Origin of the sequence: Pandoraea sp. XJJ-1, from assembly GCF_026802345.1 — a bacterium.
In the GTDB taxonomy this organism is placed as follows: Bacteria; Pseudomonadota; Gammaproteobacteria; order Burkholderiales; family Burkholderiaceae; genus Pandoraea; species Pandoraea cepalis.
Genome location: NZ_CP113827.1, coordinates 686,821 through 916,175, shown reverse-complemented (window position 1 = coordinate 916,175; position 229,355 = coordinate 686,821). Strand labels below are relative to the sequence as shown.

The window sequence follows — 229,355 nt, the reverse complement described above, 5'->3', positions numbered from 1 at the left end:
CCTGCGCCGGCGCAGCCGGGCGCCGACCGCGCTTCGCGGCGGGACGTGGTGCGACATCGGTCTGTGCACCGGCGGCATCGGCAAGGTCCACGAGGTCGGCAGGGGCGTCGTCAGGCGCGGTGGCGGGCATTCTGCGTTCGGTCATGCAGTCGCGAGTCGGGGACGTTCGGCCGTGAGGCGCACACCGTGCCGGCAGGCCTTCGGACGAACCAAGTAAAATGTCGGTTGCTACGCATTGTAAACGCTGATGTATACCCTTTCCGATTTCGATTTCGACCTGCCGCCCGAACTGATCGCGCAGACCGCGCTCACCGAGCGCACCGCCAGCCGCCTGCTGGAGGTCGACGGCAGCGTCACGCCGCCCCATCTGTACGACCGGCGCTTCGCCGATCTGCCTAGCCTGCTCGCCCCCGGCGACTTGCTGGTGTTCAACGACACCCGTGTCATCAAGGCGCGCCTGTTCGGCCAGAAGGCGAGCGGCGGCAAGATTGAGGTGCTCGTCGAGCGAGTGATCGACAACCGCACCGTGCTCGCGCAGATCCGGGCGAGCAAGAGCCCGACGCCCGGCACCGTGCTGCATCTGGCCGATGCGTTCGACGTGACCGTTGGCGAGCGCGTCGAACCGTTCTACACGCTGCACTTCCCGGACGACTGCTATACGCTGCTGGAGACCTACGGCCGCCTGCCCTTGCCGCCGTATATCGCACACGACGCCGACGCCGCCGACGAAACGCGCTACCAGACCGTGTATGCCCGCAACCCGGGCGCGGTGGCCGCGCCGACCGCTGGGCTGCATTTCGACGACAGCCTCTTCGCCCACCTCGACGCACTGGGCGTGCACCGCGCCACACTGACGCTGCACGTGGGCGCCGGCACGTTCCAGCCGGTGCGCGTGGAGAACATCGGCGAACACAAGATGCACTCGGAGTGGTACGAAATCACGCCGTCGCTGGTCGACGCCATCGCCGCCACCCGCGCGCGCGGCGGCCGCGTCGTCGCGGTCGGCACGACGTCGATGCGTGCCCTGGAGTCGGCCGCGCAAGCCACGCTGGCTGCGGGTGGGGCGCCGGGCACCTTGCGCGCCGGCAGTGCCGAGACGGACATTTTCATCACGCCGGGCTACCATTTCCAACTGGTCGACCGGCTCATTACCAACTTCCACTTGCCCAAATCGACCTTGCTCATGCTGGTGTCGGCGTTCTCGGGGATGGAGACGATCCGCGCGGCCTACCGGCATGCGATCGAGCAGCGCTACCGCTTCTTCAGCTACGGCGACGCGATGATCCTCTCGCGCGTGGCGCCTCACGACGCGCCGAAAGCCGCCGCCTGACGCGGCACGGCCGTTGGATCGACGGCCGTGCGACCCGGTACAATAGCGGCTTGGCCGCGCATGGGGCGCCGGCCGCTTATTTGACGTCCTGTGCGGGCGCCGGCTTGTGTTGCCGGTGGTGCCGGGGCGCACGACACATGCTCAAGTTCGAACTCATCACCACCGACGGACAAGCCCGCCGGGGGCGCGTCACGCTCAACCACGGCGTGGTCGAGACACCCATCTTCATGCCGGTCGGCACCTACGGCTCGGTCAAGGCGATGTCGCCGGCCGAATTGGTCGAGAACAACGCCCAGATCATCCTCGGCAATACCTTCCACCTTTGGCTGCGCCCCGGGCTGGAGACGATCGCCGCCCACGGCGGGCTGCATCGCTTCATGGGCTGGGATCGTCCGATTCTCACGGATTCCGGCGGTTTTCAGGTATTCAGCCTCGGTGAGCTGCGCAAGATCAGCGAGGAAGGCGTGAAGTTCGCGTCGCCTGTGAATGGCGACCGTCTCTTCCTCTCGCCCGAAATCTCGATGCAGATCCAGCACGTGCTCAACTCGGACATCGTCATGCAGTTCGACGAATGCACGCCGTACGAGATCGACGGCCGCCCGGCCACGGAAGTCGAGGCCGGCCAGTCGATGCGCATGTCGATGCGCTGGGCCAAGCGCTCCATCGACGAATTCAACCGTCTAGAGAACCCGAATGCCCTGTTCGGGATCGTGCAAGGCGGCATGTACGAACATTTGCGCGACGAGTCGCTCGCCGGGTTGTCGGAACTGGACTTTCACGGCTATGCGATCGGCGGGTTGTCGGTCGGCGAGCCGAAGGAAGACATGATGCGCGTGCTCCAGCACGTGGCGCCGCGGCTGCCGGCGAACAAACCCCACTACCTGATGGGGGTCGGCACACCGGAGGACCTCGTGGCTGGCGTGGCGGCGGGCGTCGACATGTTCGACTGCGTGATGCCCACGCGTAACGCGCGCAATGGATGGCTCTTCACGCGATTCGGCGATCTGAAGATCCGCAATGCGTCGCACAAGACCGATACGCGCCCTCTGGACGAAACTTGCGGCTGTTACGCCTGTCGAAACTTCTCGCGCGCCTACCTGCACCATTTGCAGCGAGCCGGGGAAATTCTGGGCGCGCGGCTCAACACCATCCACAACCTGCATTACTATCTCACGCTGATGCAGGAAATCCGGGATGCCATCGAAGCGCACCGTTTCGACGCTTTCGTCGCCCAGTTCCGGGCCGATCGCGCGCGCGGCGTGCATTGACGGCCGTCGCGCGCCAGCGGGCGCCGAAACCCCGGAGACCGGGGTTGGGCAGTGGTAAAATGTCGGGCTTGGATCCTGCATCCACGCACCGAAACACACGCCGCGCGTGTCCGGAGCTCCGGCCACACGCGGCTTTTACACGTCTTACATAAGGAGAACCGAACGTGCTGATTTCCAATGCCTTCGCTCAGACGGCAGGCGCCGCGAGCCCGACCAGCAACCTGATGAGCTTCCTGCCGCTGGTGCTGATGTTCGTGGTGCTGTACTTCATCATGATCCGTCCGCAAATGAAGCGCCAGAAAGAAACGCGCAACATGCTGTCGGCCCTCGCCAAGGGCGACGAAGTCGTGACCTCGGGCGGCCTGGCCGGTCGTATCTCGAAGGTCGGCGAGACCTTCGTGACCGTGGAGATCGCTGAAAACGTCGAAATCAACGTGCAGAAGGGTGCGATCACCACCCTGCTGCCGAAGGGCACCATCAAGGCGCTCTGAGCCTTCGCGCCACTGCACGCGGCCGCCTTCAACGGCGGCCGCCGTGCATGGCGACGCCGGCCTTGGCGACCCTCGTTGCCATGCCAGCCGGTCTGAAGCACGGTTTGCCACATGGCATCACCCTAGCCCGCTGCTATGAATCGCTATCCTCTCTGGAAGTACATCCTCATTCTGGTGGCGCTTGCCATCGGGGTGTTCTATACGCTGCCCAACCTGTTCGGTGAAACACCGGCAGTACAGATTTCCAGCGTCAAGGCGACCGTCAAGGTCGATGCCTCGACGCTCGCGCGCGCCGAAGACGCGCTCAAGGCGCAGAACATCGCCTATCAAGGCGCCGTGTTCGACAGCACGGGCAACAACCCGAGCGTGCGCATTCGCTTCGCCGACACCGACACGCAATTGCGGGCCAAGGACATGCTCCAGACGGCGCTGAACAGCGACCCGACGGACCCGACCTACGTCGTCGCGCTTAACCTGCTCTCGGCCTCGCCGGAATGGCTCACCCGAATCCACGCGCTGCCGATGTATCTCGGTCTCGACCTGCGTGGCGGGGTGCACTTCCTGCTGCAAGTCGACATGGCCGGCGCCATCACCAAGCGCCTGGACGCGAGCGCCGCCGATGCCCGCACGCTGCTGCGCGACAAGAACATCCGCCACAACGGCGTGACGCGTACGGACACTGGCATCGAAGCCGTCTTCAGCGACCAGAACGACGCCGAGCGCGCCCGCGGTGCCCTGACCGACGGCCTGCCCGATCTGTCCTACACCACGCAAGCCGGCCCGAACGGGACGTTCAAGGTCGTGGGCGCCTTCACGGAAGCTGCCCGTCGTGCGGTACAGGACAACGCCGTCAAGCAGAACATCGTCACGCTGCATAACCGGGTGAACGAACTCGGTGTGGCCGAGCCGGTGATTCAGCAGGAAGGCCCGGACCGCATCGTCGTGCAGTTGCCCGGCGTGCAGGACACCGCCAAGGCGAAGGACATCATCGGCCGTACGGCAACGCTCGAAGCGCGTCTGGTCGATCCGGACGCCCCGCGCCTCATCACGGCCGACACACCGGTGCCGCCGCAGGACGAATTGTTCCTGCACGGCAACGGCGCGCCGGTGATGCTCAAGCGTCAGGTGATCTTCAGCGGCGATCGCATCACCAGCGCGTCCGCGGGCTTTGACGATCACCAGCAACCGTCGGTGAACATCAAGCTCGACGCCGCCGGCGGCCGTGTGCTGCGCGACGTCTCGCGCGACAACATCGGCAAGCCGATGGCCATCGTGCTGTTCGAGAAGGGCAAGGGCGAAGTGCTGACGGTGGCGAACATCCGCAGCGAACTGGGCCAGAGCTTCCAGATCACCGGCGTGGGCTCGGCGCAGGGCGCCAACGACCTGGCACTGCTGCTGCGCGCCGGTTCGCTGGCCGCCCCGATGGAGATCATCGAAGAACGCACGATCGGTCCGAGCCTGGGTGCCGATAACGTGCACAAGGGTGTCGACTCGGTGCTGTACGGCCTGATCGCCATCGCCGTGTTCATGATGGCGTACTACATGCTGTTCGGCGTGTTCTCGGTGATCGCCCTGCTGTTCAACCTGTTGCTGCTGGTGGCCGTGCTCTCGATGATGCAAGCCACGCTGACGCTGCCGGGGATTGCCGCTATCGCGCTCACACTCGGTATGGCCATCGATGCGAACGTGCTGATCAACGAACGCATTCGCGAAGAGTTGCGCGCGGGTGCGTCGGCACAGAAGGCGATTTCGCTGGGCTTCGAGCATGCCTGGGCGACGATTCTGGACTCGAACGTGACCACGCTCATCGCCGGTCTGGCGCTGCTGGCGTTCGGTTCGGGCCCGGTGCGCGCGTTCGCCGTGGTGCACTGCCTGGGTATTCTGACCTCGATGTTCTCGGCCGTGTTCTTCTCGCGCGGTCTGGTCAACCTGTGGTACGGCGGCCGTCGCAAGCTCAAGACGCTGGCGATCGGTCAGGTCTGGCGCCCGGACGGTGCGAAAAACGCACCCGACGCAGGCGAGCAATAACCGCAGGCGCGAGAGGAAACAGTCATGGAATTTTTCCGCATCAAGAAAGACGTGCCGTTCATGCGGCACGCCCTGATCTTCAACATCATCTCGGCGCTCACGTTCGTGGCGGCGGTGTTCTTCCTGCTCACGCGGGGGCTGCACATGTCGATCGAGTTCACCGGCGGTACGGTCATGGAAGTGGCCTACACGCAGGCGGCCGATCTCGAGAAGATCCGTGGCGAAGTCGGCAAGCTGGGCTATCGCGACGTGCAGGTGCAGAGCTTCGGCACCTCGCGCGACGTGATGATCCGCCTGCCGATCCAGAACGGTTCTGACGGCAAGCAGGTCACCAGTGCGCAGCAAAGCGACGCCGTGATGTCCGCCCTGAAGGCCGACGCCCCCGATGTGCAGTTGCGTCGCGTGGAATTCGTCGGTCCGCAGATCGGCCACGAGTTGTTCACGGATGGCCTGCTGGCGCTGACCTTCGTGGTCATCGGCATCATCATCTACCTGTCGTTCCGCTTCGAATGGAAATTCGCGGTGGCCGGCGTGATCGCCAACCTGCACGACGTGGTGATCATTCTGGGCTTCTTCGCCTACTTCCAGTGGGAGTTCTCGCTGGCGGTGCTGGCGGGGGTGTTGGCCGTGCTCGGCTACTCGGTGAACGAATCGGTCGTGATCTTCGACCGGATTCGCGAGACGTTCCGCAAGATGCGCAAGGCGACGGTGCGCGAGGTGATCGACCACGCCATCACGACAACCATGTCGCGTACGATCATCACGCACGCGAGCACGGAAATGATGGTGCTGTCGATGTTCTTCTTCGGTGGACAGACGCTGCACTACTTCGCGCTCGCCCTGACCGTGGGTATTCTGTTCGGTATCTACTCGTCGGTGTTCGTGGCCGCGGCCATTGCGATGTGGCTCGGCGTGAAGCGTGAAGACCTCATCAAGCACAGCAACAAGGATGGTGAAGAAGGCGTCGATCGCAACGACCCGAACTTCGGCGCCCGAGTCTGACCGGCTCACTGCGCTCCGTCAGGAAGACCGCCGGCATGTCCGGCGGTTTTTTTTCGCCGGTGCATTGTGCGCTCCGCGTTGCGACAGCGGCTTCCCACGTTGCCCTGCGCAGGCTGCCGTCACCATGCAAAACGGGCCGCAAAAGCGGCCCGTTTCGTTGAAGCAGAAAGCGTGTTGGACGCGCTCAGACCCGCTTGGCGAGCGATTCGGCGATACCGATGTAGTTCGCCGGCGTCATTTGCAGCAGACGCGCCTTTGCGTCTTCCGGAATAGCCAGTTGCTTGATGAAGTCCTGCAACGCTTCGCGCGTGATGCCCTTGCCGCGCGTCAGCTCCTTGAGCTGCTCGTACGGGTTGGGAATGCCGAAGCGGCGCATCACGGTCTGTACCGGCTCGGCCAGCACTTCCCACGTATTGTCGAGATCGTCGTTCAGACGCTGCGGATTGACTTCGAGCTTGTCCAGGCCCCGCTTGCACGAGTCGTACGCCAGCAGACTATAGCCGAACGCCACGCCGATGTTACGCAGCACGGTCGAGTCGGTCAGGTCACGCTGCCAGCGCGAAACCGGCAGCTTGTCGGCCAGATGGCGCAGTACGGCGTTCGCCAGCCCGAGGTTGCCTTCCGAATTCTCGAAATCGATCGGGTTGACCTTGTGCGGCATGGTCGACGAACCGATCTCGCCGGCCTTCGTCTTCTGCTTGAAGTAGCCGACCGAGATATAACCCCAGATATCGCGGTTCAGGTCGAGCAGGATGGTGTTCGCACGCGCAACGGCGTCGAACAGCTCGGCCATGTAATCGTGCGGCTCGATCTGGATCGTGTACGGGTTGAACGTCAGGCCCAGGCGCTGCTCGATCACGGCCTTCGAGAAGGCTTCCCAATCGTATTCCGGGTAGGCCGAGAGGTGGGCGTTGTAGTTACCGACCGCACCGTTCATTTTGGCGAGCAGCTCGACGCGGCGAACGCGCTCGAGCGCGCGTGCAAGTCGTACGGCCACGTTCGCGAGTTCCTTGCCGAGCGTAGTCGGCGACGCCGGCTGACCGTGCGTGCGCGAGAGCATCGGCTGGGCGGCGTGTTCGCGGGCCAGTTCGCCGAGCTTGGCGACCAGCGATTCGAGCGCGGGCACGACGACCTTGTCGCGCGCGCCCTTGATCATCAGGCCGTGCGAGGTGTTGTTGATGTCTTCCGACGTGCAGGCGAAGTGGATGAACTCGCTCGCCTTTTCGAGCTCCGCCTGCCCCTGCACCTTCTCCTTGAGCCAGTACTCGACAGCCTTCACGTCGTGGTTCGTGACCTTCTCGATGTCCTTGATGCGCTGCGCATCGGCGTTCGAGAACTGGGTGGCCAGGCTCAGCAGGAACGTCTCCGCTTCGGCCGAGAACGGGGCGATTTCGGCGAAACCGGCCTTGGACAGGGCGATCAGCCAATGGATCTCGACCGTCACGCGATGGCGCATGAACGCCGCTTCGGACAGCCACGGACGCAGGGCGTCGGTCTTGCTGGCATAACGGCCGTCGAGCGGAGAAAGCGCGGTCAATGGGGAGAATTCGTCGGACATGGCACTGGGCACCGAAAAAGAAAATCGGGGGAGCCGGCGAGCCGCCAACTCGGAAAGGCCAGCATTTTACCATTCTCGGCCTCGCCCATCCTGGGACGAATCGATTTCACCGGAATTCGGGCAGGACTCGCCCCGCGCTGCGGCATACGCAACACGCATGCGCGAGCGCCCGGAGCCCACGTTATACTCTCCCCCGCCCTACCGCGATTTATCAAGGATTCACATGAAGTTGATCGGTGCCCTCGCCAGTCCCTACGTTCGCAAAGTCCGCATTGTGCTGGCTGAGAAGAAGCTCGACTACAAGCTCGAGCTGGAGAACGTGTGGGCCGACGACACGCGCATCCAGCAGTCCAACCCGCTGGGCAAAGTGCCGTGTCTGGTCATGGAGGACGGCGAAGCCGTGTTCGACTCGCGCGTGATCTGCGAGTACCTCGATACGCTCTCCCCGGTGGGCAAGCTCATCCCCCCTTCGGGCCGCGAACGCGCCGAAGTGCGCTGCTGGGAGGCCCTCGCCGATGGCGTGACGGACGCCGCCGTGCAGATTCGCGTCGAGGCGATGTTCCACGACGAAGCCTCGCGTTCGCAGGCGCTCATCGACCGCCAGCGCAGCAAGATCGACGAAGCGCTGCGCGCAATGGCGCGTGGACTCGACGAACGCCAATGGTGTGCGAGCAACCGCCTCACGCTGGCCGACGTGGCCGTCGTCTGTGCGCTCGGCTACCTCGATTTCCGGTTTCCGGAGATTGCCTGGCGCGACGCCCACCCCAATTTGGCCGATCACTTCGAACGCATGTCCGCGCGCCCGTCGGTCGTCGACACCACCCCCACGCGCTAGTCCTATCCGCCGACCGCAGGGCCAGCGCCTCGCGATTGGCCGCGCGCGGGCATGACGACCGCCGGCCGGTCGCCTCCACGGCTGTCGGAGGCTTCCGCCGACGGGCTGCGTGTCAGCAGTGCCCCCACCCCTCGCAGCAAACGCCAGGCGCGTTCCCTCGCGGCCTCGTTCGAGGACATATCGCCGCGCTCCCGAGCCGGCGTTGTCGTGGCGGGCGCCTTGGTATCGGGTGTCGTATCGACAAGGACGGCGGCAGGCTGCATGGGCTGCATGGGTGGCAAAGGTCGCGAGGGCACCGCTGGCACCGGACTCGCGTCGCGTAGCCGAGCGTATCCGGCCATCACCTTGCGCACGTAATTCTGCGTCTCCGGGAACGGCGGGATCTGACGCCCATAACGCAGCACCGCCCCCTCCCCCGCGTTGTAGGCCGCCAATGCCAGCGTCAGGTCGCCGTCGAAGCGCGCCAGCAGCCAGCGGACGTAGGACGCCCCAGCGCGTACATTCTCCGCCGGGTCTTCGAGACGTCGCACGCCGAAGCGCTCGCCAGTGCGCGGCAGCACCTGCATCAACCCGATCGCCCCCCGCACCGACACCGCCTGCGGATCATATCCCGATTCGGTGTCGATAATGGCGTGCAGCAGCGCCGCATCAACCGACGCGACTTGCGCCGCGCGTTGCACCACCGCGTCGAAGGGCAGCGCGGGGTCGGCAGACGTCGGTGCGTCCGTGTCGCGAGAGGTAGCGACGACAGATATCGGTGCCGCCGTGTCGCGGGAGTTGGCGATGATCGACGTCGGTGCGTTCGCGTCGCCGGGGCTGGCGTCGACAGGCGCAGGCGCGGGCCGCACCAACGCGTCTGGCGTGGCCCGCGGCACGGGTACCACGAGCTGCGCGTCAGCCACTCGCGGGTGACGCGGCAGCAATCCCCCGTCCATCGCCCATACGGACATCGACGGCCCCATCATGCTCAACACGCTGAGCACGCCTCCCGCGAGCCGTGCGCGCCACCCGCACAAGTCCCGAATCCGGCGCCCACTCATACGCCGTCTCCCGAAGCCAAGCGCGTGGGCGCGTCCTTCATGCCGCCTCCGACGCAGCCGTCCTGCGGCATTGCATCGGCGTGCGGCGTGGCGTTCGCCGCTTGCACCTCATAAGGCAGGTCGAGCGCGAGCCGCAGAATCGCGGCCACTGCGTCGAACAGATCGGGGGGAATCGGTGCGTCGATCTCGACGTCGTCCATCAGGCGGCGCGCCACGGGCACGTGCTCGACTATCGGCACGCCTTCGCGCTCGGCGAGCCGGACGATGGTCCGCGCGCGTTCGTTGCGGCCCTTCTCGATCACCATCGGCACGGCCGTCTCGCCGGGCACGTAGCGCAGGCAAATCGCGATGCGGGTCGGGTTGCGCACCACGGCCGTCGACCGCTTCACGTTGTCCGACAGACTGCCGCTTTCGATCGTTTCCCGATGAATGTCGCGCCGCTTGTTCTTGATCTCCCGGTTGCCCTCGACCTCCTTGGATTCCCGCTTGATCTCGTCGTGGGACATCATCAATTGCTTGCGAAGCTGATACTTCTGATACGCGAAGTCGAGCCCGCCGAACACCACGTACGCGATAACCAACACCGCCATCAGCCAGAACATCAACCGCACCGTGAGGGCAAGACCGCACGACGGCCCGCACTGCGGCAGCGCGGCGAGCGACGGCGTGTACTGTCGGATCAGATAGAAAAAGACCACGGCCAGCACCGCCACCTTGACGAGCGACTTGCCGAATTCGAAGAGCGACTGCATCGAGAACAGTTGTTTGGCCTTGGCGATGGGATCGATCCGTTCATACTTGGGACGAACGCTCTCGGGCGCCACGAGCATGCCGACCTGCAAAACCATCGCCAGCCAAGTCGTCACGATCAACAGCACGGCAAGACCGCCCACGAAACGCACGAAGAGCAGCAGCGACGGTCCGAGCATGCCGCGCACGGCGTCGTCCACCGGATCGTTGAGCAGCCCTAACATGCGCGCGACGAGCGCTTGCAGCGCGTCGTAAAGCGCCGGGCCTTCGAACGTCAGCCACGCCAGCACCACGCCGAGTTGCATGCACACGGCAAGATCGGCGCTCTTCGCGACGCGCCCCTTCTTGCGCTCGTCTTCGATCTTCTTGGGGGTGGGCGGCTGGCTCTTTTCGCTCATGTCGGCCTCAGGATGCAGGCAGCGCCAGCGCGGCCCAGGCGCGAAACACGTCGGGCAGCCGATACCAGCCCTGCAGCGGCACGGCGACGGCAAACGGCAGACTGGCCACCGTCACCAGCAGCGCCATCGCGCTTTTCACCGGCATGGCGAGAAAAAAAACGTTGAGCTGTTGCGCGGCCCGGTTGATGAAGCCCATCGACATATCGACCAGCACCATCACGACCATCGCCGGCAGCGCCACCGCCACGCACATCACCTGCATCGCCTGCCAGAGCGCGAGCAGCCAGGCCACGCTGTCGTCGTGCCATTGCCACGGCTGCCCCACCGGCAGCGCGGCGTAGGAGTCATATAACGCGGTGAGTAAGGCCTGCGCCGCCGGGGTGACAAAGAACAGCACGCAAAGCATCTGAGTGAGCGCGATGCCGAAGACCGACGACTGCGCCCCCATCAACGGATTGAGCACGCTCGCCATGGACGCGCCGCGCATCGTGTCGATCACGTACCCCGTCATGTCGACGGCCCAGAACGGCAGCGCGGCGGCAAAGCCGAGCAGGCCGCCGATGCACAACTCGCGCAGCACCAGCATGCCCCATGCGCCCCAGTGCGACGGCAATTCCGGGCTAGCATGCACGAGCGACACCACCGGCAAAGCGAGCGCCAGCACCAGCGCATTGCGCAACATGCCGGCGCCGAGCATGCCGACGGAGAACACCGGCAGCAGCATCGCAATGCCCAGCGGGCGCAGCATCGCCACGCCCCACGCCACCAACCAGCCATACAGGTCGGCCCACAGCGGCGAGAGCAAGGTGTCGACGCCGGGCGCCATGCCCGGCACGAAGGGGGACGTCATGCCGCTCACCGCATCCGGCTGATCTGCTCGAACGCGTTACCCGCGTAATGCAGCAGCACATGGCCCATCCACGCATAGGTGGCGGCCAGCGTGACCGATACCGCGATGAGCTTGATGAGGAACTGCACGGTCTGATCCTGCACCTGCGTAAGCGCCTGCACCAGCGAGACCAGCACGCCGACCGCCGCCGCCACCACCACGGTGGGCAGCGACAGGAGGAGCGTAAGCCAAAGCATCTCGCTCGTGAGATTGACGACGATGGCTTCACTCATGGGTGCGCTCCGGGCCGCGTCATGCGTAGGAGAGCATCAACTGGCGCACCAACTGCTCCCAACCGTTCATCATGACGAAGATCAGTAACTTGAACGGGAGAGCAATGGTCATGGGCGAGACCATCATCATGCCCATCGCGAGCAGGATGTTCGAGATCACCAGATCGATCACAACATACGGCAGGTACAGCAGCAGCCCGATCTTGAACGCTTCGGCGAGTTGGCTCAGCGCGAACGCCGGCATCAGGACGAGCAGCGAGTCGCTGCCCAGGCGGTCGCGATGCGCCTCCGGCCAGGTATCGCGGCCGACGCTGGCGAAGAAGTCGCGTTGTCTCGCGTCGGTGTGACGGGTGAGAAATGCACGGTAGGGCGAAAGGACGCTCGCATCGACATCGGCCACGAAATCCTTGGACGACAGCGATACCGGACGCGTCTCGAGATTGGCCTCGATGTCGAAGGCCACCGGGGCCATGATGAAGCAGGTAAGCACGAGCGATAAGCCGTAAATCGCGATGTTGGGCGGAATCTGCTGCGTGCCGAGCGCATTGCGCAACAGGGCGAACACGACCGCCAGCTTCAGAAACGCGGTTCCCAGCACCACCAGCAACGGCATGATCGAGAGCAGCGACAGTACGACGACGAGCTGCACCGGGTGGTCGAGCAGGGACATGCAAACTCCAATGAGCGGCGTTGACGACCGGGTGGGGTATCCGAGAGGTTAGGTCGTCTCCGGATGCACGCCCATCCGGTCACGACCCGAAATGGCGCGGGGAGAATCGCGCTCACCGGGCGCGTCACCTTCGGTGAGGGCGACCTCAAGCGAAGCGTTCGCGGCGAATGCGCCGATCACGCTGTCGATGCACACCGCGAGTCGTCCGTCGTCGAAACGCAGCAAACGCCCGACGGCCCACGGTGTGTCGTCACGCAGGAGCGTGATTCGATCGGCCGACAACGAGCAAGCGATTGCCTCGCTTTGGGAAACGGCATCGTTGCCTGAACGCCAGGCGGTCAGGAACGGAATGGGAAATTGCCTTTCTGCGACGAGGGCAGACAAACGCACGGTGGCTGCTCCCTGGCGCGCTCCGGCCGCCGTCGACAGGGTGTCGTCGGGGGGACTGGCGTTCGTGTCGTCGAGTTGCAGGACGCGCCGATCCAACGGCCGGCCGTCACGCATGGCCATGGCGCGGTCGCCGTCCACAAGCCAATACTCACCGCCTGCGATGTGAGCCGCCACGTCGAGGAGTACGGCGTCTCCCACCTGCAGATGCTCGCATTGCGCGCTGGGCAAGGTCGCCCACCCCGCCACCAGCGCACATCGACGCGTCGGCAATCCCGACGGATCGAGCGCGGTGTCGCCTGGCGTCGCCCGCCGGCAGCGCTCACACAGCCACGACGTCGCGCCGTCGAGATACATCAACGCCAACCGACGTCCCTCTCGCTGCAACACCATGCCCACACGCCACGCTGTCTCCACTTCCGCGGCCGCGACGTCAGTCGCGCGCGGCCACGAACTGGTATCGCGGGCCGCGTCGGCCGCACTGACCGCGGCGTCGAGCGACATATCCGCGCTCACATCGCCCGTCGCCAGCGTGAGCGACGCCGCGCTGGCCCGCCACGAGGGCGGCAGCGCGTCCCACGACGGAACCGGCAGGTTCGGCGCGAGCCAGTCGCGCCACTGCTGCGCGTCGCACCAGAAGCGCGTCTGGCAGACAAGACCGTCGTCGACGCGTGCCGTCACGACAAGACCGTCCCCTCCCGCACGTAGCCAACCAACTCGGACTCCGGTATCGCCTTCGACAAAAGCCACGCAGGCCACGCCCATGAGCGCCTCATCCAACGGCCCCGGCGTCGACGCCGCGATGAACCCGACGTCCGGCTCAAGGGGCATATCGCGCCTCGACTTCGATCGTGACGGACACCTTCAGGCGCGACGTCAGGGCGCGCTCGAGCCGCCCTCGATGCGCCAGCAAGCGCCGGTACATCGTGAGCCGCACGCAGAGCAGACTCACCGTCACGCCCTGCCGTCCGCGCCGCGCTTCGACGACCAACGCATCGAGCGCGCCACCATGCACCAACACGCGCAACGAACTGCCGCCGTCCCAGTTGGCCTCCTGGCGCATGTGCCAGACACGCAACCAACGCAGCACATCCGCGGGTCCGGACACGCACGCGGCCGGCTCGCATGCCAGGGTGAAGGTCCGTTCGTGACGGTCGCCGCTTGGCCTTCCATCGGGCGTTGCCGTGCCGCGCCGCTGCGACGACGAACGGTCGGACAAGCTGACGAACGCATCGGCTGACGGGCCGCTTCGGTGAATGGTACGCATCGTGAAGTCCTCTTGATGGCAATGGTGGTGAGCGCGTTTCGTTCGGCATAGGTGCGCAATCCCTTCGGCGCCGGGTAATGGCGTGAGACGGTTCCGTCTTCAGCGGCCCATTGCCCATTCACCGGCGGTGAAACGTCATCAACTCCCGCAGTTTTTCCTGTTTGCGTGCATTCGCCTGCAGGCGCTCGCGTTGGTGAAGCACTTCGGCGTCGACAAGCTTCGCGTGCGCGAGTGCAGCGCTGTGCCGGTTCCGCGCCTCGCCAAGGGCGGCACGCTGCACTTCCACCGCACCCGGCGCGCCCGCGGCCTCGCGTGGCCCGTAGACACCGCCGCGCGACAATGCGTCCTGCCACGCGCGACGTTGCGCGTCGCACGCGCGCTCGCACGCAATGACCGCCTCGTTGGCATCGCGCGCCGCGACCGTCATGCGGGCCAGTGCGGCACGCAGGCTGGCTTCGCGGCGCTGGGCGAGGGCCGCCAACGCCGCGAGGCCCTCGTCGTCCGTCAGTTCGCGAGATGTTCGAGCCATGCGCGCGTGTCGTCGAATGGCGTCACGTCGTGCTGCGCCTGACAAAGAAAGGCACGGATGTCCGGGGCCCGCGCGAGCGCGTCGTCGGTCTCCGGATCGTTGCCCGGCTGATACTCGCCAACGCGTACCAGCAACTCAACCTGCGCCGCCAGCGCCATCGCGCGCCTGACACGCGCCGCCGCATCGACATGCGGCGCGTCGGTCACCGCCGCCATCACCCGAGAGAGGCTCCTCGCGACGTCGATGGCGGGATAGTGATTTTCCTGCGCGAGACGCCGCGACAGCACAATGTGACCGTCGACGATCGAACGCACCTCGTCGGCGAGCGGCTCATCCAGGTTGTCGCCTTCGACGAGCACCGTATAGAACGCGGTGATGCTGCCGCGCACGCCGGTCCCCGCGCGCTCCAGCAACCGGGGCAGACGCGCATAAAAGCTCGGTGGCAACCCGCTCGTCGCCCCAAGCGGCTCTCCCGCCGCCATCCCGATATCGCGCACGGCGCGCCCGAAGCGCGTCAGGGAATCCATGAGCAACAGCACGTCTTTGCCGTCGTCGCGAAACGCCTCCGCAATGGCCGTCGCGGTGTAGGCGGCCTTCATCCGTTCGAGCGCGGGACGATCGGATGTCGCGACGACGCAGACAGTTCGTGCACGCGCCTCAGGGGTGAGGGCCGACTCGAGAAACTCGCGCACCTCGCGCCCGCGCTCGCCGATCAGCGCCACGACGATCACATCGGCCTGCGCACCCTGGCACATCATCGCCAGCAGCGTGCTCTTGCCCCCCCCCGCCGCCGCAAAGATGCCCAATCGCTGGCCACGACCGCAGGTGAGCATGCCGTCGATCGCGCGAATGCCGATGGGCAGGCACGTGGACACCAGCGCACGCGTCATCGCGGGCGGCGGCTCCGTGTCCAGTGAACGCCATGCCACGCCGGACGTCGGCGTCTCGTCGGCCGCCGCACGGACCAACGGCCGCCCCAGCCCATCGAGCACCTCGCCAATCAGGTGATCGCCGACGGCCACGCGCGACGACCTTCCCAGCGCCTGCACCAGCGCGCCATTGGCCACGCCGTTCGGCTCGGCATACGGCGCAAGCCAGACATGCCGCCCCTCGACCGCAATCACCTCGGCGTCGAGCGACGGCGAGACCACGCGGCATTGCTCACCGAGCGCCGCGCCCGGCAATCGGGCCCGCATCGCATTCGGGGTGATCTTGTCGATACGACCGTAGCGCGCATCACCGCCGGACATCCGCCGCCACTCGTCACACGCCTTGCGCCGCGCGTCGAGCGTTCGACGAAGCCCATTGGCGATGCGTGTGGCGTCCGGGCGACGCATCTCAGTAGGTTCCCTGCACGTCGATCGTGCCCAGCACCCGCACATGCGGCTCGTCGGCCACTTCCTGGAACGACAACACCGCCAGATCGGCGCGCTCGCGCTCGACGAGCTTGCGCAGAAAACGCCGAACATCCATGGCGGTGAACAGCACGGCTGGCGTGCCGTCATGCGCGGTCAGTGCGCCATCGATGGCGTTCAGAATCGCGTCGGTCTGCGTGGGATTCAGATCGGCATAGGACCCCGACGCCGTCTGCCGCACGGCGGCGCGCACGGTGTCTTCGATGCCGCGTCCCACGTTCCACCCGGTGATGTGTTCGGTGCCCCGTCGAAAGCGCCGGGTGATGTGACGTCGCAGGCTGAGCCGCACGTACTCGGTCAACATGATCTGATCGCGCTCACGCGGGGCCCATTCGATCAGGGCCTCGAACACGCGCCGCAGGTCGCGAATCGACACGCCCTCGGCGACCAGTCGCTGCAGGACTTCCGCCGTCCGGCTGATCGGCAGTTGGCGTTGCAGCTCCTTGACGAGTTCGCCGTAGCGATCCTCCATCGCATCCATCAGGAAACGCGCTTCCTGCACACCCAGGAAATCGGCGGCATGCGCGTCGATGACCAGCGACACGCAGTGCGCCACGCGGTCCGCGCCCACGATCACGGTGCCGCCTCGCGTCTGCCACGCCTGGCGTTGCGCGTCGTCCAGCCAGAAAAGGATCTGCCCGCCGAACGGCAACGGCATCTCGCGCGGCGCACCGGCGTCAAGGCTGCGCAGCGCGGGCATCGGATGCGCCGCGTCGTGCTGCGCCAATGCGGCGTCAGGGGCCACATTGATCGTCATCACGCTCTCGTGATAGAGCTGAATATCCAGCGTCTCGCCCGGCAGGCCGGCGTCGACGACCACCTGTACCTCGGGCATTGGCACGCCGAACTGCTCGAACTTCTGATCGCGCAGGGCATTGATGCGCGCGGCGAGCACCGCGGTGCCGCCCGCTGCCTCGGCCAGCGCGGCCCCCACCCGTGCCTGCAGCGGCTGCGCGCCAGGGCGTCCCGGTTTCGCTTGCACTCCGCCGGCGTCTCCCTGCGCGCCGTCCTTGTCCCCTTGGCCCTCGCCCCCTCTGCGCCCTGCCCACCACGCGGCGGTCCCCGCCAGCGCCGCGAGCAGGAGGAAATAGTGCATCGGGAAGCCAGGGATCAGACCGAAGAGCACAAGCACCACGGCCGCCAACGTCAGCGAGCGCGGCTGTGCGGCAAGCTGATCGGTGAGCTCGCGCGCCAGGTTGCGACGTTGCTCGCCAGGCACCCGCGTGACGATAATGCCTGCCGTCACGGAAATGAGCAGCGCCGGGATCTGCGACACCAGCCCATCGCCGATGGAGAGAATCGCGTAGATCGCCGCCGCATCGCCCGCGCTCATGCCGCGCATGAAGACGCCGACTCCGATGCCGCCCAGCAAGTTCACCACGATGATGACGAGGCCGGCGATGGCATCGCCCTTGACGAATTTCATCGCCCCGTCCATCGCGCCGTAGAACTGGCTCTCCTTCTGCACGATGCGGCGCACGCGCTTGGCTTCGGCTGCGTCGATGGTGCCCGCGCGCAGATCGCCGTCGATGCTCATCTGCTTGCCGGGCATGCCGTCGAGCGAAAACCGGGCGCCGACTTCGGCCACGCGCTCGGAGCCCTTCGTGATGACGATGAAGTTGACGACAGTGATGATCAGAAACACGATCATGCCGACGACGATGTTCCCGCCTGCAGCGAAATCGCCGAACGTGTAGACGATGTCGCCCGCGTCGGCGCGCAGCAGAATCAGGCGGCTGGTGCTGATCGTGAGCCCCAGCCGAAACAGCGTGGTCATCAGCAGTACGGACGGGAACGCCGAGAAATCGAGCGGCTCGTTGATATAGAGCGCCACCATCAGCAGCAGCAGCGACAGGCCCAGATTGAGCGCGATGAGCAGATCCATCACCGACGGCGGCATCGGGATGATGATCATCAGCACCGTGACGAGCAGCAGCGCGGCCAGCACGATGTCCTGCCGGCCGGCAGCGACGCGAAGCCAGGGCAGCAGGCGCGTCACGGGTAAACCTCCTGCTGCTGCCGGGCATCGATTCGCTCCAACAGGCGCCGCATGCGGCCGAGGCAAGCGAACCAATCAACGGCCTGTGAGTTGCCGCTCGCCGGCGGTGTCGCGATCAGCATCGGGCGCCCCTGCGCCACGCATGCCCGCACGGGAATGCCGAGACTCCACTCCGGCGCGCAGGTTTGCAGCAACATGGGCAACCACCGCTGCGCGCGGGCGGCGCGATCGATCAGCGTCAACACCAACGTCACGCCCTGCGCATCGACCTCGATCATCAGCACGCAGGGTGCGAGCACCGCGCGCATGCGAGGGGCCACACGTTGCGGCGGTAGCGCCAGCAATTCGAAGAGCTGCTCGAGCTTGCGTTGAGTCTGGGTGTCCATCGGCGATCTTGCGTTGGGAACGTGCTGGCGGCGCACGCGCGGCTCGGAGGGCGCTCAGGTAGCGGCAGCGGGCATGGTCGCGCATTCACGGCCGCGAGGGCTATCCGGCGCATACCTGAATTTCGCGGCGGGCGTTCCGACGAGGGGCCACCATCGTCACAGCATCATGCGCAGGCGATGTGCCCAATTCACGATATCGGCCACGTTGTGTGCATCGAGCTTGCGCATCATGTTCAGCCGGTGGGTCTCGACCGTCTTCACACTGATCGACAACAGTTGCGCGATGTCGCGATTGCGTTGCCCTTCCGCGACCAGCTTGAGCACCTGCCGCTCACGCAGCGTCAGCAGCCGCTCGGGCATCTCGACCGCACATGGGCGGGGCACGTGGCGCGCGCCCGCCGGATCGTGCATGCCACCGAACACGGCCGGATCGACGAAGCGCTCGCCACGAATGACCTGGTACGACGCGTGGATCAAGGTCGTGCGAGGGCTGCTCTTGAGCACGTAAGCCGCCGCGCCGGCTTCCAGCGCCTGGCGTGCCCGCTCGCTGTCGTTGCTGGCCGAGTTGACAACGATACGCAGGTCGGGCCAACGCTGGGCGCATTGGCGGATCACGTCCACGCCGTCCATGCCGGGCAGGCCCAGATCCAGCATCATCAGGGTCGGTCGATGCACCACGCAGGCCCGGTAGACATCGAGCCCGTTGACGACCCGGGCAAGCACACGCCAACCGAGATCGTGCTCGATCAGGCAGCAGAGTCCGTCGGCCAGTAACTCGTGGTCTTCGACAACGACGACACCGATACACCCCGTCATTCGCAGCTCCTCGACAGTTGGTCATAAGCACTCACGCAAGCACTCATACGGATTTTTGTTCACTTTCTATCGACTTCGGGCCACTTGCGCGAATCTTGTGCCTTCGCCTGACGTCGGACGTGGGAAAGCCCCCCAAACCACGGCGCCCGAGCGTCACTTCAGGTCTGCGCCGGATTGTGCCGGCGCCTCAGCGCTTGATAATGAGGAATCTTGTGCGCCGCCGTGTCGATCGACGGCGACCCGTGATGGCGTATGCCGCCGATGTCGCATGCGCTTTGTTCCCCGTGCCCGTGCACTGCCTCCTTCAGATACCTATGCGTTTGCCATTTGCGCTTGCCGCGCTCGACTGGATTGCCTCGCGCGACGTACAGGGCGCGCGCCTTGCGCTCGATCTCGACGGCCAACGCGGCTGGACGTGTCGAGTCGACGGCGGCTATTGCGTCGCGACGGCGCTGACACTGCCGCCGCACGACCCTATGCAAGTCCATCCCCATGCTCATCCCCATGCGCAACCGCTCGCCGCCGCACTCGACGACGACCCGGCGCTCGCACGCTGGCTCTTGCGGCTCTCCCTCGTGCTGGCCGGTCAGCCGGCGTTGCGCGACGACAGCCTGTGCCTTGCGAACGACGTCCTCTGGTGGGTCCACCGCTTCGACGCCGGCGAACCGGCCGCACGCGTGGAAGCGCAGCTTCGTCGCCAACTGCTGGCCTGCATGATGGTGACGTCGCAGGGCACGCGCGCCGACGCGGTGCCACCTGCATCATTCACGCCGCACGCGTCCGGTCGCCCGGCCGGGGCGGCAGACGCCAGCCGCCGTCTTCACACGCTGCGCCGCTGCTGACCATGCCGCCTTCCTTCACTTCGCGCACCGTCGCCCTGCTTGCCGGGAGCCTGTGCGTCACGCTGGCCACCGCGTCGTTTGCCGCGCCCCTCACGGCGCATGCGCCCCGGGTCTCACCGGGCACGCCGGTTTGGCGCGGCGGCCCGTTCGTCTTCCAGAGCGCAGGCACGCCTCTCGCGGAGTTGTTGCGCGACTTCGGGGCGCACCACGGCATTCCGACCGTTGTGAGTCCTCACGTCGCCGATCGCTTTATCGGCACGCTACCTGCGGGTGCCGCTCAGGCGACCCTCGACGCCCTATCGGAACGTTATCGGCTTTCGTGGTACTTCAACGGCCAGACGCTGAACGTCTATAAATCCAGCGAGGCAACGCGGCGCGTCATGTCCGTGCGTTACGCCTCGCCCAACGACTTGCTCGGGCACCTGCGCAATGCCGGTGTGCTGCACCCGCGGCACTGCGTGGCACGGGCGATTCCGGCCACTCACGCGCTCGAAATCGCCGGCGTTCCCGCCTGCATCGAGACGGTTGCCATGCTCGCAGACCACCTCGAACGCGACGCCCGCGATCAGCAGGAAAGCGAAGAGACCATCAAGATATTTCCCCTGAAATTCGCGACGGCCGACGACACGAGGTACTTTTATCGCGGGCAGGAAGTCGTCGTGCCGGGCGTTGTCAGCGTACTGAAGGATTTGATTCTCGGCGCCGGCCCGCTCGGTGCCACTGCGACGGCGTCTGCCTCGCCGGGCGCGTCGGCCGGCGCCGGCCTTGACGCCCGCCTTCCCCCCGCCACCGGCTCGCGCTCCGGCACGCCGCGCTTTTCCGCCGATCCGCGTCGCAATGCGGTCATCGTGCGTGAGCGGCGACGCAATCTGCCGATCTATGGCGACCTGATCGCGCAGCTCGACATCCGGCCCCGCCTGGTCGACATCTCGGTGGCGATCATCGACGTCAACGCCAGCGATATCGCCGAACTTGGCGTCGACTTCTCCGGCAGCGCCCGGCTGGGTGGCTTCGGCGCCGTGTCGCTGAACTCGCAGACACAGAGTGGCGACTCCGGCACGTTCACGACATTGGTCGGCGACACCAACAAGTTCATGGTCAATTTGAGCGCGCTGGAGCGAAACTCCAAGGCGCGCGTTCTATCCCGCCCATCCATCGTCACGCTCGACAATATGCAGGCCGTACTCGATCGCAGCGTGACGTTCTATACCAAGGTCTCAGGCGAGAAGGTCGCCAAACTGGAGAGCGTGACGTCGGGATCGCTATTGCGTGTCACGCCGCGACTCGTTCCGCAGGAAGGTGATGGTCGCGAGCAGGTGATGCTCACCCTCAATATTGAAGACGGCGGCGAAGTGCGCAGCGAACGCAACAGCCGCAACGAGGTCCCGACGATCCGCAACTCCTCGATTTCGACGCATGCCACGCTCCAGGCGGGACAAAGCCTGCTGCTCGGCGGCTTCGTGCAGGACGCGCAGCACGAGCAGGAGCGCAAGATTCCCCTGCTGGGCGATCTGCCGCTCATCGGCCGCCTGTTCAGTTCGACGAGCAACCGGAGCGACAGTGTCATGCGTCTGTTTCTGATCAAGGCCGAGCCGGCGGCCGACCTGCCGAGTGCATGAGCATGCTCACGCTCACGCTGCTCGACGGCCCCCTCGCCGGACGACCCATGCCGCTACCACCGGGCACACTCACGATCGGCGACAGTGATTCCGATATCGCGATGACGCTCGATCATGGCGCCCAGATCGCGCTGGGCGTCGACGACGATGGCGTTCGCCTGCTCACGCCGGCGCCAGTCTGGGTCGACGGCGTGCCCGTCGCCGCATCGGATGATCGCGCGGCCGACACGCTCAGGCTCCCGCTGCATACGGCGATCGATCTTGCCGGCCTCGGCATCTGGCTCGGCGACGGCAGCGAAAGCGCTCCCGCGCCCATGCCAAAACGTCCAGAGCGGCGTCCCGAGCACACGGCATCGCCTCGCATGACCCTCGCGCCCGAATCCCCCCAAGCGGCCGAAGCCCCTGCGCGGCGCGCTCGCGCCCAGACCGCCTGGATCGCAGTCACGGGACTATCGCTACTGATCGCGGCGGCGGGCGTCGCGATCTGGCGCACGGGAACCGCCAACGTCATCGCCGCGCCGCCACCGCCCGATGCGCTCAAAGCGCTCGCGGCACGCGTCGCGCCCCGCGTCGTGCTGGATCACAGCGGCAATGCGGTACGCCTGTCCGGTGGCTGCATCGACGACGACGCGCTTGCACGACTGCGCGCCGAGGCGCGTTGGCTGGGCAAAGCGTTGAGCGACGAGACCTGGTGCCCCGCGAATTCCATACAGACAGTGCGCACGTTGCTACGCTTGCACGGCTTCGGTACCGCACAGGTGAGCGTCACGCCGGACGGCGAAGTGCTCATCGGTGCGCCGACGGTCGCCGACGCCCGCTGGCGCTCAGCCGCCAACGCGCTCGATGCATTGGCGCTGCCGCATGGCTGGCGCGTGGCAGAAGGCACGGCCAACAGCTTCGAGCGGCTGTTGAAGACGCTACGCGACGCCGGCCAGTTGCGCGGCATCGATATCGCACGCGATCGCAACGGATGGCGGCTTACCGGGGCACTGACCGTGGGACGCCAAGCGTCGTTGAAGGGGATCGTCGACACATGGAACACCGGTGACAACGCGATGCCCGTGCGCATCGAGCCGCTTCCGCCACAGATCCCGACGCTGGTCGAAACAGGCTTTTCCGCGCCGCTCGTGAGCATAGGTGGCTCGCCCAACGCGCCGCAGATCACCCTCGCCGACGGCACGCGCCTGGCGCAGGGGGCGCGTCTGCCCGGCGGCACACGCGTGATCGCGATTCATACGGGCGGCGTGTCGATCGGCTCGCACGACCGGCTTTTCTACTTACCCCTGTCTCCGGAGACGCTGTATGACGATTCGCCTGACCCAGCTTGAAGACCGCCTCGCCGCCGCGCCCGAGGCTGTCGCGCGCGACGTCGGCACACAGCTCGATGTCGCGCGCCAGACGCTACAACAGGCGCTGCACACGCCGCTTGCGCCCGCGCAGCACGCGCTTGCGCAAACACAGATGCAAGCGGTCCGCGCCGCCGAGGTGATTCTCGAGGGCGTCGCGCGGCGGTACGCCACGTCTTACGGATCGTCGTCGTGACGACGGGAGCGACGGTGGGCGTCGATCGATGCTCGCGTGTGCGCAGAAGCGACAACCCAGCTCGCGCGACCAAAGTCTGCTCGGTCCAATCGTGGGAACCTTCGGCATCGCGCGCCCCGTGCGAGCGGTTTTCGTCCCCGCGTTGTCGCAGGACGCTGGCACGGGGCGCGTCGACGATTTCTTCCACTCTCCACGCATATCATGCCAAGTTACGACCTAGCGAAAACTCTCGTCGAAGCGCTGAAGTTGATCGGCTGCGACCCGAGCAAGATTAATACCGTCGACAATCACTCGCCCATCGAGCTGACGTTTACCGCCTCGCCCAGCATCATCGTGGAAACCTTGAAAAACCAGGCGTGCAGTATTCATGCCATTGTGGCCACCGACGAAGCCGCACGTCTGCATCGTGCCAACAGTGAGCGGCTTCTGCAATTGCTCATTGAGCCGGCCGAATGGGCCGTCACCGGGCACGTGCAGTTGCGCGAGCGCGACCGTCGTCTGATTCTTCACGCGCAGGTGACGGACGAAGCCGCCGCCGAGCCCGAGCCGTTCGCGCAAGCGCTCACCGATTTCTATGACCGTATCAAGCTCTGCCGGGAGCACCTGCGCGCCTGAGCGCCGCCGCGGTACCCGTTGGCGCATCCGTTGTGCGCCAGCCCATCCCCCCGATCCTCGCGTCCCCACTTCCCCACTACCCCCCGGTCACCTCTCCCTCGTGGGCGATCTCCGCGCGCCAGCCATCCAGTGCTTCGCCGAGCGTCTCGCGCTGTGTCTCGTCGCGAAAGCAACCGTCATGGGCCGACTGCACCAGCCGAGTCAGTTCGCGCGCAAACGCGTAGCGCGCGTCGACCGTCACCATGCCTAGATGGGCCGCGCGTTGCGCAAGCCATTCCACGCCCACCCACGGCTGATCCAGTAACGTGAGCATCTCCGAGATCATCGTGTCCGTCTCAAACGCGCGAGCGCCTGCCGCGCGCACTGTCTGCGCCGCTTGCTCGCATGCCGACTCCAGCGTGAGAAACAGCACCACTCGACGAAGATCGTCGATGACGGCCGCCAGACGCGGGAGCTCCGCACCGGCCTCGCGCGCGCCCAACTCCAACCCCAGCGCCTGCATCAGCGCGCGCAACCGCGCACGACGCTGCGCAAAGCGCCGGCATTCGTCGAACCATTGCGTCAACGAGCGCTGCGATCCTTGTGACTGGCGGAACAGCGACTTGAGTTGTTGCAACAGCGCCATGCCTGGGTTTTGCCCGTTACCGCATTCCAGCGCAGCGAAGGCCTCGATCGCCCACGTCTCGGACGACGTCAGTTCGTCCAACGTCCGGCGCAAGCGGCTGCGCGTTCTGCTGTCCAGCCCGCCATCGGCCAACCAGGCCGCAACGACCAACGCCGCATGCCCGGCCGACAGGTGGGCCTGGCGAATCAGTTGATGTGGGTCGGGAACGAACGGAAGATCGCGCAACTGCCCGCGCAGTCGCTCGAATTGCGCCGCGTTCACGCGCGCAAACCGATGCATCTGCTGCTCGAACAGGGCGCGCGCACGCTGCTTGTCGTCGCGCACATCGCGATCGCTCGCCCTGCGGAATCGCACCCCGAGGGCGAAGCTGAGATTCTCTTGAGATTCGGCGACCGCCGCCTCTTCGTTCTGCGAGATGGTCGCTTCGATAAGCGCGATATGTCCCGGCATGTCGGCAGGCAACCCTCGCGCCGCGCTTGCCTCACCATCCAGCGGCAGCCATTCGTCCGCCACCCGGCGCTCAACGGCCTTGTTTTCCTGGATTGCCCGACCCGTCGATGGACCGGACGATGGCAAGCGCTCAACCATCAGCGATCTCCAGATCTGGACTCGCGTTCAGGCGCTCGAGGACGGCCGCGAGATCCGCGTCGAGATCCAGGCACACCGTCACCCATTCGCTTTCGATGCGGGCCTGCCGGCCAACCAGCGTGGCATCCGCCGTGCAGGCCAGCACAATATCGGCCGCTCGCAAGGCATCGGCCACGTCGTCGCGATGGGCGGGCGGCACTCGCAGCACGAGGGCTCCTTCGCGCACCAGCGCGGGTAAAGCGCGTGCGACGCGTTGTGCGAAGCGCTCACCGACATCGAGCGGGGCGATGAAATTCGACAGCGCGGCGCCCAGGGCGTCTGTCACGCGACGCTCCAACGAGCGAACGATGTCGCGCTCGAGCGACGCCTCGTCGACCAGCCATGCAACGGCCTGCGCCACGGCGTCACGGCGGGCTGTTTCCGCAAGCGCCGCCGCCTCCTCTCTGGCCTGCTCGCGCGCCGCGTCCCGCCACGCGTCGCGCAGCGCCTGCGCATCGATACGTGCCTGTTCGCGGTCGGCCAGCGCGGCGTCACGCTCGGTCTTTGCCTGCGCCATCCAGCGAGCCCGTAGACTTGCCTGTTCGCGAAGCTCCTCGAGTGCCTGGCGGGGAATCACCGGCCCCGCGGGCGCGGGGCCGTCCATCGCTTCGATGGCCGTCAAGGCGAAGTCGACGACATACATAGCATCTTCTCCAGCGCTGCAAACCGCAGCCAGATGTCCTCGTTCGTCAAACGCGCACCCGACGCAAACGGTTCAATGTCGGCCGGCGGGGGAAGCAACAGTCTGGCGGCCTTGCTCACCGTCGCCACCTCGACGCACGGCAGCTCAGGCGCGCCATCCAGGCACGCGCCGGTGGCCGCCAGCGCCGCAGGAACGACCTGCTCGGGCGACAGGGTGGGACTGGCAGGCCAATCCCGACGCGTGAGCAGCAAACGGTCGCATTGCCAGGCGTCGAGCCACGAAGCCAACGCACGGCGGTACGTGCCGAGCAGGAGATAGTCTGGACATCCCATCGCGCGCAAGCCGTGGGCCAACGACAGACGTCGCAGGTTCGGCAACCGCCTCAGCATCGCTTGCGCCGTGTTGCCTTGCGGGGGTGCGCAATCGCCCGCCGCCGCACCCGGCCAGCCGCGCCGGGCGATGACCAGACAGTCGATGGACGCACGGCACGCGGCGTGTCGCCGGTAGGCCTCTCGCCAAGGCAACATATCGAACGCGCGCCACCAGCCGACGTCCATTTGCATGCCGGGCTGCCAGATCAGGCGTGCAAGTTGGGTAGCGCCGCCGCAGTGCGCAGGCGTCACGATGCCTTCGATACGCGGGCGCGCAAACGCGGCACCCATGATGCGCGCCGACGCCACGCCACCGCCGCGGCAGCGGCCAGCCCGATACACGCCGCCACGACCATGCCCCACGTCATCGTCGGCAGCCCGCGTCCGCGATCCGTCAATGGGCCCGTGGGCGCACCTGTCGACGCGTCGATGGACGCGCGGGGCAAACGATAATCGGCGGGCTGCAACACGATGCTGATGCGCTCGGGCGTCACCCCCGGCACGCTGTCGTGAACCAGACTGCGTATGTCCGTCATACGCTGCGTCATATTGATCTCGGGGCTGTACTTCACGAAGACAGCCACGCCGGGCGGCAAGGTCGTGCGCCCTGCGGAATCCGTCGGCACCTGCGCGATCGAGACTTCGGCCACCATCACGCCGTCGAGCGACGCGAGCATGCGCTCGAGTCGCTGCTCCTTGAGATAGATCAGCTTCGCCTGCTCCTGCACAGGCGAACTGACGAGTTGTCCCGGTGGAAAGACGTCCTCGACGGACGCGCGCTTCTGGCGCGGCAAGCCGTGTTGGCGCAGCACCTCGACACCGCGCACGAAATCGCTGCGCTCGATGCGAACCGTCATGCCCGCGGTGTCGGCGCGCTTGTCGGCCTGCAGCCCGGACACCAGCAATAGCGCCAACATCTGGTTGGCCTCGGTCTCGCTCAGCGAGCGATGCAGTTCGACCTTGCACCCGGCGAGCGAGATCACGAGCAGGCTGCCCAGCAGCCATCGACCGCGCCAACGGCTTTGTGCCACGGACGGGGTGCGTCTCGCCGATCTCGTCACGACGTCGGCGATGCGACGGCCGCACGTCATTGCATATGCACCAGCTTGTTCACCCCTTGCGTGGCGGCGCCTGCCACCTTCGCCACGAACTCCAGTGCCAGCACGCGCTCGGTCAGGGCTCGCTGCATCGCGAGCATGCGGGTCGGATCGTCCAGCGTGCGCTCGTCGATCACCACCTGATCGGCCAGGCGTTCGGTGTTACCCGCAAGCTTGCCCGCTGCGCTGAGCAGATGATGCTCCGGCAGCGACGGCGCGCTCGCGAGGGCCTGACCGAAATGAACGGCGTCGTGCTCGCTGGCGTTGGCCGGTACGAGCGCGGCGTTCGCCGGCGTTGCAATGGCAGACGCGTGCGCAAGTACCGCGGGGATCTGAGAAGTGGTCATGACGAGGGAACGGGAGGAGGAGAGGAGGACGAGGACAACGCGGGCGACGTCGGCGACATCGCGTTGGCGGACTGGCTGGCGTCCATCGCGTCAAGCCAGCGGGCGAGCACGTCGCCTGTCGGGTTGGCGTCATGCCCGGCCGCCACGATCTTGGCGAGGTGGGCGCGCGCCGCGCGGGTATCGCCGAGCGCGATGAGAAGCGCCGAGTGCAGCCATTGACGCGTCTCGCGATCCGTCACGAGCGACGGCAAAGCATTCAGGATCACGTGGGCTTGCGAGTGCATGCCGTGATGCGCACCCGCCAGCGCCAGTTCGACGACGATTTGCCGGATCGACGCGTCCAACCATGAATCGGCGGCATTGCTCGGTACGCGGTCTGCGCGCGTCATGCGATCTTGGCGATGATGCCCATCAGCGTGTCCTTGATGAGCTTGATCGCAGCGCTATGCAGCCCGACCATTGTCGAGAACTGCTGCAACTTGAATTGGACATCGAGCATATGCCGAGGGTCGTTGGTTTCGGGTGCGCGCACGGCCTGGGTGGCCTCGTCGGACATGCGTCGCACCCCTTCGGACATCCCGCGGTGAATCTCTTCGACGTTCATTGCACGCCCTCCTCGGTGACGGCACCGTGTCCCGCCACCAGATCGGCGCGCATGGCGGCGTAGGCGTCGGCTTGCGGCATGGCCACACGACGGCTACCGCGCTGCGGCGGCGTGCCGAGTCGGATTTCCGTCGGCGCGCAGTCGAAGCGCTTGCGGAAGGTGTCGGTAAAGTGCGCGTGGTTGGTGAAGCCGCATTCGAGCGCGATGTCGAGCACCTTGTGGCGCGTGGACAGCAGCAGATCGCGCGCCAGCCGAAGGCGCCGCTCCAACAGCCACTGCTTCGCGGGCATGCCATACGTTTGCTGAAACAGGTAGCGAAATTTGCGCAGCGGCATGCCGAACTCCTCGGCCAGGCGGCCGACCGGCCACGGTCGGTGAAAATTTGCCTCGACGAAATCGAACAGCGAATGGCTGCCCGCAATCGTCTGACGCAACATGGCCGAGAAGTACCGCTGATCGCGACACAGGCAATAGACGTAGAAGAAACGCAACATCGCCATGCGGTCGACGTTTTGCAACGTCATGGCCACGTCGACCATGCTGGGCTCGAGAATCAACGTGCGTGCCGCCTGTCGATGAAAAACGCCGAGCGGACGGCGGTCGAGCAGATCGACGACATCGGGGTACAGCGCCTGCAGGTCGCAGGCGTGAAAATCGTGTGACATCACCGGCCCTGGGGCATCGATCGTCGCATCCGAATGGGTGGCGGTCATGCCGCCGGCCGGCAGCGTGTGTATGAGACCGTTCACATTCAGTTTGACGTCGTGGTGGCTGATCAGAAATCGCACCGTACTCATAGGCTCCTCCTCTGACGACGGGCGGTCGCCGGGATGACAAAGTCGAAGGCCACACCATAGGCGAGTCCGCCCGCGAGCATCATCCGGTGGAGACCTTAATGTGCGATGCCTGACCTCGGCGTTATCGTATTTGGGAAGAAAACTATCGGGAAACGTAAAAAAACCCGGCGCAGCATCGCGTCGGGTTGTGGTGGAAGCCTCTTGCCTGGGCTTGCGCCGTTCTGTCAGGTGACCTCAGCCGGAGAGAAACTGTCGGCACGCGCCATCGGCCAGTATTTTTCGTAGAGCTGATAACGGAACTGGCCGCGCAGCAGATCGCCCGGCGCAAGGTACTTGAGCGATTCCGACATCAGGCGAATCTCGTTGGTCGACACACGCTCGACGATGTGATGCGCTCGCAGGTCCGACGGATGCGACAACCCCGCCGCCTGAATCAACTCCTGCAGCGCATGCAACGTATGCGCGTGGAACTGGTGCACGCGCTGCGCCTTGTCCGGCACCACCAAGGCGCGCTGACGCAACGTATCCTGCGTTGCGACGCCCGTCGGGCAGCGATCGGTGTGACATTTCTGCGATTGAATACAGCCGATCGCGAACATGAAGCCGCGCGCGGAGTTGCACCAGTCGGCGCCGATGGCCAGCGTACGGGCGATGTCGAATGCCGTAACGATCTTGCCCGATGCACCGATGCGGATCTTCTCGCGCAACCCGGCCCCCACGAGCGTGTTGTGCACGAGCAGAAGTCCTTCCTGCAGCGGCGCACCCACATGATCGGTGAACTCCAGCGGCGCGGCGCCCGTGCCGCCTTCCGAGCCGTCCACGACGATGAAGTCGGGCAGGATACCGCTCTCGAGCATCGCCTTCACAATGCTGAAAAATTCCCACGGATGGCCGATGCACAGCTTGAACCCGGTCGGCTTGCCCCCCGAGAGCGTGCGCAGACGCTCGACGAATTGCAGCAACCCGAGCGGCGTCGAGAACTCACTGTGACGCGACGGCGAAATACAGTCCTGCCCCATCGGCACGCCGCGCGTGGCGGAAATCTCCGGCGTGATCTTGGCCGCGGGCAACACGCCGCCGTGTCCCGGCTTTGCGCCTTGCGAGAGCTTCACCTCGATCATCTTCACCTGAGGCGTCGTCGCCTGCGCCGCAAATTTCTCGGCGTTGAAGGTACCGTCGTCGTTGCGGCATCCGAAGTAGCCCGAGGCCACCTCCCAGATCAGGTCGCCGCCCTGCTCCCGATGATGCGGCGAGATGGAACCCTCGCCGGTGTCATGAATGAAGTTGCCGAGCTTCGCACCGCGATTGAGTGCGCGGATGGCGTTGGCCGACAGGGCACCGAAACTCATGGCGGAGATATTGAAGATCGACGCCGAATACGGCTGTGCGCGATCCGCGCCAATGGTGATGCGAAAGTCGTGATCCTTCAGGACTGTCGGCGCGAGCGAGTGGGCAATCCATTCGTAGCCCGTCGCCTTGACATCGATCTCGGTGCCGAACGGCCGGCTGTCGACATCGCCCTTGGCGCGCTGATAGACAATGCTGCGCTGGGCACGCGAGAAGGGGGTTTCGGACGTATCGTCTTCCACGAAATACTGGCGAATTTCGGGGCGGATGAATTCGAACAGAAACCGGAAGTGTCCCCACAGCGGGTAGTTGCGCAGCACGGCGTGACGCTGCTGCACGATATCCCACACGCCGAGCGCCACCAGCGCAGCAAACGGCAACGGCCAGAGCGGATGCCAACCGTCGAACAGCACGCCCGCCAACGTTGCCAGGAGCAACGCCACGACGAGCCACAGAGCCAGGAATCGGCGCGAGAACATGAAATCTCCTTGCTTTAGGGGACACTCGCCGGCACGCGGCCGGGGGTCCCCCGGCGAGCGCCGGCGGATTCAATGCGTATTGAGGATGGCGTGTTTGGCGGCCACGGCGGCCTGGGGGTTAGCGCTGCCGGCGTCGGCCGGCGTCGTGGCCGCGATGATGCCGCCGCCCAGACAGACCTCGCCGTCATACAGCACGGCCGATTGCCCCGGCGTGACCGCCCACTGCGCCTCGGAGAACGACAACGTGAGCGCATCGGCGTCGGCACGCACCACTTCGCATGCGGCGTCGGCTTGCCGGTAGCGGGTCTTGGCGCCGCAGCGCGTGCCCTCGGCCGGCGGCTCGCCCGCGACCCACGACAGGTCTTCGGCATCGAGCGTGTTCGAGAGCAGCCACGGATGATCGTGGCCCTGCACCACATACAGCGTGTTGCTCGCCATGTCCTTGCGCGCCACGAACCACGGCTCGCCGGAGCCTTCGCGGCTGCCCCCGAGTCCGATGCCCTTGCGCTGGCCCAGGGTGTAGAACGCCAGGCCCACGTGCTCGCCCACGACCGCTCCGTCAGGCGTTTTCATCGGGCCCGGTTGGGTCGGTAGGTAGCGATTGAGAAAGTCGCGGAATGGGCGCTCGCCAATGAAGCAAATGCCGGTCGAGTCCTTCTTCTTCGCGTTCGGCAATCCGATCTGCGCGGCAATCTCGCGAACCTTCGTTTTCGGCATGTCGCCAAGCGGGAACATCGTGCGCGAAAGCTGTTGCTGGTTCAGCCGGTGCAGGAAGTAGCTCTGATCCTTGGTGTGATCGAACGCCTTGAGCAACTCGAAGCGCCCATCGCGCTCGCGCACGCGGGCGTAGTGACCGGTGGCGATGGTCTCGCCGCCCAGCGCCACGGCGTGATCGAGAAACGCCTTGAACTTGATCTCGGCGTTGCACAGCACGTCCGGATTGGGTGTGCGGCCCGCCGAATACTCGCGCAGGAATTCCGCGAACACACGGTCCTTGTACTCGGCGGCAAAGTTCACGGCTTCGACGTCGATGCCGATCAGATCCGCGACCGAGACCACGTCGATCCAGTCCTGCCGGGTCGAACAGTATTCGCTGTCGTCATCGTCTTCCCAGTTCTTCATGAACAGGCCGACGACGTCATAGCCTTGTTGTTTGAGCAGCCATGCCGTGACCGACGAATCCACGCCGCCCGACATGCCGACCACTACGCGTTTTTGACTCATGTGTTGCCTTGCCCGCCGGCGCTCGCCGGATGGGTCAGAAGTAGGGCGAGGTCGTAACGGACCCCCCGCAGGTAATCGTCCATGCAGCGCTCGAGAATCGGCGAGCGATGGCGCGCGCGCTGGGCACGCACTTCGTCCGGTGTCAGCCAGACGGTGCCGACAATGCCGTCGTCGAGCGTACGCGACGCATCGAACTCGCCCAGTGTGCCGGTGAACGCGAAGCGCAGATACGCGATGTCGCCGGGGCCGGGGGCGAGATAGATGCCCAGCAGGTGCTGGGGCGCGAACGCATAGGCCGTCTCTTCCAGCACTTCACGGCGCACCGCGTCGAGAATCGACTCGCCCGGCTCCAGATGACCGGCCGGTTGGTTGATCAACAGGCCTTCACGCTTTTGCTCTTCGACAAACAGAAAACGGCCGTCGCGCTCAACGACCGCGGCGACCGTCACGTTGGGCTTCCAGCGTGCATTCATGACACATCCTTGCAGGACGGGGGACCTGACGGGCCCCATGGACCGTGGCCGGCGGTTGGCCCACGCGGTTGGTCCGAGACGTTACCCCGATAAAAGCAGCATTTTACCGTCTGACGGGGTTTGGCGCTGAGGACGGGTGAGCGTCGTGAGTGTGGCGGCCGAGACGACCGACCGGTCGGTCGGCCGCAACGACCATCGTCCCGGCCCCGTCGGCATATCCATATGCGGTTTCGTGCAATAGGCGTGCCTGTCATCTTCGGGTAAGCTTCCAGCACCAGCAATGTGCAGCATGCAGTGGCAGTACCGCATCACCGGTTTGTGCAGTAGTTCGATTGCAGTGGTTTGTGCAGGACTAATGTCATCAGCGGCGAAACAGGTAATGCGCCTGCCCCGGCAGCGCACGCGCTGCGGCTCCTTGGCCGCTGATGAGATCAGTTCACAAACCCAAGGAGAGACGTAATGAGAATCGGCATCCCCGCCGAAACGCTTACCGGCGAATCCCGTGTCGCGGCCACGCCCGAGACGGTGAAGAAGCTGGTCGCGTCAGGACATCAGATCGTGGTTGGACGCGGTGCAGGAGACGCCGCAAGCGTGCCCGACGCGGCCTTCGAAGCCGCCGGCGCCACATTAGGCACCGCCGCCGACGCCCTGGGGGCAGAACTCGTACTCAAGGTACGGGCCCCCTCCTCCGAAGAACTCGCACTCATCCCGCGCGGCAGCGTCGTCGTCGGCATGCTCAACCCGTTCGATGCCGAGAACAATGCGCGCATGGCGGCCGCCGGCATTACGGCCTTCGCCCTGGAAGCCGCGCCGCGGACCACGCGCGCGCAAAGCATGGACGTGTTGTCTTCGCAGGCCAACATCGCCGGCTACAAGGCCGTGATGCTTGCCGCCAATCTGTATCAGCGTTTCATGCCGATGCTCATGACGGCCGCCGGCACGGTCAAGGCCGCGCGTCTGGTCGTGCTGGGCGCCGGCGTCGCCGGGTTGCAGGCCATCGCCACGGCCAAGCGTCTCGGTGCGGTCATCGAAGCGTCGGACGTGCGTCCGGCCGTGCGCGAGCAGATCGAATCGCTCGGCGCCAAGTTCATCGACGTGCCTTTCGAGACCGACGAGGAACGCGAGATCGCCAAGGGCGTGGGCGGCTATGCGCGCCCGATGCCGGCGGCATGGCTCGCGCGTCAGTCGCAACTCGTGCACACACGTTTGACGCAAGCGGACATCGTCATCTCCACCGCGTTGATTCCGGGACGCGCCGCACCGACGCTCATCGCCGAAGACACCGTCAAGGCCATGAAGCCCGGCTCGGTGATCATCGATCTGGCGGCAGGGCGCGGCGCGAACGGCGGCGGCAATTGCCCGTTGTCGGTAGCCGACGAGGTCGTCAAGGTGCATGGCGTAACGATTGCGGGCTACACCAACCTCGCGGGCATGGTGGCGGCCGACGCCTCGGCGCTGTATGCCCGTAACGTGCTCGACTTCCTGAAGCTGGTGATCGACAAGGAAGGCAAGCTCGTCATCGATACCAACGACGACATCGTCAGTGCGTGCCTGATGTGCCGCGACGGTCAAGTGCTGCGTGCGGCATAAGGGGGAGACACGACCATGGAAATGATCAATCACACGGTGATCAATCTGATCATCTTCGTGCTGGCGGTGTACGTCGGCTATCACGTGGTGTGGAACGTCACGCCTGCGCTGCACACGCCGCTCATGGCGGTGACGAACGCGATCTCGGCCATCGTGATCGTGGGCGCGATGCTCGCGGCCGGGCTCACGGAAGGCGCGCTCGGCAAGACGATGGGTGTCGTGGCCGTGGCGCTTGCGGCGGTCAACGTGTTCGGGGGCTTCCTCGTCACACAGCGCATGCTCGAGATGTTCAAGAAGAAAGACAAGCCGGCGAAGGCTGAAGGGGACAAGCAATGAGCATGAATCTCGTCACGCTGCTGTATCTGGTCGCGTCGATCTGTTTCATTCAGGCGCTCAAGGGCCTGTCGAATCCGAAGATGGCGCGACGCGGCAATGCGTTCGGCATGATCGGGATGGCCATTGCGGCCCTCACCACGATTGCGTTGATCTTTGAACTGCGACGCCTGATGGGCGGGAACTATTCGGGTCTCGGGTTGATTCTGGGTGGGCTCGTGGTCGGCGGTGGCATCGGCGCGTTCGTCGCACGCAAGGTCGAGATGACCAAGATGCCGGAGCTGGTCGCGGCCATGCACTCGCTGATTGGTCTTGCGGCCGTGTGTATCGCGGTGGCGGCGGTGGCGGAACCGGCGGCGTTCGGCATTGTGCCGGCCGGCGAAACGGTGCTGCCTTCCGGTAACCGTATCGAGCTGTTCATCGGCACGTTCGTCGGCGCGATCACGTTCTCGGGGTCGGTCATCGCCTTCGGCAAGCTCTCGGGCAAGTACAAGTTCCGTTTGTTCCAGGGCGCACCGGTCCAGTTCACGGGCCAGCACACGGTCAACCTACTGCTCGCCATCGCGATGCTCGGCTTCGGCGTCATCTTCTTCCTGTCGCAAAGTTGGCTGCCGTTCGTTCTGATGACGGCCATCGCGTTCGTGCTCGGTGTGCTCATCATCATCCCGATTGGCGGCGCGGACATGCCCGTCGTCGTGTCGATGCTGAACTCGTACTCGGGCTGGGCGGCCGCCGGTATCGGCTTCTCGCTGAACAACCCGATGCTCATCATCGCGGGCTCGCTCGTGGGTTCGTCAGGCGCGATCCTGTCGTACATCATGTGCAAAGCCATGAATCGCTCGTTCTTCAACGTGCTTCTCGGCGGGTTCGGTGCAACGCCGGGCGCGAGCCCTGCGGGCGGCGCGCAACAACAACGGCCGGTGAAGTCGGGTTCGCCTGACGACGCCGCGTTCCTGATGAGCAACGCGGAATCGCTGGTGATCGTGCCGGGTTACGGCCTGGCCGTCGCCCGCGCGCAGCACGCCCTGAAGGAGTTGACCGACAAGCTCACCGAGAAGGGGGTGAATGTGCGCTACGCCATTCACCCGGTGGCAGGGCGCATGCCGGGTCATATGAACGTGCTGCTCGCCGAAGCCGAAGTGCCGTACGATCAGGTGCTGGAGATGGACGAGATCAACGGCGAATTCGGCCAGACGGACGTGGTGCTGGTGCTCGGCGCGAACGACGTGGTGAACCCGGCCGCGAAGAACGATCCGACATCGCCGATCGCCGGCATGCCGATTCTCGAGGCGTACAAGGCCAAGACGATCATCGTCAACAAGCGTTCGATGGCGGCGGGCTATGCCGGTCTCGATAACGAGTTGTTCTATCTCGACAAGACCATGATGGTGTTCGGCGACGCGAAGAAGGTCGTCGAGGAAATGGTCAAGGCCGTCGACTAAGGCGACACGTTCGCCATCGGCCGGACTGCGGGGCTGCACGGGAAGGTGACCGGCAGCCCCGCGCTACAATGCGCGCTCCTCATTGCTCCCAGGAACCGCGCCATGACGCTCGGCATTGTCGCCGCTCTCCACGAAGAAATTACCGATCTGCTCGCCGAGATGGCGCCCGGCGCGCACGTCGAGTCCATCGGTATGCGCGACTACCACGTGGGCAAGCTGCATGGCCATGACTGTGTCGTCGTGCTCGCACGTGTCGGCAAGGTTGCGGCGGCCGCCACGACCGCCGCGCTGATTCACCGGTTCGCGATCGACGAGCTCGTTTTCACAGGCGTGGCCGGCGGACTCGCGCATGGGTTGTCGGTCGGCGACATCGTCGTGGCCGACACGCTCGTGCAGCACGACATGGACGCCAGCCCCCTCTTCCCTCGTTTCGAAATCCCGCTGCTCGGGCGCGACACCTTCGCCAGCGCACCGCCGCTGCGCGACGCCCTTGCGAAAGCGGCGCGCGACTGGCTCGCCGAGGAGATGGCGACGCAAGTGCCTGTCGCGCTGCGCACCGAATGGCAGATGAGCGCCCCACGCGTGCACGTCGGGCAAGTCGCGAGCGGCGATCAGTTCGTCTCCAGCGCGGGCGAGGTCAGCCGGCTGCGCGACGCGCTGCCGCAGACCCTCGCCGTGGAGATGGAAGGGGCCGCCGTGGCACAGGTGTGTCACGAGTACGGCGTTCCGTTCGCGGTGATGCGCACGCTCTCCGATAGCGCCGACGACACCGCCCACGTCGACTTCCCGCGCTTTCTGCGCGAGGTGGCCAGCCATTACTCGCACGGCATCCTGCGCCGCTTCCTGACCGAACGGCGCGCATGATCCGGGGACCCGCCGCGGACCATCCGAGCGCTTCACCATCGGACCCTTCGAGGCGTCCGTCCCCGTTTGGACAATGACGGCGCACGATCTCGATACCTCGCATCGAACGCCTTCCCGACAATGCCATCTCTTGCATTGTCCGAAGGAGAGTCCCGATGAACGTGGAAAATCATCATGTCGGCACAGGCGCAACGGCGCGTCTGAGTACGCCGGCATTGGCGCCGATCTATCGGACGATGGCCTGGAGCGACGTCGTCCAGATCCGCGCCCTCAACCCCAAGTGCAATCCGACGAAGGCGGCAATCACCCTTGCCGCCGAACATCCGGACAGCGTGTTCGGACGTGAAATCGATTGCTACGTCGGCAGGACGGCCGTCGGCGAACCGGCCCTCAACGCGCAGCAGCAATTGGCACTGCGCCGGCTGGCCGTGCTCGAAGACCACGAGGTCACGGTCGATTCGCTCAGGGATGCGGGCCTGCCCACTGCCCTTGCCGTCGATCTCGTGCAACGCCTGTGCGCACGCCCGACGGGTTGGTCCCTCTTCGAGCGGCTCGTGATCACGCCGACGCTGAACGACTGGGCGCGATCCGTACTGGAACGCCAGGACCCCGTTCACGTGGCCGACGACGTGCTGACGCTGCGCATCCTGCAGGCGTTCGGTCACGACGTCGCCGTGCCGTGGACGTTCGACGTCACCAACAAGTGGGTGTACTTCTACAGCGTATCGTCGGGCGACACGGGGTGCCTCACGCGACTGCTCAATACGGCGACACGCGATCGACCGGACGATAGTGCCCGGCGCGAGGCATGCCGCAAGGCCTATCAGGCGCTGGCATATACGCATTTCGGCGCAGACGGCCAGCTCTGGCCGCATTGGGAAGCGAGAGACGACACCTGGGAGATTTACCCGGATCCGCGCGGCGAAACCTTCCGTGACGACATCGTGTCCGAGAACGCCATCACCTGCGAGACGGAGCGGTGGCTCCGGAACGTTACACCCGTCGGATTCATGAACGTTTCCGGCCACTCGCCGCGCACCGGCCTCGACTACGACAGCGATCTGTCGGACCCGGACAACGTGACGTGCGATCCAGAGCGCGCTCGGGTCTCGCCGAGCGAACTGCGCGTGCGCCTCGCAACGCTGGCGGCGCAGCGACGCGGGGAGACGCAAGCCGCATCGGCGGTATCGCTTGCACCACCTGCACCACCTCCATCACTTGCCCCCCCTTCAGCCAGGCGGGTCGCCTGGTCTCCCGCCACCGACCAGTAGCCACGACGCGCCCGTCGCGCACAAAGCAAAAGACCGGCGGCCGCCGGTCTTTGTCGTAACGTCGAACGAGACGATTCGCTTACGCTTGCGGCGCGCCCGCCTCGTCCTTGCCTTCGCTCTTGCCCTCACTTTCCGCGCGCTTGCGCACCGAGCCGGCAATCAGGTCGAAGCGGAACAGACGGCATTCGAGCGCGCCGTTGAACAGCGGCGTACGACGCGATTCGCGCAGACGCATCTGTCCGGGCAGACTCATGTCGGCCGTCAGCAGATAGGCACTCCAGCCCGTAAAGCGCTGCTTGAGCGCGTCGCCGAAGGCGCGAAAGAATGCCGCGTCGACACCGTCAGGCTGATTGCGCTGGAACTGACCGCCGCGATTGCCCTGCATGTCCGGCGATTCGTCGCCGTCATCGGCGTCGCGCGATCCGCGACGTCCGCGCACTTCGATACGCTCGCCGTACGGCGGATTGGCGACGATGATGCCGGGTCGATCCACCGGGGGCGACATATCGCGCGCATCCACCTGCTTGAGGCCGATGTCGCCCACGCCCGCACGCTCCAGGTTGGCGCGGGCCTTGGCCAGCATGTCGCCCGAGATATCGCTGCCGAAAATCGTCGGCGGCACACCGCGCACGCGGGCATCGCGTTGCGCTTCGGTGGCCTGCACCTTCAGCGCCTGCCATGCCGTGATGTCATAGCCCTTGAGCTTCTCGAAGCCAAAGCGGCGCTCGGCACCCGCGGGCACGCCCAGCGCAATCTGCGCCGCTTCCGCGAGGAAGGTGCCGCTGCCGCACATCGGGTCGTACAGCACCATGTCGGCCGCCGTGTCGGTGCGCCAGCCGGCCAGACGCAGAATGCCCGCAGCCAGATTCTCGCGCAGCGGGGCCGCCCCCTTGTCCAGGCGCCAGCCGCGCTTGAACAGCGCTTCGCCCGAAGTATCGAGATAGAGGGTAGCGTCGGTGGCGGTCAGGAAGGCGAACACCCGCACGTCGGGCTGCGACGTATCGATGTTCGGCCGCGTGCCGGTCTTCTCGCGCAGGCGGTCGCACACAGCGTCCTTGATCCGCAGCGTGACGAATTCGAGGCTGCGCACCGGCGCCTTGATGCCGGTGACGTCCACGCGCAGCGTCTGCTGAGACGAAAACCACTCTTCCCAGCGCTGACGCAAGGCGAAGTCGTAGATGTCCTGTTCGGTGCGGTACGCCTGCTGTGCGATGCGAAGCAGCACGCGGCTCGCAATGCGCGAATGCAGGTTGGCGGCCATGCCGGCGGCCCACGGACCGGCGAAATGCACGCCACCGGGCACCTGCTTGCCCACCGACACGGGCGCCAGACGTCCCAGCTCTGCCAATTCGGCGGCGAGCGCCTCTTCCAGTCCGCGAGGACAGGGCGCGAAGAATTCGAAGGAAGCCATTTCGATGCGTACGACCGGCACGCGAAGTGCCGGCGGAGGGAATAAACCGCTATTGTACGCGCGCCGACCCGGCCGGCGTCAGCGCCGCGCCACCGGGGCAGGCGGCGAGTTTGTGCAACAGCGTCTCGACGATGGCGTCGGGCGACTCGCGGATGTCGATCACCAACGCGTCGCGCGGTTCTTCGAGCGTGTCGAACTGGCTTTGCAACAGCGCCGGGTCGAAGAAGTGCCCGCCACGCGACGCCAGGCGCTCGCCGATCACCTCGGGGGCCCCCTTCAGGTAGACGAACACGACGTCGCCGTCGTGCTCGCCCAGCACGTCGCGATAGCGCGAGCGCAACGCCGAACACGCGAACACGTGGTGACGCCCCGCCACGCGGCGCGCGACGATCGCCTCGCGAATCGCCGCCAGCCACGGGGCGCGGTCGTTGTCGTTAAGCGCCTCACCGCGCCGCATCTTTTCGATGTTCGCGGCGCTGTGAAACGAATCCGCGTCGGAAAACCCGCAGCCCAGACGCTCGGCAAGTCGTTGCCCGACCGTGCTCTTGCCGCTGCCCGATACGCCCATTACCACGACGATCATGGCTCGCCTCCTTGTAACCGGCTGACTCGCGTCAGCGTATTGACGCTGTTGCACGCCCTGCATCGCTACCTCACACCACCGTGGCGAGGCCGAGCGTCAGCAGCAACGCCACAACCGAAATGATCGTCTCGCACACCGTCCAGGTCTTGAAGGTCTGCGGCACGGTCATGTTGAAATATTCCTTGACCAGCCAGAAGCCGCCGTCGTTGACGTGCGACAGGATCAGCGAGCCCGCGCCCGTGGCCAGCACCATCAATTCCGGTTTCACGGTGGCACCGGCGGCCGCCGCGATCGGTGCGACGATGCCGCACGCCGTGGTCATGGCCACCGTGGCCGAGCCCGTCGCGATACGAATCAGCACCGCCACCAGCCAGCCCAACAGCAGCGGCGAGAGGTGGGCGTTCGTCGCGACATCGACGATCGCCTTCGACACGCCGCTGTCCATCAGGATACGCCCGAAACCGCCACCCGCTCCCACCACCAGCGTAATCGTGGCGATCGGCGCCAGACACTCGTTGGTGAACTTCAGGATGTGGTCGCGATTGAAACCGCGCTGCTTGCCGAACGTGAAGAAGCTCACGAGCGTGGCGATCAGCAACGCCATCACCGAGTTGCCGATCAGGCGCAGAAATTCGTTGGCAAACGTCTTCGGCGCGAAGAACAGGTCGGCCCAGCTACCGATGAGCATCAGGATCACCGGCAGCAGGATCGTGAACAGCGTGATGCCGAAGCCCGGCAGTTCGTTCAGCGCACGGTCCTTTTCGACGAACTGCGAGAGCAGCGGATTGTCCGGATTGGGCACCACGTGGCGCGCCATGAGCTTTGCGAACAGCGGGCCGGCAATGGCCGCCGTCGGAATGCCGACGATCAGCGCGTACATGATGGTGTGACCGATGTCCGCGTTGTAGGCGGTCACGGCGAGCAACGCGGCCGGGTGCGGCGGAATTAGGCCGTGCACGACCGACAGGCCCGCCACCATCGGAATGCCCACGAGCACCATCGACGTACCGGTCCGCTTGGCGACGTTGAACGCAATCGGAATCAGCAGCACGAAACCGACTTCGAAGAACACCGGCAGACCGACGATGAACGCGATCACGACCATCGCCCAGTGCACGTTCTTCTCACCGAAAGCGCCGATGAGCGTGCGCGCAATGCGCTCGGCCCCGCCCGACTCGGCCATCATCTTGCCGAGCATCGTGCCAAGCCCCACCACCAGCGCAATGTGCCCCAGCGTGTTGCCCACGCCTGTCTCGAACGCCTTGACGATTCCCCCCATCGGCATACCCACCGCCAGCCCGAGCACGAGCGAGACGACGATCAGCGTGATGAACGGATTCAGTTTGAAACGCGCGATCAGCAGAATCAGCGCGATTACCGCGACTAGCGCGTACACCAGCAGCAAGTTGCCTTGCACCGCGACCATGGGGGGTCTCCTCGTTTGGCTAGATGGGCGAATGCCCGAAGGGCTTGCGCCCGATTATTGGAATTGTGGGATGTGATGCGTTGCTTCGATGAAACCGGTGTTGCCTAGCGGCGCGGCAAGGCAGTCGCCGCTCGCGCGAGACGCGTAATGCCGTCCCAGTCCTGCGCGTCCACGAGCGCCTTGGGGGTGAGCCACGATCCCCCCACGCACACCACATTGGGTTGCGCGAGATACGACGGCGCCGACTCGGCGCTGATACCGCCCGTCGGGCAGAAACGCACGTGCCGGAACGGCCCGTAAAGGGCCTTGAGCATCGGCACGCCCCCCGACGGTTCGGCCGGGAAGAACTTCACCGTGTCGTAGCCATCGGCGAGCGCCGCGAGAATGTCGGACGGCGTCACCACGCCCGGCAGCAACGGCAGACCTGCTGCCTTGGCCGCCGCGCCCAGCGCGCTCGTGTAGCCCGGCGAGACGCCGAAGCGCGCGCCGGCCGCCACGGCCTGCGCCATTTCTTCCGGGCGTGTGAGCGTGCCCACGCCGACAATCAGTTCGTCGGACAGCCCCGCCACATGGCGAATGACGTCCATCGCGGCCGGGGTGCGCAGCGTGATTTCGAGGACCCGCACGCCGCCCGCGAGCAGCGCGCGCGAGACCTGCTCGCCCTGCTCGACGCTGTCGAACTGGAGCACCGGAACCACGGGGCCGGCACGAACGATGTCATTGATGTCCATTACGTTTTCCTTGAATGCAGCGACGTGACCGGCACGTCACTCAGAACCGAAGAACACGGACGCGCCGGCTTCAGCCGCGCCCACCGCCGCGCGCATGTGACCGAAGAGCAGACGCCCGGTGTCGTCGCCCGAGACCGGCACCTCTGCCATCTCACGCGCCTCCCATACCTGCGGGGCCACCTCGGCGTGCAGCATGCCGGCGTTCGCGTCGAGCACGATCAGATCGCCGTCGCGCACCCGTGCCAGCGGGCCGCCGCCCGATGCTTCGGGCGACACGTGAATCACGGCGGGCACCTTGCCCGAGGCGCCGGACATCCGACCATCGGTCACGAGTGCCACCGCAAACCCTTCGTCCTGCAAAACACCGAGCAGCGGGGTGAGACGGTGCAGCTCGGGCATGCCATTGGCGCGCGGCCCCTGGCCACGCAGCACCACGACCACGTCGCGACGCAATTCACCGGCGTCGAACGCGGTCTGAACCGCTTCCTGCGACGCAAATACGCGTGCCGTTGCGGCCACGCGCCGATGTTCCGGCTTGACCGCCGACACCTTGATGACGCCGCGTCCCAGATTGCCGTGCATGAGCCGCAATCCGCCATCGGGGGCGAACGGTTCGGCATGGCCGCGCAGGACGTCACGATCACCACTGTAGGCGCTACCGGCGCGCCACGCCAGTCCATCGGGCGACAGCCACGGCTCGGCGCGGTAGCGCGCGAGGCCCGGACCGGCCACGGTCTTGACGTCGTCGTGCAGCAGGCCGGCGTCGAGCAATTCGCCGATCAGGAAGCCCATGCCACCCGCCGCGTGGAAATGATTCACGTCGGCCTTGCCGTTCGGATAGACGCGCGCCATGAGCGGCACCACGGCCGACAACGCGTCGAAATCGTCCCAATCGATGATGACGCCCGCCGCGCGGGCCATCGCCACCAGATGGAGCGTGTGATTGGTGGAACCGCCCGTGGCCAGCAGGCCGACGATGCCGTTGACGACGGCACGCTCGTCGACCACATGGCCGATCGGGGTGTAGTCGGGCGTGTCGGCGCCGATGGCCAGCACGCGCGCGAGGGCGGCGTCGGTCAGTGCGTCGCGAAGCGGCATGTGCGGATGCACGAAGGCCGCGCCCGGCAGGTGCAGGCCCATGATTTCCATCAGGAGCTGATTGCTGTTGGCGGTGCCGTAGAACGTGCAGGTGCCTGCACCGTGATAGGCCTGCGACTCGGCTTCGAGCAGCGCGTCGCGGCCGACCTTGCCCGTGGCATATGCCTGGCGGATCTTGGCCTTCTCGTCATTCGACAAGCCGCTCGCCATCGGACCAGCCGGCACGAAAATCGTCGGCAGATGACCGAATTGCAGGGCACCGATCACGAGACCCGGCACGATCTTGTCGCAAACACCGAGCATCAGCGCGGCATCGAACATGTTGTGCGAGAGCGCGACCGCCGTGCTCATGGCGATGATCTCGCGCGAGAACAACGATAGCTCCATGCCCGCGTTGCCTTGCGTGACGCCGTCGCACATCGCCGGCACCCCGCCTGCGACCTGCACCGTGGCGCCAAGCTCGCGCGCGGCTTCGCGCAAACGCGCCGGATACGACTCATACGGCTGATGTGCCGAGAGCATGTCGTTGTAAGCCGTGACGACGCCGACGTTCGGACGACGCTGTTCGCGCAGGACGAGCTTGTCATTGGCCGGCATGGCGGCGAATCCGTGCGCCAGATTGGCACAGGACAGCGCGCCGCGCTGCGGGAAGCGTCCGGCGCTGGCGTCGATGCGGGCCAGATACGCCGCACGCGTGTCGCGGCTGCGCGCGGCAATGCGCGCCGTGACGGCCATTACGGTCGGGTGCAGGGGCTTCTTTTGCTCAGACATCATGCCGGGGAACGGAAATTGCGACGCACCCAGGGTAGGTGCGATTCGGAGCGGAGTTTAGTAGAAATTCTACATCGCATCAATCGAAAGACATCGGCATCCGGGCTTGTCCCTAGTGTTATCCAATAGTTACGTCGAATTTTACCGTATCAAGAAACGTAACCCCATAATATGAAATGCTGATTTCCTGTAGTTTTTGTACATTCTCGCCGCAACATGCACACGTGCCGATCCGCGCCCGCACTGCGGCGCCGGGACCTGCGGGTGCTATAGTGGGCGCCTGCTTTTGTCGACGCCTGCCATGCTGAACCGAATCAAAGCCACGCTGACCCAATTGCGCCCGTCCGAGCGCAAGCTCGCGACCTATGTGCTGGATGCGCCGCGCGAAGTCGTCGATCTGTCGATGAACGAACTCGCCGAACGCGCCAGCGTCAGCCAACCGACAATCGCCCGGTTCTGTCAGGCGGTGGGTTGCAGTGGCTATCGGGAGTTCAAGATCCGGCTGGCGCAGGGCATCGCGCAAGGGGTGCCGTTCGTACACCGCGACGTCCGCCCCGACGAACCGGTGCCGGGCATCGCCAGCAAGGTGCTCGACCGCACCATCGGCAGTCTCATGCAGGTTCGCAACAATCTCTCGCCCGACAGTATCGGGCAAGCCATCGAGCTGCTTGCCGGGGCACGGCGCATCGAGTTCTATGGCGCGGGGGCGTCGGGGATTGCCGCACAGGACATGCAGCACAAGTTCTTCCGGCTCGGGGTGCCCGCCGTGGCATATAGCGACCCGCATGTCTACGGAATGTCGGCCGCGCTGCTGCGACAAGGGGATGTGGTGGTGGCAATCTCCAACACCGGGCGCACGCAGGATCTGCTTGAAGCCGTCCAGTTGGCGCGAACGGCGGGCGCGAGCGTGATTGCAATCACGCACAGCAACTCGCCACTGGCGCGGCAGGCGAGCGTCGCGCTCTTCGCCGATGTCGACGAAGACACCGACGTCTACTCGCCACTGACCTCGCGTATCGCGCATCTCGCCATTGGCGACGTGCTCGCCGTGGGCATGGCGCTGCGCCTGGGCGATCGCCTGCCCGCCCAACTCGCCCGCGCGAAGGAAGTCATCAATCGCCGCCGGACGACGAACGAAGGGCGATAGCCACGGCTATCGCCTCACCCTCGTCATTTCGCATCGCTTAAGGTCAGCGCCTATGCCGCGCTCAGCGCTGCTGTGCCTGCGGATTGACGGCGTTCTGTAATGGCTTGCCGGTCAGCGCAGCAACGAGGTTGTCCGCCGCGCACGCGGCCATGGCATGGCGCGTCTCGTGTGTTGCCGAACCGATATGCGGCAGCGCGACCACTTGCTTCATCTTCAGCAGCGGCGAATCGACCGACACCGGCTCGCGCTCGAACACGTCGAGGCCCGCCCCACGCAGATGGCCCGACGCCAGCGCATCGATCAGCGCCGCCTCGTCGATCACCTTGCCGCGCGCCGCGTTGATGAAAATGGCGCCCGGCTTCATCTGCGCGAATTCGTTCGCTCCGATCAACCGTTCCGTCGCCGGCGATAGCGGTACGAGCGTCACGACAAAGTCGGCTTCGGCCAGCAACGCCGGAAGTGCCCGGTGCCGAGCGCCGTAGGCCTGCTCCGCAGCCTCGTTGCGCGAACGGTTGCTGTACAACACCTTCATGCCGAAACCGAGCGCGGCACGACGCGCGACCGCGCCGCCGATGCGGCCCATGCCGACGATGCCAAGCGTCTTGCCTTGCACGTCGGTACCGAAATGTGCCTCGTCGAGACTCGCCGTCCAACCGCCCGACTTCACCAGTTCGGCCAGTTCGACGACGCGCCGGGCACTCGACAGAATCAGGGCGAAGACGGTATCCGCCGTGGTTTCCGTCAGCACATCGGGGGTATTCATCAGCACGATGCCGCGACGCGTGAGATCGGCCACGTCGAATTGATCGTAGCCCACGGAAATGGTGGCCCAGGCCTTGAGCCTGGGTGCGGCGTCCAGCAATGCTGGCGTGACGTTCATGCCCCCGCCGATGGCGCCCTCGGCGCGGCCCAACGCCGCCATGAATGCCGCGCGATTGCCGTCGTTCACCCCGTCGAATTCCGTCAGCGTAAAGGTTTCGGCCAACCGCGCGCGCACATCTGGCGGCACGCTCTTGTACAGCACCACTTCCGGAAGACTCATCCTCTTCACTCCTTGGCAGGTTGCCGCTACCCGCACCCGCGGGCACCGGACGACACGTTCGGTATGCCGGATCAGCGCCGAGTGCCCTGAGCGTCGGCAAAAGCCCGTTCGAGAAAATCGAGGCGGTCCTGGCCCCAGTAGGGCTGGCCGTCGAACACGAACCACGGCGCGCCGAAGACGCCGGCGCGTTCGGCGTCGTCGGTGTTGGCGTCGTAGGCCGCCTGCACGCCGGCCGTCTTCGACGCCGCGAGCAGCGATGCGCCGTCGAGCGACAGGCTGTCGGCGATCGCCTGCAACGTTGCCTCGTCGGCGATGTTGCGCTCCTCGGCCCACAGCGCCGTCGAAATGGCCGCCGTCAGCGCGAGCGCCTTGTCCGTGCCATGCGCGAGCTGCGCGGCGACGATCAAACGCGCCGCCGGATCGCCCGCCACCGGAAAGTACTTCGGTTCCAGGTTGAGTGGCACGCCGAGATAGCGGGACCAGCGCGCCAGCTCGACCAGACGATACGCTTGGCGCTGCGGCGCACGCTTGGCCAGCGGCAGGCCGCCCGAGCCGGCGAAGATGCGCCCGATATCCATCGGCTTCAACTGGATCTGCACGTCGTAGCGACGTGCCAGTTCGACAAAGCGGGCCTGCCCCATGTAGACATAGGGCGACGGCGGCGCCACGAAATAATCGCAGGTCAGACTCACGGCAGACTCCTCTCGGGTATTGGTGGTGGGCGCGGGTGGGCGCGCGATGGTGCGGTGGCCAGTGCTGGCGATGTGCGACGACGTGGGTGAAAAATGATCCGGCGCGTCAGAACGGCTTGACGACCACGAGGATCACCGCCGCGAGCAGCGCCAGCACCGGAAATTCGTTGAAATAGCGATACCAGCGATGCGAATGTGTGTTGCGACCGGTTTCGAATTTGCGCAGCAGACGGCCGCACGCATGGTGGTACCCCAGCAGCAACACCACGATGAGCAGCTTGGCGTGCAACCAGCCGCCGTAGCGTCCGATCCCGTAGTACAGCCAGAGGATCAGTCCGAAAGCGAGCGCGGGCACCGCCAGTATCGTCATGAAGCGATAGAGCTTGCGGGCCATGAGCAGCAGGCGCTGCGTGGCAGCGGGATCGCTCTCCATCGCGAGGTTGACGAAGATGCGCGGCAGGTAGAACAGGCCGGCGAACCACGAGGCGACGAAAACGATATGGAGCGCTTTGATCCAGAGCATCGGGGACGGGCGGCCCGCACGCAGGCCGTCGAATATTTTGAACAGCAAACAATGTACAACAATCCGTCGCGCCGCGAAGGGCAACGTCCCGCGCATTCAGGCTCGGGCACCGCGACAAATCGACGCGACGCGGCCCGCGGCGTTATCGCGCACCGGGTTGTCATCCGCTGGGGTGCGGCGTCATCGCGTCTCACCCGATGAAACACACCTTGAGCGACGCCCTCGCGCGGCTGTGCCAGAATACGGGCCATATTGGCGTCTTCGCCCCGCATCGGTCGGTTTTCCGATCATTGGCCCCCGCATGAGAATTCTTGGCATCGACCCCGGGCTGCGTGTCACTGGCTTCGGCGTGCTCGAAAAGCACGGCAACCGTCTGCAGTACGTGACGAGCGGCGTCATACGCACCGGCGAAGGCACACTGCCCGCGCGGCTGCGCATCATCTTCGAGAGCGTGGCGGAACTGGTCGACACCTATCGGCCCGATCAGGCGGCCATCGAGAAGGTGTTCGTCAACGTCAATCCGCAATCCACGCTTCTGCTTGGACAAGCGCGCGGCGCGGCGATCACAGCGCTGTCGGTCGGCGGGCTCGAGGTCTTCGAATACACGCCGATGCAGCTCAAGCAAGCGGTGGTCGGCTACGGACGCGCCCGAAAGGAGCAGGTCCAGGAGATGGTCACCCGTCTGCTCACGCTCACCGGAACCCCCGGCAAGGATGCGGCCGACGCGCTGGGCGTCGCCATCTGCCATGCGCACAGCGGCGAGACGTACTCGGCACTGGCCGGCGTCGCCCCGACCCTTGCGGCCAAGGGCCTGCGCGTGCGGCGCGGTCGTCTGGTCGGCTGAGCGGCACCACCGCCGTTGCGGTTGCGGTTGCCCTTACGCGTGCGCTTGCCGTGGCGGTTGCCATCACGGTCATCGTCGTACGTCGCGGCATACCGTGCTGCCTCACGCCGGCAAGCGACGTCCGAAGCGCTACAATGCAGCCATGATCGAAACCGACAAACTCGCCGCCGAGCGCATCATTGCGCCGACCCCGGCCTCGCCTAACGAAGAAGCCTTCGAGCGCGCGCTGCGTCCCAAGCTGCTCGACGAATATGTCGGTCAGCGCAAGGTGCGCGGCCAGTTGGAGATCTTCATCGAGGCCGCGCGCAAGCGCTCGGAACCGCTCGACCACGTGCTGCTGTTCGGGCCGCCGGGCCTGGGCAAGACGACGCTCGCCCACATCATCGCCCGCGAAATGGGCGTGCATTTGCGCCAGACGTCGGGGCCCGTGCTCGAGCGCCCGGGCGACCTCGCCGCGCTGCTGACCAATCTCGAAGCCAACGACGTGCTGTTCATCGACGAAATCCACCGACTCTCGCCCGTCGTCGAGGAAATCCTGTATCCGGCGCTCGAGGATTACCAGATCGACATCATGATCGGCGAAGGCCCTGCGGCGCGCAGCGTCAAGCTCGATCTGCAACCGTTCACGCTCGTGGGAGCGACCACGCGCGCCGGCATGCTGACGAATCCGCTGCGCGACCGCTTCGGGATCGTGGCGCGTCTGGAGTTCTACACGGCCGAAGAACTGACCGGCATCGTGCGCCGCTCGGCCGGCCTGCTGGGCGCGGCCATCGTCGACGACGGTGCTTTTGAGATCGCCCGTCGCGCGCGCGGCACGCCGCGTATCGCCAACCGGTTGCTGCGGCGTGTGCGCGACTACGCCGAAGTGAAGGCCGACGGGCGCATTACCGCCGCCGTGGCCGACGCCGCGCTCTCGATGCTCGACGTCGATTCGGTCGGCCTCGACGTGATGGACCGCAAGCTGCTCGAAGCCGTGCTCCACAAGTTCGACGGCGGCCCCGTGGGCGTGGACAACCTCGCCGCCGCCATCGGCGAAGAGCGCGACACCATCGAAGACGTGATCGAGCCGTACCTGATCCAGCAGGGCTTCCTGCAACGCACACCTCGCGGGCGCGTCGCGACACTTGCCGCGTATCGTCACTTCGGACTGGCCGCCCCTGGCAGTGCGCCGGACAGCAGCTCGCTCTGGTCGCCCGACGCCACCGGCAAGTGAAACCTGCCGCTTTGACATCGCCACACTGAACCTCGCATGTCCTCGCACGACGACCTCCCGACACCACCTCCGGCAACGCCCTTGCGGCCTGCCGGGCCGGTCGTGGGCGTGTCGGGACGTGTGCGGCACGCCATTGCGATGCGGCTGGTGAGCCTGACCTCAGGCCCCGGCGCTCCACGACTGAACTACGACACCCCGGCTGGCGACCCCGGCCTGTTCGGCCCGGACGCCGCCTGCTGGCATGTGCATGGAGACTTCACGTCGATGATGATCGGCGGCATCAGCGCGCTGCTGATGCAGTCGTTGCACCCGCTCGCGATGGCCGGCGTCTGGGATCACTCGACCTTCCGACAGGACGTGATCGGCCGTCTGCGCCGCACGGCCACATTCATCGGCGGCACGACGTTCGGCAATACCGCCGACGCGCAGGCGCTGCTTGAGCGGGTGCGACGCATCCACCTGCAGGTCAAGGGCGTCGCCCCCGACGGGCGCCCCTACGCCGCTTACGATCCGGATCTGCTGACGTGGGTGCATGTGGCCGAGACGTCGAGCTTCCTGCGCAGCTATCTCGTCTACAAGGATCCGGCGTTCGCCCGAAGCGAGCAGGATCGTTATTACGCGGAAGTCGCGCGCATTGCGGTGGCGCTCGGCGCTCGCGACGTGCCGACGAGTGTCGCGCAGATCGACGACTATCTCGCGGCCATGCGCCCGGCCTTGTGCGCGAGCGAGCGCACCGACGAAGTCGTGCGTGTGTTGCGCAATCTGCCCGCGCCGTTCACAGGCGCGCGCCTGTTCAGCGGCGTGTTGTTTCGCGCAGGCATCGATTTGCTGCCCGACTGGTCGCAGGCGATGCTCGGCTTCGGGGAAGGGGCGACGGTACGTCGCCTGACGGTGCGGCCCGCGGTGCGTCACATGGCGCAGGTCGCCCGCTGGTCGATGCGCAACAGCGTGGCGCACCGCGCGCGACGTCGCGCATTGGCGACGCCCGATGTTGTCGTCGTGCAGTCATCGCTGGAACGCTAGGCACGTCTGCGTCACGGCCCTTAGCGGATTTGGCAGACTTAGCGGACTTAGGTGACTTAGGTGACTTAGCGGCCTTACACGCCCCGACGTGCTGACCCGACCGGCCAGCCTGTCACACCACGCGCGGATCGACGCGATCCATGGCGGCAGCGCCCTCCGGCCTGTCGTTGCTTTCGTCTCGCACGGCGGCGTCCAGATGCGCGACATCCCCCCAACACAGCACTTGCCAGCGCTGGCCATCGTAGGCCAGGCGGTTCACGCTCGCATTGAGCAGCGGATAGGCTCGCGGCTCGGTCAATGCAAGCCGCGTTGCGAGCCGATAGCAGCAATCGAGCACGCCGCCATGCGCCACCAGCGCCAGATGCTTGCCCGCATAGTCGTGCAGCAGTTGCGCGACGGACTCGGTGATACGCGTGTAGAAACCTCGCGTGGACTCGCCGCCGGGAATCACGAAATCGGGATCGCGGCTCTGCCAGCGTGCATAGTCTTGCGGAAATTCCGCCTGGATCTCGTCCGGCACACGGGTTTCGAAGACCCCATAGTGACGCTCCCGCAAACTCGCGGTGCGCACCAGCGGCAAACCGCACGCGCGCGCGACGGGTTCCGCCGTCTGCACCGCTCGCTGCAAATCGCTCGTAAGCACGTGGTCGAAAACGCGCCCGCGTGCCGCCACCTCGCGTTCGATACGCTGTCCCAACAAGACCGCCTGATGCTCGCCCTCGGTCGAGAGCGGGATATCGGTGTGGCCTTGAATCCGTTTGGCGCGGTTCCAGTCAGTCTCACCGTGGCGAATCAAAGTCAGGGTCGTGGTCATGCCGGTCATCGATGCGATTGCTTGTTACGTGTGGCGTGAGTCAAAGCGGGCGGAGGCAAACGGCGCGCCGTCAGGCCAGCGCCGGATTGAGCGTGTAGGTGCCGGTCACGCGCGCCTGCCCAAGCACGTGTGGCTGAATCGCCGCGAGCACGTCGTCGCCCCCGAAACGGCCGTCGAGCGGCACACGGGCGATATCGAGCGCGTACACGGTGAAGTGGTAGTGGTGCACGATCGTGTCGTTCCACGGCGGGCACGGGCCATCGTAGCCGTAGTAATCGCCGCGCATGCCCTCGTCGCCCGCAAACCAGGCGGTGTAGTCGTTGACGCCGTGACGCATGCCGTCGAGCGCGTCCGGGCCGAACTTGCCGCGCGGCGTAACGTGGTTGCTATGGCTGGCCGCCGGGATCTCGGACACCGACGCCGGCACGTCCACGAGCACCCAATGATAGAAATCGACGCGCGGCAGCGTCGCCGGCACTTCGCGACCTTCCTGGTTGACGTCGTCGCCCTGGCTCGGTACGTCGCTATCGGTGCAGATCACGACAAACGAACGGGTACCGGCCGGCGCATCGGACCACGCCAAATGGGGATTCTTGTTCTGCGACAGCGCCACGTGCGCCTGTGCATCCGGTTTGCCGAAGGCGAACTGTTCATCTATCGCCGCATTGTCGGCAAACGAGTCACTCCAGACTTTCATCGGTTTCTCCCAAGCATTGTCGTTTCGGAACTCGACGACGGTATCACACCGATGCGAATCGCGTGCGGGCCATCCCCCACAACCGGACGATTCCGAGCAATTTTCGGGATAGGCCCTGGGCGGATGCGGCCGGCGGCGCAGATAACGCGCGGTATCGGCAGCACACGCCGCCCACCCCGAACGTCAACCGGCGTCGGGACGCGTCTGAAGCCAGAACGTGACCGGTCCGTCGTTCACGAGCGAGACGCGCATGTAAGCGCCGAATTCGCCCGTTTCCACGATCGGATGGCGCGCACGCGCCTGCGTCACGAAATGATCGAAGAGCCGCTTGCCGTCGGCCGGACTGGCCGCCGGGGTGAAGCTCGGCCGGGTACCGCTGTGGGTGTCGGCCGCCAGCGTGAACTGCGAGACGAGCAGCAAGCCGCCAGCCGCGCCGTTGCCGTCGAGGCTCGACACGCTGCGGTTCATCTTGCCCGCCTCGTCCGAGAACACGCGATAGCCGAGCAGCTTAGCGAGCAGCTTGTCCGCGCTCGCTTCGGTGTCGCCGCGCTCGGCGCACACGAGGGCGAGCAGGCCCGGACCGATGGCGCCCACCGTGCGGCCATCGACCGTCACGGCGGCTTCGAGCACCCGCTGGATGAGCGCGATCATCGGCTGACCCGCGCCTGCAGGCGCCACATCAGCGGCGATCGGGCGGCGACGCTCAAGCGAGCGTCACGCGCGCGAAGCGGCGCTTGCCGACCTGCACGACATAGGTGCCGGCGTCGATCTTCGCGCCCTTGTCGGACACGGCCTCGCCGTCGATCCGCACGCCGCCCTGCTCGATGTTGCGGTTGGCTTCCGACGTCGACGGCACCAAGCCCGCCTGCTTGAGGAGCTGAGCGATCCCCAGCGGCGCGCCTTCAAGGGAAACTTCCGGAATGTCGTCCGGCACACCGCCCTTGGCGCGCGCGTTGAAATCCTCGAGCGCGCGCTCGGCATCGGCTTGCGAGTGGAAGCGCGCCACGATCTCCTGCGCGAGCAGCACCTTCACGTCGCGCGGATTGCGCCCGCCTTCGACGTCCTTGTGCAATTGGGCGATCTCGTCGAGCGTACGGAACGAGAGCAGCTCGTAGTAACGCCACATCAGATCGTCCGAGATACTCATGAGCTTGCCGAACATCTCGCTCGGCTTCTCGCTGATGCCCACGTAATTGGCCTTGGACTTCGACATCTTCTCAACGCCGTCCAGTCCTTCCAGCAGCGGCATCGTCAGAATGCACTGCGGCTCCTGGCCGTATTGCTTCTGCAATTCGCGGCCCACGAGGAGGTTGAACTTCTGGTCGGTCCCGCCGAGTTCCAGATCCGACTCCAGGGCCACCGAGTCGTAGCCTTGCATGAGCGGATACAGGAATTCGTGGATGGCGATCGGCACGCCGCCCTGGAAACGCTTGGTGAAGTCCTCGCGCTCGAGCATGCGCGCCATGGTGTAGCGCGACGCGAGCTTGATCATGCCGTCCGCGCCCAGCTTCATCGACCATTCGCTGTTGTAGCGAATTTCGGTCTTGTTACGGTCGAGCACCAGCGCGGCCTGCTCGAAATAGGTCTTGGCGTTCGACTCGATCTGCTCGCGGGTGAGCGGCGGACGCGTGCTGTTACGGCCCGACGGATCACCGATCAGTGACGTGAAATCGCCGATCAGGAAGATGACCGTGTGCCCCAGATCCTGCAACTGGCGCATCTTGTTGAGCACCACGGTGTGGCCGATGTGGATGTCGGGCGCCGTCGGGTCCAGTCCCAGCTTGATGCGCAGCGGCTTGCCGGTCGCTTCACTGCGCGCCAGCTTCTGGAGGAACTCCTCTTCCACGAGCAGCTCGTCGCAACCGCGCTTGGCGATCGCCAGTGCGGCCCGCGCGGCGTCGGTCACGGGATACTTCTTTTCCGAGGTGAGTGCGTGTTCACTTGTCATAACATCATTGTCCAGACTGGTTCAGGGTTTCCCTTGAGCAGTCAGTAAAGGCGGAGGCCGCGGTAGCTCTGCTATAATCGCGGCTCAATTCTCGGCTCGGGCCGAAGCGACGCCGGGTTGCCCCGGAATTCCGACAGGCAATCTCGAAGCGTGCCGCTCCGCCCGGGCTTTTTTTGTAAGTTGCGCAGAATTTTACGTGATGTGGCCAAAACTCCGTGATTTTTTTGCGCGTGAACTGCTGACGCTGATCGATCCCACGCAGCCCAAGCACCGTCGCAGGAAGGTGCAAATCGTGGCAACGGTCGGTTCTGCCCTGACGTTGGGAATGGTGACCGCTTTCGGCGTGGCACCGATGGTGCCCGACGCGGCCCGCAACGGTGTGAGCGTGACATTGCCGCTCACCTTCCCCGACCTGGCCAAACAGATTCAGCAGCTCGACGCGCAATCCCAGACCTTTATTCATCAAGTGGCCCTGCGCCGCGGCGAAACCCTGGGCGACATGCTCTCGCGGTTGTCGATCCAGGACCCCGCGGCCGAGCGGTTCATTCGTGAGAACGCCGTCGCCCGTCGCCTGATCGGCGTGCCTCCAGGGAATGTCGTGCAGGCCGAGACCGACGACGACGGCAAGCTCGTCTCGCTCTCCACCGTGTTGTCCAACGGCAGCACTGCGGCCCAGCAACTGGTGATCGATCGCAACGACGGCGGTCGCCTGCGCGCCCGTATGGAGCAGCTTGCCAACGATACCGAATGGGCCATGCGCTCCGGTGCCATCGCGGGCAATTTCTTCACGGCGATGGACGATGCGGGCGTGCCCGATGCGGTCGTCGCGCAGATGGTGAACATCTTCTCCGGGGTGATCAACTTCCAGCGTGACGTTCGCCGCGGCGACCGCTTCCGCCTCGTGTACGAGGTGATCAAGCAGCAGGATCGCACCGTGCGCACTGGCCGTGTGCTGGCGATCGAATTCATCAATCAGGGCAAGACACACCAGGCCATCTGGTACGCCGATCCGAAGGGCGCGCCCGAGGGCGCGTACTACGGCTTTGACGGTCGCAATCTGAAACAGGCTTTCCTGCGCACGCCGGTCGAATTTTCGCGGATTTCGTCGGCCTTCGGCGGTCGCGAGCATCCGTTCCAGCACAAGTGGAAGCAGCACGAAGGCGTGGATCTGGCAGCGCCTATCGGCACGCGCGTGTTTGCAGCCGGCGACGGCGTGGTCAAGTTCGTCGGAAAGCAAAACGGTTACGGCAATCTGGTCGAGATCGATCACTCAGGCAATTACCAGACGCGTTACGCCCACCTGTCCGGCTTCGGCCAAGGCATGAAGCCCGGTACGCGTGTCACCCAAGGCCAGGTTATCGGTTTCGTCGGGCAGACGGGCTGGGCCACCGGCCCGCACCTGCACTATGAACTGCGCTTCAAGGGTGTGCCGCTCAACCCGTTCTCAACGGACGTGGCGGCGGTCGCGCCGCTCTCGGGTCCGCGCCTGAAGCTATTCGACATGTACGCTGAGAACCTTCTCAAGCGCATCGATCTGATGCGCACCGTGCAGGTCGCCGAGCGCGATTGAGGTATGCTGGAGACCGCACTGTGCGGGGCGATAGGTGACTCACCTGCGCCCCCTCCCGGTGCGGATTCGATTTCTCCGGCCCCGCTCCGCCCATGACCGACACCGCTCGCCACCTCGACGCCCCAGCATCTCCCTCCCATTTCATCGGCCTGATGTCCGGCACCAGTCTCGACGGTGTCGACGGCGTGCTCGTCGCGTCAGCCAGCGGGCAGGTGCTCGCAGAAGCCTATCTCCCTTTTCCGGGCGATCTGCGTGAAACGTTGATGGTGTTGCAAGCGCCCTCGGAAAACGAGCTGCACCGGGAAGCGCTGGCGGCGAACGCATTGGTAAGCGTCTATGCGGACTGCGTGCGCGAGCTGCTCACGGCGGCCGGATTGCCGGCGTCCGCTATCGCTGCCATCGGCGCCCATGGGCAGACGATCCGCCACCGTCCGGGCGAGTTCGATGGAATCGGTTATACGCGCCAACTCAACGCGCCCGCACTGCTTGCGGAATTGACCGGCATCGATGTCGTCGCAGACATTCGCAGCCGGGATGTCGCCGCCGGCGGCCAGGGCGCACCGCTTGTGCCCGCCTACCATCAGGCGGTGTTTTCGGATGCCGGGCAAACGCGCGTCGTCTGCAATCTCGGCGGCATCAGCAATGTGACGATTCTGCCGGCGGCCGCATCCGGCCAGCCCGTCTGCGGCTTTGACTGCGGCCCGGGCAATGCACTGCTCGATGGCTGGGCCGCCCGTCATCTCGGAACCTCGTATGACGACGCAGGCGCCTGGGGCGCCAGTGGACACGTCGACGAGGCCTTGCTGGGCACGTTGTTGAGCGAGCCTTACTTCCGTCAGACGCCGCCGAAGAGCACCGGTCGCGACCTGTTCCACGCGAACTGGCTGGATGCCCGACTGGCGGCCGCTCCGGGCGTGTCGCCGGTGGATGTCCAGGCCACGCTCGTCGCGCTGACCGCGCAGTGTGTCGCCGACGACGTGTTGCGTTACGCGCCCGACTGCAAAGGGTTTTACGCCTGCGGTGGCGGAACGCGCAATCGTGCACTCATGCAAGCCATCGCGGCGCGTTTGCCGGGTGTGACCGTCGCGACGACCGAGGCGCTCGGCGTACCGCCGCATCAAGTCGAGGCCCGCGCCTTCGCCTGGCTCGCGCAACGTTGCCTGGTCAGGCAACCGGGGAATCTTGCATCCGTCACCGGCGCGCACGGCCCTCGCATTCTCGGCGCGATCTATCCGCACTGAGCCAGGTACACCCATCGCAGCAGGAAATCGACGGAGCAATAAGAAAGGGCCCTCGCGGGCCCTGTCTCGTACTGCATCCAGATACGGCTTTCGTGCGGCTCAGACCGAGAACGAAGAACCGCAGCCACAAGTCGTGGAAGCGTTCGGGTTCTTGATCACGAACTGCGCGCCGTTGATGTCTTCCTTATAGTCAATCTCGGCGCCGACGAGGTATTGATAGCTCATCGAGTCGATCAGCAGCGACACGCCGTTCTTGTCGAGCACGGTATCGTCTTCGTTGACGTCTTCATCGAAGGTGAAACCATACTGAAAGCCGGAGCAACCGCCGCCCTGCACGAAAACGCGCAGTTTCAGCTCGGCGTTGCCTTCCTCGTCGATCAGTTGCTTGACCTTGTCCGCGGCGCTGTCGGTAAAGACCAGGAAAGCGGGCATTTCCGTGACGGCGGCCTCAAGCGGTGCGTTCATCGCAAATCTCCAAAAATCGGTTCGGTACCATTCTAGTCTCTATTCCCAGATTGTGCCGACGGCAGAAAAATCAAGGGCTTAGAGACCATAAATACCGTTACGGCAGTACGGGAATATGGGTCAGCCCCATGTTCTCCGGCAAGCCGAACATCAGGTTCATACACTGCACGCCCTGACCGGACGCGCCCTTGACCAGATTGTCCTCGACGACGAGGATCACCAGCGTATCTTCATTGCCCGGACGATGCACCGCCATACGGACATAGTTCGATGCGCGCACCCAGCGCGTTTCCGGCATCGAGCCGGCCGGCAGCACGTCCACGAACGGCTCGCCGGCGTAATACGTCTCGAACAGCGCCTGGAAATCGGTGTCGCGCGCTTCGGGCAGGATCGTCGCGTAAAGCGTCGAGTGGATGCCACGAATCGTGGGCAGCAGGTGCGGCACGAACGTCAGGCCCACGTCGTAGCCCGCGATCGCCTCCAGACCCTGCTTGATTTCCGGGTGATGGCGATGGCCCTTCACGGCGTAGGCCTTGAAGTTGTCGGCCGACTCCGCGAGAATCAGCGACGTCTCCCCCTTGCGACCCGCACCGCTCGCCCCTGACTTGGCATCGGCGATCAGGTGTTTGGGGTCGACCAGCTTGCGACCACCGGCAAACAGCGGCGCATAGCCTAGTTGCACGGACGTGGGGTAGCAGCCCGGCAGACCGATGACGCGGGCGCTCTTGATCTTGTCGCGGTTGATTTCGGGCAGGCCGTAGACGGCTTCTTCGAGAATGTCGGGGCAAGCGTGGGGCATGCCGTACCACTTTTCGAACGTGGCGATATCTTTCAGGCGGAAATCCGCCGCCAGATCGATCACGCGCACACCGGCGGCGAGCAGCTCACGCGCTTGCGCCATGGCCACGCCGTGCGGCGTGGCGAAGAACACCACATCGCAATCGGTCAGGCGGGCGTCGTCGGGCGTGCAGAACGCCAGGTCGACACGGCCTCGCAGGTTCGGATACATATCGGCGACCGGCGTACCCGCTTCCTTGCGCGAGGTGATCGCCGTCAACTTCACTTCCGGGTGCTGTGCCAGCAAACGGAGCAGCTCCACACCGGTGTAGCCGGTGCCGCCTACGATACCTACCTTGACCATGTCCTACCCCTTTCAATCGGAACCGCGATTCTATCAAGCTTCCACGACACGTGTGGGACGGCAACGCGCCTGACACCTGCGCAAGTCACACGCGCCAAAGGCGACGCACAATAGAAAAAAGGCCGCACGAGGCGGCCTTTCCTTGCATCCGCCAGAGGCCGATGCGAACAAGCACTCGGGCGATTAACGCTTCGAGAATTGCTTGCGACGGCGAGCCTTGTGCAGACCCACCTTCTTACGTTCGACTTCACGGGCGTCGCGCGTGACGAAGCCAGCGGTCGACAGCGTCGGCTTGAGCGTCGCGTCGTAGTCGATCAGTGCGCGGGTGATCCCGTGACGAACCGCACCGGCCTGACCCGTTTCACCGCCGCCGGACACGTTGACCTTGATGTCGAACGTTTCAGCGTGGTTGGTCAACTCGAGCGGCTGACGAACGATCATCAGCGACGTTTCGCGAGCGAAGTACTCTTTGATCGGCTTGCCGTTGACGACGATGTCGCCCTTGCCAGCCTTGATGAAGACGCGAGCAACAGCGCTTTTGCGACGGCCGGTGCCGTAATTCCAATCGTTTTTGAACATGGCGTGGCCCTTAGATCTCGAGCGACTTCGGTTGCTGCGCTTCGTGCGGATGGTTACCGTCGGCGTAAACCTTCAGCTTCTTGATCATCGCGTAGCCCAGCGGACCCTTCGGCAGCATGCCCTTCACGGCCTTCTCGAGCGCACGGCCCGGGAAACGCTCTTGCATTTTGCCAAACGTGGTTTCGTAGATACCGCCCGGGTAACCCGTGTGACGGTAGTACTTCTTGTCGGTTTGCTTTGCGCCCGTAACTTTCAGCTTGGCAGCATTGACGATGATGATGTAATCACCCGTGTCAACGTGCGGCGTGAATTCCGGTTTGTGTTTGCCGCGCAGACGGCGTGCCACTTCGCTGGCGACACGGCCGAGGACTTTGTCCGTCGCGTCAATCACAAACCATTCGCGCGTCACCTCTGCCGGCTTAGCGGAAAACGTCTTCATGATCGATCCAAATAAAATACATTTGCCCCATTAACATCAACTTCCTGCTTGTCTGCCGGCCGCGTCCTCGCGATTTGCATCGCATGGCGCAGTCCTGTGCTTGCAGGCTCTCCCTGATGTATCTTCCGTGGGCATTTCCGGAAAAGCCGTTGATTATACAGAAAAAACCACTCGTCGGTAAACAGCGTTTCCCGACGCACAAAAAAAACCCGAACCTCATGGGTCCGGGTTAAATCCACCAAAGGAGGAGGGTGGAGGAGACACTGGCAGAATTGCTGTAAAGCACAACAACCAATGACTGCAGTCTAGCAAACCCGATGGTGCGATGCAAGAAAATTTATAGTGCGAAATCAATAACCATAATGCGGAATGACCGGACGATGAGGGACTGACAATTATCTACATTAAAATCAAATGGTTACCATCAAAAAACCTTACGTAACAACGCGGCCAGTAGAGTCCAACATCTAACTTTAGGGTTTATCCGCCTGAAACCACGATCAAAAAAGCGCCAATATTGCGACGCAGCAACCCGTGCTGCCCAGGTCGGCATCCCAAGGTCGCGTTGAGCGTCGTACGCGCCTTAGCGGAAGCCGTTACAATTTTCGCTTGAACGGGATATCGGGGTTTCGGAATATGGAATGCAAGGTGAGTTGGATGGGCCAGGACGGTATGGCTTTCGTCGCCCAGACGGGAAGCGGACACATCGTCGCGATGGACGGTGCCCCGGAGGGTGGCGGTCACAATCAGGCGCCGCGTCCGATGGAAATGCTGTTGGTTGGCACGGGCGGATGTACGGCGTACGACGTCGTGCTGATTCTCAAGAAGAGCCGGGCCGAAGTGAAGGATTGCAACGTCACGCTCAAGGCCGAGCGGGCCAGCGAAGATCCGAAGGTCTTTACCAAGATTCACTTCCACTTCACGGTGACGGGGCGCAATCTGAACCCCGCCACGGTGGAGCGCGCGGTGACCCTCTCTCACGACAAGTACTGCTCGGCGTCGATCATGCTCGCGAAGACGGCGGAGATCACCCATAGCGTCGAGATCGTCGAAGGCTGAGAATCGCTCGGTCCGGCCATGGCTCGCCGACACGATGACGTTGGAAACACAAAAGGCTCCCAGCGGGAGCCTTTTGTGTTTTGTTCGGATGCAGAGCCGGCCGATAAGCCGGATTCTGTGAACGCGACTCGCGCCGCGCCTGACAATCATTCCTCTAGGCGACGCATCACTGCGCCGCTCAAGCTTCCTACCCGCAGGCTCCCGGGGGCCCCGTTGCCGGCATCCGCACGAGGCGCATGCCGTTCACCTGCCTATTTGGAATTGCTCCGGGTGGAGGTTACCGTGCCGTGTGCGTTGCCGCACGCCGCGGTGCGCTCTTACCGCACCGTTTCACCCTTACCTGATCCGCCTGGCTTGCGCCAGGGGCCATCGGCGGTCTGTTCTCTGTTGCCCTGTTCCGCGTCTCACGACGGATGGCCGTTAGCCATCACCCTGCCCTGTGGAGTCCGGACTTTCCTCCCCCTCCCAAAGGGAGGCGGCGATTGTCTGGCCGACTCTGCGGGCCGAAGTGTACCACGCGTGCCGCCGTGCCGCCGCCGTTCCGCCGCCCTGCCCCTGCCCTACTTCAGCGCCTGACTCTGCCCAACGTCCGCCCTCCTGGCCCACGCGCCACCGAGACACTCAGCTCGTCCGACGCCGGCCAGGCCGGAATACCGAGGTGTCCCGATAATAGGCGGGGTCTTGGTTGGCCGGCCACCAATCGGGGATGCCCAACACCGGCAAGGGGGCGAAGTCACGTGTCGTGAGCGGCCCATTGGCGAGCCCCGGCGCGATCCGGGCGTCGAGCCAGGCGCGGCGCGCATTCGGTGTCCAGCCAAAGTAGGCGTGTGGCACGTCCACGATCCACGCGTGCGCGGTCACTGCCGGGTACGGGGCAACGAGCTTCTCCAGCAACGCATGCCCGAAAGGCTGCACCTCGCAGGCGCGCCCCCAATCGGCACGCCGTGCAACGAAGAGCGTGTGCCAGTCGAACGCCCGAAGCGCCCCGCCCAGCGCAGGGTCGCTACACGCGAAGAGGACGGCATTTTCGTCGAAGAGGGTGGCGGCATCGCGCGTGGCACCGCGCGTGGCTTGCACACCGTCGACGGCGATGGCGGCGGCCTGACGAGCGTTGAGCGCCGCCTTGCCTCGCGGATAGGCCAGCCAGATCAGCGCATTGAAGAAGTCATGCAGATTAAGGCGCGTCGGCACCCCGCCTGTGTCCGCGATGAAGGCCTCGTAGGCGGTGTCGGCGGGAAGCGCCTGTGGGGCGACGAATCGCAACGCCCGCCCCCGCCCACTCACCTGTCCGGCCGCCGCCGCTTGCGCCGACAGCGCCTCGCGCCAGTCGGCGCCCGCCAAGGCGTCCCGTCCCCGCTCGGCGACCGCGTCGAACCAGGGCGCGTGCCAGTCGATCGCCGGCAAGCCTGTCCGCGTGGACGCCAAAGGCGCCGACGCGTCCTCTGGACTCACCCCTTGAACTTCCAGCCGATGACTTCGCCGCCGCGCAACGGCACCACGGTCGCATCGCCCATCGGCAGTGCCGCCGGCAGTTCCCAGTCTTCACGCACCAGGGTGATCTTGTCGCTATTGCGCGGCAGTTCGTAGAAATCCGGGCCGTGGAAGCTGGCGAAGCCTTCGAACTTGTCGAGCGCGCCGGCCTTGTCGAACGCCTCGGCGTACAGCTCTACCGCGTGCAGCGCCGTGTAGCAGCCGGCGCAGCCACAGGCGGCTTCCTTCGCTTCGCGTGCGTGCGGGGCACTGTCGGTACCGAGGAAGAAGCGCGGACTGCCTGACGTAGCCGCCGTCACGAGCGCGTCGCGATGCGTCTCGCGCTTGAGCACCGGCAGGCAGTAGTAATGCGGACGAATACCGCCCGTGAAGATCGCGTTGCGGTTGTACAGCAGGTGATGCGCGGTGATCGTGGCGGCGATGGGGCCGTCGGCCTGTGCGACATACTCGGCGGCGTCCTGGGTCGTGATGTGTTCGAACACCACCTTGAGGCCCGGGAAATCGCGGCGCAGCGGCGACATCACGCGGTCGATAAAGACCTTTTCACGATCGAAGATGTCGATGTCGGCGCTCGTCACCTCACCGTGCACGAGCAGCGGCATGCCAACGTCCTGCATCGCTTCGAGCGCCCCGCGGCACTTGGCCAGATCGGTCACACCGGCGTCGGAGTTCGTCGTGGCGCCGGCGGGGTAGAGCTTCACCCCATGCACGAAGCCCGATGCCTTCGCGCGACGGATTTCGTCGGCGGCCGTGTTGTCGGTCAGATACAGGGTCATGAGCGGCTCGAACGCATTGCCGGCCGGGCGCGCCGCGAGAATACGCTCGCGATACGCGGCGGCGAGTTCGGTCGTCGTGACCGGCGGCTTGAGGTTCGGCATGATGATCGCGCGCCCGAACTGGCGGGCGCTGTCGGGCAGCACGCTCTTGAGCACGTCGCCATCGCGCACGTGCAGGTGCCAGTCATCGGGGCGGGTGATAGTCAGTTCGTTGATCATGGGCGTTTTCCGGGAGCTGGGGGAGACGGCAAGCCCATGAGACCGTCGCCGCGCGGTGACGCGTCGGCGCGACGGACCGATCGGGCGGCAATGTACGTACACAGGGGCCAGTGCTATGCTTGTGCAACCCCATATTGTACTGGTTGCGGCGCTCCGACACGAGGTGCGCAACCCATCTTCGATTGACCCGCCCCATGTGCCAACTGCTCGCAATGAATTGCGCGGAACCGACCGACATCACGTTCTCATTTACCGGTTTCGCAGCGCGTGGAGGCGGTACGGATCACCACGCGGACGGCTGGGGCATTGCATTCTTCGAAGACAAGGCCTGCCGGCTGTTCATCGATCACCAGGCCGCCGCGAACTCGCCCATCGCCGAGCTGGTGAAGAAATACCCGATCAAGTCCAAGAACGTCATCGCGCATATCCGCAAAGCGACACAGGGCATCGTTGAGCTGGAGAACTGCCACCCGTTCCAACGCGAGCTGTGGGGACGCCACTGGATCTTCGCGCACAACGGCGATCTGCATGACTACGATCCGTTTCTCTCGGGCGTCTACCAGCCCGTGGGGACGACCGACAGCGAGCGCGCCTTCTGCGACATCATGCAGGGCCTGCGCAAGCGCTTCCCCGGTTCGCAACCGCCACTCGACGAGTTGTTCCATGCGGTCGAGGACATTACGCGCACGATCACGCGCCACGGCGTATTCAACTTCGTCCTCTCGAACGGCCAGGCGCTGATCGCGCACTGCTCGACACGGCTGCACTTCATCGCCCGCCAGTGGCCGTTCACGAAGGCGCATCTGATCGACGCCGACTGGGAAATCGATTTTTCCAAGTTCACGACGCCGGCCGATCGCGTGGCGGTGATCGCCACGGCACCGCTCACCGACAACGAAGTCTGGACGACCTTCGCACCGGGTGAGTTGATTCTGTTCGAGAAGGGGGGGCCGTCGCTGCGCACCGTCGTGCCGATTCCCGAAGCCGTTCGTCTGCGCAACGAGCAGAACACTGCCTGCCAGTAAGCCCGCGCCGACGCCGACGAGCATAAAAAAAGCGTGCCCGAAGGCACGCTTTTTTCATTCCACCCGCACCAACGATCAGTGCAGGATCTTGGCCAGGAAGTCCTTGGCGCGGTCCGACTTCGGATTCGCGAAGAACTCGTCCTTCTTGTCGTCTTCGACGATGATGCCTTGATCCATGAAGATCACACGGTTCGCGACCTTCTTGGCGAAGCCCATTTCGTGCGTAACCACCATCATGGTCATGCCTTCCTGCGCCAATTCGACCATCACGTCGAGCACTTCGTTGATCATTTCCGGGTCGAGCGCCGAGGTCGGCTCGTCGAACAGCATGGCGATCGGGTCCATGCACAGGGCGCGAGCGATGGCCACGCGCTGCTGCTGACCGCCCGAGAGCTGGCCCGGGAACTTGTGGGCATGCGCCGTCAGGCCCACGCGCTCCAGCAACTTCAGGCCCTTGACACGGGCGGCGTCCTTGCTGCGACCGAGCACCTTGACCTGCGCGAGCGTCAGGTTTTCGGTGATCGACAGGTGCGGGAACAATTCGAAGTGCTGGAACACCATGCCTACGCGCGAGCGCAGCTTGGCCAGGTTCGTCTTCGGATCGGCGACCGATGTGCCATCGACGATGATCTCGCCTTGCTGGATCGGCTCCAGACCGTTGACGGTCTTGATGAGCGTGGACTTGCCCGAACCCGACGGGCCGCACACCACCACGACTTCACCCTTCTTGACTTCAGTGGAGCAGTCCGTGAGCACTTGGAACTGGCCGTACCACTTGGAGACGTTTTTAAGGGTAATCATTTCGCCAACCTCTTCTGAAGACGTTTAACCGACATCGAAACCGTGAAGCAGATCACAAAGTAGACCGCTCCGGCAAACACAATCATTGCGGGCAACGTGCCGTCACGCTGGCCCACCTGGTACGCCATGCCGAAGAAGTCGGCCAAGGCGATCGCGTATACGAGCGAGGTGTCCTGGAACAGAATGATGCCCTGGGTCAGCAACAACGGCACCATGTTGCGGAACGCCTGCGGCAGCACCACGAGCGCCATCGCCTGCCAGTACGACATGCCCAGCGCGTAGGCGGCGGACATCTGGCCCCGCGATACGCTCTGGATACCCGCGCGAATGATTTCCGAATAATACGCCGCTTCGAACAGCGAGAAGGCGACGAGTGCCGAGACCATCCGGATGTCCCAGGTCGGCGGCACATCGAGCACCGAACGCAACACCTGCGGCACGATCAGGAAGAACCACAGCAGCACCATCAGCAGCGGAATCGAGCGGAACAGGTTCACGTACAGATCCGCAAACCATTTCAGCACGGTCACGCCCGACAGACGCATCATCGCGAGAATCGTGCCCCAGAGGATGCCCACGACCACGGCGAGCACCGTGATCTGCAGCGTGGTGATCATGCCCTTGACGAGCAGCGGCATCGCGTCGATAGCGCCGCCCCATGCGAAGATCTCACCCATTATTTGCCCCCGATGTAGCCCGGCAGGCGGGTCTTGGCTTCGATGAAGCGCATGAGCACCAGCACCGCGACGTTGATGATCATGTACGCGATCGTCACAGCAATGAAGGACTCATAGCTATGCGCCGTGTAATCGATGAGCTGCTTGCCCTGCCCGGTCAGTTCGAGCAGGTTCACCGTCGAGATCACGGCCGAGTTCTTGAAGATGTTGACGAATTCCGAGGTGACCGGCGGGATCACCACACGGAAGGCCACCGGCAGCAGTACGAAGCGGTACGTCTGCGGGAGCGTGAGCCCCATGGCCAGACCGGCGCTCTTCTGGCCCTTGGGCAGGGAATTGATACCGGAGCGCACCTGCTCACACACCCGGGCCGCCGTAAAGAGCCCCAGGCCGATCACGCCGGTGAGCAGCGAGACGCTCGCCGGATTAAGCGCGAACAACCACGTACGAACCGATTCCGGCAGGAAGTCGGGCGCCACGTAGTACCAGAAAAACAACTGGATAAGCAACGGGATGTTCCGGAACAACTCGACGTAGGCCGTCGCGAAGCCGGATATCCATTTGTTGGGGATGGTGCGCATCACGCCGAGCACGGAGCCCACGATGAGCGCAATGATCCAGCCGCCGAGGCCAACTTCAAGCGTGAGCTTGAAGCCCGAGAGCAACCACCCGAAATAGGTCGTCCCCTCGCCCGTTGCCACAGGCTGGAAGAAAAAACTGAAATCGAGACCGAGAGCCATGATCTCCCCTTTTCTACTTGTCTTGCTTAAAAAGAAGCGGAAGGATTGGCTCCTTCCGCTTCGGCATTACGCACTGATGGTGCTCGGCGACTCGTGAAGCCTGCGAGGCTTACTTGGCGCCTTGAACGTCAGCGTGGTCGTTCGGCGACTTCCACAGCGCGGCCATCTCGGCCGACGGGGGGAAGTCCATATTCACGCCGCCCAGCGCAGCGATCGGCTGCTGGAACCACTTGGCGAAGTCCTTCTGCGCCTGGCCCGACTTCTGGTAATCGGCAACGGCCTTGTCCACCAGCTTCTTGAAGGCCGGATCGTCCTTGCGCATCATGCAGCCGTAGGCTTCATACGATTGCGGCTTGCCGACAATGCTGTAGTCCTTGGCGTCCTTGAACTTGGCGCGCTCGCCCGCGAGCAGGGCGTCATCCATCATGAACGCGACGGCACGGCCCGAGTGCAGCGTGATCGCGGCTTCTCCGTGGTCCTTGGCGCTGATGATGTTCATGCCCATGTTGTCCTTCTGGTTCATCTCACGCAGCAGACGCTCGGAGGTCGTGCCCGCCGTGGTCACGACGTTCTTGCCCTTGAGGTCGGCGAAGTCCTTGATGCCCGAGCTGTTCTTCGCCAGCAAACGCGTGCCGATGATGAAGAACGTGTTCGAGAACGCTGCCTGCTTCTGACGCTCGGCGTTGTTCGTGGTCGAACCGCACTCCATGTCGATCGTGCCGTTCTGAACCAGCGGAATGCGGTTCTGAGACGTGATCGGCGTCTGCGTGACCTTCAGGTTCGGCAGCTTGAGTTCCTTCTTGACTTCGGCCACGACGGCCATCGCCACATCATTGGCATAGCCAACGACATTGTGGTTATTGTCATAGAACGAGAACGGAATCGAGGATTCGCGGTTACCCAGCGAGATGACGCCGGTGTCCTTGATTTTCTTGAGCGTACCGGTTTCCTGCGCCTGGGCAGCACCTGCCATCAAGCCAACACAGCACATCGCCAATGCAATTTTCGAGAGGGTCATTCTTTAGTCTCCTTGGCAAAAAACAGATGCATTTTAGCACCGCATTTGCCCATTTTTTTATTATCGAATGTTCGGAACGTACGTCTTTCTTAACGCAAATCGCCCCGAACATTCTGTTTTACGCATTATTGCGTATTACTACTTAGCCGGACAGCACCGCCTGATCAGGGGTACAGACCGCGCATCTCACGGGCTTGCAGAATACGGGTACACGCCACGATGAATGCGGCAGTACGCAGCGAAACCTTATGCTCCTGCGCCACATGCCACACGCCATCGAACGCTTCGCGCATGATGCGCTCCAGACGGTGGTTGATCTCTTCCTCGGTCCAGAAGAAGCTCGAGAAATCCTGCACCCACTCGAAGTACGAGACCGTCACGCCGCCGGCGTTGGCCACCACGTCCGGCACGACAAGAATGTTCTTGCTGCGCAAGATGTCGTCGGCCGCCGTCGTCGTCGGGCCATTGGCCCCTTCGACCACGATCTTCGCGCGGATCTTGTCGGCGTTTTTCTCGGTGATCTGGTTTTCGAGTGCCGCCGGAATCATGAACTCGCAGTCCAGCGACCAGAACTCGTCGTCCTTGATGGTCTCAGCCGCCGGGAAGCCGCCCACGCCGCCGGTTTCGGCCACGTGCTTGAGCAGGTTCGGCACGTCGAGGCCGTCGGACTTGTAGATCGTACCGGTGTGATCTTGCACGCCGATGACATGCGCACCCGCCTCGTGGAACAGACGGGCGGCAATGCCCCCCACGTTGCCGAAGCCCTGTACCACCACGCGTGCGCCGCGCACGTCGAGTCCCAGGCGGCGGGCCGCCTCGCAACTCACCACGAACACGCCGCGGCCCGTGGCTTCACGACGGCCCAGCGAGCCGCCCAGCGAAATCGGCTTGCCGGTCACCACGCCGGTGGCCGTGGACCCCTCGTTCATCGAGTAGGTATCCATCATCCACGCCATGATCTGCTCATTGGTGTTGACGTCCGGCGCCGGAATATCCTTCGTCGGCCCGATAATGATGTTGATTTCGCTGGTGTAACGACGCGTCAGACGCTCGAGTTCTCCGCGCGAGAGCTTGCGCGGGTCGACACGAATGCCGCCCTTGGCGCCGCCGTAAGGCACGTTCACCGCTGCGTTCTTGACCGACATCCAGGCCGACAGCGCCATGACTTCGGACAGCGTGACGTCCTGGTGAAAACGCACACCGCCCTTACCGGGGCCGCGCGACGTATTGTGCTGGACACGATAGCCCTCGAAATGGGCGATGGTGCCATTGTCGAGTTCGATCGGGCAGTCGACGATCAGGATGCGCTTGGGACGCTTGAGGGTTTCGACCCAGCGCGACAGCGTGCCCAGGTAAGGCGTGACGCGGTCGACCTGTTGAAGGTAGTTGCCCCACGGACCGAGATCATCGGCCTGCAGGTAAGAAGGCAAGATATGTGACGTTTGCGACATTATGGAATTCTCCGGCTTCAATCTGCGCCGCACGCACATACCGTGCTTGCGACACGAATGGCTGGCACTTTACCGAGAACCCCCGAGAACAATCCAATGCCGAATAAACATGCAACTATGCATTTCATGCATAGTTTTGCCGCCCGTCTGAAATTATCCCGACATTCCGCGAATCGACGCGCATCGCGCCGATCCGGCACGCACGCCGGTCAGCCTTTGATCTGATCGCGCACGGCTTGCCAGAACGCCTCGAGCGCATCGCGCTTGGTCAGCTCGCGCCGGTTGCTGGCGTCGGTATAGGCCAGACGGTCGCGATACAGGCGAATCTCCATGTCCAGATGCCATGGGGCCGCCGCCTTGCCCGGGGGCGCGAGATCGACCAACTCGCCGCGCGCGACCGAATCGACCACGGCGCTTTCCGGCAGAAAGGCCACACCGTGTCCGGCGAGCACCATGGCCTTGAGCGCCTCGGCCATGTCGGTCTCGTACACCTTGTCCAGATGCAGCCGGCTCGACGCGTCGCCGGCGAGCAGATCGGTCATCCGGCCGAGATAGGCATTCGCCGTGTAGGCGAGGTAGGGCACCGGCGCGTCGGGCGTGCCGGGCAGCTTGAAGCGGGCGCGCTTTTGCGGCGTCGGGGCGCTGTAGGGGCTGAACCGCTCGCTGCCGAGCACGATCATCTCGTAGCGCGCCGCATCGAGTTGCAAGGGCTGGCTCGGATGGTAGTAGCACATCAGGAGATCGCAGCCTCCATCGGTCAGCGACATCGCCGCGTCGTGCACGTTGAGCGCACGCAAACGGCTGCGCAACAGGCCCAGACGCTTCTCCAGCGCCTTGAGCCATCGCGGGAAGAACGTCATCGACAGCGTGTGCGGCACGGCGAAATCGAGCACCGAATGGTCGGCCGAGCGCTGTTCGCGCAGCAAGGCGCGCGCCTCCTGCGCTTGCGAGAGCAATGCCAGCGCCTGCTCGTAGAACACTTCGCCGGCCGCGGTGAGGCGCGTGGGATAGCTCGATCGGTCGATCAGTTCACTGCCAAGCCACGCTTCGAGCGACTGAATCCGGCGCGAGAACGCCGGCTGCGTCACATGGCGCAACTCGGCCGAACGACTGAAACTGTTCGTCTTGGCGAGCGACACGAAGTCCTCGAGCCATTTGATTTCCATGCGGCACTCCCGCGTCGGCGATGTCAGCGCGCTAGTCTACTCAATCGTCCGGCCGGCGCACAGACCCGCGTCCGCGCCAGTCGTCCAACTGCCCAACGGCTCAACCGCCCTGCCTTCCGCCCGACGGCCGAGTTGCCACGCGCCCTCAGGACACCACCGTGGCGAAGTGCGACGCCTCGGCATCGCCCTCCCCGTCGCGACGCTGCTGTTGCAACGCCCACATCTGCGCGTAGAGTCCTTCGGCACGCAGCAGGTCGTCGTGCGTGCCACGCTCCACGATGCGGCCCTTGTCGAGCACGATGATCTGCGCGGCGTGCACGACCGTCGAGAGGCGGTGCGCGATGACAAGCGTCGTGCGTTCACGGGCGATGTTGCGCAATTCCGCCTGAATCGCCTGCTCGGAGCGCGAGTCCAGCGCCGAGGTCGCCTCGTCGAAAATCAGGATATGCGGATTCTTGAGAAGGGTGCGCGCAATCGCCACGCGCTGCTTCTCGCCGCCGGAGAGCTTGAGCCCGCGCTCGCCGACCATCGATTCATAGCCGGCCGGCAGGCTCTCGATGAAGTCGTGGATATGCGCCGCACGGGCCGCGGCGATGACCTGCTCGCGCGACGCCGACGGATTGCCGTACGCGATGTTGTAGTAGATCGTGTCGTTGAACAGCACAGTGTCCTGCGGCACGATACCGATGGCCGCGCGCAGCGAGTCCTGCGTGACGTCGCGAATGTCCTGCCCGTCGATGGTGATGCGCCCCGCCGCCGCGCCGGGGAAGCCGACGTCGTAGAAGCGAAACAGCAGGCGTGAGAGTGTCGATTTTCCCGAGCCGCTGTGCCCGACGACAGCCGTGGTCGTGCCCGCCGCCACGGTGAAATCGACGTCGTGCAGAATCTGGCGCGACGCCTCGTACCCGAAATTCACGTGCTCGAAACGCACGGTGCCGCCATGACAGACAAGTGGCGCCGCACCCGGCGGATCGGCAACTTCGCGATTCACGTCGAGCAACGTGAACATGCGATCCATGTCGGTCATCGCCTGTTTGAGTTCGCGATAGATCACGCCGAGGAAATTCAGCGGAATGTAGAGTTGCAGCATGAAGGTGTTGACGAGCACCAGGTCGCCGAGCGTCATGCGGCCACTCATCACGCCTTGGGTGGCATGCCAGAGAATCAGGATGAGTCCGGTCGCGATGATCGCCTGCTGTCCGAAATTCAGCACCGAGAGCGAGTTCCGCGACCGAATCGCCGCGGCGCGATAGCGCTTGAGGTTCTCGTCGTAACGCTGCGTCTCGAACGCCTCGTTGCCGAAATACTTCACCGTCTCGTAGTTGATCAGCGAATCGATGGCGCGCGCGTTGGCTTTCGAGTCGAGTTCGTTCATCGTGCGACGAAAATGCGTGCGCCACTCCGTGACTTTCACCGTGAACACGATGTAGAACGACAGTGCCACGAGCGTGACGATGGCGTAAAACGCGTCGTAGCGCACGACGAAGAAGCCGAGCACGAGCGCCACCTCGATGAGCGTGGGCAGAATGCTGTAGAGCGAGTACGAGATCATCGACTGGATGCCCCGCGTGCCGCGCTCGATGTCGCGACTCATGCCGCCCGTCTGACGCTCCAGGTGAAAGCGCAGCGACAGCGCGTGCAAATGGCGAAACACCTTGAGCGCGATTTGCCGCACCGCGCTTTCCGTCACCTTCGAGAACAACATTTCCCGCAGTTCGGTGAAGAGCGACGTGGACAGGCGCACCACCCCATATGCCACGACCAGCAGACCGAGCCCGCCCACGACGATCAGGCTTGCATCGCCCGATGCGCGCGCCGTGGCGGAGAAGGTCGCCACGGGGCCGAGCCCGTCGACGATGTGCTTCATGATGATGGGCACGCCGAGGTTGGCCACCTTCGCCATGACGAGACACGACAGCGCCAGCGTGACGCGTCCGCGGAATTCGAGCAGATACGGGAACAGCGATTTGATGACTTGCCAGTCGCCGCGGGGGGGGCGAGCGGCGTCGGAGGCCGTCGGTGCAGGCTCGGCCGAAGAGTAACGTCTCATGATGGGGAGGGGCGGCGTCCGGCTCGTTCGAGGGCTTTCCGCTAAAATCGTCGATGGCGTATTTTCGCAGAACCCGGCGTCTCATGCTGAGCCGACGCCGGGCGGCTCTTCCGCCCGTGGAAACCCGAAGCAGGACCGGCAGCGGCGTGCCGTCGCCGTCTTTCTCGCGGTTTCCGACTTTCGCAGTCTTCCCGGCTCACGCAAGGATCCTCATGAGTACCTCGACTGCCGCCCTCACGGCCCTGCCCGAAGAAAAAGAACTGGCGTTGCGCGTACTGCCGATGCCTGCCGACGCCAACGCCCACGGCGACGTATTCGGCGGCTGGATCATGTCGCAGGTCGACATTGCCGGCTCGATTCCCGCCGCACAGCGCGCCAACGGCCGCGTGGCGACCATTGCCGTCAACTCGTTCCTGTTCAAGGAGCCGGTGTTCGTGGGCGACCTGCTGAGCTTTTACGCGACGATCGTGAAGACCGGCAATACGTCGATCACCGTCTACGTCGAGGCCTATGCGCAACGCATGCGCCTGTCGCACGAGATCGTCAAGGTCACCGAGGCGATGGTCACGTACGTGGCGACCGACGAAGATCGCCGTCCGCGCCCGCTGCCCAAGCTCGACACGGCGAGCTGAGCGTCCGCCAACAAAAAAACGCCGCCGTCTCGCAGAATGAGGCGTGCGGCGTCGATGCGCCTGCTGTGCCGCCGAGTCTTCCCGGCGACGGCGGAGGCGTTATGAAAACTGACTGAAATCCGGCTTGCGCTTCTCGAAGAACGCCGTGAACGCCTCACGCGCTTCCGGAGAGACGAGCCGTTTACCGAACTCCAACGCCTCGTCGCGAATACGCGACTGCACCGCTTGCGCGCTGTCGCCCTTCATCAGCTGCTTGGTCACGCGCAGCGACGCCGCCGGCATGGCCGCGAGTTGCGCGGCACGCTTCGCGGCGTAGTCGGCCAGTTCGTCCGCCGGCACAGCACGGTTGACGAAGCCCATCGCGACGGCCTCGTTCACGTCGAACGGCTCACCGAAAAGCAGCTTCTCGGCGGCACGCTGGTAGCCCGCCACGCGCGGCAGCAGCCAGCTCGACGCCGCCTCCGGACACAACGCCAGTTGCGAAAACGGCAGCGAGAAGCGAGCGGTTTGCGTGGCATACACGACATCGCAGTGCAGCAGCAGTGTCGTGCCGACGCCGACCGCATTGCCCGCCACGGCCGCGACAATGGGTTTGGTCGCCTGGCTGATCGCACGCAGGAACTGGAACACGGGGGCGTCGTCGTCCTTCGGCGGGTTTTTCAGAAAGTCTTCGAGATCGTTGCCCGCCGAAAAGGCCTCCGGCTGCCCCTGGATCAGGATCACGCGCAACGACGGATCGGCCTCCGCCTCGGCAATGCCTTCGGCCATTGCCTGATACATCGCGGCGGTAATCGCATTCTTCTTGTGCGCGCGGTTGAAGGTCAGCACCTGCACCGCGCCCTGGCGATGCACCAATACGTCTTCCATCTCGTGTGTCTCCTCGGATGTTCCGGGCCTCTGGCGACGCCGGGTCACTGCCCGCCGTAGATGAGAACGCCGGGGGCGGTCGCGCTGTTGCGAAACCGCACCCCGGCGCCCTGGGCCGTCGTACGCCGCACGTCTGACGATTGCCAGCCGACGGCCTACGGCGCGCCCGCTTACATGCGCTCGAGAATCCCCGCCGCGCCCATGCCGGTCCCCACGCACATGGTCACCATCCCGTACTTCAGGTTGTGACGGCGCAGCGCGTGCACCACGGTCGCGGCGCGGATCGCACCGGTCGCGCCCAGCGGGTGGCCCAGCGCGATGGCGCCGCCCATCGGGTTGACCTTGCGGGTATCGAGATCCAGATCCTTGATGACGGCAAGGGCCTGCGCGGCAAACGCCTCGTTCAGTTCGATCCAGTCCATGTCCTGCTGCGACAGGCCCGCCGCGCGCAGGGCCGCGGGAATCGCCTCCTTCGGACCGATACCCATGATCTCGGGCGGCACGCCGCGCACGGCGAACGACACGAAACGGGCGAGCGGCGTGAGGTTGAACTGCTTGAGAATCTTCTCGCTCACGACGAGCAGCGCGCCGGCACCATCCGACGTCTGCGAACTGTTGCCGGCCGTGACCGACCCCTTGTTCGCGAAGACCGGACGCAGTTTGCCGAGCCCTTCGATCGACGTATCCGGCCGCGGGCCTTCGTCGAGCGACAACGTGCGCGTCTTGATCGACACGTCGCCGGTGGCCAGATTCGGGAAGCGTTCGACGATCTCGATCGGCGTGATTTCGTTCGTGAATTCGCCCGCCTGTTGCGCCTGGATCGCCTTCTGGTGGGAGGCCAGCGCGAAGGCGTCCTGCGCGTCGCGCGTCACGCCCCATTGCTGCGCCACCTTCTCGGCGGTCAGCCCCATGCCGTACGCGATGCCCACGTTCTCGTCGCGCTCGAAGATCGACGGCGAGAGCGACGGCGTGTTGCCCATCATCGGCACCATGCTCATGCTCTCGATACCCCCGGCGAACATTGCGTCGGCTTCGCCCACACGAATGCGGTCCGCCGCCATCGCGAGCGCCGTGAGGCCCGAGGCGCAGAAACGGTTGACGGTCACCCCGCCCACCGTGTTCGGCAGACCCGAGAGCAGCGCGCCGATACGCGCCACGTTCAGGCCCTGCTGGGCTTCGGGAATGGCACAGCCGATGATGGCGTCCTCGATGACCTTAGGATCGAGATCCGGCACCTGCGCGAGCGCACTCTTGAGAATGGTCGCGAGCAGGTCGTCCGGACGCGTGTTCTTGTAGCTGCCCTTGGGTGCCTTGCCGATCGGCGCGCGCGTGGCGGCAACGATGTAGGCGTCTTGCAGTTGTTTGCTCATGTCAGTCTCCGATCGGCTTAGTTGCGCACCGGCTTGCCGGATTGCAGCATGCCCATGATGCGTTCCTGGGTCTTCGACGTGCCCAGCAGGTCGATGAAGGCGCGACGCTCGAGCGCCAGCAGCCATTCTTCGTTCACGAGGCTGCCGGCCTCCACGTCGCCGCCGCAAACGGCTTCGGCGATGCGCGAGGCGATGAGGAAGTCGTGCGCCGAGATGAAGTTGCCGTCTCGCATATTCACGAGCGACGCCTTGATGGTCGAGATCCCCGAGCGACCGGCGACAGGAATGCCAGCCGGCTTGAGCGGCGGACGATAGCCGGCAATGGCCAGCGCGCGCGCCTCGTTACGGGCGACCGACAGCAGTTCGTGCACGTTGTACACGATGGTGTCCGTCGGCTTCAGATAGCCCATGTCGCGGGCGTCGAGCGCCGAGGCCGAGACCTTCGCCATCGCCGCATTGGTGAACGACTTGGTCACGAACTGGAGATACTGCACGCTGCCCGCGGCACTCGCGGCTTCCGCTGCGCGGATCGCCGCTTCCTTCAGGCCGCCGCCGCCCGGCACCAGCCCGACACCGACTTCCACGAGACCGATGTAGCTCTCGAGCGCCGCCACGCGCTTCGCGCTATGCAGCAACAGCTCGCACCCGCCGCCCAGCGCAATACCGGAGACGGCCGAGACGACGGGCACCTGCGCGTACTTCACACGCATCATGCCGTCCTGGAACTTCTTGATGAACGGCTCGATACCCTTCGCCCCTCCCATCATGAACGCGGGCATGGCCGCTTCGAGATCGGCGCCGGCAGAGAACGGACCACCCGGCGCACCGAGTTTGAGCGACGTGGGCTGCCATACGACCACACCGCGATAGTGCTGCTCGGCCAGATCGATCGCGCGGGTCAGCCCGTCGATGACGGCCGGCCCGATGGTGTTCATCTTCGACTTGAACGAGACGATAAGCACGTCGTCCTGCCCCGGGGTCTCGTCGACCCACAGGCGCACGGCGTCGTTCTCTTCGATGGTCTTGCCGAACTTGCGCGGATCGGCGCTGGCGTCGCCCACGAGCGAGGCCGGGAAAACCTGACGCTGATACACCGGCAGCGTGCTGCGCGCAACGAACGCGTCCTTGGCCGGTGCATACGAGCCATTCGCCGTGTGCACACCGCCCGCCTCGGCGACCTTGCCGCTCGTCACCCACTTGGGCAGCGGCGCGCTCGAGAGCGCCTGACCGGCGTCGATGTCTTCCTGCACCCACTGCGCAATGTCCTTCCAGCCCGCAGCTTGCCAGTCCTCGAACGGACCGGTGCTCCAGCCGAAGCCCCAGCGAATCGCGAAGTCGACTTCACGTGCGTTGTCGGCGATCTGCTCGAGATACACACCGATGTAATGGAACACATCGCGGAACACCGCCCACAGAAACTGGGCTTGCGGGTTCGTCGATTCGCGCAGCAGACGCAGACGCTCGGCCGGCGCTTTCTTCAGAATGCGCACGACCATCTCGTCGGCCTTCTTGCCCGACTCGACATACTCACCCGATTGCGGGTCGAGCACCTTGATGACCTTGCCTTCCTTCTTGTAGAAACCCGCGCCCGTCTTCTGACCCAGCGCGCCCTTTTCTACGAGTGCCTTGAGCACCGGCGGCGTAGCATACGTCTCGGCGAACGGGTCGTCCTTGAGGCCGTCCTGCATCGTCTTGATCACGTGCGCCATCGTGTCCAGACCGACCACGTCGGCCGTGCGGAACGTGGCCGACTTGGCACGACCCAGCTTGCTGCCGGTCAGGTCATCGACCACATCGAACGGAATGCCATACTTCTGCGCTTCGGCGAACACCGCCAGAATCGAGAACACGCCCACGCGGTTGGCGATGAAGTTCGGCGTATCCTTCGCGCGCACCACGCCCTTGCCGAGCGTGGACGTGAGGAACGTTTCGAGTTGGTCGAGAATCTCCGGCGCCGTGGTGGCGGTCGGGATCAATTCGACCAGATGCATATAGCGCGGGGGATTGAAGAAGTGCACGCCGCAGAAGCGCGACTTCAGATCGGCATCGAAGCCTTCCGAGAGTTCAGTGATCGACAGGCCCGACGTATTCGACGCGAAAATTGCGTGCTTGGCCAGATGCGGCGCGACCTTCTTGTACAGGTCATGCTTCCAGTCCATGCGCTCGGCGATCGCTTCGATCACCACGTCGCAGCCGGCGAGGGTTGCAAGGTCGTCCTCGTAATTCGCCGCTTCGATGTATTGGGCGTCGGCCTTGTCGGCGAACGGCGCGGGGCTCAGCTTCTTCAGGCCGTCGATGGCACGCAGGACGATGCCATTCTTCGGGCCTTCCTTGGCCGGCAGATCGAACAGCACGACGGGCACTTTCGCATTGACGAGGTGCGCGGCAATCTGCGCACCCATCACGCCGGCGCCCAGCACAGCGACCTTGCGTACGACCAGGGGTTTGTTGGTTTGGCTCACGGTGATCTCCTCCGCTCTCAGAACAGGTCGACGTCGACTTCCATCAGCGTCTTCGCACCGGCACGGGCCATGCGGATTTGCGACGCGGTCTCCGGCAGCAACTTGGCGAAATAGAAACGCGCCGTGGCGAGCTTCGATTCGTAGAACTTGTCGCCGCTGCCTTGCTTGTCAAGCGCGATGCGCGCCATGCGTGCCCAGAAGTAAGCGAACACGAGATGGCCGACCACGCGCTGATACGGCACCGAGGCGGCGCCCACTTCGTCTGGATTGGCCATGGCCTTCATGCCGATTTCCATCGTCAGCTTCTGCACCTTGTCGCCGATGTCCGCGAGGGGATTGACGAACTCCTGCATTTCTTCCTTCGTGCCTTCGGCCTCGACGAAGTCCTGCACGAGCTTGCCGAACTTCTTGAGCTTCGCCCCCATGTCGCCGAGCACCTTGCGGCCCAACAGGTCGAGCGCCTGAATCGAGTTCGTGCCCTCGTAGATCATGTTGATGCGTGCGTCGCGCACATACTGCTCCATGCCCCACTCGGAGATGAAGCCGTGGCCGCCGTAAATTTGCATCGCATGGTTGGTGCACTCGAACGCGTTGTCGGTCAGGAAGGCCTTGATGATCGGCGTGAGCAGCGCGACCAGATCGGCGGCTTCACGACGCTCGGCTTCGTCACCGTGCGACAGCTCCTTGTCGATGTGCAGCGCGGTCCAGTAAGAGAACGCGCGACCGCCTTCCACATAGGCTTTCTGCGTGAGCAGCATGCGGCGCACGTCCGGATGCACGATGATCGGATCCGCCGGCTTGTCCGGCGCCTTCGGGCCGGTGAGCGAGCGCATCTGAATGCGCTCCTTCGCGTACACCAACGAGTTCTGGTAGGCGACTTCCGTCAGGCCCATGCCCTGCATGCCCACGCCCTGACGCGCGGCGTTCATCATCACGAACATGGCATTCAGGCCCTTGTTCGGTTCGCCAACGAGCCAGCCGCGCGCGCCGTCGAGGTTCATCACGCAGGTGGCATTGCCGTGAATGCCCATCTTGTGCTCGATCGAGCCGCACTTGATGCCGTTGCGCTCACCCGGTGCGCCATTCGCGTCGGGGATGAACTTCGGCACAACGAACAGCGAGATACCCTTCGTTCCCGGCGGCGCGTCCGGCAGGCGGGCCAGCACAAGGTGGACGATGTTGGCGGCCATGTCGTGCTCGCCGGCGGAGATGAAGATCTTGGTGCCGGAGATGGCGTACGAGCCGTCGCCATTCGGCTCGGCCTTCGTGCGCAGCATGCCCAGGTCGGTGCCGCAGTGCGGCTCGGTCAGGCACATCGTACCGGTCCATTCGCCCGATACGATCTTCGGCAGATAGGTGGATTGCTGCTCAGGCGTGCCATGCGCATGCAGGCACTCGTAAGCGCCGTGCGACAGGCCGGGATACATCGTCCAGGCCTGGTTGGCGGAGTTGAGCATTTCATACAGGGCGTTGTTGACGACCTGCGGCAGCCCTTGGCCTCCGAACGCGGGGTCGCACGCCAGCGAGGGCCAGCCGGCCTCGACGTATTGCTGATAGGCCTGCTTGAAGCCGGTCGGCGTCGTGACGACGCCATCGCCTTCGTACTTGCAGCCCTCGCGATCACCCACCTGATTCAGCGGGAAGACGACTTCGCTGCAGAACTTGCCGGCCTCTTCGAGCACCTGGTTGATGGTGTCGGCATCGATGTCCGCGTGTTTCGGCAATGCCTTCAATTCGTTTTCCACGCCCAGCAGTTCGTGCAAAACGAATTGCATGTCGCGCAGCGGCGCGTTGTACTGTCCCATGACCTACTCCTCCGAACAAATCGAATTGAATCGCGGACGGCTCGCGCCTCACCCGCGCTGATAAGACGAAATCAGTTTTTCCAGCGCCACCCGGGTCATCTCGACGGCCCCCGGCTCCCGGAGGAACCGCGCGTCGTGATGCAAGCCAAGTGTCAGGCTGTACATTTCAAAAAGCATCAGACGCGGATCGGTGTCCGCACGCAAATGCCCCTCCTCCTTCGCTTGCGTGATCGCGCGCAGCAGGGCCGATCGCCACAACCGCACGCTCTTCACCAAGGCCTCGCGCACCGGGCTGGCCGCGCGATCGTCGTACTCGACGGCACCGCTGATATAGATACAGCCCGTCGTCACCTCGCGAATGCGCTTGTCCATCCAGCGATCCACCAGCGCCCTGAGTCGCGGTAGGCCGCGCGGAGCTTCCATCCCGGGGGCGAACACCTCGTCCTCGAAACGCCGGTGATACTCGCGCAGCACTTCAATCTGCAAGTCCTCGCGCGAACCGAAATGCGCGAAGACGCCGCTCTTGCTCATCTGCATACGATCAGCCAGCAAGCCGATCGTCAGCCCCTCAAGTCCATCGCGCCCCGCAAGTTCCAGCGCGGCATTCAGGATGGCGGCTCGTGTCTGTTCACCCTTTCGCATATGTTTGGCATCGCTTTGGTTATCCGTTCTCCGATGCTAACCAAAAAATCGAACGGCCGTCCTATTATTGGGGGACACCCATGGGCGAACAAGGAATTTATTAGATCGGAATACCTAATCGGTAGCCGTCGGAGGGCGGGGTTCGGCGACGTCGGCACAGGGCCGAGAGCCATGAGCAACGGCGGATCATCCGTCGGCATCCGCCCGACAATCAGTCGTATTTGCCGCGCGTGAGGAGCCGCATCGTCAGGCGATAGAGGCGATACGCCATCCACTGGCGGAAGCGCCGCCAGCGCGAGCGTGCGCCGTAGCGGGCGGGGTCGATGAGACGCGCCTCGTCAAAGGCTCGGCGGATGTGATCGCGCAGTTCGATGACCAGCGGATCGTCGAGCACCACCACGTTGGCTTCGTGATTCAGGAACAGCGACAGCGCATCCAGATTGGAGGAGCCGACCGTCGCCCATACGTCGTCGACGACGGCCACCTTGCCATGCAGTTGACGCACGTCGTACTCGCCGATGCGCACGCCGGCATCGAGCAACTTGGCGTAAAGCCAGGGCACCGCGGCATCGAGCAGGCGGAACTCGTTGCGGCCGATCAGCAGATGCACCGCCACGCCGCGTCGGGCCGCCTGCGTCAGTGCACGTCGCAGCCGGCGGCCGGGCACGAAATAGGGATTCGCGAGCCAAACCTCGTGGCGCGCGCGGCCCAGCGCCATCAGGTACGCCTTTTCGACCGCGCGACGATTGTGCAGGTTATCGCGTGCCACGAAGGCTGCCTGACCGGCGTAAGGCGCGTGCAGACGCCCACGTTGCCCGCGGCGCCGATGACGGAACGGCGTCCCCAGATACCCCGGCGCGAGGCGCAGCCACTGAATGTGAAACGCGATGGAGATTTCGGCGACGATGGGACCGCGGCATTGCACGGCAAAGTCCCAGCGCGGATCGTCCATGCGGGTGTCGCCACCGGCGTTGTCGTCGTCGATGATGTTGATGCCGCCGACAAATGCCACCGCGTGATCGACGATGGCCAGCTTGCGGTGCGTGCGCGAGAAACCGAACTTGCCGAACAGCCGCGGATTGTAGATGCGATACGCCACACCGCGCTCGCGCCAATCGGCGAGAAACGGCAGTCGGCGGCTCGTGCCGATGCCGTCGAGGATAACGCGTACCGCAACGCCGCGTTGCGCGGCGCGTTGCAGCGCTGCGGCGACCTGCTGCCCCGCCTCGTCGGCTTCGAAGATATACGTCTCGAGCGCCACGTCGCGGGTGGCGCCATCGATGGCGGCAATGAGCGCTGTGAAGTAGCGCTGACCGAGATAGAGCAGCGTCAGATCGTTATCGCGGGAGAACGGCAGGTACTTGCTCATCGGCGTGCCGTGCCGCGGCTAGCGCACGCGCAACGGCAACTGCCGGATGGCATCGCCGTTCGACGGTGAAAAACAACGCGCGGCGGCCGCTTCCCACGGCAGCCACGCATAGGCGACATGCTCGCGCGGCGAGAGCGTCACGGCGGTGTTCTGCGGCACGCACAAGCCGAACCAGTGTTCCGTATTGCGCGTCACGCCCGGCGCATAACGATGGGCCCAACGCGGATAGATGTTGTACTGAATTTCGTGCTGCCAATCGGTCAGCGCAGCGGCGGGCACCGCAGTTCCGTTTGCCACGCGAATACCGGTCTCCTCGAAGACTTCGCGCACGGCCGTCTCGAGCAGCGGTTCGTCGAGCCGGTCCTTGCTGCCGGTGACCGACTGCCAGAAGTTCTCGGCGTCGGCACGCTCGATGAGCAGAACATCGAGCGCCGGCGTATAGATCACGACGAGCACGGATTCGGGAATCTTGAAGGGTTTCATGCAGGTGGCGATTCGAGAACGGCACCGAAGACCGGCACCGATGACGCATTGTATAGGGCAAACGCCGGGTGTTGCGGCATGCGCGATGCCCCCGAAAAACGAAAACCCCCTCGCCTGACGGCAGAGGGGGTTTTCAGCTTGCGTGCGGGGCCGACGAGCGGCCCCGTGAGCCACGTCAGGCTTTGGGCGCTTCCGGCTGGCGCAGACGGATATGCAGGTCGCGCAGTTGACGCTCGTCGACCGATGACGGTGCCTGCGTGAGCAGATCCTGCGCACGTTGCGTCTTCGGGAACGCGATCACGTCGCGGATCGAATCGGCGCCGGCCATCATTGTGATGACGCGGTCGAGACCGAACGCAATGCCCCCGTGCGGCGGCGCGCCGTACTGCAGCGCGTCGAGCAGGAAGCCGAACTTCGCGCGCGCTTCTTCCTCACCGAGATTGAGCGCACGGAACACCTTGCTCTGCACGTCTTCCTGGAAGATACGGACCGAACCGCCGCCGATTTCCCAGCCGTTGAGCACCATATCGTAGGCTTTGGCCAGGCACTTGCCCGGATCGGTCTCGAGGTAGTCGATGTGCTCGTCCTTCGGGCTCGTGAACGGGTGATGGCACGCGACCCAGCGGGCATCTTCCTCGTCGTACTCGAACATCGGGAAGTCGACGACCCACAGCGGACGCCAGCCGGCTTCGAACAGGCCGTGGCTCTTGCCGAATTCCGAGTGACCGATCTTCAGGCGCAGCGCGCCGATGCCGTCGTTCACCACCTTGGCCTTGTCCGCACCGAAGAAAATGATGTCGCCGTCCTGCGCGCCGGTACGCTCGAGAATCGAGGCAACGGCGGCGTCGTGCAGATTCTTCACGATCGGGCTTTGCAGACCGTCGCGGCCCTTGGCCACTTCGTTGACCTTGATCCACGCCAGGCCCTTCGCGCCGTAAATCTTCACGAAATCGGTGTAGGCGTCGATTTCGCTACGCGAGATCTCCGCACCGCCCGGCACGCGCAGCGCAACCACGCGACCGCCTTCGGTCGTGGCCGGCACCGAGAACACCTTGAAGTCCACGTCGCCCATCACGTCGGTCAGCTCGGTGAACTCGAGCTTCACGCGCAGATCGGGCTTGTCGGAGCCGAAGCGACGCATCGCTTCCGCGTACTCCATGACCGGCACCTTGGCATCGAGGTCGACGTCGATGGCTTCCTTGAACACGTGACGAATCATGTTCTCAAACAGATCGCGGATTTCCTGCTCCGTGAGGAACGAGGTTTCGCAGTCGATCTGCGTGAATTCCGGCTGACGGTCAGCGCGCAGGTCTTCGTCGCGGAAGCACTTGGTGATCTGGTAATAGCGGTCGAAGCCGGCCACCATCAAGAGCTGCTTGAAGAGCTGCGGCGACTGCGGCAACGCGAAGAACATGCCGGCGTTCACACGCGAGGGCACCAGATAGTCGCGTGCGCCTTCCGGGGTGCTCTTCGTGAGCATCGGGGTTTCGATGTCGATGAAGCCTTGCGCGTCGAGATATTTGCGCACTTCCATCGCCACCTTGTAGCGCAGGCGCAGGTTGTATTGCATCTGCGGACGACGCAGATCCAGCACGCGATGCGTGAGGCGCGTGGTTTCCGACAGGTTTTCGTCGTCGAGCTGGAACGGGGGCGTGACCGACGGGTTGAGCACTTCGAGCGCGTGGCACAGCACTTCGATCTTGCCGCTCGTCAGGTTGGCGTTCTCGGTGCCCGCCGGACGGCTGCGCACCAGGCCCGTGATCTGCACGCAGAATTCATTGCGCAGGCCTTCGGCGGCCTTGAACATCTCCGCGCGGTCCGGATCGCACACGACCTGCACCAGACCTTCGCGATCGCGCAGGTCGATGAAAATGACCCCGCCGTGATCGCGGCGGCGATTGACCCAGCCACACAGCTTGACCGTTTGGCCCAGTTGTTGCTCGGTCACCAGACCGCAGTAGGAGGTACGCATGGACATTTTGCTGTTCCGATTTTCAAAAAATGGCGCCGGCGATTCCCGGTGGCTCAGAGGAGCGGACCGGGACGTTGCTGGCGCGGGTTGTGGGCGGGCGCCACCACGCCCATCGATACGATGTACTTGAGGGCGGCATCGACCGTCATGTCGAGTTCGACCACGTCGCTCGCCCGCATCATCAGGAAGAAACCCGACGTCGGGTTCGGCGTCGTCGGCACATAGACGCTCACGAACTCGCCCTGCAAATGATTGACCACGTCGCCGCCCGGCGCGCCGGTCAGGAAAGCGATGGTCCAGGAATCCGCGTGCGGATATCGCACGAGCAACGCCTTGCGAAACGCGTTGCCGTTGCTCGACAGCAAGGTGTCGGACACCTGCTTGACGCTGCCATACAGCGGTCCAACGATGGGAATGCGCGTCAGGATGGCTTCCCACCAGCCGACCAGCTTCTGGCCGATGAAATTATGCGCCAGAAGGCCAACGACGAACACGAACGCGAGCGTCACCACCACGCCGAAGCCGGGCACGCGCATGCCGATGAGGTGCGACGGCTGCCAGTCGTCCGGCAACAGCAGCAAGGTCTGATCCATCGTGCCGATGATCAGGCCGAGGACCCACAGCGTGATGGCGAGCGGCACCAGCACCAGCAGGCCGGTGAGGAAAATCGTCTTCAACGCGGGTTTTTTAACGCGCATGGCAGGGCTCGCGAAGGTGGGCGGCTATGGGTATGTCAGCAGGCGAATCCGCGTTCCGGCGCATCCGGCCGCCGGGCTCGAACGCGCATCGTTCTGTCTATCTCAGTGGCAGGCGCAACCGCCGCCACAGCTCGCCGCCGGCGCGCTCGACGACTCGCCGCCAGACGACGAGGCCGAAGCGGACGACGTCGCGCTCTCGCCCGACGCCGCTGCCGGCGCCGACGAGGTCGACGCCGCGCCCGAGGCACTCGCGCCGCCCGAACCGCCACGAAAATCGGTCACATACCACCCCGAACCCTTGAGCTGGAACCCGGCCGCAGTCACCTGCTTGCGAAACGTGTCCTTGCCGCATTCCGGGCACTGGGAGAGCGGATCATCGCTCATTTTTTGCAGCACATCCTTGGCGAAACCGCATGTTTCGCAACGATAGGCATAGATAGGCATGGTACTTTCCGACGGAAAAAGGCGCGCAAAGCCTTGAATTATAACCGCTTCACAAGGCTTTCGGGATTTGTCCAGCGACATATGGGGCCGCAACGACCCAAGATCAAGATGGGTCGTTGCCGTAATCCGCGTAGTGAAAGGCTTCCCGGCCTGGGTCGTCAGATCGTCGACACCTGCGGCTCCCGCGACTGCGCATGCGCTGCGTTGGGTTGGAGGAGCGAGCCAACGACCATGCCGGCGATCGAGGCCGCCAGCCCCGCCAACTGCGCCGGCACCATGGCCTCGGGCGCCAGCCATTCGCACCCGATCCAGACAACCAGGCCGAAGAGCACGGCAAGCGTGCCGCCCAGGGAGCTCGAACGCTTCCAGTAAAGTCCGAACGCCAGCGGCACGAAGCAGCACACGAGCGTGACCTTGTATGCGCTCTCGACCATATGGAAGATCGACGCCGTGGAATTCAGCGCGTACACCAGCACCAGCGCCGTGAAACAGAGCACGACGATACGCATCAGTCGCAGCAGGTGCTTGTCGTCGATACGACCGCGCAGCATCGGGCGGACGATGTTCTCCGCGAACGTCACCGAGGGCGCCAGCAGCGTGGCCGACGCGCAGCTCTTGATGGCCGAGAGGAGCGCGCCGAAGAACATTACTTGCGCCACGACCGGCACACTAGTGAGCACCAACTGCGGCAGAATCTGTTGCGGATCGGTGCCGATGTACTTCTGCACCATCGACGGGGCGATCAGCAGGGCCGAGTAGGCCAGGAAGATGGGGATGAACGTGAAGAAGAAGTACAGCACGCCGCCCGTGACCGAACCGGCGACCGCGACATTCTCCGACTTGGACGACATCACGCGCTGGAACACGTCCTGTTGCGGAATCGAGCCGAACATCATGGTAATGCCCGCGGCAATGAACGCCAGCACTTCGGTTGGGTTCAACTCCGGCAGGAACGCGAACTTGCCGGCCTGAGCCGCGTGTGTGATCACCGCGCTCGCCCCCCCCGGCACCATGCCAGAGACCTGCACAGCGATGTACACAAGCCCCACGACGATGATGATCATCTGGATGAAGTCGGTCACCGCCACCGAGATCATGCCGCCGAGCAGCGTATAGGCCAGCACCGAGACCGCGCCGATCACCATGCCCATGGGCTCGGACATTGCGCCGCCGGACACCGCGTGAAACACGAGTCCCAGCGCCTTGATCTGCGCACCGACCCAGCCGAGGTACGAGATCACGATGGCGATACTCGTCACCACTTCAACCGTACGGTTGTACCTGAGCTTGTAGAAGTCGCCGATCGTCATGAGGTTCATGCGATACAGCTTGCGGGCGAAAAACATGCCGACGAGCACCAGGCACATCGACGAACCGAACGGATCCGAGACCACGCCGCGCAGCCCTTCGCCGAGGAAGGTGGCGGGAATGCCGAGCACCGCTTCTGAGCCGAACCAGGTGGCGAAGACCACGGCGATGACCATGCCGTAGGGCAGGCGACGGCCGGCGACGGTGAAATCCTTGGTATTGCGGACCTTGAGGGCGGCCAACAGCCCGATGGCCACTGAAATGACCCAATACAGTATGACAAACCAGATCAGCATAGCGCGGCCCCCGCCAATCCCCGGGGCGTCGGTCATGGCGTGGCGGCGTCCGTCTTGCGCCCGGTCCGGCCTCAAACGGCCACTGCGCAAGCGAACGATACCGCGCCTTGGGCCTCAGCCTTCCGGGCAACAGAAAATCAGGTCGTGCATGACGGGGCCGATGCGATGGAGCGCTTTTATCTGCCCGCTGTGCCGCCTGGCGAAAAAATTTCGGCCGATTATAGCGGCGCGAGCGCGACGCGGGGAGGAAAAATCGCGACGGCCCGGTTCGATGGCGGCAAATATCGGGAATTGCCTAGCGTCTGAGGTGACGTTGCATGCTGATGGTGCCTGTGCGCAGTCACCGCCGAGACGCCAAAAGGCGTGTTCGACGCTCAGCGCCGGCGCCAGATCATCCAGTGTTCGGCCCCGGCGAAGACCGGCACCGAGTCGTCGACAAGCCGGTCCGCCTCGCAGACGAAGTCCTGACCGAGCAGAGCATCCAGGGCGTCCGGCGCGATGCCGAACGGCGGGCCCTTCAGCGTTTCCTTGAGGAAGAAGAATCCGGCCAGACGTCCACCTTGGGGCAGCAGTTGCGCCATCCGGCGTGCGTAGTCCTGCCAGAGGGTGCGGGGCAAGGCGCAGAGAAACGCCCGCTCGTAGACCACCTCGAGCGCGAACGGCGGCGTATAGGTGAAGAAATCGGCCTGTTCCACGAGCGCCGCGTGTGAACCGAGCCCCGCCTTGGCCGACGCGACGGCGGTCGCCGAGAAGTCGATGGCCCGCACCGGCCAGCCTTGCGTGTCGAGCCACGCGGCCTCATACGCCGAGCCACAGCCCGGGATCAGCGTGGCCCGGGGTGCGCCCTCGCCTGCGACGAAGTCGCGCAGCGCCCTGGGCACCCCGGCCGCATCCCAAGGCATGAAGGCACTCGCGAAACGCTCGTCCCAGAATTCCGCGCGCGACGGATCGCGATGGGAGAAAGTCGGGACGGAAGGTGCGGCAGGCGCGGCGGACGCACCGCCCGTCTCCGGGCGGTCATCTTCTCGAGGGGCGGCAAATGCGACGTAAGGCGTTCGGACGATGGGCACCATTGGCTCCGCTATTTTCAGAATCCGCCGTAGAGCCAGACAAATGCCGTCAACACGCCGATGGCGACGCCGCCCACCAGACAGAACGCGCCCGTCAGCAGCCGATTGGTGCGGCGTTGCTCCTGAAGTAACGCGAGCAGCACGGTGTCGTCCTGCGGACGCGCATGCGCGGCGAGCGCCTGGTGGATGAGCCGCGGCAGTTGCGGCATCGTCTTGCTCCACTGCGGCGCTTCGGCTTTCAGCCGTTCAAGCCAACCGCGCGGGCCGATCTGTTCGGCCATCCACCGTTCGAGGAACGGCTTGGCCGTCTTCCACAAATCCAGATCCGGGTCGAGCTGACGGCCGAGACCTTCGATATTGAGCAGCGTCTTTTGCAACAGCACGAGCTGCGGTTGAATCTCGACGTTGAAGCGGCGCGACGTCTGGAACAGGCGCATGAGCACGAGCCCGAGCGAAATCTCCTTGAGCGGCCGGTCGAAGTAAGGCTCGCAGACGGCGCGAATCGCCCCTTCGAGTTCTTCGACCCGCGTGTCGGCCGGCACCCAGCCCGACTCCAGATGCAGCGATGCCACCCGGTGGTAGTCGCGACGGAAGAACGCGAGGAAGTTCTGCGCGAGGTAATTCTTGTCGAACTCGGACAGCGCGCCGACGATGCCGCAGTCGAGTGCGATATACCGGCCGAACGTCGCCGGGTCGAGACTGACCAGGATATTGCCCGGATGCATGTCGGCGTGGAAGAAGCCGTCGCGCAGGAACTGGGTGAAGAAGATCTCGACGCCCTCGCGCGCAAGCTTCTTGAGGTCGACGCCCGCCTCGCGCAGCACGTCGATCTGGCTGATCGGCACCCCGTGCATGCGCTCCATCACGAGGACGGCGCTGGAACTGAATTCCCAATAGATCTCGGGCACCATCAGCATGCCCGAGTCGATGAAGTTGCGACGAAGTTGCGCGGCGTTGGCGGCCTCGCGCATCAGGTCGAGTTCGTCGTGCAGATACTTGTCGAACTCGGCGACCACCTCACGCGGCTTCAACCGCTTGCCGTCTGGCCACAACCGCTCGACCCAACCGGCGAGATCGCGCATGAGCGCCAGATCGCTGTCGATCACGTTGAGCATATTCGGGCGCAATACCTTGACCGCGACTTCTTTGCCGGCGTGCTCGCCATCGCGAACCCGGGCGAAGTGCACCTGCGCAATCGAGGCACTCGCGACCGGCATGCGCTCGAATTCCACGAAGACGTCTTCGAGCGGGTGACCCAGCGACTTCTCGATGCTCGCGCGGGCAACTGCCGGATCAAACGGCGGCACCTGATCCTGGAGACGCGCCAGTTCCTGCGCGATATCGGGCGGCATCAGATCACGGCGCGTCGAGAGCACTTGTCCGAACTTCACGAAAATCGGCCCCAGCGATTCAAGCGCGAGGCGCAAACGTTCGCCGCGCGGCGCTTTGAGCCCACTGCGCCCGAACGACAACACGCGCAGCAGCCCGCGTGCCATGGGATGAGGAATGCTCGAGAGCACCAGTTCGTCGAGCCCGTAGCGGTAGCTGACGAAAAAGATCTTGATCAGACGCAGGAGGCGCATCGTTCAGCGACCTCCCAGGGGGCGGGATACCGAGGCGGCTGCCGCATCGCGCCCGGCCGTCTGGCGTTCGAGCTTCTCCAGGCGCTTTTCCAGCCGCGCGAGATCGTCGCGCAGCGTGCCGATGCCGCTGCGCATCGCATCGAGGCGCCCACGCCCGACCAGCAGCGGGTTCTCCTCCACGAGGTAATCGGCGAGCGAGCGCGCCAGCGTGCCGCCGGTGCGGCGTGCGCCGGCCACCGCCGCCTTGCCGGTTTCGGTCACCCGGTGTGCCGCCGCGTCGCCGATCACCTTGCTCAGGTCTTCGGCCACATCCCAGCGCAGATGCTGGGCCAGATAGGAGACCGTGTTGGCAAACTCGGCATCGCCCTCGATCTTGACGTGTCGCATGACAGCCGCCTGACCGCCGCCCGCGAAGTCGGCGAGCGCCGCCGGCGGCGCCGCGATGCTGACGTCGCAAGACAGGTTGGCATCGGCGGCGACCAGATAGCCGTCGTCGCCCACGCGCAGACGCAGGTCGATGGCCGACATCGCCAGCCGGGCAGACGCCCCGATGTGATGGCGCAGACGGTCGCGCGCCCACGGTTCGCGGGCAAGCAAGTGGTTCACGGTGGCGGCAAAGGCTTTGGCGGCTACGGTCATGAGCTTGGCGGTCGGCCGGCGATGCGCGCCGGTCGTACCGAAAGACGCCGCCCGGCAACGATCGGCGGACGGCAAAAAAAAGAGCCCGCGCTTTAGACGCGGGCTCTCATTGTAAGGCAGGTTACGGCAAAACCGTCGTGCGCTTAGCTAGCCTGTTGAATCCCGGCGAGCACCCAGCCGCCGCTACCGGTCACCGGCTTGGTCAGGTTCCACACTTCGTTGAACGGCTCGGCCGCGGCACCCTCGGCTTCGCGGATCAGGCCCGAGAAGCGAACGCTTGCCACATACTCGACGGCCGATTCCTCGATGCCAAGCAGTTCGGCATTGAGTTGCACGACGTCCGTGCGGTTGACCGACTTGCCGCGCTCTTCGAGGTCCATCTTGATTTCCGCGAACATCTGCGGCGTGGTGAACTCGTTGATATCGGCCTGATCGCCCTTGTCCCAGGCCGCTTGCAGACGGTTGAAGTACACCTTGGCACTGCGCAGGAATCCGTCGACATCGAAGCCGGCCGGCACGCCGAACGGGGCGGCTGCGGCAGCGGCCCCCGCGGCGACGGGCACGCCCGACAGCGACGGCTGGGCCGACGAAGACGCCGGTTGCGACGGTTGTTGCGGCTGGCTGTCCCACGACTGGCGCAGCGTGTTGTTCGACGCGTCGTTACCCGCGCCCGCATACGCCGGCGTCTGGGACTGCGACTTATTGCCGCGGAAACGACGGATCAGCCACATCACGGCGAAGGCGATCAGCGCAATCATGATGACGTTGGCCATCATGCTGGCGAACGCGCCGCCCAGGCCGAAGTGCGAGAGCAGGGCCGCGATACCGAGACCGGCCGCCAGACCGGCGATCGGGCCGAGCCAGCGATTGGCCGGCTTGGCGGCGGCCGCGGCCCCTGCGGCACCGGCCCCTGCTGCCGCCGGTGCGGCCTGCTGCGGTGCGGTGCCCGGCGTGGCTTGCGTCGGTTGTTGCGGCGCTTGCTGGCGCTGCGTCACGCTGCTGGACTGCTTGCCGATGCTCCGGCCGCCGCCAACGCGTTTGGCATCGGCGTCCGCGATCGTCATGCCGACCGCCACTACGCCGGCCACCACGCCCAACAACAGCTTGTTTTTCAGGAACTGGAACATCGTTCTGGTCTCTCCGTGGAGTTTATAGGTTGCTGTCTACTGACAGGCGTCAACCGGAATGGTTCAGCACTTTTTTACGTACTGAAACCAGATGAGGCGACGGCCGATTCTGCCACAGCAGAATTAGCTCGTTCTTAGAGAAACGCCCCGGCGCGGCTTTTTTCCGCAGTCCGGGGCGCTGGGGTGCGTCAGGTAAGTGAGCGCAAACTCAGAATTTGCGTCCGATATGCAGCGCGACGACCCCCGCGGTCAGGTTGTGATATTCCACACGTTCGAGACCGACCTGTTCCATCAGGGACTTGAGCGTTTCCTGGTCCGGGTGCATGCGAATCGACTCGGCCAGATAGCGGTAGCTGTCGGCGTCGCCCGCGATGCGCGAACCGAGCCACGGCAGCACCTTGAACGAATAGGTGTCGTACGCCTTCTCGAGCGGCTGCCAAACCTTCGAGAACTCGAGCACCATGACCTTGCCGCCCGGTCTGATCACGCGGCGCATTTCGGCGAGCGCGGCATCCTTGTGCGTCATGTTGCGCAGGCCAAACGCCACGGTGACCACATCGAAATAGTTCGACGGGAACGGCAGCTTTTCGGCATCGCACAGCAGGGTCGGGGTGACGATGCCTGCGTCGAGCAGGCGATCGCGCCCCACGCGCAGCATCGATTCGTTGATGTCGGTGAGCCAGACTTCGCCGGTCGGGCCGGCCGCGCGCGCAAACGCCTTCGACAGGTCGCCCGTGCCGCCCGCGATATCGAGCACCTTGAAACCGGGGCGCACGGCGGCGCGTCCGATCGTGAAGGCTTTCCAGATCCGGTGCAGTCCACCCGACATCAGATCATTCATGATGTCGTACTTGCTCGCGACCGAATGGAACACCTCGGCGACCTTGCCGGCCTTTTCCTTCTCGTCGACGGTTTCATAACCGAAGTGGGTCTGTTGGCCCATTGCAATCTCCCAGATTCATGTAAGCGGGCGCGCCACACGCACGTGCGCCCCGCCGGGGCCTCAATGGTGGTGGCAGCCACCCGCAGCCGGCGACGACATCGGCGTGTCGCGATCGACCCCCGCTGACGCGAGCTTGTCCAGGTATTCCTGCCACAGCGCGTCCTGACGCACGCACAGCTCGTAGAGGTAATCCCACGAATAGATGCCGGTATCGTGTCCGTCCGAAAACACCGGGCGCACGGCGTAATTGCCGATCGGCTCCAGGCCATTCAGATCGACATCGCGCTTGCCGGTTTGCAGCGTCTCCTGCCCCGGGCCGTGGCCACGCACTTCCGCCGACGGCGAGAGTACGCGCAGGAATTCGAACGGCAGGCGGTAGTGTGTTCCGTCCTCGTAGCCCAGTTCCAGCACCTTCGATGTGCGATGCAGCGTCAAGGAAACGGGAATCGGCGTGTCTTTCTCCAGCCCAGCCATGGTCTTGCTCCAGAATAATCGGTCGGTGCGCCGACATGCGACACATCGGCCGGCAGTATAGCCGCTCAGGCCTCAACGGTCATGCCGGCCACGCCGGGAGACGATTCAATTCCGCCACCACGGCCTCGCGCAGGGCGGGTGTCCAGGCGGCGCGCTCGGCGAGCACCGCCGCCGGCACCTCGCGTTGCGGCGCGCTCCAGACCGAGCCGGGAAAATGAACGTCGTCGCGATATCGCGGAATCACGTGCCAGTGCACGTGCGGCACCATGTTGCCCAGACTCGCCACGTTGATCTTGTGCGGCGACATGACCGTGCGCTGGGCTGTTTCGACGGCGAACACGGCGCGCATCACATGCTCGCGCGCCGCCGCGGGCAGATCGCTCATTTCGGCGACGTGGGCATGCCAGATCACCCGAGCGAAGCCCGGGTAGGCGATCTCGTTCGCCAGCACCACGCGCAGCACCGGGTCGCGCCATACGACATCGCCGCCCTCTCCGGTGCAAAACGGACATTCCATCATGCGTCTTCCCTCGTTTGCCCTGCCCTCCCCGCGTGCGCCGCAGACGGTTCAGGTCAGTGCTGTCAGTGCGCTCACTGCTTGTTGCGCTTGTAACGTTTGCCGGTGGCCGGGTCGACCGGGCCGAGCGCAAGTTCGGCGAAGTCGATCTCGCTGATCAATTCGCGCAGCGTCTCGTCGTTGATGCGGTGCGCCAGGCGCAGACGCGACAGTTCCCCGCGCTCGGCCTGCAGGGCGGCGGCGCGCAGCCGGCGTTCGACTTCGACCTCACGCACCGCGCGCACGCGCATCTCGTCGTCGGTCGCGTTCGACGCGTTGAGCGTGCGGCGATACCGCCCCATCACCCGCGCGGCCGCTTCGGCGCACACGGCAGTGTCGAGTTCGTCGCCCGACTTCGCAATGACTTTTTGCAGCGATTCAACGGTGCGGATCGCCGCCTCCGACGCCGCGAGGCGCGCCTCGCCCATCTCACGATTGCGCGGGTCCTCGACCGGCCAGCGCACGCCGCGCAGCAGGAACGGCAAACCGAGGCTGCCGCCGACAAGCGAGAGCAGAATCACGCCGGCGGCCAGGAAAATCAGCAGATCGCGTCCCGGAAACGGCGCGCCGCCCGGCAGGGCCAGCGGCACCGAGAGCGCACCGGCCAGCGTCACCGCGCCGCGCACGCCCGAGAGGGCCGTCACGCCAGTGAAGCGCATGCCGGGCTTCATTGTGATTTCGCCACGTCGCATACCGAGAAAATACATCACGCGCCACGCCACCCACACCCAGCAGAAGCGCAGCACGATGAGCACCGCCGAAATCGCGCCGACGTAGGCCATCAGTTCGCCGAGATTGAGCAGCGTTCCCCAATGCGGCTCGCCGGGCCGCAACGCGGCACGCACGATGTCAGGCAATTGCAGGCCGAGCAGCACGAACACTGCGCCATTGAACACGAATTCGAGCATCGACCACACCCCGTTACCGAGAATGCGGGTGGCGGTGCGGGTATTGAGCAGATCGGTCGAGCTGACCGTCATGCCGGCGGCCACGGCCGCGAGAATGCCCGAGAAGCCGAAATGTTCGGCCAGCAGATAGGCCGCAAACGGCATGAGCAACAGCAGCAGCACGACCGTCGCCGGCTCTTCGGCGGACGCCGCCATCACGCGGCGATGGAACTGCGTGAACAGCCACGTCACGGCCCAGCCGGCGAGCAAGCCGCCCAGCGCGATGACGAAAAACGAGAACGTGGCGTTACCGATCGAAAAGAGTCCCGTGGTCGCGGCCACGATGGCGAACTTGAACGCGACCAGGCCCGATGCGTCGTTCATCATGGCCTCGCCTTCGAGCACGTGCATGAGGCGCGTGGGCATCTGCAGGCGTGCGGTGATGGCGGAGACGGCCACGGCATCGGTTGGCGAGAGCACGCCGCCGAGCGCGAACGCCACGGCAAGCGGAATCGACGGAATCATCCAGTGGATGAAATAGCCCACGCCGAGCACCGTGAAGATCACCAGACCGAGCGCCATCGCGACGATCGGCACGCGCAGGTGCCAGAACTCGCGTTTGGGCATGCGCCAGCCGTCGGCGAAGAGCAACGGCGGGATGAACAGCAGGAAGAAGATCTCCGGATCGAGATCGATGTGCAGCCCCGCGCCCGGAAAAGCGAGCGCGGCGCCCACAGCGATCTGCACGATCGGCACCGGCAGAACTTTGACGTAGCTGACCAGCACGCCGGTCAGCGCCACCACAAACAGCAGGATCAGCGCGGTGAGGACTACCCCCATGCCGCCTCCATGGTCCGTCGGTCAGGCATCGGCCGCGTCCCCGAGCGGGCCATCAGACCAGCACGCGTTCGATGCCGCCGTGGTTCGCATCCTTCACGTAGTCCACCAGCCACTCGTCACCCAGCACATGCTTGGCGATCTCCACGACGATATAGTCCGCCGTGATGTCGGCGTCGTCGTTATAACGCGACAGCCCTTGCAGGCACGACGGGCAGCTCGTCAGAATCTTGACGTCCTCGACCTTGCCGTCCGCGCGCAGCTTCGCCGCGCCCTTGCGCATCTCCTCTTCCTTGCGGAAGCGGATCTGCGTCGAGATGTCCGGACGCGTGACCGCCAGTGTGCCCGACTCACCGCAACACCGATCGTTCTTCTCGATCTTGTAGCCGTCGTGCTCGCTGCCCATCAACTCGTTCACGAGCTTGACCGGATCCATCGTCTTGATCGGCGTGTGGCACGGGTCGTGATACATGTAGCGCGTACCGTTCACGCCTTCGAGCTTCACGTTCTTCTCGAGCAGGTATTCGTGGATGTCGACGATGCGGCAGCCCGGGAAGATCTTCTCGAATTCATAGCCCGCGAGCTGGTCGTAGCAAGTGCCGCACGACACGACCACGGTCTTGATATCGAGATAGTTCAGCGTGTTCGCCATGCGGTGGAACAGCACGCGATTGTCCGTCACGATCTTCTCGGCCTTCTCGCCCTGCCCCGAGCCGCGCTGCGGATACCCGCAGCACAGATAGCCCGGCGGCAGCACCGTCTGCACGCCGACATGCCAGAGCATCGCCTGCGTGGCGAGCCCGACCTGCGAGAACAGGCGCTCCGAGCCGCAGCCCGGGAAATAGAACACCGCTTCCGAATCGACCGTGGTGGTCTTCGGATTGCGAATGATCGGCACGACCTTGTTGTCTTCGATGTCGAGCAGTGCGCGCGCCGTCTTCTTCGGCAGGTTGCCCGGCATCTTCTTGTTGACGAAGTGGATCACTTCCTCGCGCAGCGGCGGCTTGCCCACCGTTGCAGGCGGACGTGCCGTCTGCTTCTTCGCTAGCTTCTTGAAGACGTCCGCGCCGAAACGCTGCGCCTTGTAACCCCAGTCGATCATCACCTTGCGGGTGATGTTGATCGTCTCCGGGTTCGTCGCGTTCAGGAAGAACATGCCGGCGGCCGCGCCCGGATTGAACTTCTTCTTGCCCATCTTGCGCAGCAGGTTGCGCATGTTCATCGTCACGTCGCCGAAGTCGATCTTCACCGGACACGGCGTTACGCACTTGTGGCACACCGTGCAGTGATCGGCCACGTCGTTGAACTCGTCCCAGTGCTTGATCGACACCCCGCGGCGCGTTTGCTCTTCGTACAGAAACGCCTCGATGAGCAGCGATGTTGCGAGAATCTTGTTGCGCGGGCTGTAAAGCAGGTTCGCGCGCGGCACGTGCGTGGCGCACACCGGCTTGCACTTGCCGCAGCGCAGGCAGTCTTTCACGCTGTCCGCGATCGCGCCGATATCCGACTGCTGCATGATCAGCGACTCATACCCCATCAGCCCGAAGCTGGGCGTATAGGCATTGCGCAGGTCGGCGGGCAGTTCCGGCATATCGAGCAGCTTGCCCTTGTTGAAGCGCCCTTCCGGATCCACGCGCTGCTTGTACGCGCGGAACTCGCCGATCTCGGCTTCCGTCAGGAACTCCAGCTTGGTAATGCCGATACCGTGTTCGCCCGAGATCACGCCATCGAGCGAACGGGCGATGGCCATGATGCGTGCCACCGCCTTGTGCGCATCCTGGAGCATCTCGTAGTTATCCGAGTTCACCGGGATGTTCGTGTGCACATTGCCGTCGCCCGCGTGCATGTGCAGCGCGACGAACACGCGGCCGTGCAGCACGCGCTTGTGAATCGCTTGCGCTTCCTCAAGGATCGGCTTGAACTCCGCGCCCGAGAAAATCTTGCGCAGTTCTCCGCGGATCTCCTGCTTCCACGACACGCGCACCGTACGATCCTGCAGCAAGTCGATGAGTCGGGTTTGCGGCTGCTTGCTCAGCCGATCGTTGAGCGCCACGTTGAGGTCGCGCACGCCGTGTCGATTGAGCAGCGGAATCGCTTCGGCCAGCGGCAGTTCGAAATGATCGCGCAGGAACACCCAGCGCGCGCGCACGTCGCGCAGCAGCGTGAGTGCCGTTTGCACGCGATCTTCGAGCAGTTCGGCCGACGGAATCTCGTTCGCGTCATCCGTCTTGCCCAGCGGCAGATTGCCGGCGTCGAAGAAGGCTTCGAGCGCATCGACCAGTTGCAGCTTGTTCTTGAGCGACAGCTCGATGTTGATGCGTTCGATGTGATCCGTGTACTCGCCCATGCGCGGCAGCGGAATCACCACGTCTTCATTGATCTTGAAGGCGTTGGTGTGGCGCGCGATGGCGGCGGTACGCGAGCGGTCGAGCCAGAACTTCTTGCGGGCTTCGGCCGACACCGCGACGAAACCTTCGCCGCTCTTGCCGTTGGCCATGCGAATCACTTCCGACGTCGCCTGAGCGACGGCGTTGTCATCGTCGCCAACGATATCGCCGATCAGCACCATCTTCGGGAACGCATTGCGCTTCGACTTCGTGGCGTAGCCCACGGCGCGCAGATAGCGTTCGTCCAGATGCTCCAGGCCCGCCAGAATCGCGCCGCCGGCCGCCGTCTGCGCGAACATGTAGTCCTTGATCTCGACGATGCTCGGAATCGCTTCCTTCGCCTGGCCGAAGAACTCCAGGCATACCGTGCGCGTGTGCGCGGGCATCTTGTGCAGAATCCAGCGCGCGCTCGTGATCAGACCATCGCAGCCTTCCTTCTGAATGCCCGGCAGACCGGCGAGGAACTTGTCCGTCACATCCTTGCCGAGCCCTTCCTTACGGAAACGCTTGCCTTCGATGTCCAGTTTTTCCGTCTTGAGCAGCACGGCGCCCGGGGCGTAATTGCCGTCGAACCACGTCAACTCGAAGCGGGCGACCGGAATGTCGTGAATCTTGCCGAGATTGTGATCGAGACGGGTGACCTCGAGCCAATTGCCCTGCGGGTCGACCATGCGCCACCACGCGAGGTTATCGAGCGCGGTGCCCCACAGCACGGCCTTCTTGCCACCGGCGTTCATCGCCACGTTGCCACCGATGCACGATGCGTCGATCGACGTCGGGTCGACCGCGAACACCAGACCAGCCCGCTCGGCGGCCTCGGCCACGCGACGCGTCACCACGCCGGCGCCCGAGAAAATCGTCGGCACCGGTTCGTCGACGCCCGGCAGCGCCGAGTACTCGACCTCATCGAGCTGCTCGAGCTTTTCCGTATTGATCACGGCCGAGAACGGCGTGAGCGGAATCGCGCCGCCCGTGTAACCGGTGCCGCCTCCGCGCGGAATCACCGTCAGTCCCAACTCGAAGCACCCCTTCACCAGCGCCGCCATTTCGGCTTCGCTGTCCGGCGTGAGCACCACGAACGGGTACTCCACGCGCCAGTCCGTCGCGTCCGTCACATGCGAGACGCGCGACAGACCGTCGAACTTGATGTTGTCATGCGCGGTCGTGCGACCGAGCACCTTCTTCGCGCGACGGCGCAGCTCGGCCATCTTCGCGAACTCCTCGGCGAAGTCTGCCACGGCGCGGCGTGCCGCCACCTCCAGTTGCTCCACACGGGCGGCGCGTTCGCGGCCATTCGCATCGGCGTTCGCGGCCACATCCGCGCGGCGACGCTTGTCGATCTCGTTCAGACGATGGTCCAGCGCGTCGATCAGCAGCTTGCGGCGCTTCGGATTATCGAGCAGGTCGTCTTGCAGATACGGATTGCGGCGAACCACCCAGATATCGCCGAGTACCTCGTAGAGCATGCGGGCCGAGCGGCCGGTGCGTCGCTCCGCGCGGAGTTCGTCGAGGATGTGCCAGGCGTCGGCGCCCAGCAGGCGCATGACGATTTCGCGGTCCGAAAACGACGTGTAGTTGTAGGGGATCTCGCGCAGTCGCGGCGGCTGGGCGGCGAGTGCATGCTTGGCGTCGTGCGGCTCGAAGGCGGGCAAGGGTGCGTTCATCTTGTCGGGCTCGTCAATGCGGCGGTGCATCCGCCGTCGGCGTTCGTCTCGCGAGACGCGCCGAAAGTCAAAATCGGGTAAGCGCAATGGATGCCGGCGGCAAGCGCGACGGGTGCGCGCGGGCCGGCAACAGACGATCTGCGGTCAACGAGATCGACGACTGCCGTGCGAAGACGTCGATGACGAATCGTGTCCGATCATCGCGTAGAAACACAGGGGGGTGAGGCAGTTCGTGCGCATGCCCAGATCTTTCTTCCGGCTTGGGAACAGGTTGGTAGGGGAATGTAGCCAGAATTGTACTTCATTGCACCGCAACACGTCGGCACCGCGCCGAATTCGCCGCGAGGCGCGAGATTCCCCTCCTTCCCGACGCTCCGGCGCGTTCACTGCCGCGTTGACCGCCCCTACACGAGCGCCGGCCCCTTCGCATTCCCGCCCTATCGCCGACCTTCCTGCTGATCGCTATATCCGAATGGATACAACGACTTATGACACACGCCTGCGCTGAAACTTTCACCGAATGGGAGTATGTTTTGCCGATCCCCGGTCTCTCCACCCGTCAAGAGGTGTCTCTATGGTCTCGTTTCAACTGAACGGCCGTGTCGTGCAGGTCGATGTCGACCCGGCCACTCCCCTGCTCTGGACCCTGCGCGACGCGCTCAACATGACCGGCACCAAGTTCGGTTGCGGCATGGCGCTGTGCGGCGCGTGCACCGTGCATCTCGACGGTGCGCCCATCCGAAGCTGCATCACCCCGGTCTCCGCCGTCGCGGGAAAGGCCATCACCACCATTGAAAACGTCGGGGCGGACGCCGTCGGGCGTGCTGTGCAGAACGCCTGGGTCAAGCACGACGTGCCCCAGTGCGGCTACTGCCAGAGCGGCCAGATCATGTCCGCCACGGCGTTGCTGCGCGAGAACAAACAGCCCAACGACGAACAGATCGACGCCGCCATGTCCGGCAACATCTGCCGTTGCGGCACCTACGCCCGCATTCGTGCGGCGATCAAAGACGCTGCGGCGTCGCTGGCCTGAGGCGAGGAGATACCCATGCGTGAACTTCGCTTTTCCCCGCGCCCTGGCGTCGCCGTGGGCGACTTCGCCGGCCTGACGCGCCGAGTGTTTCTCAAGACCTCGGCGCTTGCGGCCGGTGGACTCATGCTCGAAATGTCGCTGCCCGGCGCCATGCGAGCAGCCAGCGCCCAGGGCGCGGCCGCCACGCCCGTCGTACCCTCGGCCTTCGTGCGCATTGCGCCGGACGACACCGTCACCATCCAGGTCAACCGCCTCGATTTCGGACAAGGCGTACAGACGGCGCTGCCCATGCTCGTCGCCGAAGAACTCGATTGCGACTGGGCCAAAGTGCGCAGCGAGCTTGCGCCGGCGGCCGACGTCTACAAAGACCCCGTGTTCGGCATCCAGATGACGGGGGGCTCGGGCTCCGTCGCGCATTCGTGGCTGCAATACCGGCGCATTGGCGCATCTGCGCGGGCCATGCTCATCGCGGCCGCGGCGCAACAGTGGAAAGTGCCGGCGGCGCAGTTGCGTACCGAGAACGGCGTCGTGCTCGGCCCGAACGGCCAGCGCGCCACGTACGGCAGTCTTGCCGCGCGCGCTCAGGCGCAGCCGGTGCCGGCCGATGTCGCGCTCAAGGAACCTTCGGCGTTCCGCCTGCTTGGCAAGCCAACGGGACGGCTCGACGCGCGGGCCAAGTCCATGGGCGTGCCGATGTACGGCATGGACTTCAAGCTGCCGAACCTGAAAGTTGCTGTCGTTGCTCGCCCGCCCGTGTTCGGTGCCAAAGTGAAGCAGTTCGACGCCAAAGCTGCGCGGGCGGTCAAGGGCGTGCGCGATGTGCTTGAGATCCCGGACGACCGAGGCGGCACCGCCGTGGCCGTCATTGCCGACGGCTACTGGCAGGCCAAGACCGGGCGCGACGCGCTCAAGGCCACGTGGGACACGACGGGCGTCGAGCATGTCGACACGACTGCGCAACTCGCCAAATACGTGGAAATGTCCAAGACCCCGGGCACGGTCGCGATCGACGCGGACATCTCCAAGCTCAAGGGTGCGCCCAAGACCCTCGTTGCCGAATACCACTTCCCGTACCTGGCGCACGCGCCGATGGAGCCGCTCAACTGCACCGTGCAGCTTTCCGACAAGGGCGCGCAAGTGTGGACCGGCACGCAGTTCCAGACCGTCGACCAGGCCGCCATTGCGCGCACACTCGACCTCAAGCCCGAGCAGGTCAAACTGCACACGCTCATGGCGGGCGGCGGATTTGGCCGCCGCGCGGTCCCGACGTCCGACTATGGCGTCGAGGCGGCCCAGGTGGCGAAAGCGTGGCGGCGTGCGGGGCATCGTGAGCCGGTGAAAGTGATCTGGAGCCGGGAAGACGACATTCGTGGCGGCTACTACCGTCCGATGTACGTCCATCGTGCCGAGATCGGCCTGGATGCCAAGGGCAACGTGCTGGCGTGGGATCACACCATCGTGGGTCAGTCGATTTTGCAGGGCACGCCGTTCGAAAAGATGATGGTCAAGAACGGCATCGACGGCACCAGCGTCGAGGGCGTTGCGGGCACCCCGTATGCGGTGCCGTTGCGGCTCACCTTGCATAGTCCGCAGGTCAATGTGCCGGTGCTGTGGTGGCGGTCCGTGGGCAACACGCATACGGCGTACGTCATGGAAACATTGATAGACGAATTATCGAAGGAAGCGGGTCAGGACCCGGTAGCGTATCGGTATGGGCTGATGGGAGATAAGCATCCTCGGCACCGGGAGGCGTTGGCGTTGGCGGTTGAGCGTTCCGGCTATGGAAAGACGGCATTACCGTCGGGCCAGGCGTGGGGTGTGGCGGTGCATGAGTCGTTTGATTCCGTGGTGGCGTACGTCGTAGTGGCTGAGATGCGCAATGATTCACCGCGTTTGGTGAGTGTGACGGCGGGGGTGCATTGCAATTTCGCGGTCAATCCGTTGACGGTGGCGGCGCAGGTCGAGGGAGCGGCCTTGATGGGATTGGGGATGACGATACCGGGCGCGGCGATCACGATGAAGGATGGAGAAGTTGAGCAGAGCAACTTCCATCAATACATGGTGGCGCGTTTGCCGGACATGCCGGCCATCAGTGTGCACATTGTGGGTTCGGGGGATGCACCGACGGGGATGGGAGAGCCGGGGTTGCCGCCGTTGGCGCCGGCGTATGCGAACGCGATATTTGCGTTGACGGGAAAGCGGATGCGGGCGTTGCCGTTCGACCTGACGAAGGCGTAACGGAAAAGGAGGCAAGGCGTAGCGCAAGCGCACGTCGGGCGGGTTGGGCTTGGGGGAGCGTGACGGTGGGCCGGACCGGGGCCCCTTTCTGCAGCGAGTTGGGTTTATGTCTGAGAGGCGGAAAGGGGCCCCGGTCCGGCCTCTCGGGCATGAGAAGAAGGAAGACAGCGGGGCATGAACACCGGCGTGTGCGTCAGCCGATGAGCAGGTGCTTCAAAGGCGCGAAGATCCCGTGCCAGAACGACTCGGGCACGCGCAGCATCAGAAACGTGATGCTGATATAGCGAAGCGTCTTGCCGACCGCGATATAGAAGAGGCATTCGCGCCAGGAGAGTCGCAGCCATCCGGCGAGGGTACAGAACGGGTCGCCGACCACGGGTAGCCAGGACAGCAGGAGCAGGGGTGGGCCGAAGCGGCGCATCCAGCGGTGATAGCGCTCGCTCATCGGGGCTTGTCCGTTGGCGCGCTTCTCGCTGGCGGGTTCTGGCATCGGGCCGCCGGCGAGTACGGCGGCACGGGCATGAGCGCGTCGGCGGGCTTTCAGGCGGACGAAGCCGCGTCGGGCGGCGAAGCCCATCCACCAGTCGAGCATGCCACCGGCGGTATTGCCCACGCTGGCCACGACGATGGCGGTCCAGAGCATATGCGGATTGAGCGACACGTAGCCGAACAACGCGGGCTCCGAGCCCATGGGCAGAAGTGTGGCCGACAGAAACGACACCAGGAAAATGGCCGGCAGGCCGACGCCGGGCAGGGCCAGCACGCCGAGCAGCCAGGTGATGAGCGACTCCATGCAACTCCGGGAAAAGACAAAAACGACCGAAAAAATGGCGGCAAACCTGCCACCATGACCGACCGGACGGTCGGCACATCCCGCGAGAGGGTACACGCACGCGTTTGGCAGAAACAAAAAGTCTGGCGCATAATGCACGACCATGACCCGACTTTCGACGCCGCCCGTGGCCATTCTACTGGCAGGCGGACTCGGTACCCGCTTCGATGCGGCGGGGCGCAGGAACAAGCTGCTCGCGCCGCTGCCTGGCGATCCCCTGAACCGACCCGTTGCCCTCGCCAGCGCCCACGCGCTGCTGGCGGTGTTGCCGCGCGTCATCGCGGTGGTGCGCCCGGACTCGGCCGAGCTGGAGAGCGTGCTGTTGCAGGCCGGGTGTGAAGTCGTCATGAGCCATGCCACCCAACGCGGCATGGGCGCAACGCTTGCCGCCGGCATCCGGTCCGGCGTCGACGAAGCGCCGCCCTCGGGGCTCGAACATCTCGACGGCTGGCTCATCGCGCTGGCCGACATGCCCTACATTCATCCGAACACCATTCGCGCGATTGCCGGCGGACTCACGTCGCCCGACGCCATCGTCGCTCCGAGTTACCAAGGACAACGCGGCCACCCCGTCGCGTTCGGATCCGCCCTGACACCGCGCCTGAGCGCCCTCGATGGCGACATCGGCGCGCGCGACCTGTTGATTAGCGGGCACATTACGATCGTCGATGTCGACGACGCCGGAATCGTGCGCGACATCGACACCCCAGACGACCTTCGCTAGGGCGCGCACTCTCCTTTCCCGTTTTTTCCCGAGAAACCAAGCGCGACCGCCCCGGCGGACGTGCTGGTCTATCATTGTCCCTTCGTTCCTCGATGTGCCTAACCTGAAGAAGCCTTAAATCATGTCCGACGCAGCTCCCGACTATCTGAAGAAGATTCTGACCGCCAAAGTCTACGACGTCGCCAAAGAAAGCGAACTCGAACTCGCACGCACGCTCTCCATGCGTCTGCACAATCGAATTTATCTCAAGCGCGAAGACAACCAGACGGTGTTCTCCTTCAAGATTCGGGGTGCATACAACAAGATGGCCAACCTGAGCGAAGCCGACCGCGAGCGCGGCGTGCTCACCGCATCGGCAGGCAATCACGCGCAAGGCGTCGCTTACTCTGCTGCGCGCCTGGGCTGCAAGGCCGTCATCGTCATGCCCGTCACCACGCCGCAGGTGAAAATCGAGGCCGTGAAAACCCACGGCGGGCGCGCCGTCGAAGTCGTGCTCGCGGGCGACTCCTACAGCGACGCCTACGCCCACGCGATGACATTGCAAGAAGAGCGCGGCCTGACCTTCGTGCCCCCGTTCGATGACCCCGACGTCATCGCCGGCCAGGGCACCATCGCCATGGAAATTCTGCGCCAGCACCAGGGACCGCTGCATGCCATCTTCGTGCCCATCGGCGGTGGCGGCCTGGCTGCGGGCGTGGCGGCCTACGTCAAAGCCGTGCGGCCCGAGATCAAAGTCATTGGCGTGCAATCCGTCGACTCCGACGCCATGGCCCAATCAATTCACGCCGGCGAACGTGTCCTGCTGAGCGACGTCGGCCTCTTCGCCGATGGCACCGCCGTCAAATACGTCGGCGCCGAGACCTTCCGCCTGTGCGCGGCCTACCTCGACGAAGTCGTGCGCGTGGACACCGACCAACTTTGCGCCGCCATCAAAGACGTCTTCCAGGACACCCGCAGCGTGCTCGAACCGTCGGGCGCCCTGTCCGTGGCCGGGGCCAAGCTCTACTCCGAGCGCGAAAAGCTCAAAGGCGAAACGCTCGTCGCGATCACCTCCGGCGCCAACATGAACTTCGACCGTCTGCGCTTCGTGGCCGAGCGTGCCGAAGTCGGTGAAGCCCGCGAAGCCGTGTTCGCCGTCACCATTCCCGAAGCGCGCGGCAGCTTCAAGCGCTTCACCGAAGTGGTGGGCAACCGCAACGTGACCGAGTTCAACTATCGCATCAGCGAAGCGTCGAGCGCTCACATCTTCGTGGGTATCCAGATGCACAACCGCGACGAAGGCGAGCGCATCAAAGCCGGCTTCGAACGCCACGGCTTTCCCACGCTCGACCTGTCCAACGACGAACTCTCCAAGCAGCACATCCGCTACATGGTCGGCGGCCGCTCCACACTCGCCAGCCATGAAGTGCTGTACCGCTTCCAGTTCCCGGAGCGTCCGGGCGCGCTGATGACTTTCCTCTCGGCCATGAGCCCGAACTGGAACATCAGCCTGTTCCACTACCGCAACCAGGGGGCTGATTACAGCAATATCCTCGTGGGGATCCAGGTGCCCGACAACGAGAAGGCCGCGTTCCGCGACTTCCTCGCCACGCTCGGCTATCCTTACTGGGACGAGAGCGACAACCCGGTCTACAAGCTGTTCCTCGCGTAAGCCGGCCCGATAGACGCCGCCGCTCACCGCCTCACGACAGGAGTTTCGCTGCCACCATGCCGATCACGCTCGAGAACAAACTCGTTGTCGCGATATCCTCGCGCGCGCTGTTCGACTTCGAAGAAGAGAACCGCGTGTACGAGGCCGGGGTGGCCGGCGGCGACGACCGATCGTACCGGCAGTACCAGCTCGACCGCCTCGACGTGCCCGCACGCGTCGGCGTCGCCTTCCCGCTCGTGCAGAAGCTCCTCGCCTTCAACCAGGGCAACGAGATCGACAACCACCGCGTGGAAGTCGTCGTCCTCTCGCGCAACGATCCCGTGAGCGGCATGCGCGTGTTTCGTTCGGCGCGTCAGGTCGACCTCAAGATCGAGCGCGGCGTGTTCACGCGCGGGCGCGATCCGTTCGGTTATCTCAATGCGTTGGGCGCGCACCTGTTTCTCTCCGCGAACGAGCGCGACGTGCGCAGTGCGCTGGTGGCCGGATTTCCTTCCGCGCGCGTCTATCCCGACTCGGCGAAAAAAGCCGAGCTGCATCCCGACGAAATCCGCATCGCCTTCGACGGCGACGCCGTGCTCTTCTCCGACGAAGCCGAACGGGTCTTCCAGCGCAACGGCCTCGACGCGTTCCAGCAGCACGAGACCGAACGTGCCGCGACCCCGCTGCCGCCGGGTCCGTTCAAGCCGCTGTTGCAGGCCCTGCATCGCCTGCAGAGCCTGGCGGGCCACGAAGTGCCGGTCAAAATCCGCACGGCGCTGGTCACGGCGCGCTCGGCCCCGGCCCACGAGCGGGCCATCCGCACGCTGATGGACTGGAAAATCGACATCGACGAGGCGATGTTCCTGGGTGGGCTCGACAAGGGCGCGTTCCTGCGCGAATTCGAGCCCGATTTCTTCTTTGACGATCAGACACGCCACTGCGAGTCCGCCGCGCGGGTGAGCCCGACCGGACACGTTATCAGCGGCATTGCCAACCATGACCACGCCTGACCAATCTCCGCTCGGCAAGGAAGTTGCCTACACCGAGCAATACGACCCGTCCCTGCTCTTCGCGATCGCCCGTGCCCCGGCGCGCGCGGCCATCGGCGTACCCGACGTCCTGCCGTTCTTCGGCGCGGACATCTGGAACGGCTACGAACTCTCGTGGCTCAATGAAAAGGGCAAGCCGCAGATCGCGTTGCTCACGGCCATGGTGCCGGCCGACTCGCCGAACATCATCGAATCGAAATCGTTCAAGCTGTATCTCGGCTCATTCGCCCAGACCAAACTGGCGAATGCCGATGCCGCACGGGCGCTGATTCAGCAGGATCTGTCCGAAGCCGCAGGCGCGGCGGTGCAGGTGCGTCTCGTCGAGCCGGGCGGCTTCGCCAAACTCGAACTCGACGAACTTGACGGCCTGCTCGTCGACCGGCTCGATGTCGACACGGATATTTATTCGCCGGATGCGACCTTGCTCAAGGCCGCGCAGGGCGAAGCGCCTGTGGAGGAAACCCTCGTCTCGAACCTGCTCAAGTCCAACTGCCCGGTGACAGGACAACCCGACTGGGGCAGTCTGCAGATTCGCTACGTTGGCCCGCCCATCGACCAGGAAGGGCTGCTCAAGTACGTGATTTCGTACCGGCGCCACACTGGCTTTCATGAGCAATGCGTGGAAGGGATCTTCATGGACATCCTGCGCCAGTGCCAACCGACCCAGTTGGCCGTCTACGCGCGCTACACGCGGCGTGGCGGACTCGATATCAATCCGTTCCGCACCAACTTCACGTTGCCGATGCCGGACAACGCCCGCACGGCTCGCCAATAAGCCGAGGGCGAAAAAAAGCGACGGGTTGATGAGGCCCGTCGCCAATCCACGCACATCTAGAGGGGAGTCAGCGCATGAAGCTGACGCGGGCCATCATCCGGCGGGCCGCGTTGCCCACGTTGGCATACTGGGGTCGACCGGCGCAGCGGTGCAGCGTTTCCTTCATGGCGCGATAGGCCGCGTCGAATTGGCGCAACTCGATCAGGCACTCGCCAACGCGATACATCGGGCCGGGCGACGCCTCGTCCAGCAACGCCGCCGCCATGAACAGCGACAGCGCCGCCTTGGGTTCACCGAGCCGTTGCACCGAGAGCGCCAGCGCCACCGCGTAGTCGGCCTGGAGCGGACACGCCGACAACAGCGGCGCGAAGCACTCGATCGCCTGCGCGTAGTCGCCACGCTCGTAAGCACCATAGCCGCAGCGATACGCGGCATCGCACTGCATCGCGTCCCACGCGCCGGGACTCGGCATGCCCATCGCCGCCTGCTGCTTTTGTGCGTCGCGCACCACCGCCAGCGCCACGTCGATCTCCTTGGCGATATGCTGCGACGATGGCCGCTTGCCCTGGGGAATCTCGAACGTGCTCACGGACGGAGTTCTCCCATCGTAGATTCGAATCGCGCCTGCTGGCTAAGCTCCAACGCCTCTTCCTGAGCTTCACGACGCTTCGCCGCGGCATAGCAGAGCTGACCGACGCCATACGTCACGAGCATGCCCCCCAGGACGGCCACACTCCCACCGAAGCCATATCCCAGCCGTTGAATCTCGCTATTGGCAACGGCGCTACCGGCCTGCTTATCGGTCTCAACGCAGACGTAGGCCGCGGTCGCGAGTCCCGCCAATCCCAGTACCAGCGTTACCAGCCCCGACATCCCGCTGGTACACCCCGCCATGCTGAGGCGGCACGAGCTAGTGCTTTGAGAGCGCAAACGGACGTCATCGGGCGACGCCGGAAAATCGATCGTGACGCGTTGCTCATCGACGGCCTCGACGTCCGTCTGCGGTGCTTGCATCGTCGGCGCGATCCCGGAAATTGATCCTAGTGTCACAGTCCACCTCCTCTTGGGTTAGGAGATTGAAGACTGCGCGCTCGCGACGACACCCGCCATCGAAGCCAAACCGCAAACTTTGTGAAACGGGTACTGAAGTGTCCGTCAATGCACAGCCCGCATGCCGCGGGCCTTCGATCCCTCTGCCCTTCGGGCTTTATGCGGCTGGCTTCTTGTATGCCACGCAGTCCACTTCCACCTTGCAGTCGATCACCATGCTCGACACCACGCAGGCGCGCGCGGGCGGATGATCGCCGAAGTACTCCTTGAACACCTTGTTGAACGACGCGAAGTCGCGCGGGTCGTCGAGCCACACGCCAATGCGCATTACATGCTCGGGTCCGTAACCGGCTTCGGTGAGAATCGCCAGCATGTTCCGGATGGCCTGATGCGACTGGGCAACGATGCCCCCGTCGATCACTTCGCCATCTTTCATCGGGGTCTGACCCGAGACGAACAGAAAGCCGTCAGCTTCGGTGGCGCGTGCGAACGGCATGCGTTGCCCGCCTGTGCCCTGCCCGCCTTCCACGCCATATCGTTTGATGCTCATCATTGCTCCTTTCGACTAAACGGTTTCATTTCCACTCATTCAAAGCACCGGCTGCGGCGTGCCGCGACGCACGAAGCGGCCTGCGCGTGCATTCTGCGTAGGCGCGCGATCCTGCCAAGCCAGCACGCCGTTGACCCACACCGCCGCAATACCGTACGCAGGCTGCATGGGATCGGTGAAGGTCGCGGCATCGGCCACGGTGGCCGGATCGAACAGCACCAGGTCGGCCCAATACCCCTCGCGTACCAGCCCCCGGTCCGTCAGACCGAAGCGCTCGGCGGAGAGCCCCGTCATCTTGTGAACGGCCTCGGCCAGTGGGAACAGTTGCTGCTCGCGGCTGTAGCGACCGAGCACACGCGGGAAGGCGCCCCACAGACGCGGATGCGGCAACGGATCGTTCGGCAGCCCGTCGGAGCCGACGACCGTTGCCGGGTGCCGCAGAATGCGCCGCACGTCGTCTTCCTCCATGCAGTGATACACCGCGCCCGCCGGTTGCAGACGCTTCGCGGCCTCCATCAGGTCGACGCCCCACTCGACCGCGATCGTCGCGAGCAGCTTGCCGCCCTGCTCCGGGTACGGTTGCGACCACGTCACCAGAATGTCGAAGTCGTCCGTCACCTGTTTGAGGTCGAGCGTCGACGAACTGGCCGTGTACGGATAGCAGTCGCAGCCGACCGGCTGGAAGCGCTGCGCCTGGTCGAGCGCGTCGAGAATCTCCTTGCTGCGTCCCCAGTTGTCGACGCCCGCGCACTTCAGGTGCGAGACGACGACCGGCACGCGGGCATGACGGCCGATGCGGAAGGCTTCATCAAGCGCTTCGAGAATCTCGGCGAACTCCGTGCGCAGGTGCGTCGCATAGAGACCGCCCGCCGCGGCGAGCGGCTCGGCGAGCGCGAGCACTTCCTCCGTCGGCGCGGCATTCGCGTTCGCGTAGGCCAGCCCCGTCGACAACCCCAATGCGCCATGCTCGAGTGCTTCGCGCAATTGGGCGCGCATGCCTTCGATTTCGGCCTCGGTCGCGGGCCGGTCGAGGCGATCCATATGGTTGCTGCGCAGCGCGGTGTGACCGATGAGCGCCGCCACGTTGATCGCGGGCTGCGCGGCTTCGAGCGCGGTAACGTAGGCGGCGAAGGTCGGATACTGGAATGCGTCGGCGTCGCCCAGCAGGTTCATCGGATCGGGCGGATCGCCCCTGAGCGTGACCGGCGCCGCGCTGATGCCGCAGTTGCCGACGACGACCGTCGTCACGCCCTGCGAGAGCTTCGGCGTCATGTCGGGCGTGCGCACGACGTTCGTGTCGTCGTGCGTATGTACGTCGATGAAGCCCGGGCTCAACACCTGGCCGTCGCCGCGAATCTGTTGCGCGGCGTGCCAGCCGGCGAGCGCACCGGCCGGGGCGATCGTATGGATACGGCCGTCGCGCAGCGCGACGTCGAAGCGCTCGTTGGTCATGGGCGCGCCGGAGCCGTCCGCCAGACGCACGTTGGTGATAAGGGTGTCGACCGTTCGGTTCGCGAGGCAGTCAGTCATGTCAGTCTCCGAGGGGCTGGCGATCGCCGCCGCCCCGATGCGTATCGAGCACGTACTTGATCCGCCGCAACAGCGCCTGGCTCTGCGGCTTGGCGAGCAACGCCAGTTCCGTGGCCAGCACGTCCATCGCCAGCAGCATCGCGTAGCGCGACGACGACGGCTTGAAAATGAAATCCGTTTCCAGCGCACGGATCGGCAGCACCTCGTCGGCCAGCGCCGCGAGCGGCGAGCCGGTCGCCGTGACCGCCACCACCTGCGCGCCGTACTCGCGGGCGATCTCGCAGGCCGAGACCAGCTCCGGCGTGTGGCCGCTCACCGAGAAGGCGAGCACCACGTCGTCGCGCCCGAGCGTGCTGGCAACCATGCGGGCGAGCACGGCGTCCTGATAGGTCGCGACCGGGCGTCCGAGCCGGACAAGCCGGTAACGCGCTTCATCGGCCATCAGCGACGAGCCGCCCCCCATTCCGAACGCGTACACCATGCGCGCCGACAGCAACCGGGCCGCCGCGCGACGCGCGGTGTCCGGCTTGATGAGGCTGCGATGCAACTGCAACGTCGTCTGGATATCGTCGGCAATGCGGTCGATGGTTTCCGTCGAGCCGTCCGGCCCGCTCGCCGCGTTCGCGCCGAAAAAGCGCTGTCCGACGACGGCGGCTTGCGCCAGACGCAGCTTGAGATCGCGCACGTCGCGGCAGCCCATCGCCTTGGCGAAACGCGTCACGCTCGCCTCGCTCACGCCCGCGCGCTCGGCCAGCACGTTGATCGACACCGCTGCCGCGCCGGCGACATCGTCCAGCACCACCTGCGCGACCTTGCGTTCCGCCTGGCTCAGCGCGTCGGTGCGCTCGGCAACGCGCGTCACGATATCGAAGGTTTCGGGCATCTCTCGGGTCCATGTGGCCCCCACGACGCCGTGCCGGGGTGCCTTGCTGATAGGTTTGGCAACTTTTTTGGTACTTTATAACAAAATTGTCAAACACAGGGAATTAAAAGCTATTATAGGAGGCATCCAGCGGCCCTATCCGCATCGTCACGGAGATGATTCCCAATGAATGATACAAACTATCAGCACGGCATGATCGATACCCTCAACAAGGGTCTGGGGGCGATGGAAGTCCCGCTCGCCCCGTCCGCGACGGCCGGATTGGGATGGAATCTGCTGGACGAAGATCTGAGCCTGCCGACGGCGGTGCTCTACGAGGAAAAGATCCGTCACAACCTCGCGTGGATGCAGCGCTTCGTGCATGAGTACGGCGTGAAACTCGCCCCGCACGGCAAGACGACGATGGCGCCCAAGCTGTTCCGCCGACAACTCGAGGGGGGCGCGTGGGGCATCACGCTCGCCACGGCGCAGCAGACCCACGCGGCGTATCACCACGGTGTGCGACGCGTGCTCATGGCGAACCAGCTCGTCGGCAAGCGCAACATGGCGCTGATCGCCGATTTGCTGACGGATCCTGATTTCGAATTCTTCTGTCTGGTGGACTCCGCCGCCGCGGTGGAGCATCTGGGCAAGTTCTTCCGTGCGCGCGGTCAGTCGATCCAGGTGCTCATCGAACTGGGCGTGACCGGCGGCCGTACCGGGGTGCGCGACGCCGCGCAGCAGCAGGCCGTGCTCGACGCTCTGGCGCAGTATCACGACGCGGTCAAGCTCGCGGGTGTGGAAGTCTACGAGGGGGTGCTGAGCACCGAAGCGGACATTCGGGCGTTCCTGCAACGCGCGGTGGGCATCACGCGCGAACTGGTGGCGGCGGGTCGCATCGAGCGCACGCCGGCGGTACTCTCGGGTGCAGGTTCGGCGTGGTACGACGTCGTCGCGGACGAGTTCGCGCACAAGGACGTGGGGGCGCCGCTCGACGTCGTGTTGCGCCCGGGCTGCTATCTCACGCACGACGTCGGCATCTACAAGGCCGCGCAAGCGCAGATCGCCACGCGCAACCCGATCGCGAAGCAGATGCGCTCGCAACTGCAACCGGCGCTGCAACTCTGGGCGTATGTGCAATCGATCCCGGAGCCGGAGCGCGCGATCATCGCGCTCGGCAAGCGCGACGCGGCGTTCGATGCCGGCATGCCGGAACCGGCGCTGCAGTTCCGTCCGGGCGAGACCAAGACGCCGACGGCGACGCCGGCGCACTGGGAAGTCACGGGCATGATGGATCAGCACGCGTATCTGCGCATCGCCCCGGGCGACGACATCCGCGTGGGCGACATGATCGCGTTCGACATCTCGCATCCGTGCCTCACGTTCGACAAATGGCGTCATTTGCCGGTGATCGACAGCGATTACAACGTCGTCGACATCGTGCAGACGTTCTTCTGATCGCGCATCGACAACGTAACGCGTATCGCTCCAGCCGCTGTAGCGCGCTACAACGACAAAGCCGCCCGATGTGAACTGCCCCGCGAGGTTGGACGCGAATCCAACCGTTGGGATGCAGCTCACGATGGGCGGCTTTTTTACGTCAAATACGGTCGCGATGTGAGCAACGGCGCGTCGCGACGAGGCGCTTACGCTCGACTGCGCGACGCGCGTTTGCCGGGTGACGTGGCTAACGCCGACGTCGGTGTCTCGACGTGCGCGGGTCGCGTCGCGTCGCCACTTGACTTCGCGTCCGTATCGGTCGCTTTCGCTCGCGACGCCACCGACTTGAACTGCGCTTCCAGATGGCCGAGCGCGCTTTCCAGCGTTGCGATCTCGGCGGGCGTCATGCCTTCGAGCGCGTCGTCGAAGAAGGCCTGACGGCGTGGCGTCGCCTCGTCGTACACGGCCATGCCGGCGACGGTAAGCGTGACGTTCGTAAGACGGTTGTCGTGCGGATCGGTCGCGCGCGAGATCCAGCCGAGCGCTTCCATCGCCTTCAACTGACGCGTGAGCGACGCCGGATCGAGACGACAATGTTCCGCGAGAAACTTCTGAGAACAGGTACCCCGCTCGGCCAGCGCGAGAATGATTCGCCAGCGCGGCAGCGGGTGTCCGACCTGAGCGTCGAAGGCAAGCATCATCGCCCGATAGGTCTGGCCGAGTTGCTGGATAACGTTGCGTCTTTGCGGTGTGGGCATCGCGTCACTCCCCGACGGGCGGCTGCGGCTTGGCGCCGCGCGTCAGACGAATGAGCGGCACGCGCTTGACGAACCACAGACCGGCGAGCGCTGCCGCGAGCGACATCATTTGCCCGTTGTGGATGGCGGCAACGAGCGACGTGCGAGCCGATTCGATGAAGAGCGCGCCATTCTGCCCCAGGGGTGCGAGCGCGCTCAGGAAATCGCTTTGCGATTGCGCATTGACGAGGATCTGCGGATCGGCAAGTTGCGGCACCCAATGCGTACCGCCGTTGGCGGCGAGGGCATCCGTCACACGGCCGGTGTAGCTGTGGTTCACGAGCGTACCGACGATGGCCGTGCCGAGCATCCCGCCGATCATGCGCAGCGATTGCATGAGCGCGGTGGCGATGCCCAGGTGCGCGGGCCCGGCAACTTCCTGAGCGAAGACGGTGAGGTTCGGCATGACGAAACCGAGGCCCAGTCCGGCGAACAGCATGTAGGTGGCGATCAGGGCATGCGGCGTGCCGCGATGCGTGGTGATCACGCCGGCGCACGCGAGCGCGAGCAGAAAGAAGCCGCCGTAAAGCATCACGTTAGGGTTCGGCAGACGGGTGATGAGGCGGCCGTTCACGATGCTGCCGACGGTGATACACACGACCATCGGTGTGATCAGCAGACCCGTTTCGCGCGGCGAGAGGCCGAAGCCGCCCTGGAGCAGCAATGGCGCGTAGAACAGCACCCCGAACATGGTGAAGCCGGCGAAGGCCGATAGCACGAAAAGTGGCGCGAGTTTCTTGTCGCGGAACATTTCGAACGGCACGATCGGATGCGACGTGCGCCGCTCCCACCAGTAAAGCGCGTACGACGAGATCGCCAATACAACGAGCAGCATGAGCACGCCGCGCGAGAGGCCGTCGGCGGGCAGCCATTCGACGAGCATTTGCAGGCTACCGAGCGTGGCGGTGATCAGGACGGCGCCGAGCCAGTCGAGGCTCGCCTTGCCATGCCCGCCGGCGCGCATATGCGGAAGGTGACGACCGACAAACCACAGACCGAGCAGACCCACGGGGAGGTTGACGTAGAAAACCGAGCGCCAGCCATAGGCTTCGGTGAGGAAACCGCCGAGCGAGGGCCCGATGGCATTGGCGATCCCGAAGGCGGAGCTGAGCATGACCTGCCAGCGCAGACGCACGTGGGGATCGGGGAACAGCTCGGGGATGCAGGCGAATGCGGTGCCGACGAGCATGCCGCCGCCGATACCTTGCAGAGCGCGCGCAATGACGAGGAACAACATGCTGTTCGAGGCGCCGCACAGGACCGATGCGGCGGTGAAGATGATGATGGCCGCAACGACGAAGGGCTTGCGTCCGTAGAAGTCGCCGAGACGTCCGAAGATCGGCACGGTGATGACGGAAGTCAGGAGATACGAGGTCGCGACCCAGGCGTAGTACTCGAAACCCTTGAGTTCAGAAACGATGGTCGGCAGCGCGGTACCGACCACTGTCTGGTCGAGCGCCACCATCATCGTACAGAAACACAGGCCGAGCATCGCCACGATCGATTGCCGGAACGGCAATACCTGCCCCGCCGAATGCGGGGTATTGGGACTGGGAGCCATTTTTTGATGGATCAATGTTTGATCAATCAATGATTTTAACACGTCGAGGGGCGTGGCGTGTTTGCCATGCATGAGACGGCCGCTCCGAGCAACGGCACAACGGTGAGAGCCGTTCGATAGCGCCTATGGCTCGACTGACGTCTGGGCGGCGCCAACCAGTATTGTTCGACGCTCGCCAGCGCGGCAGCGTGGTGCGCGCAGCGGGTTACTCACCCTGCGCGCGGCATCGTCCGGCGACTTTGTTTGGCTGTTGAACTGCGCGGCTTACGGATGAATGGTTTCACCGCGATTCAGCATACCGATGAACTCCTCGATCCTGCGCCCCCGCGTCGCGGACGTTTTGGCGTTCTGTATCCGAAACAGGATCGCGTAGCGGTTTCGGCCGCTCAGCGTTGCAAAGAACTCGCTGGCCTTGGGATTGGCATCCAGTGCGACCTGCAGATCGTCCGGCACGACCGAGTTACTGGGCGAGGTATAGGCTGCCTCCCAGCGGCCGTCCGCTTTGGCTCTCTCGATTTCCCGCATGCCAGCAGGCAGCATTCTGCCTGCGGCGATCAGCGTTTCGGCCCGCTCTTTGTTGAGCCGGGACCAGATACTTTTTGCGGAGCGTCGCGTGAAGCGCTGCAACCAGTATTCATCACTTTCCGTCTGCTTTTGACCGTCGATCCAGCCATGGCAAAGGGCACTTTCCAGCGCCTGCTCATACGTCAATGTCTGCAGCCCGGCGCCCTTCTTGGCAAGACGCAGCCATATCCCGGTCGACGTAACGCCGTTCTGAGTCAACCAATTTTCCCATTCGTGCTGGTCAAGGAATGTGAAACGAGGTTCAGTCATGGAGATATCCGGATGAATGCTTTCACGCAGCGATGGTCCATGATTCGCCGAAGCCTCACAGACTACCGATTTTTGCGGATCTTGGAATACCCGATTTAGCGACAATGCAGCGTGGACTTGCCCCGAGGAAAGATCGAGGACTTCCTGACTTAACATCCCGTTGATCGGGTGTCCCGCCAACATCCGCCATTGCCATCGGGCAGGTATCGGCCAGCTTCTGCCGTGAATCTCTAGACACCAGTGGTACGAAAAAATCCGTCAGGTCACCGCGTTGTTGCCGCATCACTGGCAGCAGTCCAGCTATGACTGGTGTGCGCTAACCGATGAGGTGGAGCGAGCGTTCGCGCTACTGTTCCAGTGTGTTGATGTCCACGCAAAAATGACCCCGTCAGGCAGCTTTGGACCTGCGCCTTGTTGAGGCGCCCTCCTCGATTCTCGCCAGTACGCGCTTGCCCGAATCAATCACCGTGGAATCATGTGTCATCTGGTAACGCACAATCATGCCTTCTACGCAGATCATCGCATCTGCGGCGACGGTAGCAGGTGACTGCAGCCCGAGGCGGCCAGCGAGTTCAGAGATGTACTGCTCCAACGAGTGCTTATGGGATACGGCCTGCTGAAGGTGCCCAGGGTCTCCCGTCGATCCGGCTTCGGCGACCACATTGATAAACGCGCAACCACGGAAGTCTTCCTGCGCGAACCATTCGCCCAAGGCTTCTGCGATGACGGACAACTCGGCACGCTGAGCAAAACGAGCCTTCACCTCTTCGACAAACCAGCGCATCCAGAACTCATGACGACGGTCCAGAAACGCCGCAATAAGTTCGTTCTTGGAGGCGAAATGGCGGTAAAGCGACATTTTTGCGACGCCTGACTCGGCAATGATCTTGTCGATGCCTGTGGCACGGAACCCGTCCTGATAGAACAGGCGCGCCGCAGTTTCCAATATCCGGTCGCGTGCGGAAGGTTGTGACATTTCGGCCCCCTTTTTTACCCAATCGATGCCTCCAGTATCGCAGACAGACCTGTCTCTGCAAAGGTGCCGTGACGCGGTGTAGTGACGCGCGGAAATTCCTTGACAGACAGATCTGTCTACATCAATATATATATACAGACCTGTCTACATCATTGAAAGGTCGGTACTTCGAGGAGACGGTCATGCGCCACTCAGATTGCCAAGTCGCTGCCCTTCATCAAGCTCTGCAGGCGGATAGGTCGAACCTGGCCACGTGGCGCTGGTACAGCGATCTGGTCGACAACCAACGGCTCGCGCTTCGCCTCAAAGAAGACCAGTGGGTCGTCGCGATTGACGGCAGCGACTTTGCGTGCGCCGAGAGCCTGTACGCCGCCGTGCGTTGGACGCACATCATGACGCACTCGGGCGGTTACATCATCTTCGCGGCGTAACCGAGCGAAGTCCGCCATGCACACGGGCTAATCGCCAGACTAATCGTTCAAGAACACGCAGCACTGCTCTTATCCACTCTTCGGCCCGGTATCGGGTCTTCATCCGCCAACCACTGAGGTAATACCATGTCGACTAACACTGAACTCCGTCCGCCGCTTCCTCCTTTCACGCGCGAATCCGCCATCGAGAAAGTGCGCCTGGCCGAGGATGGCTGGAACACCCGCGACGCTGCCAAAGTGTCCCTCGCGTACAGCCTGGATACTCGCTGGCGCAACCGTGCTGAATTCGCAAACGGCCGCGACGAAGCCCGAGGGTTTCTTGAGCGTAAATGGTCGAAGGAGTTGGAGTACCGTCTCATCAAGGAACTGTGGGCGTTCACAGGTAACAGGATTGCCGTGCGTTACGCCTACGAATGGCGTGACGACTCCGGCAACTGGTTCCGGTCCTATGGCAATGAGAACTGGGAGTTCCGCGAGGACGGTCTGATGGTGAATCGCTACGCTTGCATTAATGATTTGCCAATCAAGGAAGAAGAGCGGAAATTCCATTGGCCGCTCGGCCGCCGTCCGGATGATCATCCCGGCTTGTCGGATCTCGGCCTCTAATAGCTAGGCTGATTGCATCGCTTCGATTGGAAGCACTCGGGGAAGCGAAGGCGAAGGTGGGGCAGTTTCTGAGACGGCCTGCCGAGCTCGCAATGAGGGGGCAACCCCGCCCCCGCTTGGGAGTTCCAGGTCGTCTCGCTGTCCTTCTCACCTGGTCCTCCCTCAAACGATTGCTACCCACTCAATGTGGGCAGCAATCCTTGCAGCCCATGTTTCTGGAATCCTCTGGGCGTCCTCGTGTGGATACTGCATGGGCTGAACGGCATCCTGTTCGCATTGGAAACAGAGATTCCTGGCGGGAAGAGCTGCCGCAAAAACTAGTCTTCGGCAGCGGGATGGCTTGTTGGCGCAGGCCGTGCGAATGGCAAGATGTCAACGCCGGTTTAAATCTGACCCACCTTCCGGCATAACGCCGAAGTAAATCTGACCCACCCAGGCTCCGTGTCACGCGGCGGCTCTCGCGCTCGCCCGCGTAGTCTGTCCAGCTTTCCGTTTGTCCTTCAGCCGGTAGCTCTCGCCCGCAATCTGCACGATGTGCGCGTGATGGAGCAGCCGGTCGAGCATTGCCGCCGTCAGCGTCTGGTCGTCGGCAAACGCCGTAGCCCACTGCGTAAATGGCAGGTTGCTCGTCAGCACGATGGCGCCACGCTCGTATCGCTTGGCCACCACGTTAAAAAACAGGTTGGCCTCCTCGCGCCCAAATGGCAGGTAGCCGATTTCGTCGATAACCAGCAGCTTCGGGCCGACCACGGCTCGGTTAAAAAACTCTCGCAGCCGGTTCTGCTGCTTGGCCGTCGCCAACTGCATCATCAGGTCGGCGGCGGTCGTGAAGCGCGTCTTGATACCGGCCTGTGTCGCCCGATACGCCAGGGCGCAGGCGATGTGCGTCTTGCCTACGCCGGACGGACCGAGCAGCACCACATTCTCGGCCCGCTCGATAAACGCCAGCCCGGCCAACTCCTGGATTTGGGCTCGCGGAGCGCCACTGGCAAAGCCAAAGTCGTATTGCTCCAGCGTCTTGATGCCCGGTAGCGACGCCATCTTGGTCAGCGTCTGGCGCTTGCGCTCCTCACGGGCATCTCGCTCAGTCAGCAGCAGTTGCTCCAGGAAGTCGGCGTGGCTTGCATCGGCGTTCGCGGCGTTCTGGGCCAGCGCGCCCCAGTCGTTGCTGATACGGTCCAGTTTCAGTTCGTCGCACAGCCCTGCAATGCGTTCATGCTGGAGATTCATGCCGCCACCTCCAGCAAGGCGTCGTAGACCGACAGCGGATGTTGCAGGCTTTCGTTCGGCAGGACTCGTTTGAGCCGCGTCGGCACCGGGGTTTGCGCCGAGGTCGACACCGGCAACGGCAGAAGCGCCGCTTGCTCTATCGGCAGCCGGACCGACGGTTTCTCTTTCGTCGTGGCATGCACTCGCACATTCGCCACCTCGGCCAGCCAGCGGCCGATATGGCCGTTGGCCGCCTCGACATCCAGCTTCAGGCCGGTCTGCTTAAGCGTTGCCGCCAACGGCACCACGAAGCTCTCCTTCAGATATCGGTTGAAGCGCTCAACCTTGCCTTTGGTCTTCGCCCGGTACGGCCTGCATACCTTTGGTGTAAATCCAAACGTTTGGGCCAGCGTCAGCATTTCCCCATTCCAGCGATGGTGGCCATCCCCGTAAGCATCGCGCTCGACGATGACCGACTTGGCGTTGTCGAACAGCACATGCTCAGGCGTGCCGCCGAAATAGATGAAGGCTTCCCGCAAACACTCGCACAGCGTCTTGGCATCCTCGCCGCTCGTGAAGCGCACATACGTCGCCCGGCTGTAGCCAAGCGTAGCAACCAGCGCGAGCAACGGCGACCGCCCGCGCCGAATGGTCGTGAAGTCGGCTTGCATCTGTCGGCCTGGTGCCGTCTCGAAGCGCACGACAGGTTCCGGCTGCGCATTCTTGTATTGTGCGAGGAACACTTTGAGCTGGCTGATGCCGCCGTCGTAGCCTTCATCTCGCAGCTCGCGCAGCAACACCGTCGCTGGAATCCAATGTGGTCGGGCTGCTTCGATTCGCCCGAGCAGGTACGCCTTGAACGGGGCCAGTTTGGTCGGCCGAGGCTCCCGCTCCTTGTACTGGCTCGCCTCTTCGTCGCGTAGATATCGCCGCACCGTGTTCCGCGAGACGCCCATCTGCCTCGCTATCTCCCGCACCGACGCTCCGCGCCTTGCCAATACCTTGATTTCCACTGCTTGCTCCTGAGTCAGCATCGGCGGCAAAAGCCGCCATCCTCTCCCAGGTGGGTCAGGTTTACTTCGGCGGGTGGGTCAGTTTTACATCGGCGCTAACAGCAAGACACAGGATGCAGGGCCGGATGACCGCTCATAGACCCATTTCGCTCTCTCAACTCGAATTGAAGGGATGACCGAGAAGGGTCGAAAACAGCCGGCGGACCGATAACCCTTACCGGCCGGAACGAATCGTTCGACGGCCACCAACAGATGCGCCAACCATCGTTGGCACATCCATTCGTCGCTGACCGTCATCTCAAGCCCGCGACAACTACTGCGACGCAAGCATCAGGTCCAGGTTCTGAACCGCAGCGCCAGACGCGCCTTTGCCAAGGTTGTCGAAAACGGCTGCCAGCAAGACTTGTCCGTCGTCCACGTTATGAAACACGCTTAATTGCATGTCGTTCGTACCGTTCAGCACTTGCGGATCCAAGTGTTCCACGGCGTTCGATTCATGCAGCGGCAAGACCCGCACGTGAACCGCCTCAGCATAGTGGCGAGCCAGGGCGGTGTGTAGCGCCGCGCCGTCCACGCCGGGCGCCAGCAACCGCACCGCCAGGGGCACCGTCAGCACGATGCCCTGACGGAACGCTCCGTATGCCGGGACGAAAATGGGACGCTGCGCGAGCCCAGCGTGCTGCTGGATCTCCGGGGCGTGCTTGTGCGCGAGTTTCAGGCCATAGACCTGGTATGACGGCGCGTTGACGGCTCCCGCCCCCTCATACTCCTCCACGCCTGCCCGTCCCCGACCGGAGTACCCCGAGACCGCATGAATGCTGATCGGGTAATCGGGCGGGATAAGCCCGGCCTGCACCAACGGCCCCAGCAAGCCAAGCGCACCGGTCGGATAGCAACCGGGGTTGGTGACGCGGCGGGCGTTGGCAATTCGTTCGGCCTGCCCCGGCGCCATCTCCGGAAATCCGTAGACCCAGTCCGGCTGTGTGCGGTGCGCGGAGCTGGCGTCGATGACTCGAACCGCAGGATTGACAATCGCGGCCACGGCCTCGCGTGCCGCGGCATCAGGCAAACAGAGAATCGCGATGTCGCAGGCGTTGATGAATTCCGCGCGACGCCGCAAATCCTTGCGCTCCGCGGCATCAAGCGTCATCAGTCTGATGTCCGTCCGGTGACGAAGCCGTTCCTGGATCAGCAACCCGGTGGTGCCTTGATCGCCGTCGATGAAAACAACGGGAGAGCCCATACGTGAAATACTCCGTTGACTTTGAATGGTAACCAGCAAAAACAAGCACGAGTCCCTATATTCCGCGGACAGATAGAATAGGGAAAGTTGAATTTCATAACGTGATCATTCAGTTTTTCTGACTTTGGACGCCGACATGCGAGAAATCAGCCTGGACCGCTTGCGCACCCTTGTGGCCATCGCAGATCGTGGCTCATTCGCCGACGCGGCACGTGCATTGCACTTGGCACCGCCAACGGTCAGCCTCCACATCGCGGAACTGGAAGACCGCATTGGGGCGCCACTGCTGTCGCGAAAGCGCGGACATGTCAGGCCGTCGGCGATAGGCGAGGTGCTGGTGGAGCGCGCACGTCGATTGCTGGCCGATGCGGAGCAGGCGTTGGCGGATATTCAACGCCAGGTGCAAGGACTCGAAGGGCGCGCGCGGATCGGCGCTTCGACGGGCGCGATCGCACACCTGTTACCGCAAGCGCTTGAGGTGCTGCGCCAGCACCATCCCGCCATCGACATTCAGGTTGCAGTGCTCACGTCGCGGGAGACGTTGTCCGGACTGGTGGATGGAACGCTGGACGTTGGGCTCGTTGCGCTGCCTCAGCCGCCCGAGGCTGGACTCGTGATCACGCCTTGGAGGCGCGACCCCGTGATGGCTTTTGTGCCGGCACATTGGCAGTGCCCTGCCCGCGTCACGCCCGCATGGCTCGCTGGCCAACCGCTCATTCTCAACGATGCTACAACGCGTCTTTCACAACTGACGGCGGAGTGGTTCGCGACTGGGGGGCATCAACCGGTGCCACGCATCGAGCTTAACTACAACGACGCGATCAAGAGTCTGGTCGCGGCAGGATACGGCGCCGCGCTGTTACCCCATGAGGCGACTGCGCCATTGCCCGACAAGCGCGTTGTCATGCGCCCATTGCGGCCGGCGTTGTGGCGTCGGCTCGGCATTGCCCATCGCGCGGGGCACATCGAGCGCTCCACGCAACACGTACTTGATGTGTTGCGCGATCTGCGAATGGCATAGGCATTGCGCTGCATGCGCCTCACATCGACGCCCCATTAACGAGGCATGACGGATGAATGTAACGTTCGAAAGCACTACGCACGGCGACGTCGAATCGCTGGTTCAAATGCGCATTGACGCGATGAAAGAGAGCTTGGTGCGTATCGGACGCTTCGACCCGCAACGAGCGAGGGATCGCTTCGTTTCATCCTTCGACCCGGCGTTGTGCAAGTTCATCGTGGTCGATGGCGTCACCGTCGGGTTCATGCAAACGCGGCTGACTGACGACCATCTGGTGATTGAACATCTGTATGTCATTCCAGAACACCAGGGAAAGGGCCTGGGGTCGGCCGTCATTGCTGAGCTCCTGCGCGCTGCCGACGCGCAATCGATGGCGGACGCCGTGGGCGCACTCCGCGATAGCGACTCGAACCGCTTCTATCAACGGCACGGATTCGCGAAGACGACGGAAACGGAGTGGGATATCTACTACGTTCGCAAACCGCAATGACGACCGCTGACGATCGGTAACCGGCCGACTGACCTCCCTCGCCACTTCGCCGCGTCAGCACGAGCTAGTGCTGACGCGGCAGCTATCGCTGGTCAGTTCGATAACAAAGTCGAGAAAAGCCCTTGTCTTTGCCGGCATGTGATGCCGCGACGGGTAGTAGGCGTAAAAGGGATAACGCTCGTCTGTCCATTCCGGAAACAGATTGACCAATCGACCCTCGTCAATCAGATGCTCGGCACCAAGCAGCAGCATCTGTGCAATCCCTGAGCCGGCGAGGCATGCATTGAGAAGCGCGCCGGGATCGTTGACCGTGAGGCGACCTCGGGTGTCGACCAGAATACGTTTTCGCCCGCGATGGAATTCCCAGGGGAACGGCTTGCCCGTCTCCGGATTGCGAAATTCAAGACATCGGTGGTTTCCGCTTTCGAGTTCTTCAGGTTTGGCCGGGCATCCCCAACGGGCGATATACGACGGCGCTGCGACCGTCACAATGCCACTATCGAGCAGTTTTCGCGCGACCAGGGTTGATGTCCGGGGTTCGCCGAATCGTAGTGCGAGGTCGAAGCCGTCCAGGACGAGATCGCCCAGACTGTCTCGGGCAATGAATTCGATCTCGAGGTCGGGGTGCGCGTCCATGAACTCATCGAGCCGTTGCCCGAGAATGGTCCGATAGAACACCGGGTCCAGATTGACCCTCAGCTTTCCGCGCACAGCCGACGCGCCACCTGCCGCCGCAGCGGCGGCTTCCTCCAGCCCTGCGATGTGGGGCATGACCTGCTCGTAAAAACGGCGGCCTTCTTCTGTCAGGGAGACGGAGCGTGTCGTTCGGTTGAAGAGCCGGATCTTCAGTTTCTTTTCCAGCCTCGCAATCGCCCGGCTGACGCCTGGCGGCGACATTCCCAACACTTCCGAAGCGGCGGCAAACGTGCCTGAATCGACTACCGCAGCGAATACGCTAATGCCGCCGGAGAGCTTCTCGCTACTGGATTTCATGATCGCGCGTAAACGGGTGATGGATCGCAAGCGATCGACTTGAAAACAGCACAGCGTCATCGCACCGGACCGCCGCACCACATACAGATCGATCATGCCCAATTAGTGACTTTGTGTCACTTATCTAATGCTATCCGTGTCATTTTGTTTCGAGCGAAATTTTCGCAGAATGCACCTCACCAAAACATCATTTATTGGCAGAGGGACAAAAAATGACTGCTCGACTGAATCGTCGTCGGCTTCTAAAAGGTGCGTCGAGCCTGCTCGCCGTTGCAACGCTTGGCGGCATCGAAAGCCGAAATTCCCAGGCAGCGGTACTCCGTACGACAGGAGACGCGGCGATGATCCAACACCCCGCCTACACACCAATCGATCAATGCCTGCGAAGGGCCGTCGACGACGGCACGGTGGCGGGCGTTGTCGCCATGGGTGCAACGGAACGCGGGCTCGTGTACGAAGGAGCGCGCGGTCGGGCGAATGTTCATAGCCGGGACGCCATCGGCCCCGACACGATCTTCTGGCTCCTGTCTATGACCAAGGCAATTACAGCCACCGCGTGCATGCAACTCGTCGAACAGGGCAGGCTGCGACTGGATCAACCGGCGGGCGAGCTCCTCCCGCAGTTGAAGGCCCCCCGGATTCTCGACGGGTTCGACGCATCAGGGCAGCCAAAGCTGCGCCCAGCACGCAACGCGATTACGGTACGTCATTTGCTGACGCATACCTCCGGCTTCACATACAGCATCTGGAGCGACAGGCTTAGCCAATACGAGAAGGCGACGGGCATGCCCGACATCGGCTACTCGATGAACGGCGCATTCGCTGCGCCGCTCGAATTCGAGCCCGGTGAACGCTGGGAGTACGGCATCAGCATGGACTGGATCGGCAAGCTCGTCGAAGCGGTGACGGACCAGTCGCTGGAGGTTTACTTCCGCGAGCACATCTTCGAACCGCTGGGCATGCGAAACACGGGCTTCCTGATCGGTAGCGCACAGAAACAGCGCGTTGCCACCATGCACAGACGTCAGGGAGACGGATCACTGGCGCCGGAGCCGTTCGAGATCAACCAGCGGCCTGAGTTCTTCATGGGCGGTGGTGGACTGTTCAGTACGCCGCGCGACTACATGGCGTTCCTTCAGATGCTGCTGCACAGCGGCACGTATCGCGGCGAGCGCGTGCTGCGTGCCGACACAGTCGCGATGATGTTCCGCAACCACATCGGCGATCTGCAGGTTACTGAAATGCAGACGGCTCAACCGTCGTGGTCGAACAGCTTCGATCAGTTTCCGGGCGCGGCGCACAAGTGGGGATTGTCGTTTGACATCAACACAGAGCCCGGACGGCATGGACGCAGCGCGGGCAGCGCAAGCTGGGCCGGGCTGCTTAACACGTACTTCTGGGTCGACCCCGTCAAGCGCGTCGCCGGATCGCTTTTTACACAGATGCTGCCTTTCTACGATGCCCGCGTGGTGAATCTCTACGGGCAGTTCGAACGGGCGCTTTACGACGGTCTGCAGCGCGCTTGAACGCCTGGCGGCCGATGCTTCGGCGCAGCGCCACTATATTTATTCATGTAAGGAGAATGAACAATGTTTGCGATTACGGGAATCACGGGCAAGGTCGGCGGCGCAGTTGCCCGCCGGCTTCTCGCGGCAGGTCAACCGGTGCGTGCCGTTGTGCGCGACGTCACACGAGCAGGTCCGTGGGCAGAGCGCGGCTGCGAACTCGCGACGGCGCGCATGGAAGACGCTGCGTCGCTTGCCGCCGCGTTTGAAGGCGCAAAAGGGGTTTTCATCCTGCCGCCTTCCGAGTTCGATCCTGAGCCTGGATTTCCCGAGGCGCGGACGGTGATCGACGCCGTGTCGGCGGCGATTGTGAAGGCAAGGCCCGAAAAAGTGGTTTGCCTGTCGACGATCGGGGCCCAGGCGCAGCAAAGCAATCTGCTCACGCAGCGCACGTTGATGGAGCAGGCGTTGCGCGAGATGCCGATGCCAGTGACGTTCCTGCGACCGGGCTGGTTCATTGAGAACGCGGCATGGGACGTCGCGTCCGCGCGTGACGATGGTGTGATCGCCAGTTACCTGCAGCCGCTCGACAAGCCGGTGCCGATGGTCGCTACCGCAGACGTCGGGCGAGTTGCGGCCGAACTTCTCCAGCAGACGTGGAGCGGCGTGCGCATCGTCGAGCTCGAAGGCCCGCACCGGGTATCGCCCAACGATCTCGCGTCGAGTTTCGCTCGCGTGCTCGATCGCCCCGTCCGCGCCGAGGTCGTCGACACGCAGACCTGGGAAGCGCTGTTCCGCTCACAGGGCATGAAACATCCGCTGCCACGGATGCGCATGCTGGATGGATTCAACGAAGGCTGGATCGATTTCGAAAAGCATCCCGATGAAATAGTACGCGGTGATGTCGAGCTTGATACGGTTCTGGGCGAGCTTGTGTCACGTGCCGTCTGAACGGGACCTGCCGGTCGACGCGGGCAACTGCGCTTCGGCCCGACCATTGCGTCACGTTTCCTTACATACAAGAGATACACCATGGAATACAGCACACTAGGTGGAAGCGGCCTTCGCGTCTCACGGCTGAGCCTGGGCGCCATGACGTTCGGTGCCGGTTCAGGCATCTGGGGCAACATCGCCGGGCTGGACAGCCCTCAGGCCGCCCGGCTCGTCGCAATGGCCGTGGAACGCGGCGTCAACCTGATCGACACGGCGGACGCTTACTCGCAGGGCGCCTCCGAAGAAGTTGTGGGGCAGGTTCTAAGCGAGCTGGGCCTCGACGAAAGCAGGATGCTGGTCGCAACCAAGGTCCGCCTACGCACCGGCTCCGGCCATAACGACGTGGGGTTGGGCCGCTCGCATATCATGCGCACGGTGGAGACAAGTCTGAAGAGAATCGGCCGCGATCACATCGACCTGTTCCAGTTGCATGATCGCGACGCACTTGTGCCCCTCGATGAAACACTTCGTGTTCTCGATGACCTGGTCACACAGGGCAAGGTACGTCACATCGGCGTGTGCAACTTCAGCGCCGCTGATATCGAGCGAGCGTTCGGCATAACCGCCCGCACCGATCGCGTACATCTGGCGAGCAATCAGGTTCACTACTCGCTGACGAGTCGCGACGTCGAGCACGAGATCATGCCTGTCGCAGCGACAAACAAGCTGGGCCTCCTGGTCTGGAGTCCGCTCGCAGGCGGTTACCTGAGCGGTAAGTACGCCCAGCCGCGCGACACTGCCGGTCGTCGTACGAAGCTGGACTTTCCACCCGTGGACGCAGTCAGGGTCGGGCCGATTCTTGAGGTATTGCGTGAAGTGGCCAGGGAACTGGCTACTACGCAAGCGCAAGTCGCACTGGCATGGTTACTCGCGCGCGAGCAGATAACTTCCGTCATCGTCGGAGCTCGGACGCCGGAGCAGCTTGCGGAAAATCTTGATGCGCAGGACCTTCTGCTGACTCCTGAACAGCTCGTGCGCCTCGATAAGGTCTCTGCGATGCCGGTGCCGTATCCGCACTGGATGCAACATTTCCATGACCGGGACCGCATTTCCCGGTGATTGATAACGGGGCGGTACCGATTTTGCCGTGCGAGGCTTCTCGTGTTTGCTACACGCGTGCCCAGTACGGCAGCATATGATCGAACAGCGGACGCTCCGTCTGTGTGGTCGACCGACCGCTCCGGGTTGCGGACTCAACTGGTCAATCACGTAGGACCGAATTCAGCCAGAAGGCGATCATCGGACGTGGCTTCTATCAGCAATAAGCCAAACGGCGACTTTGCGTCTGCCATCGGCCATTCGACGATGCGTTTTGATCGCTTGCTTGTTTCAATCGGTTGGCATCGGTGCAGTCGCGTGACTTGGCATGCGCTTATCGTTTCCGTATCAACGGGGCTTCATGCGCGAGCCGCGTCATGACGTCAGCGAATATGCGCCAGCTTTCCCCAAAAGACAGCAGCCAACGACCTAAGCATCGTAGGCAAGTTCGTCCGACACCGCGAACACGCGCCCAACATGCCCCCAAGACTTGCTATTGCACCTCCCGATAAGCTCGCGTATAGTTAGCCGAATGGATAACTATGGAATTGCGCTGAACTCGGTCTTTCACGCACTGGCGGACCCTACGCGCAGGGCAGTTATTCAACGGCTCGGCGTGGGGCCCGCGACGGTGAGCGAGTTGGCAGAACCCTTCGACATGGCTCTGCCGTCGTTCATGAAGCATGTGCGGGTACTGGAAGACACCGGGTTGATTCACTCGAGCAAGACCGGCAGAACTCGCACGTGCATGCTCGATCGCCAGAATCTGGCGGCCGCCGAACGGTGGTTTGCCGAGCAGCGCGCGATCTGGGCAAGCAGGTACGACAACCTCGACAACCTGTTGGAAAAACTCCAAGGGCAAGACAATGAAAGCTGACCTTCGATTTGATTTCGTCGTCGATATGGAAAAAAACAGCATCACGGTGAAGCGGGAATTCGCAGCAGGACGCCAACTGGTGTGGGATTGCCATACAAAGCGCGAATTGCTCGATCAATGGTTCGCGCCCAAGCCGCTCACCACCCGAACAAAGCACATGGAGTTCAAGGAAGGCGGCTATTGGCACTACGCCATGACGACGCCTGACGGGGAATCATTCTGGAACCGTCTGGACTACCAGGCAATCAATCCGATCGATGGCTACGTAGCGCTCGACGGTTTTTGTGATGAATCGGGCGTCGTGAATCCGAGCCTGCCGAGGGCACGCTGGGACGTCGCTTTCGCCGATGCGAAGGAACGGACCCTTGTGACCACCGTTGTGCTCTACAACTCGCCGGCAGATGTGCAAAAAGCTATCGAGATGGGATTGAAAGACGGTCTGGCTGCCACTCTCGAACGACTCGACGAGCTGCTGCTCACCATCGTACCGTCAGAAGCGCGTGCATAAGGACTACCGCAAGCCCCTGGCCAGCAGCGGAGAAATCCATCACTTTCCGCGCTTGGCCAGACGTCGACATGGCGATCAACGCCACCCATTGCCGACGAGCGGCAGATCATCCGTCATTCAAACTGAAGCAAAAAACCTCGCCAAGGCGTGCGCTACGGCCTCAGGCTGTTCCTCTGGCTGAAAGTGTCCGCAATTCACGATGGTCTCCCCGCACACCTCATCTGCGAATGGGCGGAGTGCAGCCGACATATCCGGGATCGACCCCTGGTCTGCACTGAGGCCGAGTACCGGCATCTTGAGCTTCCGGTCGTGAGACAGCGCACGGTTCTGTTCGACCGAAAGCGCCGCGGCGCGATAGAATGCGAGCCCCGCGCGCATTCCGCCAGGCGCGCAGTAGGTCCTCAGATACTCGGCAATTTCGTCCTCGCCGTAACATGCCGGATTGGCCGCCTTGCTCCAGAAGAACCACTCGAGATAGGCTCTTTCCCGACCGGCAAGAAGAATCTCCGGAAGGTCCGGGACCGCGTGAAAGGAGAAATGCCAGGTCTTCCACGACAGATTGGAAGACGACGGCAGCATGTCCGGCAGGGTGATGCCTGGAATGCCCGCATCCATTAGCGCCAGCGCCTCGACTTCCTCGCTGAATAGGTGCGCGTATGGAAACGCAACCCATGCGCCGACGTCGTGCGCGGCGATACTGTATCGCTTGATGCCGAGATGATTCACAAGGTCGTGCACACGTTGTGCGACGGTTTGCGTGTCATAGCCGTCGAGCGGTCGATCACTATCGCCTTGGCCCGGCAAGTCGATGGCGACGACACGAAAGTCGTTGCCAAGCAACGGCATGACCTTACGCCACGCGTACCAACTCTCGGGAAAGCCGGCGATGAGGACGACGGTACGTTCTGCCTGCGCGCCACCGTCGACATAGTGGAAACGCAGACCATTCACGGTAGCAAATCGATGTTCAAAACCGGCGGGGGTGGCCGGCAGTACGCCATGTGTCATGACGGAGTCCTTTTCGAATAGCGCAGCGCGACGGTCATCGCAGTCAGTGCGACCACGCCGCATACGCTGCCGGTGTATGAACAGATGGAAGGGTCGGTGCTGCCTTCGCTACGCGGTAAGCCGCGACCGGAGGTGAGTCCGACCGACGCGAGCGCAAGAAATCTAGCGGTTCATGGTCACTCCAGGACTTTGAGTGCAAGGGCAACAAATGCGTCCGCATCGTCGCTGAATGCACTGGCTTTTCCGAGCACGCGCATGCCCTGCAACAGCGCAAGCAACACATCTGCCACGGTCGTGGGATCGCTTGCGGTAGTGATCGAGCCGTCGTCCTGGCCTTGAGCGACCAGCCTGGCCAATAGATCTCGACGCTGCGCAAGCTGGCCCCGCAACGCATCGCCGACCCGAGAGAATTGAGGCAGCTCGGCGATGCCCGCCACCAGCAGACAGCCGAGTTTGCCCTCCTTTCCTTGGCTAAGCCGGGCATATAGGCCAAGCAGCGATGCGATGCTGGCGCGTGCGTTCTCCGCGCCTTTTATCATGGCGCTGACCTCCGCCTCGCGCCGGGCGATATAACGCTCGAGCGCTTTGGCAAAGATCCCTTCCTTGTCCAGATACGCCTTGTAAAGGCTGCCGGCCGTCAGGCCGGTAGCCTGCTGGAGATCGCTAATTCCAGTGGCCGAATATCCCGAAGCACTGAATAGCGCAATGGCGCGACTAAGCACTCGCTCTTCGTCGAATTCTCTCGGCCGCCCCCGGGGCCGGCTTGCAACAGCCTGGATCATCTTCATCGCGCCTATTTAGGAAACAATCACATCCTAAATTCTCTTTCTCATGTTGTCAATCGGCCGGGAGACAGGCTATCTCGAGGCCTGGCAGGATGGGCATGCGGAGCGCCTATCGCGTTGAATTCGCCGGGACAACGGACGCATGCCGCCGGCAAACTCAACTTGCGAGTGCCGTAACGAACTCGAGGAATCTCGTTCCGAACAAATCCGGCGATAATGGCTCGTCAGCGTGTGACGCCTTGACGATTATCAACCGCCGTATATTCGATAACGCCCCTCGATATGACTATCGATACCGGCCATGCCGCCGCCGTACAGCTTCAGAAGCCATCCACCTATACGAGTTCAGTCGAGCCACCTCCCCCGCGACGGGTTCGTATTGGGCGTGACGTGCTGGCCGGCGTTTCGATAGCAGGACTCTTGCTGCCGGAGGCCATTGCCTACGCGGGTATCGCTGGACTGCCACCGCAGGCGGGCCTGATTGCGCTGCTCACCGGGCTTGTCGTCTATGGGCTAACGGGCAGTAGCCGATTCGCGATCGTATCGGGAACATCCTCATCCGCAGCCGTGCTTGCCGCCACGGTGGGGGCCGGCGACGGGGGCATCGGTGCGCAGCTCGCCTACGCCGCCGCCCTCGTTGCGGCGACTGGCATTCTTTTTCTGCTGGCCGGCGCGTCGCGTTTGGGCGCTATGTCGGACTTTGTCTCGAAGCCGGTCTTGCGCGGATTTGCGTTCGGCCTGGCGCTGACGATTGCCATCAAGCAATTGCCGGCCATACTCGGCGTGCACTCGCATTACACCGATACGCTGCGAATCGCTTTCGATCTCGCGCATCAAGCGCCAAGTTGGAATTTCTATAGCGTGGCGCTGGGGGCGGCTGCGCTGGCCATCCTTTTCGGGCTGGGCCGAAGTGCCCGCATGCCGGCGACGCTGGCGGTGATTGTGCTCGGCATCGCGTTGGGGTACCGGATCGACTGGCATGCACATGGCATTGGCACCGTTGGCGTGATCGATTTTCACGATATGACGGTCGGCCTGCCACGGTTCGACCGCTCACAGTGGCTGCAAACCGCGGAACTCGCGTTTGCGCTGATGCTGATTCTGTATGCCGAATCGTACGGGTCGATCCGCAGCTTCGCGCTAAAGCATGGCGATGTCGTGTCGGCTAACCGGGACCTCATGGCGCTCGGCTGCGCAAATCTTGTCTCCGGGTTACTGCACGGGATGCCGGTGGGTGCAGGCTACTCGGCGACTTCCGCCAACGAAGCCGCCGGCGCGCAGACCCGCTTCGCGGGGATATTTGCCGCAGCGGTCATTGCGCTGATCGTCCTGATGCTGTTACCGCAGTTGTCTCGCACGCCCGAACCGGTGCTTGCTGCGATCGTCATTTATGCCGTCAGTCACTCACTGCACCCGGACGTGTTCAAACCATACTGGACGTGGCAACGTGACAGACTGGTCGTAATAGCGGCGCTGCTGGCTGTGCTCGTGTTTGGCATACTTCACGGCTTGCTGGTCGCCATTGGGGTGAGCCTTCTGCTAACACTGCGTAACTTGTCTGAGCCGGCGGTCTCGGTGCTCGGGCGCCTGAGAGATAGCCACGATTTCGTCGACATCTCCGCACACACGGATGCAACCCCCATCCCCGGCATCACGATCGTGCGGCCAGAGGTACCCCTCTTCTTTGCCAATGCCGAACGCGTGCTCAGTAAGGTGCGTTTAATGCTGCGGGGGCAGTCGACGCCGGTGCAGACGGTAATGCTGAGTCTCGAAGAAACACCCGATGTCGATAGTTCAGTGATCGAAGCACTGCGCATCTTCTCCGCCGAATTGACGTCGCGTGGACAGCGGCTGCTCCTGGTGCGGCTCAAACCGCGCGCGCTTGCGGTGCTTGAACGAGCCTCCGACGAGACGCTGCCGCGTAGCGCACTGTGGGAGCTGAGCGTCGATAAATGCGTGCAGTCGATTGCGGGTGAAACGGACCAGAAGGGCTGACGATAACGGCGGAGAAGTTTGTGGATTCAACCGGGAGTAGTCCTTCGCTCGTTTGTGTGTCGACGTACTCAGCCTGACTAACCAACGTAAGTCGGTCCGTCCCATCCATCGAGGTACTTCGGCAGTTTGTCATCCACGTCGATGACCCTATGCCGATAGAACAGATGCATCGTCGCCCGCATTGGTTCGGGCAACTCACCGCCCGCCGCCCGCGCAACAACGCTGTTGGGAATGACTAACATGCCGAGGCGGTTGGTGCCAAACACTGTTTCGCCGCAATGGGGGCAAAACGCGCGCGACAGTTGCTTTGTCGGGTGTGCAAATTTCGAGAGGCTACCGCTGACCACCGCGACTTGCTCGGGTTGCCATGCAGTTGCCGACAACATTGAAGTTCCGTAGAAATCCCGGCAGGACTGGCAATGACAGTTCGCGCTTGCTTCCGGTTGGCCATGTAACTGAATATTTACGGTGCCACACAGGCACCGAAGGGAATTTGGTTCGGTCATATTGGCTCCGGGTTGTGAGGCGGAAGTATATATAGTCGAATGCTGTCTTTGAGAAAGGCGGACCGTGTCCTGCAGGCCATAAAGCGCCATTCGTCGCGCCCGACCTCCTAACACTCATGCGCTGGCCAGTGACGGCGTCAGCACGGTCAGTAGGCAGGCATACTCGGCCGCTTAAACTAGAGGTCTCGTCGAAACCGGAGATCCCAGATCATGTTCCGAGCATCTATGCCGAGGGTATTTGAGTTGCGAGATATTATCGAGCCGCCACGGGCCTCAAGCGCGTACTTTCGTGATTTTGCGGCGATAGACACGCGAGATCCGTCTGGCTTGCCCGTGAACGTGAATTCCAGAGGATCGACCCGGTGTCATGGGGTGCATTAAAGAGCGAGGCGCGCCCCTACCTCACGCTGCATGATACTAACGGACGCGGATGGCAGCAGTTAATCGATGTTCTAAATCAGGCACGAGCGTACAACTATCTCACTGATCTCGGCTGCTCCGACGTCCGGTTCGTGCCGCGAGGCGGAAAGGAAACGCCCGATCTTGAGGGTGCGCTCGACATGCTGAAGGTGTTATGCGAAGCTAAGACTATCAATATATCTGAGGACGAAGCCAATCGGCGAAATACAGGGCGGAGTGGCTGCATATCGGACTCGCTTAATGAACAGTTCCTCAACAAGCTAATGAGCACGCTAGGCAAGGCCAAAAGCCAGATGGAGACCTATGACATCGGCGGCAATGCGCGGCGCATCGCGTTCCTGATCATCAATTTCGATGACAGTTTCGCGGAATATAAGGTCAACTACTATCGTCAGATAGATCAACATCTTGCCCTTGACACGCTCGAGGGTATTGACATCGTCTTCTACAATCAGCGTACCGCGCTTCATTCGGACGTATCGATGCAAAGCGCCCTCGTGGTCAATGAAGGGAACTGGCCGGATATTGAGTCGAAGTAACTCGCTTCCTAAAAAAGTCGGGGATCGATGAGTCAAGTGGATGTCAGTTGTACCACGTCGGTGCAGGCGCAGCGGGTCGACCGAATGTAATTAGTTGTCAAGTCCCGGCTGGTTGTAAACCCGTTTCACGAACAAATCCGGTTTTTTTGCCTGCCATTTTTTGAGCGCCTGGACGGGTGAGAGGTGATGGAGAGCGCGCTGCGGAATGTGATGGTTGTACGCCTTGACGTAGCTGGTGAGCGTGGCCTCCAACTCGGCGGCCGAGCCGAATCGGGTTTGGTTCACCACCTCGCTGATGCGGCCGTTGAAGCGCTCGACCATGCCGTTGGTCTGCGGGTGCCGGGGCGGGCACAAGCGATGCTCGATGCCCAGCGCCTTGCAGCGTACGTCGAACTTGTGGGCTCCCGATGGCTCGCGCTTTTTGCTGGTGAAACGGTCGGTGAATTGGCTGCCGTTGTCGGTGAGCAGTTTGGTGATCTTCATCGGCGCCGCCTCGCGCAGTCGCTCCAGAAAATTCACGCTGCTGGCTTCGCTCTGGTCGGCATAGATGTGCATGAACACCCAGCGCGTGGCCCGGTCGATGGCGACGAACAGGTAACGCCGCTCGGTCTCATCTGGCATCTGCGGCAAGTACTTGATGTCCATGTGCAAAAAGCCCGGCTCGTAGTCCTTGAAGGTCTTGCTGCGCGGCGCCTCGGCCTCTCCCTCAGCCTGGCTCGCTTGGCGCTGAAGCTCGCGCAGATTGGCCACGCCATGACGACGCAGGCAGCGATCCAATCCCGAGCGCGTTGCCCTCGGGTTGACGAACTCACGGACCACCGCCACCAGGTCATCCAGCGGCAGCAGCAATGTGCAGCGCAACTCCACCGCAATCGCCTCCTGTGCGGGCGTCAATGTCGTGCTGAGCTTGTGCGGGCGATGCGACAAGTCTTCTGGCGTCTCGCGCCCCTTCCACTTGGCCGCTGTGGCTCGGCTGATGTTGTACCGAGTCGCCAACTGATTCAGCGGCGCCGTCGAGTCCCGGATCTCTGTCCTCGTGCGCGGTGTGGTGCGGGCTCTGGCGTGGACTTCACTCACAATATTCGCTCCCCTTTGAAGGACTCCACCACGCCGCGCATCACGTCCCTTGCTCTGTACAGCGGCCAGCTTCGAATGGGTACATGATCACACGGGACGCGACAATTAGTGACTGCGACGCTCAGGCAGCAGCTTCGGAACGAAAGCTGTCGTCGACTTTGTGTATGCCAGAAAGACCGTTCCAGGTCGAGAACCGACGCTCCCTAACGGCCGAAGTCGGCCATGAAGAGACGCTCGTCGTGAAGCGCTGAGCGGCCCGAGATGGGCCAACTTCAGACGTTGCGGCGCAGGTCTGGATAGTAGGGGCATGCCCGCTGCACCCCATCTGTTGCGAAGGAAGGCTGCAAAGACTTTTGAATTCGGCGTCGGATTACTGCCTTTAAACCTAGGGATGGTCGAGAGGCCATGCAACCGGAATTGCTGCGGCCTTAGTGCCGATTGAAGGCCGTGCAGAGTCCTCATGGGTAGCAAATAGTCTCGTCCACGAACCCGTTCCAGTCGAACGGGAGACGAACCAAGTCGGCGGATGAACTCGTTGTGACGGCGTTCCACACGGGATTGACGCCGTTGTCGAATAGGAAGCGCACTTCGTTTTCGACGCTGAAATCCGTGCGAACGACGGCGGCGCTCAGCGCCAACATCGAGCCTGTGGAGTTCATTCGACCAAGCACTTCATCGGGCGTTTTCATCTGCTGGATGAGGTGCGGCTCCATATAGTCAACATCGACGAGCCAGGATCGATGCATATAGGCGGAATCGCTCATAGACATCACGCGATCGAGGAGCTTGCCAACAGTGGTGCCGATCCTTATGGCAGGTACCCCGTGAGAAAAGCTGGCCCAATCCTCAGCGGTAGGTAGCGCCCGCTGCGTCCAACAAAGCGCATGGAAACCGCTGACCGTTGACCCGAGGTGGACAGGCACTCCCGTGAGCGGATCGGTCACTGTGACCGAGGCCAATGGATTCTCAAGTGGGTCGTCCCAGACATTAGCTGTCGCGCACGGCATCGTCAAGCAACCATCGGTTACATCCTTCTGGTAATAGTGCGCCTGAAAAATCCGATAGATCCTCATGTTTGGATCGAGACCAAAAGAGTTCCGCCTTTGGTACTGGCGGTATACCTCGGTGTCTCCGGCTCTTTTCCCTTTAAAGTCCAAGCTATTCACTTCTGCTTGCGCCTGCTCGAAACAGTGGACCCTATCGCGGTCGGAAATGGAAGGAAGGCTATTACTCATGCGCGTTCGGCCTTGATGGTTTTGATGAGTCGTTTGGCATTGCGGTCTCAGGTGATCGGTGATGGCCTGTTCTTTCTCAACGGCGTTCAAGTACGCGTCCCATTTCAGCGTAAATGTTGGGCGAAGCGGCCCCCAAGACAATCGATAACGTTTGGCGTTGCTGGCTGCGACTTTCCACCGGAAACCTGCCAGGCTGCATTTTAACCGCTACGCCTCGCTTCGCGGCCTTTCCGCCGGTCGGCGATCTGAGCCTATTACACTGCGCGGTCAATGAGCCAGCTCAGCCGGCAGCGAGATCTGTTCGCAGATTTGAAGCGCTCACGCGCGGCGAGGGCGTGAAGTGTACGAACGCGCGTCGACGAGGCGCAGACTACACCTTGATGTTGAACGGCGGCACATTGGAACCCCGTCACTCCACAAACGGGTGTCTCAACTGGCGGGCGCCACCGTGACGAGAGCGTCCTCTGTAGCTTCAGGAGCCGCTGTCGGAGCCGACTTCTAACAAAGACCGGATCGGGTCGTTTGGCGGCGTTGCGCGCAGCGAGCAAGCGCCGCCGGGGCAACATACCTGCGCTCCTTTCGGTCCACCAAGCGCTAGGTCAAAATTCCGGCGCGGTTCCGAGGTGCTGCCGGCCACGGCGGCATCGGTCCACCTCTGAAAGCCAGCTCAATACTTCCCGCGAAGGGTCGATCCGTCCAACAGCAACCATTCCTGACCGTTCGGCGGCGGCAGTCGTTCGAACGAGGTCGAAGATCGCGAGCAACGCTCGAAGTTCAGAACGAAGAAACACTAGCTGTTCATACAGCCAGTGAAGCGCCTCTGTTGTCAGCAAGACTTCGAATATCTCGCCTCTGGCTGTGACTCTGTGACCAATGCCCGTCTGGCTGTTAAAAAGTCGAGAATGTACAACCGCGTTACGTAACTCCTTCAGCTGGCTAAATGCGGCCGCCGTACTTTCTATTGCGTCAAGGCAGTCGGATCGCAGCTGCCAGCGCAGTGCCGCCTTTCGGAGTTGTTTGATCTTCTCGTCAAGTCGCCTACGCGGGAGATCGTCTAGTAGGCAGTCGGCAGAAAGATCTTCGCCGCTATACAGCGAGACGTCGAGCATGAACTCGACCCCGTTCCAAGCGAGCGTGACGGCGCCTATCCCAGCCAATTGAGGTTGCGATAAATCCGCCTTGATATTCTCCGTCGCTACTCCCGATCGAGAGGCCGGCGCAAGTCTCAGCAATTGATTTCCCCTTCATTCTTTACTGCTTACCTGGGAGCAATCCGTGTATGGCATTGTAAGAGGTGGATCAATTTCGCGCGACCAAACGTAAAGTGACTTACCCAGAACGACCATTCATTTACCGCGAGGATTGCCAAAGTGCAGCAACAACCGTTGACCGAGTGAATCCACAGTCGAAAGCGGACGCCGGAGCATCTGTTGAAAGGTGGTCGTTTGGGTGGTTTGGTATGTAAGTGTTTGATATTTACCGACATGCAGCGGCCTGCAAAGTCGCTTTTCCAGTGAGCGACTGCAATCGGCTAGGAAGAGCCATTCGGAGCGACCACCGTTTGGACGTTCGTGCGACTACTTCGCTCCGCCAACGGCCCTTCGACCACCGATGAAGTACGTCACGTCCTCGGCTTGAGCGGCCGTCGGAGTGCCGGTCACGGTGAGGCGGCTCATGGGCGCATTGCTGCCGTTCGCGTCAACGTTAGCTCGAATGCTGGTTGTCGTTGCGAGTGAATGAGCACTTGCGATCTCAATGCGGATTTGAGGGGCTGCGTGTTGAAGGCTAGTGCTACGGGGGGGCGTGGTATCGTGACCAGTTGTTGACCACATCAAACATCAAAGCAATGGTCGGGGCGAAATAAGAATGTACAAATTGACCAACAGCAAATGGGGCATCTTGCGGCGGCTGGGACACTACCGAGAATTTGTGCGCGCCGGAAGAGACGACAGCTATCGGGACAGCGACGCTGCAGAAAACGACCGCGGACGACTTGCAGACGACGAAGGCGTTCAAATTCCTGCTGTCTGGGCGGTCGAGTTGTATACTCCCTCGCAGGTAGCGCGGCTAACGGAAGGCCTACGAAAACTGGGCTGGGAACGAGGGCGCATCCGTGAAGACAGCTTAGTCCAATGGACTGAGAAAACGCGGCAAGGACGCACCCAAAGTTGGACCAGCCTCGGCTTGGTATCAGACGTGCGGAAGCCGCACCCAATGAGTGAACGTACTACGAGTTTGCCACCTGGTGTCGATGCCGCGCATCCCGTGCTCATCTCTCTCTCTCCAAGCATTACTGCGCTAGTAATGGGTTTTTTCTTTAGCGAGGAAGAAGCTAAATCGCTAGATGGCCCGCTGCGGAAAATCTATAGTACTTACACGTCGACAAGTCGGCTACTGCGGGTCCGTGATGTTTGGGCGCACATCTTCTTCGGAAAGCGGACCAGATTTGCTAGGACGATCCATAAACCTGATAGTCAACGGCGAGATTCAGTACAGAACGAACTGGCACGATTGGAGCATACGTGCGCAAACTGGATTACGGGCAATTTGCCGGGAGTGTTCGCATCGGGCATCGGTGGCGGGGATTTACCCACTGCCGTGCTTCTAGTCACGGAAAAAATTGCACCAGCGACAGATGATTTTTACCCGGTACGGGCATTCGACGGACTTTCGCTTCGATGGCTGAACGACCGCTGGATTTCACGCCAATGGCCGGGGGCGGCCCTCAATATCTCAGAGGATTCAGATTACAGCAAGGCACGCCTGACGTTCATTTGTCGTCGGTCTGATGCGTTCCCTGCCAGTCCCGGATACAACGACCCTACCTCAAATTGGACGATAGCTCATCGCGCACACGAGACTGTCCGAGGGGTTCTCACCCGTTGGGCACTGAGTCGAGTCCTGGATGGCTACAGTGCGGAGTTGTCAGCCTTACGCGACAAGGCGGCAGGTAATGGCAAATACCACGCGCTCAGGGACTTGAAAACGCTGCGCAGTTTGGTTCGCCATCGCCTATTTGACGCAGCAATAACAGCGCAGGAAATAGAGGAGTTCGCGGGCGATCCTTTTTCGTATCGTTACGACACCTTGGAGATGTACGTAAAAGACGGTAACGAAAAACCTCACTACTTAGCTGATGCGTTACGTAGGTCCCAGATAGCAGACGCGCGGCGGACCTTACGCGACGCAAATTTGCTTCAGTCTGTTCTGTCAACGACCAGTAATATTTCGCAAACAATCAGCAACCTGCACATCCAGCAGGTGGTTATCGTGCTCACGCTAGTATCAATCGTCATTGCAGCTTGGGCGCTGGAGGTATCCGTCAAAGCTGCGCATTGAGAACATACGAGGCAATGTTAAGAGAAAGATGGCCGGCCAGCCGATTTGGATCGAGAGTACGCTCCCGCGCTGACGCTAAGCGAGACATTCGCGACAGTGGACGGCCGAACGGCTGGAAAACGATCTGAAGCGTTCTCACAATAGGTGAGCCCGAACGTCAGGAAAGGCCGAACTCCCGTCTTCCAATGCGACTTCGCGAACGTCCGTTGTACCTTGAAAGCCATCCAAATTGTCACGCCGGGCCGACCGGCCGCAGTGGGTCGAAAACCGCCGACGGACTGACAACCGTTACCGGCCAGGAAACCTCAGTCATGGGCGCCGTCAGTCGGACGCTCGGGCGCCCGATTCTCTCTGTGGATTCAACCGATCGTTCCCACCACTGCTGCGGGGAAATTCAGATTTCGCCGCTAGACGATGCAACCCTTCAACCTGCATCCACCTTCCGGATCGAGACCTAGGCCAGCTTCCCCACGAGCGCCATAGCACACGCCCACCTTAAACCCGCGCCACCTTCGCCGCCTCACTAAGGCAGGCACGAAACAGCGCGGTGGCTGGCGTGTCGTCGGCATCGGCTCGCCATGTGGTGCTGACCGGGCCGAGCGCGGCACCGAGGCTCAACGGCAGAATCTTCAGCACGCCGCCCTCCTCGTGATGCCGCGCCAGCGAGCGTGGAAGCAGGCCCAGCACGGGGTACGACTGCAGCATGCCCACGTTGGCGTCGATCACCACCGACTCGATGGTGTTGATCGGCGTACCCACGCCGTGCGACTCCAGTACCGACAGCAGATGCCGGTGCATGGGCGCACCGGCACTCGGCACGATCCACGCCAACCCTGCCAAGTCCGCCCACTTGATGCGCTTGCGAGATGCCAGCGGGTGCGTGCGCGCCACCACGATGACCGTCGGGTCGTCGAACAACGGCTCGCTGGTGAATTCCGGCGCGGACAGTCCCCGCGCGAGTCGCCCAACGATCATATCGAGTTGACCCACGCGCAGCGCCGGCAAGAGTTGATCCAGCGTGCCTTCGTGCAGGCACACCGTAGCCGTCGGCGAACGCTGCTTGAACAGCGCCACGGCCGCCGGAATCAGGATCGGCGCGGCCACCGACAGCACACCCACCTCGACGCGGCCGCCAACGCCGCTGGTCATCGCATGCAACTCCTCACTGGCACGCTGTGCGTGCAGCAATAGTTCGCGCGCGTGGCGGATCAGGCACTCGCCGTAAGCCGTGGGCCGGATACGGCGGCCATCACGCTCGAACAGCGGCACACCGATCCCTTTTTCCATCTCGTTGAGCATCTTCGAGACGGCCGGCTGCGTCACGTGCAGTGCCTCGGCGACCTTGCCGACCGTCTGGCGATCGGCGAGTGCCACGAGCAACTGCAGGTGCCGCAGTTTCAACTGGCGCGAAAAATACCCATCAATCGCACTACGTTCGAGCGACACGCCAGGCGATGCGCCGGAGGTTGCGGAAGCCATCGATTCATAACCTTAAATTTATGATTTGGAGGCAATATCTCATTGGACGGTAACGAAGTAAATCCACACAATCGTGATGGCTTGCCACACGGACAGCCCTGAGCGCCCTCGTGGCGGCCACAACAACACAAACAAGAGACATGGCAGCCGCCCGCCCCGGAGCCCGGCCGCCGCCAGGAGGATTTCGCCATGCCAACCACGCCCGCCCTGCCCCGCGCCAACCGCCGGGCGATCGTCGCAGCCACCATCGGTAACGCATTCGAGTGGTACGACTTCATCGTCTTCGGCTTCCTGTCGGTGATCATCGCGAGGCAGTTCTTCCCGTCGTCGAACTCGACCGTATCGATGCTGCTGACCACGGCAACCTTCGGCAGCGCGTTCCTGATGCGGCCGATCGGCGGCATCCTGCTGGGCATTTACGCCGACCGTGCCGGGCGCAAGGCTGCGCTGTCGCTGGTGATCCTGCTGATGACGGTGTCCTCGGCCATGATGGCGCTCACCCCCGGATACGCGACGATCGGCATCGCCGCGCCGATCATCGTGGTGCTGGCACGACTGCTGCAAGGCCTGTCGGCCGGGGGCGAGTTCGGCAGCGCCACGGCGATGCTGATCGAGTACGCGCCGCCTCACCGGCGCGGCTTCTACGGAAGCTGGCAAAACTTCGGCCAATTCGTCGCTGCCGTGACGGCCGCGCTGATGGGCGCCCTGGTCACGCGCGGGCTGAGCCAGAGCACACTCGATGCGTGGGGTTGGCGTGTGCCGTTCCTGTTCGGCATGCTGATCGGTCCCGTCGGGTTCTACATCCGCACCCGGCTGCACGAAGTGGTGCCGGCGTATGAAGACGCCGACGAAGGCGCACGCGCCGCCACGGTCGGCAAGGCCGCCTCGACACTCACGACGGTCTGGCGCGAGCACCAGGCCGCACTGTGGATCGCATTCGGGCTGGTCGTCGCAAGCTCTGTTGCTCAATACGTGCTGAATGTGTACCTGCCAGTCTACGCGGTGACCCAACTGAAGCTGCCAGTGTCCGCACCGTTCATCGTGCTGATGGTCACCGGCACGCTGCGCATGATCCTGATTCCGCTGTTTGGGCTGCTGTCTGACCACGTCGGGCGCAAACCGGTGATGGGCGCCTCAATGGCGCTGTACGTGCTGACCATCTATCCCCTGTTCCTTTGGCTCGTCGCTGGGCCGAGCTTGCCGCGACTGCTCGGAGTGGAGGTCGTGTTCGCGGTGCTGATGGCAGCCGCACTGGGCCCCGCGTCAACCGCGCTGGCCGAATTGTTCCCCGCACAGGTACGGGCCACCGGCCTTTCGATTTCCTACAATTTGGCCACCACGCTGTTCGGCGGCTTCTCGCCGTTTCTCGTCACCTGGCTCATCAGCGCAACCGGCGACAAGATGATGCCGGCCTACTTCGTGACAACGGCCATGGTTGTCGGTCTTGTCGCGTTGTGGCCGATGCCCGACCTGGCACGCCGCACAACCAGTGTGCCATTCGGCACCAGCAATGGCACGACGTCGCGCTGAACGTCATCTCTTAAATTCAATTCGGATACCTACGATGTCGTCGATCCGCAACGTGCTTTTCGTGATGTGTGACCAGCTACGGGCGGATCACCTGTCGTGCTACGGGCATCCGTATCTGGCCACGCCTAACATCGACGGTCTCGCCCGACGCGGTGTGAAGTTCGAGCGGGCGTTCGTACAGTCGGGGGTGTGTGGTCCATCGCGAATGTCGTTCTACACAGGGCGCTACGTCGCCAGCCATGGCGCGACGTGGAACCGCGTGCCACTGTCGATCGACGAAATCACGCTAGGGGAATATCTTTCCGCGCGCGACATGAAGCTGGCGCTGGTCGGCAAGACGCACATGATGCCGGACAACCACGGTCTGAAGCGCCTACATCTGGATGGCGGCAATGCGCTCGGCGCGCTGCTGCGCGAGGGGCATTTCACGCTAGTCGACCGCTACGACGGGCACCACGCAGAACCCGCCGGCGGCTACGCCGAATACCTTCGCCGACAAGGCTACGCAAGCGACGATCCGTGGTCAGACTTTGTGATTTCGGCCGAAGATGCACAGGGCCGCATCGTCAGCGGCTGGCACATGCGCAATGCGCACCTGCCCGCGCGTGTGCGCGAAGCCGACTCCGAAACGGCCTATACCACCGACCAAGCCATCCGTTTCATCGAGCGCCAGGGCGATGCGCCATGGGCGATGCACCTGTCGTATGTCAAGCCACACTGGCCGTATATGGCCCCAGCGCCGTACCACAACAAATACACCCTCGAACAATGTCTGCCCGTGCGGCGCGCCGAGCGTGAGCGCGAGGCGCCACATCCGGTGACAGGTGCGTACTTCCAGCAGGAGGAATGTGCCAATTTCATGCGCGACGAGGTCATCGCCAAGGTGCGGCCCGCTTATCAGGGTCTGATAAGCCAGCTCGACGATCATCTCGGACGACTGTGGGAAACCCTGGACAGGCTCGGACGGTGGAAGGACACACTCATCGTTTTCACCGCCGACCACGGCGACTTCCTCGGCGACCACTGGCTAGGCGAGAAGGAATTGTTCTACGACACCGTGCAGCGCGTGCCGTATATCGTCTACGATCCGTCCCCCGAGGCCGACGCCACGCGCGGCCACAGCGACGCACGCTTCGTCGAGGCCATCGACACCGTGCCGACAGTGCTGGACGCGCTCGGCATGCCTGTTCCCGATCACCGCGTCGAAGGTCGCTCGCTGCTTGCGCTGACGCGAAACGACGCAGCGCAAACGCCCTGGCGAGATGCCGTCTTCTCCGAGCTTGACTACGCCTATCGGCAGGCACGCCAGATCCTCGGCCGCCGCCCCGACGCATGCCGCGGCTGGATGGTGCGCACCGACGCATGGAAATACATTCACTGGGACGGATTCGCGCCGCAGCTTTTTGATCTGTCCAACGATCCCGACGAATTTGTCGACCTCGGTACCGACCCGGCGTTTGACAACGTGCGACAAGCCATGCGCGAGCGCCTGCTGACCTGGTCCCTCGGCCTGCGCAATCGCACCACCGTGACGCATGACGACGTCGAACGCGGCACGCATCAGTACAAGAAGGCTGGGGTGTTCTACGGGGTGTGGTGAGCAACCGAAACGGCAGACAGTCGCTCGACCAATAGACGCACAGAATGCATTCGTAGGGCCCATCGAGCGCATCGGGTTCGTCCGGCGACCGGAGGCGCTTGCGGTGCGGCGGCGCATCGTTGATCCAATACGGCATGATCGAATGCCGTCAACGGCAGCAATACATCGAGCGGCATCCTGACGCCTACGCCCTGAGCATGCGACACTCCGCGCTCAGGGCGAGCAGATTCGGATCGCGCTCGCGGTTTTTCGGAAGCACCAACACGATATTCTGGCTGCGCGCATAGCGTTGCGTGAGCGGAATCAACTGCACCTTCGGACTGAAATCCGCAACGCGTCGCGGCAGCAACGCGTACCCGATGCCGCCGCTCACGAGATTGATCAGCGAAAAGATGTCGCCCACCTGCATCGCAATGTCCGGCGCGAATCCCGCGAGATCAAAGGCCGATTTGAAATCGTGATACGTCGCGAATTCGTCGCCGAGCGATACGAACTTCTCGTGACGCACGGCCCTGAGGTCGATGGCCTTCTCTTTCGCATACGGCGAGCCCAGCGGCGCCGCGAAGAGAATGTCGTCCTCGAACATGGGGATGACCAATAGGTCCGGACTCTTCGGCGGTGCGCCGAGGGCAATGACAATCGCGTCCAACAGACCGTCGTCCAGTTTGGACATCAGATCGCGATTGGACCCGAGCGTGAGATCGATATCCAAAGCGGGTCGGCGCATTTTCAACCCGACCAGCAATCGCGGAATCGTCCCGACCGTCATCGAGTACAGCCCGCCGATCTTGAGTCGTGTCGACGTGAATCCTGCTGCCTCGCGCGTGCGCTGCACACCAGTCTCGCACTCGCTCAGCATCCGCGCCGCATGCTCGGAGAACACATACGCCGTCGCCAACGGAATCAGCTTTCGACCGTCCTTCTTGAACAACGGACACCGGAGCCCAGCCTCCAGCGAGTGGAGCGCACGGTGCACGCTCACCGTACTCTGCCCGAGCACTTCCGATACCCGGGCCATATTCCCCAGCGCCATGAACGCCTGAAACACTTCCAGCTTCTTCAGGGTGATGCCGTCGTCAATTGCCATGCTCGCGCCTCACTTCGTTTCGGTACGTTTGCTTCGAACCGCCCAATTATTACCTTAAAGCTAATGAACCGACACCTAAGTTGATTGAAACGAGTGGTTTTGACGCATAGGTTAGAGGCTACTGACGACTCAATGGCTGGAGCCTCCGACATGCAAGAGATGCCCACAATCCCGGCGAAATGGCGTCGCCGGCGCGACGAAAAGGCGCGCCGCCTCGCGGCCGCCCGCAGGATCGCCCATGGCAAGGTGATCGAGACCGGCGACATCGTGGCGGCCCTGCAAGCGCTGATCGCACCGGGCGACCGCGTGGTGCTCGAAGGCAACAATCAGAAGCAGGCGGATTTCCTCTCGCGCTCACTGGTGCAAGTCGATCCGGACATCGTGCACGACCTGCACATGATCATGCCCAGCGTGGGTCGCGCAGAACACCTCGATCTCTTTGAAGTCGGCATCGCCCGGAAGCTGGATTTCTCCTTTGCCGGGCCGCAGAGCCTGCGCATCAGTCAGTTGCTCGCCGACGGACAGTTGGAGGTCGGCGCGATCCACACCTACATCGAGCTTTACGCACGGCTTGTCGTGGACTTGATCCCGAACGTCGCCCTCGTGGCGGGCTTCAAGGCCGACCGCGCCGGCAACATCTACACCGGCCCCAGCACCGAAGACACACCGGCGCTCGTGGAACCCGCGGCATTCTCCGACGGCATCGTGATCGTTCAGGTCAACGAGATCGTCGACGACGTGACCGACCTGCCGCGCGTCGACATTCCGGCGTCGTGGGTCGATTTCGTTGTCGTGGCCGACAAGCCGTTCTTCATCGAGCCGCTGTTCACGCGCGATCCCCGGCTGGTCAAGCCCGTGCACGTCCTGATGGCGATGATGGCCATTCGCGGCATCTACGAGCGGCACAACGTTCAGTCGCTCAACCACGGCATCGGCTTCAACACCGCGGCCATCGAACTCATTCTGCCGACCTACGGCGAGCGCCTCGGACTGAAAGGCAAGATCTGCCGGAACTGGACGCTCAACCCCCACCCGACCCTGATCCCCGCCATCGAATCGGGATGGGTCGAAAGCGTGCATTGCTTCGGCACCGAGCTTGGCATGGAGCGCTATGTGGCCGCGCGTCCCGACGTTTTCTTCACCGGTCGCGACGGCTCGCTTCGCTCCAATCGGATGCTCTGCCAACTGGCCGGTCAGTACGCCGTCGATCTGTTTATCGGTGCCACGCTGCAAGTCGACGGCGACGGACACTCGTCCACGGTGACGCGTGGCCGGTTGGCCGGCTTCGGCGGTGCACCGAACATGGGGCACGACCCGCGCGGACGCCGTCACGCCACGCCTGCCTGGCTCGACATGACGCAGCCGGACACCCTGCTCGAACGCGGCAAGAAGCTGGTCGTTCAGATGGTGGAGACATTCCAGGAAGGCGGCAAGCCGACGTTCGTCGAAACGCTGGACGCCGTTGCTGTCGCCAAACAAAGCGGCATGCCACTCGCCCCCGTGATGATCTATGGCGACGACGTGACCCATTTGCTGACTGAAGATGGCATTGCCTACCTCTACAAGGCACGCTCGCTGGAAGAGCGGCGCGCCATGATTTCGGCAGTGGCCGGCGTCACCGCGATCGGCCTGAAGCACGACCCGGCCAGTACGGCCAAGATGCGCAGCGACGGCCTCATCGCCTTGCCGGAGGATCTTGGCATTCGCCGAACGGACGCCAGCCGCGAGCTGCTCGCCGCCAAGAGCATCGGCGAGCTGGTCGAATGGTCGGGGGGACTCTACGACCCGCCCGCGCGCTTTCGGAGCTGGTAATGGACAAGACCCTCATTCGACGGATCGAGTCGCCGTCCCAGCCGATCGAGATCGCAACGAAACTCGCCACGCTCGTCGAGTCCGCGCTGATCGACGAAGTGACGCTCGCTCCCAAGCCGGGCCTCGTCGATGTTCGCGGATGCGGCGCACATCACGACCTCACATGGGGCTTGATGGTGCAGTCGGCCAATGTCTTGCGGCCGACGTTCGAGGCCATGGCCAAGGCCGGTGTGTTGATCGAAAACCCAATGCGCCTGCGCGAGCAGATCGGCCGTCTCGGGCGCCTGGGGGAAACGGCAATGCTCGCGGCGACCGGCGGCGTGAACACCCACCGCGGCGCCATCTGGGCACTGGGCCTTCTGATCACGGCCGCAGCGCAAGCGCCCAACGCCCTGAGCGCCCATGCCGTCGCGCGTCGCGCCGCAACGCTCGCGCGCCTGCCCGACCGCTTTGCGCCATGTGCCACCGGACATAAAGGCGAGCGCGCGTGCCTCGACTATGGCGTGGGCGGTGCGCGAGGTCAGGCATGGGCAGGCTTTCCGCACGTGACGAAAGTCGCGCTGCCCGCACTCAGGCGAGCCCGCGCGGCAGGCATGCGCGAGGACCATGCCCGTATCGACGCCCTACTCGCGGTCATGGCCACGCTCGACGACACGTGCGTCCTCGCTCGGGGGGGGCCCGACGCGCTGCACGCGATGCAGGCCGGCGCGAGCGCCGTTCGCGCGGCAGGGGGCCTGTCGACGGCCGACGGTCGACGCAAATTTCGACAACTCGAATCCGACATGCTGGCCCGACACATCTCGCCAGGCGGTGCCGCCGACATGCTGGCCGCCGCCCTGTTCCTCGACCGGCTTTCCGCAAAGGGGTCGTCGTCGCGGCTTAACGAATCACCGTTTCTGAGTCTTTAGGAAGCACGTCCATGGAAACGCTTCAATTTCATTTCTCCGGCGGCGCACCCAGTGCGGGCAGAGCCTGCGTCGGCGTCGTCGGGTCGGGCGACCTGGAAGTCCTGCTGTCTCCGGGCGAGCCGGGGCAGATCCACGTCGAACTCACGACCTCCGTCAATGGCCTGTCCGCGATCTGGCACGCGCAGCTCGAGCGCATCTTCGCATCGCACGCCTGGCCCGCGCTGCACGTGGAAATCAACGATTTCGGCGCTACCCCGGCTGTCGTTCGCCTTCGCCTCGAGCAAGCCCGCGAAGCCCTCGAATCTCCCCAATAAGGGCCCATCGAGATGACGAATACTCCGATACAACGAGACAGCTTCATCGAACGCGACGCGCGCCGTCGCGCCCTCGCCCTGCTCGACCCCGGCACGTTCCGCGAGCTTCTGGATCCGTTCGAACGATTGTCCTCGCCCTGGCTGCCCCAGCAAGGCATCGTTGCGCAAGCGGACGACGGTGTGGTCGTCGCCCGTGGCACGCTCGATTCGCAACCGGCAGTCGTTCTCGCCATCGAGGGCGCCTTCCAGGGCGGAAGCATGGGGGAAGTCTCCGGCGCGAAAATCGCCGGGGCCCTTGAGCTTGCCGTCGAAGACAACCGCCGAGGCATACCGACACGCGCGGTTATCGTCTTCGAGACGGGCGGCGTGCGTCTGCAGGAAGCCAATCTCGGCCTCGCCGCCATCGCGGAAATCCACGCGGCCATCCACGAACTCAGAACGTTCGGGCCCGTCATCGGCATCTCCGCCGGGGTGGTCGGCTGCTTTGGCGGCATGAGCATCGCCGCCGGCATGTGCAGCTATCTGCTGGTCACACGCGAAGCACGGCTTGGGTTGAATGGGCCGTCCGTCATCGAGCAGGAGGCTGGCGTCGACGAATACGACTCGCGCGATCGACCGTTCATCTGGGGTCTGACGGGCGGGGAACAGCGCCAGGCGACAGGCCTTGTCGACGCCTGCCTCGACGACGACACCGCACCGATTCGCGCGCAGGTGCTCGCATGGCTGCGGGCCGACGCCCCGAAGCCGCAGCGCAGCGAACAAATCGAGTACTACCTTGAGCGGCTGATGCACGTCGATGTGACGAATCAGCCTTCGCCCGACGACGTGCGCGCGCTTTACGCCGCCGCCCGCGCAGGAGACCCCTCATGAACCTTTCCGAACGTTCCTCGCGAGGCGCCGTGTGGATGCACGCTTTGACGTGCGACGCTGCGCACCGCACCGAGACCGATGACTACGGCAGCACGTTGCAGGTCGTGGATGCCTCGCTCGCCGAGTCCCCCGCTCGCTACATCGCCGTGATTCCGGACGAGAACAATCGCTTTCCCCGCGCACGACACGGCGAAGTCGGATTGATCGAGGGATGGCAACTGGCGCGCGCCGTGCGGGACGTGATCGCACGCGACCGAGACCGCGAGAGCAAAGCCGCCATCGTCGCCATCGTCGACGTGGCGAGCCAGGCTTACGGACGCCGCGAGGAAGCCTATGGCATTCATCTCGCGCTTGCGGCGGCGGCCGATGCCTATGCCGCGGCGCGTGTGGCCGGACACCCGGTGATCGGGCTCATCGTCGGGCGAGCGATGTCCGGCGCGTTTCTCGCGCATGGGTATCAGGCGAATCGTCTGGTCGCGCTCGACGACGCGGGCGTGATGGTTCACGCGATGGGGAAAGAGGCCGCCGCGCGCATTACGCAGCGTTCGGTCGACGAACTCGAAGCGCTGGCCGAAACCATTCCCCCGATGGCGTACGACATCGCCAACTTTGCGTCGCTTGGGCTGCTGTGGCGCCTGCTGAAGGTCGGTTCCGCCCGACAGCCCGAGCCGGAAGACGTCGGTGAAGTGCGGCGCGTGCTGGCGCAAGCGCTCGCGGACATCCAGAGAGATCCGTCGCGCGGTCTTTCCAGCCGACTCGGCGCGCCTTCCCGACAGGCCACATCGACGGTACGCGAACGACTGAAGGCACTTTGGTAGTTCGCCCCCGACCGCCCGGCGTGAACGCCGGGCCATCCACAAAACTCACCGCCGCGCGCCTGGAGAGCGATTGTCGGCCCAGATATCCGATTCCCGTTTCACCCCTGAATCCGACGACTCGACGCTTGCCATAACACCAGAAAAGACAGTTCGTCATTGCTTCAACCAGGAGACAGCTTGTGATTATTTACGGTACGACCCTGCTCGCGATTTGCCATCTCGCCGGCATCTTCCTTGGCGACCTGCTCGGCCAGGCCATCGGTGTGAAAGCCAATGTCGGCGGCGTCGGTATTGCCATGCTGCTATTGATCTTCGCTCGGCTTTATCTGCATCGGCGCGGCCTCATGCCCGCTGCAACCGAAGCCGGTGTTTCTTTCTGGGGCGCAATGTATATCCCTGTCGTGGTCGCCATGGCCGCTCAGCAAGACGTTGTCACCGCCTTGCGAGGCGGTCCCGTCGCGCTGCTTGCCGCCGTGGGTGCCGTGCTGGTCTGCGGCGTCGCCATCGCGCTGATCAACCGAACGGGCAACGCGCAGCCGCTTCCGCCGCTGTCCGAGACGGCACAGAACGCTTGAGAGAGGATCAGTCATGCTATCCATGTTCGAGAAAATATTGCACCACAACGGATTGGTCACCGCCTTCGCCCTCGTGGGCATCATCATGGGGCTTTCCATGTGGGTGTCCCGACGGCTGACATTCGGGCGCGTACACGGTTCGGCCATCGCCATCATGATCGGCCTTGTGTTGGCCTATTGGGGCGGCGCCGCCTCGGGCGGACAAAAAGGACTTGCGGACGTCTCGCTGTTCAGCGGTATCGGACTGATGGGCGGCGCGATGCTGCGCGACTTCGCGATCGTTGCCACCGCGTTCGAGGTACAGGTCTCGGAAGCCCGCAAGGCCGGTCTGATTGGCGTTGTGTCCCTGCTGCTCGGCACGGTACTGCCCTTCATCGTCGGGGCATCGCTCGCCCATGCGTTCGGCTACACCGACGCCGTGAGCATGACCACCATCGGCGCAGGTGCCGTGACCTACATCGTCGGCCCGGTGACGGGCGCCGCGATCGGTGCCAGTTCCGACGTGATGGCCCTGTCGATTGCCGCCGGGCTCATCAAGGCCATCATCGTCATGGTCGGCACGCCGTTTGCCGCCCGACTGCTGGCGCTGGACAACCCCCGCGCCGCCATGGTGTTCGGAGGACTGGCAGGGACCGTCAGCGGTGTGTCGGCGGGACTCGCCGCAACGGATCGCCGACTCGTGCCCTACGGTGCGCTCGTCGCGACGTTCCATACCGGCCTGGGATGTCTGCTCGGACCGTCGGTCCTGTTTCTAGCGACGAAGGCCCTTGTGCAATGACATTGGACCGCGCTGCGCAACGGCCATCGCTACGGCCCCACGATCTTCTCTGGTGTGACGATGTTGCGCTACCGGAGGGGATGGCGGTGCCGGGGTGGGTGGCTGACGCACTGGCAAGCGGTACGCCTGCCGTCGTGCGCAGGGCGCCGCTCGCGCAACCCGACCTCGTACCGGTCGGGTTGCGCGGGGCGTCCCGCGACCAGCGCATCGCGGCGCACGTGCCACGCCGTTCGGTGCGCCGCATCGTCTCGCCGGAATCGCTGCTCGATTGCGTCGCCGGAATCGAGCCCACAACACCGCTGCCGTGCCTCAGAGCACTTCGTGATCTCGCCCCGGTCCTCAATGCCTTGGGATTGCATTGGGGACCGACCGGCGGCGTCGGCTTTGCGCTGGCCACCGGCTTGCCGGCCCTGCATCCACAAAGCGATCTCGATGTCCTCATTCGCCTGCCGTTTCCGCCATCCGACGCGCAATGCGACGCGCTCGCATGGATTGCGCGCGACAGAACTTGCAGGATCGACGTCCAGATCGATACCGGGCGCGGCGGTTTCTCGCTTCGCGAATGGCTGCGCTCGCCGCCTCGCATGCTCGTGAAAACCGACCAAGGTCCGACACTGGTTGCGGATCCGTGGGGCGACGTCGGAGACACGACGTGAGCATCTTGTTCACCTATCCCGGTCAGGGGGGGCAGCGCCCTGGCATGCTGGGCGCATTGCCCGACACGCCCGAGGTCCAATCAACGCTGGCCGAAGCGCACGATGCCACCGGCATCGATCCGATGACACTTTGCAGTACAGATTCGCTTCGCTCGACCACCGCCGTGCAGTTGAGTCTGCTGATCGCGGGGGTCGCCATGACAAGAGCGCTCGCCGCACAAGGGGCCACCCCGCACCTTGTGGCGGGCCACTCGATCGGTGCCTGGACGGCAGCCGTCGCGGCAGGGGCGCTGGATTTCAGGGATGCGCTGGGTCTCGTGCACCTGCGAGGCCGCTTGATGGAGACGGCCTATCCGCGCGGCTATGGCATGACGGTGATTACCGGATTGTCCGCAGCAGCGGTGGCCGACATTGTGGAGGCAGTTCACACCGACGACTCGCCCGCTTACGTCGCGAATCTGAATGCCGAGCAACAGATCGTGGTGGCGGGCAACGATGCCGCGCTGGATCGTGTGCAAGCGCTGGCGACGAAAGCCGGTGCCGCACAGGCGGCTCGACTGGCAATGACGGTGCCGTCGCATTGCGCGTTGCTCACGGCCCAGGCGAGCACGTTGGCGCAAGCCACCGCGAAAGTGCGCTTCCAACGGCCAACGATGACCTACGTCAGTTGCACCCGGGCGCGGGCGCTTTTTCGTCCCGACGACATTGCAGACGATCTCGCCTGGAACATGGCCCGTCAGGTGAATTGGCATGACACCGCGCGTCACGCATATGAGCGCGGGGCACGGCTCGCCGTGGAAATGCCGACGGGCGGCGTTCTGACCCGGTTGACGCGGCCGATATTCGGGAATGACGGCGCCATCGACAGTGCCAATGAAAGGGTGAGTTCCATCGTCACGCGCCTCCTTCGATACCGGGATATGGATCGCGCTTGATCGCGGACCGTTCTCTCTGGCATTTCCAGCCATCGGGCGCACGCATCGTTGTTCGACACGTGCCCTTGACGACTACTCACTCCCGCAGATCAACCGCCTTCGACGTCACGCCGGGTGACCGTCGCGATCGCGTTGCCGTCCAGCAAAGTATCGAGCCGCCGCACACCATCGCCGCGCCTTGCCAGAACGCGAAGGACAGCGGCGCTTGCAGCAACATCGCCGATATTGCAGCGGAGAACACCGGAATGAAATACGACGCCCCGGCCAGCACCGTCACGTTGCCGCGCAGAATGCCGACGTTCCAGGCGGCATAGCCGAAGCCCATCGCACATGCGGCCAGCACCAGGTAGACGATGCCACTCACACGCAATTGCATCTGTCCACCGCCCGCCAACAGATACTTGGCCCACAGCGCCGCCGCAACCAGCATGAAGAAGAACGTCACGCCGTTTTTGCCCTCGGCATAGCGCGTCGTCACCGTGCAATACGCCGCCCAGATCACCGCGCCCGCGAACGCCAGGCCGTAACTCAGCGGGTTGGCAAGCACGTTGGCTGCCATCTCGGCGACGTGGAGGCCATGATCGCCGCCCAATACCCAGCAAATGCCGAGCATCGACAGGAAGAACCCCGGAATCACCCAAAAATTCGCGCGCTGCTTGTTGAAGACGATGGCCGAGATCAGCGTGAACGTCGGCCAGAGATAGTTGACCATGCCGACTTCGATCGCCTGCTGCGCGCTGTTCGCGTAGCCGATCGACAGTGACAGGCAAAGTTCATAGGCTACGAACAGCAGGCTTCCCATATACAGATATCGCTTCGGGAATGTCTTGAGCTGCGGGAAACCGACGGAGAACAGCAGAAACACCGAGGCCACGGTGTACATCATCGCCGCGCCGCCAGTCGGCCCGAAGCTCTCGCTCACGCCGCGAATCAGTCCGACGATCGAACTCCACAACACCACGGCCGCCAATCCAATGAGCGTCGCCCGGTTCTTGCACTTGCTATCCATGCTCCCTGCCTGCCTCCATGTTCAACGATGTCGCCTGCCGACGCATCATAAGCCAGCAACGCCCGCTGACTGCCGGCCGCACGCGACCTACCCCTGCGCCATCGTCTCGCGCAGGACCTCGGCCAGCGCAATGATGCCCGACTCGATGTGCTCAAGCCGTATCGACGAAAAGCCCAGCCGGAACCGGTTGAGCGGCGGCGTATCGCCCATGAAGAAAATGTCGCCCGTCTCGATGAGAATGCCGCGCACCTTCGCCCGCGCCGCCAGTACGTTCGCGTTCAGCGTCGGCGGCCCTTGCACCCAGCACGACGCCCCGCCCTTCACCTGCACGAACGACACCTCCGGCATATGCGCGGCAAGCGCCGCGCTCAGCACCTCGGCGCGCTTCGCATAGGTATCCGCCAGACGACGCAGCAAGGCGTCGTGATGGCCCAGTGCCAGGAACATCGAAAACGAGCGTTGAATGAACGCCGACGGATGGCGAATCATCAAGCGGCGCAACGCCCGCAACTCCGCCACCAGCGCCGCCGGCGCCACGATATACCCCAGGCGCAGCCCAGGGGCGAACGACTTGGACAAGCTACCGATATAGATCACACGGTCGCTGCGATCCAGGCTCTTGAGCGCCGGGATCGGAATGTCCGAATAGCTGTTTTCGCTCTCGTAGTCGTCCTCGATCACCACGAAGTCTTCGGCTTCCGCCCGACGCAGCAACGCCTCGCGATTCGCCAGCGGCATCGTGGTCGTCGTGGGGCACTGGTGCGATGGCGTGACGTACACGTAATCGCACTGCGACAAGCGATCGTCGACCGGCAGACCCGACTCGTCCACGGGCAAGCCCACGAGCTTTGGCGTGCGTATCGCGAAGATGTTGCGCGCGTCCGGGTAGCCCGGGTCTTCGATCCCCACCGTCGTGTGCGCCCCGACCAGCAAATCGGCCAGTAGATACAGCGCCTGTTGCGCCCCATTGGTGAGCACGATCTCGTCGGCGTCGGCCCACACGCCGCGTCGCGGCAGCACGCGCGTGCGGATCTGCTGGATCAGTGTCTCGTCATCGCGCGCGATCATGTCCGGTGCCCAGTCGCGGATCTCCATGACGGTGAGCGCCTTGTGGCAACACTCGCGCCAATCCGCCGTCGGGAACATGGTCGGATCGAACTGGCCGTAAATAAAGGGGTACTGATACTTCTGCCAATCGATGGGCTTCACGATGTTGCGTTGCCCCGAAGGACGCACCACGTAGCGCCCCTCCCAGTCCGGTGTCGCCGGATCCCGTGGCGCGATGGTGCCAGCCGCCAACGCCGGCGCATCGCGCGCCGGCGTGACCTGCGACCCGACGCGGGGCGCCAGAATATCGCCGTTGACGAAATACCCGCGCCGCTCCCGCGCAATCAGGTAGCCCTCGTCGACCAGTTGCTGATAGGCGAGCACCACCGTGTTGCGCGCCACGCCAAGCCCTTCGGCCAACTCGCGCGACGACGGCACCGCAGCGCCGCGCATCAGCCGCTCGTCGAGAATCGCCGACACCAGCATCTGGCGAATCTGGCTCTGCAAACTCATGCCGGCGTGCGCCGACATCTGAAACAACTGGTTCCACATCGCCGCGGAAATCCGGCTCGACATCGTGCCCCCTCTCGACTCACCCTTCCAGAACGTCAATTATTACTCAAGTGACGGTGACATCCATTCCGAGTTGGGGTTTATCCGCAGTCGCGCGAAATCACGCCCGATTCCAGCATTCATGCGGCTTGCAAGCCGATTTCGGGTCCACTGGACCAGTTGGCATCATCAAATGCGGCCAACTGGCTCTAACGAACAAAAAGGCTGGCGGCAATGATGCAATCACTTGGCGCCGATTCTTAACAGCATGCGCGTCAAACCCGAGTGTTCTACCGAAAACTTTCCGATTAGAGGTGAACCATGAATGGACTTCCGAACCGGCTGCGACGGGTGTTCGCCGCCACGGCACTGGCGGCAGCTGCACTCCCCGCTGCGCTGACGCTCGGGCTTACGCTGCCCTCGACGGCGCAGGCGCAGGAAAAAGAGGTGACGATTGCGTACCAGCAAATCGTCGATCCGTGGCTGGTCGCCATTACCGGCGGCGAATTCGAGAAGGCCACCGGCTACAAGATCCACTGGCGTCAGTTCGAGTCGGGCGCCAAGGTCGCCACGGCCCTCGCCTCGGGCGACATCAAGATCGGCGTGCTCGGCTCCAGCCCAATGGCCGCCGCCGTCTCGCAGGGGCTGGACCTGCAACTGTTCTGGATTCTCGACGACATCAACCAGGCCGAGGCAATGGTCGTGCGCAACGCCTCGAACATCAAGTCGCCCGCCGACCTGAAGGGCAAGAAGATCGGGGTGCCGTTCGTCTCGACCACGCACTACCACACCATGTTTGCCTTGCAACAATGGGGCATCAAGCCGACCGAGGTGAAGGTGCTCAACATGCAGCCGAACCAGATCGTGGCGGCGTGGGAGCGTGGCGACATCGATGCGGCCTATGTCTGGGATCCGGCGCTCGCGCAGATCAAGAAGAGCGGTCACGTGCTGATCACCTCGGGAGAACTGTCGAAGCAGGGCAAGCCGACGTTTGACGGCATCGCCGTCGACCGCAAATGGGGTGAGGCGAACGCTGATTTCATGGCGAAGTTCGTCAAGGTGATCGCCGACGCCGACGCGGCGTACCGAGATCATCAGGCCGCCTGGACCGCCACCTCGCCACAGGTCAAGGCCATCGTGAAGATGATCGGCGGCAAGCCGGAAGACGTTCCCGGCGCGCTCTCGCTCTATGCCTTCCCGTCGGCCCAGCAGCAGGCATCGGCTGAATGGCTGGGCGGTGGCAAGGACAGCCGCGCCGCCAAGGCCCTCAAGGACACGGCCGAGTTCCTGAAGGGTCAGCAGAAGATCGATGCCGTCAAGGCCGACTACACGCCGTATGTCACGTCGCGCTACGTCGACGCCGCACTTAAACTGAAGTAAGCCGTACCGGGGCGGTCGCGCCGAAAGTTCAGGCGCGACCGCCCCTCCCCGATCGCTCGATCGACAGGAGAAGGGCTTCATGGAACAACTCATCGTCAACGACGTCAGCGTCGTCTATCCCGGCCGGCGTCCCGGCGAGCAGGTGCAGGCGCTCGCTCACGTCGATCTGACCATCGCACCCGGCGATTTCGTAGTGGCGCTCGGCGCCTCGGGTTGCGGCAAGACCACGCTGCTCAGTCTGATGGCTGGCTTCATCGCGCCCACGTCCGGCGAATTGCTGCTGGGCGATGCCCCGATCGAAGGCCCTGGCGCCGATCGCGGCGTGGTGTTCCAGAAGCACGCGCTGTTGCCGTGGCTCAACGTGATGGAGAACACCGAGTTCGGGCTGAAGCTCCAAGGCGTGCCGAAGACGGAACGACGCGCCATTGCCGCGCGCAATCTCGCGCTGGTCGGGCTGCAGGACTTCCACAATCACATGATTTACCAACTCTCCGGCGGCATGCAGCAGCGGGTGGGCATTGCACGCGCGCTCACGTGCAATCCGTCGATGCTGCTCATGGACGAGCCGATGGCCGCACTCGACGCGCTCACGCGTGAAACCATCCAGGAACTGCTGCTCGACGTGTGGCGCGAGACCCGCAAGATGATCTTCTTCATCACGCACAGCGTCGAAGAAGCCCTGTTTCTCGCCAGTCGCCTGATCGTGATGTCGCCGCGCCCCGGACGCATCACGCACACGTATGAGCTTGACTTCAACCAGCGCTATCTCGAATGCCGTGACGCGCGCACCATCAAGTCGAGCCCGGATTTCATCGCCATGCGCGAGACCGTGCTCAGCATCATCTACGGCGACGAACGTGCGGGCCAGACGGCGACGTCGAATGCCAATGCGGTCGCAGCCTGATCGCTGCAGGAGAGAACACCATGATGACCAAACCCGTCACCCCTCACCCCACGCCGCCCGCCGCTGCCGCCAATTCGCCCGGCGCGCGCCGCCCGGCGGTTGCGCCCCGTACACCGCGTCGGCGCGGTTTCTTCGCTCGCATGTTTGCCCCGCGCCCGGTCAAGGCCGGTGAGTCGTTCGGCGCCCCCGGCCAAGGCCCGAGCCTGGCGATCAGCGTCGTGACCGTGGTTGCGCTGTTGCTGCTCTGGATCGCCATTACGTCGTCGGGCATGATCAAGCCGCTGTTCCTGCCGGGACCGCGCGCCATCATCGAGAAGTTCATGCAGGTCGCCACGGAGGGCTTTGCCGGCTCGACACTGTGGGAGCACACGCTCGCGAGTCTGTATCGCGTCTTCGGCGCCTTTGCGCTGGCCTGTGTGACCGCCATCCCGGTGGGCATTCTCATGGGCGTGTCGCGCATCGGCCGCGGCGTGTTCGATCCGCCGATCGAGTTCTACCGCCCGCTGCCGCCGCTGGCCTACTTGCCGCTCGTCATCATCTGGTTCGGCATCGGTGAATTCTCGAAGGTGTTCCTGATTTACCTGGCCATCTTCGCCCCGCTGGCCATTGCGGCACGGGCAGGCGTGCGCTCGGTGTCGATGGAGCAGATTCACGCGGCCTATTCGATGGGCGCTTCGCCGCGCCAGATCGTCATGCACGTGATCGTGAAGTCGGCGCTGCCGGAGATCTTCACCGGCATGCGCATCGGCATCGGCGTGGGCTGGACAACGCTGGTCGCCGCCGAAATGGTGGCGGCATCGAGCGGACTCGGTTTCATGGTGCTCAACGCGGCGGAATTCCTCGCGTCGGACATCGTGATCATGGGGATCATCGTGATCGGCTTTTTCGCGTTCGGATTCGATCTGATCATGCGCTACCTCGAGCGCGTGCTGGTGCCCTGGAAAGGCAAGGTCTGACAAGACGTAAGCAGGTCCGTTGGTCATTACAAAAGACGCAGGGCGGCTCCCCCCGCCGCACCTGCCGTCAGATAAGGTCTTCAGGAGGTTGTGTGGTAGTCGAGACATTGCAGGTCGGGCGTGTTGCCCGTGAGCGGCGCGTTGTCGCATTGGCGGTTCCCCCCCGGTTCTCCCTCTCCCCTTGTTCCATCAGCGTCTGCGATAGCGCCGTGCGCATCGCACGCCCCATCACGGGAGGTCGTCATGGCCAATCGTGAACAGGGCACGCATCTGCAATCGAGCCTCAAGCAGCGGCACATGAGCATGATCGCGCTGGGCGGCGTGATCGGTGCGGGCCTCTTCGTCGGCAGTGGCGTAGTCGTGCATGCCGCCGGCCCGGCGGCCGTGCTGTCGTTCCTGATTACCGGCGCGCTCGTGGTGCTCGTGATGCGCATGCTCGGCGAGATGGCGTGTGCGCTGCCCGCGGTGGGGTCGTTCTACGAGTACGCACGGCTCGCCTGGAACGACAAGCCGGTCGGCGGTGAGCTGGCCGGCTTTCTGACAGGCTGGATGTACTGGTACTTCTGGGTGATCGTGGTCGCGGTCGAAGCGGTCGCGGGTGCCAACCTGATCCAGTTCTGGCTCCCCGGCATCCCGGCCTGGGCCATCAGTCTCGCGTTGCTGGTGGTGCTGACATTGACGAATCTGGTGTCGGTGGCGTCCTACGGCGAGTTCGAATTCTGGTTCGCGTCGATCAAGGTCGCGGCCATCGTCGTGTTCCTGTTCCTCGGCGGGCTCTTTGTGTTCGGCCTGTGGCCGGGTGCGGTGGCAAGCACCGGACACCTGCTCTCGCACGGCGGCTTCATGCCCAACGGCATTGGCCCGGTGATGGCCGGTGCGGTCGCGGCGACCGGCTTTTACTTCGGCGCGGAGATCGTGACGATTGCGGCCGCCGAAGCCGCCGAGCCGCAGCAAGCCGTGGCACGCGCCACCAATTCGGTCATCGGCCGCGTGCTGTTCTTCTACATCGGCTCGATCCTGCTGGTGGTGATGCTCGTGCCCTGGAACTCCGCCAGCATGGCCACGCCGTATGTGAGCGCGCTCGAAGCGATGCACATTCCGGCAGCGGCGCACATCATGAACGCCGTGGTGCTGACCGCCGTGCTCTCGGCACTGAACTCGGGTTTGTACGCCTCGTCGCGCATGCTCTTCGCGCTCACGCGCCGTGGCGATGCCCCGCGCTCGCTGGCCAAGCTCAATGCGCGTGGCGTGCCGGTTCGCGCCATTCTCATCGGCACGCTGTTCGGCTATGCGGCCGTAGTGATGTCTTACGTGTCGCCCGATACGGTGTTCGCCTTTCTCGTGAACTCGTACGGCACGGTAGCGATCTTCGTGTATGTGCTCATCGCCTTCTCGCAGTTGAAGCTGCGCAAGCGGCTGGAACGCGAGGCGCCGGGCAAGCTCAAGATTCGGATGTGGGGCTACCCGTACCTCACCTGGGTCGCGATTATCGGCATGCTGTCGATTGTCGGGGCAATGGCCTTCATCCCGGACCAACGCACGCCGCTCGCCCTCGGGGTGGCCAGCCTGACGGTCCTGCTCGTGGCGTTCACCGTCCGGTCGATCTGGCGCAAGCTGCGCTCGCCGGACCCGGGCTTCGAGATCTGAGATAGGTCGGTGTGACAAGGGCGGTGGCAGAGATTCTGTCGATGGGCGAACGTTCAAATTCCGACGACCGCTTACCACCGCCCTCATTCGCGGACTACCGCTGGCATCGAGACGATGCGGCATGCCTTCGGACGGGCCAACGTGCGCTTATGTAGCGTTACGCTTGGCACCTCGCCCCCGCAGCCACTCGAGCACAAGTAGCAGACAAGTGGAAAAGACGATCAGGATGGTCGCAAGCGCAGCGATGGTCGGGCTGATGTTTTCACGAATCCCGGTAAACATCTGACGCGGGAGCGTCGCCTGCCCCGGTCCGGCGAGAAACAGCGTCACGACCACATCGTCAAACGAGGTCGCGAAGGCGAACAGCGCCCCCGATATCACCCCTGGCGCAATCACCGGCAGCGTTACGCGAAAAAAGGTTTCCAGGGGGCCTGCCCCCAGCGACAGGCTCGCACGCACCAAATTCTGGTTGAAACCCCGCAAGGTGGCCGACACCGTGGTGACCACAAACGGTGCGCCCAGCGCGGCGTGCGCCAGCACCATGCCCAGGTAAGTGCCGGCCAGCCCCAACGGCGCGAAGCACAGATACATGCCGACGCCGACCACGATCACCGGCACGATCATCGGTGACATCAGCACCGCCATCAGGATCGCCTTGCCGCGAAATTGCACCTGGTTCAGCCCCGTTGCAGCCAGCGTGCCCAGTATCGTCGCCAGCAAGGTGGCCAACGGCGCAATAATGAAACTATTGCGTGCCGCCGACATCCACTCGTCGGAGTTAAACAGGTTGTGATACCAGCGCAGCGAGTACGCCGGGATCGGATACGCGAGGAAGGTGCTGTCCGAGAACGACAGCGGCACCATCACCAGAACCGGCAGCACGAGGAACAACAGCGTAAGCGCGTTACCCGCGCGCAGCAGGTAGTACCAGAGCCGCTCGACCAGGGAAACATACGGCGGAAAGCGCGATGGACGACCACCGGTTGCCGGCGGCTCCTGATACGCGTTATGAGAATTGATTGCTGGTTGTCCCATTGCTCACCCCATGCCCAATTCCGCGCGCGTCAGGCGCCCATAGACCACATACAGCACGAGCGTGGCGGCAAGCAACAGGCCGCCCAATGCACACGCCATACCCCAATTGATGGAAACGTTCGTGAAATAGGCCACGTAGTAGCTGATCATCTGGTCGTTGGGTCCGCCCAGCAACGCTGGTGTGATGTAGTAGCCGATCGACAGGATGAACACCAGCAGCGCGCCAGCGCCAACGCCCGGATAGGTTTGCGGCAAATAGACGCGCCAAAATGCCGCGAACGGATGACTCCCCAGCGAGACGGCCGCGCGCTGATACGTCGGAGGAATCGATTTCATCACGCTATACAGCGGCAAGATCATGAAGGGCAACAAGATATGGGTCATTGAGATGTACACGCCGACCCGATTGAAAAGCAGCTCGAGTGGCGCGCGTGTCATGCCGCTCGCCATCAGTGCCTTGTTGACCAAGCCTTGCCCCTGCAGCAACACGATCCATGCGGCGACACGCACGAGAATGGACGTCCAGAATGGGATCAACACCAGGATCATCATCAAGTTCGCGCGCCGGCCCGGCAGCGTCGAAATCCAATAGGCAAGCGGAAAGCCGATCAACAAGGCGAAGCATGTCACCACGGCGCTGATGCCGAAAGTGCGCGCAAAGATGTTCAGGTAGATCGACGCGTCCGGGTCGGCCGGCACCACTTCGCCGAACGCATTCTGCCGATGGTCCAGCGCCGCGAGCACATAGAACGCAGAGTAGCGGCTGCTGTTCTTGGCGATCGCCTGCCAATAGGGCAGTTCGCCCCATCGCGCATCAAAATTCACCAGCCGCTCGCGCGCCTGTGTGAGCGGCACTGTCTTGCCGTCGTCATCGGTAAACGGCAACGCCCGCGCCGTCTTCATCACTAGTGTGTGAAATCCAGGTAATTCCGTGTTGAGGCGTCGCGCGAGGCCGCCAAGGCTATCGCCGTCCTGTAGCGCCGTCAGATCACTCATCAGTGCGACGTACGCGGCGTCGCCGGGCAACTGCGTGCGATCCCAGCCGTGCAGCGTGCGGCTTGTCGTGGGCAAGGCGCCGACGACCTCGGGATTCTCGACCGCGCGAGTGAGTAGCATCGCAATCGGCACGACAAAGATCAGGAGCAGAAAAATCGCCAGCGGTGCAACCAAGGCCAGCGCCTTGATCCGCTTTCGATTCCGGGTCTGACGCAACTCGTCTTTAACGAGTCGCATGTTCTCGGCAACGGCCAGTGTTGCGGTTTGCATGTAGGAGATCTCTTTTCTCGACGTCGAATCTTGCGATTCCACAACCGTTTCGGGTTCGCTCGTCGGTGCCGCGCGAACCCGAAGCATAGGCTTGCTACATCGTCTTATTTCGAGGCCCATGCCGCAAAGCGTTGCTCGAGTTCATCGCCGCGATCCGTCCAGAAGTCGATGTTCTGAAGCACAGCAGTCGTCACGTTAGCCGGCGAGTTAGGCAAGTCTTTCAGGGTGGAGGCATCGAGCGACTTGACCGCCTCATTGTTGACCGGGCCGTAGGCTATGTGCTTGGCATAGGCACTCTGCGCGGGTGTCGACAGCGAATATGCGATGTATTGCAGTGCCAGGTCCTTCTTCGGCGATCCCTTCGGAATCGCCCAGTAGTCGAGATCGTAGATACTGCCGTTCCAGACCACCTTCAGGTTCTTTCCCTCGCGCTGCGCCGCATCGATGCGGCCGTTGAACGCCGTCGACATGACAACGTCACCGGCCACCAGGAATTGCGGTGGCTGAGCGCCCGCTTCCCACCACTGAATCGACGGCTTGAGTTCGCTCAGCTTCTTGAAGGCTCGATCGACACCCTCCTTGGTCGACAACACGCGATAGACATCCTTGGGCGCAACGCCGTCGGCCATCAGCGCAAATTCAAGATTGCCGCGTGCGCCCTTGCGCATCGCGCGCTTGCCCGGGAATTTCTTGGTATCCCAGAAATCGGCCCAACCCGTCGGCGCAGTCTTGAGCGCGCTGGCGTTGTATGCCAAAACCGTCGACCAGATGAAAATGCCTGCGCCACAGGTCTGCACCGCGGCGGGCGTGAACCCGTTCTTCGGCCCGATCTTGCTCCAGTCGAGCTTTTCGTACAATCCCTCGTCGCAGCCACGGCCAAGGTCACCGGACTCGACTTCGACCAAGTCCCAATTCACACGCTTGGCTTCGACCATGGCCTTGACCTTGGCCTGCTCGCCGTTGTACTCGACACTCGTCACATGATGGCCGGTGGCCTTCTCGAACGGCTGCACGAAAGCTGCTTTCTGGGCGTCGCCGTTGGCACCGCCGAAGTTGACAACGGTCACGTCGGCGGCTTGGGCAACGCCGAACAGCATGGCGCCGGCAACGACGAATACTGTGTTTACAACCTTCTTCATCTTCAACTCCTGTTGATGGTCAGACGGACAACTAGACAAGGAAACGGGATATCTTGATCAAGTGAATACGCGCAGATGTTCCGGCTCAAACGCGAGCGCGACCGGTACGCCTGGCACAAAGTGCTTGAGCGCCGGCGTTCCCAGCGGCACCTTCACGAAGCATTCGTCCTGCTGCGGCAATTGGCAGCGCATGCGCACGTGGTCGCCGAAATAGATCAGGCCGGCTGCACGTCCCACCACGCCATTAACGCCGCCGTCGACCGACGAAGCCGGGTCAATCAGGCGCATGCGTTCGGGGCGGATGCATGCGCTCACCACTTCGCCAATCTGGGCGCGACGACCCGTACTGCCGACGTCGCGAGCCGCCGACGCGTGAACGCTCATGCCGCGAACCTCGCTTCCGTCCGCGAGCCGCAACGTACAGTAGTCGTCCCCCAGTTGTGAGACCACCCCGCGCAGGCGGTTACTGTCGCCAATGAAGTTCGCAACGAATTGATTGCACGGTGACTCATACAAGCGGTCCACGGTATCGAGCTGCTGTACATAACCTTGATCGAACACGGCGACACGATCGGACATCGTCAACGCTTCGCCCTGATCGTGCGTCACATACACGAAAGTCACGCCCAACCTCTCGTGCAACGCCTTGAGCTCCAGTTGCATGTGTTCGCGCAGTTGCTTGTCGAGCGCACCCAGCGGCTCGTCCATCAACACTAGACGCGGCTCGAACACCAGTGCGCGTGCCAACGCGATACGCTGCTGCTGCCCCCCCGACAACTGCGCCGGATAGCGCTTGCCAAAACTCCCCATCTGCACCATATCCAGCGCTGCGGCCACTCTCCTCGCACGGTCGGCGCCAGGCACGCGGCGCACCTTCAGCGGGTATTCAACGTTCTGCGCCACGCTCAAGTGTGGAAAAAGTGCGTAGTTCTGAAAAACCATGCCGATATTGCGCTGATGCGGCGGCACCGTGTTGAGCAGCACACCGTCGAGCCAGATCTCTCCGCCGGTGGGGTACTCGAACCCGGCCAGCATCATCAGGCAAGTGGTCTTGCCCGATCCCGACGGCCCCAGCAAGGTCAGGAATTCGCCTTGGTAGATGTCGAGGTCGAGTTGTTTGACCACCAACGTTTCGCCGTCGTAGGTCTTGCTCACGCGACGAAAACTCACCAGTACCTGTTTGCTGTTCACCATCGCGGGCCTCTTCATCCCTGGTTGATATGCGCGCACCGAAGCGCGACAAGCCCAATGCGCTTAGGGCGTCACGACGTTTGCGACGCCGTGGAACTTAACTTGAATCCGAATATAGACTGACTTGGCCCTACAATAGGGAACCATTTCTTTATTCTGGATGGGACCACTTTGGACGCAATCATTCTGTCGGACTGGCTGATCCAGCATCTCGACAAGGCGGGCGGCGAGCCGGCATATCGCCAGATCAATAGCCTGCTCCAGCAGGCCATCCTGAGCGGCCAGTTGCCGCCCGGCACGAAGCTGCCCTCCTCGCGAACGCTCGCATCCGATTTGCGGGTGGCGCGCAATACCGTGCTGCACGTCTATGACCAACTGACTGCCGAGGGTTATGTCACTTCGTCCACGGGCAGCGGCACGTACGTGGCGGATACGCGGCCCGCGCGCGCTGTCGATACGGCCGCCTCGGAGATGACATCGCACGAGCAGCCGCACAAGCGCTTGTCGACGCGGGGGCAGCAAATGATCGATCAGGCGGGCGTATCAAAGCGACAATGGGGTGCTTTCATGCCCGGCGTACCGGACACCTCCGAATTCCCGAGCAAGACATGGAACCGCCTCCAAGCCAAGCTCTGGCGCCAACCCAGCCATGAACTGCTGACATATGCATCGGGCAGCGGCTACCGTCCGTTACGACGTGCCCTGTCGGATTATCTGCGCGTGGCACGTTCGGTCAATTGCAATCCCGATCAGATCATCATCACGACCGGCGTGCATCAGTCGGTCGACCTGGCAGTCAAGCTGCTGAGCGATATTGGCGACGTCGCGTGGCTGGAAGAGCCGTGCTATTGGGGTGTGCGCAGCGTGTTCCGGATGTCGGGCCTCGAACTGAAGCCGATCCCGATCGATACCGAAGGCCTCAACCCGAGCGTGGAGGACATGCAGGGCCCACCACCGCGCTTGATTCTCGTCACGCCATCGCACCAGTATCCGATGGGGATGGTAATGAGCCTGTCGCGCCGCCGAATGCTGTTGGATTTCGCGAGCAAGCATCGTACTTGGGTGATCGAGGACGACTACGACAGCGAATTTCGCTATGGCAGCCGGCCGATCTCATCGCTACAAGGACTGGATACGGCAGGTCAGGTCATCTATGTCGGTAGCTTCGGCAAGACCATGTTCCCCGGTTTGCGCATGGGCTATATGGTCGTGCCCGAGAACCTGATCGAACACTTTCGCACCGGCCTGTCGGAGCTGTATCGCGAAGGCCAATTGATGCAGCAAGCGCTGCTGACCGACTTCATCATCGATGGCTACCTGACCTCGCACATTCGACATATGCGCGCGCTGTACGGCGAGCGGCGCACCTTGTTGATCGATACGATTCGCGCCAACTTCGGCGATGCGCTGCCGGTGATGGGCGACGAAGCCGGATTGCACCTGGTGCTTGGCCTGCATGGGCAGTCACGAGACCCGCACGATAACCCCATTTCGGATGAGAGAATTACCGACGAAGCACTGGAAGCGGGCATCGTGGTGCGGCCTCTGACGCGCTATTACATCGACCCAGCCTCGGCACAATCGGGCCTGTTGCTCGGCTATGCGTGCGTGCCCAACAACCGTATTGAGCCAGCCTTCGACAGCCTCGCCCGCGTCATCGAAAAGCACCTGAAGCCGTAGACAAGCGCTGCCGAAAATACCAATGCTCAGCCATTCGGATCGGCGGGCACGATTCTCCCTCAGCGACTGTCCATTCCCATCCGAGGCGAAGCCGCACCTCATTCGCCAAAAAAGCGGCTCCATCAAAGATAATGAAATGGCTCTTTTTTAAGAACCAGACCTGAGTATATTCCGAACTATCAGCCAGATCGTGCCGAACCTCGGCGCGGCAACCGGACCACTCAGGAGTCGAAATGTTGAATGCGGAATTTCACGCGCGCAAAAATGCCGCCACCCCGCGCGGGATCGGAGTCATGTGCGATTTCTATGCGGAACGAGCGAAAAATGCCGAGCTCTGGGATGTCGAAGGACGGCGTTTCATCGACTTCGCCAGCGGCATCGCTGTGCTCAACACAGGGCATCGTCACCCCAAGATCGTAGCGGCGATTCGCGAACAACTGGATCGCTTCACGCACACGGCATACCAGATCGTGCCGTATGAATCGTATGTGACGTTGGCCGAGCGCTTGAATGCCTGCACGCCGGGTGACCATTCGAAGAAGACCGCCTTCTTCACCACCGGCGCCGAGGCTGTCGAAAACGCGATCAAGATCGCACGTGCCGCCACGGGACGTACGGGGGTGATCGCATTCGGCGGGGCATTCCACGGTCGGACAATGATGACCATGGCGCTGACGGGCAAGGTCGAGCCATACAAGAAGGGTTTCGGGCCGTTCCCTGGCGAGGTGTACCACGTGCCGTTCCCATCGGCACTGCACGAGATCGACTCGGCGCAGAGCCTCGCGGCGATCGAACAGCTGTTCAAGAGCGACATCGACCCGCAGCGGGTAGCCGCGATCATCTTCGAGCCGGTGCAGGGCGAAGGTGGCTTCTACCAGGCGCCGCCGGAGTTCGTGCGTGCCTTGCGCGCGTTATGCACGCAGCACGGCATCCTGCTGATCGCGGACGAGGTGCAAAGCGGCTTTTCTCGTACAGGCAAGCTTTTCGCGATGCAACACTACGACGTGATACCCGACCTGATGACCGTAGCCAAGAGTTTGGCAGGCGGCATGCCACTGTCGGCAGTCGTCGGTCGCACGGAGATCATGGATGCAGCCGCGCCGGGGGGGCTGGGCGGGACATATGCGGGGAATCCGCTGGCCGTTGCGGCAGCGCATGCGGTACTGGATGTGATCGAGGAAGAGCAGCTTTCATCGCGCGCCGAGACCTTAGGCAACCAGTTGAAGGCGCGCCTGCGCAAGCTACAGGCTTCGGTGCCGCAGCTTGTCGAAGTGCGTGGACCGGGCGCAATGGTAGCGGCGGAATTCCACGATCCCCAAACCGGAGCGCCGGCACCGGAAGTCGTGAAACGGATCCAGGCCCGCGCACTGGAACAGGGCCTGCTGCTGCTGAGTTGCGGTGCCCATGGCAACGTGATTCGCTTCCTGTTTCCGCTGACCATAGAACAAGCGGTGTTCGACGAAGCTCTCGGCATTCTGGAGACAGCCTTGCTCGAACTTAGCGACGTAACGGTCTGAGCGTGCCTCGTTTTCACGCGCAGCAATTCACGCCGCCTATCGCATAGCCTCGTCGTCGCACGCGCCTCGAAGCATGGCGGCTTCGAGCGCCTGCGTGAGCCGACGCTCGTCTTCGTCCGAAACAATGCCGATGAACACGATGACCGACGACGCGGCAGGCAGATCCGAGCGACGTGTGAGCATCGAACGACGCCCGACGACATGCAGCTCGCTCATCTGACCGGCCTGCAGCGCCACGAAGCCCTTCGCGCGCAGCAGTTTGTCGCCCAACAGGGCCAGCGCCGCTTTCAGTCGCGACCGGTCGAACACGCCACCGGTCGCGACGCTGAAACTGCGCAGTCCACGCGGCAACGCGCGTGATGCCGACTCCATCGGGCGCGGGCTCAGCAACCCGGGCAAGGTCATCACGTCATCGGGAAAGAGAATGGCGGGTGGCACGACGCCCTGGTTCGCGGTGACAACGACCTGCGTTGCCCCCAGCGATGCCAGTCGCTCTCTGACGGCCTGCAACCTGGCGTCGCTCACCAGATCGGTCTTGGTCAGCACGAGCGTGCTGGCCGCCGCAATCTGACGCCGGACGATGTCGCCGACATAGCGATCGTCCAGTACGGCGTCAATGCCATCGACGTCTACCGCCACCACAATGCCATGCAGGCGGAATGCCTTGTCGAGCAACCCCACCTGCGCGATGCGCAGCGGATCGGACACACCGCTCGCCTCAATCACGAGCAAGTCGGGCCGCTGCGCGCGCTCGCCCAGCGAGATCAGCGTCTCGACCAGGCGTCCGCCAATGGTGCAGCACACACAGCCGTTCTCAAGTCCGATCACGTCGTCGCCTCGCTCACGAATGAGCGACGCGTCGACATTGATCGAACCGAAGTCGTTGACGAGCACGGTAACGCGCAACCCCTCGGCATTTTGCAGCAGCGCGTTGACAAGCGTGGTCTTGCCCGCACCGAGATAGCCGCCCAGGACGACCATCGGGATCGGAGGCCTGGGCGCCGCAGCGACCGCTGCGGGTGCGAGGGGTTGACTGCCTTGCATCGTCGTCACGCCGGGGCGCGGAACACCTCGCCCCCGAGCACCGTGCCCCACACCGGCATCTGTCGCAGATCGTCGACGGGCACCTCGAACGGATCCGCCTCAAGGACGGCAAAGTCGGCGTACTTGCCGACTTCGACACTCCCGACCAAATGATCCATTCCCAACGAGAACGCGGCACCCAACGTGATCGCGTGCAAGGCATCCGCCACCGGCAAGCGCAGCGACTCGCCCAGCACGCGTCCCGACGACGTCTCCCGTTTGGCCGCGCACCACGCGGTGAACAGCGGATTGAGCTGGGTGATCGGCGCATCCGAATGCAAGGCGAACGGCAGGCCGATCTGACGGGCGACCTCGGCGGCATCCATCCGATTGGCGCGATCCGGGCCCATCGTTTGGTGATAGTGTGCGTCGCCCCAGTAGTAGACGTGGTTCGCGAAGAAGTTCACACACATGCCGAGCCGCTGCGCTCGCGTGAGTTGCGCGGCATCGGCCATCTGGCAGTGCTGCAACGTGTGGCGATGATCGACACGCGGATGCAGCGCCAGCATCGCCTCGATCGCATCAAGCACGACGTCGGTCGCCTCGTCGCCATTCGTATGAATATGCAATTGCAGGCCAGCCGCGTGGAACGGCATGAACGTCTCGACCAGTTGCGACGGTGGAATCAGCCAGAGCCCGTTGGGCTTGCCATTGTGGTATCCCGGCCAGCGCAGCCGCGCCGTAAAGCCTTGAATCGAGCCGTCGACAATGAATTTGACCGGCCCGTAATGAAGCTTGTCCGTGTTGCCCTCACGCGCGCTCAACACGCGTTGCGGCCCCCCTTCCGGGCAGCGCTGCGGCGCAAACGCCGGCACGATGCGGATCGGATATGTCGGGTCACCTGTCACCTCGCGAAGATTCGCATTGCCCGACGGCGTCAAGTCGTTGACGAGGTCGGTGGCCGTCGTCACCCCGGCGAGCTGCGCAACGCGTCCGAAATTCCAGATCGCGCGAACACTCTCGCTCGCGGCAATCGATAGTCCTTCCCCAATGACCCGATACACCGGAAACATCGCCGCGAACTCCTGCAATTCACCGGTCGGCTCGCCGTCAGCGCCCATGACGACGCCTTCGACATCGGTGTCGCCGTCGATGCCCGCCAGCGCGAGCATTGCCGAATTCACATTCATCAGATGCACACTGGCATGCAGGATCGCAATGGGCCGGGTGGCGGACACGGCATCGAGGTCGCGCGCGACGAGCGGCGCGCCCTCGAAGAAGATCGGGTCGTAGCCCCAGGCCAGCAACGGCTTGGGGTCGCCGGTCATGCGTTGCTCAGCCTCGCGCAGGCGCTCCAGCACGGCGGCCGGCGACTTCAACCCTTCCCACAAGTGTCCATCGGGGCCGCGCCGGTCGTAGTAACCCACGTAGACGGCATCCCACATCGCGCCCTCCATGAGGTGGCAGTGCCCCTCCACCAGTCCGGGCATCAACACCTTGTCGCGCAATGTGTCGATCGGTGCCGCGTCGGTCCAGCGCCGCATGTCCTGCAAATCGCCGACGGCCAGGATGCGGCCGTCGCACACGGCCACGTGCGTCGCAACCGGTTGCGCCGGGTTCATCGTCAGGATCTTGCGGGCGACGTAGACGCGAATGTCGTCGCGGCTGGCTGCGGTGTTGTCTCTGTCTGTCATCACGACTTCTTGTAGGTGGAAAGCGAGCCGACCCCCGTGTCCATCGAACGCTCGCGACTGCCGCCAAGCAGCAAGTTGAGCACCGACATCACCACGATGTTGACGACCAGGCAGATCAGCCCGAGGTTCACGCCGCCAAGGTCCGGATTCTTGAAGTAAAGCACGAGCGCCAGCCCCTGACCGGCCAGCACGCCGGCCGCGACCGCTGACGCCCGGACACGCAGTCGCAGGACCACGGCGATCACGCCCGGCAGGAACTGCGTCACCCCGTAATAGGCCATATTGATCAGCGTCAGCATGAGGTTCGGCGTGAGCAGCGTAAGTACGATGGAGCCCAGCAGATACAGCACGATCACGACCTTCGAGCTGGCTTTCTGACGATGCTCAGGCATGCCCGACAGAATGTTTCGCGTGACGATGGGGCCCAGTGCGAGGCAAATCCCCGCGAGCACCAGCAACCCCGACAACGCCGCTCCTGCCGCCACGAGCCCGACCAGCCACGACGGCAGCAATTGCGTCACGGCGGCGAAGAACGCCTCGTTCGGCGACGCCAGTGTGATGTTCCGGCTGATCGCGTAATACGACGCCAGCACGAGGAACGGATACATCAGCATGTACAGCGGCATGGCGACCTGCGTGCGGCGAATCGTCGAGGCACTTTTCGCCGTGAAGAAGTTCTGCACGCCAAATGGCATGACGTACATGCCGAGCGACTGGAAGACGATGGTCGTCATGGCGAACGTGAGCTGTTGCGTGTTCATCGCGTTGCTCACGTGCTGGCTCGCGGCCTGGAACACCGGCGTCACGCCCACTTCCCACGCCACGGCCACCCCGGTGATGACGATGGCGGCCACCATCAGCACGTCCTTGAGAACGGCGATATAGGCCGACGCGCGCACGCCTGCAATGGCGATGTAGATGAAGGCCAGCATCGCCGAAAAAGCGATGAGCCACAGCGGCTGGAAGTTCCACCCCAGCCCCTTGAGCGCCGCCACCAGACCGGTGAACTGCAACTGGCCCCAAGGCAACAGGAAGACGATGGCGGTCACCGCCACCACGAGTTCGAGAAAGCGATTTTGAAAGTGCCCCTTGAACAGATCGGGCAGTGTGATCGCGTTGTAGCGTTTGCCCGCATCCCAGATCTTCGGGCCGAGGAAATACCCGACCGGATAGGCCAGCAGGATGTAGCCGAGAAACCAAACGCCATACGTCGGCCCCTTGGCGTAAATGCCGCCGGGAAAGCCGACCATCGTGCCAATGCTGTAGATCTCGCCGGCCGCGAGGAAGAACACGAGCCACGCGCCGAACTGGCGTGACGCGACGAAAAAATCGTGCACGCTCTGCGGGCCGCGTCCTCCGCGCGCTCGCAAGGCGAGATAAACCGACAACAGGATGAAGCCGGCAAAGATGAGGGTTGCCATCGACGCAATCTCCGGGGATTCGTTAATGAAGCGCTGGTCGCGCTGTCTGCGCGAGCTGGGCACGACGGCAAAACACGCCGGCCGCCAGGCACTAAGGGGAAACGGCCGTTACGCCGGTTCCTCGACGGTATGTCGGTCGAAGAGCGCCCAGCACAGCGCAAGGCAGCCGGACGTGAGCACGAACCACAGGAAAATCCAGCCGTAAATGAACGGCACCCCGAGCACGTAGCGATCGACGGACGCCGCCCACGGCAGCATTCCCACGACACCGAGATACGGCAATCCAAGACCAATGAACCATCTGAGCATCATCTCTCTCCGCTGCGCGAGGCGTTGATCGGCTTGTGTGCACCGGCCACTGCGGCGCACACGTGGCCCGCATCGCCGAATGACGATCAGAGGCCGGTTTTCTGGCCCAGTATCCACAGCCAAAATTCGCGCCGTTTAGAGCCACATGAGACAAAAATGTGGTGCCAGAGAGGCGCTCACCGACCCGCGAAAACGCTGCAACGGTGCCGCTTTTCACTGGCACCATCACAAAGCGGCGGTGGTACTAATCGCGGCAAAATGTTCTTGGCAGTATGGTCACATTTCCGTCAGGAGCCTACCGTGGGTACGATTGAAACCTTCGCGCTGGATCGTCGCTCCGAAGCTGCGCCATACGATCCCCTCTACGATCCGCTAGTCTCGGCCAGCCCCGGCCTCGGCATGGACTACGCGCCCACTTACTGGGTCGCCACCGCGGGCGATGCGCCCGAAGACGACGGCCCGCTGCCCGGCGATGCCGATGTCGACGTGGTCATCGTCGGTGCCGGTTTCACCGGTCTGGCGACCGCGCTGTTCCTCGCTCGCGAGCACGGCATTCGCGCCATGGTGCTCGAAGCGAACCGCACATGCTGGGGCTGTACCAGCCGCAACGGCGGCCAGGGACAAAACGCCAGCGGACGACTCTATCGCTCGCAATGGATCGCGCGTTGGGGCAAGGAAACGGCCCTGCGTCTCGATGCCGAAATTCGCGAGGGCTTCAATACGTTCAAGTCGCTCATCGCCGAAGTGCCCGAGTGCGAGCCTCAACCGGGCGGCCATCTCTACATCGCGCACCGCGATCGCAAGATGGAATTCCTGCGCAACGAAGCCAAGGTCATGCACGACGTTTTCGGTTACGACACGCGCATCCTCTCGCGCGACGACGTTCGCGAGCAGTATGTCGACGACCAGGAAAACTGCGGCGCGATGCACGAGCCCGACGGCATCGGCGTGCACCCGCTCAAGCTCGCGTTCGGCTATCTGCGCATGGCCCGCGCCCTCGGCGCTCGCGTGCATCCGTCCACACCCGTGCTGGATGTGCAGACGATCAACGGTGTGCATCACGTGCGCACGCCGCGCGGGGTGGTGCGCGCCAAAGCCGTCGCCTTCGCGACTGGCGGCTACACGCGCAACGACGTGACGAAGGCCCTGCGCGCCAAGATCATGCCGATTCTGTCGAACTCGCTGGTGACGCGCGTGCTCACGCCCGACGAACTCGCCGCGACGAACTTCCGCACTCACGAAGTCATTACCGATACGCGCACGCTGCGCTACTACTACCGTCTGCTGCCCGACAACCGCGTGCAGATCGGCAGCCGCAGCTCGATCACCGGTGCCGACGCACAGAATCCGAAGCACATGGCGGTGCTCGTCGAAGGCCTGCACCGCAAGTTTCCGGCGCTGCGCGGCATTCGCATCGACTATTCGTGGTGGGGCTGGGTCGACGTGAGCCACGACATGATGCCGCGCGTGACACAGCCCGATCCGCGACAAAGCCTCTTCTATGCAGTGGGTTACGGCGGCAACGGTGTGTCGTTCTCCGCGCATGCCGGTCGCCGCCTCGCACAACGCATTGCCGGAGAGCGCGATCCGTCGTGGAACCTGCCGATCTACGACTCGGCCCTCCAATACCCGAACGTGTTCGGCGCCGTGCAGTGGCAGGGCTTCGCGCCGTTCCGCCGCATCGGCCAGCGCTTCCTCTATCAGAAGTATCACGCGCAAGACGAAGCGCGTTGAACCCTTTGCCTCTTTGCCTTTTCTGGAATTTGCCATGACGACTCAACACGACTCCACCGACATCCAGTTGCTCACGACCTTCAATGACGCCTGGAACCGGCACGACATCGACGCCCTCATGGCCTGCATGACCGAAACCTGCGTGTTCCACGCCGTCGCCGGCCCTGACATGATGGGCCGCACCTTCGAAGGCCGTGACGCCGTGCGCACCGCGTTCCAGTCCGCGTGGGAGACCTTCCCCGACGCATCGTGGACCGAGGGCGTGCATTTCGTCACCGGCAATCGCGGCGTGTCCGAATCGACGTTTCGTGGCACGAAAGCCGATGGCACCCGCGTCGAGGCCCGCATGGTCGACGTCTTCACCCTGCGCGACGGCAAGATCGAAGTGAAAAACGCCTTCCGCAAAGACCGCCCGGCGCTCTAAGACGCCCCCGACATCTCGTGGATCCATGGCCCTGTCGTCGTTAATCTCATTTTTCAATACAAAACGTACCAAATAATAAAAATACTGATTGACCACGGTAGATACTTCGCCTAAATTTCCACTTACACAACTAAATCGGAATTATTTGTTCCGTTTATTTTTCACTGGAGACATCCATGAGCGCCAAAGATTCGGCTACGGCCACCCAACAACTGACCGCCTCCGACGGTGGCCCGCAGGCCATGACGTCGTCTGAAGCCTTCGTCGAAACAATGGTCGCCAACGGTGTGAGCGAGATGTTCGGCATCATGGGCTCGGCCTTCATGGATGCGATGGACATCTTCGCGCCGGCCGGCATTCGTCTGATTCCGGTGGTGCATGAGCAAGGCGCCGGCCACATGGCCGACGGCTACGCTCGCGTCTCGGGCCGTCACGGTGTCGTGATCGGACAGAACGGCCCGGGCATCAGCAACTGCGTGACGGCGATTGCCGCCGCTTACTGGGCACACAGCCCGGTCGTGATCGTCACGCCTGAAGCCGGCACGATGGGCATTGGCCTCGGCGGCTTCCAGGAAGCCAAGCAGCTCCCGATGTTCCAGGAATTCACGAAGTACCAGGGCCACGTGACCCACCCGGCCCGCATGGCCGAATTCACCGGCCGCTGCTTCGACCGCGCGATGGCCGAAATGGGCCCGACGCAACTCAATATTCCGCGTGACTATTTCTACGGCCAGATCAAGGCCGAGATTCCGCGTCCGCAACGTCTCGATCGTGGTGCAGGCGGCGACGAGCGCCTGAACGAAGCGGCCGAACTGCTCGCGCAAGCCAAGTTCCCGGTCATCATCTCGGGCGGCGGCGTGGTCATGGGCGACGCCATCGAAGAGTGCAAGGCGCTCGCCGAACGTCTGGGCGCGCCGGTCGTGAACAGCTATCTGCATAATGATTCGTTCCCGGCCAACCATCCGCTGTGGTGCGGCCCGCTCGGCTATCAAGGCTCGAAGGCCGCCATGAAGCTGCTGGCGCAGGCCGACGTGGTCGTGGCGCTCGGCTCGCGCCTCGGACCGTTCGGCACGCTGCCGCAGCACGGCATGGACTACTGGCCGAAGAACGCGAAGATCATCCAGATCGATGCCGATCACAAGATGCTCGGCCTCGTGAAGAAGATCTCGGTCGGTATCTGCGGCGATGCGAAGGCTGCCGCCATTGCGCTGTCGCAGCGTCTGGCCGAGCGCACCCTCGCGTGCGATGCCACGCGTGCCGCCCGCGCCGACCAGATCGCCACGGAGAAGGCCGCGTGGGAGAAGGAACTCGACGAGTGGACCCACGAGCGCGATCCGTACAGCCTCGACATGATCGAAGAGCAGAAGCAAGAGCGCACGTTCAACGGCGGCGAGTATCTGCATCCGCGCCAGGTGTTGCGCGAGCTGGAAAAGGCCATGCCGGAAGACGTCATGGTGTCGACCGACATCGGCAACATCAACTCGGTGGCGAACAGCTACCTGCGCTTCAACAAGCCGCGCAGCTTCTTCGCGGCCATGAGCTGGGGCAATTGCGGCTACGCGTTCCCGACGATCATCGGCGCGAAAGTTGCCGCGCCGCACCGTCCGGCCATTTCGTATGCCGGCGATGGCGCCTGGGGCATGAGCCTGATGGAAACGCTCACCTGCGTGCGTCACAACATTCCGGTCACGGCCGTGGTCTTCCACAACCGTCAGTGGGGTGCGGAGAAGAAGAACCAGGTCGACTTCTACAACCGCCGCTTCGTGGCGGGCGAACTCGATAGCCCGAGCTTTGCCAACATCGCCCGCGCGATGGGTGCGGAGGGCATCGTGGTCGATCGTCTGGAAGACGTGGGTCCGGCGCTCAAGAAGGCCATCGACCTGCAGATGAACCACGGCAAGACGACGATCATCGAAATCATGTGTACCCGCGAGCTGGGCGACCCGTTCCGTCGCGACGCGCTGGCCAAGCCGGTGCGCATGCTCGACAAGTACAAGGACTACGTCTAACGTCGTCGAGGTCGTTCGTGTGACAGCGCTCCCGGCTCTGTGGGTGCCGGGGGCGCTTTCTTTTTTTTGACATCGACATCATGAAAGCCATCCATCGCATTATCGACACGGCGCGCCACGCACCGATGCGCATCGTGCTGTGCGAATCGGAAGACGAGCGGGTGCTCGCCGCCGCCGCACGGGCCACGCGCGAGGGCATCGCCCGCATCTTGCTCGTTGGTGACATCGGCAAGACACAACGAGCGGCCGAGGCGGCGCACATCGACCTGGCCGGCATGGAACTGATCGATCCGGCCACGTCGCCGCTGACCGATGCCTTCGCCGAGACCTGGTACGGCATGCGCGCCAAAAAGGGCATGACGCGCGAGCAAGCCGTCGAGGAAATGCGCGCGCCGCTGGGCTTCGCCAACATGATGGTGCGACTCGGCCACGCCGACGGCTCCGTCGCCGGCGCGGTCAACACCACGGCCGACGTGGTACGCATGGCGATACAGATCATCGGGGTGCAGCCGTCGTTCCAGCTCGTGTCGAGCTTCTTCCTGATGATGCTCTGCGAGCCGTTCCATACGATGAAGGGCGGCCTGATCTTTTCCGACTGCGCCCTGGTCGTCGATCCCGACGCCGCCCAGCTCGCGCAGATTGCACTGGCCGCCGCCGACAGTGCCAGCGCCCTGCTCATGGAGCCACCGCGCGTGGCGATGCTGTCGTTCTCGACCAGCGGCAGCGCGAAGCATGCGGCCGTCGACAAGGTGGTCCAGGCGACCCATCTCGTACAAGCGGCGCGGCCGGACCTGGCCATCGATGGCGACGTCCAGCTCGATGCGGCCATCGTCGCCGAGATTGCCCAGCGCAAGGTCGTGCACTCGCAAGTCGAGGGCCATGCCAATACGCTCATCTTCCCGAATCTCGACGCGGGCAATATCGGCTACAAGCTCGCGGAACGCATCGGCGGAGCGAAAGCCATCGGCCCGCTCCTGCAAGGGCTGAACCGGCCGGCCAACGACCTGTCGCGCGGCTGCAGCGCCGACGATATCTATTACGTGATCGGCGTGACCTGCGTGCAGGCGCAGGCCGCCCAGGCCAAGCTCACCGGAACCTCGCCGCTCGCCACCCGGCCATGACGCTTCACGCCATTGCGGCCTACCTGCCGTTGATGCTGTTGCTGGGCTTCGCCACGTATTTCCAGACGGTCACGGGCTTCGGGCTGGGCATGATCGTCCTGGGCGGCGCCAGCGGGTTCGGGCTGGCGCCGGTGGCGAGCGTGGCCATTCTGGTGAGTCTGGTCACGCTGATAAACAGCGCCCTTGCGCTGCCGGGCACGCTGCATCACATCGACTGGCGGGCGGTAGGCGCGGCGACCCTGGGCATCCTGCCATCGGTCGTGGTCGGCGTGTTGCTCTTCGATTACCTGAATGGCACCGCGTCGAACGCGCTGCATCTGCTGCTCGGCGCGGTCGTGCTGTACGGAGGTATTGGCTCGGCGCTGCGCCCCGCGCCGAAGACCGAGCGCTCCGGCGACACGGGGTTCTTCCTCAGCGGCATCTTCGGCGGATTGCTCAGCGGGATGTTCGGCATTTCCGGGCCGCCGCTGATCTTCTATTTCTATCGCCAGCCGCTCACCCTGGTGCAGATTCGTTGTGCGTTGATTCTGTTGTTCGCCGTCACGGCGTCGATCCGCACGCTCTACAGTGCCTTCGCGGGACAGTTGCCCGCGTCGATGATCTGGCAGGCGGCCGTCGCGCTACCGGTCGTGACGTTCGCCACCCTGTTCGCACGCCGTTATCCGCCTCCGCTCTCGAGCGTGACAACGCGGCGTCTCGCCTTTCTCACGTTGATCCTGTTGGGCACCCATTTGATGGTGAGCGCGTTGATGGAAATGGCTTAGGGACGACAACGCGGGCGGCGGTTAAGTGTGTGCGCGACGACCACCAGTGCCGATCCAGTCGACGAGTCGCGAGAGCATCGTCATGTCGGGCGGCGACGTCAGGTCCAGCGCCAGCGAGTTCCGGTAATACGGGCTGAGATCGAGACCCACGCCGAGCCCGAGTACTTCCACATCGCCGAGCGCCTGCTGTTGCGCCACGACTTCGCGCAGGTGATGGTCGAGATAGTGGTCGTCGTTGGCCTGGTTGGTGGCGGCGTCCATCGGACTGCCGTCGGAAATCACGATCAGCAGGCGTCGGTTGACGCTGCGCGAGCGCAACCGCTCGCACGCCCACTCGACGGCCTCGCCATCGACGCCCTCGCGGAACAGATCGGCCTTGAACAGCGACGCGATGTCGGACCGGGCTCGGCGCCAACTCGTCACGGCGTCCTTGAAGATCAGATGCGAGACTTCGTTCAAACGCCCCGGGAACTTGGGCTTGCCGCGCGCGAGCCAATCGGTGCGCGCGCGTCCGCCGTTCCATGCGCCGGTGGTGAAACCGAGGATTTCGTTGGTGATGCCCGCCGCATCGAGCGCCCGCGACAGGACGTCGACAATCATCGCAACCGCTTCGATCTGGGCCTTCATCGACCCGGAACAGTCGATTAGCAAGCTCACCATCGACTCGGCAATCAACGTGTGCTTTTCGAGCCGGAACAGCCGCCGCTCGGCAGGCGAGCTGACCAGTTGCGCGAGCCGCCGTCCGTCGATACGCCCGTGCTCTTCGCCGAACGACCAGCCGTCGCGCTGCGGCACCGCCAGCGCCGCCTTGAGCGCGCGCGCAAGCCTCGGCACGTTGATCGCCTGCGCGACGATGCGCTCGTCGAGCCGTTCGCGAAATTCCGTCAGCAGCGCCCGGCGCACGAGCGTGCCGGCATACAGCTCACGGTCGTAACGCTGGGTGAATACGCAGTAGCCCTGCGCCGACGCCTTGAGCACGCGGCTATCGCCCGAATGCGCGAGCGTGATGCCATCGTCCTCCTGATCGTCGATATCGAGAAACAGCGAGAACGCGTTGCGCACACCTTTTTCGTCCTCGTCGTCCTCGTCGTCCTTGGCATCGCCCTCGGCCTGGTCAGCGCCGGCGGCACGAATCAGGCCCGCGATATCGGCGGCCAGCGCGCGCGCGTACACGGCGAAGGCGGCCTGATCGGCACACGTTCGGCGCATGCCCGCGAGGGCGCCGCCGATTTGTGGCGCGATGGCCATTCGCGTGGCTTCGATGAGACCTTCCGTGTCCTCGATGACCGGATAGCCGGTGAGCCGCGACCAGCCCATCTGGGCGACGGTATAGAGCAGCAGCCCGACATGACTGTCGGCCACGCCAGCGATGTGCATCGCGCGCGACCAAGCCTCGAAGCGATCGCGCACATTCTTCGCCACGCCGGGCATGCCCGCCGGGATGAACGTCTCGCAGCGCAACTGCTCCATCAGCTCGAAGAGCAGCCGCTCGAGTGGTGCGTCCGGTTGCAGGCGGCGATGCAACGCCGCATCGCTGTGCCGCAACCGCAGCGCCGCGCCGTCGGCTGCACCGCGCAGCGTCGCCAGCGGATCCGCGGGTGCCGGCAGCGTTTGCAGATGCGGGGCATGCAACGGCACCGGCCGCATGTTCCGGCACAGGCGCGCGCTGCTGTAATGCAGCGCGGCGTCGCCGGTCAGTGCGCGCACCGTCGCCGCGCACAGCGCCTCGCCACGCGCGGCGCGACGTGCCGCCTCGCGCTCGGACATCGTCATAACGCATCGGCCAGCAGCGACCGGCTGCCGTCGTTCGTGGGCAACTCGCAACCGAAGGCGCGCTGATAATACTCGGCCACCACGGCGCGCTCGGCCTCGTCGCACTTGTTCAGGAACGTGAGCTGAAAGGCCAGCCCGGCATCGCGGAAGATTCCAACGTTCTCCGCCCAGTTGATCACCGTGCGCGGCGACATGAGCGTGGACAGATCGCCCGTCGCGAAGCCCTTGCGCGTGAGTTCCGCCACGCTCACCATCGAGTCGATGAGCGTGCGCCCGTCGCCGTTGTCCAGTTCCGGCACGCGCGCCAACACGATGCCCGCTTCGTCCTCGCGCGACAGATAATTGAGCGTCGCCACGACATTCCAACGGTCGATCTGGGCGTGATTGAGCACCTGTGTGCCGTGGTAAAGGCCGTTGAGGTTGCCGAGGCCGACGGTGTTCGTCGTGGCAAACATGCGGAAGCCTGGGTGCGGATGGATCACGCGATTCTGGTCGAGCAACGTGAACTTGCCGTCGCGCTCCAGAATGCGCTGAATCACGAACATCACGTCGGGACGCCCGGCGTCGTATTCGTCGAAGATCAACGCGACCGGGCGTTGCAGCGCCCACGGCACGATGCCTTCCTGAAACTCCGTGACCTGATGGCCGTCGCGCACGACGATGGCGTCCTTGCCCACCAGGTCGAGACGGCTGATGTGCCCGTCGAGATTCACTCGCACGCACGGCCAGTTCAGCCGCGCCGCCACCTGCTCGATGTGCGTGGATTTACCGGTGCCATGCATGCCCTGCACCATCACGCGCCGGTTGCGCATGAAGCCGGCCAGAATCGCCAGCGTGACGTCGGGGTTGAAGCGGTAAGCCGTGTCGATCTCGGGAACATGGTCATCGCGCTCGCCGAACGCCGGCACCTGCAGATCCGTATCGATGCCGAATACGCTGCGGGCATCGATCAGACGATCCGGTTGTTGGGTTGCGGTCTCCATTACGTCCCTCTCCTGTTCCAAAGCCAATTCGGTGCATCATAACGTTAACCATTTTTAGAAACAATTCGTTCCGAAAAATAAAAATACTGATTGACGACGCCTGATGGCTCATCTACATTTGAACCAACCGAAACGCATCGGAACCCAGCCCATGCCGTTCAATCCGTTCGATGGCCCGTTTGGGTACAATACCGCTGATCCATTTTCCGGAACGGCGCATATGAACGACGCAGCACTTCAGCTCGACTCTCCTGCAGACAACAAGGCGGATACCCCGACCCTGCGGGCGTTTGCGTTGCTCGAATATCTCGTCGCGGCCGACGCACCGGTCTCGCTCGCTGACATGGCGCACGACATCCAGATGCCGAAAGCTTCGCTGCACCGCATGCTCGGCTCACTCGAAGCGGGTGGCTTGGTGATTCGCGAGCCGGGGCAGAAGAACGCCTACGTGATTGGCCCGCGCCTCGCGCAACTGAGCCTGGGCGTGATGATGCAGGCGGGTGCTCGACGCATGCGCCATGCGATTCTTGGCCGTCTCGTGGCCGATCTGGGCGAGACGTGCAACCTCACGATGCTGCACGAGACCGAGGTGCTCTATCTCGACCGCATGGAAGCGCCGTGGCCGCTGCGTCTCGATCTCAAACCGGGGTCGCACGTACCCGCGCACAGCAGTGCGAGCGGCAAGCTGATGCTGGCCATGCTGCCGCGCGAGCAACGCGCCGCCCTCCTGCGCGCCATGAAGCTCCAACGCTTCACGCCGAACACGCTCACCGACCCCGAACTGCTGGAAAGCGAACTCGACCGCATTGCGCACAAGGGCATTGCCGTCGACAACGAAGAGTTCGTGCTGGGCATCGCCTGTGTGGCCGCGCCCGTGCTCAAGGACGACGGCACGTGCATTGCCGCCGTGGCCGTGCATGCCCCGGTCTCGCGCACGTCGCTGTCCAAGGCCATGGAGTTCGTGCCGCGCCTGCAGGAGGCCGCGAAGGAACTCGCCAAGACGTTCTGACACGTCAGACCGCTCTGCGCTGCTCCCGGGCGTCGGCCAGCTTCGCCAACGCTTCCGCCCTGCCGGCCCGCTGCCAGTCGAGCAGTGGTGCGAGCGCCGTCGCGGTCTCGCGCAGCGTGGGCACCAGCGCCAGCAGTTGTTCCAGCGTCACTCTCGCCGTCGGCCCATGCACGGCGAGCACCGCGCGTACGTGGCCGTCATCGAGCGCGCGCACCGGCACGCCCACCGCCACCATGCCGCGCACGAATTCCTCGTTATCGATGCCGATGCCGCGCGCGGCCAGCCGGTCCAGCTCGGCCTCCAACAGGCTCACGTCGGTGATGGTGCGCGGCGTCATGCGTTTGAGCGACAGGCGCGAGAGTACGGCGCGCCGTTCCGCCACCGGCATCTGAGACAGGAACAGCTTGCCGCTCGCCGTGCAATGCAGTGGCACACGCATGCCCGGATGCATCTGCATGCGCAACGGCTCGTTCGTCTCCACCCGTTCGATGTAAAGAATCTCGTCGCCGTCGAGCGCTGTCAGGTTGACGGTCTCGCCGACCCGATCGACCAACGCGCGCAGCAACGAGCGTGCCGCACGTGTGAAGTTGTTGTTCGCCAGCGTGACCAGCGCCAGTCGCGCCGCGCGCGGCCCCAACGACAGACCTCGCTCCGATCCGCGCGAATCGGGCACGTGCGAGACATAGCCGCAGACCTCCAGCGCCTCGATCAGGCGCATGAGGGTGGCCTTCGGAATCGACAGACGCGTGGCGAGCTGCGACAACGTGTAGGGCTGTCCGGCCATCGCCAATCGTTCAATGACGGCCAGCGCACGCAGATTCCGCGCCTCGTCGCTCGCGCGCAACTCCCCCTCCTCCAGCGTGACCGTCTCGCGCATTGCGCCTCCTTGCTCGCCACCAACACAATAAAAGAAACAAAATATACCAATTATTTGACGATCATCCGCTTCGGGATAACCCCTGGGCTGTCTGACAAACCTCGCGGTACCCCAGTCGATCGACGCATCGAGTCCGCGCGCCAACCCCTAGTAAAACCCCGCAGATGCGCTGCAGCAATCGTCTCGTTCTGAGACGCCAAGCGCGAAATCCGTTTCAGTTCTCCGCCGCACGCGGTTTTTTGCTTGGCATTTACGTACGGCTCGCCGACATTGGATCGAAACAATCCGAAACAAATCGTTTCACCCAATTCGAAGCAGATGCGAGGCAGGAGACAAGTGGTATGGAACATGAGGTCGACTATCTGATCGTCGGTGCGGGCTCCGCCGGGTGCGTGCTCGCCAATCGCCTGAGCGCGGACCCGGCGAACCGGGTGCTGCTGCTCGAGGCCGGCGGCCCCGATAGCAATCCGTGGATTCACATCCCGGTTGGATATTTCAAGACGATGCACGACCCCGAACTCGACTGGTGCTATCGCACCGAGGCCGACGCCAACGTGGCCAATCGTCAGATCGACTGGCCGCGCGGCAAGGTGCTGGGGGGCTCCAGTTCGCTCAACGGGCTGCTCTATGTGCGCGGACAGCGCGAAGACTACGATCACTGGGCGGCACTGGGCAATCGCGGCTGGCGCTATGCCGACGTGCTGCCGTACTTCCGCAAATCCGAAGATCAGGAGCACGGTGCCAACGAGTATCACGGCGTGGGCGGCCCGCTGAAGGTGTCTGATCTGCGCCTGCGCCGCCCGATCGCGGAACACTTCATCGCCGCCGCGAACGACACCGGCATCCCATTCAACGCGGACTACAACGGCGCGACTCAGGAAGGCGTCGGTTACTTCCAGCAGACGGCGTTCCGGGGCTTTCGCTGGAGTACGGCGAAGGGCTTTCTGAAGCCGGCGCGCGAGCGTCGCAACCTGGTGGTGGAGACGCGTGCGCAGACCTGCCGCGTGCTGTTCGAAGGCAAGCGTGCGGTAGGTGTCGAGTATCTGCAGAACGGCGAGCGCAAGAAGGCACGCGCGCGCGTCGAGGTCATTCTCGCGGCCGGGGCGATCGGGTCGCCGCAGTTGCTGCAAAACTCGGGGATCGGTCCGACAACGGTGCTGGCGAAGGCCGGTGTCGCGCTACGGCATGCGTTGCCGGGTGTCGGGCGGAACCTGCAAGACCACCTGCAAGTGCGCCTGGTTTTCAAGACCCGCGAGCGCACCCTCAACGACGAGGTCAACAACCCGCTGCGCAAGGCGCTCATCGGTCTGCAATACGCGTTGTTCCGCACGGGGCCGCTCACGCTCGCCGCCAGTCAGGTGACGATCTTCACGCGCTCGCGCCCGGAGCTCACGCGTCCCGACATCCAGTTCCACATGCAGCCGCTCTCGGCCGACAAGCCGGGCAAGGGTGCGCACCGGTTCTCGGCGTTCACTTCGTCGGTGTGCCAATTGCGCCCGTTCAGCCGGGGCAGTGTCGAGATCCGGTCAAACGATCCGCTGCAATACCCGGCGATCCACGCCAACTATTTGTCGGATGAGCGCGACCATCGCGTCGTGATCGACGGCATCAAGGTGGCGCGCCGCATTGCCGCCGCCCCGTCGCTCGCACCGCACATCATCAGCGAGTTCATTCCGGGCGCGCAGTATCAGAGCGACGACGAGTTGCTTCAGGCCGCGCGCCAGTTCAGCCAATCGATCTATCACCCGGCGGGCACTTGCCGGATGGGTCACGACCCGATGTCGGTCGTCGACGACCGTCTGCGCGTTCACGGCCTTGCGGCGCTGCGCGTCGTGGACGCGTCGATCATGCCCGAGCTGGTGTCGGGCAACACGAATGCACCGACCATCATGATCGCCGAGAAAGCGGCCGACATGATTCTCGAAGACAGGAAGCAGGCGTCGGGCATGCAGGAGATTCGCGGCAGCGAGGCGCCGCCAGCAGAAGCGGCACGCGTTGCCGTCGTCATTTAGCCAGTCACGTCAGCCCCAACCATTACAAAATTCGGAGACAACCATGAATGCATCGAAGCAGACCGACGCCCGGCAGATGCGCCGTGTCGTCGTCGCCAGCCTTATCGGCGCCACCATCGAGTGGTACGACTTTTTCCTGTACGGCGTCGTCGCCGGCATCGTGTTCAACAAGTTGTACTTTCCCGGCAGCGACCCGCTCGTCTCGACGATGCTCGCCTATGGCACGTTCGCCGTGGGCTTTCTCAGCCGGCCACTGGGCGGCGTGATCTTCGGGCATTTCGGTGACAAGCTCGGCCGCAAGAGCATGCTCGTGATGACACTCACCATCATGGGCATTGCCACGATGCTCATCGGACTGGTGCCGACGTACGCACAAATCGGCCTGTGGGCGCCGGTGCTGCTGCTCGTGCTGCGGGTGCTGCAAGGCATCGGGCTCGGTGGCGAGTGGGGCGGCGCGGTGCTCATGGCATTCGAATATGCGCCCAAGGAGAAGCGCGGCTTCTACGCCAGCCTTCCGCAGGTGGGCCTCGCGCTCGGCCTGTGCCTGGCCTCTGGCGTGGTTGCCCTGCTGTCGTACACCCTCACCACGGCCCAGTTCCTGGCATGGGGCTGGCGCGTAGCGTTCTTCCTCTCGGTGGGGTTGGTGGCCATCGGCATGTACATTCGCCTGAACGTAATGGAGACGCCCGAGTTCACGAAGATCAAGAAGGCAGGCACCGAGATCAAGATGCCGATTGCCGAAGTCCTCATGCGCAGCCCGGGCAATGTACTGGCCGGCATGGGCGCGCGCTTCATCGACGGCGTGTTCTTCAACGTCTTCGGTGTGTTCTCGATCTCCTACCTGACGCAGACGCTCAAGCTGTCGCAGACCGAAGCGCTCACCGGCGTGATGGCCGCCGCGTTCGTGATGATCTTCACCATTCCGTTCTTCGGCAAGCTGTCGGATCGCATCGGTCGCACGCGTATCTACTTCTGGGGCTCGCTCGCAACCGGCCTGTCGTCGTTCGCCGGGTTCTGGCTGATGAAGGCGAGCGGCGGCAATGTGATGCTCGTCTGGCTGTCCATCGTGATTCCGCTGGGCGTGATCTACGCCTCGATTTACGGACCGGAAGCCGCCCTCTTCTCGGAACTGTTCGACGCCAAGGTCCGCTACACCGGTATCTCTTTCGTCTACCAGTTCTCGGGCATCTTCGCGAGCGGCCTGAGCCCGATCATCGCGACCTACCTGTTGCAGAAGAATGGCGGGGAGCCGTGGATGATCTGCATCTACGTACTCTGCGCCGGCCTCATCAGCGCGCTGTCCGCGGCGTGGATCGGCAGCCGCCAGCGCCGCCAGAATGTATGGCACGGGGCCGGCGTGACCGAGCATTGAAGGGCCAAGCGCCGCCGCGCCGGGACGGACATCCGGCGGCGGCGCGATGCCGGGCGCCCTAACGCCCAGGCCCCAATTTGGTGCGAAGGCGACGCACGCTGGTGCGATGCGTCGTCTCCCGGGCGAAAAATCGCGGAAAATCAGGGACAATAGCGCCGGCGCCGCCGGGCGCCTTTGAGCACGGTTCTTGCTCATCTATCCTGTACTTAACCCTGCTGCCCCGCGCCCGTCCCTACCATGACCATGATCGATCTCGACGCCCCCGGCTTGCTGCCGCCCCGTTTGACGGCGGCCGAAGACGGCCGGCGCATCGTCATCTACGGCGACTTCACGATTTGCAGCGTCTTCCAGCCGGTTTTCTCGGTCTCGCACCGGCGCGCCATCGGCTACCACGCGTCCCTGCGCGCGCACGACGCGCAAGGTCGCCACATCCCGTCGCACGAAGTCTTTACACTGGCCGCGCGGCATGGCGACATGCTCGAACTGGGCCGACTGGCCGAATCGCTGCATCTGGGCAACTTCCATGAATTCGACGGCCGCGATGCGTGGCTCTTCCTGAGCCTGCACCCCGCCGCCCTGATGGACACTGTCTACGGCGACGCACTCATCGCCACGCTCAAGGCCATCGGCCTGTCGCCGCAACGCGTGGTGCTCGAAGTGCCCGAGCAGGCGGGCGGCGATACCCCGCGTTTCGGCGCCATCGTCGGCAGTCTGCGCAAGGCGGGCTTCCTGATCGCGCTGGGCGGCTTCGGGGCCAAGCATTCGAACATCGACCGGGTGTGGGATCTGCGCCCGGACATCGTGGTGCTCGATCGCGGCATTCTGGCGCAGGCGACCGAGCAATCGCATCTGGCACGCGTACTGCCCGGGCTCGTGTCGCTGTTGCACGAATCGGGACAACTGGTGATGATGGGCGGCCTCGCGACGGATCGCGAAGCGCTCATCGCGCTGGAGTGCAACGTCGACTTCGTGCAGGGGCTGTACTTCGCGGGGCCGGATGTGGACCCCGTTCAGCCGAAGGTCGCGGCCGAGCGCATGGACGCGCTGTCGTCGGCGCTGCGCACGCAACTCGTCGAGCGGGAGCGGGCCGAGCATGCGCGGCTTGCGCCGTATGTGGCGGGCATCGAGGCGGCCGCCGCCCACTTGGCTCAGGGGCAGGACCTCAGACACGCGACACACGACCTGCTCGCGCTGCCCGATGCCGCGCGCTGCTTCCTGCTCGATGCCGCCGGACGCCAGATCGGCGACAACGTGCTGCCGCACAACCATTCGTCACAGCGCGCCAAGCGTTTCCGTCCGCTGCTGCATTCGGAGGGGGCGAACTGGGCACGGCGACCTTATTTCATCGATGCCATGCGCGCGCCCGGCGAAGTACACTTCACCTCGCCCTATCTCTCGATCAACGAGGCTCACCTGTGCGTGACCGCCTCCATCGCCACGCCCGCCAAGCAAGGCCTGCATGTGCTCTGCGTCGATATCAACTGGTGACGGCAACCGTTTGAACCTCGCTTGAAATGCCAACGCCCCCGGACATCTTCCGATGCACGGGGGCGTTGTTCATGGCGCGTCGCCGTGATCAGGCGGCGCGTTGCACGCGATAGCGTTCAAGCCAGTGCGCATACGGGGCGGGCAACACCCACGACGGACGCGCCACATCCAGTTCGCGCGCTGCGTAATACGGCCAGTGCGGGTTGGCGAGCAGTGCGCGCCCAATCATCACGAGATCCATCTGGCCGTCGGCCACCACGCGCTGCGCCGCATGCGGGTCGTCGATACTCCACGACGACGCCACGGCAATCCCCGCTTCTTTCTTGACGCGCTCTGCGATCGGCGCGAGGAACGCCGAGCCCCAGGGAATAGTCGCGGTGGGTGTCGAGAAACCAACGCTGACGTTGAGCAGATCGAGACCGCCTTCACGCATCTGCCGCGTGAGGTCAATCGATTCCGCCAGCGTTTCTTCATCGCGGCCGTCGTATTCGAGCACGCCGAAACGTGCCGTGAGCGGCAGATGCTCGGGCCACACCTCGCGCACGGCGGCGAGCGTCTCAAGCAAGAAACGGCTGCGTCCCGCGACGTCGCCGCCGTAGGCGTCGTCGCGATGGTTCGCATGCACCGAGAAGAAGCTCTGCGCCAGATAGCCGTGAGCAAAGTGCAATTCGAGCCATTCGAAGCCCGCCGCCAGCGCACGGCGTGCGGCCGCCACGAAGTCGGCTTTCACGCGTTCGATGTCGTCCAGCGTCATCGCCTTGGGCACTTTGCCAAGATGCGCGCCGAAAGCGACCGCCGACGGCGAGATCGTCGGCCAGCCGCGCGGATCGTCTTCACCGATGTGGTCGTCGCCCTCCCAGGGGCGGTTGGCGCTGGCCTTGCGTCCGGCGTGCGCGATCTGAATGCCGGGCACCGCGCCGTGCGCCTTGATGGCCGAGGCAATGCGCGCCATGCCTTGCGCCTGAGCGTCGTTCCACAGTCCGGTGCATCCCGGGGAGATACGGCCTTCGGGCGAGACGGCGGTCGCCTCGACGATCACCAACCCGGCACCGCCACGCGCCAGTCCGGCGTAATGGGCGAGGTGCCAGTCGTTGATGAGACCGTCGACGGCGCTGTACTGGCACATCGGCGGAATGGCCACACGGTTGCGCAACTTGACGCTTTTCAATTCAAACGGGGAAAACAGGGCGGACATGGGTTTCTCTTGGAGTCAGGGGAGCGGCGCTGACGGACGACATCGGTCGCTGAAGACCATGACGGACGTCGGTGTTTCGCAGCGCCTCGACCGTGGCAGGTCGACCAACGCCATGTTAGCCTCACAACGCTATAATGAAAACTATCCACACATTATAGAATTAATAACAGTTCATTATGGTAAATCCTCAGTGGCTCAAATCGTTCGCCACGCTCGCCGAGCTCGGTAACTTCACGCGCACCGCCGACCGGTTGGGCCTGACGCAGGCGGCCGTGAGCCAGCACGTGAAGCATCTCGAAGCGGAGTTCGGGCCGTTGTTGGTGCGGCGTCCGCGCGCCATCGAACTCACGCCCGCCGGTCAGGCGCTGCTGACCTATTGTCGCGAAGTCGAGTGTGCGGCGCGGCATCTTCGCTCACGGCTGGACGATGCGGACGACGATTGCGGTGAAATCACACTCATCACGCCGGGCAGCATCGGGCTGTACCTGTGTCCGATCCTGCTCGACATGCAGAAGGCCAACCCGACGATGGTCGTGCAGCATCGCTTCGCGCCTGACCGGGAGGTGCTCGAAGGCGTGTTGCAGAATCGTTTCGAGCTGGGCCTGGTGACGTTGCGGCCTGACGATCCACGGCTTGCCGCCACGCCGTTCACGCAGGAGCCGCTCGAACTCGTGGTTCCGGCGGGGGAAGACGTGCACAAATGGGAGGACCTGAAGCGCATCGGGTACATCGATCACCCGGATGGCGAGGCGATGTCGACGCGCTTGTTGAGCCGTCGTTTTCCGGGCAATCCCGGCGTACAGAGCCTGCCGTGCAAGGGGTGCACGAACCAGATCGGCCTGATTCTCGAATATGTTGCGCGGGGGCTGGGGTTCACCATCATTCCGCAGTACGCGCGGCAGGCGTTCGCGTCGCAGGCGGCCATTCGCGTGGTGGACTGCGGCCCGCCGGTGGTCGACACGCTATGGCTGATCCATCGCGCCGAGTGGCCGCTGTCGGCGCGCGCGCAGCGGGCGGTGGCGCTGCTGCGCGAACGTGTCGACGCGCCGCGCCCGCGCGCCTTCGGTGGCGAACGGGTGCGACAACGCACGGGCGCGAGCGTGGGCGCGTGAGCGGGCGGCGGGCGCATCGCTCGGCCCGCTCGGCCCGCGCGACACGTCTCACGTTCACGCGGTCGCGGCAGCGGCGATCGCTCCTACCGCCCACCGGTGTATCCTGCTCAGCCCGCGCTGACCACGGCGGCAATCGCCTGACCGACTTCGGTCGTGTTCGCGCTCCCCCCTAAATCGCCGGTGCGCGGCCCGTCCTTGATGACCTGCGTGATCGCCGCGAGAATGGCGTCGTGCGCCTCGCGCGTGCGGCCTTCGCCGCGGCCGATAAAGTCGAGCATCATCGCGGCCGTCCAGATCATGCCAATCGGGTTGGCGATGTTCTTGCCCGCGATATCCGGCGCCGAGCCGTGCACCGGTTCGAACAGCGACGGGAATTTACCTTCCGGATTCAGGTTGCCCGACGGCGCGATGCCGATGGTGCCGGTGCAGGCCGGCCCCAGATCCGACAGGATGTCGCCGAACAGATTCGACGCGACCACCACGTCGAAGCGATCCGGATTGAGCACAAAGCGCGCACACAGAATGTCGATGTGCTGCTTGTCCCACGTGATGTCCGGATACTTCGCCGCCGTCTCGGCCGCGCGCTTGTCCCACCACGGCATCGAGATCGAAATCCCGTTGCTCTTGGTCGCCACCGTCACGTGCTTGCGCTCACGCTGCTGTGCGAGATCGAACGCGAACTTCAGCACGCGCTCCGTGCCGTGTCGCGTGAAGATCGACTCCTGCACCACGAACTCGCGCTCCGTGCCCTCGAACATTACGCCGCCCACCGACGAGTACTCGCCTTCGGTGTTCTCGCGCACGATCAGGAAATCGATATCGCCCGCCTCGCGGCCCGCCAGCGGTGACGGCACCCCATCGAACAGACGCGCCGGGCGCAGGTTGATGTACTGATCGAATTCGCGACGGAACTTGAGCAACGACCCCCACAGCGAAATATGGTCGGGCACCGTCTCGGGCCAGCCCACGGCACCAAACAGAATGGCGTCGACGCCGTCGAGCTGCTGCTTCCAGTCGTCCGGCATCATCTGGCCGTGCTTGGCGTAGTAGTCGCAGCTCGCCCATTCGATGTGCTGGTAGTCGACGGGAATACCAAAGCGTCGGCACGCGGCGTCGAGCACGCGCAGGCCTTCGGGCATCACCTCTTTACCGATGCCGTCGCCCGGAATCACGGCGATCTTGAACGGACGCGCAGGGCGCTGGGACGTGTCGGTCATGGTCTGCTTCTCCTGAGGATTGGACGATGACGCTAGATTATTCCATTCCAACGCGGATAAAATCCCTCAATCGGTTAATCCACTATCCACGAATCGTGAATAAACCTCTACCCGTCACCCCGAATCTCGACGATCTGCGCGTCTTTTGCCAGGTCGCGCGCCGTGCCAGCTTTTCGGCGGCAGCCGAAGCGCTGGGCGTCTCGCCCGCGTACGTGAGCAAGCGCGTCGGCATGCTCGAAGCCGACCTTGGCACGCGCTTGCTACATCGCTCGACCCGGCGCGTGGCCATTACCGACGCAGGGGAACGCGTGTACGCCTGGGCGGAAAAGATTCTCGACGACGTGAATCACCTGATCGAGGATGTCTCCAGCACGCGGCAGGTGCCGCGCGGCACGCTGCGGGTGTCGAGCAGCTTCGGCTTCGGACGGCATGCCGTGGCACCCGCCATGTCGCGGCTGCGCGCGCTGCATCCGCAGCTCAACGTGCGCCTGGACCTGTTCGACCGCATCGTCGACGTGGCGGCCGAGGGATATGACCTCGACGTGCGCATCGGCGACGACATCGCACCGCATCTGATCGCCCGCAAGCTCGCGGACAATCATCGGGTGCTGTGCGCCTCGCGCGCCTATCTCGACGCGCACGGCACGCCGCGTCAATTGAGCGACCTGGCCGGCCATGCGTGCATCGTCATCAAGGAACGCGATCATCCGTTCGGCATGTGGCGGCTGCAACAGCGCGCAGAGGCCGTCGCCCTCAAGGTGACGGGACCGCTGTCGACGAACCACGGCGAGGTGGCCGTGCAATGGGCGCTCGACGGACAGGGGATCGTGCTGCGCTCGATGTGGGACGTGGGGGCGCTGATCGCGCGCGGGGATCTGGTGCAGGTTCTGCCCGACGTGACGCAACCGGCCAACGTCTGGGCCGTTTATCCGTCGCGCGTGGCATCGTCGGCCAAGGTCCGTGCCTGCGTGGAATTCCTTCGCGAGGAATTCCAGACGCAGACGTGAGGTACGTCAAGTCGCGACACCACGCCGCGACACGCGTTGCCATTACTGCAGCGTGAACGACGCCTGTTCGACGTGTTGCGAATCGAGCCCGATCTCGACGTTGAAGTCGCCGGGTTCGGCCACGTATTGCAGTTTCGCGTTGTAGAACTTCAGCAGACTTTCATCGATCGCGAAATGCACGGTGCGCGATTCGCCAGGCTTCAGGCTTACCTTGTCGAAACCCTTCAGCTCCTTGATGGGCCGCACGATCGACGCGGCAACGTCCTGCAAGTAGAGCTGCACGACGGTCGCCCCCTCGCGCTTGCCGATGTTGCGCACCGTCACGCTTGCATCGAGCTTGCCGCCGCGCTCAAGTGCCTTGCTCGATAGCGTCACCTTCGACACCGCGAACGAGGTGTAGCTCAGGCCGTAGCCAAAGGCATACAACGGGCCGGAGTCTTCCTCGAAGTATTGCGAGGTGTAGTTGGCCGGCTTGCCCGGTGTGAACGGACGGCCGATGCGCAACTGGTTGTAGTACGTCGGGATCTGGCCGATCGAGCGCGGGAACGAGATCGGCAGCTTGCCCGACGGGTTGTAGTCGCCGAACAGCACGTCCGCAATCGCGTGGCCGCCTTCGGTGCCGGTGTACCACGTCTCGAGCATGGCGTCGGCGTTGGCCTTCGGCCAGTTCAGATCGAGCGGTCGACCGTTCATCAGCACGACGACGAGCGGCTTGCCGGTCGCCTTGAGTGCCTGCAACAGCGCCAACTGGCTACCTGGCAACGACAGGCTCGTGCGGCTGGACGCCTCGTGCGACATGCCACGCGCTTCGCCTACCGCCACGATCAGCGTGTCGGCGTTGCGCGCGACTCGCACGGCTTCGTCGATCATCTGCTGCGGCGATCGCTTGTCCTGCACGACTTCCGGATTGTCCCAATCGAGGAAGTTGAGATACTGCACCACGCGCGGGTCGTCGGTGATGTTCGCGCCGCGCGCATAGGTCACCTGCGCCTGCGGGCCGAGGGCGTCGCGCACGCCTTGCAGCAGCGTGACGGCCTGCGCCGCCACGCCCGCGGCCGACCAGCTCCCCAGGATATCGATCTTCGCGTCCGCGAGCGGCCCGATCACCGCGACCTTGCCCGCTTTGGCCAGCGGCAGTGTGTCGTGCCGGTTCTCCAGCAAGACAATGGACTTGCGCGCGGCATCGCGCGCGGCGTCACGATGCAGACGGCTCTGCGCATTCACATCTTTCGGATCCTGCGCCGCGTTGCCAATCCGGCGATAGGGGTCGGCAAACAGGCCCATGTCGTATTTCGCGCCGAGGACTTCGCGCACGGCGTCGTCGATGTCGCGCATCGGCACCTCGCCCGACTTCACGAGCCCCGGCAATTGCTTGAGGTACTGCACATCGGCCATGCTCATGTCGACGCCTGCCTCGATGGCCAGCTTCGCGGCCTCGCGGCCGTCCTTCGCCACGCCATGACGCATCAACTCTTCGATCGCGCCGTGATCGCTCACCGTCACGCCCTTGAATCCCCATTCGTCACGCAGCAAGTCGCGCAGCAGCCACTTGTTCGACGTGGCCGGCGTGCCGTTGATGGAGTTCAGCGCGATCATCACCCCGCCCGCACCGGCATCGATCCCGGCGCGGTACGGCGGCAGATAGTCCTGGTACATGCGCATCGGGCTCATGTCGACCACGTTGTAATCGCGCCCGCCCTCCACGGCACCGTACAGCGCGAAGTGCTTCACGAAGGCCATCAGGCTGTCCGGGTTGGCCGGCGACGTGCCCTGGAATCCCTGCACGCTCGCGCGCGCGGCTTGCGAAACAAGGTACGGGTCCTCGCCGAAGCCTTCCGAGGTGCGCCCCCAGCGCGGATCGCGCGAGATGTCGACCATCGGCGCGAACGTCGCATCCAGTCCGTCGGCGCTCGCTTCGATGGCGGCCACGCGTGCGGCGTGCTTCACCACCGACATATCCCAGCTCGATGCCAAGCCGAGGCTGATCGGGAACACGGTGCGATGCCCATGCACGATGTCGTAGGCGAAGAAAATGGGAATCTTCAGGCGGCTTTGCTTGACGGCCGCGTCCTGCAGCGGGCGGTTGTCGCTGCGCGTGACCGAGTTGAACGTGCCCCCTACGCGACCGGCAGCAATCTCCTTGATGAGCTGCGGCTGCGGCATGTCCGAGCCGATGCTGATCAGGCGCAATTGGCCGACCTTCTCCTCGAGCGTCATGCGCGCGATGAGGTCGTCGATGAACGCCCGCTTGGCGGACGCAGACGGCATGGCCGCCGGGGGATTGCCTTGAGCACCGTTGCCCAGGGCGGCAGGCGCGTCGGCGAAGGCCGGTGCGGCCGTGAGACTGGCCGCGAGCGCCAGTGCGGAGAACATTCTCATCTGATAGCGATCCAATGTGGCGCGACGTGTGGATGACCGGCGAGATCGCGCGGCAGTGCCTCGCGTCGTATCAACTGGCGTTACCCATACCGGCGCAACGATCCGGGTGCGTAACTCGAAGTGCGAAGTGCGATACTTTGCCACAATTGGTTTTTCCCGAAGGCGTCCGTCCCGGCTTTCGCGAACGTCGCGATGCCATCGGGCGCGATACGCCCCCCCCAACGACTGGAGAATTTCGTGGTTCTGCTTCCCCCCGCCAAGTCTTGGCATCGACGCGGCGCACGCGCGCTCGTGTCCGCCTTCGTCACGGGTGCGGCCCTGCTGGGCGCCGCGTATGCCCATGCCTTCTCGCTCGAGGACGTCACGGCCCGCGCGAAGGCGCTCGCCGACAAACCTTACGTCGCGCCAGTGAGCAATCTCACGCCGGCCTTCGCCAAGATGCCGTTCGGCAACTACATCAAGATCCAGCCGCGGCGCGACGCGTTCGAATGGAACGATCAGCCCTCGCCGTTCAAGCTGGGTTTCTATCACCAGGGCATGCAGTTCAGCACGCCGGTGAAGATCAACGAGGTCGTCGGCACAGGCCCCAACGCCAAGATCGACGAGATCAAGTATGACAGCCACCGCTTCGACTTCGGCGATCTCAAGCTCGACCGCAGCGCCACGCACAATCTCGGCTACGCGGGCTTTCGCGTGCTTTACCCGATCAACGAACCGGGCAAGCTCGACGAAATCATGAGCGTGCTCGGCGCGAGCTACTTTCGTGTGATCGGCAAAGGACAGGTCTACGGACTCTCGGCGCGCGGTCTGGCCATCGACACGGGCCTGCCCATCGCGGAGGAATTCCCGGCCTTTCGCAAGTTCTGGATCGAACGGCCGAACGCGGGCGACAAGCACCTGGTGTTCTACGCGCTGCTCGACTCGAAGCGCGCCACCGGCGCCTATCGCTTCGATCTGACGCCCGGCGAGGATTCGCTGTTGAAGGTGCAGGCACGGGTCTTCCTCCGCGCACCGGTGACCAAGCTCGGCATCGCGCCGCTCACGAGCATGTTCCTGTTCGGACCGAATCAGCAGCGCGATCCGTACAACTTCCGTCCGGCATTGCACGATTCGAATGGCCTGGCCATTCACGCCGGCAATGGCGAATGGATCTGGCGTCCGCTGAACAATCCGCGCAATCTGGCCATCAGCCAGTTCCAGGTGACAAATCCGCGCGGCTTCGGCCTGCTTCAGCGCGGGCGCGATTTCGCGCAGTACGAGGACCTGAAGGATCGTTACGATCTTCGCCCAAGCGCCTGGATCGAGCCGCAGGGCGACTGGGGCAAGGGCCATATCGAACTGGTGGAAATCCCGTCGCCGGACGAGACCAATGACAACATCGGCGCGTTCTGGACGCCTGACCAATTGCCGCCCAAGGGGCAGCCGCTGCAGGCCGATTACACGATCCACTGGACGATGAATGAGCGCGGCATCGTCGATCGACGTCTGGCCTGGGTGAAGCAGACGCTGCGCACGGCGGGCGAGATTACGCAAGCCAACCTGATCCGTCACTTCGACGGCAGCACCGGGCTGATCGTGGACTTCGACGGCGGCCCGCTCGCCACGCTGCCCGCCGGTTCGGTCGCGCCACAGGTCAGCGTGAGCGATAACGCCACCCTCATCGAGCAGACGCTGCAACCGAACCCGGTCACGCATGGCATGCGCCTGAATCTGCGTGTGATGGTCAAGGATCCGGCCAAGGTCGTGGAACTGCGGGCCGCCCTCGTCTCCGGCGGCAAGGCCGTAAGCGAGACCTGGAGTTATCAGCTCCCGCCGTTTTCGGTCGCCAAGCAATAAGTTGCATCCTGCGTCTTCGTGCGGCGGCGTCCTGCCGCCGCACACCGCGCTCCCTCCGCCCCCGTCACCACCGCAATTAAACAGGCACTTACGCGCCTTGTTTCCTCCTGTAAAACCCTGAATCGGGCAAATTGTCCTTGCAGTGAATCGTCATTTCGCGTTTACTGCATGCACAATATTGCATAAATAGCTGCCCATCGAGGTGTGTTGAGGCAGTCGGCTTCCTCGGCAACGGTCCTCGGCCGCCCGGATGGGGCCCGGCCTGGTGCCGCTTGCGTCGGTCAAGACATCCCCAAGACTCTCCGCATTTCGACGGAGGGCGGATTCGTTATGGAGACACTCGCATGCGACCTATCGACGTACATGAGTTGGCCGACAACGCCCGCTTGAACGGCTATCACTACCGCATCCTGCTCTGGTGCGCGCTCATCATCATCTTCGACGGCTACGATCTCGCGGTCGCGGGCATTGCGCTGCCCTCGATCATGAAAGCGATGAACGTCGACGCCACCAGTGCCGGCTTCATGGTCAGCGCCGCCCTCTTCGGCATGATGTTCGGCGCCATTGCGATGGGCATGGTGGCCGACAGCATCGGCCGTCGCAAAGCTATCGCCATCTGTGTGCTGATGTTCTCGCTGTTCACCGCCATGGCCGGATTCACGCACGAGCCGATCAGCTTTTCCGTGACGCGCTTCTTCGCGGGCGTCGGCATCGGCGGCGTAATGCCGATCGTGGTCGCGCAAATGACGGAGTACGCGCCGCGTCGCCTGCGCGCCACGCTCGTCACGCTCATGTTCTCGGGCTATTCGGTGGGCGGCATGCTCGCGGCGCTGCTCGGCAAGGGGCTGATCGAAACGCACGGCTGGCAGTCCGTCTTTCTGGCGGCGGGTCTGCCCGCGCTGCTCGTGCCGTTCGCGATGAGGGCACTGCCGGAGTCGATGCCGTTCCTGATCCGCACTGGCCGTCTCGACGCGCTCAAGCAAGTGCTTGCCCGCCTCGCGCCGGATTATGTTGCGCAGCCGGGCGATCAGTTCGCGCTGGCCTCGACGGATCGCAAGCAGGCTGCGCCGCTCTCGCGTCTGTTTCAGGACGGGCGAGGCGTGAGCACCGTCATGCTGTGGGTCGCGTTCTTCATGTGTCTGTTCATGGTGTATGCGCTCAGTTCGTGGCTCGCCAAACTCATGGCAAGCGCCGGTTATAGCCTCGGCTCGGCACTCACGTTTGTGCTCGTGCTGAACTTTGGCGCGATGCTCGGCGCCATCGGCGGCGGCTGGCTCGCCGACCGTTTCAACATCAAGTACGTGCTCGTGGGCATGTATGCGCTGGCCGCCGTGTCCATCACGCTGCTCGGCGTGAAGGTACCGACGCCGGTGCTCTTCGTGCTGGTGGGGTTGGCCGGGGCGTCGACCATCGGCACGCAGATCGTCACCTACGCGTACGCGGGACAGTTCTATCCAATGGCCGCGCGCGGCACGGGCATCGGCTGGGCCTCCGGGGTGGGACGCAGCGGCGCCATTCTCGCGCCCATCGCGATCGGCATGCTGGTGAGCCTGTCGCTGCCTTTGCAGCAAAACTTTATGGCAATCGCCATTCCCGCCGTCATCGCGGTCGTCGCCGTGTTGTTGATCGACCACAAGAAATCGGCGTCGGTGCAGCAGCAAGCGGCAACGCAATCGCACGTCACGGCGGCGAAACTCGCGAACGGCGCGGGAGAACCGGCGTAATCTCGCGCGTCAAGGCACGCTCGGCCAACCATCACCGACGCAACGGCATGGCGACGCAATCGCGCGTCGCCATGCGAAAATGCGCGCCGCGGCGGTTATGGGAATGATCGCGGCTTTCAGTGACGCAACGCGCCGGTGTCGGGGCAATCCGTCAACGTCCGGCGCATCCGCGGCACATGAAAATTTCCTTCAACCCGAGCGCCTCAGGCGCCGATAACCAGATATCCGTCCCAACGGACTCTCTGGGGAAAATCAATATGCCGCGTATTGCTTTGCTGAGTGCCCTCGTGCTGACCGTCGCCCAGGCGCCGGCCTTCGCCGCCCCCCTCAACGACGCCACCGTCGTCAATCTCTCCACCCGACAAACCCTCGCCAGCGACGCCGTGTTTCGTGGCGGCCAGACCGCCACCCTCGGCACCGACGCGCTGCGCAACGCGCACGGCAGCTTCGGCGTCAACGTTGCCGCCGGCGCGCTCAACTTGCAGTCGAATCAGCTTGTGCTGGCGAACGCCTCGCGCGTTGCGGTCGATACCCGTCAGACGATCCGCAACACGACGATCCTGACCGGCGTGCCGAGCGCGTCGCTGGGTGACCGGGCCCTGATGGGCGCCTCGGGCAATCTCGGTGTGAACGTGGTGGCCGGCGTGGCCAACGCACAGGCCAACGCGTTGGCCATTCATTGACGACTCGCTGAACCTTCACCCGGCCGGATGACGTCTCGGCCGGGATCGGACTGTACCGATACGGCTCCCGCCGCGCGACTGCGTCGACGCCGCGCGCTTACCCTACCGCGCCAACCGAACCATCCGCGCCGTCCGCCCGGCCCACCGCGCCAAAGCGCCACGACAGCCGGCGCGCCGCCGCCAGCAAGGCCTGCGCCGGCGATGCGTCCAGCGCCGTCTCGAAACTGCCCGCCGACCCCATCAACGCAAGCACCAGCGTGACTTCCCCCGTGTGATCGAACACCGGTACCGCCACCGTGTCGATTCCGGGCACGGGGTTGCTCTGCGCCGTATCGAATCGTTGTTCGCGAATCACCTTCAACCGCGCGGCAAAATCGGCTGGCGGCGTCGACGCGCGCCCTTCCGCGCCGAGGCCCGCCATGCGCACCGATTCCTGTGCGAGCATGCCGCCGAGTACCGCATCGGGCAGGAACGCCGCGAACGTGCGCCCCATGGCGGTGTTCACCAACGAGAGCACCGTGCCGATGCGCAAGCTCACGTGCTGCGGACGCATCGCCTCCTCAAGCCGAACCACCGTGGGGCCGACCGGCCCCAGCACGGCCATCGCGGCCGACAGCCCGGTGGCGTGAGCCAGCGCAAGAATCTCCGGCTCGGCTTCCCCCGTAGGCGAGAGACGCTGCAATGCCATCAAGCCAAGCTCAAGGCTGAGCGCCCCCGCCTCGAAATTGCCGTTCGCATCGCGCGAGAGCAAGCCGGCACGTTGCAGGCTCACCAGATGCGGATGCGCCTTTGCTGGCGCCATCCCCGCGTCGCGCGCCAGCGCGTTGAGCGGCAGCGGACGCCCCGCCGCCGCCAGCGCCTCGAGCAATGCCCCGGTGCTTTCCAGCGCCTGAATGCCGCGCTGCGGTTTCGCGGGCATCGATGCCACGTCGTCCGGCACCTCGCGCGTTTCCTTTCGGCTTGGCGTCGCGTTCATGCGCCCTCCTTGCCGTCTGCACCACGAGCATCGATTTGCGCGGCGATGTCGCTCGCCGTCGCGCGCAATGCATTCGCCGCCGCGCCGTCCCAGGCGACATCGAGTGCAGCCGTCGGCCCGATCGCGGTGAGCGCGAGACGCAGCCGCCCGCTCGCATCGAACACCGGCGCGCACAGGCTGCTCACCGACGGGCTCGGCGTATTCACGCTACGCGCCACACCGTGCGCGCGTGTCTCGTCGAGCAGCGCATCGAACCCTTCGCGCTCGCTCGGGGATGTCGGCATCTGCTCACGCCACGCCTGCGGCCATTGCGCCTGCGGGGTGAAGGCGCAAAACGCCCGCCCGGTCGACGTCGTCGTGAGCGACATGACCGATCCCACGTGCAGATTCACATGCAACGGAAACGCCGCACGCTCGAAATGCACGACGAGCGGGCCCTGCGGCGCACTCGTGCAGATCGCGACACAAAGCCCCGTCTCGCGTGCCAGCGCAACGACACGCGGCACCGCCGCGCGATACGCCGGGTCGTTCTCGAGATGCAGCAACGCGAGACGCAACGTCATCGGGCCCGGCGTGTAGTCGCCCGACATCGGGTCGCGCTTGAGCAAGCCGAGCCGCGTGAGGCTTACCAGATACGGATGCGCCTGCGCAGGCGGCAGCCCGGCGAGCGCGGCGAGATCGCCGGGCCCCAGCGCCCGGTGCGCCTGCGCCAGCGCCTGAAGCACGCGCGCCGCCACGTCCACGCTTTGCACGCCGCGCGAGGCACGCCCGGGTTGGCCGCTCGCGTCGGCCGTGCCGTCCATCGGAATTCGATTCATGCGATCAAGGGAGGCGGGCTCCCAAAGGAAAATGGCCTAGATTCTAAACAAGTCGACGCCCGCAATGGCATCGATCCCGATGTTCCTCGGGGTTAACCCAAGACGGGAACGTCATTCCATCGCTCACGAAGCAACATTAGCAAATAACGATACTATTTGTCATTGACAAATATTAAAGGCATTTCGTAAGATGGCTTCATCCACCCCATCAGTCGCATCATCCCCGCAGACGAGATAAGAGAGAGACAAGCATGGCCAAAGCATTCGCCTCGCAAGCCGACCTGGAAACCAAGAAGGTCACATTTACCCAATTGTCGGAAAACACCTGGGCCTACACGGCCGAGGGTGACCCGAACTCCGGCGTCATCATCGGCGACGACGGCGTGATGATCGTCGACACGACAGCCACGCCCGCCATGGCGCAGGATCTCATCGCGAAGATCCGCACAGTCACCGACAAGCCGATCAAGTATGTGGTGCTCTCGCACTATCACGCCGTGCGCGTGCTGGGTGCGTCGGCCTACTTCGCCGAAGGTGCGCAGCAGATCATCGCAAGCCGTGGCACGTACGAGATGATCGTCGAGCGCGGCGAAGCCGACATGAAGTCGGAGATCGAGCGCTTTCCGCGTCTGTTCGCCGGTGTCGAAACGGTGCCGGGTCTCACGTGGCCGACGCTCGTCTTCGAGAAGGAAATGACGCTCTTCCTCGGCAAGCTCGAAGTGAAGATCGCGCACCTCGGTTCGGGTCACACCAAGGGCGACACCGTGGTGTGGCTGCCGTCGCAAAAGGTGCTGTTCTCGGGCGATCTGGTCGAGTACGACGCCGCCTGCTACACCGGTGACGCGCAACTCGCCGAATGGCCGGCCACGCTCGACGCGCTGGCCGCGCTCGGCGCCGAAAAGCTCGTGCCGGGCCGGGGCCCTGCCCTGACCACGCCCGACGATGTCGCCAAGGGCCTGGCGTACACGAAGGACTTCGTGACAACGTTGTTCGAAGCGGGCAAGCAGGCCGTCGAACAGAAGCTCGATCTGAAGGGTGCGATGGCGCTTACGCGACGCGAGATGGATCCGAAGTTCGGTCATGTCTTTATCTATGAACACTGCCTGCCGTTCGATGTGACCCGCGCGTTCGACGAAGCGAGCGGCATCACGCATCCGCGCATCTGGACGGCGCAGCGCGACAAGGAAATGTGGACCGCCCTGCAGGACTGAGTTCGCGCCGAGCGCAACATCAAAAGTAAAAAGCGGAACCCGCCGGGGCACGTGCGCCGGTGCGGTGCCGACGATGGAGACATTGCATGAGCAGCATCGATTACCAGCGCCTGACGTTCGATTACCGGCCTTGCGCAGAACAGTCCGGCAACGCCGCAGGTGAGATCCACCCGGTCATCGTGGTCGGCGCGGGGCCGGTGGGACTGGCCGGCGCCATCGACCTTGCGCAGCAAGGCGTGCCCGTGATCGTGCTCGACGACGACTGCACGCTCTCGGCCGGCTCACGCGCCATCTGTTTCGCCAAGCGTACGCTCGATATCTTCGACCGTCTCGGCTGCGGCGAGCGCATGGTGCAAAAGGGCGTGCGCTGGAACGTCGGCCGCGTGTTCCTGCGCGATCAGGAGGTCTACAACTTCGATCTGCTGCCCGAAGCGGGACACCATCGCCCGGCGTTCATCAATCTTCAGCAGTACTACGTCGAAGGCTATCTCTACGAGCGCGCACGCGAACTGCCGAACATCGACATCCGTTGGAAGCACAAGGTCGTCGGACTCACCCAGCAGGGCACGCCCGGCACGCCTGAGGCGAGCGTCACGCTCACGGTCGAGACGCCCGACGGCGAGTATCAAACCAGCGCACGTTACGTCGTGGCCGCCGACGGATCGCGCAGCCCCGTGCGCAAGTTGATCGGTGTGGACACCCACGGACGCACATTCAAGGACCGCTTCCTGATCGCCGACGTGAAGATGACGGCAGACTTCCCGACCGAGCGCTGGTTCTGGTTCGATCCGCCGTTCCATCCGAATCAATCCGTGCTGCTGCATCGACAACCCGACAACGTGTGGCGCATCGATTTCCAATTGGGATGGGACGCCGACCCGGCCGTCGAGAAGACGCCCGAGCGCGTGATCCCGCGCGTGCAAGCCTTGCTCGGCCCGGACGCCAAATTCAGCCTGGAGTGGGTCAGCGTCTACACCTTCTCGTGCCTGCGCATGGACGACTTCCGTCACGGTCATGTGCTGTTCGCCGGAGACGCCGCGCATGGTGTGTCGCCGTTCGGCGCGCGCGGTGCGAACAGCGGCGTGCAGGATGCGGAGAACCTCGCGTGGAAACTGGCGCGGGTGCTCGCCGGTCAGGCGCCGGATACGCTGCTCGATACTTACGCCCGTGAGCGCGAATTCGCCGCCGACGAAAACATCCGTAACTCGACGCGCTCCACCGATTTCATCACGCCCAAGAGCGCTGTCTCGCGGGTCTTCCGCGATGCCGTGCTGACGCTCGCCCGCGATCACGCGTTTGCGCGTCAGTTGGTCAACAGCGGGCGGTTGTCCGTGCCCGCCGTGCTGAGCGAGTCGACATTGAATACGCCGGAGCGCGACACGTTTGCGGGACGCATGGTCCCGGGCACGGCCTGCGTCGACGCGCCGCTCGTCCGGCATGGGCAGGACGGCTGGCTGCTGCCTCGCCTGGGCGGGCGCTTTGTCGCACTCGTATTCGGTGCGCCGGCGTCGCTCGATGCGGCATCGCTCGCGGGCCTCGACGCCCTCGCGAACGGCAGCGTGCCCGTCGTGTCATTGTTCGTCACGCCGGATGCCGAAGCGGCGCAGGACGCGCGCGGCGAACCCCATAGCGTCTGGCACGACGCGCAAGGCCTGGCGGCCCAACGCTATGACGCCGCGCCGGGAACGGTGTATCTGATTCGTCCGGATCAACACGTGTGCGCGCGGTGGCGCAGCGTCGACGCGACGGCGATTGCCGCCGCGCGCGAGCGCGCCTTGGGACGTACCGCCCCGGAAGTCGCGCCGATGCAATGCGCGGCCTGACGTGCCTCCGGCCAAACGCATCGACCACATCCCGATCCCATCGATCCCGCAGTAAGGAGCCCCTTCATGGCACTCGATACACAACCGCGTCTGACGCGTCCGGACGACTTCTACGAAGCCCTGATCGACATGCACCGAGATCTCGACGAGGCGCAAAGTCAGGCCGCCAACGCGCAACTGATCCTGCTGCTCGCCAACCAGATCGGCGATCACGACACGCTGCTTTCGGCGCTTCGGCTGGCGCGCGCTGGCGCACTGGGCACCGCGACGAGTGGTTCGACGGACGGTCCGCACGCGTGACACAAGCAAAGGCGGGGCGCCCGGCCATCGGGCGCCCCGCGTTGTTCGACGCGAGACCGCGCAAGCAATGCGCGTGCGGGCGTTACACCACCACCATCTGCGAAATCTTCTGCGCCGCCGCCAGCAGGGGAGCGAGGAATGTGGCTTCCATTTCCGCTGCCGACGTCCGGTTGGCCTGACCACTGACATTCATCGCCGCGATCACCTGCCCCGCGCGATTGCGAATTGGCGCAGCGATCGAAATCATCCCCTCTTCCAACTCCTGATCGACAATGGCCCACCCTTGGGCGCGCACGTCGAGAATGCGTTGACGCAACGTGTCGATATCCGTCACCGTGCGGCGCGTGTGCTGACGAATGTCCGCGCGACGCAAGGCGGCGTCGAGTTCGTCGTCGGGCAACGCCGAGAGCATGACGCGCCCCATCGAGGTACACCATGCCGGCAGACGGCTGCCGATCGACAGGTTGATCGACATCACCTTGCGCACCGGCACGCGCAGGACATAGACGATGTCGTCGCCATCGAGCACCGAGGCGGAACTGCTCTCATGCACTTGCTGCACCAGCGCCTCCATGAACGGCTCGGCCAGATTCCACAGCGGCATCGACGTCAGATACGAGAAGCCGAGGTCGAGAATACGCGGCGTGAGCCGAAACAGGCGCCCCTCACTTCGCACGTAGCCCAGCGCTTCGAGCGTGAGCAGAATGCGTCGCGCCCCCGCACGGGTGAGGCCCGACGCCTGTGCGACTTCCGAGAGCGTCTGCGCCGGACGCGTCGCGTTGAACACCTTGACCACGGCCAACCCGCGCGCAAACGACTGCACATAGGAGTCACCCGGTTTCTTGTCGGTGGGGTCGGTAGCGTCGTTGGGCACGGGTGTCATGGAAAAGGCGGATGGCGAAAGGCAATGGAACGGCAAGCGTAATGGATTTGTGTCGCCGGTTCCACCGCACGACACACGCCACCGCGTCGCCTGCGCCAGACCGGCGTTCCCCCCCTCGGGCCGACCCTCGCTTGACGGCCGACAAGAGAAGGCTTACGCTGTTCTTATAGCGAATATATGTTCGCTATAAGAACATTGTGAACCAGACGATGCCGCCTGACAAGTCGCCGTCGCCGGGAGACACTCAACAAGGGTCACGGGCGCGAGTCCGCCAGCCCGATGGAACTGCCCAGGAGGCACGTGTGATCAACAAGATTTACGATTCGCTCGCCAGCGCGGTGGCCGACGTTCACGACGGCGCGACGATCATGATTGGCGGCTTCGGCAATGCCGGGATGCCCTCGGCGCTCATCGACGCCCTGATTGAGCAAGGCTCGCGCGAACTGACCATCGTCAACAACAATGCCGGCAACGGCGAGACTGGCCTCGCCGCCCTGCTGGGTGCCGGGCGCGTGCGCAAGATTATCTGCTCGTTCCCGCGCCAGACCGACTCGCACGTGTTCGACGCGCTCTACCGCGCGGGCAAGATCGAGCTGGAACTCGTGCCGCAGGGCAATCTGGCCGAGCGTATTCGCGCCGCGGGCGCCGGCATCGGCGGCTTCTTCACGCCGACCGGCTACGGCACGCTGCTCGCCGAGGGCAAGGAAACGCGCGTCATCGACGGCAAGCCGTACGTGTTCGAGCTGCCGATCCACGCTGACTTCGCGCTCATCAAGGCGCTCAAAGGCGACCGCTGGGGCAACCTCGTGTATCGCAAGACCGCGCGCAACTTCGGCCCGATCATGGCCACGGCGGCCAAGTGCGCCATCGTTCAGGTGAATGAAGTCGTCGAGCTTGGCGAGCTCGATCCGGAAGCCGTGGTGACGCCCGGCATCTTCGTTCAACGCGTTGTCGCGGTGCCTGGCGCCGCACGCGCCTGATCCCCATCTGATTTCGGAGCACGACATGAACCGACTGACCCGCGACCAGATGGCCGCCCGCGTCGCCCAGGACATTCCCGACGGCGCCTACGTGAACCTCGGCATCGGCTTGCCGACCGCTGTTGCCAATCACTTGCCTGCCGAGCGAGAGATCATTCTCCAGAGCGAAAACGGCGTGATCGGCATGGGCCCGGCCCCCGCCAAGGGCGAAGAGGACGAAGACCTTATCAACGCCGGCAAGCAACCCGTCACGCTCAAGCCGGGCGGCGCCTACTTCCACCATGCCGATTCGTTCGCGATGATGCGCGGCGGCCACCTCGACTTCTGCGTGCTCGGCGCGTTCCAGGTCTCGAAGACGGGCGACCTCGCCAACTGGCACACCGGCGCTCCCGACGCCATTCCGGCCGTCGGCGGTGCGATGGATCTCGCCAGCGGCGCGAAGCAGGTGTTCGTGATGATGGAACACCAGACCAAGCAGGGCGATAGCAAGATCGTCGAGCAGTGCACTTATCCGCTCACCGGCGTGGGTTGCGTCACGCGCATCTACACCGATCTGGCGGTGATCGATGTCGCCCCCGAGGGCCTGCGCGTCGTCGAGATGGTCGACGGCCTCACGCTCGACGAACTCCAGCGTGTGACCGGCGTGACGCTGCTGCCCTCGCCGGCCGTTGCCTGACGCGACACCCCCATCGCCGGGACATCGCCTGATGTGACCCGGCGTTTTTTCATCTGCGAGACTCCCTGCGCGAGTTTCGATTCGGCTGAGGTAGACCCATGAGTGAAGTCTTTATCTGCGACGCGATTCGCACCCCGATCGGCCGCTACGGCGGCGCGCTGTCCTCCGTGCGTGCCGACGACCTCGGCGCCATTCCGCTCAAGGCGCTCATGGCGCGCAACGGCGGCGTCGACTGGACGCAGGTCGACGACGTGATCTTCGGCTGCGCCAACCAGGCCGGGGAAGACAACCGCAACGTGGCGCGCATGTCGTCGCTGCTGGCCGGCCTGCCCCAAGACGTGCCGGGCGCCACGCTCAACCGCCTGTGCGGTTCGGGCATGGACGCCATCGGCACCGCCGCGCGCGCCATCAAGGCGGGCGAAGCCGGTCTGATGATCGCCGGCGGCGTGGAGAGCATGAGCCGTGCGCCGTTCGTGATGGGCAAGGCGGCGAGCGCGTTTTCGCGTCAGGCGGAGATTTACGATACGACCATCGGCTGGCGTTTCGTCAATCCGCTGATGAAGGCACAGTACGGTGTGGATTCGATGCCCGAGACGGGCGAGAACGTCGCGACCGAGTTCGGCATCAGCCGTGAAGATCAGGATCGCTTTGCGGTGCGTTCGCAGGAAAAGGCCGCACGCGCCCAGGCGGACGGCACGCTGGCCCAGGAAATCACGCCGGTGTCCATCGCCCAGAAGAAGGGCGAGGCGATCGTGGTGGATCGCGACGAACATCCGCGTGCAACGAGCATGGAAGCGCTCGCCAGACTCAAGGGCGTGGTACGCCCGGATGGCACCGTGACCGCCGGTAACGCTTCTGGCGTCAACGACGGCGCCTGCGCACTGCTGTTGGCAGACGAGGCGAGTGCGGCGCGCTTTGGCCTGACGCCGCGTGCCCGCATTCTGGGCATGGCGACGGCAGGGGTGGCACCGCGCATCATGGGCATCGGTCCGGCTCCCGCAACGAAAAAACTGCTCGCTCGGCTCGGTATGTCGATCGATCAGTTCGATGTGATCGAACTCAACGAAGCGTTTGCGAGCCAGGGCCTGGCCGTGCTGCGTCAGCTCGGCGTGGCCGACGATGACCTGCGCGTCAATCCGAACGGCGGCGCCATTGCGCTGGGCCATCCGCTCGGCATGAGCGGCGCACGTCTGGTGACGACGGCGATGTATCAGCTCCAGCGTACGGGTGGTCGCTTTGCGCTGTGTACGATGTGCATTGGGGTCGGCCAAGGCATCGCTATCGCCATCGAAGCGGTGTAATCCCACCACACCGCCTGTGTTTCAGGGCCGGGCGTGCGTGCGGGACTCGGTAAGTCCCGCCACGCCTCGCCCGGGTCCCGTCGGCATGATCGATGCCGGTCGGGACGCGTCTGCCCTCAATCTCCTTCCGTCCTTCCTCAGGTTCCCCTGACCGTTCAGACAGCCTTGGCGACGTCGCGCATGACGGCGTCGAAGAACGTTGCCTGCGCGTCCGCTTCGCTGCGGGCATACGCGCGGTTGATGCCGCTGATCACTGCCCGAATCGATGCGGTCGTCAGATTCGCATCGATGCCCACGCCGAAAGCACTGCCCACGATGGCGTCGCCAGCCATTTCCGCGATGGCGATCGCGCGGGCGTCGGCCCCTTGCGTGAGCGCGCGCTCCTCGTAGTGCTGGACACGCACAGGCGTGCGCATGGCGTGCATCAGCGCATCGAGCGGTCCGTTACCGGTGCCCGAGACAGTCGTGCGCTGACCGTGAATGTCGACCGTCACGGCGATATGCTGGCGGCCGTCTCGCTCGGACAGCGTGTGACCAACGTACGCGACCGGCTCGCTCGACGCCACGTATTCCTTCTGGAACAGTTGCCAGATCTGCGACGCGGTGACTTCGGCCCCCGTCTCGTCGGTGTAACGCTGTACGGCTGAGCTGAAATCGACCTGCAGGCGACGCGGCATCTGCACGCCATACGACTGCTCGAGCAGATAGGCGATGCCGCCCTTGCCCGACTGGCTGTTCACGCGAATGATCGAGTCGTACGTGCGGCCGAGATCGCTCGGGTCGATGGGCAGGTACGGCACTTCCCAGACGGCGTCAGGTTTTTGCGCGGCCAGGCCCTTCTTGATGGCGTCCTGATGCGAACCGGAGAATGCGGTGAACACCAGGTCGCCGACATACGGATGACGCGGATGCACGGGCAACTGCGTGCATTCCTCCGACGTGCGGGCGATCTCGTTGATGTTCGAGAAATCGAGGCCCGGATCCACGCCCTGCGTGTACAGGTTCAAGCCGAGGGTGACGAGGTCGACGTTGCCGGTACGCTCGCCGTTGCCGAAGAGGCAACCTTCGATGCGATCGGCACCGGCCATCACGGCCAGCTCGGCCGCGGCCACCGCCGTGCCGCGATCGTTGTGCGGGTGTACCGAGAGAATCAGCGAATCGCGGCGCGCGAGGTGACGGTGCATCCACTCGATCTGGTCGGCGTAGTGGTTCGGCGTGCCGATTTCCACCGTGGCCGGCAGGTTGACGATGCACTTGCGCTGCGGCGTCGGTTGCCACACGTCGAACACCGCGTCGCACACGTCCTTGGCGAACTCGAGTTCGGTGCCGGTGAACGTCTCGGGGCTGTATTGCAGCGTCCATTGCGTGTCCGGCGCGGCGTCGGCACAGCGTTTGATCGTCTTGGCCGCAGCCACGGCAAGCGCCTTCACACCGGGCTGATCGAGGTTGAAGACGATGCGGCGGAATTCGGGCGCGGTCGCGTTGTAGAGGTGGACGATGGCGCGCGGTACGCCCTTGAGGGCGGCGAAGGTGCGCTCGATGAGGTCGTCACGGGCCTGCGTGAGGACTTCGATGGTGACGTCGTCGGGAATGTGACCGCCTTCGATCAGTTCGCGCACGAAGTTGAAATCGGTATCGGACGCCGACGGGAACGCCACTTCGATTTCCTTGAAGCCAATGGCGACGAGCGTCTTGAACATGCGCATCTTGCGCTGGGCATCCATCGGCTCGAACAAGGCCTGGTTGCCGTCTCGCAGATCGGTGCTCATCCAGATCGGGGCACGCGTGATGGTGCGGCTCGGCCATTGTCGGTCGGGGATATTGACCGGGGTGAACGGGCGGTACTTCGTGGCGGGGTGCTTCAACATGGCGTAGTCTCAAGGGTCGGCAAAAGTGGCAACCGGACGACGCATGAACGCAGATAAGCTACGACCGCCGGTTGGAGGAACCGGGGCTCAGATCGGCGTAACTGGGGAAAATCAGCGGTGCTTCAGAGAAGTCTTCAGACGATGCACGCGCGCAGCAACGGACCAAGCCCGGTGGAGCGGGCTAGTAGTCGTAGCGAGAGGGAGAATTGCGCGGTGATCATGGCCCTCATGAAATCACAGAGTTTCGGACGCTGTCAACCATGATGTGTTGTCTCATGACATTTCCCTCGTGGGCCGGCACGCACCGGCGCGGTCGTCGTCGACCCGCGGCCCCGGGGATCGGGCGCCTCGTCAGGGCGTGAGCGGCACGGCCGAGGTGCACTTGATCTCGTCGAGACAAACGCTCGACTTGACGGCACTCACCCCGGGAATCCGCATCAGTGTATCGAGCAGAAACTCGGACAGCGCCTTCAGATCACGGGCCACGACCTTGAGCACGTAGTCGATATCCCCCGTCACGGAAAAGCACTCTTGAATCTGTGCCAGCTCCGCCACCAATCCCTTGAAATTCGACAGGTCGCGGATATGACCGCGCTCCATCGTCACGTGGACAAAGGCGACCACGCCAAAGCCGAGCCGCTGCGCGTCGAGCCGTGTGTCGTAGCCCTTGATCACCCCCATCTCCTCGAGCCGCCGGTGACGCCGCAACGTCTGAGCAGGCGACAGCTTGATCGCCTCGGCCAGCTCAAGATTCGAAATTCGCCCGTGCGACTGCAATACCCCCAGCAACCGGACGTCGATTCGATCGATCTCGATGTCATGCACTTTTATCTCTCCTCAGGCACATATCACGAAATATTAGTGCAAAAACTAGGGTTTCCCTAACACCGTTACGAAATCCTATTTTGCGGTGCCCCCCTTACACTGAGCGCGGTAAAACGTCGCACGTGCGTGCCACCTTCCCACTATTTCAGGGATTACGGCGAGCGGAACGGGCCCGCCGGCTTATCCCAACCCGACGGTCGACAAAGCGCAATTTTGTTGCACTTTCCGCCGTCACCCGGCGTTCGACGAATCTGACACCTTATCCATCACCTGACCCAGCCGAGACGATCATGGCCGACCTGTTTGACAACCCGATGCAACTGATGGGCTTCGAATTCGTGGAATTCGCGTCGCCTACCCCGAATGTCCTCGAACCCATTTTCGAGCAGATGGGCTTCACGCTGGTGGCGCGTCACCGTTCGAAGGACGTAGTGCTGTACCGCCAGGGCGACATCAACTTCATCGTGAACCGCGAGCCGAACAGCGAAGCGGCCTACTTCGCCGCCGAGCACGGCCCGAGCGCCTGCGGCATGGCATTCCGCGTGAAAGACTCGCACAAGGCCTACGCCCGTGCACTGGCGCTCGGTGCGCAGCCGGTAGAGATCGAGACCGGCCCGATGGAGCTGCGTCTGCCCGCGATCAAGGGCATCGGCGGTGCGCCGCTGTATCTGATCGATCGCTTCGAGGAAGGCAAGTCGATCTATGACATCGACTTCGAATTCATCGAGGGCGTCGACCGTCATCCGGTCGGCCACGGCCTGCGTCTGATCGACCACCTGACGCACAACGTTTATCGCGGCCGCATGGCCTATTGGGCCAGCTTCTACGAGAAGCTGTTCAACTTCCGCGAGATCCGCTACTTCGACATCTCGGGCGAATACACGGGCCTGACATCCAAGGCCATGACCGCGCCCGATGGTAAAATTCGCATCCCCCTGAACGAGGAATCCGCCAAGGGCAGCGGCCAGATCGAGGAATTCCTGATGGCCTTCAACGGCGAAGGCATTCAGCACATTGCGTTCCTCACCGACAACCTGCTTCAGGTGATCGACAACCTGCAAATGGCCGGCGTCGAGCTCATGACCGCGCCGAACGACTTCTACTACGATGCGCTCGAGACCCGTCTGCCCGGCCATGGCCAGCCGATCGGCGAACTGAAGTCGCGCGGCATTCTGCTCGACGGCACGACCGAAGGCGGCAAGCCCCGCCTGCTGTTGCAGATCTTCTCGAAGACGCTGCTCGGCCCCGTGTTCTTCGAGTTCATCCAGCGCGAGGGTGACGACGGCTTCGGCGAAGGCAACTTCAAGGCGCTGTTCGAATCGCTCGAGCGCGATCAGATCGAGCGAGGTACGCTCAAGGTCTGAGTCCGGGGGAGACACGATCGTCGGCACAGTCCGACGATCCCAAAGGACACGGCGACGGCGTCATAAGCGCTGCGCCGTGGCGGCTCAACGGTTCCGGTTCGTTCGCACAGAACGAAACAGAGAAGCGCGCCGCATGGCAATGAAGGTAGGGTAAGGAACAGACATGTCCGCCAATGCACCACAAGAAGGCTCGCTCCACCGCGGTCTGAAGAATCGTCACATCCAATTGATCGCGCTGGGTGGCGCGATCGGCACCGGCCTCTTTCTCGGCATCGCCCAAACCATCAAGACCGCCGGCCCGTCAGTGCTGCTGGGCTATGCCATTGCCGGCATCATCGCGTTTTTCATCATGCGCCAGCTCGGCGAAATGGTCGTCGACGAGCCGGTCGCCGGCTCGTTCAGCTACTTCGCCAACAAGTATTGCGGGCATTTCGCGGGCTTCGTGTCCGGCTGGAACTACTGGGTGCTCTATGTGCTGGTGTCGATGGCCGAACTCTCGGCCGTGGGCATCTACGTCCAGTACTGGTGGCCGGCCATTCCCACGTGGGTTTCGGCCCTCGTGTGCTTTGGCGTCATCAACGCCATCAATCTCTCCAGCGTGAAGTCGTACGGCGAGATGGAATTCTGGTTCTCCATCATCAAGGTCGCCGCCATCGTCGGCATGATCGGGTTCGGCGGCTATCTGCTGTTCTCCGGCAACGCCGGCCCTGAAGCCAGCGTGACCAACCTATGGCGACACGGCGGTTTCTTCCCGAACGGCGTATCGGGCCTCGTCATGGCGATGGCCGTCATCATGTTCTCCTTCGGCGGACTGGAACTGGTCGGCATCACCGCGGCGGAAGCGGACAACCCGTCGCACACGATTCCGCGCGCGACCAACCAGGTCATCTACCGCATTCTGATTTTCTACGTTGGCGCGCTCGGCGTGCTGCTCTCGCTGTACCCGTGGGAGAAGGTGGTATCCGGCGGCAGCCCGTTCGTGCTGATCTTCCACGCACTGAACAGCAATGCCGTGGCCAACGTGCTCAACGCGGTGGTGCTGACCGCGGCACTGTCGGTCTACAACAGCTGCGTGTACTGCAACAGCCGCATGCTCTACGGTCTCGCCGGTCAAGGCAACGCGCCGCGTGCGCTGCTCAAGGTCAACCGTCGTGGCATTCCGCTGCTGGCGCTGGGCGTCTCGGCCGCCGCGACCGCCGTGTGCGTGGTGATCAATTACTTCATGCCCGGCAAGGCGTTCGAACTGTTGATGGGGCTGGTCGTGTCGGCACTGATCATCAACTGGGCGATGATCAGTGTGATCCACCTGGTCTTCCGTCGTGCCAAGGCGCGCGCGGGCGAGACAACGCTGTTCAAGAGCCTCGGCTACCCGCTCACGAACTACCTGTGCCTGGCGTTCCTCGGCGGCATTCTGGTCGTGATGTACCTGATTCCGGACCTGCGCATTTCGGTCTACCTGATCCCGGTGTGGCTGGTCGCGCTCGGCATCGGCTATCGGGTGCGTCAGAAAACAAACCGCGTAGCCCCGATTCAGGCCAGGGCGGCACGCTGAGGTCCCCCGCTCAATGCCGACGGCCACCGGCGGCAGCGGGTTGCAACGCGTCGCGGTCTCGCCTCGGGTACCACCCCCCCCGGGGGCGTACCCGGCGATACCTGACTAGCGGTATCATCAACTGTTTGGCGCCGTCGGGGCCGCCGGAGCCGCACCGACGGTCCGGTGGCCCCCAGCCCGCACTCCACCGACTTTCTCTCGTTTTTCCAGGAACCGCCATGTTCGAACATATCGATGCCTATCCCGGTGACCCGATCCTCTCGCTCAACGAGAATTTCGCCAAGGATCCCCGTACCAACAAGGTCAACCTGAGCATCGGCATCTACTACGACGACGATGGCCGCCTTCCGGTCATGCAGGCTGTGCGAGAGGCCGAAGCGCAGTTGCTCGGCGAGGTCGGTCCGAAGCCGTACCTGCCGATGGCGGGGCTCGCCACCTATCGCGACGCCGTGCAAGCGCTCGTGTTCGGCGACGACTCGCCGGCACGCGCCGACGGTCGCATCGCTACGGTGCAGACGCTCGGCGGCTCGGGCGCGCTCAAGGTGGGCGCCGATTTCATCAAGCGCTACTTCCCCGGCGCGCAGGTCTGGGTGAGCGATCCCACGTGGGACAACCATCGCTTCATCTTCGAGCGTGCCGGTTTCACCGTGAATACGTATCCGTATTACGACGAAGCCACCGGCGGCCTGCGTTTCGACGCGATGGTCGACGCCATCGACAAGCTGCCTGCGCGTAGCGTGGTGCTGTTGCACGCGTGCTGTCACAACCCGACCGGCGTCGATCTGAACGACGCGCAGTGGGTGCAGCTGATCGACGTGCTCAAGAAGCGCGAGTTGTTGCCCTTCGTCGATATGGCGTATCAAGGCTTCGGCTCGGGTCTGGACGCCGACGCGTTCGTGATTCGCGAACTGGCCCGTCAGGGCGTGCCGGCCTTCGTCGCCAACTCGTTCTCGAAGAACTTCTCGTTGTATGGCGAGCGTTGCGGCGGCTTGTCGGTCATCTGCGAGTCGGCGGAAGCGGCGGATCGCGTGCTCGGTCAGCTCACGAGCGCGGTGCGTTCGAACTACAGCAACCCGCCGACGCACGGCGCGAAGATCGTGGCCAAGGTGTTGAGCACGCCGGCACTGCGCAAGTCGTGGGAAGCCGAACTCATGGCCATGTGCCAGCGCATTACGCGCATGCGCGGCGCGATTCACGACGGCCTTCGTGGACACGTCCCCGAGACGATGCTCTCGCGCTACCTCGAGCAGCGCGGCATGTTCACGTACACGGGGCTGTCGGCGACGCAGGTCGATGTGCTGCGTGACACTTACGGCGTCTATCTGATCCGCTCGGGCCGCATGTGCGTGGCGGGCCTCAACGAGAAGAACGTGGCGGTGGTGGCCGACAGCATTGCCAAGGTGCTGAGCCACGGCTGAGCGTCGCTCGATACCGGAAGCTCCACGAAAAGGGACGGCGCGTGCCGTCCCTTTTTCATTCCAACCCGGCGTGCTTGACGCGCCGCGCCGCACCGCAAGCTTTTCCGCCGTCTTTCGTCATCCGCGTTCCGTGGCGAGGTACCGCCACGACAGCCCTACCCCATCGCGCACGACCTTGCCCGCCGAGCCCTCGGGAAAGTGGGCTGGGAACACCGTGGTTCCGGCGTCGAGCGCCAGATCGAGCAGCCCGCGGCGAGACTCGCCGGCCTGAACCGGATCGAGACAGAACGCCGAACACCACTCGGGACGATAGACCTGCACGGGGCTGTGCATGACATCGCCGGAAAACAACGCGGTCTCCCCGCGAGACGCGATCGAGATGGCCATGTGCCCTGCGCTGTGGCCCGGCGTCGGCAGAAAGCGAATGCCGTCGAGCACCTGCTCACCGGCGTCGGGCACCTCATGCACAAGACCGGCGTCGAGCAGCGGCAACACGCTGTCCTCGAACACCATTCGGCGTGCGGCACCCGGGCCGGTGTCAAAGAACTCGCGCTCGCGCCGGGCGAAGACATACGTGGCGTTGGGAAAGACCGGCACCCAGCGCTCTCCTTCGCGAAAGGTGTTCCAGCCAACGTGATCGACGTGGAGGTGTGTATTGAACACGTAGTCGACCCGTTGGCGATCAAACCCCGCGGCGCTCAAGCGCTCCAGCACCGGGTTGGACAAGCGGTCGAACAACGGACTGAAGGCGCGCATCTTGTCATTGCCGATGCCGGTGTCGACGACGATCGTCAAGCCGGCGAACTCCACGATCCAGAGATGCGTTTGCAATGCGACGCGTCCATTCGAGTGATCGAACGAGGCCGGCGAGAGCCTTGTCGCGAGATCGGCCCCGGCCTCGGCTTCCCAATCGGGGAACAGTCGCGGCGCGGGCAACGCAAACGCGGTCTCGAAGATGCCCGTGATTCGGGCGGATCCCACATGAAAGACGGGTACAGACGGCGTCATGTTCGAACTCCAGGACGTTATCCAGAAGAATAAGCTGCGTATGCAGTGACCGGCGCATCACTCGCTACCGGATGCCAATGCCACCGCGGCGCGGCGCGTGGCAAGCGCATAGCAAAGGAAGCTGGCAATCGCCGCGACCGTCCCCACCAGCGCAAGCGCCGTGCCCAGACTACTTGCCGTTCTTCCAAGGTGCTCGTTGATCGCGCCAACCGCAAACGGCCCCACACTGCCGCTGATGGCATTCGTCATGAAGACGAGCAGCGCGATCGCCCGACCACGCATCCGGTTCGGCAGCGCGATCTGAAGCGGAACAGGCGCGAGCGCCATGGCGATGCTGGCGGCGAACGCGCATACACCATACAGCACCACTGCCGCCAGACTATGGCTCATCAGCGGCATCGCAAACGCGGCAGGAATCAGAATGGCCGCGCCGCCCGTGGACAGCCCCAGTACCCGGCGCAGCGCACTGCGATCGGTCGCACGCGCGGCGAGCAGGCCCGCACACACCACACCGAGCACGCCCCCCAGCATGTACGCGGGCGCCGCAAGTTCGCCGACCGTCCGGGCGTCGAGCTGAAACGTGCGCATGAGTAGCGCCGGAAACCAGGCGGCATGGGCGTAAAAAAGTGTGATCAGCGCCACATACGCCGCGAAGTACGGCAGGCAGAAGCGATTCCTGACGAAGAGTTCTCGCATCACCTCCCGCATCGACGGCAGGTCGTCCTCGTCGGCGGCGCCGGCACCTCCGAGACCGCGACGCGCCGGCTCACGCACCGTGAACAACACCAGGGCGCTGAGCAGGAAACCTGGCAGACCGACGGCAACGAAAACGGACTGCCACGGCATCAGCCCATGGGTCGCCAGCCAGGCGCTCGCGGTGTGATCGCTGCTCAGGGTGAACAGAAAGCCGCCACCGAACAATGCCAGCCCGCCACCGACATACGGCCCCAACATGAAGATGCTGCTGGCGCGAGTGACCTTTCGCGGCGCGAAGAGATCGCTGAAGATCGACAGCACGGCAGGGCTGAGTGCCGCTTCCGCCACGGCCGTCCCGGCGCGCGCGAACAACAGTTCCGTGAAGTTGGTCGCAAACCCGCACAGCACGGTCGATGCCCCCCAGATGGCCACACAGGCCGCGATCAGCTTCACGCGATTGGCGCGGTCGACCCAGCGGGCCACGAAAACCCCCGCCGTGGCATAGCACATGGTGAAGGATATCCCTTGCATCAGACCGATCTGCACGTCGGTGAGCCCAAGCGTTTGCTTGATCGGCTGCACGAGAATGCTGACAACCTGACGGTCGAGATAAGAAAACGCAAAGCAAACGAAAAACAGCAGCACCACGTAACCGTAATAGCCGGCACGTTCGTGTTGCTCATCTGCCGGCGTGGCAATGATGGCGGGTTGAGCGCTCATGAGAATGTCCTGTTTGACATGCAATGTGTCGAGATGACGGAGGCGGGGATCGGCGCAGTACGCGTCAGTCCCAGTGACTGTCGCTGGCGAGCAATGCGATGCAGTCGCCCGGTTCCACTCGGGCGAACGTGCGCATGCACATCACCGTGCCATCGCTGCGGAAGGCGATTTCGCGGGGTGCCTCCCACGGGGCGTGCGGATCGAACAGACGCCCCGCCAGTTGCCCCTCGCGCACGTCGTCGCTCAGCCGGAACGCGGGCTCAAAGACTCCGCCCCGCGGCGCGTAGACGTAATGCCTCGGCCCCTGCACCGCCATGACGCGGGTGTCGTGCGACGGTGCCGGGCCGTCCTCCGACGTGACACCCAGCGCGCGCAGAACGCGTTGCAGACCGGCTTCGACGATGGCGAGGTTGGCGGCGTCGCAACCCGCGCCACCACCAAATTCGCCGCAGAGAAATAGTTTGTCGTGGCGTTGCGCCGCAGCGCCGAAAGTGCGGTCTTCGCCGAGCAGATCCATGACCATCGTGTACGGGGCACCGAAGGCGCGAACCAACTGCAGATAGCTTGTGCGGCGCACGGCATCGACGGGCGGCGCGGCCAGCAAGGTCGGCGTGTGGTCGAACGACGCCCCGCCAGCGTGCAAGTCGATCACGACGTCGGCACGGGGCAGCAACTCGGTCTCGACGTAGTGCGCGATCATCTCGGTCGGCGACCCGTTACGCGCGCCGGGAAACAGCCGGTTCAGGTTGCCCTTGTCGATGGGCGACGTGCGCGTGCCGTTCGCGAACGCCGGAAAATTAAGCCCTGGAATCACGATCAAGCGGCCGCGAATCGACATGGCGGGCAGGCGCCGCATCAGCTTCATCAGAGCGATGGGGCCTTCGTATTCGTCGCCATGATTGCCGCCCGTGAGCAGCACCGTGGGCCCCGTGTCCGGGCCCGCGTTCAGCACGGCGACCGGAATCGGGACATGGCCGTAAGCAGACCGGTCGTGAGAGTAAGGCAAGCGCAGCGTGCCGGTCTGAAGACCGGTGCGCTCGTAGTCGATATCGGAAGCGATCAGGGAAGCAGAGTTGTGCATGACGAGAGAGTGAAAAGCCAGGCGACGCCTAGGGTGAATTCACTATCGCAGACGCAAAAATGCTTGACCAATGCCGTTCATTGACCTGGGTGATGCCTCAAACGCATCGCCCGAAGCCGCGGCGGTTGCCGCCGCATTTCGTGGTCCCCGTGGTCGTCAAGCCGCCTGAACGGTCGCCAACTGCTCGATGAACCGTTGCAGGGCGGGCTGCGGCGGATGCTGGGCCGAGTGACAGAAGGCCAACGGCAGCCGCACCGAGAGATCGCGAATGGCGGCAAAACGCACACGTGCCGGCGGCCGGTCGCGGTTCGCATCGTTGACGATCGCCAGCCCGACACCCGCAGACACCAGCGACAGGATCGCCGCCTCGGTCGATACTTCCTGACGAATGTCGAGCGTCAAGCCACGCTCGGCGCATGCGGCGATCAAACGATCGTAGTACGCGGGATAAACCGCGCGCGGAAAGGCCACGAAGGGGTGCGCGCGAAGCGACGCGATGTCCACGTCTCCCTCGCGCCCCAACGGCCAGTCTGCCGGCACTGCGAGGACGACATCGTGTTCGAGCAGGGGCACCTCGGCGCATCCTTCGCGCAACGCGCCGAAACGATAACAAAACCCGCCGTCCAGCGTGCCAGCCGCGATGGCGTCGAGCTGCTCGGGCGTGTTCATCGGTATCAGTTCGAGCGCCACGTCTGGCGTGGCGCGTTGAAAGGCATTGAAGGCGGCGGGCACCAGACCATCCCAGGACGCGTTCTCGACAAAGCCGATGCGCAACCGGCCGGTGACGCCCGACGCGAGGCGCCGTGCGGTACGGTTCGCGCTTTCGACACGGGCGAGGATGTCACGGGCTTCAGCGAGATAGGCCGTTCCGGCAGCGGTCAGCACGAGGCCGCGCGCCGTGCGCGTGAAGAGCGCCGCCCCGATGGTCTCTTCGAGATCCCGGATCTGCCGGGAGACGGCCGGTTGCGTCACATGCAGAATTTCGGACGCCGCGCGCACGCTCAACTGCTCTGCCACCGCAATGAAATATCGAAGATGCCTGAGTTCCATGGTCTGGCCGAGGAAGGTGCTTCGTGTCTCGCCTGCGCAGACAGCCTCCGCGCGACGGGTCAAAGTGCGAGCAGTCTACCGGAAAAGCCCGACGCCACCGCGCCCGGCAAGCCTGGCGACTTGGCGGTATATTGGTCGTCCCGCGGCGCTGCGCGTCGCTCCAACACGAACGCATCGATCCTCATGTCCGATCTATCCGCCGATCTGTCCCAGTTTCCCATCACGCGCAAGTGGCCTGCCGCGCACCCCGAGCGTCTGCAACTGTATTCGCTGCCCACCCCCAACGGCGTGAAGGCCTCGATCATGCTCGAAGAAATCGGGCTGCCTTACGAAGTGCACCTGGTGAACTTCTCGACCGACGACCAACTCTCGACCGAGTTTCTCGCACTCAACCCCAACAACAAGATTCCCGCGATCCTCGATCCCAATGGCCCCGACGGCAAGCCGATGCCGCTGTTCGAGTCGGGCGCGATTCTCTGGTATCTCGCCGAGAAGACCGGCAAGCTGCTGCCCGCCGATCCGGCCGCGCGTTACGAAACGCTGCAATGGGTGATGTTCCAGATGGGGGGCGTGGGGCCGATGTTCGGTCAGGTCGGCTTCTTCCACAAGTTCGCGGGCAAGGACTTCGAAGACAAGCGTCCGCGCGACCGGTACGTGAACGAAGCGAAGCGCCTGCTTGCCGTGCTCGACGCGCGCCTGGCGACACACCGGTGGATCATGGGCGACGAGTACACGATTGCCGATATCGCTACGTTCCCGTGGGTGAGAAACCTCGTCGGCTTCTACGAGGCGGGGGAGCTGGTCGGCTTCGACCAGTTCAAGCACGTGCGACGCGCGCTCGACGCGTTCGTTGCGCGTCCCGCCGTGATTCGAGGCCTCGACATTCCGAAGCGCTCCGCCTGAGCACCCGGATCAGGCCGGAATGTCGATGCGACGATCGGCCTGCGAATGTGAGTTGGCGCTAAGCGGCGCGAAGCCGTCACGCGCCCGCCGGACGTCTGACGGACGATCCGGCGGGGCGGGCGTTACCGCATGGACGAGGCCGCGTCGGCCCACCCGATGCCGACGTCAGGCCGACGTCTTGAAGCGCGCCGCCTCCTCGGATCCGCCCGTGGCATTACCGGCACTGTACGAATGCGCGCCCACCCCGGCGAGCTTGCCGCCCTGCACGATCAGATACTCGTTGCGAATTGGACGGTTCTCCAAATAGCATTCCAGAATTTCGCGAGTCCCGGCGGCGTAGCGCGTTTGCGCGGAGAGGCTCGTGCCGGAGATGTGCGGCGTCATGCCGTGATGCGGCATTTGTCGCCACGGATGATCCGCCGGCGCCGGTTGCGCAAACCACACGTCCCCGCCATAACCCGCGAGCTGTCCGCTCTCCAGCGCGGCCGCCACGGCATCGCGATCGCAGAGCTTGCCGCGCGCCGTATTGACCAGATAGGCGCCACGTTTGAAGTGCTTCAGGCTATCGGCGTTGATCATGTGCTCCGTTTCCGGATGCAACGGGCAGTTCAGCGTCACCACGTCGCAAACCTTTGCAAGGCTCTCGAGACTCGAGTGGTACGTGAGGTTCAGCTCCTTCTCGACAGACACCGGCAGGCGGTGACGATCGAGATAGTGCAGATGCGTGCCGAACGGCCTCATCAGACGCAACACACGCAAACCGATTCGGCCGGCCGCGACCGTTCCCACGTGCATGCCTTCCAGATCGTACGAACGCGACACGCAATCGGCGATGTTCCAGCCGCCCTTTAGCACCCATTGATACGACGGCAGGTAATTACGCACGAGCGCGAGCGTCGTCATCATCACGTGTTCGGCAACGCTGTTGCTGTTGCAGTACGTCACTTCCGCAACCGTGATGCCGTGTTCCATGGCGGCCTGCAAATCGGTATGGTCCGAGCCGATGCCTGCGGTCACGATCATCTTCAACTTCTTCGAGCGCTTGATGCGCTCGGCCGTCATGTAGGCGGGCCAGAACGGTTGTGAGATCACGATTTCGGCGTCGGCCAATTCTCGATCGAGCACGCTGTCATCGCCATCCTTGCTCGAGGTCACCACGAGTTGGTGGCCGTTCGATTCAAGGTATCGACGAAGACCCAGCTCGCCCGACACACTGCCGAGCAGGGCCCCGGGTGCAAAGTCGATGCCACGCGGCGTCGGCAGAGACTGGCCATCCGGGTAGCACTCGATCTTGGGTAGGTCGTCGCGGGCGTAGGTTTTCGGGTATCCGGTGACGGGGTCGTCGTACAGTACACACACAATCTTGGCCATGATGTCTCGCTCCTGAAAGGTTATGGGTCAGCAGTCTGCATCGGCAACGCATGACAGCGTCGCTGCATTGAGACCAATCATCGGCGTCTCAGGCGCGCCTGGAAAATCGTTCCTGCCGATCGGTTGATCGGCCCGACCTATCAGATCGAGCGCAAAGGGGGAGGCGGACGCGTCGTCAGACCGGCAACAGCGCATCCAGCCGCGCTTGCAAATTGACCGAGCGGAAGGCAGCTATGGCGGCTTCGAGCAAGGGCGGACGCGGCTGTCGCACGCGCAGGATCAGACCGATCTCACGATGCAACGCCGGCTGCAATGGCACCGCGTGCAGCTCATCGCGCATTTCCGCCAGGCACAGCACGCTATGCGGCACGATGCTGAAGAGCCCCGCGCATCGCACGTGGGCATACAACGCCATGAGCGAATCCGTCTCCACGCGCGGCAACGCCGACGTGCCCGCACGCGCGAGCGCCGCGTCGATCCCTTGGCGGCATTGCATATTGCCCGTGAGCAGACACAACGGCAGTTTCGCCGCCTCATGCCACGACAGCGACGAGCGTCCGGCCAGTATCGATGCGTCGCGCGCGATCAACACATAGCGTTCGCGGAACAAGGGGACGGTGTCGAACTCGCTCAACCGCGGGTCGTCGAGATAGCTCAACCCGACATCCAGATCGAGTTCGGATAGCTGGCGCAGTGCCTGCGTTGCCGAGAGCGTGAAGACCTCATGACGCATGCCGGAGAAGTCGCGCAGACAGGCATCGGTGAGCAGCGGCACGAGCGGCAATGCGGTGGGAATCGCGCCGACGCGCAAGCACCCGGTGACTTCGCGCCGACTGGCGCTCACCTCCTGCCGCAAGCCCTCACAATCGGCCAGCACCTGACGCGCCCAGGCAAGCACGCGCTCCCCTTCCGGAGTGAACCCCTCGAAGCGACGTCCGCGTCGTACGATGGGCAATCCGAACTCCTCTTCGATACTTCGGATCGCACCGGATAGGGTTGGCTGGGACACGTTGCACAACGCCGCCGCGCGCCGGAAGTGCTGCGCCTGCGATAGCGCCACGAGATAACTCAACTGCCGAATGAACATGGCCCGCGTCTCCGTCCGATGTTGCGGCGAGCGCCTGCACCACCGCTATATACGAATGAATATAACGCATGCCATGACCCACCGGTCATGAGAATGTTGCATAACTGTTATGGAAAATCCGCCCGGCGACCACCGGGCGGCACGCCCTATCCGAGCCCTTTGGTCGCCGCTTAGTGCGCGACGGTGGAAGCCGGCGAAACGGGGTTGGGTGCAGCAGGCAACGGCATCACGGACTGGGGTGACGGCATGCCGCCCGCCGAACCGGAGGGCGTGGTTGCACCGTTCGACGACGCCGCGCCCGGGCCGTTCCACTCGCCCGGCACGCCCGGAATCGTGGTGCCATATGGCGTGCTCGCGGGCAGACCTGACTCGGGCTGCGCCAGCACGGCCGACGCGACCGGCACCGGCAGCGGCCCGCTATCGCTCGCAGTGGTGGGCGTGGCGTCCGTCGTTGCCTGGACGGGCGCCGGTGCCACCGAATGCTTCACCGGCGCCTTCGCCTTGTGCGCCGGTTCGGGCGTCTTCGTGAACAGCCCCGTCACCCAATCCGAGACGCGCGTCCACCCGTCGCTATACCAATGGTGGTTATCCGGCGCTTCGAACTTCGCATTCGCATCGATCACCTTCGAGCGCAAGGCGCGCGAGAACACGTCGCCGACGATCGGCAACGCGCTGTGCGCGCCCTGCCCCCAGTAATCGCTGCGCAGCGTCACGCGACTGTCGTTGAAGCCGACCCACGCCCCCGCCACCAACTGGGGCTGCATGAGAATGAACCAGCCATCGGCATTGTCTTGCGTCGTGCCGGTCTTGCCCGCCACATCGGCGCGAATGCCGAAACGTGTGCGAATCGCAGTGCCCGTGCCGCGATTGATGACTCCCCGCAGCGTATCGAGCAACGTGTAGTCGTCGTTCACGGAAAGCGCTCGCTCGGCGCGCGCGGGTGAGAACGTGGCGAGCACGTCACCGTCGCTGTTCGTGATCTCGGTGACCATCGTCGGCTCGCGATACTCTCCGCCATCCGCGATGGTGCCGTATGCGCTCACCATCTCCTTGAGTGAGACAGGGCTCGTGCCGAGCGCCAGCGACGGCACCGGATCGAGCTTGCTCTCGCGCACGCCCATTGCCCGCGCCAGGCCGGCCACACGCGACGGCCCCACGTCCTGCATCAGTTGTGCCGTGACGGTGTTGCGCGACTGCGCCAGCGCGTCGCGCAACGTCATGGGCTTGTTGGTCGGCGCGGTGTCGTCGCTCGGTCGCCAGATCTCGCCGCCCGCAAGCGGAATGTCGACGACCTGGTCGACGATGGTGTCATCCGGCGTTCTGCCCTTGACGAACGCGGCGCCATACACGAAGGCCTTGAATGTCGACCCCGGCTGCCGCCGCGCCTGTTGAACGTGATCGAAGGGATCGGTCATAAAGTCGCGGCTGCCGACCCACGCGCGAATTTCACCCGTGCGCGGATCGAGCGCCAGAAAGCCGGCTTGCACCCGGGTCTTCGTTGCGCGCAGATTCTGCATGAACGTCTTGTCGGCGAGCAGGCGCTTCATCGCCGCGTCCGGCGCCTCTCCTCCCGCCACCGCGTTGCGATACTCCGCCGATTCGCGCACGAACGCATGCACCAGCGCCGCGCTGTCGCGCCAGCCACCGCGTGCCGACCAGTTCGCGTCGGCAATGCTCTGCAGTTGATTGGCCTGATGGGTGAGCGCCTGCGTGGCCATCGTCTGCAAGCGCGAGTCGATGGTCGTATGCACGACGAGGCCGTCGGAATAAATGTTGTAATCGTGACGATCGGCCCAGCCGATCAACCACTTGCGCAATTGCTGGGCAAAGTGCGGTGCGGGCCCGGGCTCCTCGGTCTGCCGTTCGAAGTTGATGCGCAGCGGGCGTTTCTGCAACGCGGGGAGCTTCGACGCATCGAGCCCTCCGAACTTGACCATCTGGGCGAGCACGGTATTGCGACGTTGCAGCGCACGCTCCGGGTTGATCACCGGGTTGTAATAGCTGTTGCCCTTGAGCATGCCGACGAGCGTGGCGGCTTCGAGCAAATCGAGCTGGTCGGCCGACTTGTCGAAGTACGTGCGCGCGGCCATCTCGATACCGTACGCGTTGTACAGGAACGGCACCGTGTTCAGGTATGTCTCGAGAATCTCAGGCTTGGTGTAAAGCGCTTCGATTTTCAGAGCGGTGATCGCTTCCTTGAGCTTGCGCGTGAGCGTGGGCGCCCGGCCGATCTCGTCCGGATACAGATTGCGCGCGAGCTGCTGCGTGAGGGTCGACCCGCCCTGCCGGTCGCCGGAGAACGTGTGCAGCGCCGCCGATGCGGTGCGCTTCAGGTCGATGCCATGATGCTCGTAAAAGCGGTGGTCTTCCGTCGCAACCAGTGCCCTGACGACGTTCGGCGACACGTCTTTCAACGGCACCCATTCACGGTTCGCCGGCCGAAATTCGGCAAGCAGCTTACCGTCGGCCGACAGCACCTGCGCCGGTCGGTCGATCCTGGCGCGCCGGATGTCGCGGATGCTCGGCGTGAATGGAATCAGGATCAACGTGTACGCGACAAGCAGGCACGGCAGCGCCGCGACGGCAATGAGCACGCCCCGGCGCGTGGGGTGACGCACGTGAAACCACGCACGGGCCGCATACGGCTTCAGGGGTTGTGCGAGACGCAGACCATACCGGCCCGTCTGGGCAATGGCATGCAACAGCGACGAGAACAGCGACGAAATCGGGCGCTTCACGATGGGGGATGGCGTGGCAAAGTCCGCATCCTACCAAAACCGACGGACGAACCCGGCAAGCTCAAGGCACGATCGGCGCCGGCGAGTCCGGTTCGAGCTTGCGCCACACGAAGCCGATATGCTCGCGCATGATGCGGCGCGCCGCTTCGGGCTGGCGGGTACGGATGGCCTCCCACAGTGCAAGATGGTGCGCGAGGATAGTTTCCGACGCCTGCTCGCGCAGATCGAACAGCCCCGAGTTGTTGAGTGAGATGTGCTCGTGGAGCATCTTGGTCACGCTGCCTTGCAGGTGTCGAAGCATCGCATTGTGCGACGCGTTCGCGAGCGCCGTATGAAAATCACCGTCGAGCCGTGACTCGCGCACCGTGTCGCCGCGCTCGTGCGCGTCGACCAGTCCATCGACCAGTTCGGACAGGCGCGCAAGATCTTCATCGGTCGCCCGCACGGCCGCCAGATAGGCGGTGGTGCCCTCCAGCATCAGGCGAAACTCGAGCATGTCCGGACGCAATTCCGGATGATCGCTCACGAGTTGCCGCCACGGCGAAATCAACCCCGTCTGCAGACGATCCGAGACATAAACGCCCGACGCGGCGCGCGTCTTGAGCAAGCCGCGGGCAACGAGACGCTGAAGCGCGGCGCGCACCGTCGAGCGTGCCACGCCCAGCGACAGCGCCAGCGCACGCTCGGACGGAATGCGCTCGCCTGGCGCCCATACGCCTTCGATCAAACGGGTCTCGAGTTCGCGTGTGATGCGCTCGGTCAAAGTGGGACCGCTCACGGTGACGTCTCCTGCAATCGGACAGATGCGTGCGTCGATGGCGACGCGGCGCCCAAGTTGCGACACACGAGCACCTCGATGCCTGGGCGTGCGTCGTCGGCGCGTGTTTTGCCTATGCCGCGATTTTGCCCTGTCGGCTCGCATTCACAGCAACTGGTACGACCAGTTTGCCCGAACGTTTCACGGGTGTCGATCATCGCGTCAGCCGGACGACACGTCCGTGCCAACCGTCGTGCCAACCGCCATTCAGACGCGGCCGCGCGCACGGCGACACCGCCTGACCAAGCCTTATAGCAATCGATCACCAAATCGAGGAGACGCAAGTGGAAGTGTGGGTACAGAACTACGTGCCGGGTGGCACGCTATGGATCGCGGCGCTCATGGCCGCGCTACCGATCATCGTATTCTTTGTCGCCCTGGCGGGACTGCGCATGAAAGCGCATGTCGCGGGCGCGCTGACCGTTGGGATCGCACTGATCATCGCCGTCGCTTACTTCGGCATGCCGGCCAGAATGGCCGCCATGTCCGCCGTGTATGGCTTCGCTTACGGTCTGTGGCCCATCGCCTGGATCATCATCACTGCGGTCTTTCTTTATCGTGTGGTCGTCAAGACCGGACAGTTCGACATCATTCGCAGCTCGGTGGTCTCGCTGACCAACGACCAGCGGCTTCAGATGCTGCTGATCGGTTTCTCGTTCGGCGCGTTTCTTGAAGGTGCGGCGGGCTTCGGCGCGCCGGTGGCCATCACCGCCGCGCTGCTCGTCGGCCTCGGCTTCGAGCCGCTGCGCGCCGCAGGCCTGTGCCTGATCGCCAACACCGCGCCCGTAGCCTTCGGTGCGATGGGCATTCCGATCATCGTGGCGGGTCAGGTGAGCGGCATCGACGCATTCCATATCGGCGCAATGGCCGGACGCCAACTGCCGCTGCTCTCCGCCTTCGTCCCGTTCTGGCTCGTATTCATCATGGACGGCAAGCGTGGCGTCAAGGAAACGTGGCCTGCTGCGCTTGTGGCGGGGGGCAGTTTCGCCGTCGCGCAGTACTTTTCGTCGAACTATATCGGACCGGAACTGCCGGACATCATCTCGTCGCTGTTCTCGCTCGTGTGCCTCGCCAGCTTCCTGAAGGTGTGGCAGCCGAAGACGTCCGCCGCGCGGGCCCATTCCGGCGTGTCGATGTCGGGCGGCAGCGCAGCCCTGGGTGGATTCGGTGGTCTTGGTGGCGGATCGGCGCACGGCGCGACAGCGTCGCCCTACTCCGCCGGCCAGGTCCTGCGTGCCTGGTCGCCGTTCCTGATCCTGACCGGCATGGTCACGATCTGGAGCCTGCCCGCCTTCAAGGCACTGTTCGCCGCAACAGGCCCGCTGGCGTGGACCGTGCCGTCGCTGCACGTGGCCGGGCTCGACCGCCTGGTGTCCAAGGCCGCGCCCATCGTCGCCAAGACAACCCCGATGGACGCCATCTTCAAGTGGGATGCCCTCTCGGCGACGGGCACGGCGATCTTCATTGCGGCACTGCTCTCGATGGCCCTGCTGCGCATGAAGCCTGTCGACGGTGTGAAAAGCTTCTTCGAAACCGTCATGGCGCTGAAGAAGCCCGTGCTGGCCATCGGTCTCGTGCTGGCGTTTGCATTCGTCATGAACTATTCGGGCATGTCGACGACGCTTGCGCTGTTGCTCGCGCACACGGGCGCGGCGTTCCCGTTCTTCTCGCCGCTGCTCGGTTGGCTGGGAGTGTTCCTGACCGGTTCCGACACGTCGTCCAACGCGTTGTTTGCGAGTCTGCAAAGCACCACCGCGCAGCAGATCGGTGTGTCGAACACGCTACTCGTGGCCGCGAACACCACCGGCGGCGTGACCGCCAAGATGATTTCCCCGCAATCGATCGCGGTGGCTTGCGCGGCCACCGGCCTGATCGGCAAGGAAGCCGATCTGTTCCGCTTCACCGTCTGGCACAGCCTGATGTTCGTCTTGCTCGCCGGTGTGATGACGCTGGTGCAGGCTTACTGGCTCACGGGGATGCTGGTGCATTGAGTCGGTCGTCGTTGTAGACACTCGCCGTGGCGCCGATTGTGTGCCGCGGCGAGTGTGTCGTCCCCTGTTGGAGAATCCCATGAAAGCGGCCTTGTTCGTCCCCTGTTTCATCGATGCCCTGTTTCCCGAAGTCGGCATCGCCACGCTGGAGTTGCTGGAGAAACTCGGCGTGAGCGTCGATTACCCGCGCCGTCAGACCTGTTGCGGACAGCCGTTGGCCAACAACGGCTGCGAAGCCGACGCCGCGGGCGCCGAGTCGCTCTTCGTCGACAACTTCGCCGGTTACGACTACATCGTGGCGCCGTCGTCGAGTTGCGTGCATCACGTGCGCAAGCACCTGAGCGCAGCGGGCGAGTCGGAGCGCACGGCCGCCGTTCGCGCCAACACCTACGAACTCACCGAGTTTCTCCACGATGTGCTCAAGGTCCGCCACTTTCCCTGGGCCGAGTTTGCGTACACCGTCGGGCTGCATAACAGTTGCAGCGCCATCCGCCACCTGCATGCGGCGTCTGCCAGCGAGATTCCCGGCGAGCCATGGTCGAAGGCACGCACGCTGCTCGACGGCGTGCGCGGCATCCGCTTCGCGGCGCCGCGTCGTCCCGACGAATGCTGTGGCTTCGGCGGCACATTCTCCGTGTCCGAGCAGGCCGTCTCGGTCAAGATGGGGCAGGACAAGGTGCAGGACCACCTCGACGCGGGCGCGCAGTTCATCGTCTCCGCCGACATGTCTTGCCTGATGCATCAGAAAGGTTGCGCGGCACGCGCGCAGACACCGATGCGCTTCCTGCATATCGCTCAAGTCCTCAATGGCGTCGACCTCGACACCCTCGCGCCGGCGGCGCATGCGCAGGTGACGGCATGAGCCGGGCCGAGCGCGTGAATCACGCCAGACAGGCTGAGGCGTTT

At 63.9% G+C, this 229,355-nt stretch carries 209 protein-coding genes and 1 other RNA gene (2 of these 210 only partly in view); 88 read left to right on the top strand and 122 right to left on the bottom strand.

What is annotated here, in order from left to right:
- Positions 1–145 carry the 5' portion of an ATP-dependent DNA helicase RecG gene (recG, locus tag OYT13_RS04165; protein WP_268567297.1) on the bottom strand. It extends 2,147 nt beyond the left edge of the window, so only the first 145 of its 2,292 coding nucleotides appear in the window; it begins with the start codon at positions 143–145; the stop codon falls past the left edge of the window.
- A gap of 102 nt (positions 146–247) precedes the next feature.
- Here recG and queA point away from each other — a divergent pair, with 102 nt between their 5' ends.
- The 5 genes from queA (at position 248) to secF (ending at position 6,119) form a co-directional block, all read left to right on the top strand.
- Positions 248–1,330 carry a tRNA preQ1(34) S-adenosylmethionine ribosyltransferase-isomerase QueA gene (queA, locus tag OYT13_RS04160; RefSeq protein WP_017233101.1) on the top strand — a complete coding sequence of 361 codons (1,083 nt, stop codon included), beginning with the start codon at positions 248–250 and terminating at the stop codon, positions 1,328–1,330.
- A 137-nt stretch (positions 1,331–1,467) separates the two neighbouring features.
- Positions 1,468–2,598, top strand: coding sequence for a tRNA guanosine(34) transglycosylase Tgt (tgt, locus tag OYT13_RS04155; protein ID WP_017233100.1), 1,131 nt, complete (start codon positions 1,468–1,470; stop codon positions 2,596–2,598).
- Between the two features lie 224 nt (positions 2,599–2,822).
- Positions 2,823–3,089, top strand: coding sequence for a preprotein translocase subunit YajC (yajC, locus tag OYT13_RS04150; protein ID WP_232424572.1), 267 nt, complete (start codon positions 2,823–2,825; stop codon positions 3,087–3,089).
- 135 nt (positions 3,090–3,224) lie between these two features.
- A complete protein-coding gene (gene secD, locus OYT13_RS04145) occupies positions 3,225–5,117 on the top strand; it encodes a protein translocase subunit SecD (RefSeq protein WP_268567296.1) in 1,893 nt (630 codons plus the stop codon).
- Positions 5,118–5,141: 24 nt separating this feature from the next.
- A complete protein-coding gene (gene secF / locus OYT13_RS04140) occupies positions 5,142–6,119 on the top strand; it encodes a protein translocase subunit SecF (protein ID WP_017233097.1) in 978 nt (325 codons plus the stop codon).
- 184 nt (positions 6,120–6,303) lie between these two features.
- Here secF and purB read toward each other — a convergent pair whose 3' ends face one another.
- Entirely contained in the window at positions 6,304–7,677 is a 1,374-nt protein-coding gene (gene purB / locus OYT13_RS04135) for an adenylosuccinate lyase (protein WP_017233096.1), read from the bottom strand.
- Positions 7,678–7,900: 223 nt separating this feature from the next.
- On the opposite strand from purB, the gene OYT13_RS04130 reads away from it, so the two are divergent.
- Positions 7,901–8,512 (top strand): glutathione S-transferase family protein, encoded by a 612-nt coding sequence (locus OYT13_RS04130; protein WP_268567295.1) that lies wholly within the window; start codon positions 7,901–7,903, stop codon positions 8,510–8,512.
- 2 nt (positions 8,513–8,514) lie between these two features.
- On the opposite strand, the gene OYT13_RS25145 is transcribed toward OYT13_RS04130, so the two are convergent.
- The 12 genes from OYT13_RS25145 to OYT13_RS04070 all read right to left on the bottom strand — a co-directional run bounded on the left by OYT13_RS25145 (position 8,515) and on the right by OYT13_RS04070 (position 19,291).
- Positions 8,515–9,552 carry a lytic transglycosylase domain-containing protein gene (locus tag OYT13_RS25145; RefSeq protein ID WP_327198117.1) on the bottom strand — a complete coding sequence of 346 codons (1,038 nt, stop codon included), beginning with the start codon at positions 9,550–9,552 and terminating at the stop codon, positions 8,515–8,517.
- Positions 9,549–10,700 carry an EscU/YscU/HrcU family type III secretion system export apparatus switch protein gene (locus OYT13_RS04120; RefSeq protein WP_268567294.1) on the bottom strand — a complete coding sequence of 384 codons (1,152 nt, stop codon included), beginning with the start codon at positions 10,698–10,700 and terminating at the stop codon, positions 9,549–9,551. Before OYT13_RS04120 ends, OYT13_RS25145 begins: the two co-directional genes overlap by 4 nt.
- Positions 10,701–10,707: 7 nt before the next feature.
- Positions 10,708–11,550 carry a type III secretion system export apparatus subunit SctT gene (gene sctT / locus OYT13_RS04115; RefSeq protein WP_268567293.1) on the bottom strand — a complete coding sequence of 281 codons (843 nt, stop codon included), beginning with the start codon at positions 11,548–11,550 and terminating at the stop codon, positions 10,708–10,710.
- A 5-nt stretch (positions 11,551–11,555) separates the two neighbouring features.
- Positions 11,556–11,822, bottom strand: a complete 267-nt coding sequence (gene sctS / locus OYT13_RS04110) for a type III secretion system export apparatus subunit SctS (RefSeq protein ID WP_017233091.1) — start codon at positions 11,820–11,822, stop codon at positions 11,556–11,558.
- Between the two features lie 19 nt (positions 11,823–11,841).
- Positions 11,842–12,492 carry a type III secretion system export apparatus subunit SctR gene (gene sctR, locus OYT13_RS04105; protein WP_268567292.1) on the bottom strand — a complete coding sequence of 217 codons (651 nt, stop codon included), beginning with the start codon at positions 12,490–12,492 and terminating at the stop codon, positions 11,842–11,844.
- A gap of 48 nt (positions 12,493–12,540) precedes the next feature.
- Positions 12,541–13,710, bottom strand: coding sequence for a hypothetical protein (locus tag OYT13_RS04100; protein WP_268567291.1), 1,170 nt, complete (start codon positions 13,708–13,710; stop codon positions 12,541–12,543).
- Positions 13,700–14,146, bottom strand: a complete 447-nt coding sequence (locus OYT13_RS04095; RefSeq protein WP_017233088.1) for a hypothetical protein — start codon at positions 14,144–14,146, stop codon at positions 13,700–13,702. The genes OYT13_RS04100 and OYT13_RS04095 overlap by 11 nt, the downstream gene beginning before the upstream one ends.
- Before the next feature lie 118 nt (positions 14,147–14,264).
- Positions 14,265–14,675 (bottom strand): hypothetical protein, encoded by a 411-nt coding sequence (locus OYT13_RS04090; RefSeq protein ID WP_261939181.1) that lies wholly within the window; start codon positions 14,673–14,675, stop codon positions 14,265–14,267.
- The gene (locus OYT13_RS04085) at positions 14,651–16,012 is read right to left on the bottom strand and encodes a FliI/YscN family ATPase (protein ID WP_268567290.1); all 1,362 of its coding nucleotides are present in this window, start codon (positions 16,010–16,012) and stop codon (positions 14,651–14,653) included. Before OYT13_RS04085 ends, OYT13_RS04090 begins: the two co-directional genes overlap by 25 nt.
- A 1-nt stretch (position 16,013) precedes the next feature.
- Complete coding sequence (gene sctV, locus OYT13_RS04080) at positions 16,014–18,089, bottom strand: type III secretion system export apparatus subunit SctV (RefSeq protein WP_017233960.1); 2,076 nt, start codon at positions 18,087–18,089, stop codon at positions 16,014–16,016.
- Positions 18,086–18,475: a hypothetical protein gene (locus tag OYT13_RS04075; protein WP_268567289.1), complete on the bottom strand. Its 390-nt coding sequence runs from the start codon at positions 18,473–18,475 to the stop codon at positions 18,086–18,088. Before OYT13_RS04075 ends, sctV begins: the two co-directional genes overlap by 4 nt.
- Positions 18,476–18,631: 156 nt before the next feature.
- On the bottom strand, positions 18,632–19,291 hold the full coding sequence (locus OYT13_RS04070; RefSeq protein WP_017233962.1) for a two component system response regulator: 660 nt from the start codon (positions 19,289–19,291) through the stop codon (positions 18,632–18,634).
- A 314-nt stretch (positions 19,292–19,605) separates the two neighbouring features.
- Between OYT13_RS04070 and OYT13_RS04065 the strand changes: the two genes are divergently transcribed.
- The 5 genes from OYT13_RS04065 (at position 19,606) to OYT13_RS04045 (ending at position 23,909) form a co-directional block, all read left to right on the top strand.
- Entirely contained in the window at positions 19,606–20,133 is a 528-nt protein-coding gene (locus OYT13_RS04065; RefSeq protein ID WP_261939185.1) for a hypothetical protein, read from the top strand.
- A 2-nt stretch (positions 20,134–20,135) separates the two neighbouring features.
- A complete protein-coding gene (locus OYT13_RS04060; protein WP_268567288.1) occupies positions 20,136–21,752 on the top strand; it encodes an EscC/YscC/HrcC family type III secretion system outer membrane ring protein in 1,617 nt (538 codons plus the stop codon).
- The gene (sctD, locus tag OYT13_RS04055; RefSeq protein WP_261939187.1) at positions 21,749–23,080 is read left to right on the top strand and encodes a type III secretion system inner membrane ring subunit SctD; all 1,332 of its coding nucleotides are present in this window, start codon (positions 21,749–21,751) and stop codon (positions 23,078–23,080) included. Before OYT13_RS04060 ends, sctD begins: the two co-directional genes overlap by 4 nt.
- On the top strand, positions 23,055–23,294 hold the full coding sequence (locus tag OYT13_RS04050) for an EscE/YscE/SsaE family type III secretion system needle protein co-chaperone (protein ID WP_261939188.1): 240 nt from the start codon (positions 23,055–23,057) through the stop codon (positions 23,292–23,294). Before sctD ends, OYT13_RS04050 begins: the two co-directional genes overlap by 26 nt.
- A 201-nt stretch (positions 23,295–23,495) precedes the next feature.
- Positions 23,496–23,909, top strand: a complete 414-nt coding sequence (locus OYT13_RS04045) for a hypothetical protein (protein WP_017233967.1) — start codon at positions 23,496–23,498, stop codon at positions 23,907–23,909.
- A gap of 76 nt (positions 23,910–23,985) precedes the next feature.
- Here OYT13_RS04045 and OYT13_RS04040 read toward each other — a convergent pair whose 3' ends face one another.
- The 11 genes from OYT13_RS04040 to OYT13_RS03990 all read right to left on the bottom strand — a co-directional run bounded on the left by OYT13_RS04040 (position 23,986) and on the right by OYT13_RS03990 (position 32,543).
- Entirely contained in the window at positions 23,986–25,122 is a 1,137-nt protein-coding gene (locus tag OYT13_RS04040; protein ID WP_261939189.1) for a TyeA family type III secretion system gatekeeper subunit, read from the bottom strand.
- The gene (locus tag OYT13_RS04035; RefSeq protein WP_017233969.1) at positions 25,115–25,804 is read right to left on the bottom strand and encodes a hypothetical protein; all 690 of its coding nucleotides are present in this window, start codon (positions 25,802–25,804) and stop codon (positions 25,115–25,117) included. Before OYT13_RS04035 ends, OYT13_RS04040 begins: the two co-directional genes overlap by 8 nt.
- Positions 25,780–26,466, bottom strand: coding sequence for a type III secretion system domain-containing protein (locus OYT13_RS04030; protein ID WP_017233970.1), 687 nt, complete (start codon positions 26,464–26,466; stop codon positions 25,780–25,782). The genes OYT13_RS04035 and OYT13_RS04030 overlap by 25 nt, the downstream gene beginning before the upstream one ends.
- Positions 26,424–27,206 (bottom strand): type III secretion system inner membrane ring lipoprotein SctJ, encoded by a 783-nt coding sequence (gene sctJ / locus OYT13_RS04025; RefSeq protein WP_232424618.1) that lies wholly within the window; start codon positions 27,204–27,206, stop codon positions 26,424–26,426. Before sctJ ends, OYT13_RS04030 begins: the two co-directional genes overlap by 43 nt.
- A gap of 56 nt (positions 27,207–27,262) precedes the next feature.
- On the bottom strand, positions 27,263–27,619 hold the full coding sequence (sctI, locus tag OYT13_RS04020; protein WP_268567287.1) for a type III secretion system inner rod subunit SctI: 357 nt from the start codon (positions 27,617–27,619) through the stop codon (positions 27,263–27,265).
- Positions 27,616–28,008: a DUF1039 domain-containing protein gene (locus OYT13_RS04015; protein WP_261939191.1), complete on the bottom strand. Its 393-nt coding sequence runs from the start codon at positions 28,006–28,008 to the stop codon at positions 27,616–27,618. Before OYT13_RS04015 ends, sctI begins: the two co-directional genes overlap by 4 nt.
- Complete coding sequence (gene sctF, locus OYT13_RS04010) at positions 28,005–28,223, bottom strand: type III secretion system needle filament subunit SctF (protein ID WP_017233974.1); 219 nt, start codon at positions 28,221–28,223, stop codon at positions 28,005–28,007. The genes OYT13_RS04015 and sctF overlap by 4 nt, the downstream gene beginning before the upstream one ends.
- Entirely contained in the window at positions 28,220–29,020 is an 801-nt protein-coding gene (locus OYT13_RS04005; RefSeq protein WP_017233975.1) for a helix-turn-helix transcriptional regulator, read from the bottom strand. The genes sctF and OYT13_RS04005 overlap by 4 nt, the downstream gene beginning before the upstream one ends.
- 224 nt (positions 29,021–29,244) lie before the next feature.
- Complete coding sequence (locus tag OYT13_RS04000) at positions 29,245–30,846, bottom strand: FMN-binding glutamate synthase family protein (RefSeq protein WP_017233976.1); 1,602 nt, start codon at positions 30,844–30,846, stop codon at positions 29,245–29,247.
- A gap of 69 nt (positions 30,847–30,915) precedes the next feature.
- Entirely contained in the window at positions 30,916–32,070 is a 1,155-nt protein-coding gene (gene mnmA, locus OYT13_RS03995) for a tRNA 2-thiouridine(34) synthase MnmA (protein WP_261939192.1), read from the bottom strand.
- Positions 32,067–32,543, bottom strand: coding sequence for an NUDIX hydrolase (locus OYT13_RS03990; RefSeq protein ID WP_017233978.1), 477 nt, complete (start codon positions 32,541–32,543; stop codon positions 32,067–32,069). Before OYT13_RS03990 ends, mnmA begins: the two co-directional genes overlap by 4 nt.
- Positions 32,544–33,002: 459 nt before the next feature.
- On the opposite strand from OYT13_RS03990, the gene OYT13_RS03985 reads away from it, so the two are divergent.
- From OYT13_RS03985 to OYT13_RS03965, 5 genes are all read left to right on the top strand, one after another.
- Positions 33,003–34,133 (top strand): Re/Si-specific NAD(P)(+) transhydrogenase subunit alpha, encoded by a 1,131-nt coding sequence (locus OYT13_RS03985; RefSeq protein ID WP_261939193.1) that lies wholly within the window; start codon positions 33,003–33,005, stop codon positions 34,131–34,133.
- 15 nt (positions 34,134–34,148) lie between these two features.
- Complete coding sequence (locus OYT13_RS03980; protein WP_150588210.1) at positions 34,149–34,469, top strand: NAD(P) transhydrogenase subunit alpha; 321 nt, start codon at positions 34,149–34,151, stop codon at positions 34,467–34,469.
- The gene (locus tag OYT13_RS03975) at positions 34,466–35,908 is read left to right on the top strand and encodes an NAD(P)(+) transhydrogenase (Re/Si-specific) subunit beta (protein WP_150562454.1); all 1,443 of its coding nucleotides are present in this window, start codon (positions 34,466–34,468) and stop codon (positions 35,906–35,908) included. Before OYT13_RS03980 ends, OYT13_RS03975 begins: the two co-directional genes overlap by 4 nt.
- Positions 35,909–36,010: 102 nt before the next feature.
- Positions 36,011–36,772 (top strand): 5'-methylthioadenosine/adenosylhomocysteine nucleosidase, encoded by a 762-nt coding sequence (locus OYT13_RS03970; RefSeq protein ID WP_261939195.1) that lies wholly within the window; start codon positions 36,011–36,013, stop codon positions 36,770–36,772.
- 155 nt (positions 36,773–36,927) lie between these two features.
- Positions 36,928–38,043: a hypothetical protein gene (locus tag OYT13_RS03965; protein WP_268567286.1), complete on the top strand. Its 1,116-nt coding sequence runs from the start codon at positions 36,928–36,930 to the stop codon at positions 38,041–38,043.
- 79 nt (positions 38,044–38,122) lie between these two features.
- Here OYT13_RS03965 and OYT13_RS03960 read toward each other — a convergent pair whose 3' ends face one another.
- The 5 genes from OYT13_RS03960 to edd form a co-directional block, all read right to left on the bottom strand.
- Positions 38,123–39,454 carry a THUMP domain-containing class I SAM-dependent RNA methyltransferase gene (locus tag OYT13_RS03960; RefSeq protein ID WP_268567285.1) on the bottom strand — a complete coding sequence of 444 codons (1,332 nt, stop codon included), beginning with the start codon at positions 39,452–39,454 and terminating at the stop codon, positions 38,123–38,125.
- Positions 39,455–39,503: 49 nt separating this feature from the next.
- Positions 39,504–40,037: a gluconokinase gene (locus tag OYT13_RS03955; RefSeq protein WP_017235666.1), complete on the bottom strand. Its 534-nt coding sequence runs from the start codon at positions 40,035–40,037 to the stop codon at positions 39,504–39,506.
- A 70-nt stretch (positions 40,038–40,107) separates the two neighbouring features.
- A complete protein-coding gene (locus OYT13_RS03950) occupies positions 40,108–41,463 on the bottom strand; it encodes a GntP family permease (RefSeq protein WP_017235665.1) in 1,356 nt (451 codons plus the stop codon).
- Positions 41,464–41,567: 104 nt separating this feature from the next.
- On the bottom strand, positions 41,568–42,194 hold the full coding sequence (gene eda / locus OYT13_RS03945; RefSeq protein ID WP_017235664.1) for a bifunctional 4-hydroxy-2-oxoglutarate aldolase/2-dehydro-3-deoxy-phosphogluconate aldolase: 627 nt from the start codon (positions 42,192–42,194) through the stop codon (positions 41,568–41,570).
- 36 nt (positions 42,195–42,230) lie between these two features.
- A complete protein-coding gene (gene edd, locus OYT13_RS03940; protein ID WP_268567848.1) occupies positions 42,231–44,063 on the bottom strand; it encodes a phosphogluconate dehydratase in 1,833 nt (610 codons plus the stop codon).
- A gap of 301 nt (positions 44,064–44,364) precedes the next feature.
- On the opposite strand from edd, the gene OYT13_RS03935 reads away from it, so the two are divergent.
- On the top strand, positions 44,365–45,210 hold the full coding sequence (locus tag OYT13_RS03935; protein ID WP_017235662.1) for a MurR/RpiR family transcriptional regulator: 846 nt from the start codon (positions 44,365–44,367) through the stop codon (positions 45,208–45,210).
- A 61-nt stretch (positions 45,211–45,271) separates the two neighbouring features.
- Here OYT13_RS03935 and OYT13_RS03930 read toward each other — a convergent pair whose 3' ends face one another.
- The 3 genes from OYT13_RS03930 to OYT13_RS03920 form a co-directional block, all read right to left on the bottom strand.
- Entirely contained in the window at positions 45,272–46,252 is a 981-nt protein-coding gene (locus OYT13_RS03930; RefSeq protein WP_150562451.1) for an NAD(P)-dependent oxidoreductase, read from the bottom strand.
- A 71-nt stretch (positions 46,253–46,323) separates the two neighbouring features.
- Positions 46,324–46,944: a 2-hydroxychromene-2-carboxylate isomerase gene (locus tag OYT13_RS03925; RefSeq protein WP_261939197.1), complete on the bottom strand. Its 621-nt coding sequence runs from the start codon at positions 46,942–46,944 to the stop codon at positions 46,324–46,326.
- Positions 46,945–47,050: 106 nt separating this feature from the next.
- Positions 47,051–47,467 carry a CopD family protein gene (locus OYT13_RS03920; protein ID WP_026132307.1) on the bottom strand — a complete coding sequence of 139 codons (417 nt, stop codon included), beginning with the start codon at positions 47,465–47,467 and terminating at the stop codon, positions 47,051–47,053.
- A gap of 301 nt (positions 47,468–47,768) precedes the next feature.
- On the opposite strand from OYT13_RS03920, the gene ruvC reads away from it, so the two are divergent.
- The 3 genes from ruvC (at position 47,769) to OYT13_RS03905 (ending at position 50,547) form a co-directional block, all read left to right on the top strand.
- Positions 47,769–48,311 carry a crossover junction endodeoxyribonuclease RuvC gene (gene ruvC, locus OYT13_RS03915; RefSeq protein ID WP_017235658.1) on the top strand — a complete coding sequence of 181 codons (543 nt, stop codon included), beginning with the start codon at positions 47,769–47,771 and terminating at the stop codon, positions 48,309–48,311.
- 142 nt (positions 48,312–48,453) lie between these two features.
- Positions 48,454–49,524 carry a Holliday junction branch migration DNA helicase RuvB gene (gene ruvB, locus OYT13_RS03910; RefSeq protein WP_026132306.1) on the top strand — a complete coding sequence of 357 codons (1,071 nt, stop codon included), beginning with the start codon at positions 48,454–48,456 and terminating at the stop codon, positions 49,522–49,524.
- Between the two features lie 36 nt (positions 49,525–49,560).
- Complete coding sequence (locus OYT13_RS03905; protein WP_083902410.1) at positions 49,561–50,547, top strand: oxygenase MpaB family protein; 987 nt, start codon at positions 49,561–49,563, stop codon at positions 50,545–50,547.
- A 112-nt stretch (positions 50,548–50,659) separates the two neighbouring features.
- Here OYT13_RS03905 and OYT13_RS03900 read toward each other — a convergent pair whose 3' ends face one another.
- The 4 genes from OYT13_RS03900 to tyrS all read right to left on the bottom strand — a co-directional run bounded on the left by OYT13_RS03900 (position 50,660) and on the right by tyrS (position 54,006).
- Positions 50,660–51,361 (bottom strand): histidine phosphatase family protein, encoded by a 702-nt coding sequence (locus tag OYT13_RS03900; protein ID WP_051060347.1) that lies wholly within the window; start codon positions 51,359–51,361, stop codon positions 50,660–50,662.
- A gap of 70 nt (positions 51,362–51,431) precedes the next feature.
- Positions 51,432–52,058: a YbhB/YbcL family Raf kinase inhibitor-like protein gene (locus OYT13_RS03895; RefSeq protein WP_017235654.1), complete on the bottom strand. Its 627-nt coding sequence runs from the start codon at positions 52,056–52,058 to the stop codon at positions 51,432–51,434.
- 183 nt (positions 52,059–52,241) lie between these two features.
- The gene (dtd, locus tag OYT13_RS03890; RefSeq protein ID WP_017235653.1) at positions 52,242–52,709 is read right to left on the bottom strand and encodes a D-aminoacyl-tRNA deacylase; all 468 of its coding nucleotides are present in this window, start codon (positions 52,707–52,709) and stop codon (positions 52,242–52,244) included.
- A 52-nt stretch (positions 52,710–52,761) separates the two neighbouring features.
- Positions 52,762–54,006 (bottom strand): tyrosine--tRNA ligase, encoded by a 1,245-nt coding sequence (tyrS, locus tag OYT13_RS03885; protein ID WP_017235652.1) that lies wholly within the window; start codon positions 54,004–54,006, stop codon positions 52,762–52,764.
- 199 nt (positions 54,007–54,205) lie between these two features.
- Between tyrS and OYT13_RS03880 the strand changes: the two genes are divergently transcribed.
- Positions 54,206–55,576 carry a M23 family metallopeptidase gene (locus OYT13_RS03880; protein WP_017235651.1) on the top strand — a complete coding sequence of 457 codons (1,371 nt, stop codon included), beginning with the start codon at positions 54,206–54,208 and terminating at the stop codon, positions 55,574–55,576.
- Between the two features lie 92 nt (positions 55,577–55,668).
- The gene (locus tag OYT13_RS03875; protein ID WP_268567284.1) at positions 55,669–56,817 is read left to right on the top strand and encodes an anhydro-N-acetylmuramic acid kinase; all 1,149 of its coding nucleotides are present in this window, start codon (positions 55,669–55,671) and stop codon (positions 56,815–56,817) included.
- A 99-nt stretch (positions 56,818–56,916) separates the two neighbouring features.
- Here OYT13_RS03875 and erpA read toward each other — a convergent pair whose 3' ends face one another.
- The 4 genes from erpA to rplM form a co-directional block, all read right to left on the bottom strand.
- Positions 56,917–57,282 carry an iron-sulfur cluster insertion protein ErpA gene (gene erpA / locus OYT13_RS03870; RefSeq protein ID WP_017235649.1) on the bottom strand — a complete coding sequence of 122 codons (366 nt, stop codon included), beginning with the start codon at positions 57,280–57,282 and terminating at the stop codon, positions 56,917–56,919.
- Between the two features lie 97 nt (positions 57,283–57,379).
- Positions 57,380–58,423 carry an N-acetyl-gamma-glutamyl-phosphate reductase gene (gene argC, locus OYT13_RS03865; RefSeq protein WP_017235648.1) on the bottom strand — a complete coding sequence of 348 codons (1,044 nt, stop codon included), beginning with the start codon at positions 58,421–58,423 and terminating at the stop codon, positions 57,380–57,382.
- Positions 58,424–58,606: 183 nt separating this feature from the next.
- On the bottom strand, positions 58,607–59,002 hold the full coding sequence (gene rpsI / locus OYT13_RS03860; RefSeq protein ID WP_010805092.1) for a 30S ribosomal protein S9: 396 nt from the start codon (positions 59,000–59,002) through the stop codon (positions 58,607–58,609).
- A 10-nt stretch (positions 59,003–59,012) separates the two neighbouring features.
- Positions 59,013–59,441, bottom strand: coding sequence for a 50S ribosomal protein L13 (gene rplM, locus OYT13_RS03855; RefSeq protein ID WP_010805091.1), 429 nt, complete (start codon positions 59,439–59,441; stop codon positions 59,013–59,015).
- Positions 59,442–60,077: 636 nt separating this feature from the next.
- Between rplM and OYT13_RS03850 the strand changes: the two genes are divergently transcribed.
- Positions 60,078–60,500, top strand: coding sequence for an OsmC family protein (locus OYT13_RS03850; protein ID WP_026132304.1), 423 nt, complete (start codon positions 60,078–60,080; stop codon positions 60,498–60,500).
- An 88-nt stretch (positions 60,501–60,588) separates the two neighbouring features.
- On the opposite strand, the gene rnpB is transcribed toward OYT13_RS03850, so the two are convergent.
- The 3 genes from rnpB to pyrC form a co-directional block, all read right to left on the bottom strand.
- Positions 60,589–60,998, bottom strand: an RNA gene (gene rnpB / locus OYT13_RS03845) — RNase P RNA component class A.
- Positions 60,999–61,121: 123 nt separating this feature from the next.
- The gene (locus OYT13_RS03840) at positions 61,122–61,904 is read right to left on the bottom strand and encodes a DUF3025 domain-containing protein (RefSeq protein WP_268567283.1); all 783 of its coding nucleotides are present in this window, start codon (positions 61,902–61,904) and stop codon (positions 61,122–61,124) included.
- A 44-nt stretch (positions 61,905–61,948) separates the two neighbouring features.
- Positions 61,949–62,986, bottom strand: a complete 1,038-nt coding sequence (pyrC, locus tag OYT13_RS03835; RefSeq protein WP_268567282.1) for a dihydroorotase — start codon at positions 62,984–62,986, stop codon at positions 61,949–61,951.
- 194 nt (positions 62,987–63,180) lie between these two features.
- Between pyrC and OYT13_RS03830 the strand changes: the two genes are divergently transcribed.
- Positions 63,181–64,011: a class II glutamine amidotransferase gene (locus OYT13_RS03830; protein WP_017235643.1), complete on the top strand. Its 831-nt coding sequence runs from the start codon at positions 63,181–63,183 to the stop codon at positions 64,009–64,011.
- Between the two features lie 75 nt (positions 64,012–64,086).
- Here the strand turns inward: OYT13_RS03830 and OYT13_RS03825 are convergent, their stop codons facing one another.
- From OYT13_RS03825 to OYT13_RS03795, 7 genes are all read right to left on the bottom strand, one after another.
- The gene (locus tag OYT13_RS03825; RefSeq protein ID WP_017235642.1) at positions 64,087–64,812 is read right to left on the bottom strand and encodes an amino acid ABC transporter ATP-binding protein; all 726 of its coding nucleotides are present in this window, start codon (positions 64,810–64,812) and stop codon (positions 64,087–64,089) included.
- A complete protein-coding gene (gene gltK, locus OYT13_RS03820; protein WP_017235641.1) occupies positions 64,809–65,489 on the bottom strand; it encodes a glutamate/aspartate ABC transporter permease GltK in 681 nt (226 codons plus the stop codon). The genes OYT13_RS03825 and gltK overlap by 4 nt, the downstream gene beginning before the upstream one ends.
- A complete protein-coding gene (locus tag OYT13_RS03815; protein ID WP_017235640.1) occupies positions 65,489–66,229 on the bottom strand; it encodes an amino acid ABC transporter permease in 741 nt (246 codons plus the stop codon). Before OYT13_RS03815 ends, gltK begins: the two co-directional genes overlap by 1 nt.
- Before the next feature lie 109 nt (positions 66,230–66,338).
- Positions 66,339–67,247 (bottom strand): glutamate/aspartate ABC transporter substrate-binding protein, encoded by a 909-nt coding sequence (locus OYT13_RS03810; RefSeq protein WP_017235638.1) that lies wholly within the window; start codon positions 67,245–67,247, stop codon positions 66,339–66,341.
- Between the two features lie 164 nt (positions 67,248–67,411).
- On the bottom strand, positions 67,412–68,698 hold the full coding sequence (locus OYT13_RS03805) for a Glu/Leu/Phe/Val family dehydrogenase (protein ID WP_017235637.1): 1,287 nt from the start codon (positions 68,696–68,698) through the stop codon (positions 67,412–67,414).
- A 209-nt stretch (positions 68,699–68,907) separates the two neighbouring features.
- Positions 68,908–69,864: a LysR family transcriptional regulator gene (locus tag OYT13_RS03800; protein ID WP_017235636.1), complete on the bottom strand. Its 957-nt coding sequence runs from the start codon at positions 69,862–69,864 to the stop codon at positions 68,908–68,910.
- A gap of 145 nt (positions 69,865–70,009) precedes the next feature.
- Complete coding sequence (locus OYT13_RS03795; protein WP_268567281.1) at positions 70,010–71,914, bottom strand: ABCB family ABC transporter ATP-binding protein/permease; 1,905 nt, start codon at positions 71,912–71,914, stop codon at positions 70,010–70,012.
- Between the two features lie 212 nt (positions 71,915–72,126).
- Here OYT13_RS03795 and OYT13_RS03790 point away from each other — a divergent pair, with 212 nt between their 5' ends.
- Positions 72,127–72,546, top strand: coding sequence for an acyl-CoA thioesterase (locus OYT13_RS03790; RefSeq protein WP_017235634.1), 420 nt, complete (start codon positions 72,127–72,129; stop codon positions 72,544–72,546).
- A 99-nt stretch (positions 72,547–72,645) separates the two neighbouring features.
- On the opposite strand, the gene OYT13_RS03785 is transcribed toward OYT13_RS03790, so the two are convergent.
- From OYT13_RS03785 to OYT13_RS03690, 20 genes are all read right to left on the bottom strand, one after another.
- A complete protein-coding gene (locus tag OYT13_RS03785; protein WP_150562441.1) occupies positions 72,646–73,413 on the bottom strand; it encodes an enoyl-CoA hydratase in 768 nt (255 codons plus the stop codon).
- Positions 73,414–73,583: 170 nt separating this feature from the next.
- A complete protein-coding gene (locus tag OYT13_RS03780) occupies positions 73,584–74,783 on the bottom strand; it encodes an acetyl-CoA C-acyltransferase (RefSeq protein ID WP_017235632.1) in 1,200 nt (399 codons plus the stop codon).
- Positions 74,784–74,800: 17 nt separating this feature from the next.
- A complete protein-coding gene (locus OYT13_RS03775) occupies positions 74,801–77,185 on the bottom strand; it encodes a 3-hydroxyacyl-CoA dehydrogenase/enoyl-CoA hydratase family protein (protein ID WP_268567847.1) in 2,385 nt (794 codons plus the stop codon).
- A gap of 77 nt (positions 77,186–77,262) precedes the next feature.
- Positions 77,263–79,050 carry an acyl-CoA dehydrogenase C-terminal domain-containing protein gene (locus tag OYT13_RS03770; RefSeq protein WP_150551580.1) on the bottom strand — a complete coding sequence of 596 codons (1,788 nt, stop codon included), beginning with the start codon at positions 79,048–79,050 and terminating at the stop codon, positions 77,263–77,265.
- A gap of 48 nt (positions 79,051–79,098) precedes the next feature.
- Positions 79,099–79,692, bottom strand: a complete 594-nt coding sequence (locus OYT13_RS03765; RefSeq protein ID WP_017235629.1) for a TetR/AcrR family transcriptional regulator — start codon at positions 79,690–79,692, stop codon at positions 79,099–79,101.
- A gap of 211 nt (positions 79,693–79,903) precedes the next feature.
- Positions 79,904–81,061, bottom strand: coding sequence for a cardiolipin synthase ClsB (clsB, locus tag OYT13_RS03760; protein WP_268567280.1), 1,158 nt, complete (start codon positions 81,059–81,061; stop codon positions 79,904–79,906).
- An 18-nt stretch (positions 81,062–81,079) separates the two neighbouring features.
- A complete protein-coding gene (gene nudB / locus OYT13_RS03755; protein ID WP_017235627.1) occupies positions 81,080–81,544 on the bottom strand; it encodes a dihydroneopterin triphosphate diphosphatase in 465 nt (154 codons plus the stop codon).
- A 175-nt stretch (positions 81,545–81,719) separates the two neighbouring features.
- Positions 81,720–83,522 carry an aspartate--tRNA ligase gene (gene aspS / locus OYT13_RS03750; RefSeq protein ID WP_017235626.1) on the bottom strand — a complete coding sequence of 601 codons (1,803 nt, stop codon included), beginning with the start codon at positions 83,520–83,522 and terminating at the stop codon, positions 81,720–81,722.
- 47 nt (positions 83,523–83,569) lie between these two features.
- On the bottom strand, positions 83,570–84,214 hold the full coding sequence (locus OYT13_RS03745) for a DUF502 domain-containing protein (protein ID WP_017235625.1): 645 nt from the start codon (positions 84,212–84,214) through the stop codon (positions 83,570–83,572).
- A 102-nt stretch (positions 84,215–84,316) separates the two neighbouring features.
- Positions 84,317–84,658, bottom strand: coding sequence for an FmdB family zinc ribbon protein (locus OYT13_RS03740; RefSeq protein WP_261939204.1), 342 nt, complete (start codon positions 84,656–84,658; stop codon positions 84,317–84,319).
- A 158-nt stretch (positions 84,659–84,816) separates the two neighbouring features.
- Positions 84,817–86,262, bottom strand: a complete 1,446-nt coding sequence (locus OYT13_RS03735) for a sodium:solute symporter family protein (protein WP_268567846.1) — start codon at positions 86,260–86,262, stop codon at positions 84,817–84,819.
- A 374-nt stretch (positions 86,263–86,636) separates the two neighbouring features.
- The gene (locus tag OYT13_RS03730; RefSeq protein ID WP_017235622.1) at positions 86,637–87,335 is read right to left on the bottom strand and encodes a methyltransferase domain-containing protein; all 699 of its coding nucleotides are present in this window, start codon (positions 87,333–87,335) and stop codon (positions 86,637–86,639) included.
- Positions 87,336–87,349: 14 nt separating this feature from the next.
- Positions 87,350–88,915, bottom strand: coding sequence for a ubiquinone biosynthesis regulatory protein kinase UbiB (gene ubiB, locus OYT13_RS03725; protein ID WP_261939205.1), 1,566 nt, complete (start codon positions 88,913–88,915; stop codon positions 87,350–87,352).
- A 3-nt stretch (positions 88,916–88,918) separates the two neighbouring features.
- Positions 88,919–89,554, bottom strand: a complete 636-nt coding sequence (locus OYT13_RS03720) for a ubiquinone biosynthesis accessory factor UbiJ (protein WP_268567279.1) — start codon at positions 89,552–89,554, stop codon at positions 88,919–88,921.
- 143 nt (positions 89,555–89,697) lie between these two features.
- Positions 89,698–90,681 carry a Tim44 domain-containing protein gene (locus tag OYT13_RS03715; protein ID WP_268567278.1) on the bottom strand — a complete coding sequence of 328 codons (984 nt, stop codon included), beginning with the start codon at positions 90,679–90,681 and terminating at the stop codon, positions 89,698–89,700.
- Positions 90,682–90,889: 208 nt separating this feature from the next.
- Entirely contained in the window at positions 90,890–91,624 is a 735-nt protein-coding gene (ubiE, locus tag OYT13_RS03710) for a bifunctional demethylmenaquinone methyltransferase/2-methoxy-6-polyprenyl-1,4-benzoquinol methylase UbiE (protein WP_268567277.1), read from the bottom strand.
- Positions 91,625–91,684: 60 nt separating this feature from the next.
- Positions 91,685–92,098, bottom strand: coding sequence for a gamma-butyrobetaine hydroxylase-like domain-containing protein (locus OYT13_RS03705; protein WP_150562433.1), 414 nt, complete (start codon positions 92,096–92,098; stop codon positions 91,685–91,687).
- Positions 92,099–92,177: 79 nt separating this feature from the next.
- Positions 92,178–92,615 carry an HIT family protein gene (locus OYT13_RS03700; RefSeq protein WP_261939790.1) on the bottom strand — a complete coding sequence of 146 codons (438 nt, stop codon included), beginning with the start codon at positions 92,613–92,615 and terminating at the stop codon, positions 92,178–92,180.
- A gap of 74 nt (positions 92,616–92,689) precedes the next feature.
- Positions 92,690–94,381, bottom strand: a complete 1,692-nt coding sequence (locus OYT13_RS03695) for a Na+/H+ antiporter (RefSeq protein WP_150562432.1) — start codon at positions 94,379–94,381, stop codon at positions 92,690–92,692.
- Between the two features lie 52 nt (positions 94,382–94,433).
- On the bottom strand, positions 94,434–98,429 hold the full coding sequence (locus OYT13_RS03690) for an FAD/FMN-binding oxidoreductase (RefSeq protein WP_268567276.1): 3,996 nt from the start codon (positions 98,427–98,429) through the stop codon (positions 94,434–94,436).
- Between the two features lie 574 nt (positions 98,430–99,003).
- Here OYT13_RS03690 and OYT13_RS03685 point away from each other — a divergent pair.
- Both OYT13_RS03685 and OYT13_RS03680 read left to right on the top strand, forming a co-directional pair.
- Complete coding sequence (locus OYT13_RS03685; RefSeq protein ID WP_017235561.1) at positions 99,004–99,462, top strand: (2Fe-2S)-binding protein; 459 nt, start codon at positions 99,004–99,006, stop codon at positions 99,460–99,462.
- 15 nt (positions 99,463–99,477) lie between these two features.
- Positions 99,478–101,700, top strand: a complete 2,223-nt coding sequence (locus OYT13_RS03680; protein WP_268567275.1) for a xanthine dehydrogenase family protein molybdopterin-binding subunit — start codon at positions 99,478–99,480, stop codon at positions 101,698–101,700.
- A gap of 193 nt (positions 101,701–101,893) precedes the next feature.
- Here OYT13_RS03680 and OYT13_RS03675 read toward each other — a convergent pair whose 3' ends face one another.
- Positions 101,894–102,493, bottom strand: coding sequence for a YqaA family protein (locus tag OYT13_RS03675; RefSeq protein ID WP_268567274.1), 600 nt, complete (start codon positions 102,491–102,493; stop codon positions 101,894–101,896).
- A 142-nt stretch (positions 102,494–102,635) separates the two neighbouring features.
- On the opposite strand from OYT13_RS03675, the gene OYT13_RS03670 reads away from it, so the two are divergent.
- The 4 genes from OYT13_RS03670 to queF all read left to right on the top strand — a co-directional run bounded on the left by OYT13_RS03670 (position 102,636) and on the right by queF (position 106,710).
- Positions 102,636–103,256, top strand: coding sequence for a nucleotidyltransferase family protein (locus tag OYT13_RS03670; protein ID WP_268567273.1), 621 nt, complete (start codon positions 102,636–102,638; stop codon positions 103,254–103,256).
- Positions 103,257–103,377: 121 nt separating this feature from the next.
- On the top strand, positions 103,378–104,907 hold the full coding sequence (gene ilvA / locus OYT13_RS03665; RefSeq protein ID WP_017235557.1) for a threonine ammonia-lyase, biosynthetic: 1,530 nt from the start codon (positions 103,378–103,380) through the stop codon (positions 104,905–104,907).
- Between the two features lie 56 nt (positions 104,908–104,963).
- On the top strand, positions 104,964–105,896 hold the full coding sequence (locus tag OYT13_RS03660; protein WP_017235556.1) for a 5'-nucleotidase: 933 nt from the start codon (positions 104,964–104,966) through the stop codon (positions 105,894–105,896).
- A complete protein-coding gene (gene queF / locus OYT13_RS03655; RefSeq protein WP_268567272.1) occupies positions 105,883–106,710 on the top strand; it encodes an NADPH-dependent 7-cyano-7-deazaguanine reductase QueF in 828 nt (275 codons plus the stop codon). Before OYT13_RS03660 ends, queF begins: the two co-directional genes overlap by 14 nt.
- A 67-nt stretch (positions 106,711–106,777) precedes the next feature.
- Here the strand turns inward: queF and OYT13_RS03650 are convergent, their stop codons facing one another.
- From OYT13_RS03650 to OYT13_RS03630, 5 genes are all read right to left on the bottom strand, one after another.
- Entirely contained in the window at positions 106,778–107,299 is a 522-nt protein-coding gene (locus OYT13_RS03650; RefSeq protein WP_017235554.1) for a hypothetical protein, read from the bottom strand.
- Entirely contained in the window at positions 107,296–107,760 is a 465-nt protein-coding gene (locus tag OYT13_RS03645; protein ID WP_157211553.1) for a hypothetical protein, read from the bottom strand. The genes OYT13_RS03650 and OYT13_RS03645 overlap by 4 nt, the downstream gene beginning before the upstream one ends.
- A gap of 157 nt (positions 107,761–107,917) precedes the next feature.
- The gene (locus OYT13_RS03640; protein ID WP_198288736.1) at positions 107,918–108,310 is read right to left on the bottom strand and encodes a RidA family protein; all 393 of its coding nucleotides are present in this window, start codon (positions 108,308–108,310) and stop codon (positions 107,918–107,920) included.
- A gap of 39 nt (positions 108,311–108,349) precedes the next feature.
- The gene (locus OYT13_RS03635) at positions 108,350–109,840 is read right to left on the bottom strand and encodes an N-acyl-D-amino-acid deacylase family protein (RefSeq protein ID WP_017235551.1); all 1,491 of its coding nucleotides are present in this window, start codon (positions 109,838–109,840) and stop codon (positions 108,350–108,352) included.
- A 1-nt stretch (position 109,841) separates the two neighbouring features.
- A complete protein-coding gene (locus OYT13_RS03630; RefSeq protein WP_017235550.1) occupies positions 109,842–110,723 on the bottom strand; it encodes a MurR/RpiR family transcriptional regulator in 882 nt (293 codons plus the stop codon).
- A 165-nt stretch (positions 110,724–110,888) separates the two neighbouring features.
- Here OYT13_RS03630 and OYT13_RS03625 point away from each other — a divergent pair, with 165 nt between their 5' ends.
- A complete protein-coding gene (locus tag OYT13_RS03625; protein WP_268567271.1) occupies positions 110,889–112,160 on the top strand; it encodes an amino acid deaminase in 1,272 nt (423 codons plus the stop codon).
- Positions 112,161–112,348: 188 nt separating this feature from the next.
- On the opposite strand, the gene OYT13_RS03620 is transcribed toward OYT13_RS03625, so the two are convergent.
- The 4 genes from OYT13_RS03620 to OYT13_RS03605 all read right to left on the bottom strand — a co-directional run bounded on the left by OYT13_RS03620 (position 112,349) and on the right by OYT13_RS03605 (position 116,310).
- Positions 112,349–112,900, bottom strand: a complete 552-nt coding sequence (locus OYT13_RS03620) for a MarR family winged helix-turn-helix transcriptional regulator (RefSeq protein WP_017235548.1) — start codon at positions 112,898–112,900, stop codon at positions 112,349–112,351.
- Between the two features lie 4 nt (positions 112,901–112,904).
- Positions 112,905–114,500, bottom strand: a complete 1,596-nt coding sequence (locus OYT13_RS03615) for an MDR family MFS transporter (RefSeq protein ID WP_268567270.1) — start codon at positions 114,498–114,500, stop codon at positions 112,905–112,907.
- A 264-nt stretch (positions 114,501–114,764) separates the two neighbouring features.
- Complete coding sequence (locus OYT13_RS03610; protein ID WP_268567269.1) at positions 114,765–115,334, bottom strand: YdeI/OmpD-associated family protein; 570 nt, start codon at positions 115,332–115,334, stop codon at positions 114,765–114,767.
- 388 nt (positions 115,335–115,722) lie between these two features.
- On the bottom strand, positions 115,723–116,310 hold the full coding sequence (locus OYT13_RS03605; protein WP_268567268.1) for a TetR/AcrR family transcriptional regulator: 588 nt from the start codon (positions 116,308–116,310) through the stop codon (positions 115,723–115,725).
- Positions 116,311–116,492: 182 nt separating this feature from the next.
- Here OYT13_RS03605 and OYT13_RS03600 point away from each other — a divergent pair, with 182 nt between their 5' ends.
- Together OYT13_RS03600 and OYT13_RS03595 are read left to right on the top strand one after the other, a co-directional pair.
- A complete protein-coding gene (locus OYT13_RS03600; protein ID WP_268567267.1) occupies positions 116,493–116,741 on the top strand; it encodes a hypothetical protein in 249 nt (82 codons plus the stop codon).
- Positions 116,742–116,867: 126 nt separating this feature from the next.
- Positions 116,868–117,347: a nuclear transport factor 2 family protein gene (locus OYT13_RS03595; RefSeq protein ID WP_026132284.1), complete on the top strand. Its 480-nt coding sequence runs from the start codon at positions 116,868–116,870 to the stop codon at positions 117,345–117,347.
- A 444-nt stretch (positions 117,348–117,791) separates the two neighbouring features.
- On the opposite strand, the gene istB is transcribed toward OYT13_RS03595, so the two are convergent.
- From istB to argC (OYT13_RS03575), 3 genes are all read right to left on the bottom strand, one after another.
- On the bottom strand, positions 117,792–118,577 hold the full coding sequence (gene istB / locus OYT13_RS03585; protein ID WP_261939478.1) for an IS21-like element helper ATPase IstB: 786 nt from the start codon (positions 118,575–118,577) through the stop codon (positions 117,792–117,794).
- The gene (gene istA / locus OYT13_RS03580) at positions 118,574–119,590 is read right to left on the bottom strand and encodes an IS21 family transposase (protein WP_268567015.1); all 1,017 of its coding nucleotides are present in this window, start codon (positions 119,588–119,590) and stop codon (positions 118,574–118,576) included. Before istA ends, istB begins: the two co-directional genes overlap by 4 nt.
- A gap of 292 nt (positions 119,591–119,882) precedes the next feature.
- A complete protein-coding gene (argC, locus tag OYT13_RS03575; RefSeq protein WP_268567266.1) occupies positions 119,883–120,812 on the bottom strand; it encodes an N-acetyl-gamma-glutamyl-phosphate reductase in 930 nt (309 codons plus the stop codon).
- 136 nt (positions 120,813–120,948) lie between these two features.
- Here argC (OYT13_RS03575) and OYT13_RS03570 point away from each other — a divergent pair, with 136 nt between their 5' ends.
- Together OYT13_RS03570 and OYT13_RS03565 are read left to right on the top strand one after the other, a co-directional pair.
- A complete protein-coding gene (locus tag OYT13_RS03570; protein WP_268567265.1) occupies positions 120,949–121,833 on the top strand; it encodes a LysR family transcriptional regulator in 885 nt (294 codons plus the stop codon).
- 52 nt (positions 121,834–121,885) lie between these two features.
- A complete protein-coding gene (locus OYT13_RS03565; RefSeq protein ID WP_268567264.1) occupies positions 121,886–122,323 on the top strand; it encodes a GNAT family N-acetyltransferase in 438 nt (145 codons plus the stop codon).
- A gap of 54 nt (positions 122,324–122,377) precedes the next feature.
- On the opposite strand, the gene OYT13_RS03560 is transcribed toward OYT13_RS03565, so the two are convergent.
- Positions 122,378–123,316, bottom strand: coding sequence for a LysR family transcriptional regulator (locus OYT13_RS03560; RefSeq protein WP_268567845.1), 939 nt, complete (start codon positions 123,314–123,316; stop codon positions 122,378–122,380).
- 212 nt (positions 123,317–123,528) lie between these two features.
- On the opposite strand from OYT13_RS03560, the gene OYT13_RS03555 reads away from it, so the two are divergent.
- From OYT13_RS03555 to OYT13_RS03535, 5 genes are all read left to right on the top strand, one after another.
- On the top strand, positions 123,529–124,842 hold the full coding sequence (locus tag OYT13_RS03555) for a serine hydrolase domain-containing protein (protein ID WP_327198129.1): 1,314 nt from the start codon (positions 123,529–123,531) through the stop codon (positions 124,840–124,842).
- A gap of 63 nt (positions 124,843–124,905) precedes the next feature.
- Positions 124,906–125,772 carry an NmrA family NAD(P)-binding protein gene (locus OYT13_RS03550; protein ID WP_268567262.1) on the top strand — a complete coding sequence of 289 codons (867 nt, stop codon included), beginning with the start codon at positions 124,906–124,908 and terminating at the stop codon, positions 125,770–125,772.
- Between the two features lie 81 nt (positions 125,773–125,853).
- The gene (locus OYT13_RS03545; RefSeq protein ID WP_268567261.1) at positions 125,854–126,873 is read left to right on the top strand and encodes an aldo/keto reductase; all 1,020 of its coding nucleotides are present in this window, start codon (positions 125,854–125,856) and stop codon (positions 126,871–126,873) included.
- 511 nt (positions 126,874–127,384) lie between these two features.
- Positions 127,385–127,729 carry an ArsR/SmtB family transcription factor gene (locus tag OYT13_RS03540; RefSeq protein ID WP_017235523.1) on the top strand — a complete coding sequence of 115 codons (345 nt, stop codon included), beginning with the start codon at positions 127,385–127,387 and terminating at the stop codon, positions 127,727–127,729.
- Positions 127,719–128,237 (top strand): SRPBCC family protein, encoded by a 519-nt coding sequence (locus tag OYT13_RS03535; RefSeq protein ID WP_017235522.1) that lies wholly within the window; start codon positions 127,719–127,721, stop codon positions 128,235–128,237. Before OYT13_RS03540 ends, OYT13_RS03535 begins: the two co-directional genes overlap by 11 nt.
- Positions 128,238–128,354: 117 nt before the next feature.
- Here the strand turns inward: OYT13_RS03535 and OYT13_RS03530 are convergent, their stop codons facing one another.
- Entirely contained in the window at positions 128,355–129,245 is an 891-nt protein-coding gene (locus tag OYT13_RS03530) for an alpha/beta fold hydrolase (RefSeq protein WP_268567260.1), read from the bottom strand.
- Positions 129,246–129,421: 176 nt separating this feature from the next.
- Complete coding sequence (locus OYT13_RS03525; RefSeq protein WP_268567259.1) at positions 129,422–130,033, bottom strand: TetR/AcrR family transcriptional regulator; 612 nt, start codon at positions 130,031–130,033, stop codon at positions 129,422–129,424.
- A 279-nt stretch (positions 130,034–130,312) separates the two neighbouring features.
- Here OYT13_RS03525 and OYT13_RS03520 point away from each other — a divergent pair, with 279 nt between their 5' ends.
- Positions 130,313–132,025: a SulP family inorganic anion transporter gene (locus OYT13_RS03520; RefSeq protein ID WP_268567258.1), complete on the top strand. Its 1,713-nt coding sequence runs from the start codon at positions 130,313–130,315 to the stop codon at positions 132,023–132,025.
- Positions 132,026–132,102: 77 nt separating this feature from the next.
- Here the strand turns inward: OYT13_RS03520 and OYT13_RS03515 are convergent, their stop codons facing one another.
- On the bottom strand, positions 132,103–132,531 hold the full coding sequence (locus tag OYT13_RS03515) for a GFA family protein (protein ID WP_268567257.1): 429 nt from the start codon (positions 132,529–132,531) through the stop codon (positions 132,103–132,105).
- A gap of 362 nt (positions 132,532–132,893) precedes the next feature.
- On the opposite strand from OYT13_RS03515, the gene OYT13_RS03510 reads away from it, so the two are divergent.
- The gene (locus tag OYT13_RS03510; protein WP_268567256.1) at positions 132,894–133,490 is read left to right on the top strand and encodes a hypothetical protein; all 597 of its coding nucleotides are present in this window, start codon (positions 132,894–132,896) and stop codon (positions 133,488–133,490) included.
- A gap of 90 nt (positions 133,491–133,580) precedes the next feature.
- Here the strand turns inward: OYT13_RS03510 and OYT13_RS03505 are convergent, their stop codons facing one another.
- From OYT13_RS03505 to OYT13_RS03495, 3 genes are all read right to left on the bottom strand, one after another.
- Positions 133,581–134,570 (bottom strand): IS481 family transposase, encoded by a 990-nt coding sequence (locus tag OYT13_RS03505; RefSeq protein ID WP_268567844.1) that lies wholly within the window; start codon positions 134,568–134,570, stop codon positions 133,581–133,583.
- Between the two features lie 455 nt (positions 134,571–135,025).
- On the bottom strand, positions 135,026–135,802 hold the full coding sequence (locus OYT13_RS03500) for a hypothetical protein (protein ID WP_268567255.1): 777 nt from the start codon (positions 135,800–135,802) through the stop codon (positions 135,026–135,028).
- A gap of 599 nt (positions 135,803–136,401) precedes the next feature.
- Positions 136,402–136,911: a hypothetical protein gene (locus OYT13_RS03495; RefSeq protein ID WP_268567254.1), complete on the bottom strand. Its 510-nt coding sequence runs from the start codon at positions 136,909–136,911 to the stop codon at positions 136,402–136,404.
- Positions 136,912–137,668: 757 nt separating this feature from the next.
- On the opposite strand from OYT13_RS03495, the gene OYT13_RS03490 reads away from it, so the two are divergent.
- Positions 137,669–139,141, top strand: a complete 1,473-nt coding sequence (locus tag OYT13_RS03490) for a hypothetical protein (RefSeq protein WP_268567253.1) — start codon at positions 137,669–137,671, stop codon at positions 139,139–139,141.
- Between the two features lie 495 nt (positions 139,142–139,636).
- Here OYT13_RS03490 and OYT13_RS03485 read toward each other — a convergent pair whose 3' ends face one another.
- On the bottom strand, positions 139,637–140,620 hold the full coding sequence (locus OYT13_RS03485) for a LysR substrate-binding domain-containing protein (RefSeq protein ID WP_268567252.1): 984 nt from the start codon (positions 140,618–140,620) through the stop codon (positions 139,637–139,639).
- A 189-nt stretch (positions 140,621–140,809) separates the two neighbouring features.
- On the opposite strand from OYT13_RS03485, the gene OYT13_RS03480 reads away from it, so the two are divergent.
- Positions 140,810–142,150: an MFS transporter gene (locus tag OYT13_RS03480; RefSeq protein WP_268567251.1), complete on the top strand. Its 1,341-nt coding sequence runs from the start codon at positions 140,810–140,812 to the stop codon at positions 142,148–142,150.
- A 34-nt stretch (positions 142,151–142,184) separates the two neighbouring features.
- Positions 142,185–143,750, top strand: a complete 1,566-nt coding sequence (locus OYT13_RS03475; RefSeq protein WP_261939232.1) for a sulfatase-like hydrolase/transferase — start codon at positions 142,185–142,187, stop codon at positions 143,748–143,750.
- Between the two features lie 184 nt (positions 143,751–143,934).
- Here OYT13_RS03475 and OYT13_RS03465 read toward each other — a convergent pair whose 3' ends face one another.
- Complete coding sequence (locus tag OYT13_RS03465) at positions 143,935–144,837, bottom strand: LysR substrate-binding domain-containing protein (protein ID WP_268567250.1); 903 nt, start codon at positions 144,835–144,837, stop codon at positions 143,935–143,937.
- A 150-nt stretch (positions 144,838–144,987) separates the two neighbouring features.
- Here OYT13_RS03465 and mdcA point away from each other — a divergent pair, with 150 nt between their 5' ends.
- The 9 genes from mdcA (at position 144,988) to mdcH (ending at position 152,503) form a co-directional block, all read left to right on the top strand.
- Entirely contained in the window at positions 144,988–146,649 is a 1,662-nt protein-coding gene (gene mdcA / locus OYT13_RS03460) for a malonate decarboxylase subunit alpha (RefSeq protein WP_268567249.1), read from the top strand.
- Entirely contained in the window at positions 146,649–147,557 is a 909-nt protein-coding gene (locus OYT13_RS03455; protein ID WP_268567248.1) for a triphosphoribosyl-dephospho-CoA synthase, read from the top strand. Before mdcA ends, OYT13_RS03455 begins: the two co-directional genes overlap by 1 nt.
- Positions 147,558–147,568: 11 nt before the next feature.
- The gene (locus tag OYT13_RS03450) at positions 147,569–147,871 is read left to right on the top strand and encodes a malonate decarboxylase subunit delta (RefSeq protein ID WP_017235507.1); all 303 of its coding nucleotides are present in this window, start codon (positions 147,569–147,571) and stop codon (positions 147,869–147,871) included.
- Positions 147,872–147,883: 12 nt separating this feature from the next.
- Positions 147,884–148,741, top strand: coding sequence for a biotin-independent malonate decarboxylase subunit beta (locus OYT13_RS03445; protein WP_268567247.1), 858 nt, complete (start codon positions 147,884–147,886; stop codon positions 148,739–148,741).
- A complete protein-coding gene (gene mdcE / locus OYT13_RS03440) occupies positions 148,738–149,559 on the top strand; it encodes a biotin-independent malonate decarboxylase subunit gamma (RefSeq protein ID WP_268567246.1) in 822 nt (273 codons plus the stop codon). Before OYT13_RS03445 ends, mdcE begins: the two co-directional genes overlap by 4 nt.
- 179 nt (positions 149,560–149,738) lie before the next feature.
- Positions 149,739–150,134 (top strand): malonate transporter subunit MadL, encoded by a 396-nt coding sequence (gene madL / locus OYT13_RS03435; RefSeq protein ID WP_017235504.1) that lies wholly within the window; start codon positions 149,739–149,741, stop codon positions 150,132–150,134.
- 13 nt (positions 150,135–150,147) lie between these two features.
- Positions 150,148–150,912 carry a malonate transporter subunit MadM gene (gene madM / locus OYT13_RS03430; RefSeq protein ID WP_026132280.1) on the top strand — a complete coding sequence of 255 codons (765 nt, stop codon included), beginning with the start codon at positions 150,148–150,150 and terminating at the stop codon, positions 150,910–150,912.
- Positions 150,909–151,568 (top strand): malonate decarboxylase holo-ACP synthase, encoded by a 660-nt coding sequence (locus OYT13_RS03425; protein WP_268567245.1) that lies wholly within the window; start codon positions 150,909–150,911, stop codon positions 151,566–151,568. The genes madM and OYT13_RS03425 overlap by 4 nt, the downstream gene beginning before the upstream one ends.
- Positions 151,565–152,503: a malonate decarboxylase subunit epsilon gene (gene mdcH, locus OYT13_RS03420; protein WP_268567244.1), complete on the top strand. Its 939-nt coding sequence runs from the start codon at positions 151,565–151,567 to the stop codon at positions 152,501–152,503. Before OYT13_RS03425 ends, mdcH begins: the two co-directional genes overlap by 4 nt.
- A 76-nt stretch (positions 152,504–152,579) precedes the next feature.
- Here the strand turns inward: mdcH and yddG are convergent, their stop codons facing one another.
- On the bottom strand, positions 152,580–153,512 hold the full coding sequence (gene yddG, locus OYT13_RS03415; protein ID WP_268567243.1) for an aromatic amino acid DMT transporter YddG: 933 nt from the start codon (positions 153,510–153,512) through the stop codon (positions 152,580–152,582).
- Between the two features lie 87 nt (positions 153,513–153,599).
- Positions 153,600–155,135 carry a MocR-like pyridoxine biosynthesis transcription factor PdxR gene (pdxR, locus tag OYT13_RS03410; RefSeq protein WP_026132278.1) on the bottom strand — a complete coding sequence of 512 codons (1,536 nt, stop codon included), beginning with the start codon at positions 155,133–155,135 and terminating at the stop codon, positions 153,600–153,602.
- A gap of 297 nt (positions 155,136–155,432) precedes the next feature.
- On the opposite strand from pdxR (OYT13_RS03410), the gene tauA reads away from it, so the two are divergent.
- From tauA to OYT13_RS03390, 4 genes are all read left to right on the top strand, one after another.
- Positions 155,433–156,491 (top strand): taurine ABC transporter substrate-binding protein, encoded by a 1,059-nt coding sequence (tauA, locus tag OYT13_RS03405; RefSeq protein WP_017235498.1) that lies wholly within the window; start codon positions 155,433–155,435, stop codon positions 156,489–156,491.
- A 79-nt stretch (positions 156,492–156,570) separates the two neighbouring features.
- On the top strand, positions 156,571–157,395 hold the full coding sequence (locus OYT13_RS03400; RefSeq protein ID WP_261939242.1) for a taurine ABC transporter ATP-binding protein: 825 nt from the start codon (positions 156,571–156,573) through the stop codon (positions 157,393–157,395).
- 140 nt (positions 157,396–157,535) lie between these two features.
- Complete coding sequence (locus OYT13_RS03395; RefSeq protein WP_017235496.1) at positions 157,536–158,351, top strand: ABC transporter permease subunit; 816 nt, start codon at positions 157,536–157,538, stop codon at positions 158,349–158,351.
- 243 nt (positions 158,352–158,594) lie between these two features.
- Positions 158,595–159,998: an amino acid permease gene (locus OYT13_RS03390; protein WP_017235495.1), complete on the top strand. Its 1,404-nt coding sequence runs from the start codon at positions 158,595–158,597 to the stop codon at positions 159,996–159,998.
- Positions 159,999–160,145: 147 nt separating this feature from the next.
- Here OYT13_RS03390 and OYT13_RS03385 read toward each other — a convergent pair whose 3' ends face one another.
- From OYT13_RS03385 to OYT13_RS03370, 4 genes are all read right to left on the bottom strand, one after another.
- The gene (locus tag OYT13_RS03385; protein WP_268567242.1) at positions 160,146–161,033 is read right to left on the bottom strand and encodes an ABC transporter permease; all 888 of its coding nucleotides are present in this window, start codon (positions 161,031–161,033) and stop codon (positions 160,146–160,148) included.
- A 3-nt stretch (positions 161,034–161,036) separates the two neighbouring features.
- Positions 161,037–162,299, bottom strand: coding sequence for an ABC transporter permease (locus OYT13_RS03380; protein ID WP_268567241.1), 1,263 nt, complete (start codon positions 162,297–162,299; stop codon positions 161,037–161,039).
- 104 nt (positions 162,300–162,403) lie between these two features.
- Positions 162,404–163,438, bottom strand: coding sequence for an ABC transporter substrate-binding protein (locus tag OYT13_RS03375; RefSeq protein WP_150562377.1), 1,035 nt, complete (start codon positions 163,436–163,438; stop codon positions 162,404–162,406).
- 57 nt (positions 163,439–163,495) lie between these two features.
- Positions 163,496–164,629 carry an ABC transporter ATP-binding protein gene (locus OYT13_RS03370; RefSeq protein WP_026132275.1) on the bottom strand — a complete coding sequence of 378 codons (1,134 nt, stop codon included), beginning with the start codon at positions 164,627–164,629 and terminating at the stop codon, positions 163,496–163,498.
- A gap of 171 nt (positions 164,630–164,800) precedes the next feature.
- Between OYT13_RS03370 and pdxR (OYT13_RS03365) the strand changes: the two genes are divergently transcribed.
- A complete protein-coding gene (gene pdxR / locus OYT13_RS03365) occupies positions 164,801–166,309 on the top strand; it encodes a MocR-like pyridoxine biosynthesis transcription factor PdxR (RefSeq protein ID WP_017235490.1) in 1,509 nt (502 codons plus the stop codon).
- A gap of 233 nt (positions 166,310–166,542) precedes the next feature.
- Positions 166,543–167,826, top strand: coding sequence for a 4-aminobutyrate--2-oxoglutarate transaminase (gene gabT / locus OYT13_RS03360; RefSeq protein ID WP_017235489.1), 1,284 nt, complete (start codon positions 166,543–166,545; stop codon positions 167,824–167,826).
- A gap of 36 nt (positions 167,827–167,862) precedes the next feature.
- Here the strand turns inward: gabT and OYT13_RS03355 are convergent, their stop codons facing one another.
- The 4 genes from OYT13_RS03355 to OYT13_RS03340 all read right to left on the bottom strand — a co-directional run bounded on the left by OYT13_RS03355 (position 167,863) and on the right by OYT13_RS03340 (position 172,273).
- Positions 167,863–168,807 carry a CobW family GTP-binding protein gene (locus OYT13_RS03355; protein ID WP_261939796.1) on the bottom strand — a complete coding sequence of 315 codons (945 nt, stop codon included), beginning with the start codon at positions 168,805–168,807 and terminating at the stop codon, positions 167,863–167,865.
- Positions 168,808–168,875: 68 nt separating this feature from the next.
- On the bottom strand, positions 168,876–170,543 hold the full coding sequence (locus OYT13_RS03350; RefSeq protein ID WP_017235487.1) for an amidohydrolase: 1,668 nt from the start codon (positions 170,541–170,543) through the stop codon (positions 168,876–168,878).
- Positions 170,543–171,964 carry a sodium:solute symporter family protein gene (locus tag OYT13_RS03345; RefSeq protein ID WP_017235486.1) on the bottom strand — a complete coding sequence of 474 codons (1,422 nt, stop codon included), beginning with the start codon at positions 171,962–171,964 and terminating at the stop codon, positions 170,543–170,545. Before OYT13_RS03345 ends, OYT13_RS03350 begins: the two co-directional genes overlap by 1 nt.
- Positions 171,965–172,072: 108 nt before the next feature.
- The gene (locus OYT13_RS03340) at positions 172,073–172,273 is read right to left on the bottom strand and encodes a DUF3311 domain-containing protein (RefSeq protein ID WP_026132274.1); all 201 of its coding nucleotides are present in this window, start codon (positions 172,271–172,273) and stop codon (positions 172,073–172,075) included.
- 300 nt (positions 172,274–172,573) lie between these two features.
- Between OYT13_RS03340 and OYT13_RS03335 the strand changes: the two genes are divergently transcribed.
- From OYT13_RS03335 to OYT13_RS03315, 5 genes are all read left to right on the top strand, one after another.
- On the top strand, positions 172,574–174,007 hold the full coding sequence (locus OYT13_RS03335) for an NAD(P)/FAD-dependent oxidoreductase (protein WP_017235484.1): 1,434 nt from the start codon (positions 172,574–172,576) through the stop codon (positions 174,005–174,007).
- A gap of 34 nt (positions 174,008–174,041) precedes the next feature.
- Positions 174,042–174,431, top strand: coding sequence for a nuclear transport factor 2 family protein (locus tag OYT13_RS03330; protein ID WP_268567240.1), 390 nt, complete (start codon positions 174,042–174,044; stop codon positions 174,429–174,431).
- A gap of 176 nt (positions 174,432–174,607) precedes the next feature.
- Complete coding sequence (gene xsc / locus OYT13_RS03325; protein WP_442796454.1) at positions 174,608–176,440, top strand: sulfoacetaldehyde acetyltransferase; 1,833 nt, start codon at positions 174,608–174,610, stop codon at positions 176,438–176,440.
- Between the two features lie 80 nt (positions 176,441–176,520).
- On the top strand, positions 176,521–177,561 hold the full coding sequence (gene pta / locus OYT13_RS03320; RefSeq protein WP_017235481.1) for a phosphate acetyltransferase: 1,041 nt from the start codon (positions 176,521–176,523) through the stop codon (positions 177,559–177,561).
- A complete protein-coding gene (locus tag OYT13_RS03315; protein WP_017235480.1) occupies positions 177,558–178,325 on the top strand; it encodes a sulfite exporter TauE/SafE family protein in 768 nt (255 codons plus the stop codon). Before pta ends, OYT13_RS03315 begins: the two co-directional genes overlap by 4 nt.
- 21 nt (positions 178,326–178,346) lie before the next feature.
- Here the strand turns inward: OYT13_RS03315 and OYT13_RS03310 are convergent, their stop codons facing one another.
- Together OYT13_RS03310 and OYT13_RS03305 are read right to left on the bottom strand one after the other, a co-directional pair.
- Positions 178,347–180,098 carry a cobaltochelatase CobT-related protein gene (locus OYT13_RS03310; RefSeq protein WP_268567239.1) on the bottom strand — a complete coding sequence of 584 codons (1,752 nt, stop codon included), beginning with the start codon at positions 180,096–180,098 and terminating at the stop codon, positions 178,347–178,349.
- Positions 180,095–181,081, bottom strand: coding sequence for an AAA family ATPase (locus OYT13_RS03305; protein WP_261939244.1), 987 nt, complete (start codon positions 181,079–181,081; stop codon positions 180,095–180,097). Before OYT13_RS03305 ends, OYT13_RS03310 begins: the two co-directional genes overlap by 4 nt.
- A gap of 220 nt (positions 181,082–181,301) precedes the next feature.
- Between OYT13_RS03305 and OYT13_RS03300 the strand changes: the two genes are divergently transcribed.
- Positions 181,302–182,090, top strand: coding sequence for an IclR family transcriptional regulator (locus OYT13_RS03300; RefSeq protein ID WP_130024881.1), 789 nt, complete (start codon positions 181,302–181,304; stop codon positions 182,088–182,090).
- Between the two features lie 4 nt (positions 182,091–182,094).
- Here the strand turns inward: OYT13_RS03300 and OYT13_RS03295 are convergent, their stop codons facing one another.
- On the bottom strand, positions 182,095–182,967 hold the full coding sequence (locus tag OYT13_RS03295; protein ID WP_268567238.1) for an IclR family transcriptional regulator: 873 nt from the start codon (positions 182,965–182,967) through the stop codon (positions 182,095–182,097).
- 341 nt (positions 182,968–183,308) lie between these two features.
- On the opposite strand from OYT13_RS03295, the gene OYT13_RS03290 reads away from it, so the two are divergent.
- The 3 genes from OYT13_RS03290 (at position 183,309) to OYT13_RS03280 (ending at position 187,839) form a co-directional block, all read left to right on the top strand.
- Positions 183,309–184,979, top strand: a complete 1,671-nt coding sequence (locus OYT13_RS03290) for a GMC family oxidoreductase (RefSeq protein ID WP_150562368.1) — start codon at positions 183,309–183,311, stop codon at positions 184,977–184,979.
- A gap of 43 nt (positions 184,980–185,022) precedes the next feature.
- Positions 185,023–186,351 carry an MFS transporter gene (locus OYT13_RS03285; RefSeq protein ID WP_130024879.1) on the top strand — a complete coding sequence of 443 codons (1,329 nt, stop codon included), beginning with the start codon at positions 185,023–185,025 and terminating at the stop codon, positions 186,349–186,351.
- A gap of 237 nt (positions 186,352–186,588) precedes the next feature.
- Positions 186,589–187,839: an EAL domain-containing protein gene (locus OYT13_RS03280; RefSeq protein ID WP_017231497.1), complete on the top strand. Its 1,251-nt coding sequence runs from the start codon at positions 186,589–186,591 to the stop codon at positions 187,837–187,839.
- 88 nt (positions 187,840–187,927) lie between these two features.
- On the opposite strand, the gene OYT13_RS03275 is transcribed toward OYT13_RS03280, so the two are convergent.
- Positions 187,928–189,034, bottom strand: coding sequence for an NADH:flavin oxidoreductase/NADH oxidase (locus OYT13_RS03275; protein WP_150562367.1), 1,107 nt, complete (start codon positions 189,032–189,034; stop codon positions 187,928–187,930).
- A gap of 176 nt (positions 189,035–189,210) precedes the next feature.
- Between OYT13_RS03275 and OYT13_RS03270 the strand changes: the two genes are divergently transcribed.
- Positions 189,211–190,146 carry a LysR family transcriptional regulator gene (locus OYT13_RS03270; protein WP_261939247.1) on the top strand — a complete coding sequence of 312 codons (936 nt, stop codon included), beginning with the start codon at positions 189,211–189,213 and terminating at the stop codon, positions 190,144–190,146.
- Positions 190,147–190,253: 107 nt separating this feature from the next.
- Here the strand turns inward: OYT13_RS03270 and OYT13_RS03265 are convergent, their stop codons facing one another.
- Positions 190,254–191,363 carry a tartrate dehydrogenase gene (locus OYT13_RS03265; protein ID WP_017233066.1) on the bottom strand — a complete coding sequence of 370 codons (1,110 nt, stop codon included), beginning with the start codon at positions 191,361–191,363 and terminating at the stop codon, positions 190,254–190,256.
- Between the two features lie 95 nt (positions 191,364–191,458).
- Between OYT13_RS03265 and OYT13_RS03260 the strand changes: the two genes are divergently transcribed.
- A complete protein-coding gene (locus OYT13_RS03260; protein WP_017233067.1) occupies positions 191,459–192,370 on the top strand; it encodes a LysR family transcriptional regulator in 912 nt (303 codons plus the stop codon).
- 42 nt (positions 192,371–192,412) lie between these two features.
- On the opposite strand, the gene bglX is transcribed toward OYT13_RS03260, so the two are convergent.
- Entirely contained in the window at positions 192,413–194,743 is a 2,331-nt protein-coding gene (gene bglX, locus OYT13_RS03255) for a beta-glucosidase BglX (RefSeq protein ID WP_268567842.1), read from the bottom strand.
- 297 nt (positions 194,744–195,040) lie between these two features.
- Between bglX and OYT13_RS03250 the strand changes: the two genes are divergently transcribed.
- The 3 genes from OYT13_RS03250 (at position 195,041) to OYT13_RS03240 (ending at position 198,992) form a co-directional block, all read left to right on the top strand.
- Entirely contained in the window at positions 195,041–196,585 is a 1,545-nt protein-coding gene (locus OYT13_RS03250) for a glucan biosynthesis protein G (protein ID WP_268567841.1), read from the top strand.
- A gap of 344 nt (positions 196,586–196,929) precedes the next feature.
- On the top strand, positions 196,930–198,309 hold the full coding sequence (locus OYT13_RS03245) for an MFS transporter (RefSeq protein WP_150562359.1): 1,380 nt from the start codon (positions 196,930–196,932) through the stop codon (positions 198,307–198,309).
- 257 nt (positions 198,310–198,566) lie between these two features.
- Entirely contained in the window at positions 198,567–198,992 is a 426-nt protein-coding gene (locus OYT13_RS03240) for a hypothetical protein (protein WP_150562358.1), read from the top strand.
- 97 nt (positions 198,993–199,089) lie between these two features.
- Here the strand turns inward: OYT13_RS03240 and OYT13_RS03235 are convergent, their stop codons facing one another.
- Both OYT13_RS03235 and OYT13_RS03230 read right to left on the bottom strand, forming a co-directional pair.
- Complete coding sequence (locus tag OYT13_RS03235; protein WP_268567237.1) at positions 199,090–199,968, bottom strand: IclR family transcriptional regulator; 879 nt, start codon at positions 199,966–199,968, stop codon at positions 199,090–199,092.
- Positions 199,965–200,786, bottom strand: coding sequence for an IclR family transcriptional regulator (locus OYT13_RS03230; RefSeq protein ID WP_157211401.1), 822 nt, complete (start codon positions 200,784–200,786; stop codon positions 199,965–199,967). The genes OYT13_RS03235 and OYT13_RS03230 overlap by 4 nt, the downstream gene beginning before the upstream one ends.
- A gap of 251 nt (positions 200,787–201,037) precedes the next feature.
- Between OYT13_RS03230 and OYT13_RS03225 the strand changes: the two genes are divergently transcribed.
- From OYT13_RS03225 to OYT13_RS03215, 3 genes are all read left to right on the top strand, one after another.
- On the top strand, positions 201,038–201,997 hold the full coding sequence (locus OYT13_RS03225) for an MBL fold metallo-hydrolase (protein WP_150551663.1): 960 nt from the start codon (positions 201,038–201,040) through the stop codon (positions 201,995–201,997).
- 86 nt (positions 201,998–202,083) lie between these two features.
- Positions 202,084–203,820 carry an FAD-dependent oxidoreductase gene (locus OYT13_RS03220; protein WP_017233073.1) on the top strand — a complete coding sequence of 579 codons (1,737 nt, stop codon included), beginning with the start codon at positions 202,084–202,086 and terminating at the stop codon, positions 203,818–203,820.
- Between the two features lie 66 nt (positions 203,821–203,886).
- The gene (locus tag OYT13_RS03215; protein ID WP_150562356.1) at positions 203,887–204,120 is read left to right on the top strand and encodes a DUF2783 domain-containing protein; all 234 of its coding nucleotides are present in this window, start codon (positions 203,887–203,889) and stop codon (positions 204,118–204,120) included.
- 82 nt (positions 204,121–204,202) lie between these two features.
- On the opposite strand, the gene OYT13_RS03210 is transcribed toward OYT13_RS03215, so the two are convergent.
- A complete protein-coding gene (locus OYT13_RS03210; protein WP_017233075.1) occupies positions 204,203–205,003 on the bottom strand; it encodes an IclR family transcriptional regulator in 801 nt (266 codons plus the stop codon).
- A gap of 302 nt (positions 205,004–205,305) precedes the next feature.
- On the opposite strand from OYT13_RS03210, the gene OYT13_RS03205 reads away from it, so the two are divergent.
- The 3 genes from OYT13_RS03205 (at position 205,306) to pcaF (ending at position 207,960) form a co-directional block, all read left to right on the top strand.
- Entirely contained in the window at positions 205,306–205,983 is a 678-nt protein-coding gene (locus OYT13_RS03205; protein ID WP_268567236.1) for a 3-oxoacid CoA-transferase subunit A, read from the top strand.
- A gap of 25 nt (positions 205,984–206,008) precedes the next feature.
- Positions 206,009–206,659, top strand: coding sequence for a CoA transferase subunit B (locus OYT13_RS03200; RefSeq protein ID WP_017233077.1), 651 nt, complete (start codon positions 206,009–206,011; stop codon positions 206,657–206,659).
- Positions 206,660–206,757: 98 nt separating this feature from the next.
- Complete coding sequence (gene pcaF, locus OYT13_RS03195; protein WP_150562354.1) at positions 206,758–207,960, top strand: 3-oxoadipyl-CoA thiolase; 1,203 nt, start codon at positions 206,758–206,760, stop codon at positions 207,958–207,960.
- Between the two features lie 155 nt (positions 207,961–208,115).
- On the opposite strand, the gene leuA is transcribed toward pcaF, so the two are convergent.
- Positions 208,116–209,828, bottom strand: a complete 1,713-nt coding sequence (gene leuA, locus OYT13_RS03190) for a 2-isopropylmalate synthase (RefSeq protein WP_150562353.1) — start codon at positions 209,826–209,828, stop codon at positions 208,116–208,118.
- Between the two features lie 351 nt (positions 209,829–210,179).
- Complete coding sequence (locus OYT13_RS03185; protein WP_150551671.1) at positions 210,180–210,653, bottom strand: Lrp/AsnC family transcriptional regulator; 474 nt, start codon at positions 210,651–210,653, stop codon at positions 210,180–210,182.
- 290 nt (positions 210,654–210,943) lie between these two features.
- Here OYT13_RS03185 and hppD point away from each other — a divergent pair, with 290 nt between their 5' ends.
- The 3 genes from hppD (at position 210,944) to OYT13_RS03170 (ending at position 214,987) form a co-directional block, all read left to right on the top strand.
- Entirely contained in the window at positions 210,944–212,017 is a 1,074-nt protein-coding gene (hppD, locus tag OYT13_RS03180) for a 4-hydroxyphenylpyruvate dioxygenase (RefSeq protein ID WP_261939249.1), read from the top strand.
- A 163-nt stretch (positions 212,018–212,180) separates the two neighbouring features.
- Positions 212,181–213,569, top strand: a complete 1,389-nt coding sequence (locus OYT13_RS03175; protein ID WP_268567235.1) for an amino acid permease — start codon at positions 212,181–212,183, stop codon at positions 213,567–213,569.
- 218 nt (positions 213,570–213,787) lie between these two features.
- Entirely contained in the window at positions 213,788–214,987 is a 1,200-nt protein-coding gene (locus OYT13_RS03170) for an amino acid aminotransferase (RefSeq protein WP_017233082.1), read from the top strand.
- A 117-nt stretch (positions 214,988–215,104) separates the two neighbouring features.
- Here OYT13_RS03170 and OYT13_RS03165 read toward each other — a convergent pair whose 3' ends face one another.
- From OYT13_RS03165 to OYT13_RS03150, 4 genes are all read right to left on the bottom strand, one after another.
- Positions 215,105–215,995, bottom strand: a complete 891-nt coding sequence (locus tag OYT13_RS03165) for an MBL fold metallo-hydrolase (RefSeq protein ID WP_268567234.1) — start codon at positions 215,993–215,995, stop codon at positions 215,105–215,107.
- A 57-nt stretch (positions 215,996–216,052) separates the two neighbouring features.
- Positions 216,053–217,411, bottom strand: coding sequence for an MFS transporter (locus tag OYT13_RS03160; RefSeq protein ID WP_268567233.1), 1,359 nt, complete (start codon positions 217,409–217,411; stop codon positions 216,053–216,055).
- Between the two features lie 64 nt (positions 217,412–217,475).
- Positions 217,476–218,492, bottom strand: coding sequence for a succinylglutamate desuccinylase/aspartoacylase family protein (locus OYT13_RS03155; RefSeq protein ID WP_261939252.1), 1,017 nt, complete (start codon positions 218,490–218,492; stop codon positions 217,476–217,478).
- 156 nt (positions 218,493–218,648) lie between these two features.
- Positions 218,649–219,542 carry a LysR family transcriptional regulator gene (locus tag OYT13_RS03150; protein WP_017233086.1) on the bottom strand — a complete coding sequence of 298 codons (894 nt, stop codon included), beginning with the start codon at positions 219,540–219,542 and terminating at the stop codon, positions 218,649–218,651.
- A gap of 183 nt (positions 219,543–219,725) precedes the next feature.
- Between OYT13_RS03150 and OYT13_RS03145 the strand changes: the two genes are divergently transcribed.
- Positions 219,726–220,445 carry a glutathione binding-like protein gene (locus OYT13_RS03145; RefSeq protein ID WP_039830110.1) on the top strand — a complete coding sequence of 240 codons (720 nt, stop codon included), beginning with the start codon at positions 219,726–219,728 and terminating at the stop codon, positions 220,443–220,445.
- Between the two features lie 165 nt (positions 220,446–220,610).
- Here the strand turns inward: OYT13_RS03145 and OYT13_RS03140 are convergent, their stop codons facing one another.
- The 4 genes from OYT13_RS03140 to OYT13_RS03125 all read right to left on the bottom strand — a co-directional run bounded on the left by OYT13_RS03140 (position 220,611) and on the right by OYT13_RS03125 (position 226,419).
- Positions 220,611–221,816, bottom strand: a complete 1,206-nt coding sequence (locus OYT13_RS03140; protein WP_268567232.1) for an NAD-dependent formate dehydrogenase — start codon at positions 221,814–221,816, stop codon at positions 220,611–220,613.
- A 175-nt stretch (positions 221,817–221,991) separates the two neighbouring features.
- Positions 221,992–222,903, bottom strand: coding sequence for a LysR family transcriptional regulator (locus OYT13_RS03135; protein WP_268567231.1), 912 nt, complete (start codon positions 222,901–222,903; stop codon positions 221,992–221,994).
- Positions 222,904–223,073: 170 nt separating this feature from the next.
- The gene (locus tag OYT13_RS03130) at positions 223,074–225,608 is read right to left on the bottom strand and encodes a transglycosylase domain-containing protein (RefSeq protein WP_442796480.1); all 2,535 of its coding nucleotides are present in this window, start codon (positions 225,606–225,608) and stop codon (positions 223,074–223,076) included.
- 94 nt (positions 225,609–225,702) lie between these two features.
- Positions 225,703–226,419, bottom strand: coding sequence for a FadR/GntR family transcriptional regulator (locus OYT13_RS03125; RefSeq protein ID WP_150562346.1), 717 nt, complete (start codon positions 226,417–226,419; stop codon positions 225,703–225,705).
- A 323-nt stretch (positions 226,420–226,742) separates the two neighbouring features.
- Here OYT13_RS03125 and OYT13_RS03120 point away from each other — a divergent pair, with 323 nt between their 5' ends.
- The 3 genes from OYT13_RS03120 to OYT13_RS03110 all read left to right on the top strand — a co-directional run.
- Entirely contained in the window at positions 226,743–228,449 is a 1,707-nt protein-coding gene (locus OYT13_RS03120) for a lactate permease LctP family transporter (protein ID WP_017232547.1), read from the top strand.
- A gap of 79 nt (positions 228,450–228,528) precedes the next feature.
- The gene (locus OYT13_RS03115; protein ID WP_017232548.1) at positions 228,529–229,311 is read left to right on the top strand and encodes a (Fe-S)-binding protein; all 783 of its coding nucleotides are present in this window, start codon (positions 228,529–228,531) and stop codon (positions 229,309–229,311) included.
- Positions 229,308–229,355 carry the 5' portion of a lactate utilization protein B gene (locus tag OYT13_RS03110; protein ID WP_017232549.1) on the top strand. Its footprint extends 1,362 nt past the window's final position, so 48 of the gene's 1,410 nt are visible here — the first part of the coding sequence; it begins with the start codon at positions 229,308–229,310; its stop codon lies off the right edge, out of view. The genes OYT13_RS03115 and OYT13_RS03110 overlap by 4 nt, the downstream gene beginning before the upstream one ends.

Coding starts and splice junctions, on each gene's coding strand:
- OYT13_RS03220 (WP_017233073.1), top strand. CDS start 202,084: ATGAGCAGCATCGATTACCAGCGCCTGACGTTCGATTACCGGCCTTGC.
- OYT13_RS03985 (WP_261939193.1), top strand. CDS start 33,003: ATGAGAATCGGCATCCCCGCCGAAACGCTTACCGGCGAATCCCGTGTC.
- sctI (WP_268567287.1), bottom strand. CDS start 27,619: ATGACCACTTCTCAGATCCCCGCGGTACTTGCGCACGCGTCTGCCATT.
- OYT13_RS03515 (WP_268567257.1), bottom strand. CDS start 132,531: ATGACCGAACCAAATTCCCTTCGGTGCCTGTGTGGCACCGTAAATATT.
- OYT13_RS04085 (WP_268567290.1), bottom strand. CDS start 16,012: ATGCGTCGCCCGGACGCCACACGCATCGCCAATGGGCTTCGTCGAACG.
- OYT13_RS03935 (WP_017235662.1), top strand. CDS start 44,365: ATGCTGAACCGAATCAAAGCCACGCTGACCCAATTGCGCCCGTCCGAG.
- OYT13_RS03615 (WP_268567270.1), bottom strand. CDS start 114,500: ATGGCTCCCAGTCCCAATACCCCGCATTCGGCGGGGCAGGTATTGCCG.
- OYT13_RS03635 (WP_017235551.1), bottom strand. CDS start 109,840: ATGACTGACTGCCTCGCGAACCGAACGGTCGACACCCTTATCACCAAC.
- ubiB (WP_261939205.1), bottom strand. CDS start 88,915: ATGCGCCTCCTGCGTCTGATCAAGATCTTTTTCGTCAGCTACCGCTAC.
- OYT13_RS03920 (WP_026132307.1), bottom strand. CDS start 47,467: ATGCTCTGGATCAAAGCGCTCCATATCGTTTTCGTCGCCTCGTGGTTC.
- sctT (WP_268567293.1), bottom strand. CDS start 11,550: ATGACGTCCCCCTTCGTGCCGGGCATGGCGCCCGGCGTCGACACCTTG.
- mdcA (WP_268567249.1), top strand. CDS start 144,988: ATGCAAGAGATGCCCACAATCCCGGCGAAATGGCGTCGCCGGCGCGAC.
- OYT13_RS03240 (WP_150562358.1), top strand. CDS start 198,567: ATGCCGCGTATTGCTTTGCTGAGTGCCCTCGTGCTGACCGTCGCCCAG.
- OYT13_RS03695 (WP_150562432.1), bottom strand. CDS start 94,381: ATGGGGGTAGTCCTCACCGCGCTGATCCTGCTGTTTGTGGTGGCGCTG.
- OYT13_RS03530 (WP_268567260.1), bottom strand. CDS start 129,245: ATGACACATGGCGTACTGCCGGCCACCCCCGCCGGTTTTGAACATCGA.
- xsc (WP_442796454.1), top strand. CDS start 174,608: ATGAGCGCCAAAGATTCGGCTACGGCCACCCAACAACTGACCGCCTCC.
- OYT13_RS03745 (WP_017235625.1), bottom strand. CDS start 84,214: ATGCGCGTTAAAAAACCCGCGTTGAAGACGATTTTCCTCACCGGCCTG.
- OYT13_RS03600 (WP_268567267.1), top strand. CDS start 116,493: ATGCGCCACTCAGATTGCCAAGTCGCTGCCCTTCATCAAGCTCTGCAG.
- OYT13_RS04035 (WP_017233969.1), bottom strand. CDS start 25,804: ATGTATGTCGTCGACTTCGCCTTGACGGCCATCGAAGCGATGGACGGC.
- sctF (WP_017233974.1), bottom strand. CDS start 28,223: ATGAACGTCGAAGAGATTCACCGCGGGATGTCCGAAGGGGTGCGACGC.
- OYT13_RS03570 (WP_268567265.1), top strand. CDS start 120,949: ATGCGAGAAATCAGCCTGGACCGCTTGCGCACCCTTGTGGCCATCGCA.
- OYT13_RS03165 (WP_268567234.1), bottom strand. CDS start 215,995: ATGACGCCGTCTGTACCCGTCTTTCATGTGGGATCCGCCCGAATCACG.
- OYT13_RS03595 (WP_026132284.1), top strand. CDS start 116,868: ATGTCGACTAACACTGAACTCCGTCCGCCGCTTCCTCCTTTCACGCGC.
- gabT (WP_017235489.1), top strand. CDS start 166,543: ATGTTGAATGCGGAATTTCACGCGCGCAAAAATGCCGCCACCCCGCGC.
- OYT13_RS03780 (WP_017235632.1), bottom strand. CDS start 74,783: ATGAGCAAACAACTGCAAGACGCCTACATCGTTGCCGCCACGCGCGCG.
- OYT13_RS04005 (WP_017233975.1), bottom strand. CDS start 29,020: ATGAGTACGGTGCGATTTCTGATCAGCCACCACGACGTCAAACTGAAT.
- madM (WP_026132280.1), top strand. CDS start 150,148: ATGCTATCCATGTTCGAGAAAATATTGCACCACAACGGATTGGTCACC.
- OYT13_RS03280 (WP_017231497.1), top strand. CDS start 186,589: ATGACCATGATCGATCTCGACGCCCCCGGCTTGCTGCCGCCCCGTTTG.
- mnmA (WP_261939192.1), bottom strand. CDS start 32,070: ATGAGTCAAAAACGCGTAGTGGTCGGCATGTCGGGCGGCGTGGATTCG.
- OYT13_RS03730 (WP_017235622.1), bottom strand. CDS start 87,335: ATGGTGCCCATCGTCCGAACGCCTTACGTCGCATTTGCCGCCCCTCGA.
- OYT13_RS03290 (WP_150562368.1), top strand. CDS start 183,309: ATGGAACATGAGGTCGACTATCTGATCGTCGGTGCGGGCTCCGCCGGG.
- OYT13_RS03375 (WP_150562377.1), bottom strand. CDS start 163,438: ATGAAGAAGGTTGTAAACACAGTATTCGTCGTTGCCGGCGCCATGCTG.
- OYT13_RS03425 (WP_268567245.1), top strand. CDS start 150,909: ATGACATTGGACCGCGCTGCGCAACGGCCATCGCTACGGCCCCACGAT.
- ruvB (WP_026132306.1), top strand. CDS start 48,454: ATGATCGAAACCGACAAACTCGCCGCCGAGCGCATCATTGCGCCGACC.
- gltK (WP_017235641.1), bottom strand. CDS start 65,489: ATGGGTGAGATCTTCGCATGGGGCGGCGCTATCGACGCGATGCCGCTG.
- OYT13_RS04130 (WP_268567295.1), top strand. CDS start 7,901: ATGAAGTTGATCGGTGCCCTCGCCAGTCCCTACGTTCGCAAAGTCCGC.
- OYT13_RS03285 (WP_130024879.1), top strand. CDS start 185,023: ATGAATGCATCGAAGCAGACCGACGCCCGGCAGATGCGCCGTGTCGTC.
- OYT13_RS03815 (WP_017235640.1), bottom strand. CDS start 66,229: ATGGCTCTCGGTCTCGATTTCAGTTTTTTCTTCCAGCCTGTGGCAACG.
- OYT13_RS03630 (WP_017235550.1), bottom strand. CDS start 110,723: ATGCCCGAAACCTTCGATATCGTGACGCGCGTTGCCGAGCGCACCGAC.
- pcaF (WP_150562354.1), top strand. CDS start 206,758: ATGAGTGAAGTCTTTATCTGCGACGCGATTCGCACCCCGATCGGCCGC.
- ruvC (WP_017235658.1), top strand. CDS start 47,769: ATGAGAATTCTTGGCATCGACCCCGGGCTGCGTGTCACTGGCTTCGGC.
- OYT13_RS03700 (WP_261939790.1), bottom strand. CDS start 92,615: ATGGAATGTCCGTTTTGCACCGGAGAGGGCGGCGATGTCGTATGGCGC.
- OYT13_RS04100 (WP_268567291.1), bottom strand. CDS start 13,710: ATGCCCCTTGAGCCGGACGTCGGGTTCATCGCGGCGTCGACGCCGGGG.
- OYT13_RS03850 (WP_026132304.1), top strand. CDS start 60,078: ATGGAATGCAAGGTGAGTTGGATGGGCCAGGACGGTATGGCTTTCGTC.
- OYT13_RS03670 (WP_268567273.1), top strand. CDS start 102,636: ATGACCCGACTTTCGACGCCGCCCGTGGCCATTCTACTGGCAGGCGGA.
- OYT13_RS04015 (WP_261939191.1), bottom strand. CDS start 28,008: ATGACGCGCGCAGACCGCGTACCGAGCAATGCCGCCGATTCATGGTTG.
- yajC (WP_232424572.1), top strand. CDS start 2,823: ATGAGCTTCCTGCCGCTGGTGCTGATGTTCGTGGTGCTGTACTTCATC.
- OYT13_RS03450 (WP_017235507.1), top strand. CDS start 147,569: ATGGAAACGCTTCAATTTCATTTCTCCGGCGGCGCACCCAGTGCGGGC.
- OYT13_RS03270 (WP_261939247.1), top strand. CDS start 189,211: ATGGTAAATCCTCAGTGGCTCAAATCGTTCGCCACGCTCGCCGAGCTC.
- OYT13_RS04120 (WP_268567294.1), bottom strand. CDS start 10,700: ATGAGCGAAAAGAGCCAGCCGCCCACCCCCAAGAAGATCGAAGACGAG.
- OYT13_RS03680 (WP_268567275.1), top strand. CDS start 99,478: ATGCGTGAACTTCGCTTTTCCCCGCGCCCTGGCGTCGCCGTGGGCGAC.
- OYT13_RS03135 (WP_268567231.1), bottom strand. CDS start 222,903: ATGTTCATTCGGCAGTTGAGTTATCTCGTGGCGCTATCGCAGGCGCAG.
- OYT13_RS03975 (WP_150562454.1), top strand. CDS start 34,466: ATGAGCATGAATCTCGTCACGCTGCTGTATCTGGTCGCGTCGATCTGT.
- OYT13_RS03540 (WP_017235523.1), top strand. CDS start 127,385: ATGGATAACTATGGAATTGCGCTGAACTCGGTCTTTCACGCACTGGCG.
- ubiE (WP_268567277.1), bottom strand. CDS start 91,624: ATGGGCCAACAGACCCACTTCGGTTATGAAACCGTCGACGAGAAGGAA.
- OYT13_RS03235 (WP_268567237.1), bottom strand. CDS start 199,968: ATGAACGCGACGCCAAGCCGAAAGGAAACGCGCGAGGTGCCGGACGAC.
- argC (WP_268567266.1), bottom strand. CDS start 120,812: ATGGGCTCTCCCGTTGTTTTCATCGACGGCGATCAAGGCACCACCGGG.
- OYT13_RS25145 (WP_327198117.1), bottom strand. CDS start 9,552: ATGAGTGGGCGCCGGATTCGGGACTTGTGCGGGTGGCGCGCACGGCTC.
- OYT13_RS03465 (WP_268567250.1), bottom strand. CDS start 144,837: ATGGCAATTGACGACGGCATCACCCTGAAGAAGCTGGAAGTGTTTCAG.
- leuA (WP_150562353.1), bottom strand. CDS start 209,828: ATGTTGAAGCACCCCGCCACGAAGTACCGCCCGTTCACCCCGGTCAAT.
- OYT13_RS04075 (WP_268567289.1), bottom strand. CDS start 18,475: ATGGACACCCAGACTCAACGCAAGCTCGAGCAGCTCTTCGAATTGCTG.
- OYT13_RS03395 (WP_017235496.1), top strand. CDS start 157,536: ATGTTTGCCCCGCGCCCGGTCAAGGCCGGTGAGTCGTTCGGCGCCCCC.
- OYT13_RS03965 (WP_268567286.1), top strand. CDS start 36,928: ATGAACGTGGAAAATCATCATGTCGGCACAGGCGCAACGGCGCGTCTG.
- OYT13_RS04060 (WP_268567288.1), top strand. CDS start 20,136: ATGCCGCCTTCCTTCACTTCGCGCACCGTCGCCCTGCTTGCCGGGAGC.
- OYT13_RS03500 (WP_268567255.1), bottom strand. CDS start 135,802: ATGAGTAATAGCCTTCCTTCCATTTCCGACCGCGATAGGGTCCACTGT.
- OYT13_RS03480 (WP_268567251.1), top strand. CDS start 140,810: ATGCCAACCACGCCCGCCCTGCCCCGCGCCAACCGCCGGGCGATCGTC.
- OYT13_RS03445 (WP_268567247.1), top strand. CDS start 147,884: ATGACGAATACTCCGATACAACGAGACAGCTTCATCGAACGCGACGCG.
- hppD (WP_261939249.1), top strand. CDS start 210,944: ATGGCCGACCTGTTTGACAACCCGATGCAACTGATGGGCTTCGAATTC.
- OYT13_RS03980 (WP_150588210.1), top strand. CDS start 34,149: ATGGAAATGATCAATCACACGGTGATCAATCTGATCATCTTCGTGCTG.
- OYT13_RS03825 (WP_017235642.1), bottom strand. CDS start 64,812: ATGATTACCCTTAAAAACGTCTCCAAGTGGTACGGCCAGTTCCAAGTG.
- queF (WP_268567272.1), top strand. CDS start 105,883: ATGACCACGCCTGACCAATCTCCGCTCGGCAAGGAAGTTGCCTACACC.
- OYT13_RS03715 (WP_268567278.1), bottom strand. CDS start 90,681: ATGTTCCAGTTCCTGAAAAACAAGCTGTTGTTGGGCGTGGTGGCCGGC.
- OYT13_RS03150 (WP_017233086.1), bottom strand. CDS start 219,542: ATGGAACTCAGGCATCTTCGATATTTCATTGCGGTGGCAGAGCAGTTG.
- istA (WP_268567015.1), bottom strand. CDS start 119,590: ATGCTGACTCAGGAGCAAGCAGTGGAAATCAAGGTATTGGCAAGGCGC.
- OYT13_RS03690 (WP_268567276.1), bottom strand. CDS start 98,429: ATGAACGCACCCTTGCCCGCCTTCGAGCCGCACGACGCCAAGCATGCA.
- OYT13_RS03490 (WP_268567253.1), top strand. CDS start 137,669: ATGTACAAATTGACCAACAGCAAATGGGGCATCTTGCGGCGGCTGGGA.
- OYT13_RS03775 (WP_268567847.1), bottom strand. CDS start 77,185: ATGGGTGCGCAGATTGCCGCGCACCTCGTCAATGCGAAAGTGCCCGTC.
- OYT13_RS03795 (WP_268567281.1), bottom strand. CDS start 71,914: ATGAGACGTTACTCTTCGGCCGAGCCTGCACCGACGGCCTCCGACGCC.
- OYT13_RS03475 (WP_261939232.1), top strand. CDS start 142,185: ATGTCGTCGATCCGCAACGTGCTTTTCGTGATGTGTGACCAGCTACGG.
- OYT13_RS03675 (WP_268567274.1), bottom strand. CDS start 102,493: ATGGAGTCGCTCATCACCTGGCTGCTCGGCGTGCTGGCCCTGCCCGGC.
- OYT13_RS03300 (WP_130024881.1), top strand. CDS start 181,302: ATGAACGACGCAGCACTTCAGCTCGACTCTCCTGCAGACAACAAGGCG.
- OYT13_RS03895 (WP_017235654.1), bottom strand. CDS start 52,058: ATGAAAGTCTGGAGTGACTCGTTTGCCGACAATGCGGCGATAGATGAA.
- OYT13_RS03390 (WP_017235495.1), top strand. CDS start 158,595: ATGGCCAATCGTGAACAGGGCACGCATCTGCAATCGAGCCTCAAGCAG.
- sctS (WP_017233091.1), bottom strand. CDS start 11,822: ATGAGTGAAGCCATCGTCGTCAATCTCACGAGCGAGATGCTTTGGCTT.
- OYT13_RS03900 (WP_051060347.1), bottom strand. CDS start 51,361: ATGACCACGACCCTGACTTTGATTCGCCACGGTGAGACTGACTGGAAC.
- secF (WP_017233097.1), top strand. CDS start 5,142: ATGGAATTTTTCCGCATCAAGAAAGACGTGCCGTTCATGCGGCACGCC.
- pyrC (WP_268567282.1), bottom strand. CDS start 62,986: ATGATCAACGAACTGACTATCACCCGCCCCGATGACTGGCACCTGCAC.
- tauA (WP_017235498.1), top strand. CDS start 155,433: ATGAATGGACTTCCGAACCGGCTGCGACGGGTGTTCGCCGCCACGGCA.
- OYT13_RS03830 (WP_017235643.1), top strand. CDS start 63,181: ATGTGCCAACTGCTCGCAATGAATTGCGCGGAACCGACCGACATCACG.
- OYT13_RS03720 (WP_268567279.1), bottom strand. CDS start 89,554: ATGACCGTAGCCGCCAAAGCCTTTGCCGCCACCGTGAACCACTTGCTT.
- ilvA (WP_017235557.1), top strand. CDS start 103,378: ATGTCCGACGCAGCTCCCGACTATCTGAAGAAGATTCTGACCGCCAAA.
- OYT13_RS03875 (WP_268567284.1), top strand. CDS start 55,669: ATGACCGACACCGCTCGCCACCTCGACGCCCCAGCATCTCCCTCCCAT.
- OYT13_RS03620 (WP_017235548.1), bottom strand. CDS start 112,900: ATGCCCACACCGCAAAGACGCAACGTTATCCAGCAACTCGGCCAGACC.
- OYT13_RS03155 (WP_261939252.1), bottom strand. CDS start 218,492: ATGCACAACTCTGCTTCCCTGATCGCTTCCGATATCGACTACGAGCGC.
- OYT13_RS03140 (WP_268567232.1), bottom strand. CDS start 221,816: ATGGCCAAGATTGTGTGTGTACTGTACGACGACCCCGTCACCGGATAC.
- OYT13_RS03295 (WP_268567238.1), bottom strand. CDS start 182,967: ATGCGCGAGACGGTCACGCTGGAGGAGGGGGAGTTGCGCGCGAGCGAC.
- OYT13_RS03990 (WP_017233978.1), bottom strand. CDS start 32,543: ATGAATGCACGCTGGAAGCCCAACGTGACGGTCGCCGCGGTCGTTGAG.
- OYT13_RS03740 (WP_261939204.1), bottom strand. CDS start 84,658: ATGCCTATCTATGCCTATCGTTGCGAAACATGCGGTTTCGCCAAGGAT.
- clsB (WP_268567280.1), bottom strand. CDS start 81,061: ATGAGCAAGTACCTGCCGTTCTCCCGCGATAACGATCTGACGCTGCTC.
- istB (WP_261939478.1), bottom strand. CDS start 118,577: ATGAATCTCCAGCATGAACGCATTGCAGGGCTGTGCGACGAACTGAAA.
- OYT13_RS03970 (WP_261939195.1), top strand. CDS start 36,011: ATGACGCTCGGCATTGTCGCCGCTCTCCACGAAGAAATTACCGATCTG.
- OYT13_RS03685 (WP_017235561.1), top strand. CDS start 99,004: ATGGTCTCGTTTCAACTGAACGGCCGTGTCGTGCAGGTCGATGTCGAC.
- OYT13_RS03160 (WP_268567233.1), bottom strand. CDS start 217,411: ATGAGCGCTCAACCCGCCATCATTGCCACGCCGGCAGATGAGCAACAC.
- OYT13_RS03770 (WP_150551580.1), bottom strand. CDS start 79,050: ATGGGACAGTACAACGCGCCGCTGCGCGACATGCAATTCGTTTTGCAC.
- dtd (WP_017235653.1), bottom strand. CDS start 52,709: ATGATCGCGCTCATCCAGCGGGTGCTCGAAGCCGCCGTGACGGTCGAT.
- OYT13_RS03145 (WP_039830110.1), top strand. CDS start 219,726: ATGTCCGATCTATCCGCCGATCTGTCCCAGTTTCCCATCACGCGCAAG.
- bglX (WP_268567842.1), bottom strand. CDS start 194,743: ATGTTCTCCGCACTGGCGCTCGCGGCCAGTCTCACGGCCGCACCGGCC.
- OYT13_RS03705 (WP_150562433.1), bottom strand. CDS start 92,098: ATGGCTGGGCTGGAGAAAGACACGCCGATTCCCGTTTCCTTGACGCTG.
- OYT13_RS03355 (WP_261939796.1), bottom strand. CDS start 168,807: ATGGTCGTCCTGGGCGGCTATCTCGGTGCGGGCAAGACCACGCTTGTC.
- OYT13_RS04095 (WP_017233088.1), bottom strand. CDS start 14,146: ATGCGTACCATTCACCGAAGCGGCCCGTCAGCCGATGCGTTCGTCAGC.
- OYT13_RS04065 (WP_261939185.1), top strand. CDS start 19,606: ATGCGTTTGCCATTTGCGCTTGCCGCGCTCGACTGGATTGCCTCGCGC.
- OYT13_RS03245 (WP_150562359.1), top strand. CDS start 196,930: ATGCGACCTATCGACGTACATGAGTTGGCCGACAACGCCCGCTTGAAC.
- pdxR (WP_026132278.1), bottom strand. CDS start 155,135: ATGTCGAGCCGGATTTCCGCGGCGATGTGGAACCAGTTGTTTCAGATG.
- OYT13_RS03905 (WP_083902410.1), top strand. CDS start 49,561: ATGTCCTCGCACGACGACCTCCCGACACCACCTCCGGCAACGCCCTTG.
- OYT13_RS03310 (WP_268567239.1), bottom strand. CDS start 180,098: ATGACGATGTCCGAGCGCGAGGCGGCACGTCGCGCCGCGCGTGGCGAG.
- OYT13_RS03960 (WP_268567285.1), bottom strand. CDS start 39,454: ATGGCTTCCTTCGAATTCTTCGCGCCCTGTCCTCGCGGACTGGAAGAG.
- OYT13_RS03625 (WP_268567271.1), top strand. CDS start 110,889: ATGAATGATACAAACTATCAGCACGGCATGATCGATACCCTCAACAAG.
- OYT13_RS03735 (WP_268567846.1), bottom strand. CDS start 86,262: ATGCTGATCTGGTTTGTCATACTGTATTGGGTCATTTCAGTGGCCATC.
- eda (WP_017235664.1), bottom strand. CDS start 42,194: ATGGACATCAATGACATCGTTCGTGCCGGCCCCGTGGTTCCGGTGCTC.
- OYT13_RS03525 (WP_268567259.1), bottom strand. CDS start 130,033: ATGAAGATGATCCAGGCTGTTGCAAGCCGGCCCCGGGGGCGGCCGAGA.
- OYT13_RS03810 (WP_017235638.1), bottom strand. CDS start 67,247: ATGACCCTCTCGAAAATTGCATTGGCGATGTGCTGTGTTGGCTTGATG.
- OYT13_RS03535 (WP_017235522.1), top strand. CDS start 127,719: ATGAAAGCTGACCTTCGATTTGATTTCGTCGTCGATATGGAAAAAAAC.
- OYT13_RS03495 (WP_268567254.1), bottom strand. CDS start 136,911: ATGCTCGACGTCTCGCTGTATAGCGGCGAAGATCTTTCTGCCGACTGC.
- OYT13_RS03315 (WP_017235480.1), top strand. CDS start 177,558: ATGACGCTTCACGCCATTGCGGCCTACCTGCCGTTGATGCTGTTGCTG.
- yddG (WP_268567243.1), bottom strand. CDS start 153,512: ATGGATAGCAAGTGCAAGAACCGGGCGACGCTCATTGGATTGGCGGCC.
- edd (WP_268567848.1), bottom strand. CDS start 44,063: ATGTCTGAGCAAAAGAAGCCCCTGCACCCGACCGTAATGGCCGTCACG.
- OYT13_RS03950 (WP_017235665.1), bottom strand. CDS start 41,463: ATGGTCGCGGTGCAAGGCAACTTGCTGCTGGTGTACGCGCTAGTCGCG.
- OYT13_RS03660 (WP_017235556.1), top strand. CDS start 104,964: ATGCCGATCACGCTCGAGAACAAACTCGTTGTCGCGATATCCTCGCGC.
- OYT13_RS03330 (WP_268567240.1), top strand. CDS start 174,042: ATGACGACTCAACACGACTCCACCGACATCCAGTTGCTCACGACCTTC.
- OYT13_RS03225 (WP_150551663.1), top strand. CDS start 201,038: ATGGCCAAAGCATTCGCCTCGCAAGCCGACCTGGAAACCAAGAAGGTC.
- OYT13_RS03340 (WP_026132274.1), bottom strand. CDS start 172,273: ATGCTCAGATGGTTCATTGGTCTTGGATTGCCGTATCTCGGTGTCGTG.
- OYT13_RS03930 (WP_150562451.1), bottom strand. CDS start 46,252: ATGAGTCTTCCGGAAGTGGTGCTGTACAAGAGCGTGCCGCCAGATGTG.
- OYT13_RS03380 (WP_268567241.1), bottom strand. CDS start 162,299: ATGCAAACCGCAACACTGGCCGTTGCCGAGAACATGCGACTCGTTAAA.
- OYT13_RS03170 (WP_017233082.1), top strand. CDS start 213,788: ATGTTCGAACATATCGATGCCTATCCCGGTGACCCGATCCTCTCGCTC.
- rpsI (WP_010805092.1), bottom strand. CDS start 59,002: ATGTTCAAAAACGATTGGAATTACGGCACCGGCCGTCGCAAAAGCGCT.
- OYT13_RS03275 (WP_150562367.1), bottom strand. CDS start 189,034: ATGTCCGCCCTGTTTTCCCCGTTTGAATTGAAAAGCGTCAAGTTGCGC.
- OYT13_RS03640 (WP_198288736.1), bottom strand. CDS start 108,310: ATGAGCATCAAACGATATGGCGTGGAAGGCGGGCAGGGCACAGGCGGG.
- OYT13_RS03545 (WP_268567261.1), top strand. CDS start 125,854: ATGGAATACAGCACACTAGGTGGAAGCGGCCTTCGCGTCTCACGGCTG.
- OYT13_RS03350 (WP_017235487.1), bottom strand. CDS start 170,543: ATGACAGACAGAGACAACACCGCAGCCAGCCGCGACGACATTCGCGTC.
- OYT13_RS03560 (WP_268567845.1), bottom strand. CDS start 123,316: ATGAAATCCAGTAGCGAGAAGCTCTCCGGCGGCATTAGCGTATTCGCT.
- OYT13_RS03200 (WP_017233077.1), top strand. CDS start 206,009: ATGAACCGACTGACCCGCGACCAGATGGCCGCCCGCGTCGCCCAGGAC.
- OYT13_RS03455 (WP_268567248.1), top strand. CDS start 146,649: ATGGACAAGACCCTCATTCGACGGATCGAGTCGCCGTCCCAGCCGATC.
- OYT13_RS04050 (WP_261939188.1), top strand. CDS start 23,055: ATGACGATTCGCCTGACCCAGCTTGAAGACCGCCTCGCCGCCGCGCCC.
- OYT13_RS03385 (WP_268567242.1), bottom strand. CDS start 161,033: ATGGGACAACCAGCAATCAATTCTCATAACGCGTATCAGGAGCCGCCG.
- OYT13_RS03265 (WP_017233066.1), bottom strand. CDS start 191,363: ATGACCGACACGTCCCAGCGCCCTGCGCGTCCGTTCAAGATCGCCGTG.
- OYT13_RS04040 (WP_261939189.1), bottom strand. CDS start 25,122: ATGGTTGAGCGCTTGCCATCGTCCGGTCCATCGACGGGTCGGGCAATC.
- sctR (WP_268567292.1), bottom strand. CDS start 12,492: ATGTCCCTGCTCGACCACCCGGTGCAGCTCGTCGTCGTACTGTCGCTG.
- OYT13_RS03485 (WP_268567252.1), bottom strand. CDS start 140,620: ATGGCTTCCGCAACCTCCGGCGCATCGCCTGGCGTGTCGCTCGAACGT.
- tyrS (WP_017235652.1), bottom strand. CDS start 54,006: ATGACAAGTGAACACGCACTCACCTCGGAAAAGAAGTATCCCGTGACC.
- OYT13_RS03115 (WP_017232548.1), top strand. CDS start 228,529: ATGAAAGCGGCCTTGTTCGTCCCCTGTTTCATCGATGCCCTGTTTCCC.
- aspS (WP_017235626.1), bottom strand. CDS start 83,522: ATGTCCATGCGTACCTCCTACTGCGGTCTGGTGACCGAGCAACAACTG.
- queA (WP_017233101.1), top strand. CDS start 248: ATGTATACCCTTTCCGATTTCGATTTCGACCTGCCGCCCGAACTGATC.
- purB (WP_017233096.1), bottom strand. CDS start 7,677: ATGTCCGACGAATTCTCCCCATTGACCGCGCTTTCTCCGCTCGACGGC.
- OYT13_RS03605 (WP_268567268.1), bottom strand. CDS start 116,310: ATGTCACAACCTTCCGCACGCGACCGGATATTGGAAACTGCGGCGCGC.
- OYT13_RS03215 (WP_150562356.1), top strand. CDS start 203,887: ATGGCACTCGATACACAACCGCGTCTGACGCGTCCGGACGACTTCTAC.
- OYT13_RS03520 (WP_268567258.1), top strand. CDS start 130,313: ATGACTATCGATACCGGCCATGCCGCCGCCGTACAGCTTCAGAAGCCA.
- OYT13_RS03765 (WP_017235629.1), bottom strand. CDS start 79,692: ATGCGAAAGGGTGAACAGACACGAGCCGCCATCCTGAATGCCGCGCTG.
- rplM (WP_010805091.1), bottom strand. CDS start 59,441: ATGAAGACGTTTTCCGCTAAGCCGGCAGAGGTGACGCGCGAATGGTTT.
- OYT13_RS03345 (WP_017235486.1), bottom strand. CDS start 171,964: ATGGCAACCCTCATCTTTGCCGGCTTCATCCTGTTGTCGGTTTATCTC.
- OYT13_RS03785 (WP_150562441.1), bottom strand. CDS start 73,413: ATGGAAGACGTATTGGTGCATCGCCAGGGCGCGGTGCAGGTGCTGACC.
- nudB (WP_017235627.1), bottom strand. CDS start 81,544: ATGAAACCCTTCAAGATTCCCGAATCCGTGCTCGTCGTGATCTATACG.
- OYT13_RS03955 (WP_017235666.1), bottom strand. CDS start 40,037: ATGATCGTCGTGGTAATGGGCGTATCGGGCAGCGGCAAGAGCACGGTC.
- OYT13_RS03555 (WP_327198129.1), top strand. CDS start 123,529: ATGACTGCTCGACTGAATCGTCGTCGGCTTCTAAAAGGTGCGTCGAGC.
- OYT13_RS04045 (WP_017233967.1), top strand. CDS start 23,496: ATGCCAAGTTACGACCTAGCGAAAACTCTCGTCGAAGCGCTGAAGTTG.
- OYT13_RS03790 (WP_017235634.1), top strand. CDS start 72,127: ATGAGTACCTCGACTGCCGCCCTCACGGCCCTGCCCGAAGAAAAAGAA.
- mdcE (WP_268567246.1), top strand. CDS start 148,738: ATGAACCTTTCCGAACGTTCCTCGCGAGGCGCCGTGTGGATGCACGCT.
- OYT13_RS03565 (WP_268567264.1), top strand. CDS start 121,886: ATGAATGTAACGTTCGAAAGCACTACGCACGGCGACGTCGAATCGCTG.
- erpA (WP_017235649.1), bottom strand. CDS start 57,282: ATGAACGCACCGCTTGAGGCCGCCGTCACGGAAATGCCCGCTTTCCTG.
- OYT13_RS03400 (WP_261939242.1), top strand. CDS start 156,571: ATGGAACAACTCATCGTCAACGACGTCAGCGTCGTCTATCCCGGCCGG.
- argC (WP_017235648.1), bottom strand. CDS start 58,423: ATGGTCAAGGTAGGTATCGTAGGCGGCACCGGCTACACCGGTGTGGAG.
- OYT13_RS03230 (WP_157211401.1), bottom strand. CDS start 200,786: ATGAATCGAATTCCGATGGACGGCACGGCCGACGCGAGCGGCCAACCC.
- OYT13_RS04000 (WP_017233976.1), bottom strand. CDS start 30,846: ATGTTCTCGCGCCGATTCCTGGCTCTGTGGCTCGTCGTGGCGTTGCTC.
- pta (WP_017235481.1), top strand. CDS start 176,521: ATGAAAGCCATCCATCGCATTATCGACACGGCGCGCCACGCACCGATG.
- secD (WP_268567296.1), top strand. CDS start 3,225: ATGAATCGCTATCCTCTCTGGAAGTACATCCTCATTCTGGTGGCGCTT.
- OYT13_RS03550 (WP_268567262.1), top strand. CDS start 124,906: ATGTTTGCGATTACGGGAATCACGGGCAAGGTCGGCGGCGCAGTTGCC.
- OYT13_RS03880 (WP_017235651.1), top strand. CDS start 54,206: ATGTGGCCAAAACTCCGTGATTTTTTTGCGCGTGAACTGCTGACGCTG.
- tgt (WP_017233100.1), top strand. CDS start 1,468: ATGCTCAAGTTCGAACTCATCACCACCGACGGACAAGCCCGCCGGGGG.
- OYT13_RS03805 (WP_017235637.1), bottom strand. CDS start 68,698: ATGTCGCAAACGTCACATATCTTGCCTTCTTACCTGCAGGCCGATGAT.
- OYT13_RS04090 (WP_261939181.1), bottom strand. CDS start 14,675: ATGGCTCGAACATCTCGCGAACTGACGGACGACGAGGGCCTCGCGGCG.
- OYT13_RS03175 (WP_268567235.1), top strand. CDS start 212,181: ATGTCCGCCAATGCACCACAAGAAGGCTCGCTCCACCGCGGTCTGAAG.
- OYT13_RS04030 (WP_017233970.1), bottom strand. CDS start 26,466: ATGGGTGCCGCGTTTGCGCGCCCGCGTATCGAAGGCATCGTGACGCCT.
- sctD (WP_261939187.1), top strand. CDS start 21,749: ATGAGCATGCTCACGCTCACGCTGCTCGACGGCCCCCTCGCCGGACGA.
- OYT13_RS03210 (WP_017233075.1), bottom strand. CDS start 205,003: ATGACACCCGTGCCCAACGACGCTACCGACCCCACCGACAAGAAACCG.
- OYT13_RS03305 (WP_261939244.1), bottom strand. CDS start 181,081: ATGGAGACCGCAACCCAACAACCGGATCGTCTGATCGATGCCCGCAGC.
- OYT13_RS03800 (WP_017235636.1), bottom strand. CDS start 69,864: ATGGAAATCAAATGGCTCGAGGACTTCGTGTCGCTCGCCAAGACGAAC.
- OYT13_RS04070 (WP_017233962.1), bottom strand. CDS start 19,291: ATGACGGGGTGTATCGGTGTCGTCGTTGTCGAAGACCACGAGTTACTG.
- OYT13_RS03610 (WP_268567269.1), bottom strand. CDS start 115,334: ATGACTGAACCTCGTTTCACATTCCTTGACCAGCACGAATGGGAAAAT.